The sequence below is a fragment of the Tumidithrix helvetica PCC 7403 genome, from assembly GCF_965232925.1.
Taxonomy (GTDB): domain Bacteria; phylum Cyanobacteriota; class Cyanobacteriia; order Pseudanabaenales; family Pseudanabaenaceae; genus Tumidithrix; species Tumidithrix helvetica.
Window position 1 is genome coordinate 84020 of record NZ_CBDDRA010000004.1, and the last position, 175166, is coordinate 259185.

Here is a 175166-nt window from a genome sequence, read left to right on the forward strand (position 1 = left end):
TGAAAAAGGATACGAAGCAGAGATAAATTCCTACTTTGATTCACTAGAATATCAAGAAAACTTTGGCGAAGCGACTGTTCCCTATTTCCGAGGATTTGAGACTCTACGCGGTCAAAAAACCGTGAGTTTCAACCGCATGTTTCAGCTTTATCGTGGTTATGCTAATAGCGATCGCGCTCAAGGCAAAAACAAATCGACTTGGCTGACCAGCGATCTCGCTCATAATTCAGCGAACGCAATTCGCACTCCAAGCTTTGGTAAGGGTCTAGCTGGTGCAACCGGCGGTGATCGCGGCCAAATTTATCGGGTGCAATTTACTCAAGCCGATCGTGGACGGACTACTCAAATTCGTCGTAGTGTAAGTGAGTGTTTGGTTCCTTACGACCAACTCACACCTACAATGCAAAGGTTAACCCAACGCGGCAGTCGCATTACGCAGGTTTCTCCTGCTTAGCACCTTCTGCACCGAACCATTGAGAATTTCAATCACTTAACTCAGGGCAAAGAAGTTTCTCAAGTAGCGCTTCGAGTTTGTCCTGAGTTAAGTTTAAATAAGAAAGGAGAATAGCCTGTGGTGATTACAAATGCTGCTTCCCGCCTGGGAACTAGTGCTTTTAGCAATAGCAGCCCAACTGAACTCCGTCCAAACTGGACGCCTGAGGATGCCCAAGTCGTGATTAATGCGGTTTATCGGCATGTATTGGGAAATGACTATATCATGGCAGTGGAGCGTTTGGTCGGTCCTGAGTCTTTGCTGAAGAATGGTCAAATCACCGTGCGTGATTTTGTCCGTGCTGTTGCCAAGTCAGACTTGTACAAAACCAAATTTCTCTATCCAAATTTCCAAACTCGTGTCATCGAATTAAACTTCAAGCACCTATTGGGACGTGCGCCCAATGGTGAAGCTGAAGTAATTGAGCATCTAGATCGCTATCAAAATGAGGGCTTTGATGCAGACATCGATTCCTATATCGACTCTGCTGAATACGAAGCAAACTTTGGCGATGCGATTGTGCCTTACTATCGCGCCTTTGAGTACCAAGTCGGTCAAACTGGTACTGCCTTTTCTCGGATATTTCGCCTCTATCGCGGCTATGCCAACAGCGATCGCTCGCAAGTTGAAGGAAGCAGTTCTCGCCTAGCGGCTGAGCTTGCCCAAAATAGTGCCTCTGCGATCGTCGGTGCTTCTGGTGGCAGTGAAGGATGGGCTTACCGTCCCTCTAAACAAGGTGTCATGCCTAACCATGTCTTTGGTCGTACCTCTGCGGGTTCCACCGATCGTCTCTATCGGATTGAAGTGTCAGGAATTTCTCTGCCCAGATATCCTAAAGTACGTCGTAGCAACAAAGAGTTTATTGTTCCTTACGAGCAATTAACACCTACGCTCCAGCAGATTAAGAAACTAGGTGGCAAAGTTGCAAGTGTAACCATTGCCTAATAAAAACCTCTTACGAGTTCTTGGCGATCGGTATTGCTAATTGCTAAGAACTCGTAAGAGATCTCAGCATTTTTAACTTTTTTACTTGATACTTGGAAGATCTGTATTTATGATAAGCTCTACCTCTACCGCAGATAATCGTATCTTTGTCTACGAAGTGACAGGATTGCGTCAAAATCAACAAACAGAAAACAATAACTTTCAAATTCGTAACAGCGGAAGTGTTTTCGTGAACGTGCCTTACAACCGCATGAACGAGCAAATGCAGAGCATTACTCGTGCTGGCGGCACAATTGTAAGCATTCGCCCCTTAAGCGAGCATTTGGCTGCAAACGCATAATAGTCTTAGTCATCTCAATTGGTACATCCATAAAGACCCTTTGCCTATATAGGCAAAGGGTCTTTATGGGTTTAAAGGGAAGAACCATCGATCGCAAATTACTGTAACGCCGCGCGAAGTTTGCTTAAAACTTTTTTATACTTCTCAATGCGTTGAAAATCCACTGCAGTCGGATGGGCAATGCGCCCGATATCGAGGTTATGGGTGACATCGGCAATCTTGACCCGCAAGGCGATCGGGTTCGCAATCACGCGTTCTAAGTAAGTTTCATAGGCTTCGCCTTGTATTTTGGTAATCGCCGCGATCGCTTCTATGAGAATCTCAGGCAATCCTTCACTTCTGAGATTCTCAAATGTAAGCTCAGAATCTTCGATCGCATCATGCAGAACCGCTACGATTTTCTCCTCTAAAGAATTCACCTTATCCATTACAAACAAGGGATGATCGAGATAGGGCTTGCCTGCCTTATCCACTTGTCCCTCATGGGCTTTTGCGGCAATGGTGATCGCGCGTTGAAGCAATGATTTGTACTCTGAACTTGTCTTTGAAACCATAGATTGCTCCGATAGCGGGCTGATCGTAGAACCGACAAAAACAAAAAGGAAGATTAGAGACCTATTGATTTCCCTCTAATCTTCCTCAAATTGTATATCTCTACGGCAGGTTTAAGTAGTCAATTCGATGGAATCAACTACTATCTGAATCCGAGAAATCTATGCATTGGCAACTTCGCGGGTGACTTGATTCAATTCGCCTTTAGCATACTTCGTGGCGTAGATAGCCAATGTTGCAGGCTTGATCTTGCTGCCGTGACCAGCGCTACCAAAAGAGATATAGCGATCGCTACATACCTTTTGAGCGTATTTGATCGATGGCTTGAGGAAGTGGCGAGGATCGAATTCAGCAGGATTTGCTGCTAGAGCTTCACGTACAGCACCTGTGATTGCCAAACGTAGGTCAGTGTCGATATTGATCTTACGAACACCGCTCTTGATACCGCGTTGAATTTCTTCAACAGGTACACCGTAGGTTTCGCGAATTGCACCACCATATTGGTTGATCAGTTGCAGCAGATCTTCAGGAACTGAGGAAGAACCATGCATGACCAAGTGGGTGTTAGGCAAACGACGGTGAATTTCAGCAATGCGATCCATTGCCAAGATTTCGCCTGTGGGCTTGCGGGTAAATTTGTAAGCACCATGGCTAGTACCGATCGCTACGGCTAGCGCATCAACTTGGGTTTTTTCGACAAAGTCAACAGCTTGGGCTGGATCGGTCAAAAGTTGAGAATGGTCGAGTTTGCCTTCGAAACCGTGGCCATCTTCAGCTTCACCCATACCTGTTTCGAGAGAGCCTAGGCAACCGAGTTCACCTTCAACGCTGACGCCGATAGCATGGGCAACCTTAACAACTTCACTGGTTACAGCTACGTTGTATTCATAGCTCGCAGGAGTTTTGGCATCTGCTTCGAGTGAGCCGTCCATCATTACGCTCGTAAACCCATTACTTACTGCCGAGTAGCAAGTTGCTGCGCTATTGCCGTGATCTTGGTGCATGGCAACAGGAATGTCAGGATAGGTTTCGACCGCAGCTAAGATCAGGTGTCTCAAGAAAATATCACCTGCATAGCTACGCGCTCCACGGGAGGCTTGCAAAATTACAGGGCTGTCGGTTTCTGCCGCAGCTTGCATAATTGCCTTAACCTGCTCCATGTTGTTGACATTATATGCAGCGATACCATATCCATTCTCAGCTGCATGATCGAGCATCTGCCGCATGGGTATAAGAGCCATATGAGATATCTCCTAAAGTTTTTTTGTAGTCGTATTGAGTTGCTTAGTCATAATCTTAAAACATTTTGAAGAAGATATGTCTTGATTAATACTTTGTCCTTTGAAGCTCATATAGATGGTTCAATACTTGCATCGCTCTTGATATCTAATTTATAGACGCTTAAAATTCAGCCTTGCAAAACTCGACGAAAGCCCAAATATCTCTGTAATGACGCTAGTAATGACTAAAGTAACGAAAAGATTGCCTTTCCTTGTGACCCGTTTCGTTCGTGCTGTAGTAGCTTGTAGTGCCTCCTTAGGAATCACTGGGTTAGCTAGTAGTGGCTTTCTCTATTTAACGAGTGTTTTAGCCAGTGAGGTTCATGCTGAGACCTTTTGTCGTATTGACCCACAGCAGATTGTCCTCAAGGCAAATTTATTGCAAGCAGCCCAACTCGGCGATCGCCAAGCTGCTGAGGACTACGAGAAAATAGTAACTGCCCATGCCAACCAGTTAAGACAATGTCGTCAGCAAAGTTGGCTCCACACGCAGGCGGTATGGATGCGCGTCTATCCCTGCGATCTGCAAGCTCGGCAACTAGATCAGGTTTTAGATAATGTCGTTAATTTTGGCTACAACCGCATTTATTTGAATGTTTTTTACGACGGACGCGTCTTACTGCCATTTGGCGATAACCCTACGGTTTGGCCCTCAGTGGTAGGTCGTCAAGCAAGTAACGCCGATCTATTCGCAAAGGTGATTGTGGGGGCGCACCGTCGCGGCATTACTGTCTATGCTTGGCTGTTTGCCATGAATTTTGGACCTAGCTATGCTGCCAGATCCGATCGCCAGAGTGCGATCGCGCGCAATGGCTTTGGTGAAAGTAATCTGCAAGATCCGCGCAGCATACCAGAGGAGGCGAGGGTATCTCATGTATTTGTCGATCCTTACAATACTCAAGCCCGCGAAGATCTCCGCACCTTAGTTAGAGCTTTAGCACGGCGGCAACCCGATGGCATGGTGTTTGACTACATTCGCTATCCGCAACGCAGTGGCTCGGTGGTGAATAACGTGCGCGACCTGATGATCTATGGGGATACTTCGCTGCAAAAACTGTTTGAGCTAGCCCTCAGCGGTCAGGGACAAGAGGCGATGATTGCCTACTTAAAAAATGGCAGCGTCGGCAATCTCAAAATTCCTGCTAACGTCCCTCTATGGAAACTGCCACCCCAAATGCAACCCGTTACGAGTGCTGGGGATCTAGATCGGCAACTCTGGCAACTAGTACTCGCTCACGGTCGTAAGGGTGTGGTGGAGTTTCTAAACTACGTGAGTCAACCTGCGCGTGAGGCGGGCATTTCCACTGGTGCCGTATTTTTCCCCAAGGCACACCTTACCTATGGCAATGGTGTCGATCCGCGCTTGCAACCTTGGTTTGCATTCACAAATGTGGTGGAATGGGCACCCATGAGTTATGCCGCCTGCGGCAATGCTTCCTGCATTATTGATGAAATTACGCTAGTCATGGAAAAAGCTACGGGTAGCCAAACAATCTGCCCGATTTTGATGGGCTATTGGGGGCAAAGTAGTCCCGATCGCCTCGCGATCGAACAGCAGATCGCGGCGGTACACCAAGCCTATCCCCAACTGAGTTGCTTGAGCCATTTTGCCTATTCGTGGCTAGATTTAAACGCCGATCGCCAGCGACGAACCTGTCAGTTATAATGGAGGATTCAGCCAATTATAAAAAAATCTAGCTTGCACCTAATTCCCTTATTTCCTTAGAGCAGAATCCTTAGCGTGTTGTGGGTGGGAACTTGGTAAGCAATTATCAAGAAGAATTTGGGTAAAATTAGGGTTAAGGGGGTTAAGATAGATTAACAATTGGCAACTGTAGAGATATTTTATGGTAGCTCACACTCAGCCACAACTAAAGTCCATGTCTACGCAAGGATTGAGACAGATTTTTGCGTCCGTCGATCTATATAGCTGTCCAAATTCGCTTAATTTTCACTTACACACGGTTCATTCTGACGGCAAGATGCAGCCAGAAGATCTGATTGAACAAGCGATCGCGCTGCAACTAACCCATCTAGCCATCACCGATCACCACTCCATTGCTGGCTATCATGTTGCGCAAAGGTTTCTCAAAAACCATACCGAAGTAAATGAACATTCAGGCGTCGCGCTGCCACATCTGTGGACGGGGGTAGAAGTTAATGCCAGCCTTTTGTTTACTGAGGTGCATATTCTAGGCTACAACTTCGATCCCAACCATACTGTGATGCAACCATACCTGCAAAGTCACACCACCGCTGGCATCGATTACCAAGCCATTAATGTAATTCAAGCACTTCATCGTGCTGGGGGCTTAGCGGTTTTGGCGCACCCTGCTCGCTATCGCCGCACACCTGAGGAACTCATTCCAGCCGCCGCTGCCCTGGGGATTGATGCCGTAGAGACTTTCTATGGTTATGACAACAACGATCCTTGGCGACCTAGCCCCAAGCAAACAGAGCAGATTTATGCCCTAGTCGAGCATCACGGCTTGCTGCACACCTGCGGCACAGACTCCCATGGCTATAAAATCAGCAGGCGACTTTAAAAACAACGCCACAAGCTACCTCCACAACTGGTGGATTTTCAAATTGAACTTGAAAAGGTTTTTTTAGGTCTGCCACGTCTTTCAACTATGCTCTAATTTTTGCTAATTACCAAGTTTTTGATAATCGTATAAATTAACAAGGGTCACTTCAATATACCAATCTAAAGTGCCCAAAATACTCAATTAACCAAAACCAACATCCTCGAAGATTGCACCTCTGGTAATTAAATCTTGCTTTAGAACTTTAGAGATACCTAAATTGGAGCGAAAAATTGAATTTTTTACGATCGCACCACTGAGGTTAGCATCACTCAGATCGGCTCCACTGAAGTTAGCGCCACTGAGGTTGGCTTTACTGAGATTGGCTCCACTGAGGTTGGCTCGATAGAGGTTGTCTTCTCTCAGATCGGCTCTCATCAGATTATCACCCATCAGGTTCGCGTCTCTGAGGTCGGCTCTCATCAGATTAGCTCTCATTAGGTTGGCTCCCTTAAGATTCGCTTTACTCAGGTCGGCTAAACTCAGGTCAGCTTCACAAAGATTGGCTTTACTGAGGTTGGCATTATTGAGGCTGGCTTCGCTTAGGTTAGCTTTAAAGAGATCGGCTGCACTGAGATCGGTGTCACTGAGGTCAGCTAAACTCAGGTCGGCTAAACTAAAGTCGGTTGCACTGAGGTTAGCGGCTTTTGCCGTAAAACGTTGACCATTTTTACCCGCTGTGCGTAACCATAGCCTGTGTTGTTCTAGCTTTTGTGCGGAGTCCATCAGCAAATAGCCTCCTTTTCCAATAACTACTACTATTCTCTGAGAAACTTTGCCAAATTTAACAACTGTTGCATAAACTTTACTTGCTAATATTTGTTTGGGAATCGTCTTCAAAATTCTCAAAAATTGTACCTCTGGCAATTAAATCTCGTTTGAGAATTTCAGAAATACCAAAATTAGGTCAAAAAAGACAACTTTGATTGGTTTGGGATGTAAGCAAACCTGATGACAATCAAAAGGGATTCATTGTTGAATCGAAGCGAGGGGTCTTAGAACGCAACGAAGAATCCTGCGATCGCTTGTGGCAATGCATCATCGATAATCCATTCGCGAATAGGGGTATCACGGCGTGATAGAGTGACTGGGCGCGAACGCACATAACACCGCAAACCCCAGAGGGAAATATGAATTGGATTGCCGCTAAGATCAAGTGGATTATGCTTCTATCTGGTGCGATCACTTGCACGATGGTCTATGCTGCGATCGCGCCACAGGCAGCTCTGCAATCCATGTTTGGACAGACGCTAGAGGGTTCACTCGCCGAGATCGTCGTTCGCAATTGGGGTGCGTTGATTACCCTCGTGGGAGCGATGCTGATCTACGGTGCGTACAACTCTTCAAGCCGTACTCTGATTCTGACCGTCGCTGTGGTCAGCAAATTGATCTTCATTGGTCTAGTACTTACCCATGGCAGGCAATATCTCGGACATGTGGGCATTGCGATCGCAATCGATCTGTTGATAGTGGTACTGTTTAGCATCCACCTCATCGGTGTGCGCCCTAGTCAAGTTGACGCCTAAATTTTGCAGTAATGAATTAATCGTGCGGTTATTGAGTCTGGATCTTGAATATGTAATGATTTGACATCCTAAGCCGCAACCTACCGAATTATGCATTCTGTCTCTAGTGCCGAATCTACGATTTTAAATCTCATCCAGCCCTTTGATGCGGAGACCAATCGCGAACAGATCGAACTCATCCAAGCCTTAGGGCGAATTTTGGCAGAAGATATTAAAAGCGAACTTGACTTTCCCCATTGGGATAACTCAGCAATGGATGGCTATGCCTTTCGCCATACCGATTTAGAGGAAGTTGGAAAACTCGCGATCGCTTCCCAAGACATTCCTGCGGGGGCAACCATAGCACAGCCATTGGCAAAGGGAGAATGCATTCGCATCTTTACTGGTGGAATGCTGCCAGAGGGAGCAGACACAGTAGTGATGCAAGAAGATGTGGAGGTTATTGGGGAGTATCTCCAGTTAAAAGCACCAATTGCGAAAGGCGAATATGTGCGACATCAAGGGGAATTCTACCGATCGGGCGCGACGCTTTTAACCAAGGGAACAAAACTCACTGCCACAGATATAGGGGCTTTAGCAGCGGCTCGTTGTCAGACTGTATCGGTTTATCGTCTGCCTAAGGTGGCAATTTTTTCTACAGGCAATGAGTTAGTTAGTCTAGCGAGTAGGGAACCGCTTAAGTTAGGTGAGATTGTCGATTCCAATCAATACGCATTGGCAGCACTAGTAACGCAATCAGGGGGAATTCCTTTGCTAATGGGAGCAGTTCCCGATCGCCAAGAATCCTTAAGGTCAGCCATTGAAACCGCGATCGCTTCCGCAGATCTCATTATTTCTTCGGGTGGGGTATCTGTAGGTGACTACGATTATATCGAGCGCATTTTGGCAGAAATGGAAGCCGAGATACATGTTCAATCTGTGGGGATTAAACCGGGGAAGCCACTGACGGTTGCAACTTTCTCTTCTTGTCTGGATTCTTCTCTAACTGCTTCTGACACAAAGCATCCTCAACTTTATTTTGGCGTTCCAGGAAATCCTGTCTCGGCAATGGTGAGTTTTTGGCGATTTATTCGGGGTGCGATCGCGAAACTAGGCGGCAGCGATGCTTCCAGTTGGTATCCCCAATTTATCCTCGCGCAGACTACTAAAGACCTACATGCCCAAGGCAGGAGAGAAACCTATCTTTGGGGGCACTTAACGCAGGATGCGGGTCGAGCCATCTTTCAACCCGTCGAGAATTACAGTTCGGGCAACTTAATTAGCGTTACAGGCACCAATGCTTTGGCTGTTTTGAAAGTTAACCAGACCTATGTACCTGAAGGAGAAGTCGTTTTGGTCATGCTTGTTTAGACAACTGCCAGTAGACAAAATATCTGATGCCAGCCTAATCGGTCTAAGGGCGATCTCAGGGGAATTAACCATGCAGTAGAAGGTGTAGACTTTCTGGCTATTCTTCAGGATGCGATATATTCGGTTAGTAACCATGTTCGTAGCGATCGCCACTTCAATGAAGGCTTGAAATTACTGCCAGTTTTGTCAGCTATTCCTCACCTAAGGTGCAGATGTTGTATATATCCATACGATTGCGATTTCAAGGGGAAAGTAGGATGACAAAGATTTGAAAACCTTGGCATATTTTTCTGCCAGTCTTTACGAGGAAATAATTAATTATGAGTGGGAATGAGTCGCGGCTCCAAGCTATTTATCAAATCACCAATCGAGAGCCCATCCCCCCTAAAGCTCCCAAACGATTGGAAGAAATGTGGGCTACGGATGTATTTAGTCTGAGTAAGATGCAATCCTGTCTTCCCAAAGAGGTGTTTAAATCTGTAAAGAAAACAATTCAAACGGGTGATAAGTTGGATGCCACTGTAGCGGATGTGGTGGCGATCGCTATGAAAGACTGGGCGATCGCCAAAGGGGCGTTGTACTACTCTCACGTATTTTACCCACTCACCAACGCTACTGCTGAAAAGCATGACGGGTTTATCTCGGTACAGGGAGATGGCTCGGTGATTTCTGAATTTGCTGGGAAAGTCTTGGTACAGGGCGAACCAGATGGATCGTCTTTCCCCAATGGTGGCATTCGTTCTACCTTTGAAGCCAGAGGCTATACAGCTTGGGATGTCACGAGTCCAGCCTATGTAATGGAAACGGATAACGGCATCACCCTATGCATTCCCACCGTCTTTATCTCTTGGACAGGAGAAGCTCTCGATAAGAAAACACCGCTTTTACGCTCGATCGCAGCGATGAATAAAGCTGCCACCAAGGTATTAAAGCTGTTAGGACATACTAATGTCGCTCCTGTGAACTCCAGTTGTGGAGCCGAGCAAGAATACTTTCTGATCGATGCCAATTTTGCCAATAGCCGTCCCGATCTATTGTTGGCAGGCAGAACCCTATTTGGTAAGCCCGCCGCCAAGGGGCAGCAATTTGACGATCACTATTTTGGTGCAATTCCAGAGCGCGTTCAAGTTTTCATGCAAGACGTGGAAGAGCGCATGTACAGACTGGGAATTCCTGCCAAAACCAGACATAACGAAGTTGCTCCCGGACAGTTCGAGCTTGCACCATTTTTTGAAGCTGCCAACGTAGCCTCCGACCACCAACAACTCACGATGACGATCCTGCGTCATACGGCTAAAAAACATGGCTTTATCTGTCTGCTGCACGAAAAGCCCTTTGCTGGCATTAATGGCTCTGGGAAACATGTCAACTGGTCGGTGGGTAATGCTACCCAAGGCAACCTGTTAGATCCCGGTGACGACCCCCACTCCAATGCCCAATTTTTGGTCTTTTGCGGTGCGGTAATTCGTGGCGTGCATAAATATGGGCCCCTCCTGCGTGCTGTCGTTGCCACCGCCAGTAACGACCACAGACTAGGAGCCAATGAAGCGCCACCTGCGATTATCTCTGTCTATCTGGGTTCTCAACTAGAAGATGTGTTCGAGCAAATTAGCAAGGGCGATGTTAAGGGTTCCAAACATAAAGGAATTATGAACCTCGGTGTCGATACTTTACCTATTTTCCCGAAAGACCCCGGCGATCGCAATCGCACATCACCCTTTGCTTTTACTGGGAACCGTTTTGAGTTCCGTGCTGTCGGTTCTGGTCAATCAGTTTCTGGCCCATTGGTTGCCATGAATACCATCTTGGCAGATTCTTTAGATTGGATTGGCAATCGACTAGAGAGCGACCTCGCTAAGGGAACTGAACTCAACGTTGCCATTCTCACTGTACTTAAAGAAGTGATGGACGAGCATGGTGCTGTTGTATTTGGTGGCAATGGCTACTCAGAAGAATGGCACAAAATGGCAGTAGAAGAGCGTGGCTTAGCCAATTTGCGAACCACTGCAGATGCCCTACCTGTCTTGAAAGAAGGATACATTGAAGATCTGTTCCAAAAGACTGGTGTGCTTTCTCCAGTGGAGCTCTCCAGTCGTTTTGAAGTCTATGCCGAACAGTACCTTCTTTCCATTGAGGTAGAAGCGAAACTCGTAATCAGTATGGCAAAAACCCTGATTTACCCTGCGGCAGTGAAATACCTGACTGACTTGGCAAATGCGATCGCTTGTTTAAAAGAAGTTGGCATTGCGTTTGAAGTAGAAAGTGCTGAAAAAGTATCGACACTGCTCAAGTCGATGACGGACTCCGTCACCAAATTAACCGAAGCTCTGGGCAAACACGATTTTGCCACACCAGAAGAACATATGCAGTACGCTGCCCATACGATTCGTCCTTTAATGGATGGCGTGCGGAAGTATGCCGATGCCCTTGAAGGTGAAGTAGCAGACGATCTGTGGCCATTGCCCACCTATCAAGAAATGCTGTTTATCAAATAGCCTTGATGCCTCTTACTTGCTAATAGTAGGAGGCGATCGCGTTATTCCTGCATCCTAAACACAAACAAAAAGACCGTCCCATGAGAACGGTCTTTTTGTTTGCTATTCTTCGTGATAGTCCTCACTAGGATAGGACTATGACTGTACTAAGACATTCCATAGAAAACAAAGTTTTAGAGATTAAAAATTATCTTCTAGTCTTTGGCGATACTCGCCAGACGTGTCACTGGAAGGACCTGAAACCATAAACACCACAAGTCCTTGTGACGTAATACAGCGAATCGCACCCCGATAAGCACCCCTAACTCCGAAAGTTGACTCACCAACAGCAGAAAAGTTTCGCGAAAAGCCACCATTACGCATGGCATCTTCGGCTCTAATCATGCATTGCCGCTGAGATAGGTTTGTAGATTGCCAACTCCAGTTCATACCGGGAGCTTGTTGGGCATAAGCAGTGGTGGGAACCATTGCGATCAATGTAGATACTGCTGCCAGAGAAAATGACTTTAAAGCTTTCATGATCCTCACTCAATGTAACAAATACAAGTTTTTGACACTTAAATAGACGTATCTTGTCCCTTTTGTGTGCCCAATTTATAGGCAATATAGCAATCAGATTCATATGTAAGGGCAATTCATGAATTGCCCTTACATGCAGCATTCTCCGATCTGCAAGTTAGAAATTATCTTCCAGTCCTTGGCGATAGTCACCAGACGTGTCACTAGAGGGACCTGAAACCATAAACACCACAAGTCCTTTCGAGGTAATACAACGAATTGCACCCCGATAAGCACCCCTAACTCCAAAGGTTGACTCACCAACAGCAGAAAAGTTTCGCGAAAAGCCACCATTACGCATGGCATCTTCGGCTCTAATCATGCATTGCCGCTGAGATAGGTTTGTAGATTGCCAGCTCCAGTTCATACCGGGAGCTTGTTGGGCATAGGCAGTGGTGGGAACCATTGCGAGCAATGTAGATACTGCTGCCAGAGAAAATGACTTTAAAGCTTTCATGATCCTCACTCAATGTAACAAATACAAAATTTTGGCACTAAACTAGACGTATGTACAAGCACAAAAATAATCTACACGCTCAATTTATGTTTAGTTGAGATAATTCAACTAGGTAACTGAGTCATTCATTCAGCATAACTACTTTGCTGAGCGCTTATTCAAAAGAATGGCATCGATATTGATATTCGTTATCTCAGTTGCAATTTTTGTAACGATTATCTAGGGCAAGCGATCCATTGATTTTGGTAGCATAACCCCTTCAAAATCATACTAGCCGTCAGAAATATCTTGCAAAAAAAGCAAATTGGAGCAAATTTAATTGGGCGGGTATCCCTACGCTTGACCGTCTATGACAACGCATCTAAATACTTAATAATAGTACTCACTTAACAAAACGATACATAAACCTATGGCAGTTAAACAAGAAGACCCAAAGCGATCGCGCGCTCGGCTGATTGGCAACATCATGTTGCTGGTTGGTGCAGGCCTATTGATGATCAATATCTTTTTGCCTAACCTATTTGGTCCTCAGATTCCGCGAGTTCCCTATAGCTTTTTTATCAATCAGGTCGAAGGACATGAAATTTCTAAAGTTTATATCGGTCAAGATTTGATTACCTATCAACTCAAGGGCAAAACCCCTGAGGTCGCTGGTGATGTGCTTGCCACAACACCGATTTTTGACTTGAAATTGCCTGAGTTGTTAGAGCAAAATGCGGTTGAGTTTGCCGCAGCACCCGTCCAAAAAAGTGGTTGGTTTGGAACGCTACTCAGTTGGGTGATTCCCCCCTTAATCTTTGTGGGGATTTTTCAACTATTTAATCGCGGCGGCGGTGCTCCTGGCGGTTTGCAAATTGGTAAGAGCAAAGCCAAGGTTTATGTAGAAGGAGATTCTCCTAAAGTTTTGTTTGCTGATGTAGCAGGTGTCGATGAAGCAAAGGCAGAACTGGTTGAAATTGTAGAGTTCCTCAAAACCCCTGAAAAATATACGCGCATTGGGGCAAAAATTCCCAAGGGCGTTTTGCTCGTAGGCCCTCCTGGAACTGGTAAAACCCTGATGGCAAAGGCAGTGGCAGGCGAGGCAGGCGTTCCATTCTTTAGCATCTCTGGCTCTGAATTTATCGAACTATTCGTTGGTGTCGGTTCCTCTCGCGTGAGAGACTTGTTTGACCAAGCGAAAAAACAGTCGCCTTGTATTGTGTTTATTGACGAACTCGATGCGATCGGTAAATCTCGCTCTAGCGGTGGCTTTTACGGTGGCAACGACGAACGCGAACAAACCCTTAACCAGCTCCTGACGGAAATGGATGGTTTTGGTGTAGATGGTACGACCGTAATTGTGCTTGCCGCAACCAACCGTCCTGAAGTACTTGACGCGGCTCTATTACGTCCAGGTCGCTTCGATCGCCAAGTGTTGGTCGATCGCCCCGATAAATCTGGTCGTGAAGCCATCCTCAAGATTCATGCGGCGAAGGTGGTTTTAGACCCCAGTACAGATCTGAAAGCGATCGCTACCCGTACTTCTGGGTTTGCTGGGGCTGACCTCGCCAACTTGGTAAATGAAGCCACACTGCTTGCCGCCCGTGCTGGCCGCGATACGGTGAAAACCGAAGACTTTGCCGAAGCGATCGAGCGTGTGGTGGCTGGTCTAGAGAAAAAGAGTCGCGTTCTTAACGACAAAGAGAAGAAGATTGTTGCCTATCATGAAGTCGGTCACGCCCTTGTGGGTGCGCTTGCCTCAGGTAGTGGCAAGGTAGAAAAAATCTCGATCGTGCCCCGTGGTATGGCAGCTTTAGGGTACACCCTTCAGTTACCTACGGAAGATCGCTTTTTACTCAGCAAGGAAGAACTCGAAGCCCAAATTGCTACCCTGTTAGGCGGGCGATCGGCAGAAGAGTTGATCTTTGGAAGTATCACTACGGGTGCATCGAACGATCTGCAACGGGCAACCGATCTTGCTGCACAAATGGTGACGAGCTATGGCATGAGCAAGGTATTAGGCCCTCTTGCCTATCAACAAAGCAAAGGTGACTTTTTAGGTGGTCAGAGCGCAAGCCGTGCTGTCAGCCCTGCGACTGCCGAAGCGATCGACAACGAAATCAAGGATATCGTCGAGTCTGCCCATGAGAGAGCCTTGGCAATTCTCAAACTGAACCTCGGATTATTGGAGACTATCTCTGAGAAGTTACTCGAAGCTGAAGTAATTGAAGGTACAAACCTTGATGAGCTTTTAGCCCAAGTCAAAGCACCCGATCTCGTTGCTGCTCACTAGATTCCGAAGTTTGAACTAATTCGCTGAATTACTTCTGAAGCCTCTAATACTTATCTAATAAGTGTTAGGGGCTTTGATCTTTAATTTACTATCCATTTCTGTTGGGAAGATGCGATCGATCTGTTATACATTCAGCAGGTGATCTGGGCAAAAAAATATTTACAACGCAAGAATCAGGGTTTTAAAAAACCTATTCTCAATAGTGAGATTTTTATTGAAAGTATTATTAATTAGATGGTCTTACCATGAGTCTCAAAAAAACAGAAAATGCCCAAAATGCTTTATTCATAACGTTTTTTCGATAAATGCTGATTTTCAAAAAACACCTGCTGAATGTCGGCTGGTAGTCTAGCCTCTGTAATTATACGCAAAAAAAAACAAGGCTTACTTTAGCAAAGTTCTATTTGCTTATCTCTAATTTTTGCATAGGAGCAGCTTAAAGGTCTTGATTTCGTAGGGTAGAAAGTTTGTAGAGAATTGGCGATCTGAGCATTGCACTTCACAAATCGGGTTTTCCATCAGATCGCATTCTAGAATAGAAATCATGCATAGGTTTGGTGGCAAGGAAATATCTGTGCTTACAGGCTGTCCCAAGGATTCATAAAAACGGAGAATCCACCCCGATCGATCTTCAGATTGCTTCATCGCAGATAGAATGATATTGGGCGCAGAAGTACGCAGAAAACTGAAGTTCTCTTGGCTTAATGCCAAATTCAACAGGCAAGGATGGTTTAACGTATAGCCCTGTTGCACGATTCCCGCCTCGCGCCAACTGCCTTGATGCGGAACCAAGCGATAGGTAAACTCATGCTGTCCGCGATCGCTCTGGGGCGAAGGGAAGTTAGGGCTTCTCAACAGCGTTAGTCTGAGTTGGTCTGGCTTGGCATCATAGCCATATTTGCAATCATTCAGAACGCTCAAACCGATCCCGTCACTGCTAATATCTGCCCAGAACTGTGCGGACACTTCAAATTTTGCTTTGGCTTCAGCAGTTTCGCCCAAGGTGCTGCGCTCGATCGCTCCCATTGGAATTTCGTAGGTAGCAAAGGGCGATCGCCAACTGACGGGAAAAGCCACTTTTACGAGGGTATGCTCTTCTTGCCAATCCACCCAATTTTTCACGGTAAGGTGATCATCATAGGCATTCAGTTGAATATCCTGCTGGAATTGCGAATTCTCAAACCGCCTTACAACCATTAAGGTGACTCGAATCGCACCTCGCTCGTGGATAGAAATTCCTTCGACCCGAAGCCCAGAAAGTTGTTTGCTTTCATATTCAGGATCGATATTCCAAGCATCCCAATATTGTCCGCGATCGCTAAAAAATTGTAGTTCGCAGGGTTGACGTAATAGGGAATGCTGGTAACGCTTATCAAAGATTTGCGAAATCTCACCAGACTGAGCATCGATGGTGACTTTGAGATATTGATTCTCTAAATAGATGGCAGTGCTATCTTCTGAAATACTTAATGGGGGAACAGAGACTGACTGCGGCGTTTGTGTTTGCACTAACTGAAATCCACAAGTTCCCATGCTTGGGATATCCGTAGCCCTAAACAGGATTCCATTTTCTGTTTGCTGTGTGGGGATCAGTTCCGATTGGTTACTTTGCTGGATATCGTAAGAATCCTCAATAAGATTTTGATCGCTATGGAATTCTTTGGGAATCTCAACCAGTTCGGAGCGCGACCAGTTTAGCAAATTCCATACTTGGTTAGCTGGTTCTCGATTAGATAAGGGAGGAGATGCGATCGCTTCTGCAATCAATTCATTACAAACATCTCGAACTTCCGACCAAGTGCGATCGGCATCTTCAAATACTTTAGGGATCGACGTGCCTGGTAAAATGTCATGAAACTGATTGATCAGCAAGCCCTGCCATGCCAGATCGAGTTTAGCTTTGGGATAATTTACCGCTTTGACGATCGCTGCGATCGCGCAGAGTTTCTCGGCATTACCCAGTAAGATTTCAGTTTGTCGGTGCTGTTGCTTTTGATCGGCTTTGGTTGTATAGGTGCCGCGATGGAACTCTAGATATAATTCATCATTCCAAGTAGGAATATTCGCATTGGATTCCTCAATCGATGCCTTAAGCGAGAGAATGAAGTTCTCGGCTGTGCCAGATTCCACCGTAAAGAAGATATCGGATTTTGCCCACTCCCGCCCAAGATCGAGCATATCCGCTGTGGGGCCACCCCCGTGATCGCCAACACCATAGAGCCAGAGTCCGTCTTGGATACCATGCTTTTGTTCTTGCCCTGAGAGGAACTTTGCGATCGCCACAGGTTCGATGCCCAGACCGATCTCGTTACTAAAATAGGTGAAAATCTTACTGCCATCCAACCCCTGCCACCAAAAGATTTGCTCGGGAAATTTGTTTGTGTCATTCCACATCAGTTTTTGGGTAACAAAGGCAGTAAACCCACTTTTTACAAGGATTTGCGGTAATTGCCAGTTAAACCCAAAGGTATCGGGTAGCCAAGCAATTTCGATCTCGGTTTGGAACTTCTCTAAGAAATAATTCTTGCCATAGAGAATCTGACGGATCAGCGATTCGCCATTGGGCAAATTGCAGTCTGGTTCCACCCACATGCCGCCTGTGAGTTCCCATTGTCGCTTCTGCACTGCCGTCTGAATTTGAGCAAATAGTTCGGGTTGTTCTCGTTCCATCCAAGCATAGGATAGGGCTGTACTTTGATTGAAAATTAACTCTGGATATTGTTTTTGTAAATTCAAAACCGAGGCAAAGGTGCGCTTCACGACGTCTTTGGTTTCTGCGATCGCCCATAGCCAAGCCACGTCAATGTGGGCATTTCCCAGTAAATAAACCCTCCTCTGCTTGAGAAATTTACCGATCGGTAAGAGCGAATCTCTAATTTTTGCCAATTCGGTGAGGCTGCGCTCACTAACATCATCAGCCAGTAAAGTTTCCAATTGCGCGATCGCCTCTGACAAATCTCTCTCCAATTCCGACTGCGTATGGAGAATTGGCAAATAGGCTTGAATCACTGCCAACTCGTCGGCCAATTTACCAGGATCGCAAGGCTTATGGGGGTATTCAATCAGGACTTCAGATTTTTGTAACGCGCCGCGATCGTGTTTGGGGCTATTCAATTCGATCTCAAGTAAAAATTCCTGCCCGACTTCCAGATTCTCACCCAGCAACAGCCGACATTCCCGATCGAATAAATCTCCCTCCAGTACTCTGCGTCCATTCACCCATATTGCAGCAAAATCTGCCCACCAGATCGAACTCAGTCTGGCAGTGGCTCCCTGTAGCGAAAGAGGTTCTCTGTGAGGAACAGTCCAAGTTTGCCGAAGATGAATGCCCGTTTCATTTTGTGCGAAACTCAACATATCCTGTCCTCGACTGGACTGCGCGATCGCGACAGGCTGCCATTTTGTGGATGCATCTAGATCGGCTTGTCGATACCAACCTGATAAGAGATTCAGACTTGTTAGCTGCCGCAGCGTACAAATAATCTGTTCCAATCTTTGAAGTTCCTGCACAATTCACCCATCCTATGGCTCAAATCCAGATCGCTTAGAGAACATGTCGATATAGCAATCCTATTTGATTTGCATGTTGTAGGGGCAATTCATGAATTGCCCCTACGATCCTAGGAAAAGAAAAAATTGCGTATGCATCAGGCATGATTGCTATATCTAACGAACTTGGCGATCGCTAGGTAATTCTATATTAATCCTTGGGAAATAGTCGAAAAGTCTGGACTCAAACAAGCATCCGATCCTCTTGTATCCCTTAGATTGGGAGAGGATCGGATGCTGTATGGCAGCGGCTATAGGAATTACTGCAAAATACGCTTAGTACTTCGTCATATCACTTACCTACCAAATTGCGGAGCAGCGATCGCTGGTTATCTGATAAATTATGCAACGCTCTTTTGGCGTCATCTTCTTGTAGCATTTTTAAAAGTTCCTCAATTTCATCTGCCACAGCATCGGGTTTGACTGTATCTTCCTCAATCCGATAGTCCCCATCAACTTCAGGATGACGGCAGACGCCCCCAGTACAATCTAGTCCCAGTTGATGCCAGTAGAGTGTAGGTACAATTCTGCCATGCTGCCCAACATGTTCGTGTTTGATAATCTCTGATTGCAAGAAATTCTGCGTGGAGGGATAAAATTTCAACGTCCGAGCATGGGGTACGGTGAAGCCACCAAAGGCTTTACGATATTCCTCAGAACCAAGAATTTCACTGATGACCACCTCATAGCCTCGCTTTGTTAGGATGTCTGTAAAGACTTTAATCTCCGCATGATCGAGTACAGCTCTACCTAGAAAATGCTTAAAGCAAAGCTCAATAAACTTGAGATTAGAACAGTTGTAATAGAAGCTATCTTGATAGACCTGAGAACACGCTAGTGCATGTAAAAAATGTCTCACGCCCAACTTGCCACTCAGAAACTCTTTCTCATGCTTAGCCAGCAACTTGTGTTCAAATTTGTAGGGTTGTCTTTCTAGCACTTGGGCATAGATCTGCTGTAAAGCCATTTGACGCTCTTCTGGACTGGATGAGCGACTGAGAGTAATGGGCTTAAAGTCATTCATGATTACACTTCTCCTGTTCTAAGTAGCTAAAAGATAGAAATTAATTAACGGAAATGTAGTTAGTCGTGGTTGCCGTTCAAAATCAGTCATTTCTGGATAATGACATTACAGTCATATCGATATAGGGCTTGACCAGAATGGCGCACTCACTGGGTAGTTGGGTATTAATTGACTCTTGCATTTTGCGGTATGCCATCGAACATTCTGTTGAAACCTGATAAGAACAGAGTACGGTTGACAGCCAGTCCCCCATCTGATCGCGAAAAAATTGCTCATCATCGCGCAAAATTGCCAAAGCAATATATCGCAACACGTTGGACATATCGTATTTACAGCGATCGGCAAGCTTTTCGACTAAGCTTGGATAGTTTAGTGCAAGCATCTGGATCGACTGCTTCACAATGGCTTCGTTGCGATCGCGCAAAAGATTATAGGTTTTAGCTCGATTCGCAAAGTCTTTTGCATACCTCTCTAGCAACCCGAGATCGCTATCTGTGAGATACATTCGATCGGCTTCACGAGATTTATCTTCTAAAACACGGTTAATTGCTGGCATAGATTTAGCACTTATCTAAAATAGTTTGCGTTAATTATTTCCTTGCAGGGAATGACTAAATCGCAACAGCTATAGCACGATCCTTAAATTGTTTGCGAACGTAGTACGGGCTTCTAGCCCTTGCAGACAAGATGCCCGCGCTACAAATTAATTACAACTCATTTAGGATTGCTATATATCTTGAATTTAGATCTAAAACGAAGTAAGAACTATATAAGCTGGCTCCCAAAATCTACGTAGAACATCAGACGTGGATATTAAGATTCCGCTTACTTAAAGCTATGAATTTCTTCCGTTTTAAATTTTGTTAGCTGAACAATTAATATTGCGAATAACTTAGTATAAACCTAAGTAAATCGTTTCAATTAGTTGCTAGAACTAAATCGAGATGACCATTGCCAGACATTTATATATTCCCCAACCCCCCTAACCAAAACAAAGCCTAGAGTTTAATTTAGGTCGTTTTACTAAATCTTAGACTGAACTTCATTGTCATTTCGACAAACTCCATATGTTTTAACAACACATAGATAATTAAAAATAACTTATTAATTAAGTTTAGTCAGAAGCTAGATTGGATTGAATTAAAAACTTAAATGTTTTTTATAAACAATTTACCTAATTACTGTTAAATCTTTATTCCAAGTTATTTCATACGCCTAGAATAGATGATTAAGGATTTTTCAGGACGGAATTTAAACAAAGTTAATATTTGTCATTAAGTCAATCTATTGCCGTCAGAACTTAATATTTTGTAATAATAAATTGCTTCGTCAGTCGCTTTATGAACTCTTTACAGGTATTCAATAAATTCACAGTGGCACACGAGTAAGCATACAAACGGCATGCAAACGTAAATGCAGATGTAAGTGCAGATGTGTAAAAATTAGTTCATAGAAAGTAATATTCATCCTACTTACACTTACTCATTTACCTAAACTAGTTACTGATAGAGGCATTCATGCGTCTGGCACTACAAATCGAAAATCTACGAAAGACCTATGGTAGTACCGTTGCTGTAGACGGAATTTCTCTGACCGTTGACCAAGGGCAAATCTACGGACTACTTGGTCCTAACGGGGCTGGCAAAACCACCGTTCTGCGTTGCATCTGTACGCTCACCCAACCTGACGCAGGCGTTATCACCGTTGCAGGCGCAACCGAACCAAGAGCAATTCGACAAAGGCTTGGCTATGTGGCTCAAGAAGTTGCCCTAGATAAAGTCCTTACAGGTCGCGAACTCTTAAATTTACAGGCAGCACTTTATCATTTACCCAAAGCCCAGATTAAGGAACGGATTGAGGCTGTTTTGGATTTGCTGCAAATCGCTGAGTATGCCGATAAGCTCACGGGTACTTATTCAGGTGGACTCAAAAAACGCCTAGATTTGGCATCAGGACTATTACATCAGCCGCAAGTATTGGTTTTAGACGAACCGACTGTAGGACTCGATATTCAAACCCGCATCGCCATTTGGGAATTTTTACGCAAACTGCGTGCCTCTGGCGTCACGGTTTTATTAACCAGCCATTATCTCGAAGAGATTGATGCCCTTGCCGATCGCGTAGGAATCCTCGATCGGGGCAAAGTGATTGCAGAGGGCACGCCTGAGGAGTTGAAGTCTAAAGTTGGCGGCGATCGCTTGACCGTGAGAATTCGGGAGTTTGCCGATCGCCAAGAGGCGGAACAAGCCTTAACATTGATTCGCGATTTACCGTTTGTGCGCAGTAGCCTGATTAACGCTGCCCAGGGCAATGCGATCAATCTGGTGATTACCCCCGATGTGAATGCGGTAAGCAAAATTCAGGATATGCTCAGCCACGCTGGGGTGAATATTTTCAGTCTGTCGCAATCGCGCCCTAGCCTCGATGATGTCTTTTTGGCTGCCACGGGTCAAACCATTCTCGATGCTGAAATTGCTCAAGCCGAAGCGATCGCCCCCAACAAAAAACGTCGCTAGGAAAAACGCCGCCAGGAATGAGAATTTATGCCCGTTAACAATTCCAATCGCACCCAAGATGTCACGATTGTCTGGCATCGTCGCGATCTGCGCATCGACGATAATCCCGCCCTTGAGGCAGCATCACAAATCGCTGGTGCGGTTGTGGGTGCGTTCATCTTCGATCCTGCCATTCTTAAAAGTAATGGGGTGGGTGGCGGCATGGTGGACTTTATGTTGGGATGCCTCCAAGAACTCGAGCAGAGCTATGCAGAGATCGGTAGTAAGCTCCTCTTTCTCTATGGCGAACCCGTAGAAAGGCTCTTGCACCTCACCCAAAGTTTGGGGGCAAATCGAGTTTTTTTCAATCAGGATGTAGAACCCTTGGCGATCTCGCGGGACAATGCTGCCAAAGCAGCCCTGCAAGCAAATGGTATCGAGGTTAGAGGATTCGTCGATATTGGGTTACATGCTCCCGATGCGATCGCGACGCAAGCACACGAACCTTACAAGGTTTACACCCCCTTTTGGCGCAATTGGATCGACAAACCCAAACCTGCCCCCTGCGAGCGACCTCAGAAATTATTGGGCTTACCGAACGATGACAAGGTTGCCGCGATTTCCCTACCAAGCCTGAAAGATTTGGAATTTAGCCACGATCAAGCGATCGCTAAATCGGGTGAGGCAGAAGCGTTACAATTATTGGAAGCCTTTTGCGATTCCAATGGCATTTTGCGCTACAAGGAGGGAAGAGACTTTCCTGCGAATGCTGGAACCTCGATGTTGAGTCCGCACTTGCGATTTGGTACGGTTGGAATTCGTCGTGTCTGGTCTGCTACGGTGATGGCAAGCGATCGCGTGCGGAGCAATGAAGAGCAGATTGGCATTCAAACTTGGCGACAGGAATTGGCTTGGCGCGAATTTTATCAACACGTTCTCTTTTACTTTCCTCAACTCGCAGACACTGCCTATCGCCCCAAGATGCAGCGATTTGAGTGGGATGAAAATCCCACATATTTTGAAGCTTGGTGCGAAGGACGAACGGGTTATCCCATCGTCGATGCGGCGATGCGACAGTTAAACCAAACGGGATGGATGCATAACCGCTGTCGCATGATTGTCGCCAGTTTTCTCACTAAAGATTTGCTGATTAACTGGCAGCAGGGAGAACGCTATTTCATGCAGAAGTTGATTGATGGCGATCTTGCCGCAAATAATGGGGGCTGGCAATGGAGCGCTTCTAGCGGCATGGATCCCAAGCCCATGCGCATCTTTAGCCCGATCGCCCAAGCCCGTAAATACGATCCTGAAGGAGAATACATCCTCCAATGGTTGCCTGAGTTGCGCGGACTCACCCAAGCCGAGTTGCTCAGTGGTAATATTCCTCCCCACCAGTGCAAAAAACGCAACTATTCCACTCCCATTGTCGATCACAATATTCAACAAAAGAAGTTTAAGGAACGCTATCAGGAATGCACCTAGTCAAAGGTTTCATCTTCTCCCTATTCCTTTTGTCTGATTTTATTAACGCTATTCTAATTTTTCGCCACTGAGAATAAAGATCGGATTGACTGCTGCAAAGGTTTGGCGAGTCCCTCTGGCTTCTAAACGATTGACTGAAGACTGGACAACTTCCACATTGCGAACTTGGAGCTGCGCGAAGCCTTCAGAAATACCGTACAGCCCCTCTAGGGTATTGGCTGTGGCAATCACCCTGCCGCCGATCGCCAGACGTTGCCAGCAATATTCCAAAATCTCTTTGACCGAGCGACCGCCCTCAATACAGATGCGATCGGGCGCTTCCCCTAGTATATCAAGACATTCTGGGGCACTACCCACAATAATCTCGACATTCTTAACCCCAAATTTTTGGCAATTGATCTTAATCAGTTCGGCAACATCTTCATCACGCTCGATCGCGACGACTCGCCCATTCGGACACATGAGCCCCGTTTCCACTGGAATAGTGCCCGTACCTGCACCGATATCCCACAGTATAGAGTTGGCACGCAAACGCAGATGACCGATCATCAACAGCCTGACTTCACACTTACTCATGGGAATACCAGGTAAGCGCTCAAATAGATCGTCAGAGATACCGGGGGTGATGTACGGCCAGATTGGTGTTTGCATAAATGAATCCTTGGCTCCCACTTTTACGCGATAAGTCTGCTCAATACTATTGCATACTGAGAAAAAACACGAGTTAAGTGGGTTACTATGGCGAGCGATCTGGCTGGGAAAAAAGTTATTATCACGGGCGCAAGTAGCGGCATCGGCAAACAGGTGACGTTGCAATTGCTCCAAGCAGGGGCAGAGGTTGCTCTAGTCAGTCGCAATCCTGCTAATGTCGCAATCGAGTTGGTAGGGGTGGTGGCAGAAACCAAAGCCAAAGCAAAAACCTACGCGATCGATTTAGCCAATGTCGATCAGGTGGCAAGCCAGATCGGAAATGTCATCGCAAACCTAGGTGGGGTCGATATTTTAATCAACAATGCAGGGATGGCTTATGTGGGCGAAATTATTGATATGCCCTTAGCCACTTGGCAAAGCCTCATGGATTTAAATCTCACCAGCGTGTTTCAGTGCATTCAAGCGGTTTTACCCACGATGCGATCGCAAGGTCATGGCACGATTGTCAATGTTGCCTCGATCGCGGGCAAACAGGCATTTCCCAGTTGGGGAGCCTATAGCGCCAGTAAGTTTGCCATCTTAGGGCTCACCCAAGCACTGGCGGCGGAAGAGCGATCGCACGGTATTAAAGTCATGTCCATTTGCCCTGGCTCTGTGGATACGCCTTTGTGGGATAGTTTGGGTGCGGAAGTAGCGGCAAATTTCGATCGCAAAATGATGTTACAACCCGAAACGGTAGCTGAAGCAATCTTAAGTTTGCTGACCCTACCCCCCAGCGCCGTAATTACCGATTTGGTTCTCATGCCCAATGCAGGGGTGTTGTAACGCGTGAGTTCTCATTTCCATAAGTAGAAATACTCAGAGATGAAATTATCTGTAGGATTCCGAGCTTGAAGAATTTATATATTCAGAACTTTTGGGCGATTTTATGGAAGATTGCGAACAACTAATTGTTCCTTGATTTAGAATTGTAAAAGTGAATATTAAGTCAATATAAAAAATTCAATCTATGGGCAGAAGATAGATTCCGACAGATCGGTAATGATTAAAGTCCTGCTGCTTGTTCGTTGTTAAGTTCTTTCGTGGGATTTAGCGATCGTAGCCTGTGGCAATCAGATCTGGGTCGATCTTGTCAATATTCAAGATCGTTTAGCCCCTTAGATCTTTAAGTTTGGGTTTCTCTGGATTTAGCACACCCTGCCACAACCAAAATTCCTTTGTATCGTCAAGCAAAAGTTTTAAATTAACATGACAATTTCAGTCCCCCGTCCTGCTGCTGTCAATCCTGATAACGATCCGAGAGATTCGCGATCGGCAATTTCATCCTTAGAGCAAATTTTGATCCAACAGCCTATTTCGGAAGTTATTCGCGATCGCATCGAAGCGGCTGGCGATCCTTATTTTGCCAATGACAGCATTGCGCATCATCTCAGCGACGAAGAGAGAGAGGCACTGAAATTAGAAATTCAAGCCAAAATGCAAAGCGTATTTGACTCTTTGATTATCGACACCAAAAACGATCACAACACCAGAGAAACAGCACGGCGCGTTGCCAAAATGTATGTCGATGAAGTGTTTAAAGGGCGCTATCATCCCATGCCCAAGGTCACCGATTTCCCCAATGCTAAAGAATTAGATGAAATCTATACACTAGGCCCGATTACCGTGCGTTCTGCCTGCTCTCATCACTTTGTCCCGATCGTCGGTCAAGCTTGGGTGGGCATTTTGCCAAGCGATCGCGTCATTGGCATTTCAAAGTTTAACCGCATAGTTGATTGGGTTATGAGTCGCCCGCACATTCAAGAAGAAGCGGCTGTTATGGTGGCTGACACGATCGAAAATCTGATTAAGCCTAAGGGTTTAGCGTTTGTGATCAAAGCCCAGCACATGTGCATGAGCTGGCGCGGGGTCAAGGAACCAGAAACCAAAATGATCAACTCGATCGTACGCGGGGCATTTAGAAGCGACCCCCACATGAAGAAAGAATTTTTTGACTTGATTCGCGCCCATGGGTTCCATGAGTGCTAAGTTGTTATCCATAGCTAGCACTTGTGAATAGCTTTTACATAGCTTGGAATATACGATGAATAGTTGGTTATCCGATCGCCTGCATGGGTGTTTAAGTTTGTTATTGGGTCGAGGTTTAGCGAGGTTTTTACAGCGCGGACTTACCTTAGCGATCGCATTTTTGTGCATCGTCGGGTTATCGGGGCTGCTCTCTCCCTCGGCTTCGGCAGTTTTGACGGACGATCGCTATGACGGCAATATCTTTGCGCTCTATGGTGGAAATGGTTCGCTCGTACCTGCGAGAGTCAACCTCAAAGAATCTCTACGACTAGGGCGAGGGGCGTTGCTGTTGTTTTATGTCGATGATAGTTCTGACTGCAAACTCTTCTCCCCATTGCTCAATCAAATGCAGGCTTTTTATACCAAAAACCTGACCTTAATTCCCGTACCCGTCGATAGTTTAGACCCCGACACTTCTAACTATTCCCCTACGGATGAAGGCTTTTACTACAGAGGTTTAGTACCCCAAACCGTGTTGATTAACGCTCTTGGCGAAAAGGTCTTTGACCAAGAGGGCAGAATCGAATTCCCTGTCGTCGATGTGGCTGTGCGTCAGATGTTGGGCTTGCCTGGGATTAATCCCGCTTATCAATTTCGCAATACCAAAAAGCAGATTAATGAAATCAACCCCTGATGTGGCGATCGCAGATGCTGCCTTAGATAAAGAATCTGGTACAGATTTGGAACAGATCCAGTCTGACCCGATTCCATCAGAGATTGAGAAAATCCTGCGCGATCGCGTTCAAAAGCTCTCGATCGACCGAATCGAGCGACATCTCTTTCTCTGTGCCGATCAGACCAAGCCCCTCTGCTGCCAAAAGGAAGTCGGGCTAAAAGTTTGGGACTATCTCAAAAAACGGATTAAGGAACTCGATCTCGAAGCGCATACCTTTCGGACGAAGGCAAATTGTCTGAGGGTATGCGAACTGGGCCCAATTTTAGTGGTTTATCCTGAAGGCGTTTGGTATCACTCGGTGACTGAGTCCGTCCTAGAGCAGATTTTGCAAGAACATATGATCGGCGGCAAGGTGGTTAGCGATTATGCCTTTGTGGTTCCGCCTGAAGGAACGCGATCGCTCTAGGATTTGGGAATTCTTTAGAATTCGTAGGGGCAATTCATGAATTGCCCCTACGATAGAGGTTTAGGTTTCGACTCCACTCAAACCACGGACGCTAAGCGAAGTCAGAAATCTTTGAATTTGAGGCTTTTAATGTATGAATCCTTTGCATCGACCTAAACTCCCTCGGCATTGGAGCGTGCGTCCCCGACTTCTAATTTCTATCTTCGTTGCTGTAATTATTTCCTTTTTACTGCCATCTCGGTTTCAGCTCTCTACGCACCTGCTCTGTATGTGGGATGCAGGCATGGTTTGCTTTTTAGGATTAACTTGGTTGTTGATGCTCAAAGGAACACCCGAGAACATGCGCCGCAATGCCCAGAGCCAAGACGAAGGACGTTTGGTGATTTTGAGCTTAATTGTGGCGGCGGCCTGTGCCAGTATTCTGGCGATCGGCTTTGTGCTCCGAGATACCAAGGGTATTGAAACAGAGCTATTGATTTTGCGGGTAACGCTTTTAGGCGTAACGATTATTGGGTCTTGGTTGCTCGTGCATACAATTTTTGCCATGCATTATGCCCATGAATATTATCAAGATCATAAAACCCTAAAAGATAGTCATGCAGGCGGTTTGGACTTCCCCGATGATATTGAACCGGACTACTGGGATTTTCTATACTTCTCTTTTGTAATTGGTATGACCAGTCAGGTTTCAGACGTGGCTATTCGATCGCGATCGCTGCGGCGATTATCTTTATTTCATGGCATTTTTTCTTTCTTTTTTAATACGATGATTGTGGCAATGAGCATTAATATCATTGCAGGTTTAATTCAAGGTTAAAGCTAGAAAAAGGGATTGAGCATGTCAGATTCCAAGTACATCTTTACCAATACAGCTCGCGACAGCGAACTTAAGAGACTTCAGGCGATCGAGCGCGTATTCGATCCTGCAAGCCGCCAACGCATTTTGGCAACAGGACTGACAGAAGCTTGGCATTGCCTTGAAGTGGGTGCTGGGGCAGGGTCGATCGCTAAATGGATGGCAGAAGTTGTCGGAGCAAATGGCGAAGTGGTCGCTGTCGATCTAGACACGCGCTTTCTTACCGATATCCGCCTTCCGAATGTCCGCATTATCGAGGGGGATATCCGCGATCTTCCACTAGAGGTGAGTTCCTTCGATCTCATTCACGCCCGTTATGTGCTCATACACCTCCCCAATTTTCAAGAGGTACTGTCCAAACTGGTAGATCTACTGAAACCAGGTGGATGGCTGGCGATCGAGGAGCCTGACTTTTCTGCGGCAAGAGCGATCGCTGGTGGCGAAGCCACCTGCCAATCTTTTGCACGCATCAATCAAGCGATTTTGAGAATCTTTGGAAATAAAGGCATTGACTACGATCTAGGCATCAAGTTGCCAGCAATCCTGCAAAAAATGGGCTTGCAGCAACTGTCCGTAGAGCATGATGCGCCTGCCTCTCAAGGTGGCTCAGAGTTAGCCATGATGATGAAAATGTCCACCGCCCAGCTTGCCGAGCAATATCTCGCCACAGGTGAGGTAACGCTCCAAGACATCGAGAACTATGATGCATTTGCCGAAAATCCCAACACTTGGGCGATCTACTATGCAACTGTGAGAATTTCAGCTCAAAAAGCGATCGCTGCTGAGAATTAAGGTCATCCTGTCGTTGCGCTAAATCCCACGGGGCAGGCACTGGGGCACTGCCCCTACTGATTCCCATTTAAGACTAATTCCGAAACTCCCCAACTCCTCAAACCATACCAACATAATGACCAAACTCCCATCCAAAACCCCTAAGAAATCTTCAGAGCATCCATTCATACGGTTGCTGAACTACGGACATCACTACAATCCACTGATCGTACAAGCGACCACCTGTTCGATTCTCAACAAGATTTTTGACCTTGCTCCACCCGCACTGATTGGGGCAGCCGTTGATGTGGTCGTCCAAAAACAAGATTCCCTGATTGCTCGTATGGGGATTGTCGATATCCCCAGCCAGCTTTTGGCGTTATCGCTCGTGAGTGCGGTGATTTGGGGCTTAGAGTCTATCTTTGAGTATGCCTTTGCGCGATTGTGGCGAAATTTAGCCCAGAATATTCAACACGACCTGCGATTAGATGCCTATAGCCATTTACAGGAATTAGAACTGGCTTATTTTGAAGAGCGCAGCACGGGCGGATTGATGTCGATTCTCAGCGATGATATTAATCAATTGGAACGATTTCTCGATGGTGGCGCGAATGAGGTATTGCAGGTTACAACCACCGTACTGATTATTGGTGGAGCCTTCTTTTACCTTGCGCCCAGCGTCGCGGGAATGGCGATCTTACCGATGCCCTTCATTCTCTGGGGCTCGATCGCTTTCCAAAGTCGGCTAGCCCCAAGGTATGCTGCCGTGCGCGAAAAGGTAAGCCTGCTCAACGGTCAACTATCGAATAATCTCAGCGGCATCACCACGATTAAAAGCTTTACGACCGAGGCATACGAGAAAAAACGAATTGAAATCGAAAGCAATCGCTACCGTCAAAGTAATCGCCATGCGATCGCGCTCAGCGCCGCCTTTGTCCCTCTAATTCGGATCGCGGTATTTGCTGGGTTTATTGCGATTCTCTATCTCGGAGGTATTGAAACTGTGGCGGGAAGGCTCTCGGTCGGTGCTTATAGCGTCATGGTATTTCTCACCCAACGACTGCTCTGGCCCTTAACCCGCTTGGGTGAAACCCTCGATCAATATCAAAGGGCAATGGCTTCCACCAATCGCGTTTTAGATTTACTCGATACACCCATCGAGATTCATTCTGGACATCTGACGCTACCCCACAGCGATTTGTCAAGCACCCATGGAACCTCCTCAAAAATCAGAGGGGAAATCGAACTGCATGATGTTACCTTTGCCTATAAGGATAGGCATCCCGTGGTTAAGGAATTATCTCTGCTGATTCCTGCGGGTAAGACGATCGCGATCGTCGGCGCGACGGGCTCAGGCAAAAGTACGCTCGTGAAGCTGCTCATGCGACTATATGAGATTCAATCGGGCAAAATTACGTTAGATGGCATTGACATTCGAGAACTGCAACTCAAAGATTTGCGCTCCTGTATCGGGTGGGTGAGTCAAGATGTGTTTCTGTTTCATGGCTCTGTATTGGAAAACATTGCCTATGGAAGTTTTGATGCCTCTGTCGATCGCATTGTGGAAGCGGCAAAGATTGCGGAAGCCCATGATTTTATCGAGCAGTTGCCTCAAGGCTATGACACGATTGTGGGCGAACGCGGTCAAAAACTGTCAGGCGGGCAAAGACAACGCCTAGCGATCGCCCGCGCAGTTCTACGCAATCCCCCCATTTTAATTTTGGATGAGGCGACTTCGGCGGTGGACAACGAAACCGAAGCGGCTATTCAAAAATCCCTAGAACGCATTACGGTAAATCGCACCACGATCGCGATCGCGCACCGCTTATCCACCATTCGCAATGCCGATCGGATTTATGTAATGGAACGCGGTCATCTAGTGGAGCAGGGACAACACGAAGAACTGGTTGCACAGCAAGGTATCTATGCAGGTCTCTGGAACTTACAAACAGGACAGTTGAGTTAGCTTGTTTGGTTCCATTAAGAATTGATTTTGGAAGCGAGCGATCAGTCAAATTGGTCAGCCTTTGTCCGTATAACTCACCTAAAACGGTAAGTTACCCGGCAATTTTCTGGATATTTCACTGTATTGGGGGTGTTACCCAGAAATTTTCAGTATAATCACCTAATCTAGCGTAAACACACTGAAACTTTCCTTATAATACATAATACATAATACATAGGTAGCTGTCCGCCTTAAGTGATAATACTAGAGTGAAATGATTGTTTGGGAATAATTGTCGTGGATAATGACCTTACTAACTCTCAGCTTGATCGCCAAAATATCCTTAATAACCGTTATGCCCTAGAAAAAATTGAGGAGCATTTGGGGTTAGGGGGCACTCGCTATCAGGATGCTGTGGTTTTCACGAAACAGCAGTTAGCAGCACTTTTTGAGGTTAATGATGTCACCATCGAAAGATACATAGCTAGTCACAGTGAAGAACTGAGAAATAATGGCTATAAGGTTCTCAAGGGGCAGGCGCTTAAGAATTTCCTTAACACTACGGGTGGTACCCTCATCAATGAGGGTACCAAAATAACAGTCTTAGGTATATTTACTTTTCGAGCTGCTCTCAATATTGCTATGCTTCTCACAGAGAGCGATCGTGCCCGCATGATCCGCTCTCGTATCCTTGATATTGTGATTGAAGTAGTAGCAGAGCGATCAGGGGGACACACTAGATATATTAATCAACGGGATTGTAATTATCTGCCTTCTGCCTATCAAGAATTTAGTTATCGTCAAGTTTTTACCAATGCTTTAGATTCATACTTAGATATGGGAAAAGCTAAATATGGCATCTTTACAAATAAAATTTACCAACTGGTATTTCAGGAAAATGCTCAAGAATACAGGCAAATTTTAAATTTGGAGAAAAAAGATAATGTGCGCGATACCTTCTATGCTGAGGTCCTCAGGGCAATCGCCAGTGTAGAAAATGGTCTAGCTGAGGAAATGAAAGTTAAATCAGCACAACTAGGACGTAAACTCCAGTCTTCAGAATTGGATCAGTTGATTGAATACGCAGGGAATAACCCTTATCTCAAGCCTATTATTGAAGATGCCCGTACCAAAATGGCAAGTCGAGATCTTAGTTTTAGAGAAGCTCTACATCAAAAATTAATATCTTATATTCAAACAGTTCCAGAATCTGATTTCGAGAAATTCTTAGGCGAAGCCAGCAGATCATTGCAAGAGCAACTAGCCGATCCCGAAGCATTGGCAGTCTTCCAACGCCTCAAGGATAGATAGGTAATGGATGAAATAATTTTTTACTTTGATATTGATCACGCAATTGAGGTTCATGATTGGATTATTGATAATTCAGGTGGTCTAGTTGGAATCAACAATCTAGGATTATTAGAAAGTCCCCTTGCACACATTCAAAATGATAGCTACTATCCGAAAATAGAAGACAAATTAACTCATTTAGTATTTTCTATAATTAAATTTCATGCTTTTACAGATGGGAATAAACGTTCTAGCATTGCACTAGGTAGCTATTTTTTGGAATTGAATGGTTATGATTATGCAGTAAAAAAATTTGTGGTAGAAATGGAGAATATTGCAGTTTGGGTAGCTGAAGGAAAAATCAGTAAGGAACTATTAGCAGATATTATTGAAGCATTAATCTATGAAGATAATTTCAGTGAATCATTAAAACTCAAGATTTTACATGCTATATCAGGTTGAGGTTTACTCCGCAGATATCAGGAAAAACAGCTAACAAATCACTGCACCCGACTCTATGAAAATCTGTTAGTAATTGTCAAAAACTTCTGTGGCGGGTGAGTTAAACCATTATCCTGTATCAAGAATAAATAGGATACTCGCTCAAGAACGAGGCATGATAGAAATGAGAGATATAGCGATAATGTCTGTTGATACACCCCGTACTCCAGGATGGTTGCGGTTAGTTATCGTTTCGGACACACATAATGTTGATATGCCTATCTCTCTTTTCCCAGAGGGTGATTTGTTGATTCATGCGGGAGACCACACCAAAAATGGACTGTTTTCTGAGCTTACTGATGCGGCAGTATGGCTGCGTTCGCTCGCGGATCGGTTCACTTACGGTGTCGTGGCGATCGCTGGAAATCATGATAAACCACTGGACGTAGAGACATGGCTCCAAGCCGCCCCCCTTTCGCAAACGGGAGAACTATGGATTAGACGAAGAGTAGGGAAAATTGACTGAAGCTGAGGCACAACTAGAGCAATCTTTTCGCTCTGTATTTCAGAGCAAGAAAGAATAGCTGATTTTTTGATAGCGAAAGTCTAAGCCGTTGCTAAGTAAATCAATTTATCTGAACAATTCAAAAAAGGCTTGTTACAAAAAATGTTTGTGTAGTGCCTGTAATTGCTGCTACTTACCATTAACCAAAGCCAAATACTTGCTTAATTGCCCCATCAACCCTAGCCAAATCTTCCCCACTCAACTGCCCCCGTACCCTCACCAACCTTTGCCGATGGTCGATCGGACGAGTCTGTAAACAATCCGCAATCGATCGTTTCGTTAATCCATTCATTGCCGATGGCTCCAAGTCAATATTCGTCGAGATACGCGCCTTTTTCTCATTCCATTCCGTAATCGGCACAACCTGAATCACAGGCACACGCGCATTGTAAACATCATTCGTCACAATGATACAAGGTCGAACTTTCCCCGTTTCAGAACCTCTAGTCGGTTCCAAATCAACATCAATAATCTGCCCGCGCCGCAAACTATTCATTCTGGCCAACCCGCGATCGCGTTATCCGTCAAAGCCTGCAAATCCGCATCCTCAGCATAAACCTCTGCATATAGATCCGCCGACATCTCCAACGAATATAATTCCTGTTGCAATTTCCCCAACGCCACCCGAATCAATTCATCCTGATTCTGAAAACCATACTGCCAAGATTGTTGCACAAATGTCCACAACGACTCATCCAAATTAAACTGTGCTTGCACCATAAAACACCTCTTCCAAGCCTATTATTCTTTAGTCTAGCAAAGGTTTGCTGCAAAAATGTTTGTGTAAACCGTTAAAATAGTAGCAAAATCAGCCAACGAGTGATTTTCCATGATTGCAGCCAAAGAAAACTCCCCGCAAATGACCCCAGAAGAATACTTTGCTTGGGAAGAGAAGCAACTAGAAAAACACGAATTGATCGATGGTCAAGTTTACGCCATGAGCGGCGGCAGCGTTAATGATGGTCGTCTTGCCATCAGACTTACTGCCATGTTTGATCGTCATTTAGAAAATACCAGTTGCATAGCAGGCAATTCTGACATCAAGATTAATATCGTTGCAACCAAAAACTATACCTATCCCGATGCCAGTGTCACCTGCGACGATCGCGATAAAACCACAACCCAATACATTACCTATCCCTGCCTCATCGTTGAAGTTCTATCTCCTAGTACTGAGACATACGATAGAAGCGCCAAATTTAGACTGTACCGCAAAAATCCAGTCTTACAAGACTATTTATTAGTTAGTTCCACCTCGATCGAAATGGATTTGTATCACAAAAACGAAGCAGGTGATTGGTTAATTATTAACTACCAAGAAGGCGACACCATCGAACTCAAAAGCATTAATTTAAGCTTTCCCATTGAGCAAATCTATCGCAACCTCGATCTCGCACCAGAAACTGAATCAACCAAATTATCCTAACCCCCCTTCCCTAAACAATGAGCCAATCAGAACAAGAACTCGAACAAAATCTAATTCAAAGACTTACTGGCTTAGGCTACGAACCCGTCACCATTCACAATGCTGATGGATTTATGTGATGGAACACAGTCACTTGGTGGAGAAAGGAAAATATGAAGAGTTGCTGGCATCGAATCAAATCAAAAAGTCCCTATGGTGGAATGAGCAATTGATTACACAATTCTATAGCCTGCTCCAGCTAATTTTATTGGAGGGATTTGGGTGGCTTGGGGCTTTTTTTTGGTGGTCGATGGTTATGCCGTATGTTTTTGAGGATTTGAAAGCATAGTTTGAGGGCGAAGATGGCGAATTCGGCTTGAGGTGCTATCCAAGTAGCGAGGAAGAGAATGAGCGATTCGATGATCAACATCCAGTTATCTTCGCGATCAAGGCTTGTTTTATTAGTCTTCATGGAGCATTTTCTATAATTTGGTTGCCCTTGTAATATCTCAAAAGCCTTGTAATAGCTGGTGAGTGACTTATGTATGAGGAGTGGGTGATTTTAGGATGAGTAAGCTATAATGAGAAAAATTTTTTGGCAACATTCATGTCCAACCGATCACTAACCGCCACAACAGAAGGAATTAAAGAAGCTAAGATTGCATTGCAGGGAATGCGAATAACTCAGGACAAGCTGGCAAAACGGTTAGATGTGACGCGGCAACCAATCGGCAAGTTTTTTGGAGGTAAATCAGTCAGCAGTGATTTGTTTGTTAGTATTTGTAAGGTTCTAAACCTTAATTGGGAGGTTATTGCGGGCTTGCGCGCTAGAGATGGGGATGAGACGCTTCCAGCAATCGATTTCTTAGTTCAACAAATCCGTGAAGCGATCAGTGAAAGACTTCGGATGCAGTGTGGAACAATGCGAGTACTCGATATGCCTCAACCAATCGCACTGATAGGCGAAAATGGTATTTATACCAACGTAAATATTCTGGAACGTCCGACTAGGCTCAGAACTGAGCAGGAATTACTGAATGATGAGGGGATTCATTTAGTAGATGAACGATTACGTAGTATAGATTGTCAACCGGGATTAGATGTGGTAAGGAACCATCCACGGTTGATGATTCTGGGTAAACCAGGCGCAGGAAAAACGACATTTTTAAAAAATCTGGCGATGCAGTGCATCACTGGGAGTTTTGCAGCAGATAAAGTGCCATTTTTTGTGACGTTGAAGGATTTTGCTGAGGCTCCAGAGTCACTAACCCTAGTGGAGTACTTAGCAAAATCGTTGTCGAGTCTGCAAACGCAACCTTTTCATGAGAGGTTAAGTGGGATCTCCACTGTCAAGAGCGTCCAACAACTTCTCCAGAATGGACGTAGCCTTGTCTTGCTTGATGGGTTAGACGAAGTACGCAAGGAACATACGGAAAAGATGATTTTGAAGATTCAGGATGCGGCATTCCAATTTAGTCAAAGCCTCTTTGTCATTACATGTCGAATCGCGGCAAACGAATATGTCTTTCAGGGATATGCGGTAGTGGAAGTCGCAGACTTTGATGACCAGCAGATTGCCACCTTTGCAGAGAATTGGTTTCGGGCAAAAAATGATTTCCTAAAAGCTACAACTTTTGTGAAGAGCCTTCAGAAGAATGCCCCGATTCGAGGTTTGGCAAGTAATCCATTGTTATTGACATTATTATGTTTTGTCTTTGGTGAGAGCGGAGAATTTCCTAGGAGACGAGCTGATTTATACGAAGAGGGCATAAAAATTTGGCTAAAGAAGTGGGACGCAACACGTAATGTCCAGCGAGATGAACTTTACAAAAAGCTGGATGTAAGGCGGCGAGAAGATTTACTCAGTTATGTTGCATTTCATACATTTTTGCGGAAAGAGATGTTCTTTAAACAGAAGAGAATTGAAGACTTTATCACTGAGTTTCTTCAGAACTTAAGGGATGTCGATTCCGATCCTGAAATGCTACGGACGGATAGCGAAGCAGTGCTGAAAGCCATTGAAGCTCGGCATGGATTATTAGTAGAGCGAGCGCGAGGAGTTTACTCATTTTCACATTTGACTTTGCAAGAGTACTTTGTTGCAAGAGAAATTAGCCTCACTAACCAACCAACAAAACAGATAGACTTGTTACAAATACTAATATGCAATTTCTCTGATCCACGGTGGCGTGAGGTATTTCTTCTAACGATGGAGCTGTTGCGGAATGCTAGTGATTTACTTCTAGAAATTAAAAAGGAAATTGATTCGCGAGTAGCCAACGATCAAAAATTACAGGATTTTCTGCGATGGGTGCAAGAAAAATCATTCTCTGTATCGACACCTTATAAACCTTCTTTGGTGCGATCATTCTACTACAGCCTCGCGCTTAGTTACTACAGCTTCGCACCCAAATTTGATTACGATCTAGCCGAAAAGCTTGATTCTAATTTTGATTGCAAATTCATCTATCCCACTCTTAAGTTAGATGACGCTCTTAATATCACCTTGGATCGAGCTATAGGTGGAGCAGGTGTTTCTCTAAGTCATGATCTCTATTATTCATTGACACTTGCTGAGAATAATGAATTAAAGAATCAACTTCAAGAACTATACAATCGACATCCGCACGAATGGAGTCCGGAAGAGGAGGTTAGACAGTGGAGAACTACTGAGGATGGTCAATTATGGGTGCAAGACCTGCGTGCAAGCATGATTACTCATCGCAACATTGGTCAAGTTCTAGACTTTACCTCTAAGCAAATACAATTGTTGCGACACCACTATGATTCCAATTTATTCCTTTGGGAATGTCTCAACACTGCTTATGATGTTGACCGTGATATTCGAGAGCATATTGAAGAAGCGTTGTTCCTGACAGTTAAATAGGTTGAGAGAAAAGAAGAGAGGACTGATGATCTAAAATCTCCTCTTGTCTCCTGACTTTTTTCGTTATCTTTTTTGGTTCTGGCAAGAACACTGATAGCCCGATCTCGCAAAGCTAATTCTACCATTACTAATGGTGATTAAATTAAGATTACTGACAACCAGCTTTCGGGTATAACCCTTGTTTGAAATGACTTTCAGAGATGCTAAGAAAAGTAATCTCTCCTTTTATACATTCATCCAACCAAAGTGACTCAATCCCTCTAAAATCCCGGCAGCACAGGTTTTACGAGCAAGATAAACATTAGATCTTTTGTTTGCCTCATACCATTCTTTAAGCTCTGGCTTAGGATTTCCTACAATAATTCCAAAAGTATTTTCAGTAAAAAGCGTAATATCATTACCAGAATCACCACAGGCAACTGTACGATCACACGGTACTCCTAAAGCTTCCCGAACATAACTTAAGGCTTTCCCTTTACCACTTCGCTCAGGTAACACGTCAACATCCTTATTACTACTGTAAATAACCTGTGCCTTGATATTTTGTGCCTTAAGTTCCTGCTTCAAATCCTCTAAAATAGCTTTATCTTGAGGTTTTAGATGAAAGCTAACTTTAAAAAGACCTTGTTCTGAATTGGGTTGAGGCTTTAACTGCTCGTACTCACTTGCAATCTGCCTAACTATTTCTACATCCCAGTCTTTCGAAAGATGGTTTGCCCAATTTCTATCCATTTGTTTGTCAGCAGTATAAATTTCTGATCCAACAGAAGTGATAAGCCTATCGGGTGGAAGTAAATCAACTTCGGATTCTAAATCTTGGTATAGTTTGAGAGATCGACCTGTAGCATAAACTAATTTACTCCCATAGGTCTTACGATGTTCCATAAAGAACATATTGAATTCTTGTAGAGATGCACGATTACCTACAAGGGTAGCATCTAAGTCTGTAACTATCAAAAATGGAGTCATTTTCGGAATTCTTTAACTGTTTAATCCTGAACAAAGCTAATTTTAACACACAGAAAAATCAGTTTTTTTGTACTAAGTTCGTCTTTACTGCACCATAATTGTAGCTAAATCAATTGAGTAATTAGCGCAAAGCACCTCTTTTTGGATATAGGCTCGATCTGATTTAACGAATGATCGCTGATCCCTTTACATAGAATTAATATGCTGAAATTCTAGTCTTCGCTCCAAAATTATAAACTGTCATTCTCGCGATCTCGTTTTATTGTAGAAGATCGAAAGTAGACACCAAGATATTGGTGTCTAAGCTTCTTTTATAGATACTGCATCAGCTTTTGCACAAAGGATTCGGGGATATTGGGGAGTTGAAAACAAAGTGCATGATGTCCGAGCTGTCACTCAAGGCGAAGATGCCTCACGCATTTGCACTCCACCACTTGTACAAATTTTTGCCCTAGCTTGCAACTTTGCCCTCAATTTGTATCGAGATAATGATTCTCAAAATATGGCTCAAGCTCAACGAAATGCTGGTTTTAGTCTTAACACGCTCAAGACGTTATTTAGAATGAAATAGCCCTGTTTAAACTTATTTCAAATTTCACCTTTTTAGGCGCTTTTTCCTAATAGACTGAAAATCTATCTTGATTAGTAAACTAGTTGAAATAGCAAAGTTTAACCCAAAGATTTTGAGAAAACTCTATGGTTTAATCACAGCAGGGGTTCCAATATATAGCCATTAAGTCTAGGAAACCACTATGTCACTCAAAGCAGGAAAAGAAGCACTATTACGGAAGCGCTACACCGAGGTGATCGCGATCCTCTCAGAATATTGTCAAGGTCACCCCGATCGCACTGCCAAAGATTACATCCAAGCGCAGATGTGGATGGTCAAAGCCTATCAGAAATCAGGCAGAGCCGATAAAGCGATCGCGATTTGCGAACAATTTGAAGACAATCCCGATCCACAGCTACAACAGTGGTCAAAGAAATCGATTGTCACCCTGCGATTGCTGCTCGAAGCCATGCCCGAAGATCGTCTGGAGCGCAATTATGATGTAGCCTCTGTGGTTAAGTCCAGTGCCAGTCGCTATCGTAAAACCAACGTTACCCTTGCTGGCGATCGCAAGGCGACCTACATCTTTGTACTTGCCATGTTCGTTACGGTGCTGCTGGTATTTGGTCTAATCTTGGGTGCTTGGTTATGGGGCATTAGCCTCATTAGTCTGTCGATTACATCGGGTTGGTGGATGGTTGCTGGTATCGGTACTGGCGTAATGGGCATTTTGCTATTTTTCATGTCCCCTTGGATTATCGAGGTTACCCAAAAGCAGTATCAACGCACCCAATGGATTACCTTGGCTGACCTCGATCTCAAGAGTCCTGAAGCGGTCGAAATCATTGAGAAGTTCTGCGAAACTAAGAATATTCATGTGCCGCGACTCGGATGGATTGAAGACGATAGCCCTGTAGCCTTTACCTATGGCATTCTGCCTAACTCAACTCGGATTGTTGTCAGTCGCGGTCTATTTCTCAATCTCGATGACGATGAGATTGCCACAGTCTATGCCCAGCAGCTCGCACATATCCAGAATTGGAGCTTTTCAGTCATTACCTTTGCCTCTGCACCGATCCAGATTCTCTATTTGATTTATGTGGCACTCAGCCGCAAGAGTTATCAAGCCAAACGTGCCAAGAATGTCTTTAAGGTGCTTGCCGCGATCGCCAGCTTTGTCTATGCTTGCAGCACCTATTTACTTCTGTTTATCACGAAGAGTAGTACTTACCCCTGCGATCGCTTTGCTGCTGAGGTCACTGGAAATCCGAATGCTCTATCCCGTGCCTTAACCAAAATTGCGGGTGGTCTGGTTCAACAAAATCAACTCGGCAAGCCCCCCAATCGCTTGTTAGAATCCACCAGAGCTTTAGGTGTCTGTGACTATCAAACCACGACAGCGATCGGAATTGCGCAAGAGATCCTACATTCAGGACAATCGGATCAAAATGTCTACCGCGTATTTTTATGGGAATTGTTTAATCCTTGGAGTCGATGGATAGAATTCCATTCCACCCATCCTCTGATTGGTCGGCGGATTAAGGTGCTGACTGGTTATACCAAACAGCTAGGACTGATTAGCGAATATGATTTTCCCCAACTGCTCAAAGAAGGCAGTAAATTGGATAAAGGCAAACTCTATCGCAATTTTGCCCGAGATCTATTCATTCAAACGGCTCCCTATACAGGCGTTGTTGTGGGCTTGATCGCTGCCAATCTACTCTATTGGTGGGTGTACAACAACTGGTTGAGTCTCAGTTTCGCTGCGATCGGACTGGGTTTAGGGTGGATGTTTCAAGGCAGTCTCAGATATCCCAACTTTCGGCGGGTGGTCGATACCGATCTGGTGAGTTTGCTGATCGATCCCTATGCCAGTTGTTTGCATGGGTTACCCGTACAGGTTCCTGGCGAACTGATTGGCTATAGCTCCGATGAGAACTATGTCGGTTATGCGCTCAAATTAGAAGATCAAGGGGGGCTGATGTACGTTCACTTTCTTCCCAATTGGGCAGGTATGTTTTCTAGTGCCAACCCGATAATTCAGAAAATGGAAACCTTGATCGATCAGTCCGTGATTGCTTCGGGTTGGTTTCGGCGCGGCAGTATGCCGATTGTCGATCTGTCAATTTTGCAGCCGATTTTGGGAGAACAAAAGCAAGAACGCAATTCGCTCACGAGCTATCATCAATTTTGGAATAACATCTTGAGTTCGGCGATCGTGTTATTGGGGTTACTGATCTTAATTGCTACTTCGCCTTTGTTCTAGTTGCCGTTTTTTGTTTAAGCATGAACTATCTCTATTTACATGGCTTCGCTTCGGGACCGCAATCTCAAAAAGCTAAGTTTTTGCAGAACCAGTTTTCCCAAATCGGTCTGACCCTACCTGTTCCCGATCTGAATCTGGGGGATTTTACCAAAGTCACGCTCTCAGCACAGTTGCAATATTTAAATCGAGAGTTTGGCGATCGCCCTTTGATCGCGATCGGATCGAGTTTAGGCGGATTTTTAGCTTTACAAATGGCGATCGCGAATCCCCAGATTGAGAAGTTGATTTTACTCGCCCCTGCCTTTGAGTTTGGGCAACGGCTGGCGGAGGGTTTGGGTGCAGAAGCGATCGCGCAATGGCAAGCAACTGGCAGTCGAGACTTCTTTCACTATAGTTTAAATCGCCAACTTCCCTTGAAGTATGAATTTTTTGCCGACGCTCAAACCTATGTTGGCAAAGTTCTGACCTGCAACATCCCAATTTTAATTATTCACGGTTTGCAGGATGATGTGATTCCATTTCGCCTCAGTCAGGCTTTTGCAGAGACGCATCCAGATGTGACCTTGCGACTGGTGGAAAGCGATCATAGCCTCGGAGGCGAGATGTTGGACTATATCTGGCAGGAAACTGCTAGGTTTTTAATGCTTCGTCACTCTGTATGCTAAAGCAGAATATGGCTCAAAGCATGGGCTCATGTTTTTGCCCATAAAGACCTTTCTGTAAAATCCTGTCTAAGAATCTCTAAGCTAAAAGAATGATTCCCCTTATTTTAAGGAAGGCTAGAATTGGCTCTGGTATTGATTTTCTTCTAGAGATACCGATTCCGAGTCCTCATAATATTCTGGTAGGAGTTCGCGATTTTCAACTTCTCCTAAAGCTGCCTCGACGCCTGAGGTTGCTGAAACGCAGGCTTGACCAGAACCACCTATTACTTTTTCGGTAATCTTGCCATCTTTACCGATTAGGTACTCAATCTTTTGGTATTCAGACATAACGTTTTTACTTCATTGCATGATTAAACTCATTCTAGAGCAAGGTTTAGTCAGATTGTGGGATGTTACAGATTTAGCTGATGTAGAAAGAAAAATCCTTGTAATCTCAAATAATGCTTTTTTACCTGTGTAAAGGATTGATGCGCAGATTCTTGGTAGGCTCAGATCTAGAAAATTTAGTGTTTGCCATTTAAATCTTGATTGAAAAGATGAGCGCCTTAAAAAAAAGCCTGCTGCCATTTGTTTTTTCTGATGCTGTGATTTTAGCGATGATTTGGCTCGTTGGGGCTGCGATCGATCGCGTTTGGATTGGACTAGATCGTTCAGTTCCATATTGGGATCAAGGAGCGCACTTGACCATAGCCTTACAGTTTCTGCAAGCGATTCAACATGCGAATGTCTTCTCTAGCGACTGGTGGACAGACTTGTGGCGGATCTCTTCGAGTTACCGATCGCCTTTTGTCTATTTAGCTACGGTACCTTGTTTGGCAATATTTGGACGGGGTTTTGAGCAAGCACTTTTGGTGAACCTGGTATTTACAGGCATGTTACTAGGGGCAACCTATCTGTTGGGGAAAAGCTTATTTAATCGGCAAGTAGGGCTATGGGCCGCAGGTTTATGCTTGTTCCCTCCCATATTTGCGATCTTGCGAACTGACTATTTGCTTGACTATGGGTTAACTGCTACTGTGGCAGTTGCTTTTGCCTGTTTGACTTGCTGGCGAGGGGCGATCGCTACAAAACAAAAAGGATTGCGACTATGGGGCTGGGCGATCGCTTGGGGCTGCGGTCTAGGCATTACGCTCTTGGCAAAGCCGACAGGTTTATTGTTTCTGTTTTTGCCGATCGCTTGGATGACCATCGGAAGTTTGGCACGGAAACGATGGGGACAGTTGCTGCAAATTCTGGTGGCTCTGCTCTTGGCATGGTGCATATTTGGTGGATGGTTTAGTACCAATTGGCTGACAGTTCTTACTTCTAGCGATCGCTCAAATTCTTTATGGATGGCGGAAGGACTTAACCCTGACGATCCTCGATCGGTTTGGTCTTATTACCTACGACAGTTTCCGCGTATGGTTTCTATGCCACTGCTGGTGGTGTCGTTGGGATGCTTTTGCTTGGCACTCATCGTTCGAGTTTTGAAGTATTTCGGCGTTGCAAAGAGACTACTTTTGCCCTCTTCTCCTCGTGCTGCGACCGAGGAGGAGAACCAAAATCAGAATCAGCCTGCACTACATACTCAGGGCGTCTGGCGATGGCTATGGATATTTTTACTTGGCACGTACATTCTACTGTCTCTACTGCACAATAAAGATCCGCGTCATATTATGCCGATTTTGCCTGTGGTGTTAGTGGTTTTAGCCCGAGGAATTACGCTCTGGCAGACCCACTGGGCGATCGCATTACGTTGGGGAACATTAGCTGTTGCGAGTTGTGTTCTGATCGTCAGCCTGTTTCCTATTCCTGGTGCCGACCCTCTAGGCAATTGGATCAGTAGACGTTTGCCCTATATGGGAACAATATGGCCGCAGGCACAAATTATCAGCGAAGTTGTGAAGGCTGAGCCCTATTTACAGTCAACCATCGGTGTGATTCCCAATCTTGCCGATCTCAATCCGATGAATGTCGATTTTTATGGGGCTTTGGCAGATTTTCAGGTGTACGGACGGGAGTTGGGCTTCTCTCCAGAGAATGTGCTGCAAGACGCGCGATCGCTCTCTTGGTATCTAAGCAAATCTGACGATCAAGGTTCTGTGAACTATAGCGCTCAAGCTCAAAAATCCTTGGGGCAACTGGTTGTGGAGAGCGAAGATTTGGAAGTTCGTAAAACTTGGAAAGCCCCAGATGGCAGTCAGATCCGTCTGCATCATCGCCGTCTTCCTTTTACGATTGTCGAGCCTTTAAAGGAGATAACCCCAATTGCAAAGCTCCAGCTCAAGTCCGTAAAAACTCCATCGGTGGCAATTGCAGGGAAACCCGTGCAGATCGCCTATGAATGGATTGGTAATTGGGAACAGTTAAAAAACGGACTGGTTTTACTAACTTGGCAAAACGAAAAAACACAAACTGAGAAAGAATCAAACTGGACGCACGACCACGCGATCGGGCAAGGCAATCTATTTGAGCGGATATCCCAGCCCGATGGAACCTTTCGGATTACTGAAAATATGGCAATGCTGCCACCCCAAGAGATTAAGCTGGGAACCTATATCCTGAAGGGGAAGTATCTTAACCGCAAAACCAAAGAATCCATTCCCTTAGAAATTCCACCAATACAGATCCAGATAGAATCAGGAACTCCTCCACAATCAACCCCTCCACAATCAACTCAAACACCAGCAACGCCAATCGAACAGGCAAAAAATTCTCAAGTTAACTCTCCAGCGATTGCCCTGCCAATTTTTCAAACGAATTTCATACCAGAATTAGACCTAATTACACAATTGCGACAGTTAGGCGCAAGTATGAGACTGGGAAAACTCGATTCTGTGTTTAAGGATATTTCTCGCATTAACCAGTATGACCCTATACAAGACTATCTCAATCAAGCCCAACTGACGATCGGCGATCGCGCTAACACAGAAAAGCTCCATCCCGATCTCGCCTATGCACTAGGACTAGCCTATGTTTTGCAACGCAAAGCCCCACAGGCGATCGCCGCATTCACCCAAATCACTCAAGTTACTGACCCCACGAATGTATGGGCTTGGGCTTACTTAGGGTTTGTCCATCTCTATAGTTTTCAGCCGCAAGCAGCCGAAGCAGCTTTCTCTAAAGCGGCACAGTTAAATCCCAATATACCTGAGTTAAAAACTTTGCGAATCGTCTCCGCTGCCATGAATTTCAATATTTCCTTAGCTTGGGAGCGTTATCAAGCAGAACGTAAACCTAGTTGAGCGATTGAGACTGCCTTGCTGATCTTTTCGCCAGAAATTTTCCCCAACGCTGCAAAGCCATTTGCATTTCTTTAACACGCACGGGTTTAGAAATAAAATCATCCATCCCGACTTCCAAACAGCGATCGCGAACCTCGGGAGTAGAATTGGCTGTGAGCGCGATGACAACAGGTCGTTCTTGGGGTGACCACTGTTGGTAAATTTGCTCTGTTGCTTCAAACCCATCCATTTCAGGCATTTGTAAATCCATCAAAATTAGGTTGTAAGCCTGTTGCTGTAGAGCCGCTAAAGCTTGCAACCCATTAAAACTGACATCAGCGGCGTAACCAAGGCTAGACAATATTTTAAGTACTAATTTTTGGTTGATCGTGCTGTCTTCGACCACTAAAATTCGCAATAATGAAGTGAAATCGGCATGGATCGTTTGAAAAGAGATATGGGTGGCGATCGCTTTCAAAATCTGTTCAAAGCGAAACTCATGGACTAGATTTTTTAGTCCTGCTGCCAAATTTGCATGGGAAGGAGGAATCTGTTCGATCAGTCGTAAGACCTGTTTTCCATCAATATGGGTCACCGCATCTTGCAATTGGTTTAGCCATGACGTAGACATACCCGTAAAGTGTTCTGATTCTAAAACTTGATGAAAAGATGTGAGGTTCGAGATCGCAGGATTTTTGGTGGCTTCTGCATAGATGTAGCGTACCCCTAGATGTTCGGCAATTTTAGCGAAGACGATCTCATTGGGAACTGGTTTGCGAATAAAGTCATCACAACCAAAGGATGTAGCTTTCAGTTGTTCTTCTTCAAAGGCATTTGCCGTAATCGCAATGATTTTTGTAGGAAAGAACGATGCAATTTGCTGGGCTTTTTCGTTTTCTTGCATCCGAATCTGTTTGGTGGCTTCGTAGCCATCCAGCACAGGCATGCGTACATCCATTAAGATCAGGTCGGGTGACCAGTTTTGCCAAACAGCGATCGCTTCTTGTCCATTTTCACAATGGCAAACCTGAAATCCCATAGGAACTAGCAATTTAAGTAGTAGCTGCCGATTGAGCGTGTTATCCTCTGCAATTAGAATTCGGTAGTTCCGTTGTCCAGGCTCTAAGCCAATCGCAGATGGATTTGAGAAGCCGATTTCATGTAAAGTATTTTTGGCTAGATGGGCAAGAATATAAAATGAGAAGGTAGAACCTAACCCTACTTGACTGATCGCAGAGATTTTGCCACCCATCATCTCGACAAATTTGCGACTAATGGACAAACCCAATCCAGTTCCCTCTTGAGACTTTCTACCAGTTTCAGTTTGTACAAATGGTTGAAAAAGACAATCTAATTCGTCGTTGGCGATGCCCAACCCTGTATCTTCAACTTCAAATAGAATGGTTACCAGTTTGTTTTCAGTCGCTTGCACTTCATGGTTGAACTCTGTGACGAATTCTTTTGATTCCTGAGCGCTGACAAGATTTTCTTGATAGCTCTCTTGCGTTTGTACCTGACTAACCCTTAGGGTGACACTACCTCGATCTGTGAACTTAATTGCATTTCCAAGCAAGTTAATCAAAATTTGACGTAATTTTTTTTCATCGGTTGAGATGAATTGAGGCAAATCTGTCTTAACTTCAAAGATTAACTGTAAGCCTTTTAAATTTGCTTTTAGTTGGAGCATTTCTTCTAATACCCCAAGCATATAGTACAGATCAAAAGTAGTTTGGGTAATGACAAATTGCCCTGCTTCAATTTTTGCCATTTCTAGCACATCATTGATTAAAGACAAGAGATGTTCGCCACTGCGACAAATAATGTTCAAACTTTCTTGATGGTCTGCATTCAGATGGGGATCGTGAATCAGTAACTGCGTAAACCCCAAAATGGCATTGAGTGGTGTCCGCAGTTCGTGACTCATATTCGTAAGAAACTCGGTTTTAGCTTGGTTTGCGACTTCCGCAATTTCTTTTGCTTGTTTTAGGCTTGCCTCGGTGTGATATCGTTCGATCGCTGTTTTTGCTAAGTACGTTGCTCGATCGATCAAGTCGAGATCTTTGAGATTAGGCGTACAAGGTTTGCGATAGTACATCGCGAAAGTTCCTAACGCATCACCCTTGGATGTGAGGATGGGTGTAGAACAACAGGACCTCAGTCCAAAATCTTCTGAAAAGACCTCTTTAACCCCTGCCCAAAGCGGATCGGTAGTGATATCTTCGCTGAATACAGTTTGTTTTCGAATAACAGCCGGACCACAGGTTCCTGTGTCGTCTCTGACCGCTAAGCCATCAGCTATTTGTCTATATAGTTCGGGAAGATTTGGGGCAGCCCCATTACGAAAAACAGAAGTCGTTTTATCGACTTTCTCTATCAAGAGCAGAGAGCATAATGCCTCGTTACTATGAGCCTCTATCAGCCGAACGATCGCATCTAAAACCCCATCTAAGGGAACTCCCTGAGCGATCAATTCAAGGATATGGTTTTGACCGTCAAGTAAGGTTTCAATTCTTTGGCGTTCTCTAATCTCTTTTTCTAATTCTTGCGTTCTCTCTGTGACTTCTATTTCTAAACTAGAGGCATAGTTTTCGCGAAAGGTCTTCTCAAGTTTATGCCTTAGCTGTTCCTCTTTGAGTTTGCTTTCATAAAGCATCGTATTTTCAATTGCTGCTGCGGCTTGTGATGCAATGGCAATCAGCAATTTTAAGTCTTGGGCGGTGTAAGCGATCGCTTCAGATGAACCAACGATAACGACGCCAATCGTGCGATTTTGACTCAGTATTGGCGCACAAATTAGAGAATGCATCGTGGCTTCGCTGAGGCTATGTCGAGGATCGGCAATCACATCATTTACAATTTCAGGCTTACCCGATTGAAAAACATCCCCAGCAATTCCTTCACCTATCTGCCAAGATATATTTTCCTGAGGCTGACTAGATTGCATTGATGAGATGCTTAGGGTTTGGGTCGAGCGATCGAGCAACATCACCGCCGCACGGGTTGTCTTGACGAGTTTACTGGCTTCTTCAAGTACGAGATCGGCGATGGATTTGACATCTAAGCAAGTAGATATACGACTAGAGATGTCATAAAGCAAATTAATCTCTTCATGTTTTTCTAGGGCATCGATGGCTAGGCTTCTTTTCTCAAACTCAGATGTAGCCATATATCCGAGCAAATCTGCAATGCAACGGGCTTTTTCATTGCCATTAACCCAACCGATCGCTCGATCTAAAACAACGATCGGATACCTATGAAGGAAAGTACTGCTTGTTGCATTGTTAAAGAGGACGATACCCTCTAGATTTTCGATACTAAGGGGTACACCCAAAGCATCAATCATATTTTCGATTGTAGATGATGTCTCTTGATTGGTAATTAGTTTATTGAGGTCGATGCATATCATCTACAATTTCTCGCTTATCTGTCAGTCATGATTTTTTAACAATCGTTCTAGGCTTGAGATACTGCTCTCTAAATATGCCTTCACCTTACCCTAAATTTACAAATAATGCCTAGCCACCTCAGGTATTAGATATACTTCTTTAAATATCTGATACCCTTGCCAGTTACGGCTGAGATGGGAAACCATGGAAAAACAATAAGTTAATCTGCTCTTTTGAGTTTTCTACTTCTTTTGTATCAAAAAAACTCTGAGGTTGCCTCAAAAATAATATCAAAACGGAACTCATTCAATAATTCTATTAACATCGTTGCCAGGAACTGGTGCTGTGGGGGAATCTCGTCAATCAGTTGGTGGATTTGACTGGCATCAACCCTAATTGCTGCTGTGTATAGTTGTGTAATCCAGTCGCTGGGCATTACCAAAAGATCCGATCGCGTCAAAAGCAGTGGCGATCGCTCCAGCCGAGAACCTTGTGAATTCGTGTTTAACTCGGTATTGGGTATTTCTGAATTGGGTAGCTCTATATAGTGGTAACGCGCGCCCAAATGCTCTGCAACTTTTTCCAGTACCGTTTGCCTAGAAATGGGTTTACCCACTAAATCATCACATCCAGCGGCAAACACTTCTTCACGCTCTTCCTCAAAGGCGCTAGCAGTAAGCGCAATAATTTTAGTGGGTGGTTGTCGCATAAAACCATTATTTGCCAACTCTTTTTCTTTTAAGCGAATCTGCCTAGTTGCTTCGTCCCCTGCCACAATCGGCATTTGCATATCCATCCAAATCAATTGAGGAGACCATTCCTGCCAGATTGCGATCACTTCTTTGCCATTGATTGCTTCCCTTACTTCAAATCCAGCCTGTGTTAAGGTTTTACTTAAAAACTGCCGATTTTTTTTGATATCTTCTGCCAAAAGAATGCGAAACTGAGGCTGTCCCTCTTCTAACTCAATTATTCGCTGACAAGAGATATCTTGTTCTATGGAGGACTCGAGAGCAACAATGCCTTCAATGCAAAAGCTGAAAGTGGTTCCCACATTCACCGTGCTTGTGAGCGTGATATCTCCCCCCAGCATCCGTACGAGTTTGCGACTGATCGCTAAGCCCAAGCCCGTTCCTTCTTTCGATCTTCGTCCCGATGCAGCTTGAACGAAAGGCTCAAAAAGTTTTGACATCTCTTCTGGCGCAATGCCTTCCCCTGTGTCCTCAACTTCAAATCGAACCAAAAGTGATGAGATAATGGGGTCATTGGAAGACTCTATCTTTGCGTTGTCCATCTTTGCTAGATAAACTTCCTCCTGCGTCTCTTCGCGGTCTACGAGACTAACTCGGAGTATTACACTTCCGTCCTGTGTAAACTTAATCGCATTACTGAGTAAATTAATTAGAACCTGACGTAACCTTCCTTCGTCTGTACGAATGTACCTTGGCACATCTTTATCGATCTCTAAAAGCATTTGTAGATCTTTGGATGAAGCCTTGAGCATCAACATTTCTCGAATGGCATGGAGTAAGTTGTGCAGATCGAAGTCGCGCCTATGTAAAGGAACTCTTCCTGACTCAAGCTTGGACATCTCTAAAATGTCATTAATCAAGGTCAAAAGATGCTCGCCACTTTGGCGAATAATTGTCAAGCTTTCTTGATGATCTTCACTGATGGACTCGTCGTAACCCATGAGTTGCGCGAATCCTAAAATCGCATTTAAAGGTGTGCGTAGCTCGTGGCTCATGCTCGCGAGAAACTCTCCCCTCTGACGGCTTGCAAGTTCGGCCTCTTCTTTAGCGCGGCGCAGATCTAGTTCGGCTTGCTTGCGATCGCTGATATCTCTTGCTACCCAGATTACCGTGTCTTCTGAAAGGGGGGAAACATTTGCTGAAAACCAGACTTCTTGCCCGTCGATTGCTAAGCAATATTCGAGATTTTGGGTTTGCCGACTTGCCAAAACCTGATGAATACAGGAAATCTGGCGATCGAGGATCTGTACTGACAGGGTCTCGTAAGCCATCACAATTTCCTCGGTTGGAGGGTCGAGCAACAAACGCGGGTTCGTAGGAGCCACCTTGATGCATTGCCCTTGGCGATCGTAAACGACGATTACATCTGTCATTGCCGCAAACAACCCACGGAGTTCGGCACTCGTTTGCTTTAGCTCAGCCGTGCGTTCTTCTACCTGTAGCTCTGATAGTCTTGCCTGCTCTTGTAACTGTTCGACAGAGGCAACGACTTGTTTGTACAATTCGTACTCAACCGTATCTCCATGCTCGGTTGCAGTGGTGAGCATAATTTCTAGGTCAGTTTTGTCTCTCCAGAGCATGTCTAAGATTGACTGAAGTTTTGCTTGGGCAAGTTGACGTTCGTCGATCTCAGCTTGCAACTGCCGATTGAGCTGATCTAGTTCAGCCTCAACAAAATCTCCATGCTCTGTGGTTGTTAGTAGTGCAAGTTCTAGATCGCGATTTTCATGCTGCAACCTACTCACCTCTTGGCGCAGACTTTCCAGCTCTGCGTTGAGTTGCTTGCGATCGCCGTCCCCTGTTTGATTTTCTCTGGACACAGTAGTTAAGTCAGACAGTGCTGATACATAGCATAACGCTTACTCGAACATGCAATGTCCAAATGTTGTAAGGCTACCAGATTTGTGATGGCAAGCTCAATATAAAATTTTCATAATTTGATAACAATTTCCAACGAATCAAAACCTCACCAACCAAAACTCCCCTGTTCGCCTTTAAAAGGCCCTACGATATCTGGGGTAATCCACCCACCATAAAAGCCACCTGGCTGAGGCTGTACGATTTCGCCATCCACATAGCAAACGTCCATAAGACCTGCATAAAAAGCGACGTGATCCTTGATGGATAAAAAGCTTGGGGTCGGATCGGGATAATACCAAGCCACATTTTTAGCAATGCGGCGGGACGCATCCTGCAAGGAATCGCCAACCACTACCGTGTAATATCCTGCTACTCCTTTCCATTCGCAAAAACTAGATTGAGGCTCTGGTTTAAGATATTCCATTTGAATGTCTTGGGGTGGAATATAGTAAACAGGAGGGTGGCTTGTCTCTAACACGCGCTTGGCATTGCAGGTGTCCGCGATCGTAACTTGGTTAAAAATGATTTGGATGCGCTTGCTCGTTGGTTCGAGGCGTGGTGGTCTGGGATAGTCCCACACAGATTCTTGTCCTGGTTGTGGAGCAATGGGTTGAGGGCGATTAAATAGGGACATGATTAGTGACTGGATTTGCTAAGAGACAATTTGGGGCATCTCTAAAACTATTCTGGGGAAATTTTGGGATGAACTGCTAGGTCTGCTATATTACTTCACCACTAACTAGCATAAGACGAATACCAATTGAATAGGTAAGGTAACAGATCTTCGTAGGGGCATCATCATAAACGGTGTTGCCTGTATTGAAATATCTGGCTGTTACTGTAATCGATCGAAATGGTATGAGCAGTAGGACTAGCTTGTGAATTTCGGTTTGAAGGCTTTGAATTAAAAAGTTCTAACAGGGGAGTTTTAACAATGCGAAACCTATTCCCAATCGCTGCTTTCATGGTTTGTGGGTTCATGCCGCTATGTCTGCAACCAATTCAACCTGTATCGGCACAGGCATCGATATCTCAGCCTGTCAATATCCCTGCCAATCTTAAGCCCTATCAGCCCAAAGCAACTGCTGCAAATCGGTTTACTTACCAACAGAATCAGCTTCAGAATCTCGTTCCTGAAAATTTTGATGTAAATCGCTACCCCATCAACGATCGCAATGCCGAACGTTGGCAAAATATTCTCTGGACGGTGACTGTCCTATCCCCTCAGGCTGATTTTGTCGCTCAAGCTTTAGACAATATTCTGGCGCTTACTGCAAATCCCAAACTCTCAGACAACCAAAAAAGCGTGGTGGATGCTGCCATGCAGGTGGGCACGCAACTCTATTTAAGCAATCCTGGGTTTTATGCAAACGTAGGTCGCCATTTTGCCCAAACAATTGAGTATAGTAGCGATTCGCAATGGGTTGCCATGTCTTTGTCTGCCTTGGCAAAATCTCGGATTCCACCCTCTAACCTGCAACAACTGCGCTTGCGGGTGCAGCAAAGATTTCCCAATTGGCGGCAAGATATCTTTTTATACACCACACTCCAGCATTTATCCAGTTCCCAAGCGACGAGAACGATTCCTCCGCTCGCTGACCTGCTGACTTGGCAGATAGCGCCCGGACAGCCTCAAATGTATGTGTTCTGTCAACCCAATCGAGAAATTCTCTGTCTAAGTGTGGTGAAAGATGGGAATGGTCGGTTTGTGGAACAAAATGGTCAATTATGGTCGGTTCCTCTATTATTACAGTCTCTACATCGTCTCGAGTGGAATTTTTATCGAGGGCAAACCCCACAAGGGGTTTATCGGATCGAAGGAATTGTGCCGCAGCCTGATGACGAGGTGTTTAGAGCCTACGGGCAGTTCCCATTGGTTAAGCTATTTGTGCCCTATGAAGATGGCGTTCAAGAGTTTTTACCCAATCGCAAAGGCAAATTTACGGGCAATTTACAGACCTATCAAGCACTGCTCCCTTCGACTTGGCGTAATTATTTCCCGATTCAACAGAGTTATTGGGCTGGCAAAATAGGTCGATCGCTCTTTCGCATTCATGGCACAGGGGAGTCCATTGATTTCTTTAGAATCAAAACCAACCCTGCGATCGATAGCTATTACTGGAATCCCACGCTGGGCTGTTTGTCTGCCTTAGAGCTATACGATCGCAACGGGCAATTGCAACAGGCAGATGTGCCAAAAATTCTGAATATGTTAGGTATTCTAGGCAAGGGGAAGGTTGCGGGGTATTTAATTGTGGTCGAAATACCGAGTCGCTCGGGTGGGCAAATTTCGCCGATGGAAGTGAGAGAAGCGATCGCCCGCAGTAAATAAGAATCCCCCCTACAGGCAAGAGGTATTATGATAGAGACTGCGATCGCATGTTTTAGGGAGTTTTTTTGAATGTTTACAGTAGAGCTAACGTTAAAAGGTAGTCCGATTGCATTGTCAGTGCAACGCAAAGATAAAGAAACTGCCGAAGCTCTCTATAAATCTATTGCTGAGGCGATTAGTGGCAAAGGGGCTTCCCCCATCTTGGAGCTTACCTGCGATAAACAAGAAACTAAGAAATTGGCAGTAATCGTCACTGAGATCTCGGCAATTCAGATTTCTGAAAAAGCTGGAGCGACTGCAAACATGGGTGTAGGCTTCGTGCAGTAGCTAGATGCAATCGTAATGCCAGATCAGCCCCCTATCGATCGAGAAACATCCACCAACGCGATCGCCGTCAAAGATTTGACTTTTGCTTGGCAGTCTGGCGAAGTAGTTTTAGATCGTTGTACCCTGTCTGTTCCCAAGGGTGAGTTTTGGATGCTCTTGGGGACAAATGGCAGCGGCAAGTCTACCTTATTGAAGCTTTTAGCAGGACTGCTCAAACCGCAGTCGGGCGAAATGCAAATTGCCAGTCCTGCGGGGTTTGTGTTTCAAAATCCCGATCACCAATTGGTCATGCCCACGGTGGGGGCAGATGTTGCCTTTGGGTTAGTGTCAGAAAACCTCTCTTACCTTGAGACGCAAATTCGGGTCAAGCAAGCGCTCAGTGCCGTCAGTCTCGAGCATCTACAACGTCGTCCCATTTATGCCCTCAGTGGCGGTCAAAAACAACGGGTTGCCATTGCTGGTGCGATCGCGCGTCATGCTGAAGTTTTACTCTTAGACGAGCCGACGGCTCTTTTAGATGCAGATAGTCAAAACGATCTCGTGGCAGCCGTGCAGAAATTAGTCAAAGAAAAATCTCTGACAGCTTTATGGGTCACCCATCGACTGAATGAGCTTGATTATGCCGATGGTGCGTTCCTACTCCAAAATGGCAAGGTGATCGATCGCGGCGATCCGATCCGCTTGAAACATTCGCTCTCTGAGATTTAATTGGAGATTTAAGTTTAATTACCTTTGCTCTAGAGCGTGGGCAACTATAAAGAGATTTCCTCAAAGAAAATATTTCGCCTATGTTTATCCTCTGACAAAATTTTTGCCCATAACAAGTCGGAATGGGGCAATAGATCGTGAAATTTTGGGAAATTTACTGCCAGTTTTCACCTTTTTTAAAGGCAAAAGCCTTTTAGGTAAAGGATTTGTGAATCTTTTGTGAATTTCGATCTGCAATTTTCGATTTTTCTGTTAAAATCTACGCCATATGGCTTATTTCCCTGAAATTTGAAACTTATAAACTAAATAGAACGATTTACCAGAGATAACAATAATTTACGAATCTCCACAAACTTCCTTTCTGAGGAAGATACTAGCAGTTGCTACCGATTTGTCTTAAAATTCGTGAATTCTTGACTACACTTCTTGCCTAAGTAGCTAGCGCCCTCATTCTTTTCTTTCATATCCTTGCGAGACTATGGTTAAGCGAAATAGAGAAAAAAGAAGCTCTAGCGAAGCTGTCTTCATTTGACCTATTAGGTTTTTCTTGATGGAAATGGCTTTTGCAAGAGGTCTCGTACATTCTTCGTTGGACAACGAATTCTCGAGCAAAAAATAACTTCTTGAGGAATGTTGCCACATATGGTAAGGTGCGCTACGCTGTTAATCCAAAATGCTTAGTAAGCAAAAAGCAAGTTCCATGAATTATCAAATGTCAACTTTTGTGGTAGAAAGCCACCAAGAAAAGCTAGAACGGCATCTCCTTGAGTCTGCCGTCTTGGATCACGAGCAATTATCGGTGGCAAAAAGATTGCAAGCTCGTCAAGAAGGTCCTTTATTAATGATCCTCTTGCAGCTTAGTTTTATTGATATCAAGCAATTTAGTCGGCTGTTAGATTGGACAGTGCGGACGAAACTGGAAAATTTTTAGATGGCACTGTACATCACGATGATGCTGGGGTTGTAAAGTCTGGCTTCTCGGGGGGGCAGTTTACTAGCAGCACGTTCGTGCTAGGCTATCTAAAAATGAATAATTTACGAAGGATTTAACGGGGACAAGGAAAGTAGAAATACCATTTAGCCGCCACTTACAGGTGGAATTAACGCGACTTCGTCACCATTTTGCAAAAGCGTTTCAGGTTCGGCAAATTCAAGATTTACAGCATAACGAGTCAGCGATCGCCAAGGTTCCAATTGGGTAGATAGGTCGGGGTATTGGCTGAGTAAGCGATCGTAGATTTTCGCAACGGCGGTATTGGGTGGTAACGTTAGTTCAATCTCGCTTTCCGCGATCGCCTCTTGAAAAGCAGCAAACAATTTCACCCGAACGGTAATCGTTTCGCTCATGTTTTATTTCTTGGCTGAAGCCTAGACTCGATCGCGGGTTTAATCATTGGCAAACTTTTCCAAAATCTCTAAGAGGTTTGACTGCGCGTGCGAGGGAATCAATTCCACGAGGGGAATCTCGCGCCGACCGCCACCAACCTTGACGAACACATTCGCCAAAACTTTAGTCACAGCGGTTTCATCAATGCGATCGCCACTGCGATCGGTAAGCATCGGGTAAAACTTTTCAGCCAAAACCGTGTGCAGGTGGGCATCCCCTAGATATAAATGCCACTTTGCAATATCAATGTAGACTTCTTCGGCGATCGCAGCGGCTAATTGCTCGATATTTTGAGATGTACTTTTCATGGGTTTATCCAAGCTCAATTATTCGTCGTTGGGTACTTTTGAGAAAACACCCAAATTCCATGTCCTAAAAGCAATACAGCCCAAACACTCGTAACCCAAACCGCCCATTCCCATTCAGCATAGGTAATCGATCGCACAAACCACATGCAGCTATTACTGGCTCCAAACACCCCCACATGCACGGCTAAATTGATACCCCGTTCGAGGCGTTGGTAATCAGGGTCTCTGGGGTCGGGTGGCTTTGATAAACGAGGGGGCATAGGCGTGTTTCGTGAGATTGCTTATTTTTTTTAAGACTAGGTTTATGCTAACCCAAGGAGTGACAGGCTTGCCAGTGGGCTCTAATTTGGTACTTAATCTTTGCGAATATTTTCAGCCATATTAACGATCAGACTGCCGCCGATCGTGTCACCTCTACCTGCCGCCATCTTTGCTTCACCGTAACGTACGATCGCCGCGATCGCTTCGAGTCGGTTCACCCATGTGGTTACTCGATAGGGTTGCTCTAGGTTTTCCAACTTCATCCATTTGGGCAAATTGGTAGACATGCGATCTAGGGATAGCGTAGCGATCTTGAGATTGGCGGGAGTTGGTTGGAGATTTAAGGTCTGAAGGACCCGATCTAGAGACTCAACCTCCTGTTGCCAAATGGCAAGGTTCTCCCCTTTGACCCATAGGAGATTGTATTTGAGCAGGGCTTGCCATTCCTGTTTGAGCGCTGTGTAACGAGCTTGGGCAGCGGCAAATGGACGACGGTGCGGCAAAATCTGAGCATCTTGATTGGTGCGGGCATGTCTGAGAATGTTCTCAAAACTAGGACGCAAATGTTCTGCGGCAAAAAGTGAATAGCCGCTCGCAGGCAAATCTCGGATGGCTTGCAGTTGATCTAAAAGTTCGATGTCAGGTAAATCGCGAATTAACATACCTGGCAGAAATAGGACGGGCGACTGGCCGACTGCTGTCAATGTCGGTTTGACCTCTTGCCGAATAAAGCGGCTGGTCTCTCCCACATAGGTCATGGGCATCAGCATATCGATTTCGCCCTTGCTGACCCAATTCTCCCAGTTTTGCTGCATCCGACTGAGCCGTTCGTTAAATTTCCAAGGAAATACGGCAGCGGAAAGCATTAAATTGGGTTTGATTGCCCGCATCTCTTTCGAGACCCTACCGACAAACTGGTTGACCTGTTGGGCGCGAAATTCTGTCCAAGCCCACCAGAGCGATCGGTTATTGGGGCTAAGGTTAACTGGGTCAACCCCCGTCAACTGCATAAACCTCGATCTGGCTACGGTGCTAAAGCCAAAATCAGCCGATCCGAGATCTTGGCGTGGGTAGCGAATGTAGTCTAGCTGTAAGCCATCGACTTTATACTGGGTAACAATTTCACGGTACAACCGCAGTAGATAGTCTTGCACCTCTGGGTTGGCGGGGTCTAAAAATGTCTTCCCTTCAGGCGCAAAAATACTGCCATTTTGCTCGATATTCGCCCATTGTGGATAGGCTTCCAGTACTGGCCCAACATAGTTTGCAGGTTTGCCAATTAAGGTATTGTGCCTTGTATTTCCTACGCCAAAAACCCAGACCCAAGCATGAAGCTCCATGTTGCGCTGATGCGCCAATCGAACCGCTGAGGCTAGGGGATCCCAGCCCCGCGTTAGAGGATTTGATTGCGGTGCGACCCGACTAGGGTAAATGGGATAGCCCGCATTTACCGTTTCTAAAAAGACGGTATTTACCCCTGATGCTGCCATGCGATCGAATACACGCGCCAGTCTCTCCTCTGAGCCTGCTGCCACAATCGTGCCACGATCTAGCCACATGGCACGCACTTCAGGCAAAGCCACCAACAGATCGGAGGGATAGTCTTTCCAGAGGTTTTGACGACTTAACTGCCAAAGCGTTCTGGCTTGGACAAATTGGCGATCGGCAATGAGTTGAGGCAGATCTTTGAGTAACTGTTTGGCGATATTGATCGTTGTGAGTTGATTAGAAGCTGTCCCCAGCGATCGCCCTTGGGCTGTATTGGCGGTAGTCATGGCATTTTCTACCCGCCCGATCAACTCCTGTAGCTCTTGGTGCATGGTTAGCGCTTCGAGGGTAAAGATGGGCTGATCGGAAATCGGCGGTAATGCTGGCGTTGGAGCGGGAATGTAGGTTGCAGGTGTGCGAGGTGGAAGTAAGAGCGGAATTTTTCTGAGAGAAGTCGTTTGGGTTGCTGTAGTTGTCGTGGTTGTTGTGGAAGCGATCGCAGGCGTTTGCGAGGGATTCGCTTGCGTAGGACTTAGGCTAGCGGGGTATTTCGGTTGCGAATTGGGTGGATAAGTGAATGGAAGAGAAGGCTTGGGTATGCTAGAAATCGGAATGGGCTTGGTTAAGATCGAATCTGGGAAGGAAGACTGCTGTGTAGTTCCTCGCAACGCTTGAGAATCAGAAGTGGCAGGAATCGCGGCAACTTCTGAAGATCGCCTGCTCGTTGTTTGAGAATTGGAAGCTTGAAGATTAGATTCCGCTGCCACAATCAGCCAGTTGCGATCGAAGGCATGATGGGTTTTATCTGTGCCCCATGCCCAACCTAAATGGATGACATTGTTTTTGGCTAAAATTGCCGCTTTGTTTGCCGACCAATAGGCAACCGTGCGACTGTTTCCCTCTGTAATTCGTAACGTACCTCCATTGGTCAAAGGGGTGGTACTGACTTCAGGGACGGCGCGTGCCCAATCGTACTCAATGCTCGATCGCAAAACCAAATTTGCAGGGGTCTCTACCTTGCTATCCCAATAGCCACCAACCAGCGATCGCAACTGCGCCTGTACTTCAGGCTCTGAGTTTTTGCCTGCGGCTCCCGTAATAATTAACCTGCCACCGCGATCGGCCCAAGCCTTAAGAATTTGCATTTGCTGAGCGGTGAGGCTCTCGGCATTGGGCAACAGCACCACACTTGCCTTGTCTAGGGATGTTTCGCTCAGAGCATCTAGGGTTACGGTCACATACTTTACGCCTGTCAGTGTCGTGGCGATCGCTTCCCATTCAGACGAGTTTGTGCGAATCACGGTAATGACGCGGCTTTGGAGTGGCAGGGGTGGCTGAGGGTTTGCTGCCGGCTGGGGCAGATTGAGTAATGGATCGGTGCTAGGTGGTAATTCCTGCGCTAGATTTGTTTTTTGAGCCTCTAGTTTTTGCGATCGGCTTGGCTGCACTTGGGTTGATGTTGTCTGCGTCTCAGCCGATACTGAATGCATAGAAACCCGAAGAGAAGCGCTCAGCGTATAACTCAACGCACTTAAAACAAGTGCTCTCAATACTAAGCACTGGTGAACTTGTAATTGCCGCATCCAAAACTACCCCACTTAAAACTACACCTTAATTTCACAATAGTGAAAACGTTCTTTGAGCGTCTATGTCTATAAAGCCTTAAATAAACTTACCCAAAATCTGACTGTTTCGCCCCTCTCGATCGTACCAAATTCGGATCCAAATCCTGAAATTCGCCAAAAAATCGTCTAAACAACTTAAAGAGATTTCCAAAAAAACAAATTACCCCATGTAGGGGTAGCGCCCCTGTGCCTACCCCATAGTATCTAGGGCAACCACAGGGGGATTGCCCCTACAGTGTTTGGGATAGATTTCTGAGACATCCCTTAAGGCTAAATTACCTCATTTACGGGGAAGCGGTCTATAAGCTGAGTGGCGCGTCTTGCATTTTGGTAAAGCGGCTCGGGCAGACCCGGCACATGGGGAATCTGCGATAGCAGATCGAGGGTACGTCTTGCGATTCTCACCACATCCCCCTCATCCAAACTGGTATGGCGACATAGCTCGATCCACTCGATGCCCAACGCCCATTGCTCGATCAACCCCACAAGCTCGTATTCTAGCCAAATCGGGATCGTAACCTGATGTCGTCTTTGCAGTTGAAACAGTTGCCGCCTGATTCCGCGTAAATTACCCAAGGCTTCTTCGACATCGGGGGACAGTCCAAAATCTGTCCAACTGTCAGGTCGGCTATTTTCAGTCACGAGGGCAGCGCAGACGGTGGCTAGATGGTGGGGGGCTAATTCATCGAGTTCGCCCGATAACAGTGCCAAGCCTAACCAAAGCTCATTTTCGCCGCGTAAGGCTGCTACCACCTTACCTGCGTCCGTTGGATCCACCTCTTTGAGGCAACCAAAGCTCTCTAAAATCTTGACGAGGCTGAGAAATTCTTGCCAATATTGCTGTCGTCTTTCGCCCAAAACATTGCGCTGAAATTCTAGCTGTCTCTGCAATTGCTCTAGTTTTGTAACTTTTTTAGCAATGCTGGCGCGATCGCTCCACTTCGTCGCAGGATGCTCTGACAGCCGCGTTTCTAAACTTAAATATTTCGCCTCTTGTTGCAGGACTTCGGGAGGCGGCTCGGGCATGATGAGGGTGGGGATTTCTAGCGCGATCGCTTGGCTTTGCTCGTCACCCTTAAGCACTTGATTGGGCTTGAGTATCAAATCGGGGGGATAGGTGAGTTCAAGGTCGGTGATGCTTTCGCCTAACAGGATCACATCTTTATAGGTAACGACATACCAACGGTTATCTTGCCCCAAACACACCAGCCAAGGAAACTGCCCCGAGCCTTGAACCTTTGCCGCTAAGACAGCAGAAATGGGGCCACCCTTAGCCAATCGATGCGCCAAGTTAAGTGTGAGCGTCGTGCCCGTCAGAATATAGGGAATATAGGTGGCGAGATCGTGCAACCTTTGTTCTTCGGCCTGTTGGCTTAAAATTCTCAGCAATCGCCTTTCTTCACGCAAGCGATCGCGTAATTTTTCATACCCTTCTAAGAGGCTCAAATCCACGCCCGTCAATTCTTTTTCTAGCCGCTGTGCTTCCGACTCGACCAGATCGAGGTTTTGAATCTGGGGAGCTAGGGCGAGATCGGCGAGGTACTGTCCAAAGCTGCGCTCGATTAATTCCTTGGCTTGATCGAGGCTATGGGTCTGGAGCAGGTTCATCACCATGCCATAGCTGGGCGTAAACTGACTGATTAGAGGATCTGCCTCGGCGACAGCTAAGTAAGCTGCTTCTTTAGCGCCTTCAAACGGTGTCTGGGCAGTGACGACATACCCAACTGTATCCATGCCCCGACGTCCTGCCCGTCCTGCCATTTGTAAAAATTCTGATGCCGTAAGTAGGCGATGGCCGCGATCGGTACGTTTAGACAAACTAGAGATCACAGTCGTCCGCGCTGGCATATTAATTCCCGCTGCGAGCGTCTCTGTGGCAAACACGACCTTGATTAAGCCCTGCTGAAATAATTCCTCAACTAAGCCTTTCCATGCGGGTAAAATTCCTGCGTGGTGGGCGGCAATGCCTCGATAGAGCGCCGCGATCTGTCCCGATCGCCCCATATCAGGATTGGCTTGTAAAAAAGCATCAATTTGAGTTTTGAGTTGGGCTGCTTCATCATCGTTGACGAGCGAGAAATTTCCCAACTCCGTCACGGCTTGATCGCAACCCTTGCGACTAAAAATAAAGTAAATCGCAGGCAGCATATCCCTTTGGCGCAAATGGGTGACCACTGCACCAATACTCGCGGCTTCTTGACGAATCGGCTTACCGTTTTTATCTCTAGCAGGCTTCTCCCTCGATGCGGCAACCTTAGACTTGACATCGGTGGGTCTGAGTCGCGGGTTAATTTTTTTACCTGAGTCATCCAGCAACGGGAAAAAACCTTTGGGATGGCAAAAGAAATGCTGTAAAGGCACAGGTCGAAAATCGGAATAAATCAGTGCTGTCTCACCATGTACTTTGCCAATCCATTCTGTGAGTTGTTGGCTGTTGGCAACCGTGGCAGAAAGTGCAACAAGTTGGACATCCGTTGGGCAATAGATGATCGATTCTTCCCAAACAGTGCCGCGCTGGCGATCGTTCATGTAATGACATTCATCGAGTACCACCACACTCACACCCGTCATCGATGTACCAACTTCTCCGATCGGCGTACCGTAAAGCATATTGCGGAAGATCTCAGTTGTCATAACCAAGATCGGAGCTTCACGATTGATGGAAAGATCGCCCGTGAGCAAACCCACATTCTCTGTACCGAATTGTTCGCGAAAATCTCGTAGCTTTTGGTTAGAGAGTGCCTTGAGTGGGGTGGTGTAGAGTACCCGATTGCCACTGGTCAGGGCATTAAAGATGGCATATTCGCCAATCAAGGTTTTGCCCGAGCCTGTAGGAGCGCAGACCACAACAGATTTGCCCGCGTTAAGTGCAGCGATCGCATCTAGCTGAAACTGATCTAAGGGAAACGGAAAAAGCTGCTCGAGGTTTAGAGAATCCACGAAACCACACGAATTAAGGGCAAGAGTGTCTCAAATTACTATGATATCAAGATTTCAACAACTAGCTGCGATCTGTGGCGATCGCCCTAGGTCGGTTGTGTCTTCTCCCTCCCAACTCACCTAAAAAATTCACCCAGAATCCCCCAGAATTTAAAGTGCGGTAAAATCCGATCGCGTTTTCACTTCATCCACAAGTAGCGTGATTTCACCCAAAACTTTAAAAAGCCTCGCGATCGCCTTTAGTCTAGGTACGGGAGTCGGCATATTAAGCGCACTTCCCCCCGCGATCGCCCAGCCCGTCGCGAAAATTTGTCCCAGCGAACTGAAAACGCTTTCAGAGGCGATCGCCAAAGACTTACCCAGTTATCTCACCCGCACCTACACGCGCTTAGGCTTTAAGCGACAAATTCTCACCGTCAGCTTGCCCGAACTCGAACCCCTTCCCCTAGCCAAAGATCGCATCCCTAGTCCACAGGACGATCCGCAACAGGTATTTTTCTCTGTACTCGAAAAGCTAGCGGGAAAAGCAGAAACCTCTCAACGCGCCTATTGGTTATTTATTTCTACAACTAAACAGGGTTGGCGCTTGTCTATGGCATTTACCCGCATTGGCAATGCCCCACCTGAAGATGTGAGTGACGGTGCGATCGCCAATGCTGTCAGCACATGGCTCAAAGAACATTGCACCATATCCAATCGGAACTAGAGCAAATTCAGTCCCGCAATCTAGTTAGCCTATTTCAGGATCTGGAAGGTAGCATCTGGCAAGTAGCGATCGAAATAGTTGGTAAAAATCTGCTGAAATAGCCTATGGGTTTACCCGCTCTTGTCTGAACAAATGCTTGACTTTACTTGGCGGGGATCTTGAGAAGTATTAAAATATCTTACAATTACAACAACAACAATAAATATTCTCGTTAAGCAATCTTAGGTTCTTAGAAAATTCATGAGTAAAGTTTACGAATGGTTTGACGAACGCCTTGAAATTGGGGCGCTCGCCGAGGACGTAACCAGTAAATACGTACCTCCCCATGTCAACATCTTCTATTGCTTGGGCGGGATTACGCTCACCTGCTTTTTAATTCAGTTTGCTACTGGCTTTGCCATGACCTTTTACTACAGACCAACTGTAGCTGAAGCCTTTGACTCAGTCCGTTACATCATGACCGATGTTAACTTTGGTTGGCTGATTCGTTCCATCCATCGTTGGTCTGCTAGCATGATGGTGCTAATGATGATCCTGCATGTTTTCCGCGTTTATCTCACAGGTGGCTTTAAGAAACCCCGTGAACTGACTTGGGTAACTGGCGTAATCTTGGCGGTATTGACTGTCTCTTTTGGCGTAACTGGATATTCTTTACCTTGGGATCAAGTTGGCTACTGGGCTGTGAAAATTGTTTCTGGCGTACCTGAAGCCATTCCTATTGTGGGTGGGACAATTACCGAACTATTACGTGGTGGTGCAAGTGTCGGTCAAGGTACTTTGACTCGTTACTATAGCCTTCACACCTTTGTACTTCCTTGGTTGATTGCCGTATTCATGTTGGCTCACTTCCTCATGATTCGCAAGCAAGGTATTTCAGGACCTTTGTAACTCGTCCTTATCGTTTGCCATTTTCCTCTAATCACTAAAAGCTGCTTTATGTCAAAAATTGAAAAGCTACCCGATCTAAACGATCCCATTTTAAGAGCCAAGCTAGAAAAGGGCATGGGTCACAACTACTATGGTGAACCCGCTTGGCCGAACGATCTACTTTATATCTTCCCAGTGGTAATTACGGGTTCGATCGCCCTTTGTACGGGTCTAGCAGTTCTAGATCCTGCCATGATTGGCGAACCTGCAAATCCATTTGCAACCCCTTTAGAAATTTTGCCTGAGTGGTATTTGTATCCGGTATTCCAAATCCTGCGTACAGTTCCTAACAAATTGCTAGGGGTCGTCTTGATGTCTGCTGTTCCCCTGGGATTGATCTTAATTCCCTTCATCGAGAATGTGAACAAGTTCCAAAATCCCTTCCGTCGTCCAGTTGCCATGACCGCCTTTTTGTTCGGTACTTTGTTTACGATCTATTTGGGTATCGGTGCAGCTATGCCGATCGCCAAGTCTCTAACTTTGGGCTTGTTTTAGGCTAATTCCCTCAAACTAAATTTCGTTCTATACATAAAAAATCCGTGTTCTCCCTAAATAGTGATGAATGCGGATTTTTTATAAAATGCATTATCTGATACTTAACACCCTTTTAAGGATTCACAGCTTGAACTGACCACACTTGTTGCCGATCGCGAATCTCACGGACATAAATAGAACGGTTATGAGGTTCGCCAAATAGTTCCAAGCGATCGACCTGAATGGGTTCCAATAACAAAAGGCAGAAGGTATCTAAAGGGAGATCGGAACTTGATGGCGGCGGTAAAAATGCGGTGGGATGGGAAGTTCTCGGTTGGCGAGGATATGCCCAGCCAAATTGCATCCGCGCTGCATCCGATAGTTCTTGCCATGCGATCCGTCTCGCAGCTTGTAGATCGGATTCGGAATCATAGGCGATCGCGCGTAACTTGCCCCGCAGACGGAACTGTTCGCGGGTTTTAGGGAAGTACCAACAGGCTTCGGCTAAGGGATTGAAAGCAATCTGTTGGATTTTGGGGCTGCGGCGATCGGTGACAAATTTGAGTTGATTGGTATTGGGCAGAAATCCTCGAAACACCACAGTGCGATTGGCAGGATAGCCATCAAGGTCAATGGTAGCAAGCTGTAAAAAACGCGCTTCGGGTTGACTTTGATGCAGATCGAGGTTGCGATCTAAAAGCGATCGCCAAGGTGCCAAGTCCATAAAATCCTCAAAGTAATGGTGTAGTTTAGTTTAGACAGCTCTCTATACAAAACTGCTGAAATTTTAAGGATACAGTTCCAACTATGTTAGATCGGTTACGGGTGGCAGTTGTGCATGAGTGGTTGGTTGACTACTCAGGCTCAGAGAGGGTGTTAGAGCAGATTTTGCTATTGTTCCCACAGGCAGATTTGTATGCGGTCGTCGATTTTTTGCCCGATGAGTTACGCAGCTTTATTCAGCATAGGCAAGTTCGCACCTCATTGATTCAAACCTTACCGTTTGCGAAAACCAAGTTTCGGCAATATCTCCCCTTGATGCCTCTGGCGATCGAGCAGTTCGATCTGTCAGGTTATGACTTGGTTATTTCCAGCGCTCATGCTGTCGCTAAAGGCGTTCTCACAGGGCCAGATCAACTGCATATCTCTTACGTGCATTCCCCCATTCGTTATGCATGGGACATGCAGCATCAATATCTTAGAGAGTCTGGATTAGAGAGAGGGCTAAAAAGCTGGTTGGCAAGGTGGTTTCTACATCAAATGCGCTTATGGGATACGCGCACTGCCAATGGCGTGGACTTGTTCGTAGCAAATTCAGCTTTTATTGCAAGGAGAATTCAAAAGGTGTATCGCCGTTCCGCTGAGGTGATCTATCCTCCTGTGGATGTCACGAATTTTAATTTATGCGAACAGAAAGAAGACTTTTATCTGACTGCCTCGCGATTTGTGCCTTACAAACGCGTGGACTTGATCGTAGAGGCGTTTAGTCAGCTTGGCGATCGCGAATTAATTGTGATCGGTGATGGTGGCAATGCTAAGGAGTTGCAAGCGATCGCGGGCAAGAATGTGACGTTTTTAGGATATTTACCTCCCACGGAGTTACGGAAATATATGCAACGTGCCAAAGCATTTGTGTTTGCTGCCGAGGAAGACTTTGGGATCACACCCGTTGAGGCGCTAGCCTGCGGTACGCCTGCGATCGCCTATGGCAAAGGTGGTGTGTTAGAAACAGTAAGGGGGCTAGATTGCGCCAAACCTACAGGTGTTTTCTTTGCCGAGCAGACCGTCGAAAGCTTAAAGTCAGCGATTATGCTGTTTGAACAGGAGTGCGATCGAATTCAACCAAGCAATTGTCGCGATCGCGCATTGTGCTTTGCTCCTGAGCGATTTCAACAAGAATTTGGTACCTTTATTGCCCAAGCCTGGGCTACAAAGGTACTCGAAAACTAATCGAGTTGCTATAATGAAAGGTGAGGCTAAGCAACGCTTTGCTGTTATCAGTTTCAGCAATCGATAAACGAAATGTTTGGGACTTGCTGCATTGGCTGGTTGCATTGGTGTTAGTGCCTTGCATGTAATAATTGCTAAGCGATGTGGCAGTATTAGGGGGGAGCTAGGTTAATTTTTAAGGTGTTACTGCACTTTTGTTGTAACAATGCCAACAGGATCTTAAGGGGAGATCTTAATTGGCTTGCTGGATAGACTTTCAGCACAGTTTCTAGTTTGATTTTATGTCGATTCATATAGAACTGGTTTGTTGCTTACAGTCGATCTTGTGGTGATTGTACATACAAGTTTATCTGTACAAATCACTGCTGATGAATGGGATTTAAGGATATGTATCCTGCTTACACGAATATCACATAACTACAAGAAATAGGAATGAGTCTATGCAGTTGGCAGAACTTCTGGAACAGGGGCAATTGCTGCGTCGGCAAGATCGAGCCTCTGCCATGCATTATTTTGAGAAATGGATAAACATTGCAGACGAGCGTACCGATCGCGTGGCTTTAGCAACAGCATCCATGGAATTAGCTCTAGAGTTGATTGAGATTAGCCAACCTGAGGGTTTGCTCCGCGCTCATAGTTTGCTACAAAAAGCCGAAGATTTACTAAAAGATAATCCCAGTCATTGCGATCGGCAAAAAGCCTATTTACATTACTGTCAAGGTATTTGGTCACTGAAGCAAAATAATCTTGTAGATAGTATTTCTCTACTTCAAGCTGCCTATGAAGCCTACGAGCAAATTAACGATCTAGAGGGCATGGCGCTCACCGATGATGCCTTAGGGAAATATTACGTTACGGTTGGTGATTTCCAAACGGCTCTATTTCACCTAGAGCGATCGCTGGCACTGCGGCAAGAACTGAATGACGAACATGCCAAAGCGATTAGCTTTGGGCATTTGGGAAGGCTCCATTTACAAATTGAAGAACTGGAACCCGTTGAAGACCTATTCCAAACTAGCTTAGAGATTGGGTTAGCTTACGAAGATGAAGTACTTCGCATCCAAGCTCTTTCAGGTTTGGCGCAACTGGCGATCGTGAGGGCTCAATGGCAACTGGCGATCGGCATGATTCAAGAAGCACTGCAACTGACCCAAGAACCTTTAGATACCAAACGAGTTGCCTATTTATCTCTCGATTTGGCAGAAGCGCTCTTGGGAGGCGATCGGTTAGAGGATAGCCTCAAATTGATCGATCGCGAGATCGTGCCTCGGTTTACCAATCTGCAACATAAAGCAGGGATTGCGTCGGCTAAACGGATGCGCGGTCGGGTTCTTTATCGCAGATTGCTGGAAGGTCTAGATACCTTAGAGGAGGACACGATTGAGATTGCTGAGGATACGCTCCTTGATGCTTCGATGATGTTTGAGCAAGCCAAGATGCCACAAGAGTATGCTAAGACGCTCTATGAGTTAGCCTTTCTCTATCAATTGTGTCTCAATTCTCGCTTTAAATATCAGTATCAGGGCAAGTCAGTGCGATCGCTTGAACTTGCTTTGAGCGTCCTAGAGCAATATAACCAAGGCAACACGCGACTGGCTTCTCAAATGGAAGCCATGTTAATGCAGTCTATGGGCGGGGCGCTCTAATCGAAAGCCTTACTTCCAAACCTTAATGGTTTTGTCCGTACTTCCACTGATTAAGGTTCTATCTTTAGGACTAAATGCTAAAGATAGAACTGGTAATGTATGTCCAGTTAATGTTTGCAATAACTTGCCTGTCCGCATATCCCAAATCTTAATTGTTTTATCCGATCCACCTGTGGCAAGAATTTGACCATCAGGACTAAAAGCAAGGGCCAAAATTGTCCCAGTATGCCCAGTCAGACTACGAAGTTCATTACCTGTGGTAGCATCCCATAGCTTAACGGTTAGATCTTGTCCTGTACTAGCAATCAGTTTGCCATCGGGGCTAAAAGCGACTGCCCTCACCTGTGATTTATGCCCTTTTAATGTCCGAATCTCTTTGCCAGTCGCTACGTCCCAAATCTTGATCGTTTTATCGGCACTACCACTGGCGATCGCTTTGCCATCAGGACTCACCGCGACGGAAAGTACAAGCCCTGCATGTCCAGAAAAGGTGCGGATCAGTTTCCCTGCACGCCAATCCCATAATTTGATCGTCTTATCGGCGCTGGCACTGACCAATAGTTTACCTGTTGCATCAAAGGCAAGGCTATAAATTGGTCCAGTATGACCAGAGAGTTTATTCAGAGCACGACCATTGCGAAAATTCCACAGTTGAATAGTCTTATCTGTCCCAGCACTGGCAAAGGTATTGCCATCACGAGTTGTGGCGATCGCGTTCACCCCTGGTACATTTGCCGATTGCTCGGTTAAAGTCAAAAATGCTTTGCCACCCTTGGTATCCCACAAGCGCAGGGTTTTGTCATAGCTACCACTCACCACCGTATGCCCATTGGCAGAAAATGCCACGGCTCTAACCCAGCCATCATGCCCTGCGATCGTGGACTTGATTTTGAGCGGGGTAAATTGCAAAGCTGGCGGAGCGGTCTCCGTAGCTACAGTCGTAGGCGCTGGTGCAGGGTCATTCGAAAAACTTTGCGTGAGATAAAAAGCTCCACCAGCGATGAGCGCAGCAGCAGCAGTTCCCCCTACGATCAGTGGTAGCGTTTTCTGCTTTGAATCTCCTTTCATACCGAACAACCTAACATGGGTTGGTGCTAAATTTGGGTCAAGGATATAGAGATCGCTCAAAACCTCTTGGGCTGACTGATAGCGTTCCTCTTGGTTGTGATTTACCATGCGATCTAAAATTCTGCCTAGATCGGAGCTAACACTGGCATGAACTTGCCAATCGAGGGTGTTGGTAATGTTGTTATAGTTGAGTTGGCTGGGATGCAAACTGGTCAATAGCTGAATTGCGGTTAAGCCAAGCGCATAAATATCCCCACTGGGCGTTAATTGTCCTTCAGTTTGTTCGGGTGGGATGTAACTGGGGGTTCCCACAATGGGCTTAGAGCGAGTCTTTGGATCCGTTGAGTTTTGACCATGCAAGTGAGGCGTACAGATCCCCCTGAGCATGACAAAATTTACCAGAATAATTTTGCGATCGGACTGTCGCCGAATCAGGTTTTTAGGATTGAGATCGCCATGCACGATCTGAAATGCATGAATAAATTTAAGCGTGATTAGAATTTCATGTAGAAGCTCAGTGACTTCGCTATCGCTAAAGCATTGATCTGATTGAATTTCATTACTGATAGCCCTTCCAGGAATCACTTCTTCGACAAGAAAGAACTCCTTGTTTTGCTCGAAGAAGGACAAGACATTAGGACAGCGATCGCTTTGCAGTCCGAGTTGTTTTAACTTAGGTGCTTCTGCAAAAAATAAGTCTCTTGCCGTGGCGATCGTGGCACTGTCTGTGTCAGCGGGACGAAAGCACTTGATAATACATTGCGAAAAACTTTGTTTAGAGGAATCCTCAGCCAAATAAGCTTGACTACAACAATCACAGTCCAGCGTTTGAATGATTCGGTAGCGTTGATCTAGTAGTTCTCCCAGCATTGATGTTGCACTTGTTGGCATTGCTAGTCCCCGTAGGTTACGACAGTCTTAGAGTTGTTAAATCTAGCTATCGTCTTGTAGAGCCACCAAAATAACTTATAAAGTCAATATTTCATCTTTACTCACATTATAGTTTGTGTGATTACTGTCAAAAAAAATAAGTAAAACTAATCTAAGGGATCGGTATTTCCAATTTCATCGAGTCCTTACTGTTTTGGTGATTAAAGATTTGGTTCGCGATCTTCAGCAATCCTTGTAAGCAGCATGCTGGAGTCGTGTGAAATTAATTGGGACTATGCAAAAATTAGAGAACACGCTCTGGCAAATTTTTCTGAGCGTGTTTTTTTCAAAAGGTTGATCGAGTGATTGAGAATGTTTGTAAAACCAAAGTCGCCAAACCCGATCTTGTCAATGCAGAGTTAGTTGACGCATATCAAACCACTGCTGAGCAATCTGAGGAAGTGAAATATGACTAAAAGTAAATCTACCCAAATGGCTGAAATTGATTTTAGCTATGGACAAATTTTGGCGATGTTGTCTCGACGCCGCTTTTGGGTATTGGGCACACTATGTATCAGCCTAGCATTAGTAACCGTTGCCAATCTTAGGGCTAAATCTACCTACCAAAGCTCAATGCAATTTTTGGTTGAGCCCAACTACAAACAAGCCAAAGGGGGAGGAACTTCTGAGAGCCAATTGGTTACAGGTGCGGATGTAGAGGTTGACTTTGCTACCCAGTTGGCTCTGATGCGCAGTTCGCAAATGTTTCAAAAAGCAACCGATTTGCTCGCAGCTGAATATCCAAATATCAACATTGATGAGGGAGCATTAAAAATTAGTCAAGGTGCGCCTGCTACCAAAATTTTTACGATTGAATATACAGATAAAGATCCTATAAGAGCACGACAGGTACTTAAGGCCTTTCAGAAAGTTTATTTAGCCTATAACCTAGATCAACAAAAGCAGCGTTTGACCAATGGGCTTGCCTTTATTGACGAGCAAATTCCGGTTGTGAAGAAAAATATCGCCGATGCCACGAATGCTATAGAGCAGTTTCGCCAGACGCATAATATTTTTGATGCTTCTCAACGGGTGACTGAAGTAACGTCGGCTTTGAGTGCGATCGAGCAGCAAAAGCGTGCAAATACAATCGAGTACGAACAACTTTTGGCAAAGGCAAATACCTTGCAACAAGAACTAGGACTCTCACCGCAAGCAGCACTAGCCTCTACGCGGTTAAGTCAGTCGCTTCGCTATACAACAATTTTGGGGGAACTGCAAAAAACTGAGATCATATTAGCCCAAGAGCAGCAACGCTTTTCCAGTTCTGCCCCCTTGATTCAAAATCTCCAAGATCGGTTTCAGAGTCAACTGCAGTTGTTAGAAGATGCAAGGCAAAGAATTCTTGGAGATCGTTCCAATGACCCAAATCAAGGGAGAGATAATCAGTTGAGTGCCATTGATATTAGTCTATCTACCCAATTGGTTGAGGCACAATCTGGTTTATCTGGAATCAATGCAAAACAGCAAGCGCTAGAAGAGCAAGAACAGCAGCTAAAAGCTGAAATTAAACGATTACCCCGCCTACTTACAGAATACGAGGCATTAAAGCCAAAGCTACAAATTGAACAAGATACCCTCCAAGCACTTTTAAAGGCAAGGCAACAACTTAGCTTAGAAATTGCTAGAGGTGGTTATGACTGGCAAGTGGTCGAAGAGCCCCGATTAGGCGCAGAAAAGGCACCTAGCTACAGTCGCAATTTAATTGTTGGTGTGATTTTGGGGCTAGTTCTTGGGGCAGCGATCGCGATTTTAAGAGATCTACAGGATGATACAGTTCACACTTCGGCTGACCTAGAAAAGCAACAGGAACTGCCACTCTTGGGTATGACGCCTAAATTATTACAACCCGAAGTAACTCCCCCTATTTTTAGACCGCAATTTCTTAAGGAAAGGCAAGTGTTGTCACCTTTGGCAATTGATGTCATGCAGTGGCAACCTTTTCGAGAATCGATCGATTTGATTTATCAAAATATTCAATTACTTGGCTTTGAGTCCCCGTTGCGATCGCTTGCAATTACTTCGGCACTGGCTGGTGAGGGTAAATCAACGATTGCGCTAAGCTTAGCAACGAGTGCCGCAAGGTTACACCAGAGGGTACTTTTAGTGGATGCCGATCTGCGTGCGCCTAGTTTACATAAGCTTCTCAAAATCCCCAACGATCGCGGGCTGTCCACGCTACTTACCAGTAACGGCACGGTTCTAAGCACAGATATCATTCAGTCCTCAAATTCCAATATTGATGTGCTTACTTCTGGTCCAATCCCTACGGATTCGGTAAATCTTTTAAGCTCAGAATGGATGCGGAAATTAGCATCTGTATTCGAGCAAACCTACGATCTCGTGATCGTAGACTCCCCGCCAATTTTGGGAGCGGTGGATGCGATTCAGATTGCTTCTTTTTGTAGTGGAGTCTTGATGGTAGGGCAAATCGATCGCGTTACCCGCTCTGAGTTTGCTCAAGCTACAGAAGTGATGAAACGATTTAATCTGATCGGGGTGATTGCCAATGGTGTGAATAATCGACCCAAAGTTTATATGGCAAAAGAGAGGGACATAGACAATGAGGAATAGTTTTTAAATTAGCTCGAATTTAAACTCTGGCTTGCGGTTGGATCGGGGTGAATTTTGCCTAAGACTTTAGGGAGAAACAGCGCAAATATTTCAAAAACTAAGAAATGATGCAACGATCGCTGTCAAAAATTTTGGGGATCGCTAATCAGATACAATAACTTCAACCCTAAAAATACTTTGTTTAACTATGCCAACCGCACTAGTTCCCTTGGCTGAAGGATTTGAAGAAATTGAGGCGATTACAATTATTGATGTGCTGCGCCGTGGTGGTGTCGAGGTACTAACGGTTGGGCTGGAATCAGTAGTCGTAGAGGGTGCTCACAACATAACCTTGATGGCAGATCGGCTGTTGGAATATGCCGATCCTAACGATTTTGACGCGATCGTATTACCAGGTGGGCCTGGAACCTATAAGCTCAAAGCCGATCCCCGAATCATTGATATGCTACAAAAGCAATCTGCCGCCAGAAAATATACGGCTGCTGTCTGCGCTGCCCCAGTTATATTGTCTGAGGCTGGTTTACTCAAAGGCAAGCGTGCTACTTCTTTTCCCTCCGTGCAGGGCGATCTAGAAGTTGGGGAGTATTTAGCCGTCCCTGTGGTGGTTGATGGACTCGTGATTACCAGTCGTGGCCCCGGCACAGTCATGGCATTTGCGCTCAAGTTAGTTGAATTACTACAAGGCGAGGCGATCGCAACCAAACTTGCCAGCGATATGCAGGTTAGCTAGGTGGTTGCTCGGATAACTTTTGGATATAGTCCGAGATCGCAGGTGTAAAGGATTTAATTAACGCTAAGTAAACCTGTTCTTTAAACTCCACAATGGAGTCGGCACATCGCTCGAGCGGGATAAAGCGCACGCTGTTAAATTCGCGCTGATGGGTATCTAAATTGCAGCGATCGGCGGGTCGATCCCAATAAAACAGATACCAGCGCTGCATTTGCCCTGAATATTTTTTAGATTTGCCCCACACTTCTAGGTCTGGTGGAAAATCGTAGTACAGCCATTCGGGATGCTCGTAGACAAGGAGTGCATCATCGATCCCCACTTCTTCATATAATTCTCGCTGAGCGGCTTTAATGGGTTCTTCGCCCTCGTCTATTCCCCCTTGTGGAAATTGCCATGCCCCACTGACATTTAGCCTCTCGCCGACTAAAACCTCACCATTACGATTAAAGATCACCATGCCCACATTTTTTCTGTATGGTTTTTTTTGCATAAATCTCCTCACCTAGAAAATACCACTGCTTCAGTTGTACCCTATTGGCATGAATATTGGCATGGCTCCTGTAAATTACGCCAAGACATTGCGCAATGCTGTAAGTTGCTCCTGCACGATGCGGTAATAGATCCAAGTACCGCGTCGCTCTTTTTCTAATAAGCCTGCTTCGTACATCACCTTGAGATGGTGGCTGACTGTAGGCTGAGATAGCCCCAATGTTTCGACCAACTCACAGGCACAAACTTCTTGATTGGGTTGAGCGGCAATCAGACTTAGCATTTGTAACCGCATCGGTTCGCTCAGCACGCGAAAGAGCGTGGCAAGTTGAGCTGACTCTTCAAGGGTGAGACGACCAGCCAACAAGGGAGGACAACAGGGCACAACGAGCTTCTTCATATTCTCTATATTGACATAGATGAATATAGGTGCCTAAGATATAGATGGCTATCTATATTGATTAGACTCAATATTAAAGCATTCCTTTTTGTTCGTGGCTTTCACCGCAATCCTAAAAGATTCATGGCAGCAAAACTATCGGTTAAACGACTCTCCTTTCTCGATCGCTTCTTGACCCTATGGATTTTTCTTGCCATGGCGATCGGCGTAGGCATCGGCTACTTTTTCCCAACATTTGACGCAGTCATCGATCGCTTTCAGGTGGGGGCGACAAACATTCCGATCGCGATCGGCTTGATTTTAATGATGTATCCACCCCTAGCAAAGGTGCGTTACGAAAAATTGGGCGAAATCTTTCGCGATACGAAAATCCTCGGTTTGTCCCTCGTGCAGAACTGGATTGTGGGGCCGATTTTGATGTTTCTCTTGGCGATCGCTTTCCTCAGAGATTTCCCCGAATATATGGTGGGATTGATTCTGATTGGGTTGGCGCGTTGTATTGCCATGGTGGTCGTCTGGAGCGATCTGGCGCGGGGCAATACAGAATATACGGCGGGACTGGTTGCCTTTAACAGCATCTTTCAAGTGATTTTCTATAGCCCCTTTGCGTGGCTCTTTATCACCGTACTCCCGCCACTGTTTGGCTTAAAGGGTTCGGTAGTCAATGTCAGCATGGCTGAAATCGCCCAGAGTGTGCTTATCTATTTGGGTATTCCCTTTTTGGCAGGATTTCTGACACGCTTCTTTTTGGTAAAGCTAAAAGGAAAAACCTGGTATCACGAAGTCTTTATCCCCAAAATCAGCCCAATTACACTGATTGCTCTACTGTTCACGATCGCGGTGATGTTCAGCCTCAAAGGGAATTCGATCGTACAGATTCCCCTAGATGTGGCAAGAATTGCCGTTCCCCTGATCGTTTACTTTATCGTTATGTTTTTGGTGAGCTTCTACATGGCATGGCGCATCCACACCGATTATGACAAAGCAGCAAGTGTCGCCTTCACCGCATCGGGCAACAATTTTGAGTTGGCGATCGCTGTCGCTGTAGGCGTGTTCGGGCTTAAATCTGGCGTCACCTTAGCCGCTGTCGTTGGACCTTTGGTCGAAGTTCCCGTTCTGATTGGCTTGGTTAATGTCGCTTTTTGGATTAAGAAGCGTTATTTCAAAACGATGGAATCCTCATAGAACTATCAACTATCAACTGTTAGCTATACAACTATCAACTACCCATTACCAAGGAAAGATTTCCATGAAAAGCGTGATGTTTGTCTGTAAGAAAAACTCGCGGCGATCGCAAATGGCTGAGGGCTTTGCGCGGACGTTAGGAGCAGAGAAAATCGAAGTCGCGAGTTCGGGCTTAGAAGCAAGTCATATCGACCCGATTAGCGTACAGGTGATGGCAGAGATTGGCATAGATATTAGCCACCAAACTTCTAAAGCCCTGAGCGAGTTTAATCCAGAAAATTTCGATGCCGTGATTTCGCTCTGTGGTTGTGGCGTAAATTTACCAGAAGCTTGGGTGCTACGAGATATCTTTGAAGATTGGCAACTAGACGACCCAGAAGGTCACTCGATTGAGAAATTTCGCGAAGTTAGAGACCAGGTAAAAGAAAGAGTTGAAAAACTGATCCAAGCTATGACGAATTAAGAGTACGTTTGAGAAGTTATGACATCATTTGACCATCCACCGAGAATTTTATTTCTCTATGGTTCTCTTAGAGAACGCTCTTACAGTCGACTTTTAGCAGAAGAGGCAGCCAGAATCATTCAAGAATTTGGCGCGGAAGTGAAATTTTTTGACCCGCGTGAGTTGCCGATCTATGGTAGCGTTCCCGATACGCATCCCAAAGTACAGGAGTTAAGGGATCTTAGCACTTGGTCTGAAGGGCAGGTATGGAGCAGTCCAGAAATGCACGGCAATATCACGGGAATTCTAAAAAATCAAATTGATTGGATTCCCTTAAGCATCGGTGCCGTGCGACCAACTCAGGGAAGAACTCTGGCTGTGATGCAGGTAAGTGGCGGTTCTCAGTCCTTTAATGCGGTGAATACCCTGCGTATTTTAGGGCGGTGGATGCGCATGTTCACAATTCCCAATCAATCGTCGGTGGCTAAAGCTTATCAAGAGTTTCACGAAGATGGAACGATGAAAGAATCGGCTTACCGCGATCGCGTCGTGGATGTCATGGAAGAACTTTATAAATTCACCCTGCTTTTAAGGAATAAAGTGGATTACCTATGCGATCGCTACAGCGAACGTAAAGAGAAAGAGCAAAAAAAGCAGCAATTTTCTCCCCATTGCAAACCCAGAAAGCATGACAAATTCTTAAATTCGAGCCAATAGGATTGATTTGTTGGGATTCAAAAGTTAAAATGACGGATGAATTTAGCCATAACCCTTAAGTCAGGGGTGAAAGTGTAAATTGGCAATCATCTCGGTTTGTTTCTGTGTGGAGAAATTGTATGGGATTAGCAGAACGGAGAGCAATTAAAGCTTTCTCAGAAGGACGGTATCTCAAACTAAAACAAGAGATCGATGCAGTATCTGGGTTTGAAGTGCCCATTGAAGTAAATTGGGACTCGATCGCAACGGAAGGCTATGCTGACTTGTACGAGGATGCATTCTACAAGGTCTATTTCCGTCCGTTGATTGATGCATTGAAAGCGATCGCGATCGATGACCTCGGCAAGGAAGCCCTCAAAGAGGGACTCAAAAAAATTGTAATTGAAGACAGCGGCAGTAGTTGGCCGACCTTTCAGTTGGGGGTTTTGACATTGCCTTACTATGCTGTGTCCAATCTAGATGACTGGATGGAGCGCAAGAAAAACATTCAAGCAGAACTTGAAAAAGGACTTTAACGCTCTTGCTGTTACAGCAGTGACATACTGACTCGCATTCAAACTATTTTTGATTTTGATAAAGCATTTCGAGAAGTAGGAGGCTATTTTGTACGGAGCCGATCCGAAAGATAAACATCCAATGAAGGGATTTCCACAAATCTGCTTCATTCAGAATACAGTGTTGAATCCTAATATCATCATTGGCGATTATACCTATTACGACGATCCAGAAGACTCAGAAGACTTTGAGCGTAATGTTCTATACCACTTCCCATTTATTGGCGATCGCCTCATTATCGGCAAATTCTGCGCTTTGGCAAGAGGTGTAAAATTTATCATGAATGGTGCAAACCACAAATTGGACGGGATCTCAACCTATCCATTCGAGATCTTTGGTAATGGCTGGGAAAGAGTTTCTCCTCAAGCAGGAGATCTACCATACAAAGGTGATACGGTGATTGGGAATGATGTGTGGATAGGCTATGAAGCGGTCATCATGCCAGGAGTAAAGATAGGAGATGGAGCGATCGTTGCTGCAAAATCAGTCGTGGTCAGTGATATTGCGCCCTATACGATTTTTGGAGGCAACCCAGCTAAGTGTATTCGTCAACGCTTTGATGATAAAACGATCCAAGCATTACTTGAAGTGTCTTGGTGGAATTGGGGTATCCAAAAGATTACACGCAATCTAGAAAGGATTGTAGCCGCTGATATTGCGGCTCTAGTGAATTGTGAGTAGCCGAGGAACATTCGTCGTTCGAGCACCATCTAGCCTAGGCAAAACCCCTACAGATTAATGCTTGGGTGAGCCAGTCAATCTTTCGAGAACCCTACTAAAATAACTGGCTCGGTTTTATATTTGGATGCAGTCACCCGCATCGCTGGGAAAGAGTCTGGACTCTCAATATACGCCCGATAAAATCCCTTTTATCAGTTCTGATGGCAGAGAGTACTCACGAAGAACCGAAGACCGAGACAACAACCCGAAAACCGACATTGTTGTTCCTATTGTCTGCGTCGTTCCCGATACGGTTAGCAGAACGGCAATTGAAAGAATTGTTGTTCCAAGAACCGCCGCGCAGCAGTTTGTAACTCAATCCCACCCAATGTGCCTTACGTACTAAGACGCAAAAACAAGGATTGGGATTTTTAGCATGACACGAAGTCGAACGATTGGCTGGAAGAGTTACAACTCTTCATTTTTGAAAAAAATTTTAGGGGCTTCGCCCCACTCACGAAGATAAAGGGTAAGAGGGAAAGAGTGTAAAGGGAAAAGAGAAGTCCTCACGAAGAACCGAAGACCGAGACAACAACCCGAAAACCGACATTGCCGTACCTATAGTCTGCGTCGATCCCGAGACGGTAAGCAGAACGGCAACTGAAAGAATTGTAGTCCCAAGAACCGCCGCGCAGCGATTTTTCTGTTACGCCGTCTTCATGATTCGTAATATCTTTTGTCCAATTATATGCATCAGTAGGCGCTCCTTCATAATTAGCATGCCAATCATCGGCGCACCATTCCCAGACATTGCCGTGCATGTCGTAGAGATCCCAATCATTGGGCAACTTTAGCCCTACGTCGTGAGTTTCGTTTTTGTTTGCCCTCAGTCGATTTATATATTGGCTGGAATTTTCGCCAACTTCTTTCCAAATTTGAGCCGCATCGATCGCGCGATCGCCGCTATTGTCGCCAAACCAAGCATAATCGCCTAACTGACTGACATCATCGCCAAAACAATACTCGCTATAGTCTTTTGCTCCCGCACGGCAGGCATATTCCCACTCTGCCTCACTGGGCAAGCGGTAGCGCTCTCCTGTCAGGTTCGATAGCCGCGCGCAAAACTCTTGGGCTTCGTACCAAGTTACTTGCTCTACGGGGCGATCGTCGCCGCGATGGTAGGAAGGAGATAGGTTCAAGTCTAGATCTATTTTTGGTGACATCGCCACAGTGCGCCATTGTGCCTGAGTGACGGGATACTTACCCATGCGAAATGCAGGTACGCTGACTTGGTGGTAGGGCTTTTCGGCATCGTAGCCTTTTCCGTCGGGCGATCCCATCCAAAACCTGCCACTGGGAATATCTACCATTTCGGGAAAGTTGCTAGGATCGAGCCAAGGCTTGTATTTGTAACGATTTCGTCGCACAAATTCCTGTTGTTCGGGTGTGAGGTAGTCAGCGATCGCAGCTTCGACCTCTTCGATTTGGGCGACAACACCTTCAGGTAACAAGAACTTGTCCTTGTCCAGAGCTTTATTCCATTCATCAAAGGCATCCTTCACCCGATCGCAAAGTCTTCTCAAATCCCGATCCTCAGATCGCCACTCAACAAACATTTGCCAACCATCCATCAGAGCCTCATGCGCCAAATCCACAAAAGCAACATTATGAGTCTCACTAGCCACCAATAACCGCCCATCAGACCCCGCAAAAATTTCTAATAGATTCGCGATCGTTTCTCGATCGGCTGGCGATTTTCCCATCCCTAACAAAAACTGCTTTGACTGTCGTTGCCGCGTATCCCTGACATCTTGCCCCGTGCGAACCAACTTCAAAAACAACCGTTTCGCCCACTTGCGCTCCTCATCCGATCTCAGCTCCTCATACAACTGCTTAGCATGACGATCCAACGCGCCGCGCAACTTGCCCATCTCTAGATAGGCAACCAAAGTCAAGCGATGATTTTGGCGATCGCGCCGTTCCCATAACTCTGTTAGCGCAAACTCCAATAACGGCAAACTATTTTTCTCGGCTTCCACATCCTCACAAATTGCCTCTAGCAAACCCTCTGCCAATTCGTAGCCATGCATTTGCGCGGGCTTAGCGATCGCCTCTTTCATTTCTGAAAGTTCTAACGGCACTAACCAAAACACGCGATCGCGTTGAATCAACTTCGCCAAGGCAGGATATTGCAACGCTTGCTCCACAAAATCGGCTCTCATGGTTGTCGCGATCGTCAAGCGTCCCTCGCGATCGGCTCCATCCACCAACAATCGTATAAAATCTTGACGTTCCTGCTCGCTCGCACAAACCGTAAACAACTCCTCAAACTGATCCACCACCAGCAAAATCCGTTGCGACCCTTCAGGCAAAATCGCATTCAAACCATCTGCCTCTAGCCGTACACAAGCCTTCTGAATTTCCGCAGGCAACTTATAAAACTGTTGTACCAGCGATTGCTTCAACATCGTCAATGGATTTGCCCAAGGATTAATCGGCGGCAGCACACACCAGCCCTGCTTTGCCAAAGCAGTCATCAAACCTGCTTTCACTAGCGATGATTTACCGCTACCCGATGCCCCTATCACAGGCACAAATCGCGATTTTTCAATCTTTCTCAACAATAAATTAAGCTGCTCTTCTCTACCATAAAAATACTGCGCTGTCTCTCGATCGAATGCTTCCAATCCCACATAAGGACAAGCTTCATTAATCACGGTCGCAATGTTTCCTCTAGCTTTCTCAATCAAAGTAATCGCCCCACCCATCGCCGATCGCACCACCTCCTGACCGCTTTGCTTCAACCTTTGCGATACCTCACTAAACAAACTATCAAGATCCACCGCTTCCCCAGCCGCAACCCTTGCCCGTAAAACCTCTAACACTGCCGCCGTAAAAATGCCATGTTCCGAACCCTCACGCGATCGCTCAAACCCACGACAAGCCGCCATCAAGTAATAATTCTTCTTGTCATTAAAAACCTTCTGCATCGCCTGATATTGACTGCTTTCAATCAAATTCCCTGCATGACAGCAATCCAGCAACACCACCAAATTATTTAACTCCGACTCAGCAACTAGCTCAGTGAATTCACCAAAACTTATAGAATTCTGACCATCTTTAGCCGTATCTGATGCGGCAAAGTAGCCAATGTTCTTTTTGGCAAGATTAGGCAATACAAACCCATGCCCCGCAAAATAAATCAACGCATCTTTACCTTTAGCTTGCTCTAACAAAAAAGTTTGAAGCTTAGTTCTAAGATCGCTCCCCTTCACCTCTTTCTTCGGATCGCGATCCAACTCATAGCGATTTTCATCCCCTGCGGCGAGTTTGCGCGGCAATGGCTCGATCGCATACCCGTGTTGCTCTAGAATCTCCGCGATCGCTCCTGCATCATTAACCGTTTTTTCAAGATTGCGAAAATTGCTATAACGGGCAATGCCAATAACAAGGGCAGATCGAGCCATAATTCTTTGTTTAGAAATCTTTAAAAGTGAAATGCAAGCGATCGGTTATGCTTGCAGAATAGTCCTATCGCTCAGGAAAGGTCAAGATGTCAGAAATGCAAGAGCTAGTTGTCAAAGGCGAAAACGGCGAAGAATTCTCAATTTACATCGCACCCAAAGAAACCTACAACGAGCCCGACTCAGAGGAAGGATATCGCGATAACTTACCCACCGTTGACCTCAAAAAAGTCCATGACACCATTCGCGGTTACACTACCTATGCGATCGGTGCATTTCGGAATCTAGGCGCTGCTGAAGTTGATAAGATCACGCTCAAGTTCAGCCTCAAAATTGGCGGTAAAGCTGGTATTCCCATGCTGACTGAAGGCTCGGCAGAAAGCAACTTTGAGATTCAAGTAGAATGCAAATTCCCATCAAAACCGTAATTCAGTAAAAAGGCTGGAATCTCGAATTGTAGGGCAATCGCAAACTGCTCTCTCTCAGCCAAGTTTTTCAAACAAGTCAGCAATAATCTCATTTGAGAAAAGCCAGCCATCAGGTGGAATCAATTTGAGATATCCATTCTCTAGACTTGCCCATTTTTTACCAAAATAGGGTTCCATTAATTCGCAAACCCGATCGCTTAATTCCTTTCCATATCTTTGAGTTAGAGATTGAAGGCTTAAGCCTTCTGACAATCGCAAGCCTTGCATAAGCGAGTCTAAAAGCTCCTCAATATCTAAAACTTTAGGCGCAAACGGAACCTTACCTAATTGTTGACAAGCTTCCACCATTTCAAAATATTCGCGAATTTTGCGAGGGCGATCGATGCGTTCTCGATCTAGGTAGCTGGTTGCTCCCATACCGACTCCGTAAAAAGGTTGATTGAGCCAATAGGTGCGATTGTGTTGGCATTGATAGCCCGATCGCGCGTAGTTAGAGATTTCATAATGTTCGTAACCTGCCGATCGCAGGGCTTGCCTTGCCAGCAAATACATCTCAACGGTCGTCTCTTCAGTGGGGAGAGGGCGATCGCCTGCTTGATAGCGTTTCCCAAATGCCGTTCCTTCTTCAATTGTGAGGTCATAGATTGACATGTGGGTGGGTGTAAAGGCGATCGCACGATCTAAAGACTCCTGCCATTGCGCGATCGTTTGTTTGGGTAAGCCTGAGATCAGATCTAAACTGAAGTTCGCAATTCCTGCCTTTTGAATGGCATCTACAGCAGAATAGATTTCTTCGACGCTATGTCCCCTTCCGCAAACATCCAAAAGTTCCTGCTGAAATGCCTGTGCCCCTAGACTAATCCGATTTACACCCAAGGCGCGGTAGCCTGCGGCGGTTTCTAAGGCGATCGTGCCTGGGTTGGCTTCGAGCGAGATTTCTGCATTTGCTACGATGCCAAAATGCCTTGCGATCTCTTCGAGAATGCGATCGATTTGCGCGACGCTCAAAAGCGAAGGAGTACCGCCACCAAAAAAGATGGTTTGGAGTTGGGCTTTGGGTGATTTATAGGCAGCAGTCAGGGCAATTTCTTGACAGAGGGTTTCGACATAGCGTTGCTTGAGGTCTTCGCCGCCCGTTGTAATGGCAAAATCGCAATAAAAGCAGCGCCTGCGACAAAATGGGATATGCAAATAAATGGATGTTGGCAATTCTTGATTCATTTTTTACTCAAATCCATTCTCTGTATGCTTCCCCTTCTCTCTATTTACTTTTTTCAGTCAATCGGATTGAAAATCCTCCATGCCGATATAGGGGCAGCAATCGGGTATTGAAATCAGAGCGAATCAGGATCGATACCCATTTCGCGCAATTTAGCTGCATATTTGGACATGGCACCTAGAGCTTGTTCCTTTTCAAAACGCTCAGCTTCAGCTTTTTGAGCTTGTTCGAGATAGGTCAAAAACTTGGTTCCATCAGGATTAAAAATATTTAAACTCTCATCAGTCAGTTCAAAACGAATCCCTAAACGGGGACTTTGCCAATTTTGGATATCTTCAACAGGTTCTAGTCGATTCTGTTCGTGATTTCTCGTCCATATTACCAAGTCATTAGAAAGATGATCGTAAACGAAATATTCCTCCACACCATAGGTTTGATAAAAATCAAACTTACGCAGCATTTCTAAAATGCGATTGCCTCTAGACAAAATCTCAAATACTACTTGGGGTGCTATTCCGCCCTCTAAATGTTGAATGTAAGAACCTCTTGCCCCCTTTGGTCTACCAAATACCACCATCGCATCAGGCGCACGACGAATTTCAGGCTTACCTTCTACGGGATACCATAATAAGTCTCCCGCAACAAATACATTCTCATCATCTTTAAAGAGAGATTCTAATCCCCCCGCGATCGTGACAACCCATTGATAATGCTCAGTGCTTTCTGCCATCGGTTGTCCGTCACTGCTAGGGTAGATCGTCTCTAATTTGTTGATGGTATTCGTCATAGGTTTCGATCGCATAACGATCGCCAAAAAGCTGAGCCTAATTATAGCAATTTAAACAATCGCAAAGCCATTTGTGGCATCTCACAAGCTTACTGTTTGGATATCAGTTGAATATCAACCGACTGTAGCGAAAAATCTAGCAAGATTCGGATTCATCAGATCGCTAAACCAAAGAATTGGTTGGATGCAGAGATCCATAGAAAGCAACCGTTGAGTTTTCCGCTACTACGATCAGCATCCGCTACTACGATGGCATATGTATTATTCTATGCTGATTGATGAGGCGAAAAATTAATATTGTCTAGAGTAAATACAATCTGTATGGAGCCGATGATTCGAGTAAATCTAGGAAATTCTCTTGCTTCTATTTTCGATTTTGGATTTGATTTTGGCAAGCCAAGGTTTTTGCTAGGAACTGAAGTCCATGCAGACAGCTCCATCGTTCTCGCAGGCGTGTTACTGAGCTTGGTTGTTATTTATTTCGCCAGTAAACTAGGCGGAGAACTATCCTATAAGTTTGGATTCCCCACGGTTTTAGGCGAACTAGTGGGGGGCGTTTTAGTCGGGGTCTCGGCATTCCATATCCTCATGTTTCCTAACGGAAACGATCCAAGTTCTAATTCGTTAATCGTGACTTTTTTGCAAGCCGCAAATGGTCTGAGTGCCGAGGCTACGCCAACTACCTTCACCGCGATCGGCGAGACAATCTCAGTTCTGTCAGAGTTAGGAGTGATTATCCTGCTGTTTGAGATTGGGTTGGAGTCAAATTTTAGCGAATTGCTAAAAGTGGGGGCTCAAGCTGCGATCGTGGCAGTGGTGGGCGTGACCGTACCCTTCGCACTTGGAACGGTGGGCTTAATGCTGTTGTTTCACATGTCGGCAATTCCTGCGATCTTTGCGGGAGCTGCGCTCACAGCAACGAGCATTGGCATTACCTCTAAGGTTCTATTGGAGTTGGGGCAGTTAAATTCCAAGGAAGGTCAGATTATTTTGGGAGCCGCAGTCATCGATGATGTTCTGGGAATTATGGTCTTGGCTGTGGTGGCAAGTCTCGCAAAAACAGGAAAGGTAGATGTGCCCCATGTTATTTTGCTGATTGTTGAGGCTACGGTTTTTCTACTTGGAGCAATTTGGCTTGGCAGATTTTTTAACAGGGCATTCATAAAAGTAATCCATCGCCTCAAAACCAGAGGGGGGGTAATTGTTCCAGCCATGATTTTTGCTTTGAGCATGGCATATCTTGGGGCAGCATTACATTTGGAGGCGATCTTAGGGGCTTTTGTCGCAGGGTTAGTGCTCGAAGAGTCCGATCCGCGCAAAGAACTCGAAGTGCTGCTAAAACCGATCGCGGATATTTTTGTACCGATTTTCTTTGTTTCAGTAGGGGCTAAAACCGATCTCGGCGTTTTAAATCCCTTGATTCCAGAGAATCGAGAAGGGCTAATTATTGCCACATTTTTAATTGTGGTGGCAATTCTGGGGAAGGTGGTAACGGGCTTTACCGTGCGTGGGAAAGTACCGATTAATCGCTTAGCGATCGGGGTTGGCATGATTCCTCGGGGTGAGGTGGGGCTAGTGTTTGCGGGAGTTGGTGCAACCAGTGGGGCGCTATCCCCTGCTTTAAATGCTGCGATTCTCGTGATGGTTATTGTTACAACCTTTATCTCGCCACCCCTGCTAGGCATTGTGTTTCCGCGTAAAAAGGCAAAATAGCAATCCTAAAAGTTGTAGTTAATCTGTAATGCAGGTATCTTGCCTGCACAAACTAGAAGTTCACTAGGTTCTCAAACAATTAAGGCTCGCTAATCGTTGTTTTATTTAGATGTTTTGGGGGCAGGTCAACCGATCCCCACCTTAAGATACTTTACAAAACTTATCTTCACGAAATGTTGAAATTACTTTGTAAGGTGGACATTTTCTGGTGAGATAGATTACTAGCCCCTTTATACTGGGTGAATATTAATTTGACGTTTTACATATAATCCTTACATTAAAAAAAGGTAGACAAATGAGTGTGACAGCATCGAGCGGAGCAGTTAACGCCCGTCCCCGGTTATATCAGACTGCCCTAACCTCCACAATTTCACAGGTAGAACAACAGGATCGGTTTCCAGCCCGTAGTGAGCTTGACGACTTAACTGCATATTTCCAATCTGGCGTTAAACGCTTAGAGATCGCTGCCATCCTGACAAAAAACTCCGATAACATCGTTTCTCGTGCTGCTGGTCGTATCTTTACGGGTGGTGCAGCCATGGCGTTTCTAGAGAAACCCAAAGAGGATGAGATCCAAGTTGCCCAAGATGGTCTTCCGATGAACATCAAGCGCAGTATGGATTTAGGGTTGGTTACCTATGCTGAGGCTAGTTCTAACTTTATCGATACGATCAAATCCTTTTTTAGCGCCACTGGGATTACAGGTGTAATCGACCAACCTCCAGCCAACTTCCGCCCCATTAATATTTCTCGCTATGGTCCCGAGCGTATGAAAAAATCGCTGCGGGATTTGAGTTGGTTTTTGCGTTATGCCACCTATGCAATTGTAGCGGGTGACCCAAATATCTTGGCTCAAAACACCAGAGGTTTGCGCGAGATTATCGAGGCTGCTTGCTCGACTGAGGCAACGATTGTGGCCCTGCAAACCATGAAGCAAGCTGCAGCAAGCTACTTTGTTGGCGATGATGAAGCGATCGCGCTCGTCGGTCAGTATATGGATGTAGCGATCGCTGAGTTTAAAGCCCCTACCCCCTCTGAAAAGGTTCGTCAGCGCAACTCCACAGATTTGCAAGGCTTGAGCTTACCCCAAATCTACTTCAACACTGCCGAGCGTCGTCAAAAGTTTGTGATGAAGCCTGGGCTTTCTTCTACTGAGAAGAACGATGTGGTTAAGGCTGCCTACCGCCAAATCTTTGAGCGCGATATTACCCGTGCCTATAGCCAAAGCATCTCTGACCTAGAGTCAAAGGTCAAAAACAACGAAATCTCTACCCGCGAGTTTGTGCGCCGCCTTGGCAAGTCACCTCTATATCGCGACCAGTTCTTTTTACCCTTTATCAATTCACGCGCTCTCGAGCTTGCCTTTAAGCATTTCCTCGGACGCGGACCTGAAAGCCGCGAAGAAGTACAAAAGTATTTCTCCATTGTCTCTACAGGCGGTTTGAGTGCGTTAGTAGATGCACTGGTTGACTCTACCGAATACAGCGACTATTTTGGCGAAGAAACCGTTCCCTATCAGCGCGGTTACGGTCAAGAAGCCCAACCTAGTCGTAACTGGGGCGCACAGTTTGACCTGTTTAAGTACTCTGCCCCCTTCCGTAAGGTGCCTCAGTTCATTACCCTGTTTGCCTCTTACCAACGCCCCTTACCCGACCAGCATGTTTATGGCTCTGGTAACGATTCTCTGGAAATTCAATTTGGCGCAATCTTCCCCAAAGAAACCAGAAATCCTAGTTCTAGTCCTGCTCCATTTGGTAAGGATACGCACCGCATTCTGATTCGCGTCGGATCTCCCACTTCCAACGAACTCGGCAATCCTGGTGCGATGGGTGAAGCTCCTGGATCGCTTGGGCCTAAGGTATTTAAGCTCGATCAACTTCCAGCCTTTAATGGCAGAAAGTTTTCGACGAAGGGTTTAAGCATCAAAAACACCGAAAACTCTTCTCAAGCGGTAATTCGAGCCATTTACTTGCAAGTAATTGGTCGAGATGTTTACGAAGGTCAGCGCTTACAAGTCGCAGAGATCAGACTGGAAAATGGCGAGATTACGGTGCGCGAGTTTGTGCGCCAGCTTGCCAAGTCCAATCTATTCCGAGATCTTTATTGGACAAAACTCTATGTCTGTAAAGCGATCGAGTATATCCACCGTCGTCTGATTGGTCGTCCTACCTATGGTCGCCAAGAGATGAATAAGTACTTTGACATCTGTGCCAAACAAGGTTTCTATGCTTTGATCGATGCCTTGATTGACAGCCCTGACTATTCAACAGCGTTTGGTGAAGATACGGTTCCTTACGAACGTTATCTCACACCCGCAGGTCTTTCCCTTAGAAAGAATCGCGGTACGGCTGTTGAAAAGGTTGATAAAGCTGGAACTGCCCGCTTTATCGAATTGGGTACTGTCACTGAGCAACGTTCAGAGGTTTCGATTCGCGATCGCATCGCCCAAGGTGTTACCAAGAAACGCGTACAAACCAAGGTATTCAAACTCACCAACACCGATCCCGTTGAAGTCAACAGCCTCGTCCGTGCTGCTTACCGCCAAGTCTTCGAGCGTGATATGGATGCCTATGTTGCCGACGAGCAATTTAGCCGCTTTACTAGCCTTCTAAAGAATCGCCAGATTTCTGTCAAGGAATTTATCTTGGCGATCGGTACTTCTGACCTGTACATCAAGGAGTTTTACACCCCCTATCCGAACACCAAGGTAATCGAATTGGGTACAAAGCACTTCTTGGGACGCGCTCCTTTGGATCAAGCCGAAATTCGCAAGTACAACCTCGTACTGGCAAATAAAGGTCTGAAGGCATTTGTGACCGAGCTTGTCAGCAGCATTGAGTATCTAGAAGCTTTTGGTGAAGATGTTGTGCCTTACAACCGCTATACCACCTTCCCTGCTTTCAACTACCCCCACTCGCAAGAGCTTTACAACCGTCTCACTAAGCAAGACAAGTCCATTGTTGTACCTGCCTTTGAGTCTGTAAAACCAAGAATCGATGGGGCTGACCTGCCTCTCCTTTCCCACCACTTATCGGCGACAAAGGCAGAGTCCGATCGCTTTATCGGTAGTGTCACACTCGTGTAAACCTAGCTTTATCCTTGTCCCCCCTTGCAAAAGGGGGGAGAAAAGACAAAAACTCCCCATCAGCTTTGGGGAGTTTTTGTCTTGGAGTGTCGCTTGAAAGAACTACCACCACAGACCCAACAAAGCCATGTTTGTCTCAGCATAACCATCCTGCAAGGCTGGGTTTAATTGTGCCGAGAGAATATCGTGGAGCGTCTCCGCTGTCAGTTCTGCTTGGAGCAGCGATTTGGCGAGCTTATCTTTAATGGGCTTGAGCACCAAACGGATCTGGATCGCTCGAATCGAGTCTGGGGCGCGATCTTCCACCAAAGCATGACTTTTGAGCAGGCGAATCTTACTAAAGCTGCGATTGGTAAGAATGTCGTTGACTTCCTTACTAACTTCGTCAATGTAGTTCTTATTTACATACTTGGTGACAACAGGTTCTAGCATAAACATCACTTCATCCTGCTCGGTCACTTTTTCAATCAGCGATCGCCACCGCAAAGACTCTAAAGCATTAATGAGTTCTGAGCCAGATGTTTGCAGATCCATATCTTCGCGCAAATTCGCCAAAGATACAGGTCTACGTTTTAGCGCCAACCAATAGATTACATCTTTCTCTAGATCGGACAAACGCTCGAACTGCTGATAGAGCAAGGTACGCAGAATATCCCCTAACGCCAAGGCGGTATGCTTGAGAAACTCCGAGATATTGCCATTAAACAGATCTTGGATCGTCGTTGCCACGATTTTGAGCGCCGAGGGGTTGCCTCGATATTGCTCGACCAGAACCTCTAGACCATTCTCAGAGCCAGAGAAACCTCTCGCTTTGAGAAGTTCCAAAGCACCTTGACGTTTTAATCCTCCCAACTTATAAGAGCGCACGGGTAAATCATGACCTTGATGGGTCGAAATTTCCTTGGGTTGTTCGCGGCTCACCACAATCAAGCAGCCTTGATGTCGTTCTGAACCGATTCGCTCTAGTAACTGGGCATAGCCTTCGCAACCTTGACGGTATAAGCCCACCAGTTCTCCATCTTGTAAGATCGTCTCAAAGTCATCCAAGACGATTAGGCAACGCTTGGTTTTTAGGAGTTCGAGCAGGGCCGAAGTATCTGCTGCCCCCTGAAGGTTTCCCCCAACCAGAAATGGCAGAATATCCTCTAGCAGTTGGGATAGAGGCTGTGCGCCCCGCAGCGATCGCCAGATCGTGCATTCAAATTGCGCTTGGACTTTCTCGGTTAATTTGGCGACGAGGGCAGTTTTGCCAATGCCCCCCATTCCCCATACCGCCGCCAGACGACAGCGATCGTTCCCAATCCACTGCTCTAACTTACTAATATCTTCGACCCGCCCAAAAAAGCTAGGGATATCGGGCGCTTCCCCCCAGTCGATCCGATTCCCTTGAATGCCAACCTGATGCTGGAATGAAACCTTATACCCCTTTGCCTCTAACCACTCGCCGATATGCTCCCATTTCAGCGTGTTAGAAGGATTTCCGGTTAATGCCTCCAGCGATCGATATAGACCTTTATTCAGCTCAACCCTGAGGGTTCCTGATGTCCAAGCAAATTTAAAGGCGATTTGTCCAGGGCGATAACGACACAGCAGTCCCCGCAAACAAGCTTTCTCAAAGGGCTTGAGTTCTTTTCCTGTGGAAGTTTCCAAATCTGCATACAGCCTTGCAAGATCCCAGTTCTGTGCAGCTTCTGGAAATAGCCTGTCAAAGTTATCGAGGTTGGATACCATCGGATTACTGCGGTCACAAAGTCAATCACTGAGGATCGTAACAAAAAATCGACAATCCGAACGTTTATCGCAATGAAGTGTGAGCGATTAGCTATGTTCAAAGCATTTATATAAAGACATCAGCATTATGCAACCAAAAGCTGGCGATCTGGGAATTGTTGTAAAACTTCAACCTAACAGGCTGTTAGGTAAAACCAGTGAAGAAACCCTGTAAATTCCTAACGGGCTGCAAGGTGACGGTTTGGCGATCGCTCGACTAAGCTACATACATGCTTGAAATAAATGACTAAAACAAGCATTTGTTAGGGGCGAACGAACGTATAAGGTGGCAGGAATCAAGAGACATGACGCAAACAATTACAGCCGAGCCTAGAAATCTAACTATTGTTGCCGACAACCAACAGAGTTCTGAATCCAAGGTCAGAGAGTTTTCCGCAGAAGACAAGAGCACGACCCTCGAACTGCTCAAAGCCTATCGTCTATCGCCATCTGCAAAAGTCCGCAATCAGTTGGTCAAGCTAAATATTGGTCTGGTCAAAAAAGAAGTGAGCTACTGGATCAACCAAGCGTCAGAAGCCTATGAAGATCTGTTACAAGTTGGGTCGATTGGCTTGATGGGTGCGATCGAGCGATTTGAAGTGAACCGCGGTTATGCCTTTAGTTCCTTTGCTGTGCGTTATATTAGAGGCGAAATTCAACATTACCTACGTGACAAAAGCTCAATCCTGCGCGTCCCTCGCCGCTGCCTAGAATTACACCAACAAGCGATTAAAGTAGCCCAACAGTTACGCAGCGAACATAAGCGGGAACCATCCCCACAGGAACTCGCCAATGCTCTGGGTGTAAGCCTAGCCGAGTGGCAAGAAGTGAAACTAGCCTATCAAAATCGCTGTCCCCTCAGCCTAGATGCCCCCGTTCGGTCTGATGAAGATTGCTCTGCTTGCCTCGCTGAAATGGTTCCCGATCCGCGTTTGCAAGGACTGCAAGACGATCGTATTCGTTTACAACAAGCACTAACTCATCTAGAGTCACGTACCCGTGAGATTGTCGAGTTTGTCTTTCTAGAAGACCTCACCCAACGAGAAGTTGCCAAAATCCTAGGGGTCAGTGCCGTTACGATTTCCCGTCAGGTTAAAAAGGGTCTAACCATCTTAAAGTGCGTGATGGCAGCAGAGGCTTGTTAGCTTTTAGTTGTCAGTTGTCAGTCTAGATCCCGATAACCGATTGCTGAAAACCTTCTTTAAAATTGACGTCTTGAGAAGATTAAGATCGCGATCGCTAGCACCAGCAAGGCGTAGCTTAAAATATATACCCCGTTATTAAACAGCTCGAGAATGCTAGGCAAAATCCCATATACAGCCTCATTTTTTAAATTAGCGCGGGATAGATCGGGCAAAACCAGATAGAGAAACCGAGTGACATTTTGAAAGCTGGCATTTTTAGAGATTTCGCCAAGTACAAGCAAATCGCGGCTAAAGTTTCCCACTAAGTAACTTGCCAAAGTCAGCAACGCCGCTACCAGAGAGCTGCTGAAGGTTCCGAACAGGACTGCGATCGCTGCCACCAGCATGATTTGCCAAAATGTAAAAAAGTTGGCGATCAAAATCGCATCCGTTGGCAAAGGAATTTTACGAATAGCCATTAAGGCGATGAAAATTGCGGTCATAATCGCAATTAGCGTCGCGATCACGGCACTAATGCCTAAGTGTTTGCCCAAAATAAACTCAGCCCGACTCATCGGTTTGGCAATCAACACAAAAATCGTGCGTTTCTCTAGTTCCTTATTCACTAGATTTGTGCCGACAAACATTGCCACGATCAAGCTCACAACTTCGATCGCTGCCATGCCTGAGTCTACGATCATTCTGGGTGCACCCTCAGCCGAGAACTCTGGAATTGCGACGATCGCGGCGATTAGCACGAAGGTAAACAGCAAGGTTAAATACAGAACCTGTTCCCGCACCGTTTCGCGAAATACATTACTGGCGATCGCCAAAATCCGCCCCAAGCTTGTTGTTAAAGTTCGTCCCATAAATTACCTACAGCAAGTCTCTTGTTATACCAATTTTACTTAGAGTTGCAACAGATCGCGATTTGAGTTCCGCGCTCCGCGCGGTCTTTCAAAAGATAATGCGTCGCATTATCTTTTGAAAATGGTATTACTAACTACTTAATTTAAGCAATTATTTAGGACTTATGTAGGTTTTTGGTTGCTCGTGGTAGGGAGAGATTACTATCATTGCTTAACCCGCTTCAAATATCCGTCTGGCGCAACGGTAATCAGCAGCTTATTTTGAATGCTTTTGTCAATTTCAAATTCGGGATGTTTTTTTAAGTATTCCCATACGGCAGTTTTAGGATTGTTGCCTATACCCCAAGGGCGATCGCCAAACATATCACTCGGCAAGTCTTCAATCACAGTATCGAACACAACGCAGTAACTACCTACAGAAGTCAGTGACGCATAGGCTTCTAGCTCGGCAAGTACGTGTTCGTGGGTATGATTGCTGTCTAGGCAAACTAAAACTCTTTGCTTGCCATCTGCTTTAGCCTTGACCTGCTCGATAATCTCAGGAGCAATACTAGAACCCTGAATCATCGAAATGCGTTTGAACATTGGATGTGCCTCAATAGCCTTGCGGTTATGAGCGCGAATATCAATATCTATTCCCAACACTTCAGCATCTTGCGAACCGCCACAGATGGCATTTAATTCCAGCATCGAAGCGGAAAAAATTAACGAGCCGCCATGAGCAATACCAGTTTCAATGATTAAATCTGGTTGAATCGACCAAATCAGTTCCTGCATAGCAATCATGTCTTGAGGGTACTGAATAATTGGTCTACCTAACCAAGAAAAGTTATAAGAATACTTACTCTCAATTGAATCTCTTATGAAGGCACTGGTACTAGTTATCAAGTTTTCACTCTTACTATTCTCGTTAATTCGTTCGTGCATTTCTTGTTCAAAAAGATTCATAATCAATCCACTGTTAAATAATTAAACTTATTATTCGTCAAATCAATGATTTCACTTAAATAATTACTATTCATGACAAAAATATCTGCACTTGGAAGAAGATTTTTTAGAGCTTCCGTTGGGGATTGAACTAAGAGTCCAGTGCCAGCAAGATATTTCCCCTGTTTTGCGGGGTTGATATCAATAACAGTTTCAATTTTTATACCTGCCCTTTGCAGAAACAAAGCAAAGATAACACCTTTTGAAGCTCCTCCCCAAATAGCAAAGCTTTTTTTGTTTCGATTTCTTAAACTATTTGTATATTGATAGAATGTATCAAGAAAATTTTTTGGAAAATCAATAAGAGCTGATTTTTTGAATTTAGGAAGTCTGATTTTAGCTAAATCGGCTACTACATACAAATATTGACCACCAAATATATGACCACAACCATACACGACCTCAAACATTCGGTAGAAATCATCCAGTTGAAAATAATTTACATGCTCATAAAATATGTCAAACCATGCACAATGATCGCAAATCCAGTTAAAGCAAGGAACTTCAATGTAGATTTTGCCCCCCCCTCCATTCGAATCACGAATTGACAAAATAAACTCCACGGGATCTTGAACATGCTCCAAAACATGTCTCAAAATTATCCCATCTGCACATATTCCAATCTCTGGACTAAAACATTTCTTGATTACTGAAGAACTCTCACCCTCATAGGTCGGATCTATTCCTATAATCTTAAATCCTAGATCTTGAAGATGTTCTAAGAAATGTCCTTTGCCACAGCCAACCTCAATTAGCGAATAAGAGTCAAAGTGTTTTTGGATAATTTTGGATACATTTTTAAGATGTTTTTGGAAAATATTACTAACAGCCTGCTCGTTTTGGTAGTTTGTATCGTACTGCATTAAATCCGAATTAAATGCTTGGTTAAAAATCAGTCCAGTCTCAAGATCCTGAACGAGATTAATATCTCCCTTGACACAATTTTCTGCTTCTTGTTTAGAAGAAAACATCCGATTCTGAAAAACTGGAAATTGATGGGCTTGATAAACTGTTCTATAGGATTTCATTACATCTCCAAGCATCGATTTAGTTTCTGTGAATCACCCCAAAATGCCATTGGTTCGTAATCTGGATATGGATAGTACCCAAGCTGAATATCTATAGACCAACCATTTTCTTTAATCCAGTTCTCAACTAATTTGCGAACTGAGATCGGTCTTCCTGAACAAATATTAACGATTCCTGAGTCTTGTTTTGTCATTGCTAAAGCAACAAGATACTTTGCAACATCTCGAACTGGGAGATAGTCACGCAATTGTTCACCACCAGACATATTAAAAGCATTATCTTTTCTCTCTATTGCTCGCTTTAGTTGAGGAAACAATGAGTTCTCAGCTTGACCATCACCATATATATAAAAAAGTCTTGCCCATGTCAAATTAAACGGCTTAACTTGTTGAAGATATTCCAGTTGACACCGTAGAGTATTTTTTGCAAACCCATAGGGAGTTGTTGGCTGTGGTTGTAAATCTTCTCTTAACGAACCAGACTGCATTCCATACTCAAAGCATGTACCTGTAACTACAAGCGTCTTTAGACCAGATTCTATTAGCCTTCTCAAAAGCCTAAACTGATTTGGCAATTCATCTTGAAAGTGATCGAGAGATTTGTAGTTAGGAAGTCCATGCCATGCAAGATGTATTAAAACGTCAGGAGAACCCATCAATTCGTATGAATCCAATGGAAAATTTTGTAAATCAATTTTAACGATATTGCTTTGCAAAGATAAGCTTGATAGAACTGTTGAAGGACGAACAACTAGAGTAGTAGTTATAGCTTGTAAGCTTTCAAGTTCAGCAACAACATACCTGCCGATAAATCCACTTGCACCTGTAATAGCCACTTTCATATTGCTATTTTTAATTATTTGAACCCACGAACGGATAAGAAAACATGCCTATCTTATTATCTCGCTTATTCCACAGCACTTTACAGTTTTACCTCTATAAATCTAATGCATAGATTGTCTCCCTCTCAGCATCTCAAGTACCTATATCCATACTGAGTGAAGTTAGATTATCTAAAATTTTAATATTCGGTAACCCTACTTTTTGGCAATAACACCCTATTTGAGTAATAAAATCTTGATTTTCATGAGTTAAAGGTAATCTGCCATAAATATGAGGTAAAACTTTAAGCCATTGGGATTCGCTAAGTCCTTCCATCAGGGATATTGAAGGTTCTGTCTCCTCGTAAACTTGTAAGTCCCGATCGAAAAGCAATTGCAAAGTTATTTCAGAAACTAGCTCGTCAGTTATTTGCGAATCATATTTGTCACCGAAGCATAGAAGTACAGTAATATGACGACCCAATGGATGAGCAATGACATCTCTAAGTATAAAAGAAAGCTCAGAAGTAATCTGTTCCCAAGACTCCTTTAAATCAGGGAAAACGATTAAGTTAATCTCTTGCAAGTTCAAGTTTTTTGTAAGATTGTCAGACTCATCAATTTGGATTACTTGCTTACAAAGGTCGAGAAAAGCATGATTACTAGGTAACATTGCCTGAACTAGTTTTGATGCTTGTAAAACATTAGTGATACCTGCTTGCTTACAGTTGACGATTAACCCTACGAAGCCTGAAGCTCTTTCAACCAAACCTTGTTGATGGGTAGGGATTTCTGTCTCTATCCGTTTGCTAGGAATATTCAGCTCTGAGAGTGAAATATTATGCTTAGTGGCTAAAGCATCAAGTTCTTCTAAGGTCTTATCATAAGATAGATGGTCTCTATTGATTTGAACTGCCATCGATTGTAAGAGATTAAAAATATTTAGCTTAAAACGGTGGTCTTCAGGGAAGAAAATATCTTTAGTGTATAAGAGTACATTTGCTATCAATACTTCAAGATTATTAGTAGGTATGAGTTGATCGTGCGCTTTTTTAAAGTCATCTTCTTTCACTTCTTCAATAAATTTTGGTACTAATTCTCCTCCTAGACCTCTATGCACAAATGAAGAACCATTACTGTGATGAGATGCTCCAGACAACGAAAAGGCACGCACAGAAAAAAAATACTGATCTGAAAAGTAAGCATTTACGATTCCAGAGTAGACATCTGGACAGAAAGAAAGAAAGTAACGCCCAAAATATGACTTTACTAAAGAAATTATACTTTTATGTACGAAGGAGTTATATAGTGTCGGCAAATTTGTATAGTGAGAAACTCCTTCATAGACCTTCTCCAAAATCATCTTAGAATCCCAAACTGAAGGAGCTTGATCCAGTTCTAAATATAAGCGATCGCGCCGCCAAGGGGAAATGAAAGCGGGCCAAGCGTAAAAATTACAGTTCCATGAAATAATTTTGAAGTCATATATTTTTAATAGTTCCTCACATAATTCAAAAGAGTCTGGGATAAAGGCATCATCATCTCCTAAAATAGAGATGTATTCTCCAGTAGCGCAGGAAAGACCTAATTCCCAATTCTCGGTCATTGAAAGTCTTTTTGGGGCACGGTAATATTGCACGCGAGAATCATTAAATGATGCTACTACCTCTGCAGTTTCAGGACTACTGAAGTTATCCATCACAATTAGCTCTAAATTATTGAAATCCTGTTCTAATACGCTTTTCATTGCATAAACAAGCGTGTCATGCCTTTGGCGAGTCGGAATAATCACTGAAAATAATGGATGAGTCATTGCATTAAACCTATTCACTCGCGGACACAAAAAATTAATTCGTACAATGCACGCAGAAAGACGATCTTAAAAGTCAATTTAAGCCCAACTCTACAAATAAAGCAACTAAGCTTCTATTTATTATTCATAATTCCTCAAACGAAGAATATTGTCGATCTTTAAGAGAAATAATTAAATCCTCTGTTACAGACCAGTCAATTGTGAATGCCAAATCATCCCATCTAAAACCTCTTGCCGACTCCGAATGATAAAAGTCTGACATTTGATAAGAAACCTCGGTGTTATCTTCTAAGGTCTGAAACCCATGGGCAAATCCTTCAGGAATGTATAACATTTTATGATTTTCAGCACTTAGTTCAACAGCAATCCATTCTTTAAAAGTAGCTGACTCAGGACGAATGTCAACAATGACATCATAAATGACCCCGCGCGTACATCTTACCAACTTTGCTTCTTCATGGGGTTTAACCTGATAATGCATACCACGCAAAGTTCCTTTTTTTAGGTTAAACGAGATATTGCATTGAACTAGGTTAGGGTTTAGCCCTCGTTCTGTAAATTCATGCTGACACCAAGAACGGGCAAAAAAACCGCGTTCATCTTCGATAGGTTCGATGTCAATCACATACGCTCCCTTGAGCTTTGTTTCCATAAATTTCATTCCAAAATCTCCACCTTTGGAATGGGAACGATAAACTTCCCTCCCCATTCGCGAATACAGGATAGTTGTTCGCAAATTTCTTCCTTAAGATTCCAAGGTAAGATCAGTACGTAATCGGGTTTAGTCTCTGCAATCTTGTCGGGGCAGAAGATCGGAATATGCGTCCCAGGTAGAAATAATCCCTGTTTGTGAGGGCTGCGATCGCAAGTATAGTCAAGAAAATCTGTGCGAATTCCACAATAATTAAGGAGTGTATTTCCTTTTGCGGGCGCGCCATACCCAACAATCGTTTTTCCTGTATTTTTCGCTTCGATCAAAAAACTCAGCAATTCACGTTTCGTTTGCATGACTCTACTCCCAAACTGGGAATAGACTTCTATTTTGTCTAGTCCTGCTTGTGTTTCTTTGTCTATTACATTTTGGACGCGGCGAGACGCATCCCCAGGGGGAGAATCGCAAATGGTCATTTTTTGATTCTCTTGATGTTTACCGTAAATCCGTAACGAACCTCCGTGCGTAGGTAGTTCTTCAACATCAAACAACGCGATCCCATGAGCCGCAAATATTGCTGCTACTGTCTGAAAGGAAAAGTACGAAAAGTGCTCGTGGTAAATTGTATCAAACTGATTTTGATGCATTAATTGCAACAAATGGGGAAACTCCATGGTCAAAATCCCTTTAGGTTTCAAGATGAGTTTTATCCCCGCGACAAAATCGTTAATATCTGGAACATGCGCTAAGACATTGTTCCCTAACAATAAATCAGCTTGTTTTCCTTCCTGTACGAGTTCCCGTGCAGTTTGCACACCAAAAAATTTCACTAAGGTCGGAATGCCCTTTGCTTCAGCCACCTGGGCTACGTTCGCGGCTGGCTCAATCCCAAGGACTGGAATCCCTTTGGCTTGAAAAAACTGCAAAAGATAGCCGTCATTACTGGCAATTTCAACGATCTGACTTGCTTGGTTAAAGCCAAATCTCTCTAGCATTAACTCAGTATATTGTTGTGCGTGACGCAACCAACTGTCTGAATAGGAAGAGAAGTAGGCATAATCGCTAAAAATGCGATCGGGTGATTCAAATTCCTCTAACTGCACTAAGAGACATTGTTCGCAAACATAAGCATGAAGGGGATAAAACTTTTCGGCACTGTTTAATTTCTCTCCCTTCAGATAGGCATTAGACAAAGGCGACATCCCCAAATCGACAAAGGTATGCTTTAGGCAAGTCTTACAGAAGCGACAAAGTCCTTGCGTCATAATGATTTAAAGCTTGAAAACTCCCTAATTTGATTGACCGTTACATCTCTCATGTTAGCGCCAGACTGTAACGCCTTAGTCCATTCTATAACCCAAACTAATGCGGTTTGAACGTCTAACTTTGGTTGCCACTTTAATTGACTTCGTGCCTTTGAGCAATCTAGTTTCAAGTAATTGGCTTCGTGCGGATGGGGTAAAGTTGACTGTGTCCAACCGACCCCACATCCCCATAGCTCCTGCATGCGATCGACCAACCAACCAACGGGTTTGGAATCAGATTCGTTGGGACCAAAGTTCCACGCACCGCTGTAGGTTATGCCATCGTGGTACAGATGCTCCGCTAAAGTCAAATATCCAGATAAAGGTTCGAGTACGTGTTGCCAAGGGCGAATAGCTTGAGGATAGCGAATCACTACCGTTTCTCCTGACTGCCAAGCTTTGAGAATATCAGGAATTAGGCGATCGCTTGCCCAATCCCCGCCACCAATTACATTTCCAGCACGCGCTGTGGCAATCCCCACACCATGTTTTGCATAATCAGCCAGATTAAAATACGAGTTGCGATAGGCTGCTGTCACTAGTTCCGCGCAGGCTTTGCTACTACTATAAGGATCGTAGCCTCCCAGGGGTTCATTTTCCCGATATCCCCATACCCATTCCTGATTTTCGTAACACTTATCTGAAGTCACATTTACAAAGGCGCGAACTCCCCCTACTTGCCTCACCGCCTCTAATAGATTCACGGTCCCCATCACATTCACCGCATAGGTTTCTACAGGAGTCATATAGGACTGACGCACCAGCGTTTGTGCTGCCATATGAATCACGATTTCTGGCTGAAACTCAGCGACAACTTGACATAAGCGCTCTAGATTTCCTATGTCGCTAAATACCAAACGCATGCGATCGCCAACTTTTGCCAAATCAAATAAGCTCGGTTGCGTCGGTGCAGGCAAACTAAATCCGATTAACTCCGCTCCTAATGTTTGAAGCCAAATAGATAGCCAACTCCCCTTAAACCCAGTATGCCCAGTCAGTAATACTCTCTTACCTTGCCAAAATCCAGTAATCATCATTTACCATACCTTCCAAGGAGCACTTTCTGCATTCCATAGGCTTTCTAGATAGTTCTTATCTCGCAGCGTATCCATCGCTTGCCAAAACCCATAATGATTGAAAGCGGATAATTTATGGTTACTGGCAATGAGTGGTAAACTATCCTCCCAACTAGTTTTGTCTCCTTCCAACAAATCAAAAACCTCTGGCTCTAGAACGAAATACCCCCCATTAATCCATCCTCCATCCCCCTGTGGCTTTTCTTGGAAATTTAGAACTAGTCCTTGTTCGATATTTAAATTCCCATATCGTCCTGGTGGTTGAACGGCTGTAACCGTAGCAAGACACTTTTTCTCTTTGTGAAAAGAAATCAGTTCTCTAATATTGACATTGCTAACACCATCTCCATAGGTAAAGCAGAAAGCTTCTTGTCCAACATAGCTTTGAACCCTTTTAAGCCTTCCTCCTGTAAGCGTCTGCTCACCAGTATCTACTAACGTTACTCTCCATGGCTCAGCATGTCTTTGATGCACTTCCATTTGATTGGACTGCATATCAAAAGTTACGTCAGACATATGCAGAAAATAGTTAGCAAAGTACTCTTTAATTACATATCCTTTGTAACCACAACAAACAATGAATTCAGTAATACCATAAGCAGAATAAATCTTCATGATGTGCCATAAAATCGGTCTTCCACCAATCTCGATCATAGGTTTTGGCTTGAGATAAGTTTCTTCGCTCAACCTAGTACCTAGTCCACCAGCTAAAATTACTGCTTTCATTTTGCACGCCCTAAGTTGTATGTTAAATGCAGTTTCACTATACTAGTCAAGGCTAGCAGAAGATAGCTAGTAATAAGCAGAGGGTAAAAAACATCCCTGCCTTCGGTAAACTCAGAGAATAGAAAAAATGCTTGCGCCCTTTCTCCTTCTAAAGGATAAATTGTCAAGGAAAAGAATATTTAGGAGAAATCACAGGAATGTACGACTTTGCAATCGTTGGAGGCGGTATTGTAGGACTTGCAACAGGGATGACGCTTAGCCAACGCTATCCTCAAGCACGGTTACTTGTGATAGAAAAAGAAAGCCAGTGGGCGTTTCATCAAACGGGGAATAATAGTGGGGTAATTCACTCAGGCATTTACTATCGTCCAGGCAGCTTTAAAGCAAAGTTTTGTTACGATGGTTGCGCGTCCATGGTGGCATTTTGTCGCGAACATGGTATTGCCCATGAGGTCTGTGGAAAAGTCATTGTTGCCACCAAAGAAAATGAGCTGTCACAACTTGAGAACCTTTACCAGAGAGGCTTAGCCAATGGTCTCCAAGTTGCTAAAATTAGTCGTGAGGAAGTCCAAGAAATTGAGCCTCATGTTCAATGTTTAGCAGGAATTCGCGTCTTTTCAACGGGAATTGTCAGCTATCGTCAAGTATGTCAGAAATATGCCGATCTGATTCGCGATCGCGGGGGTGAGCTTTTGCTCAATACTAAAGTTGAGAAAATCACCCCAACGCCAGAAGGGCAAGTCCTCGAAACCAATCGCGGTACTTTCACAACTCGATTTCTGATCAACTGTGGGGGCTTGCAAAGCGATCGCCTCGCAAAATTGGCGAAAGTCGATCCACAAGCGCAGATCGTTCCTTTTCGCGGAGAATATTACGAGCTCAAACCTGAAAAGCGGTATCTAGTAAAAACCCTGATCTATCCCGTTCCAAATCCCAATTTTCCTTTTTTAGGAGTTCACTTCACAAAAATGATCGACGGCAGCGTACATGCGGGACCCAATGCCGTGTTAAGCCTCAAGCGCGAAGGGTACAAAAAAACAGATTTCGATCTCAAGGATATGGCAGAAATCTTCTCCTATCCTGGATTCTGGAAACTTGCTGCCAAACACGCCAATGATGGCATCCAAGAAATTATCCGTTCGTTTAGCAAAGCAGCCTTTGTACGTAGCCTCCAACAATTGATCCCTGAAGTGCAAGCGGATGACTTAGTGCCTACTCATGCGGGCGTGCGCGCGCAAGCGCTTAAGCCCAACGGTCAACTCGTCGATGATTTCTTGATCGTCAAAGATCGGAACTCTATCCATGTTTGTAATGCACCCTCCCCAGCAGCCACTTCTTCACTAGAAATTGGCAAAGCGATCGCTTCTGAACTAGGAGATCTAGTCAGTAAGTCATAGCCTAGAAGTCATAGCCTAGAAGCGAGTTCATGCCTACCCCCTACATCTCATATTGCTGTTTGGTCAAGCTAGCAACACACTTAGGGTGATGCCACTTACGTGCATAGTCTATAGATGCTTCAGCATGGCGCTCAAGCATCTGCCGATCTTCTAAACAATGCCGCAATACTTCATAGATAGAGTTTGGATCGGCATGAATAACAGTCTCTTGGACATCCTTTGCCATTTGAGGTGGGAGAAAATGTAAGTCTGCTTGAGCAATTCTAGCAATCACAGGTTTGCCCATCGCCATCACCTCTACAGCAAAGCCACCATACCAACCAATCAAAATTTGATCGATCACTAAATCTGCCTCACGATACAGTTGTAAAGCTTGGGTATGGGGAATTTTTTCTACGATCGCAAAGTCAAAGTACTCGGAATGAGTTTTCTGTAGTTGAGCGATCGCTGCCAAAATATAATCGCTACCTTTTGCCGCCCGATTGGTGGGTGCATGCACAATTTTGAGTTTTTTACGATGTACTTTAGGTACAACAGGTTCAATTCCATCCAAGCTAATTGCATAGGGAAGAAACGAAGATTTTTCGTGCGGTAAAAAGTACATTAAGTCAGGATTTAATGCCCAAATATGCTGTACATACTGTTGCATCTTCTGAATTCCTTGCTGTCGAAACCGATCGAGAGAACCTGAATTACACTGACCGTTATAGCAGTCAGCGTTGTGACAAGCAGCAATCTTTGTACGCAGCATCGTGGGATATTTTTGGCGAATATCACAGCCATTATAGGTTGCAAATAACTTTGCTTCTTTTGGATAAAAAGGCAATTCTAAATGATTGAGGTGATTGTGGGGAGAATGAAATAACGAGGAACCAAAGTTGAAGTGAAATACATCGTACTGACTTCTAATCTCTAAAAAAGTTTTAGCTAGCTTGGCAAATTTGAGAATAGGAGAAGAAATTTTGTCTAAACCTAAATCAATATCACAGGGGTATAAGAGCCAATCATTGCTTTTAAATAATACAAAGCTATCTAAACCAAAAGTTTTTTCACCTTGAGCAAGTCCCCAAGAATGACCGCCAGTATAAGTAGGTAAATGTAGAACCTTCATCATTTATATTCGGATTGCAGCTCAAGAAGTTTATTTTTTACTGCTATCTCAAGATATTGCGCTATAACCATTTTTACTCCTTCTTCAAAAGGAGTGAAAATAGGATTAAAAGTTTTTTGTAATCGCTGAATATCTGCAATTAAGTTAAAGGTTCGATATTGCTCGCGAACTTCAATTTCTACAGATTTCTTTAGTATGTTACTGACATGTTCTACAATACTGCGAATGCTTACAATTTCATTGCTACTTACATTGATCGTACCCATGCCTGTTTTTTCTGTGTAGATACATTGAGCGATGATTCTTATAAGATCTTCAATATAAATTAGGGATATCTTTAAACCATCTAGATCGCTTAAATCCTGTGGATTTCTATCAACAAAAATTTTATTGCCTTGAGAGATGCTATTGAATAAATTTGGCACGAGTTTATCTGTTTGGCCACCACCATAAACGCCAAACAGACGAACAATTGTTATATCCATATCGTTCTTAAACATAGAAAGTGCTTCTTCAGCATGGATCTTACTCAGTGCATACCAATTACTTCGATTGAGAGGACTAGCTTCTCCGAGCGAGGAGAAACTAGGAGCATACACATTACCAGTAGAAGTATAGATAAAGCGTTTTACCTTTGCTTGACGCGCCATCTCCGCAACTTGCACTGCACTGACTACATTAACATTAAGAAGATGTCCAGCCTTTTCAGGGACTTGGCGATAGAAAGGTGACTGCGAGAGATAAATGACTGTATGCGTTTCTGGCGGAATTGAAAACCGATCGCTGAGGGTACCAGTAAGAGGAGAGATTCCATTACTATCTGAGGAACTGACTCCCAAAACATCTATTCCTTGCGTTTGAAGATACTTAAGTAAGTGCTGCCCAATATACCCTCCTGAACCTACAATCAAAACCTTCATATAGAAATTCCTAAATCTTCATAGTTTTTTTTAAGGCGATTGGCAAATGCTTCTAATGTGAAATATTTTTCGATATACTGACGGCTCTTAATACCAATCTCGTATAAGCGATCGCGATCGCTGACAAGTTGATAAATATCTTGTTCTAGAGTGTTGATATGCGTATTTACAATTGGACACTCTTCAGGATGCATTAAATATTCTTGCGGTTTTCTGATGTAGCACATCACAGGTTTACCCATCGCCATACCCTCAAGTGCGAAATATCCATGAAATCCAATCAAGCATTGATCGAATATGATATCAGCAGAGCGATAGATTTCGAGAGCTTGTTCGTTAGCGATTTTTTCAACGAGGACTAGTTCCACAGGAACTCCTTGAGCTGTCAATCGCTCCACAGCTTCGACAAGGAAATGAGTTCCTTTAAACGCACGATGATTCGGCGCATGCACGATCCTTATTGGTTTTTCAGAATCCTTTCGAGGATAAACGGGTTGATATTTTTCAGCTTTTGCTCCAAATAAATCCAACGGCCAAAAGAAAAGATCGTTACGACTGCCCGCAGTGTACTCAATCATGTCTCCCATCGAGAAAATAGCCGTTGCATATCTTTTCAGTTTCTCAAGATGTTGGATGCGCGTTTGTTCGTCACAAATACAGGCTTTGCCAATCGAAGGACATTCCGTACAGCAATTCGGTTCTCCTAGATTTTGTGTTGTTTGGCGGCTACGCACATCTGCACCATAAGTCCAGAAAAAGATAGAAATCCCCAGCAGCTTATAAACAAACAGTTCCCTGAAATCTGACTGTAATGGTTTTCGAGAGAGTAATACGCCTCGATCCATATACATATGAATGCGATCTGCCCAAAGACAAACCCAAAGAAAGGTAAAAAGAGATGTGAGCTTGCCAAGGATGGGGATTGATGTCCAAGGTTTGAGGTTGTAGTCAAAGTTGCTAGTAACAAAATAAGTATCGTAAACTAGCGACTTTGCATTCACACCTAGAAGTACTTCCGATTTTGCCTTAAGCGCTAAGGTAATAATTGGCGCACCAGTCCATAGACTATTTGCAGCTGAGCCTTTTAGCATTAGTCTTTTGGCAGCAAATCTTACAGGAGCTAACAAAATTGCTATGCCTAGAAAGCAAATGGATAGAACTTCATAAGCAACCCAAAGTAAGATTTTCACAGGATCGGCTTTGCGAACAGTACAGAAATTCCGTTTGGATTCGAAGGGTTAAATTGGTAATCTGTTACCCCTAATTCATGTAGCCATTCTGCAACTTCGTCTTCAGTGTGTTGCCACGCATTATGAGGATGATACCAATCAAAATTCACCATATTGTTGGTCTCAAAATCAAAGGCATCGTTCCAGAAACACTTGACAAAGTTGTAATAGAAAAGCCGCTGTACATCATGAGTTCCCGCTGGAATCCCTAGGACGGAAATGTCTTTTTCTAGAGTAATCTTGGCATTAAGATGACTAAGTTCTCTACCCAACTCAGTCAGTCCTTCACAGGCTTTGTAACAAGCATCAGGGTCAAGCTTGGTGAAATGTTCGCGAATGTAGCGATCGCAAAACTGTCTTGCTGCACCCATCTGCTTATACACATAGAAAAACATCTGACCACCAGGTTTAAGTTTGTTGTATATCGCAAATAACGCTTGTTTCGTGTCAGGGGTATGGTGCAAAACCCCGTCAGCAATAATAAAGTCAAACATGCGATCGGCAAATGGCATTGCCATTAAGTCTGCCTGAATTACGTGGCAGTTAGGTAAATGTTTCGTATTCTCAAAAGTCGTAAATGCTGCATCAGAAACATCCACAGCAAAAACCTTTGCCTCTGGATTTTCGGCGATCGTTTCAGCAATAAACTTTGTATTGAAACCCGACCCAGGTCCAATTTCTAATACTGTTTGAAACTGTCGATAAAACTTCTTGAGATCGTCAATTGTCGAAACACCCAGTTTTTTGCAATACCAACTGTAAAGGAATTCCTGGTGCGGTTGCTCTAAACCGTAGGTGCGAAATCGACTCCATTTATCTGAGAAGGTTGTATTGGTTAATAGCTGCTCGCTTTCGGCTCCCGACAAAGATGACTCAACCAGCTTCACCAGACTATATTTCTCTTGAAACCATGTAAAGTTAGGTCTAAGCAATCCTTGTAAAAAGCAAGGAACCCCCTTGACGATTGGATACCAGTAGTCATCTGTGAGAAAAGCACCTTCGATTACTTGCTCCCGATCCTTTTGAAAGCAGCGAAAATCAACTTTCTCTGAACTCACAGGAATTTTTAAATTTTGGAAAACCTCTTGTCTCATGGATACTTAATATTTGGTGGTTGCAATAATTAAAAAAAAGCAGAATAGCAATCTAGTCAGTCATAAGTAACAGTTTATATTGCTGTAGTTGCGTTTGTACCGTTGACTTTGAGCTATGGTATTTGTCAATCCACTGCTTAGCAGATTGTGATAAGTGATGGAGCCTTTCAGGACAAGCGATCGCCTCCTCAATGGCTTGCACAATTTGTACATCAGTTTGACAGTTAAGCACTGGTGGCGATCGATCGTATTGCCGTAGAATTTCAGCTTCATTGAGATACGTGCAGATCGGTGCACCGACTGCCATTGCTTTAAACATCACTCCACCAAACGATCCAAGCTTAAACTGATCGACAACCACATGACAGGCTTTCACAGTGCGCTCAAACTGCACGGTTCCCATAGGCTCTTGCCAAAGCACATAGTCAGCACATTGATTTTCTTGCAAGAAGTGAATGCTGTCCTGCACGTTCTTACCCCATCGACAGCACACCATGCCCACTTTATGCCCCAGCAGTCGCAAGCGACAGAAGGCTTTCAAAAAAACGTCGTTACTTTTGTCTGCATAGCCAGTTCCAATCACCCAATCCTGCCGTGTTGGGAAAAAGAAAAGGAAATCGGCATTGAGTTGCTGACATAGCTGTTGACGTAATTCTTGCCAACCGCTTACAGCGACACCATGATTTTCATCATAGGGATGATTGAGGTAGGAAACTCTCTCTCCAGCCAAGTAATGGGCATTTTCTAAGCAATCAGAATTTGTAACAAAGACATGCTGTGCTTCACTATAGGAAATAGCGGTGATTCTACCCTGTGTTGTATTGTGGAAAGGAATCTCTCTCAAGGTTCCATGCTCAAAGGCAAAATACTTTTTACCTGCTAGCAATGGCCAAATCGGATCGGTAGAATAGCCTTGGATAATGTCGTATTGTTCAAAAAGTTCAGTCCACCAAACAATTAAACGGCGATAGTCAGTTAAATCGCTTACCAACAAACGATCGGTACGTTCGGGGAACTTAAGGTGAAATAGTTGAATAACTTCTTCTATCCTTGCATCAAACAACTTGCTACTTTTGTGAAGAGGAGAATATTTTTGAGGGGGTTGAATAATTTCTTCTATCCTTGCATCAAACGACTTGCTACTTTCGTGAAGAGGAGAATATTTTTGAGGAGAAAGAAGAGTGTATATCTTGGTGATTAGAAGTGTGATTTTTGCCTTGAAATATTTTACATAAGTTTTTAGCTTTCTATATAAGAAGTACAAAAAGCTGCCAATTAAACAGGTTATTGCATACCTATATAATTCTAGTTTAAGCCATAAAAAATTTGCAGACTTAAAATCATTTTGCCGCTTTGCTAGCAAGTAGCGAATGCAAAGCTTTATAGGACCTTGAACAAACCACCTCGGGCGTTGGAAACCATTTAAGTTTACAGAATGCCAGTTTGGGAAAAACTGATCGCGTACAGTTTCAACAAAGTCTGCATCTTCCCATTCTGGGCAGCCCATGATGTGGTAGTAGTCATAACAAATAACATCACAATCCAAACCAACATCATTCAGCAACTTAGCATTGTTATAGGCGTTATTTGCAATATTACCTATGTGTAAAACTCGTGGCGATCGCCCATGCTGCTGGCGAAACTTTTCCAGCCAATCATATTCGCTCGGAGAGCATTGATTTTCGAATTGAGGTTCTATCATTTTGAGCGATGGTTACTAACGAAAAAACCTTCCCTAATATTAGATTTCAAGGATTTTCAAGTAAATAGGCAATCAGTTTATATCTTTATTAGCGCATCTAGACACGTTACGCTTAAAACCCCAAGGCTCTCCATCGACATGCATAATTCTTGAAAGAATGTACGTGTTCCTCTTCCTTGGAAATAGTCTTGGTAATCAAAAGGAGATTTTTTTCCAGATATAAGTTCACTTTTAACTGATTCATAATCATCAAACGATCTTGTGTTTAATATGATATGCAATGGATGAAAGTCAAATACATATAAACTTTGTCCAGAAAGAGCTTGATGAATAATATTCCGATCGAATGGTAAATAGTTTAGATTTGTCCAGTTTCGGGGCATACAAAAATCCATATTATCCATATAGTAAATTGGCAATTCCCAAACACCCCACGGATGTCGATAAGGAAACAAGTTCTGTTGAAGTAAAGGGGTAGCCATGCTCATATACTCATACCCTTGATGCTTCAAGTGTACTCCGAATGTCTGAGAATAAGCGCATGAATGAGTACGAATACCCTTGGGCTCGATTTTTAGGCTCTGAACCAAATCGCTGAGTTCTAGAGACCATGCTTTTGTTTGGGAGAGATATGGGTGTGGCTCAATTTCATGATCTCTCCAATCAACCCCATCTAAAGCTTTCCACAAAAAGAAAGTTCCCTTGCCTGGGAACAAATAATCTTTTAAAAATTTTCCCATATCAACAGCAGACATATAGTCTGTATCAAAAGTCAAACAAATCACCTTTTACTACCCCTTTTTTTCTTAGCGACGCTTAGTAAAAATGAAAGCGACGAGGTGACCCATATCCTCAAAATTTGGAAAGAACTTTGCAACTTGGCGGGCAATCTCATTAATTTTGTTGCTATACTTTGGCTGTTCTGGAGCTACCAATAACGGATGAACCACCCTAGTTAAAAAGTAATACATTCCAAATCGTTGAATATGTTCTAAATGATATAAGGGTTTACAAAAATCCAAAAGCTCTTGCTCGTGAAATTTTGCAGTAAAAAGACGATCTTTACCATCTGCGGCAATTGTATCCAACTGGAATTTTTCTCTAGCAGAGTTGAGCTTTTCCAAGCCTTCAAAAGTTCCTTCCATTAGTACCAAAACTCCTCCTGATTTGAGTACTCGATGAATCTCTTGTAAAGCCTTTTTCTGAAGTTCCCAATCGAGCAATGCCATCAAGCAACGCGAGCTAGTAACTACATCGAAGGTATTATTTTCATAGGGGAGTTCTAATACAGAAGCTTCTTGAAAATTGACTGTTCCAGATAATGATGGGTTATTATTTTGGAGTAATTCTTTTGCTCCGGCAATCATATTTGCAGCATAGTCAATGCCATGAACATCTGCTTGAAAGCGCGAAGCATACTGAATAACAGCATAGCCTAGACCGCAGCCAACATCTAAGACCTTGCAGTTGTCGTAGATATAGTTACAAGCTGTATCAATTTCAAGTTCTCGTAGACTGTAGTCACAAGCGGTAGTTTTATAGTCTAGTGTTGTTGCAATAGATTCATATCTTTTTTTCAGCTCTTGTGCATCATTAGTATTCATTGTTGTTCCTTAACTGTGAGTATTCGCCATCACTATGAACCAAAATAAAATCTTTAAGCTTCTTGATTTATCGGCTTGGTAGAATTTGAGATTGATTTTTTATTTTCCCTCTTTTAAGTATTGAAAGCCAAATCCATCCGTTTCTATTAGATGAGGTCAGAATTTTGGCTTGCAATCTACGATTTGTAACCATTGCTAGGAGAAAATTTTAGTGGTCGGAGAGAGTAGTTACGACGATTCTAGCACCTGATGATCGGCATCTAAGTGTTACTGAACCAGAATCTCTGTAATATAGGCTTATCTGAATCCAGCGTAGCTTAAATCTGATAGCCCTTTCACCAAGAAAGCTCTAGAGCTAGTTGTATTACCCCATATATTTATCAAAATTCCATACTGATACTGCTAAGATTTGATATATGATTTTTTGAGAAGCTCTCTGCCAAAACAACCTCTAAAAACATCATTTTTCAGAACGTGTTAACTAGAATAAGTATATAAGGTTATTCACTGTGAGTAATGTAATTTTAACATTTGATATCGATTGGGTACCTGACTTTATTATCGATTTCATTGCCGAAAAATTGATAAAACAAAACGTACCTGCTACATGGTTTGTTACTCATCCCTGTGATGCAGTCGAACGGCTAAAAAATTACCCAGAACTATTTGAGTTAGGAATTCACCCTAACTTTAGACCTAATTCTTCACATGGCAAAGATCCTCATGAAGTAATTCAGTATTGTCTCAATCTCGTTCCTGACGCGATAACAATGCGAACCCATGGCTTGATTCAAGCGATATCTTTGTTTGATACAATCATGAGAGAGACTCAAATTATTGCTGATGTAACGACGTATATGCCACATATTCCTAATCTTATGCCAGCTGAATATTGGCGTGAGGGTCGCATGATGCTGCGCATACCAACCTACTGGCAGGACGAATTGGAAATGACTCGACCTCAACCGATTTGGGATCCCAATCCTTTACTGAGCAATGGAACGGGAGTTAAAGTATTCAATTTTCATCCTATTCACGTTTACCTAAATTCAGTAGATTCTAAGCCTTTCTCTAAGATAATCGAAAGAAATCCCCAGCTATCCAAAGCGAATCAACCAGATTTGGAAGAGTTTATCCAAGACGGAACGGGAACGCTAACATTGCTGCAAAATTTATTGGAAGTAAAAGCTAACTTCATAACACTAGGCGAGTTTGCTCGACAATTCATTGCTCAGAAGCAAGTTTTGTTATCTTCATAGTTCCTAGCAGCTAAAGGATCTCATTTCTAGAGTTCCTAAGAAGAAACACATAGTTCTGAAGATCTGCTTCTTTTTGATTTCCCACTTACCTGCCTTCATTGGAGACTAGGATTCAACTATTTGTCGCTTAGGATTTTTTGGTAGATTTCTACATGCCGTTGAATCACAATGTTAACATTATGATATTTATCAATCCATTCTTGTGCATTATGTCGATATTCTTTCAGCCAATCTGGCTCTAATGCCCTTTTGACACCTTCTATAATTTGTTCGACATTCCAAGCGGACAAGATTGGTGCAGGTTCGGGGATAAGCCAAAAGGTTGATTGCGGGTCATAAGACATGATGACTGGAACATGGGCTGCAATTCCCTCTGGTGCGGTAGCTCCAAAATGAGGTAGCATAATCTGGTCGAAGAGAATATCTACCGATCTAATAGTTCTGTAAAGTTGACAACGATTTAGAGGTTCTACCCATTCAATTAATTCGTCAACCTCTAAATCTTTTGCTAGTGAGATGCTGTCTTGGAGTTGACTACCCCAACGAGTCATAATAACTCGAAAGTCCTTTCCAATTACTTCTACAAGTTTTGGTAAAGCGCGAATATACTGATCGGTTCCTTTAACTTGCCAATCATGCCTCAAAGGGCACAAAAATACATATTTAACACCAAGTCTTGCGCGTAATTCCTGAGAATCTCCTTGTACCCCTTGAATCCTTTGCTCATCTATTGGATGGAGCATTGGGGTAAAGCGAGATACCCCAATGGCTTTCGCATATTCTAAACAGTCACCATTTGTAATAAAGACATGATCTGCCAACCTATATCCTAATGCTGTGTTCCGACATATAGCACTGTCGCCGAGTGTAAAGCCCCGGAGAGTTCCATGCTCAAAACCAATATAAGGTTTTCCCCCAGCAAGCATTGGCAAGACTGGATCTGTTGAATAGGCTTGAACGAGATCGTAACATTCAAATAATGCTTGCCAGTCTCCCATTACGACACGATAAGACTCAAGGTCAGACTTACTAAGTTTATCTTGTCTAGTTGGATAAGCATTTGCAAAAATTTCAACGAGTTCAGCCACACGGTTATCAAATGAGTCCAGAGATACTTGGGAAGAATCATCTAGATATGATGGAGAAGGCTCATTTAACAATAATCGTCGCAGTTTACGTATAGCTCTCACAGGTAAAAGAAGAACTCGCATGACTAAAAGAAAAACTCGCGCGATTAAATGAAAAATATTTTGAATAACATTTCGAATGGCATTTTGAATGACAATTAACGGACTATAAAAAGAAGAAGAACGAAGCAGACGATATAAATCTATAAGATTCCACAATAGCCATGCATGGAATTTACGGTTGTCACGTTTAGCAATTAAGTAACGGATACAAAGTTTCAGAGGTCCTTGAGCAAACCACTTAGGTCGTTTGAAACCTCGCAAATTGACAAAATTCCAGTTTGGGAAAACTTGATCTTTGATCTGTCCATCAAAATCTGCGTCTTCCCATTCTGGACAAGCCATAATGTGATAGTAGTCATAGCAAATGACATCGCAATCTAACCCTGCCTTGTTTAACAACTTAACGTTGTTATAAGCATTATTGGCAATATTTCCAACATGTAAGATACGTGGCGATCGCCCGTGCTTTTGGCGAAAGCGCTCCAACCATTCTTGATGATCTTGGGAATCTTTAATTTCAACTTGAGGTTCTATCATCTTAACTGATGGTTATTTACTTAGTAACAGTGCAGTTTTAAGAACATCCACAACTTTAAGCTGATCCGCATCTGTCATACCAGGGAATATTGGCAACGTAATTGACAAGTCTTCTGCTTGCGATGCCTCTGGATAAGCCTGTGGTAGCGTAGCATATTTCTGCTGATAGTAACCTAGACGATGGACGGCATGAGTGCCTGGGCGTGTTTGAATGCCTTCCGTAGACAGTGCATCCATGAGAGCGTTACGGCGTTGCGTCCCTCCTATGCTCAACCGAACAACATAGGACTGATAGGAATGTCCGCAAGGACTGGGTATCTGTGGTATTGCCAGTTCGTTTATGGGACTGAGGAAGGCATCATATCGCTTAGCACAAGCAAACCGCTCATCAAGTAATTTATCTAGTTTCCCCATTTGCGCTACGCCGATCGCTGCCTGAATATCACTAAAGCGCAAGTTAAACCCTAGATGATCGAAACGCCCCATGTAGTAAGGTTTAGAGCTATCAATATCTGGGTTAACCGATGCACCGTGGTTGCGAAGAATCTTAATGCGTTCTGCCAATTTTGGGTTGTTGGTAGTGACCATACCACCTTCCCCTGTGGTTATGACTTTGCGGGGATGAAATGAAAAACATCCGATATCGCCAATAGCGCCAACGGGTTTGCCATCGTAGGTCGTACCTGTGGCACAGGCGGCATCTTCCACAACAGCAAGGTTATACTTGCGTGCGATCGCCATAATCTCCTGCATCTTTGCCGCCAACCCAAACAGATGAACGACCACAATCGCTTTGGTTTTGGATGTAATTGCTGCTTCTAAAGCCACAGGATCGATATTAAAAGTCTCTGGTTCGATATCGACAAAAACGACTTTTGCCCCAACATATTCTACACAGTGAGCTGAAGTCACCCATGTAAAAGCTGGGACAATCACCTCATCATCAGGCTGAATCTCTAGTGCAACCATCGCCATATGCAGTGCCGCAGTGCAGGATGTAGTGGCAAATGCATACTCTACGTTGTGTCGTTGGCGAAAGAGGCTTTCAAATTGTTGAGTAAGCGCTCCCTGCGTAACCCATTTAGAATCTAGACACTGTTTTAAAAGTAGTAGCTCTTGTTCGTCGAAAAAAGGATGAGTAATATTCATGAGAAATCAAGTCAAAAATTCTGATTTACCAAACTGCACACCCACTCTGCACTCTTAGATTCGAATGAATAATTGGTTGAGTCAGTTTAGTAAAACCATTACTTTCACTAGCGCCAGAAAATAGATTACGGTAGCGATCATACACCCATAACTCTACTAGATTTGAAACATCAGTTGCTACACCATTACCAAGAACTACTTTTAAGCCCAAACTTACTGCGTGCTCTGCCATTTGAATGAGTTCGCTGATACCTCCTTGCTTACAGAGTTTTAACTTAATCCACTGACATCCCAATTGTGCAGCATGGGTAACATCCTCAAAACTATGAATACTCTCATCAAGCATCAATGGGACGGGTGAAGCGGATACAAGAGCAGACATGGCATCCCACATTTCAGCAGGCAAAGGTTGTTCGACCAACTCAGTACGATCGCACAGAAACTCTTGAACAGAATTGAGAAAAGATTTGGCATTCTCAAAGGAATAAGCCTGATTAGCATCAAAACGCACCCGTATTCTAGCAGGCACAAGATTTCGCAATTTTGGTAAAACTGCCAAATCCTGTGTCAAAGACTCTCCGATTTTTACCTTAAGCGTGCAATAGCCTTGCGCGATCGCTTTTTGAATGGTCTCTTCGATATTTTGGTCAGATGATGAGGTTGGATAGACTAATGGCACTGGAGAACGTGCTCTTTGTTTTTCTGGTTGGTCAAAGATTTCAGGATCGAGTGCTGACAGGATGAGCGAACTTGCACAGGGAGCTTTAACAATTTGAGATGCGATCGTCTCCCTAGCTGTTTCGATTGACTGACCGATGCAATGAGGCAACCAGAGTTCACAACTGCGTATTACATCTTCGACTGTTTCAGACGAGTATCCTAGTAATGGAACAACTTCGCCAATTCGAGTTATGCCATTATCAAAAGTAAAATGCACGAATAGAGCATTAAACGTCTCTAAAGTAACAAAAGAAAGTACATATGGGCGCTTTAAGGGAATTTGCCTATATTCCCAATGGCAAGAAACGATATTAGGCATTATTGAGGCAGCTCTTGTTTTCTAAGTCTCATTTGCGCATCATTGGACAGATGCGTATAGCGTTCGAAGATCATTTGACTACGCGAGCGTAGTTTCTCGTCTTCCTTATCCTTCTCTGTACTGAGAATATAGCCAACCGGGTTATATTTTAAAACCCCCTCATTTTGACCGTTAACAAATGCATGAAGTCTCCCTGAGGTAAGAGCTTTAGCTCTTTCAACAAAGTGTCTAAATCGATCTATTACCTGACTACCATTCAGAATCTCCTGATTTTGGATGTATGCGATCATCGGGTCTGCTAGTACTGTATGGTGACGTAGCACTGAAGTGGCCATTCTGATATGCATATTCTCATGAGAGCCTAGATCTTCAAGCACCAATGGGGCTGTAAGCGCATCGTTAAACACATAATCACCTCTTCGCAAGTAGCGAGTACGTTCAATAAAACGTTGGTAATTCGTGACTACATCTTGGTGATCGATTGCGCTATATACAACTGGAATAATGGCATCATGATGCAGTAGATCGGAGTGGAGTTCACCCATTTTGTCTCGCTGTCCATTGCGAATAATGCACCGATATTCCTCATCAACATAAACGTGCGTCGGGCAAATATCACAAGCTAGGCATCGACTGATATATTTTTCCGTAACATCAAGCACGGTGGCATCCATGTCTTGCTCAAACTGGCTCACTAGATCTTTAACATAGTGGAGAGCAAAGTTATGTTTGTCCTGTAATACCCAGAATAAGACACGAACTTTTGCCTTGAGTGGTTGTGGCTTACCTAATTTCATCAGAGCTGCAACGTGAGCAATTCTGCGTCCAGTTCCCATAGATGTCCAAAGCCCATAGGTATCTTTTGACATCGTTCCAACATCACCTGCATGTCCCGTTCCACCATACTGGGCAGTGGTATCTGAATCATTCCCCACACCCAGTAGTCCAACATTCACCATATCGAGAAGTTGATAGATCAAAGTTGTTTCTTGACCACCATTCCGTTTTGCCCCAACAGCAATACCAGCATAAACTTTATCTTGTAGGGTAGCCTTTAATTCAGAGTCATTTCGAATTAAATCAACTAAATCTTGAGCAAGAGAGCCGCGATCGCCAAAGTAGACAGGTGTAGAGATTAAAATGCCATCAGCACTGCATAGATGGGCTTTAAGTTCGTCTATTTTTCTTGACATTCCCGCAGCAGGAAAGTACTCACTTAAGGAAATATGCTCGATCTCACAGCCACTTTGAGCAACTGACCATAGTGCCGCAGACAGGGCAACTTCTGAATTACTTAGTCCGCGATCGCCTTTAAGTTTTTGAAGATTTGCATAAATATCATTAAAGCTCAAACCTTCAGATCGCCCCGAGTCAATAAAATTCTGTAAATGAAGTTCTGACTGTTCAGACAGGTACTGGTTTAGCTCGTTCTCTGTTTTACAAGCCAAGAGTTCTTGAATGAGAGTGTGATTACCTTTTCCCCAACGAGCATTTCTTAAACTACCAGCAATACCGAGAATTTTTGGTTTCATCTAAAATTGCTCCTTAACTCAACTCTATCATTATGGATTATGCCAAAGCTATATAGCTGTCACACAAAGCACGACTTATCTACCAATATAGGCTGATAGCAGCTAGTGACAGCTATCATACGGTAATTATCAAATTCGGGAGAAATTGTTTCGTTCTGCAACATTTTTAAGGTCAAGTCAAAAAAATCAACCCCAGCAGGACGGACAACTAAAGCGGATGAGTTAGAAAAACGAGGGTTAATCTCTGTAACAAGTAAACTCCCATCCTCAAAAGCAAATAGTTGAATATTCGTCGCACCATAAAATTCCAGTTCCGAAACTAGTTTCTCAACATACTCACGAATCCTGCGATCGCAAGGAATTGTTTTCCCTCTAATAATTCCACCTCCATCTCCTGCCTTCAATCGATAGAGAGGGACGAGACGTTTTAGTTCTCCGTCCTGAACAAAAAAGTCAACATTAATCTCACGCCCCTGCATCAAAGGATCTTGGAGTAAATAATCTTCCTCTTGTCCCTTCAATTTGCGACAGTAGTATTCCAAATCCTCTACATCGTCTAACAGCTTAAAAAAATAGCGCGGAGAATTTTTCATTCCTGCATAGCGAGGCTTCAGATAAACTGGATACTTAACTAGATTGAGTCCTTGCTGAGCCTCAGCTAATGTCATTGTATGAGGTGTAGGAATTCCTAATTGACGAAACAGATAAAACGTTTGCAATTTATCCATTGATAAGTTGAGAGTACGCTCTGGCACAGCCAAGACTTTAACGCCTAGTTTTGCAAAACGCTCGCGTTCCTGAGTAAATCGCACTAAATCTAAGTCTGCTAGAGGCACCAACAGCTTAATATTTTCATCCTGACAAATGTTTTCTAAAACCTCTAGAAATCTTGGATCGGTGGATCGAGGAACATGATAGCTTCTATGTGCTGAGTAATTGCCAGGGGCTAACTCATCAATCTCAGTCGTTATAACTTCCTCGACTTGCTTTTGCTCTCGAAAAGCACTAATTAACAGGGAGCGATTTCCAGCAGTGGGTATCAAGATTTTCATGTTTTGAATGCTAACAGACGATCAAACGGTTTGTCTAGAGGCAGCATAGTAAGACTCTTCTTGCAGGCTAAGATCTTGAAATAGAGGGTTAACCAAATCTTTTGGAAGGGAAACATTATCAGCAGCAAGACGTAACAATCCTAAAAGCAACGGCATCGTTTTTGTTTCTCCATGATTTCTAACTAACCATGCTCTTATATCTTTGCCAAGTTGAAGCCGCAGTTCAGAACTATCCACTAGTCTAAGTAAAGCCTCAAAAATCTCATGTGGCTCGCTAACATTAATCATTGGGGCAACATCTCCAGCATATAGCGGCGTGTATTGCTCTTTTCTTAACTTAATTAAAATTGGTTTCCCAACAGATGCCGCTTCTAGACCTGTTGCTCCGTAATAGCCATAGACAAACTGATCTAACACAATGTCACAAGAACGGTAGTAATCGATTAAACGTTTTTTCCCGACAGGTGGCAACAAGATAAATCGATCGCCCATGTCCAAACTTGCAATTTTTGCTTGAAACTCTGGAAGACTATTTCCCCATGCCAAAAAAATAAAACGAAGTTCTGGGCGTGTTTTCGCTGCATCTACTAAAGCTTGAAAGAGTTCATCACTCTGACCTTTAACTTTTTTATCGAGTCTTGAAGTTGCGAGGACAAAGACCCCCTCTCCATAGGTTGCCTCCCAGATTTTACGGGCTTGCCCTTCGCCAGGAGAATAAATGGAATCATCCATCGGGTAAGGCAAATAAATTCCATTAGTCAAACCTAATCGGCGACAGTGACCAATGGCATGAGGATTACTAATCATGAGAAATCTAGCAGCATTAAAGGAAAGGCTCATGAGTTTCCCTAAATCATCAGTTCGCCCGCAATCGTACTGAAGATCTCCCCCAACCGAGAAAGTACAGTAGGGCTTTCCACTAGCATAGGCAGCCAGTGGATTACTTGCAGCATAGATCACCTCGTAATTAGACAAAGCTTTTGCGTTAGAGAAGTAAGGATAAAACCCATCATAGGCAAACAAGATCTCATGTCGAAGAGATCTGGACGTAGACATGAGATGGAGTAAAGGAATTCGAGATCCCAAACAAAAATCTCTAAATGCACTATACAACTCAGAACCTTCCATAGGTACAGAAAAACTAGGCACTTGTACTTGAATATTTGGATATGTTTTGAGGAAGCTCTCTCCATCCATCAAGTCAGAGAACTCCCCATCAAACTCTTCCCACTCAGGTAAATTGAGGGCACTAGTATCCATTGGACTAGGAAATAAACCCACCAATGCGCCATACTTCTGTGCTAGCCTTGCCCATTTATAGGTATTTTGGGCCATATTCACTGCAAAAGCACATTTCAGGGGTTCAGGATGAGCCTCTAAATAATCAAGAGAAAATCTCCAGACATCGGTTGAATATTCTCGAAATCTACTTATATTCTCGACTGAGAGATAAGGGTTATCCCAAGGATGGCGATCGATATTAGGCGTACAATCTTGGAGGTTTTGAAAAGGCTCAATCAAAGCTTTGAATTTAAGCTGGTTAGTCTCTAGCTCAATTCTTTTAGCTTCTAGCTCAATTCTTTTAGCTTCTAGCTCAATTCTTTTAGCTTCTAGCTCGACCTCGTATTCTATTTGTCGTTGTTCTAACTCAATCCAGTATTTTAGTTTATTCCCAATAAATGGAAGTTTTGGAGCTAGTTTTTTGATTGAACTTTTCATTCTCAAGGTTTTCCTTTAGGGATATTTAAGACAATTTGATTAGTCCACGGAGCTAATATTTCTTTCTGCCATCCGTCTTTAGTAAAATAGCGAACTGATAGATCGCGAATAGATTGCTTTGACTGCAATACAAATCCCTTATCTGTAGATTCAATCTTAATGCTATCTAACATGCATAGCCAGTCAAGATAGCTATCTAGACCAATGGCAATCCAACCAAGTCGCTGAGAAAGTAATATAACTTCTTTATGGAGATGACGAGTACTATCTATATTTTGAGGATGCAAATTGAATACTAAGATACCTGGCACAGAAGACTCAATTTGGTTAACCAGTTGCTTAATTTTCTTTGCCGCCTGCTTTTCTGTCTGATTAAGCGCAAAAATTATGCCATCGCCAAAAGCAGTGAGAAGACTGTAGTGATTTGACCAGTTACGATCGGGTGTTCTCATTTTCATGGGTAAAAGAGAACCATTCATTACAGTTCCATCTGCTTTGGAGTAGTTAACACTCAAACCAATTTTGTTCTCTTCCCAAGTTTTTAGAAATCCAAGATAGCCTCGGTCAAGGTAGCCATGATTGCGGAGTGTACGCACCGACCTACCAGACAACTGACGAATGAAATTGGCTTGCTCAGTACATAAGCGATCGTATTGCTCGGGCTGTTCTAGAGCATCAGGATGCAAGCCAATTTCTACATTGCTTGGCATTTTCGCTAAAGTTTCTGGGGTATGCCTAGTTTGAGGAACGAGTAAATAAGTAATTGGGCAATCACCAATTACTCTTAACTGTTCGTCGTATTTTTCTAGAAAGGCTTGATCGTCATCTCCAGTTAGAATCACAGCACCTTTTGCTCCATTGGGTAGGATATCAACGAGTGGATAACCACTCAGTTGAGAGAAGGTCTCAGCTAAGAAAAAACCCAAACGATCTGCCCAAGGGTAAGTGGGGTATTGGGGATGTATCTGATCCTCAAACAAATAGTTAGCACGTTCGTGAGCAAATCCAAACCCTCCTTTTGTCCCTGACTCAAGTACCTTGCTCGGATCTCCTTGACGATGTCGAATTATCTCTTCTTCTACGTTTAAGCCAATTAGAAGAATTTTTTCATTTTTATGCTTTAACCAAGCGATCGCTGCTTGTCCCTTGTCATTTGCCCAAACAGGTTCTAGATTCTGTCCTGAAAAAGTAACATGAGGTAATAGAGCATGATAAACGGGACGAATTGATGTAAAAGGATTTTTAAACCTTGAAGTTCTAGCAGGATAATAGAGTTGCTTACCTATTTCTAACTGACTCTGTAAATCTAGATCTGCCAAATCAGCACTTGTTGAGACAAATTTAATAGTTGCTTGGAATAGTGGAAATGGAACTATCTCATTTTCAATTAGATTAATTGATGACAAATAACCATACTGTCTGAGTATGATACCTAGGCTCTCAGTATTTGAATATGCTGACTTTCGCTCATAAGACATTGTTTATTTAAAACTCCATCTCAGAAAAGTCTATAAAAGCAAAGTTATTATAATTTAACTGCACAAATAGCATTGTTTATTCTATATTCAGGCTGTAATGAATTTGATAACAACTCTTGCATAAATGTAGGAATCCAAACACATGACAAGTACCACCAGAGTGACGGCAAAATTGGTGGATGGTAACCAAAAGCAAAGCTATCTATAATTTGAAAACCTTTTGTACTCACAAAACCCATTAGTTCTTGCATTGTATAAAGGTTATTAGAAGCGGGATCCAGTTTTTCTCCTGTTCTTAATGTATAAAGATTATTTTTGTTAACAGTTCTTAAAATAAGTCTGCCATTCGGTTTTAATACACGAGAAATCTCAGAAAAAGCTTTGTCAGGATTTTGAAAATATAACAAAGCTCCTAGGCATACAACATAATCAAAAGAAGCATCAGCAAATGGAAGTTGTTCAGCAAAAATATTATCTAGAAGCTTTACGGAGGTTTCTTTTTCAAGAATATCCCAAGTAGGAAATCGATGAGGATCCACTCCAGTAATATCTTTAAAATCAAGCTTGCTCAACAGTGCAACATATTTCCCGGGTCCGCAACCTAGTTCTAAGATTTTTGCATTTGAGTCATGAGGTAACCACTTTCCTAAACAAGCATGAAGAGGATGGTTTGCCATTTTATTTGCAAAATCCCGATCGTGCAGAAAACTTTTCAAGAGTTTATCTTGTGATGCGACAATTTGCTGGGTTCTGAGATTGCTAAAAAAGTTAGTCATGATTCGTTATTATGAATGTAAGTAACAGGGACACGCGTGTTGACAATACCAAAATCTAAAATAGGAAACTCAGGAACAATATTAAATTTTAGGCTACTAACCTGACGAGAAAAAACTTGACTATAGGGATAATTTCTGATTAGATCCCAACCATTAGAACAAACAGTAGACACCAAATATACTCCCGAGCCAATACAGTTTTCTTTAAATTTAAAGCACGCCGTTACACTTCCCGAAAAATTGATTAAATTATTATCGTCAAATCCACTGGACTGCCAGAAGACATAGACACCATCAGATCTAGTTATCTTTATCCCGATATCAGCTTGTGGTACTTCACGATGTGCCAAAATTTCAACTCTAATTTCAAAGGGTTGATTTTCTTTAATTAAACTAACCTCTTCATTATTAGCATAGAGAGAAGTTTTTATGATTTCAATATCTGGTTTACTGTTTTTCTCAATAAGATTGAGAGCGTTTTTATATTGATCCTCATTGACTTGAGCTATCTGTGTTTTAAATGTAAGATTATTCCAACCATCTTTCGTTTTTTGGTTGCTTACAAGAGCTAAACTTTCCCAATCTCCTTGTAAATAATTTGTGAATTCAAGTCCAATTTTTTCTACACATAAAACTGAGGTTGACTCAACATTGAGTTCGACTTCCCAGTATTTATCAGTGGGTATTTTTGATGGATTGAATAAAATTTGCCCACCCTTATTTTTGCCTGATTGACTATTAAGAATACGACACTCATTACCATCTTTCTCATATAGTCTTCCCCATTCAGAATTAAGCAGATCGAGGGAAGCTATCTCCTCTGTATGAGTATCATTCAAAGTCAATGGAATCTCTTGTGTTGGACTTTGATTAACAGATATACCGATCTTGCGGATAAAGTGAGTATCTTTAAAAGTTGGATTTTCTTGCGAAATCATTCGCAATTTGTAGATTGACTGCTGAATGTCCGACAAATGGATATGAGATGATTGATTCTGACGGCTAAGATGGTCTGCTCTGGTGGTTTCATCCTCTCGCCTTCTGTAATCTTCCTCATATTGCCTAATAATATACTCTGCCTCTCCCATGTTGCGAATCGTACCATTTTCCATCCAAATAACTGTGTCGCAGAGCATCTGGATAGAACTAGTAGAATGACTGACGAACAACAGAGCTTTACCTTGATCGCAGAGATCGATCATCCGCTTCATTGCCTTACCGACAAAATAGGCATCCCCAACGCTCAAAACCTCATCAACCACTAATATCTCTGGCTTAATTGCTGTCGTAATTGCAAAAGCTAGTCTTGCATTCATTCCTGTACTATAAGTTTTAACAGGAGCATAGATGAACTGTCCTAGTTCTGTAAATTCAACAATTTCTTCAGTTAACTTATCAACATCTGAAGGATTGCAACCGTTGAGTAATAAATTAAAGCGAATATTACTTAGTCCAGTTTCTTCAGGATTTAACGAAGAAGTTAAGCTCAACATCGCAGAGATTTTACCATTGATTTTGATGCTTCCCGATGTGGGTGGTAAGTTCCCTGTCAGAATTTTGAGAAGTGTAGATTTACCAGAACCGTTGGGACCAATAATGCCAACGCGATGCTTGAGCTTAATTTCAAAGGAAATATCATTCAAAGCCCAAAATAAATCGTGATAGCATTTACCCGTCATAGCCTCCTTTAAAATATCCATTGGCTTTTGGTAGATAGGGTAAGCCTTAGAAAGATTTTTTACAGCAATAACAATATTATTTTCTTCATTCATAGATATATATTTGAGAGTGTGTGATTGAGTGCGCTTCTCGATAGATTCACTAACTCATCAAGTTCAGATCGTTTACAATACGTCACCAAACATAACTTTTAATCGCTCAAAAAGTCCGTAGCCAAGCGCAAAAATGAGATGGCTCAGTAAAATATATACGACCCACGCCCAAGGATGGGCAAACCTGCCAAAATAGAGCGCATCTTGATAGCACCAGATCATGTAGCTAAAAGGATTGAAGTAAAGGATTGGTCTAAATAGTTCGGGGACTTGTTCGGGTAGATAAAAAATCGGCAAGACGTAAATCCCAATCACTGTAAACACTTGCACAATATCTTTCATGTCTCGGAAGTAAGCCCCGATCGCTGCCAAAATATAGGACACGCCAGCCATACCAATCATTTGCACAAATACCAACAGGGGTAACAGTGCATAGGTAACAGGTAATGCGAAGTGTGTAACTAGAACATACACAATCAGAATGGCAAAGAAAATCCCCTGTGTGATCAAGGAGGCAAGCACGCTTTTAATTGGCAAGATCTCGATCGGGAAAACAACTTGCTTGACCAAACTGGCATTACTGGTAATCACTGTGCTTGCCTTAGACATGCTTTCTTGCACGGCTAGCCAAGGAATTAGCCCAGAGAGTAAATAGGTTGTGTAATCTAGAGGCATTTCCCTCGTGCCCCCAATTTTGACTTTGAACACAATCACAAAAACAAAAATGTAAACACCAATTAAAACGAGTGGATGCATTACTGCCCAAAACAGTCCAAAAAACTGACCGCGATAGCGATCGGTAATTTCTCGTTTTGCCATCTCCCATGTCAGCGTCTTATAGGTCGTGAGGAGCCGAAAAACATCGCGAAATGCCTGCAAGTGGCTCGTAAATAATGAAGGAGATCCCATACTCATCCTAAAAACTGCTCGCACCAACTTTCCAAGTTTAACAACGACCAAATCAGGAGACGGCGATTTTGTTTACCCTCAAGATGTTGATCGATCAATTGTTGAACCGATTTATAGTCCAAGAGATCGTAAATCCTGCCTTTAGGGTTGCATATCCTACGTCTGACATAATCGATGCTCTCTCCTTTAAACCAACTGGCATCAGGCGCAGAAAAGCCCTGTTTTTCCCGTTCTGTAACGCTGCTTGGGATATAACGAGAAATTGCTTTTCTCAGTAAGAGTTTGCCATCTTTATTTTTTTGAAAATACTTGGCAGTTTTGTTGCCAAGGTCATTTTCATTCAGGCGCACGACTTCCGTAAGGTTGCCAAGTTTTAAATTCACTGGCATTTTCATGGCAAAATCAACTAGATCGTTATCTAAAAATGGCACTCTAGTTTCAAGAGAATGCGCCATGCTGAGTTTGTCTTCAATTGTCAAAAGACCATGGAGAAAAGTTTTGGCTTCAAAGTAGAGCGAGCAGTTCACATAGTCTTGAGGTCGGGTAAATTCTTGGAGAGGTTGCTGAAAAACACGCTTAAAGATGTCTTTGGTCGAAACATGCTTTACTTGATCCCAGATTGGTGCGCAGACTGCCTGTGTCTCTCCATTGACCAAAAGCCTCTGCCAAAACCCGTAGTATTTATCGATGTAATGGTCAAAATCATCATTGACAACTGCGCGGTAATAGCGCCAGGGGTAACCAGCAAACAGTTCGTCACCACCTGTACCTGCTAAAACAACCTTGACAAACTTACTGGCTAGCTGCGCGACATAGAAGTTTGGGTAACTTTGCCCAACACGAGGCTCTTCTAAGTGCCATGCTAAACGAGGCATAATTCGCTCCATATCCCCTGCTTTTAAGACCATTTCGTAATGCTCAGTCTTAAATAGGTAAGACATATACTCAGCAGGTTCGCGCTCGTCATAGCTGACCTCAATCCCCGAAGCAGAGTTGAGATCGAACCCGCAAGTAAAAGATTTGAGATAGGGAAGTTGTTGAGCAGCGATCGCAGTAATCGAACCACTGTCCATGCCACCACTCAGATATGCCCCCAGTTCAACATCACTGATTAACTGGCGATTGACCGCCTGCCGAAATAGGCGATCTAGTTCCTCAAGATATTCGAGTTCGTCTTTGGGGTTTTCTGGCTCGACAAAGTGATAGTCCCAATATTGTTTTACGTGAGGTGGCTGAGGCGATCGCACCGACAATAACATCGACGAACCTGCTGGTAGGAGTTTTATGTCGCTAAATAGGGTTTTATCGGTAAAGAAGTTTTGGAATGTAAGATACTCTAGCAGTGCTTCTAAATCGATGTTAGTGCGATAGGCAGGATTAGCTAAGATAGCTTTGACTTCAGAGCCAAAGAGAAATTTTTGCCCCTGCAACGTGTAATACAAAGGCTTGATGCCATAGCGATCTCGGGCAAGAAATACTTCCTGTTTGTGGCGATCGAAAATCGCAAAGGCAAACATACCATTGAGGCGATGGAGGCACTGCTCTCCCCATGCGGCATAAGCATAGAGCAAGACTTCTGTATCTGTGCGGGAATGGAACGGATAACCAAGCGTCTCTAGTTCAATTCGCAGTTCGTTAAAATTATAGATCTCGCCATTAAAGCTAATCAAAAACCTCCCATCCGCTGTGGACATCGGTTGATGCCCTGCAGGAGATAGATCGATAATCGCCAACCGCCGATGCCCTAGTCCAACAGAACCTTCAATAAATTGACCCTCACCGTCAGGACCTCGATGGGCGATCGCATCAGTCATTTTTTTTAAAATGACAGGTGATACAGGCTCGCCGTCAAAATGTATAACTCCTGCAATTCCACACATTAATTCTTTGGGTGCACTAACACGACTTTAAGTTTCATCTAATTTCTAACTATCTAAATTACACCCGAATCTTAATTTCTTCAGATGGCTTATAGATAGCTTTGCCGACTGACTCTCCATGAGCATCATAGGGCATAATTGTGATGTAATAAGTTCCAGACTGCTTAAAAGGAACATCGATCTCCTCTTGCCTAGTTTTAATTAGAGCTACCTCGTGAGGAGGCTCTTGGTAAAGTAAATCAAGCATTTCTGGATGCCAAGTTAGCTGTTGTTTGTTGTAAAAATTTTCCAATTGTTTGGGATTAGTCGCTCGAATGTAATTCCAACCCCTTGTATGTTTTGATATATAAACTCTATAACCAAGAATATCTCGATCTATATCTTCAGAGGGAAGCCATTTAAGACTCAATATGCGTTTACCCGAACTGTCTGCCAAGATTTGAATGCCTTTAAAAGTCACTGCGCTTGGCATATAAAAATCTTTGATATGACCTATTTTACGATCTTTATCAACAATTGTTTGATAGGAGTCCCAGCCATAGATCTGATTTCGCTCCTCTTGTACTGTGGCAGTTTTTTCATAGTACAACGACAAAGAAGAATCATAGTTAAAGTAGAAAGAAGAGGGATAGGGATAAGAGAAAGAAACTTGACTCAGTTCCATAACTATGGGTTTGTTGTTATAGGGGATCTTATCAATTTCATATGGATGATTACTGAGATCGACAAAAGATGGTATGTTTCCCTGTGCGTCAAAGACTGTTTGAGATCCTCCCAAAAGATCTGCATCGAAATAATGCCAAGATCCGTCATAAAACAATTCAGCCAAAACGTGATTTTTTACTTGGATCAAACGACCTTTGATTCCTGCAGCAGCAAATAGGTCAACAGCAACTCTAGCTACTTGACCGCATCGCATTTCCGACAATTCTAGTAAGACTAAGGGATCGAAAACTGCTTTTTTGTTAGGATACATCGGTTGGATAAAATTATTAAAGCTACTCCTCTGCAAAAAATTTAATACCCGCAAATGTCTTTCTGTATTGCTTTTAGCACCATTGGTGACAATATCAAAAATATGCTTTAGAGTTTTATGGCGATCGATTCCCTGTAAAGACTTTTCTGTTGCCTCTAAAAGCTCGAAGTCATAGTCATAGGTTATATCTATCTCCTCTAAAGGTTTGCCAAGCCGTAAAGGAGAGTATCTAGGATTTCTGACATCAGAGCCGTTCCTTTCATAGTTAGAAATGTCTAGGTTTTGTATAAAGTTCTCAGTTTTTATCTCTTCCTGCTCAGCCAAAACGAGACCCCAGCTCGCATTAACAGTAATAATAACTAATGCGATGCCAAGTATAAAGAGAATAAAAAATTTAATCTTTCTAACCATTTTCCAGCATGATCGTGCACTAATTTGTTAGACAAAGTCACGGCACACTTCGTTCAATAATTTTACATTTTGCTCAGTTAGAGAATTAAATACAAAAAATTATTCTGAAGTTGTAACCTGCGAACAAAATAGTACATGTGTTAGGTCTGAGACAGTGAATTCCAATAATTGCTAGCCCCTGTTGTTCAAATGTTAAAAAGTCGTTCGATAAAATGACTTTCTCTGCAATAGCTAATTTAGGCTTAATGTAAACCAGAGCGGCTTTAAGCTCTCTAAAAAATTAGAAGCATCTTCAATTTTATTCTGTTCACCCAATTTATTAGGGCTATTATGCGAGAGCGCCTACCATTAAAAAATGACAGGCGCTCTCTTAATAATTGAAAGGGATCGACCTTGCCTAAAGTTACCCTTTGAGCCCTGCAGCCAGACGACGCGTTTCTACTTCTTCTTTATGGTTGTTTCGCCACTCAATCAGGTTTTTAATCCCCTCGCGCAATCCAGCTTTAGCAGTAAAGCCTATCTCTGCTGAAGCTTTTTTGGGACAGCCAACACGATTTTTAACAAAGGTGGGACCTGCTGGTTCATACTGAATTTTCAAATCAGAACCTGTAACATCGAGAATCATCTCTGCCAGTTCTTTAATCGTAGTTTTTACGCCTGTTCCCACATTGTAGAAAGCATCTGTTGTATCTGCTTTCATCGCACAAATATTTGCGGCAGCACAGTCGCCCACATAAATGAAGTCATAGGCCTGAGAACCATCCCCATAGACAACTGGCGGCAGTCCACGATCGAGGCGATCGAGAATTTTCATAATTACGGCAATATAGGTTCCTTTATAATCTTGGCGAGCACCATACACATTCATATAGCGCAACCCAACATAGTCAAAGTGTTTTTCAGTGCCTTTATAACGGTGATATAAAGCGCGTGCCATCTGTTCGCCCGCAATTTTTGTAGCGCCGTAGAAATTATTGTTGTTGTAAGGATGATCTTCGGTCATTGGCTCTGCTAGAGCATCTCCGTACACAGAAGCAGAAGAAGAATATACTAGCCTTTTCACACCATTGTTGATACAGGCTTCGAGAACGTTGAAAGTACCACCTATGTTAACTTCAAAAGCCGAACGTGGAAAGTCGTAACAGTGCAATAGCCATAGAGCCGCAAAGTGAAAGACACCATCAATATCTTTCATGGCGACATCTAAAATATCTCGATGTAAAAGTTCTCCACCAAGGGAAAAGACATTAACTCGTGGGTCTTTGAGCGCTTCTGCGAGGTTTTCTCTGCTGCCACGAGTGAGGTTATCGTAGATGCGAATTTCTGCCACATCTTCTTTGAGGAGTTGATCGACAGCATGGGAACCAATAAATCCTGCCCCACCGATGACTAGAAAGCGCTTACCTTTTAAATCCATGCGTTGTTCCTTACTAAAATGACAAATATCTCTAGCCTGACCCAGAGGATTTATAGACTAACTAGTGATTAATACTTAGTCTTAAAAATCGTACCACTTCTTCGGCGATCGCTCGGTCTAGCTCTGGCCAAATTGGCAAACTCAACACCTGTGTGCCCAGCTCATCGCTGATCGGATTGGCAGGATACTTACCTGCATAGACAGGCAGGCGATCTTGTGGGATGGGGTAGTAGATCATCGTACTGATGCCCTGCTCGGCAAGGTATTTACTCATGCGATCGCGCTGTCCGTTGGTAATGCGAATCGTATATTGGTGAAAGACATGCCCCGTAGCAACCTCTGGTGTAATAATTTCAGAGATGTCGGCCAGCAGTTGATTGTAGGTTTGCGCCACTCGCCGTCTGCCTGCATTCCATGTATCAATGTGGGGTAGCTTAACCCGTAGAATTGCTGCCTGGATGCTATCAAGACGAGAATTATAACCAAGGATTTCGTTGTGATACTTTTTCTTAGAGCCATGTACCCGTAGCTTTTGACAGAGATCGGCAATGGCATCATCATTCGTGGCAATTAAGCCACCATCGCCATAGGCTCCCAGATTTTTTGACGGAAAAAATGAAAACGCACCGACATCCCCGATCGCACCCGTCATTTTGCCTGCGATCGCCGATCTCGTAGTATCCTGACAAGCTCCTTGACAAGTCGTACAAGTGCCTGCATAGCTTGCACCAAAAGACTGAGCGCAGTCTTCGATCACCTTGAGCCCATGCGCCTGGGCAATATCAAGAAGCTGTGCCATCGCAGCGGGATTGCCATAGAGATGCACTGGCATAATCGCCTTCGTGCGCGACGTAATTTTGTCTTTAATTTTGCTAGGGTCGATATTAAAAGTACGCGGATCGACATCCACAAACACTGGTGTCGCACCCACGTTACTAATCGACTCAGCTGTAGCAAAAAAAGAAAAGGGCGTGGTAATCACCTCGTCCCCCACCCCAATTCCTAAAGCTCTTAGCCCGATTACGAGAGCATCTGTACCCGAGTTAACCGCGATCGCATGTTTGACCCCTAAGTAAGTGGCAGCCTCTTGCTCGAACAGTTTTACATCGGGCCCCATAATAAACTGCGCCGAATCTAAAACACGCGTAATTGCAGTATGAATATCTGCTTTGATGGCTTGATATTGGGGACTGAGATCGAGAATAGGAATTTTGAGATCGCTCATGCTACTTTTTTGATTTCTGTTTCTGATACCTGTTGATATTTTCCGCCAACGGAATCGACTGCAAAGCCTGACGCATCAAACTCTAACACGTCCCCATAGGCACTCATCCAGCCCACTAACCGCGCTGGTACACCTGCAACCATGCCATAGGAAGGCACATCTTTGGTGACCACTGCGCCTGCTGCTACAAAGGCTCCTTCATAGAGGGTTACCCCACAGACAATGGTGGCATTGGCTCCGATACTCGCCCCACGCTTAAGAATCGTGGTTTTGTAATCAGCGCTGGTATTGCGGGGATATTCACATCGGGGGGTTTTGACATTCGTAAACACCATGCTGGGACCACAAAAGACATAGTCTTCCAAAACAACACCTTCATAAAGTGAGACGTTATTTTGGATTTTGCAGTAGTTGCCGATTGTGACCCCATTGGCAACAAAAACATTCTGCCCGAGAATGCAATTTTTGCCAATTTTGGCTTTACCTGTCACATGGGAGAAATGCCAAACCTTGCTACCCGAGCCAATTTCTGCACCTTCATCCACATAAGCTGACTCATGTACGAAATAGTCAGTCACCGATCGCCTCCTGTGCTTTTTCTAAAACTTCCACAACCGCCACACCATTCCAAGCATCAGAGCGCGGACGCTGACGACTCGTCAAGCATTCGAGAAAATGTTCGCACTCCAATTTTAGGGGCTCGGCAGCCGCTACAGCGATAATTTCGCTGCCCCCATCTTGATTGTTAAGTTGGCTATCTACGCTTTTATGATGGACTGTAACCGTCTGAGCCACCTCGTCATAAACCAGCATTTGCTTTTCAGCAATTACGACTGTGCTGCGCTGGTTGAGCGGATAGTACCAAGAGGTGTGAATATGGGCAGTTTGCCCGCCTTGAAATCGCAGATCGACATGGACATGATCTGCAATGCCATCTTGCAGCATAGCGTGTCCGCTGGCTTTGACCTGCTGTAATTTAGGGTTACCCAGTAAATCTAAGACGACGGAGACATCATGGGGCGCAAACGACCACCAAACATTTTCTTCGCGACGCACCTTACCTAATTTTGCGCGTTGGGTAGACACATGCAAGACTCTTCCTGCTTTACCACTGGCGAGATAGTCCCGCATCCATGCGATCGCGGGTTGATACAGGAGCAGATGCCCCACCATCAGAATGCGATCGTGCCTGTCGGCATATTCAGCAAGATGTTTTGCCTCCTCAGTTTTGAGGGTCATTGGTTTTTCCACAAAAACATCTTTGCCAGCTTCTAGGGCCTGCAAAGCCAGTTTGTAGTGGGAGGGTGCGGGGGTTGCCAGCACAACAGCAGACACCTCAGCATCGAGAGCTGATTGAAAATTGTCATAAAGGGGTGTATCAGGAAAACTAGTCGCGATTGCTGCACGCAAGTCAGGGCTCATCTCGGCGACACCTGCCAAAGCCCCCAAACTATAAAAATTACGGACGAGGTTCTTACCCCAGTTTCCTGCACCTACAACGATTACTTGTTTCACAGTTCCTCTCGTCACAGAAGTGTCACTTTTTCCTTGTCACAGTTCAGATGGCGGGTGATCCCGCGTGTATCCAATACCGCTTTAGCTTTTTCAACAAGATGTTCGTAGTCGATTTGGCTATGATCGGTGGCAATGACAACCAGATCGGAGCTAGAGATCGCCGCATCGGTCAGATCGACAGATTGGAATGTGCAACTGCCAACCTGAATCTCAGGCACAAAAGGATCGTGATAGGAAATCTGGATCAGATCGCCCAAAAGATTTTGAATCAAAGAAATTGAAGGGGATTCGCGCCAGTCTCCCAAATTTTTTTTGTAGGCTACGCCCATAATCAAAACTTTTGATTTAGAAGGAGCTACACCAATTTTATTCAGCGATCGCCAGACTTTTTCACGGACAAACTCTGGCATGCGCCGATTAATTTCTCCAGCTAGGGATATAAATCGGGTCTCAAAATTAAATTCCTTTGCCTTCCACTCTAAATAGTGCGGATCGATTGGGATGCAGTGACCTCCAACACCAGGACCAGGATAGAAAGGCATAATCCCAAATGGTTTGGTATTGGCAGCATCTAGTACCTCCCAAACATTCAAGTCCATGCGATCGCAAAGTAATGCTAATTCATTCACTAAAGCAATATTGACAGCACGGAACGTATTTTCAAATACTTTTACCAGTTCGGCAGCTTTAGCACTGCTCACAGGCACGATATGTTCAATGGTCTGCTCGTAAAACATTTGCGTGATCGCCAATGAGTGCGGATCGGAAGCACCCACAACTTTGCTCGTGTTTTTGGTTGTGTAGCGTAGATTTCCAGGATCGACTCGTTCTGGCGAATGTGCCAAAAAAAAGTCTTGTCCTTGCTTTAACCCACTGACTTGTTCGAGCAAAGGACGCATCACTTCATCCGTTGTACCTGGATAGGTAGTTGACTCCAAAGTAACCAGTTGACCTTTGCGAAGATACTTGGCAATTCCCCGCGTTGCACCCTCCACATAGCTGAGATTAGGCGTGAGATTTTTGGTCAAGGGCGTCGGCACACAAATCACGATGACATCCATTTCTGGAATGCGATCGAAGCCCATAACAGCCTTGAGCTTACCGCTCTCAACTACAGCCTTGAGATCTTCATCCTTGACATCGGGGATGTAATTATCAGCGGCATTTACCTGCTTTGCCCGATCGGGGTTTAGCTCAATGCCTAAAACTTGGTAACCTACTTTGGCTTTTTCAACGGCAAAGGGCAAGCCTACATAGCCAAGTCCAACCACGCCAACGGTGGCAGTATGGTTTTTAATTTTGCTTTGCAATTGGCTAAAAGTGGCTGGCGCATCCACAATATTTGGCTTCATTAACACTTAAATGAAAAAACCTAACTACCTAAAATTTATGAAGACACAATATATCACGAATCGATTAGGCAATAATTCGTATATGAGCCTTACGTCTATTATGGGGTTTAGTGGCGATTATCCCCAAATTTATCAGGGGAGTTTGTGCTGTACCTAGTCGCTAAATTCAAAATTTAGCCCGAACTCAAGTTACTCTAGACTCAAGTTTACGAACCGAGTAGCATGTGTGGGATTAGTGGCATCTGGCGTTATGATTTAAAACCGATTGACCGCAGCCTTTTGGCAACCTTTACAGAGATGGTGTCACATCGAGGCCCCGACCATAGTGGGTTTTACTTTGCGGATGCGGTTGGGTTGGGATTAGGGCATCGTCGCCTCTCGATTCTTGATTTGTCGGCAGCAGGACATCAACCGATGGCAAGTGTAGATGGACATTGCTGGCTAGTTTACAACGGTGAGATCTACAACTATCTAGAACTGGCGGCAGAGTTAACAGAATTAGGCTACATCTTTCGCAGTCACTCAGATACAGAAGTGTTGCTCGCCGCATACCAAGCTTGGGGCTATGACTGTTTACACCGTTTTAACGGTATGTTTGCTTTTTTATTGTGGGATGAAAAAAAGCAAGTTTTATGGGCAGCACGCGATCGCTTTGGCATCAAGCCCCTATACATATACGAGCAACCCCAACTCATCGCCTTTGCTTCTGAGATTAAGCAATTTACGACGTTACCCAACTGGTCAGCCAAGCTCAATCCCCAACGTACCTATGATTTTTTAGCATATGGTCTGTTGGATCACACCAAAGAAACGATGTTTCAAGGCGTATACCAACTGCGTGGTGGGGAATATCTTACGCTCCACTGCGATCGCGCTCGCCCCAATTTTGGCAAACTCCAGGTGCAGCAATGGTACGAACTGCCGTCAGTCACGCAGGAAATGACCATGGTAGATGCCCAGTCAAAGCTGCAATTTTTACTCCAAGACTCAGTAAACCTGCGTTTGCGAGCTGATGTCACGGTGGGATCTTGTCTCTCAGGGGGGTTAGACTCTTCAGCGATCGTCTGCCTGAGCGATCGCTTGCGGCAAGCAACTTCACCCTATCCCTTCCAAACCTTTTCTTCTTGCTTTGAAGATGAGCGCTATGACGAACGGCAGTACATCCAATCAGTGGTTGAGCGCACACAGATCGAGCCCCATTTTCTTTTCCCCTCAGGGCAAGAACTATTTGAACAACTCGATCGGCTCACATGGGTGCAAGACGAACCCTTTGCTTCGACAAGCATCTTTGCCCAGTGGTGCGTGTTCCGTCAAGCCAGTCAATCAGGTGTAAAAGTGATCTTAGACGGACAAGGCGCAGATGAGATATTGGCAGGCTATACAAGGTTTTATGCGGCTTTGTTTGCAGGATTTCTGCATGATGGTCAATGGGGGCAGTTATTCCATGAAGTCATAACCTGTAAACGCTATCAAAGCCCTTTGGAATTACAGGGCATTATCGAACCTTTACTACCCGAATGGATACGACAGCCTTTGCGACAGATGCTTGGTTATGCCTCCGACAAAAGTGTTCCCAATTGGCTCAATGCAGGTTATTTGGATCAATTAGGCATCGATCCACAGGCGAGTGCTCAAATTGCGATCGCGCCATTACGTTCCATTCGCGATTTGTCTAGACAACAGCTTACGAGTATCAGCTTGCCAGCACTACTACATTGGGAAGACCGCAACTCCATGGCTCATTCCATTGAGTCACGCGTACCCTTCTTAGATTACAGACTGGTAGAATTTATCTACACCCTAGATGATTCGCTTAAAATTCAGCAGGGGCAAAGTAAAGCCATCTTAAGAGAAGCAATGCGCGGCATTGTACCAGAATCGATTAGAACCCGCCAAGACAAAATGGGCTTTGTAACACCTGCGATACAGTGGATGAGGCATGACCAACGGGAACAGTTTGCACTAGAGTTGCAGAAGGCTATAGCAAACTTAGGAGAGTGGCTGCATCCAAATATCTTGCAACAGTTATTTACGAATGCGATCGATGGTAAAGAAGGGCTTCATACAATGATATGGCGCACAATTAGTTTTAGCCGTTGGCTGCAGGTATTTCAAGTAGAAAGATAGCCAGACAAAACCTCTACTGTGGCTCTTCCTGTTCTTTCCCAACTAAATTGATCTGCCCTTACAATACCTTGACTTGAGAGAGATAGCCTCAAAGCAGAGTCAGAGATGATTGCCTGCATTGCCTCTGTGAGTTCTCCAACCTTGTACGGATCGATAAGAATTGCTGCATCACCTGCAACTTCTGGCAGAGAGGAGAGATTAGACGTGATAACCGGTGTACCACAAGCCATTGCCTCAAGTACGGGAAACCCAAATCCTTCCCATAGACTCGGAAAAACGAGCGCGATCGCTTGATTAATCATTTTAGGCAATTCGCGGTAAGGCACATAATCAAGGAACTTCACCCGATCGCGAATGCCCAACGCTTCAACCTGTGCTACTAAAGCTGGGGTGTAGCGGGGATCGGTTGGGCCCGCTAACCACAGTTCGCAGTCCTTGCCATGGGGTAGCATTGCAAATGCAGCAATCAAGCGATGGACATTCTTGTAAGGATCTTGGCGTCCGATGTAAAGAAAGTAGGAAGCCCCTGCCCTGTTTTCATGGGAGATGATTGGACGAAAATGGCTGCGATCGTGAGCAAGGGGAATAGGCGCGATCTTACGAGCAGGAATATTGTAAAAGTTGATGATGTCATTCGCAGTAGCGACAGAGTTACAGAGAATATGTTGTGCTTGCTCAAGCACCAGAGGAACATAGTAGCGGTTGTAAGGAGTCAGAGGTGAGAAACGCTTAGGAAAACGCAGTGGAATAAAGTCATGAACCATCACAACAAACCGACATTTGGTATAGATGGGAGCCTCTGGAAGCGGAGAAAATAACAGAGAGGATTTAAACTGTTGATAGATTTGTTTTAGTTGAAATTGTGTCCAAACAAGCCTTCGCAAATGACCATTTAACCCCTGCTCGGCAGTTTGATTTGGCGGAACTTCATAGCAGTTATAGCCAAACAGTTTTTGGGCTACTAAAAGTGTAGGATTGAGTGCTTGTAGGTGGGGCAGCAGGTTCAAGGCATAGGTTGTAGTTCCCGTAGGATTATTAAGTAAGAACGAGAGATTAATTAGCATAGCCAATCCTTCAACTCATTCACCTGCACTTTTACGAACAGTTTGCAGCAATTGCAAAGCCAATTCATCCCAAGAAATGATTTCATCTGTTTGGATCTTAGAGCGATCGTAGGTATGTGCAGAAATTAGCGCCTCTCGTATACTCGCGACATTATCAGGTTGATAGTAAAACATGTGAGCCCGAGATGAAGATAGGTAAGCTGGGGCAATAATGGGCAACTGACAATATGTATATTGAATAACTTTGAGACTATCCGTAAAAGACTCACTACCTCGACTATATACAAGTGTCTGTAGGGCAATATCAGCATATTTTAAATAAGGGACTGTTGCCTCAAAAGGCAACTCTCCATAGGCAATGATATTTTGTCTTTTTGGTAAATTGTTAATAGGTCCAATCACATGAAATTGCCAGTAAGGGAATAATTGGCTGGCTTGGTCAAGGAAGTCACAGTCAAAATAAGAATTCCCCACAAAAATTAGGTTTGGAAACTCAGAAGGAGGATAAGGATTTGAATACTCCAAGGAAAAAAGGTCTTTACGAATTCCATGTAGCTGTAATTCTAGGTTTGGCAGTTTGTCAAAGAGCTCGTATATATACCGACTAGGAACGCTAACTAAATCAAACTGAGATACGATCTGTTTCTCTCGTTCTAGAACAATGGGGTGACTGCGTAATCGTCGCAGATCGTCTGAGACACGGTAGATATATTGGGCACGGGGATTAAGACACTTACATTTTTCAAAAAGAAGCAGTGCTGGAGTACTCTCAAAGATGAAGAGGTCAGCATCCCTGATCATAGGTTCTACTTCACCTAAAGGGAGCTGGCTATAAGAATGAAACCACTTGCGGCTAAGGAAATTGAGTAAATTCCAGCGTAAATTAGCTGGATGCCAGAGCGTGAACCAAACGTAGCTCCACATTCCTAGCTTTACTTGCTGAAGCTTATTTGCCTCTTGCAATACTGGATACTCTAGGCGGTAATCTCTTCGAATCACAGATAGCCAACTGAGGGCAGCCGTCAAGAAAACAACTTCCCAGCCTTGCCGCCATAGAGCATCTGCCAGCCAGTGAAAACCAGCCTTACGCTTAGAATTCCAGTAGTGACCAGTAATTAATACGACACGCTTCATAGCTAAGGCAAACGCTTTGTAAACAAAAAATAATCTGAGGTAATGTACAACTCTTATCAGAGTGTAACTTCTACCCTACGCTTCTAGCGTACAAATCCTAAACTACACTTCAAAATAGATTGTTTTTTTGAACATGAGCCGCCCGAACAACTACTGATTAATTTACACCACTGTTAGATTTAGCGTTTATATGACAGAAAACACTGTAGATGACACCCTACACCAAATTAAGTTACACATTGCTTTTTGTTAAAAATAGCGGTAGCGCGCTAATGAAATGAGGAAACTGTAACAATTGCTGGAACTTTTAAGAGTAGCTACTTTTAGCAAACCAAAAGCAAACTCTGAAAGCTTTAGCAAGCTTAGATCTCACCCTTGGATAATGGACTACCCTGAAATGCTATATTTTAGGAAATATGCAACTTTTTTTCGATCTCTTTGGAGTCGTCATTCTGGCTATCTGAGACTGTAGTGCGTAATTTCCTAAAATTCCAGAAGTCTTAATTTATGAGCCTTATAAAACTTATGTTGAATATCACCTAATGTTTAAACTTTATTATGCGTGAATGATTTCTTCAGATAATTTAATTCTTAAAAAATCTCTTTTTGAAGGTAATCAAAGAAATAAAAGTGAACAAAACCTATAGAAACATAAGATTATATTCATTCTCAAAATCTTTGCCTTTAGATAAAAATTTAATTGAAATTATCAAAGAATATAAAAATCATTTTTTTTTGATAAATCCTTCTGGTCAAAATGTTTATCTATATCTCACATACTTCGTTAAAAATCTAATTGAATATCACTTCTCAGGAAATAGTTACTTAAAAATACTAGATTGGGGTTGTGGGAAAGGACATGTTACATATTTCTTGCACAAATTAGGGTTTCTTGTGACTTCGTGTGATGTGCTTTCTGGCTCAGAGGACTGGCAATCTAATCCAATCATAGCTAGTTCATGTTTTTCTGTTGATGAACTTTCCCATCCTTTTAAGTTGCCGTACGATGATAATTCTATGGATGTTGTTTTGAGTGTAGGCGTTTTAGAACATGTTCCTAATGATATTGAGTCCCTAAAAGAGATTAATCGAATACTTAAAAATGATGGTCTTTTTATTTGTTTCAACTTACCATATGTTTTTTCTTGGACACAACGCCTCGCCCACCTAAGAGGTGATTTCTACCATGACAGGCTATATTCAAAGAGATTAGTATATGATTTGGCAAGGAATTCTAACTTTGAAATTTTAGATTTTTGGCATAGGCAGCTTCTTCCCAAAAATTATATCAGCTATCCATTTTATCGTTTCTTTGAAAGTCTGGACCAATTATTAGTTAATTGGACACCTCTTAAATATTTGGCGACAAATATTGAATTTGTAGCTAAAAAAATCAACTAATTTTTCTAGCGCTTAAATCCATTTGGCATTATTCACAGCGATTCCAAATTCAAGCAGTAGCATAGAATGCCGAGATAAAGATGGTATTATGCATTCTAGAAACACTAAACTTATCTCTAATGTTTATCTTGTTCGAGCGATTCCAGTCCTCTCAAAGAGTCAACATCCTGTAGATAAACTCCTATAATCACTCGATCGCGCTTACAATGACTCGGAGTATTATGTGTAAAGCTTATTACTAGAAAGCATTGGCATCTTTTTATATCATTGACTCCATTCCGAATTTGGAATTATTGCAAAGCAGATGAAATACCCTATAGCTATTAGCTTTTTGAAAGTTTTGCAATACCTGAAGTTCAGAATTTTAATGTAATAGACTAATTTTTTGAAAACCTTTCCAACTTCGCGCCGAGCATTCTATAGAGCAATTATGCCCATAGAAAAGGGTTATCCTGCTATTCCAAAATGTAAAAGAGTTATAGATCGAGTCGTGATCGACAATATACCAGAGATAAAATTTAATTCGGGACTGCTCATTAAAAATGTGCGCGTGCGCGAACATGTTAACCCACTGGGCAAGAAGTATCAAACACCTACCCCACCACCCAACTGGGAAGAAGTTTACGCAGATTGGTCAAAGCCGCTCAGTCTAGACATTGGCTGCGGTCGCGGTCGATATCTACTGCAAATGGCAGAACGATCGCCTGATTGGAACTTTTTAGGTTTAGAAATTAGAGAGCCACTGGTTAAGGAAGCGATCGCTGCTAAGCAAGAACTCAACTTAACCAACCTCCATTATCTCTTCTGCAATGTGAATGTATCGCTTTCTAACTTACTACCTCAAGAAAAAATCCATCAAGTAACCATTCAATTTCCCGACCCATGGTTTAAACGACGCCAACATAAACGCCGAGCAGTACAGCCAGATCTGGTTGAGACCTTGGCTAAGCTGCTAATTCCAAATGGGCAGGTACTTTTGCAGTCAGACATCTATGCAGTAGCAAGGGAAATGTTAAAGGTGTTTGAGGCAAATGGAAATTTCGTGAATCTTGCAGGAGAAGGTCAATTTGCGGAAGAAGGTATCTATCCTAGCCATCTGATTACCGAGAGAGAAGAATGGGTAATTAAGCAGGAAGGTAATATCTACAGGGCTCATTTGCAAAGAAAAAGCGAAGCATTCATATAAGAAAATTTGGATTAAACTATAAGATTTTGGCGCAATCGTCCCTTCAGGTCAATTGACCTTCATTGCACGGGCAATATCGCGGCTATCCTCGCGTTTTTTAATTGTTTCCCGCTTATCATGCAGCTTTTTATTGCGGACTAAAGCCAGATCGACCTTTATCCATCCATTCTTTAAATAGAGCTTAAGTGGAACTAAGGTAAGCCCTCTTTGTTCCACTTTACCAATCAACTTACGAATCTCCCGCTTATGCAGCAGCAGCCGACGGGTACGGGTTGGCTCGTGATTAAATACGGTACTTGTGGTGTGATGGGGAGCTACATACATGTTGACAAGCATGACCTGCCCCTTACGAATCAGAGCATAGGCATCACGGAGGTTTGCTTGCCCTGCTTTGATAGACATCACTTCAGTGCCTAACAGTTCAATACCTGTCTCGCAGGTTTCGAGAACTTCGTAATTAAATCTTGCCTGACGATTATCTGCAAATACACGATTATAATTACTCATCTAGCCCGGAATCGCTTCTAAAAATTTCCAACTTTGGGCGCGAGCAAAAGCTTGAGAAACCGACTCGGCCATTCTGTGGCAGTGATTATCTACCTGTAAAGGTAGCTCTTCATTTTTTGTAACGCAGGTTAGCTTTACCTGTTCGCCCTTAATTTCAGACTGATGAATCAACACCTCAACAGTGACTAACTTGGAATAGGCTACCTGTCCAGAATTTTCTTGAGCCATCACATAGTCTCCTGTACTGTAAGTGATCGAAAGATTACACTCTTCAAGAGCAGCCAGAACTGCTGCTTGTAGGTTTGTTGGTAAAATTTCAATCAAAAAATGTTGGGTGTATCTAGCCATAGCTATGTCAGATTTCAATATTATTCAGCAAATTTGTTAGGCTCTCTGTCCATTAGCCCTCACGATTTGCTTGCTTCAAGCCTATCCGTTGTCATCAAGAGACAGACTCGATGCCTAACTAACTTAGGTTAGCACTTCCCAGAGTAGTTACCACGAAAGTTGAACGATCTTATGAGTTATTCCACAGCAGTAGATACGGACGCTCACAATAGATGAGTAAGCACTCCGTTAAATATAAACAGAATCATGACTTAGAGAATCCGTTTAATGATTTCTTAATAGTAGTTTTTGTCCTTTCTAAGCTTGAGATTTACAGGATTTAATTTCTAAATCTATGGCGGTGAGCACCGTCTCTTACTGGGATAGGAATCAACTGAGGCTCTGGCTGTCTTTGACCTACCAAGGCTTCGAGGATGCGATCGAAGATCTCACCGAGCTTTTTTAACGCTTTTTTAATTGATTTCACTACAACTAGCTCCCTTACAATGGCTAAGCCGTTACTTCACCAATCATAACAAATCTTCGTCTTAAATGATCTAATGCTGAGCAAGCACTCACGTTTCTGAGCCAATTTCTTCCTCTAGAGGGAGAAAACCGATGCTCGATCGCGACAACGGAGCGATCGGGGGCAGCAATACCGATATAGACCAAACCTACAGGTTTTTCATCCGACCCACCATTGGGACCAGCAATCCCCGTGATACTAATGCCCCAGTCCGACTGGACTTGGCTTTGGACGCCCAAAGCCATTTGCTCGGCAACGATCGCACTCACAGCTCCATATTTGACTAAATCGGCACGAGAGACATTCAACAAATTCGCTTTAACATCATTGCTGTAGCTGATCACACCACCGAGAAAGTAAGTCGAACTGCCTGAAACATCAGTGAGCATTTGCCCTAAGCCGCCACCCGTACAAGATTCTGCCACCGCTAGGGTCTGGTTGTGTTTCTGTAAGTACTTCCCGACAACGCTAGCAAGGGTATCCTCATCAACGCCATAGCAATCAGCACCAGTGAGCTGACGGATCTCAGCTTCTACAGGGGCAATTAACGCTTCGGCTTCGGCTTGCGTAGTCGCCCTTGCCGTGATTCTCAGTCTAGCTTGCCCGTAATTGGCATAGGGCGCAACTGTGGGATTTTTGCTTTCAAACAAGTGGTGCACGCGCTCGGCCAAGGCAGATTCAGGGATGCCCCAATAAAGCAAAACTTTAGAATGAAAGGTTTCTTTGACCCAGCCCTTTGACTGCAAAAAGGGAATGGCGGTTTGTTGCCACATTGGATATAGCTCGGAAGGCACACCAGGAAATGTCAGAATCGTTAAATCTCGATGGGGTTGCCAAATCATGCCTGGGGCTGAACCCACGGGATTGGGTAAAATTTCCGCCCCTTGAGGGAGTAGGGCTTGTTTGCGATTGTTGGCGGTAATTTGCCTGCCCACCTGAGCGTACATTTGGCAAATCCTTTCCCAGATTTCCGATCGCTCCACCAGAGGCGTATCAAAAAAATCAGCGATCGTTTCGGTGGTCAGATCGTCTGGGGTTGGGCCTAACCCACCTGTGGTAATAATCAGATTGGCACGTCCTGTAGCGATCGCCAGTGCCTTTTGGATGCGTTCGGGGTTATCGCCGACAACGGTTTGATAAAAGTGAGGAATCCCTAGGTTAGCTAGCTGTTGCGCTAGATATTGAGCATTACTGTTGAGGATCTCACCTAGCAGTAACTCAGTACCAATACATATAACTTCTGCATTCAATCTTTGCACTGTTTGAATTCCAGTTCCCCTCTCATTTTGAGGCTAGAGGGCAAGATTATAGATCTACATTAAGATTAAGTCTAGCGAATTCTTCGAGCGAGAGCTAGGAAGACGATTCACTACTAGGAGTATCCGTTACTTGGGTGCGCTTAACTGGACCAGGGATACGAGGGCGATCTCGTTTCACCTCCTCGCCTTTCTGATTTTCGCCATTTCGATCTTCACGGTTTCGACTTGAGCTTTCTCGATTTGAGGAGCTTTCTCGATCGCTGGACTTATCAAAAGATTTGTCGCTAGATTTATCGCTGGGGCTAGGATCGTAGACATCAAAGCGTAACTCTTGTCCTGTCGTCTGCGCTGCTGCCAAAACTAGGGCGCGGATGGCTTGAATCGTGCGTCCCCCTCGCCCAAATGCTCTTCCCTTATCTTCTGGAGCAAAGGCAAGACGAACCCAGATGCGATCGCCTTTAGCATTTGTCTCGCAATCAATCCGCAATGCGTCTGGGTTATCTAACAGAGGCTGAACCAGAAACTTAGTTAGGGCAATGTAATCAGGCACAATTCTTAAGCATTTACCAATTCAAAAACTTTGGCTTTGTCTAGAATGCGACGAACAGTATCCGTAGGCTGTGCACCTTGTTTAAGGCGTTCGACAATCGCGGGAACTTCAAGTCTGGTCTCGTGGGTGCGAGGGTTGTATAGTCCCAACTCTTCCAGAGGACGACCATCGCGGCGAGAGGTGCTGTGGACAGCAACAATACGGTAACTAGGTTCGCGCTTTTTGCCAAAACGCTTTAGTCTCAACTTAACCATGTCTTTGTGGGTGAATGATTCTGAATATTTTGTGTAAACTTGCGGCAAGAATCTCATGATTTGCCTAAGCTACATTTTTAGCTTATCTAGTCTAACAGATTAACGCTTTCACAGTTACTCTTTTTCTGGATTCTAGTTTTTAATCCCTGCGGCGGCAACACCACGAATCAGTTGACGTTGACCGATCAGAAATAAAACTACGATCGGAATTGTGGCGATCGCTACAGCCGCCATCAACAGCGACCAGTCCGCCGTGAATAATTCTTGAAAGCTCGATAGAGAGAGCTGTACCGTAATTAATTCGGGACGGGTTGTAAAGATGAGCGGTTTAAATAGGTCGTTCCATTCACCAATAAATGTGAATAAAAATAGCGTGACCAGGGCAGGACGGGTTAGGGGTAAAACCACGCGCCACAAAACCTGCAAGCGATTTGCCCCATCGATCGCAGCGGCTTCCTCTAACTCGATCGGAATGGTTTGAATGTACTGGCGCAACAGAAAAATACCAAATCCATTGGCTGCTGTAGGAAGAATTAGGGCTCCGTAAGTATTGATCGAATGCCCCCACTTTAAAACCAAAAAGATGGGAATGACCAATAGTTGAAACGGAATAATCAGGGTGGCAATTACAAACAGTAAAATGCCATTACGCCCGCGAAAATTAAGCCTTGCGAGGGCATAGCCTGCTAAAGCTGAAGTAAAAATTTGCAGCGCTGTCACCGCGATCGCCACAAACGTTGAATTTGCAAATGCTAAAAGGAACTGCCCCTGCTGCCACGCCCGTCTGTAATTGTCGAATGTCCAACTCTTAGGCAGTAGTCCCTCCGAAGGTTTAAAGTCAGGCGGTGCAAACGAGGTGATTAATACGAATAGCAGCGGCGCAAGTAAAGCGATCGCAGCGATCGACAACAAAATCGTTAACAGCAGGGATACAAGCTTTTGTTGGGGCATTTATCTTTCGATGAGCTTTGAATTCAGCTTAATTTAAGTTCAGCTTAATTCACCACTCAAAAAAAAAGAAGCCCAAGGGCTAGTTTGGGCTGCGTAAATCCGGTTTTTGGATGTTCTAACGCTAATCATTTACTCATGGTCGCTCCCAAATCAAAACCAGAATTAATCGGCAGTTTGTCCATAATTTTGTCTGAAAATAACGTTTGCTTCTAGGGGGATGAGCATTTGGCTGTTAGCACTTAGCTGTTAGCTTGCTTTCTACTAACCAACAACCGAATTCCTGACAACCAACAACCGATAACCAACTCACTTAACAGAAGCGCGTTAAAATAATTGCTATGGCGCGATCGCAATTCAAACAACTTCAAGCCTACATGAGTCCCTTCTATGGGGATTTGGCATTAGGCACAATAGCTTTATTCCTCGTCAATGCCCTTGGCACCTATATTCCTTGGCTGATTAGAGATGCTGTAGATAATCTGTCTAAAGTCTTTACCATGGATCAGGTAATGCACTTTGTCTGGTTGATCTTAGGTCTGGCATCAGTAATGTGGGTAATCCGTATGGGTTCGCGGATGTGGCTTTTTGGGGTAGGGCGGCAGGTAGAGTATCTCCTCAAACAACAGGTATTCGAGCATTTGCTCAAACTCCCACCCAGTTATTTTTCCAAGCATCCTGCGGGTGAAATTATTAGCATTGTCACCAGCGACATCGAGAATATTCGCCGCATGTTGGGTTTTGCCGTACTGAGTCTGATTAACACGGTGTTTGCCTATGCCATGACCTTGCCTGCAATGATGGCGATCGATGTCAAATTGAGCCTATTATCGCTCTCTGTTTATCCCCTCATGTTTGCGATCGTGAAATCTTTTAGCGGTCAATTGCGAGATCAGCAACTCAAAGTGCAGGAAGAGCTATCTGAGATTAGTTCCTTATTGCAAGAAGACCTCAATGGCATGGCACTGATCAAAACCTATGCTCAAGAGGAAAACGAACGTTCAGCCTTTAATCTACTCAATCAGCGACTCCTAGATGCGAATCTCATACTTGCAAAAACGCGCAACTTCCTGTTTCCTCTGCTTGGAGGCATTGCCAGTATTAGCTTTTTGACACTCCTCTGGTTTGGTGGCGAAATGTTGGCTGACCCCACCAGTAAATTTAAAGTTGGCGATCTGTTGTCTCTGATTATTTATGTAGAAAGATTGATCTTTCCCACAGCTTTACTTGGTTTTACGATTACCACCTATCAGCGCGGACAGGTAAGCATCGATCGCGTCCAGGGCATTTTGGATATCCCTCCCGCCATTGTGGATCCGCCGAATGCGATCGAGATGACCATAGAACAAGTTAAGGGACGAATTGAGGCAAGAAATCTCTCCTTTACCTATGCAGGGGCTACAGAACCTACATTAGATGGGGTGAACTTTGCGATCGCATCCGGTGAAACCGTCGCGATCATCGGTGCTGTAGGTTCAGGCAAGTCCACCCTAGCCAATGCCCTGTTGCGCCTCATCGATCTTGCTCCGAATCAGTTATTTATCGATGGCGTTGATATCACAACACTCAAGGTACATGACCTTAGAAGCATCATTACCTACGTGCCCCAAGACAGCTTTTTGTTTAGCACCACGATGCGAAACAATATTCGCTATGGGAAACCCCAAGCAGCCGACTCAGAGGTTGAGTATTTTGCCGAGCAAGCCCGCATTCAAAGCGAAATTCTTAACTTTCCCCGCCAATATGACACCCTAGTTGGCGAGAGGGGGATAACACTCTCAGGCGGACAGCGCCAACGTACTGCCCTTGCCAGAGCTTTGCTAGTAGATTCGCCCGTTTTACTGCTCGATGACGCCCTATCGAGTGTGGATAATCAGACAGCTACAGGCATTTTGGCAAATTTACCCAAACACAAAACCGTTATTTTTATCTCACACCAACTCTCTGCGGCTGCCAACGCCGATCGCATCATCTTGATGGATCGGGGCAAGGTCGTCCAGATTGGGACGCATCAAGAGCTACTGAAAGAATCCAGTTTGTACGGTAAACTGTGGAATCAACACAAGTTAGAAGAAGTCTTGCGTTAGTTTTTTCACCCACATTCTGTGATTGCCCCAAACGATATTCTGATCTTGCAAGTCCCTACCACAGGGGTTTCAGTTACAGATGCAGTACTTTTATGTATTCTTTTGACCCTATCTGGTATTTTCTCCGCTTCAGAAACTGCGATCACTGCCCTTGACAATCTCAAGTTGCGATCGCTTATTCAAGATAAAGGCGATCGGGGTGGCATTTTTCGCCTTGTGCTGGAAAAGCGCACCCGTTTTATCACTACCCTGTTGATCCTCAATACAATCGTCAACATTGGTGCAACGGTACTAACAACCAATATCTCCCTCAGTCTATTTGGTGAAGCTGGTTTAGGCATTGCCACAGTTGTTACAACCATTTTGGTCTTAACATTTGGTGAAATCACGCCAAAGTCGATCGCTGTGAACCACGTGCTTCCACTTTTTCAGGTAATAGTGAAGCCAATTTACTGGATGTCCATACTCATGTTGCCTGTATTGTTTCTATTTGAAAGCATCGCCCAGTGGACTATGCGACTATTTCGGGTTGGCAATACTCCAAGGGGCGAGTCCATGCAAGACCTTCAGCTATTGATCGATGTCCTCAGCCACAGAGGTCAGTTAGATCTGGTCAAAGGGCAAATTCTCAATAAAGCCCTGTCACTGGATAATCTCAAAGTCAGAAAGGTAGTGAAATCGCGTGTTGATATGCAAACCATCGACTATGATGCTTCTCTTGAAGAAGCGATCGCGCTCTGTCTAGAAACGGGTTACTCGCGCTTGCCCGTCCAAGAAGAGTCTAAAGATAAAATTGTGGGGATCATTACCCTAAAACAAGCACTACAACATCACAAAACCAATGGGAATGTCTCAGTGAGCGATGTGATGGCAATGCCTGTATTCGTACCCGAAACCAAACGGGTCGCTGACTTACTCAAAGAAATGTTGGGTAAACAGCTCCATCTGGTGATTGTGGCAGATGAATATGGTGGCACGGTCGGTCTAGTTACTCTAGAGGACGTACTAGAAGAGTTAGTCGGAGAAATTTATGATGAAACAGACGATCGCGATACAGATTAAACGGGGTGTTGCATGAATTTTGACTTACCAGCACTGATCAAATCCCTAGGATTTTTGGGTGGACATTTAATCGTTTGGGGAATCATCTTTGCAGAGTCAGGGCTATTTGTTGGTTTTTTCTTGCCTGGTGACAGTCTCTTATTTACAGCGGGCTTTTTAGCATCGCAGGGCTTTCTCCATATTTGGCTATTAGCCATAGGATGTTTTATCTGTGCCGTTTTGGGAGACAACGTTGGCTATGCTACGGGCAGCCGCTTTGGACGCAAGCTCTTTCAAAAGGAAGAATCCAGATTTTTTCACAAAGAGAATCTGATTAAAGCCCAAAACTTCTATGTAAAACACGGGAAGAAAACGATTATCTTGGCAAGGTTTTTACCCGTTGTCCGTACCTTTGCGCCCATTGTGGCAGGCATCGGCAAAATGCATTATGCCACCTTCTTTCGTTACAACCTCATGGGTGGATTTATTTGGACGATCGGCTTGACCCTTGCTGGATTTTGGCTTGGGAAGCTGATCCCCGATGTCGATAAGTACCTATTGCCAATTGTTTTAGGGATTATCATCATTTCGATCGCACCCACACTAATCCATTTAGCCCAAGAGCGTCAGCCAAAACGTAAAGCTTCAGAAACAGAGGCAGCAAAAGTCGAGGTAGAGGACTTAAATACTGAAGAATAGTGTCTCCAATGCTGGCTTATTCGAGCGATTAGATGATTGACAGGGGCGATCGTCTAAGCATTTAAGCGTAACTTTGAGTAAAACGCTTTAATTTATCTAGGCATTTCTATAAAATCAATATAAAATCCGAAAGCTTAGTGATATTGGTTAAATCCTTGCGTCTCCCAATTATCACTTTATTCTCACAATGTTTGCTCTAATATCTCATTTGGAAACATTTTAGATACCTGCAAAGCCTTTATAACCATGACAAATGAAAGAACGATATGGAAAGCTATAAAGGATAGTATTCGAGATCTCCCCGATCGCCGAAACGTTATTTTTTGTGGCATGGTTCACCATGATGTCCTGCACCTATTAGTTGCACAGATGGATCCGATCTTAATTGGGGATGTTTGGGTAGATGGCGTTAGTGGGTTGAATGTTTCTTACTTCCATCAAGGTGAATGGAAGGAGCAATACGACGGTGGGCATCTTGACGAATTACGGATGGCAATCCATGAAGCGATTGTCCTTCCTTCCCCTATAGCCTTGCTTAGGTTAATGGAGTGGTCAAGGTGGATGCTCGTTCGAAAGATTAACCCTATTTCTGTCATCTATCGCCACTATAAAGCCTATAAAAAATGGCTCAACGCTCCAGTCATAGAATTCACCCGTGATTTAGTCTCACAACAAACTTTTAAATAAGCAAAAAACTAAATTCTGAAACACAAATGTTAATATTCATCACTTTCGGATGAGTCGTAAAGATTGGCAGTGTTACCATGCCTTACATAATCACTGTCGCGATATAGCTTTAGGAGCAAATCTTTGACGTTACGAGTTGCTGTTGTAGGAGGAGGTCCTGCAGGTTCTTGTGCTGCTGAAACTTTAGCCAAAGCAGGAATTGAAACCTATTTATTTGAACGCAAACTAGACAATGCCAAGCCCTGTGGGGGGGCTATTCCTCTGTGCATGGTGTCTGAGTTTGAATTACCACCCCATATCATCGATCGACGCGTGCGGAAGATGAAAATGATATCGCCTAGCAACGTAGAGGTAGATATCGCCATCGAGAACCCAGATGAATATATTGGCATGTGTCGCCGCGAAATTTTAGATGGTTTTTTGCGCGATCGCGCGGCAAGTTTGGGCGCACAGTTGATCAATGGTCGCGTACTTGAGATCAAAATCACCGAAAACGGCAAGCAACCCTACAAGATTGAGTATTCAGACATGTCTTCGGGTGGTCCTGAAGGTGTAATGAAATCACTAGAAGTAGACTTGATCGTGGGCGCTGATGGGTTTAACTCTGTCGTCGCCAAAGCCATTGATGCAGGTGATTACAACTATGCGATCGCTTTTCAAGAGCGCATCAGGATTTCTGATGAAAAGATGAAATACTACGAAGATCTTGCCGAAATGTATGTAGGTAATGATGTTTCTACGGATTTCTATGCTTGGGTATTTCCTAAATACGATCACGTTGCCGTAGGTACTGGCACAATGAAGGTCAATCAACGGGATATCAAAAAGCTACAGGCAGGAATTCGTACCCGCGCCCATAACCGCATTGAAGGTGGCGAGATCATTAAGATTGAGGCTCATCCCATTCCCGAACATCCCAGACCTCGGCGTGTCGTCGGTCGCGTTGCTCTTGTTGGTGATGCTGCTGGCTATGTGACCAAATCGAGCGGTGAAGGCATTTACTTTGCAGCTAAGTCTGGTCGGATGTGTGCCGAAGCGATCGTCGAGTTTGCCAAAGACAATACACGCATTCCAACGGAAGCAGACCTCAAAGTTTACCTCAAGCGTTGGGATAAAAAGTATGGCATCACCTACACGGTATTAGATATTTTGCAACGTGTATTTTACGCCAGCGATGCCACGCGGGAGGCATTTGTAGAAATGTGTGCCGATAAGGATGTGCAAAAACTCACCTTTGACAGCTACCTTTACAAAACCGTTGTGCCTGCGAACCCATTCGTTCAGCTCAAAATTACTGCCAAAACCATTGGTAGTCTGCTTAGAGGTAGTGCTTTAGCGCCTTAACTTTAAGGAGCTTACAACTACAAAAGGGGCACAGCATCTGTGCCCCTTTTGTAGTTGATTTTTAAAATCGTAAGACTTTATTTACTCGTGCTTTCATCACGACTAGCCGTTTGAAGGTATAGAGCTAACAGGAATACCGTAGGCACAATGAGTGCTAGTGCTGTTGCCATCAAACCCAAAAAGTTGAATTCCATAAGTTCTTTATATCTCCCTATATTGACAAGCTCAGTAGATTAAATAGATTAATACGCGTTTCAGAATTATTATTAAGTTTAACTTGAAGTATGGCAATTCACGTAGGAATTACACATATTCGATTCTCTTTAGAATTACGGATTTATTAACTTGCAATATCTTTAGGGTGTGGCATCATGCCTACCTAGCTCGTTCAGCCAAGATCTTTAAAGGCAGTGAAAGTTTCGAGGTAGTTATATAAGGACAACGAATGAAATATTTCTTCCTATCTCAAGGGTGGCAAGTAAGTCGAGTATGGGAGGCGTCAGGCTTATGGAATGAGCGGGTTTGGCGGCGCAAACCTTTAGTCGCCAAGATGGGTATATATATAGTAGATAAGACAGAAAAAATGGCGCTTTATAAGGTTGAAGATGCCGTTCACATGCTTGAAGTCATCCCTGATGAATTGCTCGATCGCTCCGCTAATACTGAGCAGTTATCTAACAATGCGATCGGGAAAGTTCGGATTACGCGCTTGGTGTCAGCCGAGCAGGCACTAGAGAGAATTTCTCCCATTAGCTAGAATGCTCTGCGATCGCAGTTGAACCCCAAACAGTCCTGTATTTAGCAAATTTTTAGATTTTTGGTTTAGATCTAAGAAAAACCTAATAGATTCTTCTAAATACGCTCAAATGCAAGCAATTTGTCTTCCTAGTGACATCAAGTTACTAGGAAAATATGTCAACCTGAAGGTAGGATCTTAAAGAAAGGGGAGCGCATGGGTTTCGGTAGTTCTGACAGCAAAGACTGGATCTTTCTAGATTATGACCTTGATAGGTAACCTAGCTGGTAAAGGTAAAGGTGCCGAAAAAGCTACAAAGACTTCAAGTGGCACTTCAGTTTCAAATTATTTGATCGTATCGTTTTTTATTCAGTTTTTTATCATTTTTGGTGCGATCAGTTGGTTATCTTTCACAATCTGGCAAATAGTTCTATTTTGCTCGTTAGCTCTACTGCTTTTGGTGTTTGTAAATATCCCCACAATCCGATGGATAAAGCAATTACGCACAGAATATAAGCAAACCCAAGAAGCACTGCACATCGCCAACGATCGCCTTCAGATTGCGCTCGAAGCTGTACCAGGAATTGCGTCTTGGATTAGCTCAGATCTCCACTATCTAGGCGTAAATCGACACCTTGCCAACCTACTCAACATGCCTCAATCCTCCTTTATTGGTAAAGAGCTTGGGTTCCTGCATAATGATTCTGAATTTAGCGAGTTTATTCATCACTTCTTTGGCAGCGAAGCCCTAGAAGCAACGAAAGAAGTCATGACTGAGATCGATGGTTCGATCATGAACTTCTTGATTGTGGCGCAAAAATATAACCTAAACCAGTCAGCTTTGGTACTTGGTATAGATATCACAGCACGCAAGCAAGCAGAACTGGCATTGGTTCAAGCTGAAGCCAAGTACCGTTATGAAGCTTCCTTTGACTCATTGACAGGGCTTTCTAACCGCAAGCAATTTAACCAAAAATTGCTGCAATCCCTGCTCAATGCACGGGAGCAAAATACCATTCTCGCAGTATTGTTTTTAGATTTAGATCGGTTTCAGATCGTCAATGATTCTCTGGGGCACATGGTAGGCGATCGCCTACTGCAAGCAGTATCTCAAAGATTACGGGACTCTGTGGGCGAAGGCAATCTGGTAGCACGTTGGGGTGGAGATGAGTTTACGATTTTGCTATTAGATATCCATACGGTTGAAGATGCAATCGACCGAGCCCAGATCGTTTTAGATACACTTAAACCCAGCTTTACGATTGATGGTTATGCCATGCGCACCAGTGGCAGTATTGGGATCTCCTTCTATCCCTTTGATGGCAGGGATGCGGACACTCTGATCAAGAATGCCGATGCTGCTCTCTATTATGCCAAAGCCCAAGGAAGGAATAATTTCCAAACCTATTCACATAAGATGAATAGCGATTCATTTACGCTATTGGCACTGAGGAGCAGCATGCACAGTGCCATAGAAAATGATGAGTTTGTGATTCATTTTCAGCCCAAAGTTAATGCTGAGACATCAGAAATTACGGGCGTAGAGGCACTGATCCGCTGGCAACATCCTGAGTTAGGACTGATTGCACCTAGCCAATTTATCCCGCTAGCGGAAGATAATGGATTGATTGTCTCCATTGGGGAATGGTTATTACGTAATGTCTGCAAGCAAAACCATGCTTGGCAAGTTGCAGGTCTGAAGCCAGTCACTGTTGGGGTAAATCTATCGGCTCGACAATTTTTACAACCCAATCTGGTCATGACGATCGCAAATATTTTAGCTGAGACAGGTTTGGAGCCCCAATGGCTAGAGCTAGAAATTACTGAAAGCTTAGCCATGAATGATTGGGAATATACCAGTGCGGTATTAGAAAAGCTGTATAGCATGGGGGTTCAGATCGCCATTGATGACTTTGGCACAGGACATTCTTCTTTGAGTGCGCTCAAAAAATTTCCCATTCATACGCTCAAAATCGATCGATCCTTTATTCAAGAGATTGCGTTCAATCCCCACGACAAAGCGATCGTGGGTGCGATCGTATCCCTTGCCAAGGGACTCAATCTCAATGTGGTAGTTGAAGGTGTAGAGACAAGCGAGCAATTACGTTGCCTGCGATCGCTGGAATGCGATCAAGTTCAAGGTTTCTTTTTTAGTCCGCCGATGCCCGTGGAATTGATTACAGACATGCTTGCCCTTGACACCATTCCAACGGAATTTAACCCTATAGACAAACTATCCACCCAGCCAAGCATTTAGGTTTTCGATCTGACTAGAGGAAGGATGAGAGAGGGGCGTGAGCACGCAGCGATCGCCAACCGTAGGCTGTAGGGTGAGTTGGGTATGTACCAATCGATCTTGTTGAAATAGTGATAATTCAATCCGATCGCCTGCGGCAAAGTCCATTAAGCGATCGGACAGGTTCTCAGCCGTTACCCGTATTCCATTCATGGCTAACAACTCATCCCCTGGGGAAATTCCCGCAAAGTAAGCAGGGGAGTTTGCCTCTACGGTTTTAATCGACTGGACTCCATTCGCACCCTTGAGGGTCAAGCCCAAGTAGGGCAGTTGCTCAGTCGTAGCAAAAGCCTGAACTTCCAATCCAAAGGGCTCAAAATAGAAGTTATAGTCTAGTTCTTTTGTGCCATACAAATAGGACTGCCAAAATTCATCTAGATTCGCACCTGCAACAGTTTCGATCGCTTCATGCAGTTCTGATTCCAAAAAACCAATTTCTGATTTACCAAATCGCTGCCACATAATTTGCATGACCGTATCTAGCGATCTCTGATTGTTGGTTTTATCGCGAATCAGGAGATCTAGCAACATCGAAACCAGTTCGCCTTTGAGATAGTAGGAAATCTGTGTATTGGGACTATTGGCATCAGGGCGATAGAGTTTAATCCAAGTATCCAAACTCGATTCATGTAAGGATTGGACGTGGCGACCATAGGTGGTTTGTAAACGGGTGATGCTGTCTCCCAACAATTTCAAGAAATGCTTACTATCGTAAATCTTTGCCCGTAAAGGAACGAGCTGATCGTAATAACTCGTAGTTCCTTCGCTAAACCAGAGAGAAGGGGTGTAGTTTTCTCGATCGTAGTCAAAGGTTTCCAATGCCTTTGGACGCAAGCGTTTGACATTCCATGTGTGAAAAAACTCGTGGGCAACGAGGTTGACAAATCGCAAGTAATTATCTGGTTTGCGAAAGCCAAAACGATTGAAATTTAGGGTGCAGCAGTTTTTGTGCTCCAATCCACCAAAGCCCCCAGAAGAGAGATGTACAAGGAACAGAAAGCGATCGTAGGGCAATCCGCCAAAAATTTCAGCTTCGGTTTCTATGAGTATTTTCGTATCCTGCACAATCCGTTTGGGATCGTGATTCCCTTCTCCCCAAATTACAAAGGTATGGGGCTTGCCTAGTACGGTAAATTCATGGCGGGTGTGGATGCCGATCTCAAAGGGACTATCCACAAGCGTGTCAAAATCCGCCGCATAGAAGGTATTTGGTTTTCCTTCTACGGCAGGTAGGGCTGTGGCGATCGCCCATTCTGGCTTGGGTAACTCAATCTCTACGGTTAGAGGATGCTGCTCGTGCTGCGGCACAAACATAAAGGTCGCCCCCCCATTGAAGTAGCTGTGTGTACTATCGACATGGTTGGTGCGCACGGTTAGATCGTTGGCAAAGATTTTGTAACTAATTTGAATCGATTCAGATTCAGGGTGGCGTTGAATTTGCCAGTGGTTTTTACTAATTTTTTGCCATGCTAGCGGTTTGCCGCGATCGTCTTGCGCTGTAAATTCTTGTAAATGTTTGGCATATTCTCGAACCAGATAAGACCCTGGCGACCAGACTGGCAAATGCACATCTAAAAATTCTGCCTGCCAAGACTCTACGGTAAAGCGAATATGTAGTAGGTGCGTGGCTGGCTGCGGCATCGAGACTTGAAAATGCCAAGGCTTTAGATCTGAGTTTGTTAAGGATGGGGTTTGCACTGCTGGTTCTGTTTCGGTTTTTAAGAGGGAGACTTCAGAGTAGGCTTAGAGTAACATATTCGCAAATCTGGATTAGGGTTGGGCGGCTCGACGCTAATCCAGTTCAAGAGAGACCCTAGAGAAGGCAAGACTTTACCTACCATAAATTCAGCCAGCCGATCGCATCCCTACGCCAAATCTATAAACCAAATCACGAACGATTCCTGAAAGCCATTGTTGTGAATTATTAAAACTCTAAATTGCGATTGCAAGTTGATAATTTGTTTACCATTCTGAATAGTCGATCTGTGCTTTGATACAATGCAAAGACTGCAAGGCGACTAGCAAAACTGCTTAAAATCATGCAATTGGCAAACCGAATTCGTAAAGTGACCCCTTCGATTACCCTAGCGATCGACGCAAAAGCGAAGGCGATGAAGGCAAGTGGGGTAGATGTGTGTAGCTTTAGTGCGGGCGAACCCGACTTTGATACACCCGAACATGTTAGAACTGCTGCAAAAAATGCCCTCGATCGGGGTAAGACCAGATATGGGCCTGCGGCAGGTGTCCCCGAACTGAGAAGCGCGATCGCCGACCGACTTTACAAAGACAACCAGCTAGAGTACAAGCCAGAGCAGATCATCGTCACCAATGGGGGCAAGCATTCTCTCTATAACCTGATGATGGTGCTGCTCAATGAAGGCGATGAAGTTATTATTCCCGTACCCTTTTGGGTGAGCTATCCCGAAATCGCAAAGGTAGCTGATGCGACTCCCGTGATGGTGATGACCGAGGAAGCCAATGGCTATAAAATCACACCCGAGCAGCTAGAAGCCGCAATTACACCTAAGACAAAGCTGTTTGTCCTCAATTCCCCTTCTAACCCCACGGGAATGGTCTATACGCCTGAGGAAATTAAGGCACTGGCGGAAGTGTTACTACGCCACGAGCAGGTGTATGTTGTTTCCGATGAGATTTATCACAAAATTCTCTACGATGACGCTACCCATCTCAGTATTGGTGCGACCAGCCGCGCCATGTTAGAGCGCACGATTATCAGTAGTGGTTTTGCCAAAGCTTATTCCATGACGGGTTGGCGCGTGGGCTATTTGGCTGGTGCGCCTGAAATTATTAAGGCCGCCACGACATTACAAGGTCATAGCACCTCGAATGTTTGTACGTTTGCTCAATACGGCGCGATCGCTGCCTTGACCGAATCGCAAGATTGCGTAGAAACCATGCGACTTGCCTTTGCCGAACGGCGCGAGGTCATGTATCAACTCCTCAATGCCATCCCTGGCGTGACTTGTCCTAAGCCCGATGGTGCTTTCTATCTCTTCCCCAATATCAGCCAAACAGGACTGACCTCCATGCAGTTCTGCGATGCGCTCTTGGAAGAATTTCAAGTAGCTTTAATTCCGGGGATTGCCTTTGGTCTCGATACCAACGTGCGGCTCTCCTATGCCACGGATTTGACTACAATCGAACGCGGCTGCGATCGCCTGCACAAGTTTGTAGAGAAAGTACTGGCAACTCAAGCCTAATCCTTCTATAAGTTCGAGCAGGGTAAAGTATTCGGGCATCAATCTCCATAATTCCGAATGCTTTGCCCTTACTTCTATTTATCAGAATTCTACCCAGACCAAGATTATCTATCAGTGTCCAGACAACATCGCTAGCACTAACCGCTCCAATGTTCATTACTGAGTTTCATCAACACTTGCATCAGGTAGTATCGGGGAGGGCTTTTGGGGTCTTACCGCTATTGGAGTGGTTCCAGAATTACCATCAAATCTAGATACATTGACAGGTACAGAATGATCGGGGGAAAATAGCTTTCGGGGGAATGGAAGCCTGACAATAAAACGATCTATTAAGCCGACAGTTAATCGTACTAGTTTTTTCTCTACTCCCTTTCTCACGATTAGATATTCCATCCCAATAACAGCTATATCGTCAAAGCAGATTTGATATACGCTACGATATCTTTCAGGGATCGGGAAAAGACACGAGGATACAAATGCTAAGGATCCTATCCCTCGGTTTTCGTCTGAAACTATATTTTTAATTCGACCAATCACAATACCATCACTTGTGATGACTTCTATACCTATAAGTTCATGAAAGTACATATCCATATTTTATCCAAAACCTCCAAATGACCTCGCATCATACTTGCTAACAAGATTTAAAAATTATTGCCCCCATTAGGATTACATCAAATTGCCTAAGCCTTTTTGGAGGAGTTTAGCCTTTATACTACTAGTAATTACTTGGTTAAAGCCATAAACTTAGATCGAAAAGCATCTAGCAACCTAAATTCACCGCCCCAAAGCATTCCCAATCAACATGGCGAAATTTTATCCCAGCTTAACGAAGGAGCTACGCGAATTTATCGAGCAGCAGCATATATATTTTGTGGCTTCTGCACCCAATCAAGGGCGTGTAAACCTTTCACCCAAGGGAATGGATAGCCTGCGTTGCTTAAGCGATTCCGCATTAGCTTATCTCGACCTGACTGGCAGTGGGAATGAAACCGCCGCCCATGTTCTAGAAAATGGACGAATCACGATCATGGTTTGCAGTTTCACCGAAAAGCCATTGATTTTGCGAGTCTACGGACAGGGTAAACCCATCAGACCCAGAGATGCTGAATGGCAAGAACTTTATCCACTTTTCCCCGCGATCGCTGGTACGCGGCAAATCATGCATATCACCGTGGAATCTGTGCAAACCTCTTGCGGGTTTGCAGTGCCATTTTTTGAATTTGAAGGGGAACGAAAAGTTCTCAAAGAGTGGGCAGAAAAGAAAGGCGAGGAGGGCGTAAGGGAATATTGGGAAAAGAACAACCAAGAGAGTATCGATGGCATTCCCACCCATTTGTTAGGATAGGTTTCAGTTCATTTCGACTGCGATCGCGGATCGTTGGGTCGAATCAACATGATGCCTGCTTGCTCTTTTACGCCCAGCACATAGGTTTGCAGGTCTGGAGAGATTTTGACCTTTCCACTCGGAGAAGCGTGGATCAAACCAATTTTGCCATCGGGCGAACGATAGATTAAACCTGTATGGGTGACATCTAACCCTTTAATTTTGGTGGCGATCGCTACGATATCGCCTGGTTGCATTTTGTCATAAGCATCCTTAACTTGTTTGGATGGAATGTAGTACATGCGTAAGTTTGCCAAACGAGCTTCCTGCATTTTGATGCATTCAAAAGTTCGCTCATCCTTTGCCAACTGAGGATAGCGATCGCGATGCTGACTCATAAAATTCAAGGTTTGCGGTAAGGTCACATCGCTCAATATCGGCGTTAAATCCTTCACCAAACTGCGCGTTTGGTTGTCAGAAATCCATTCCGAAAAATAATGCAATCGACTGCAATATCCATCCAATTGACCATTCCGATAGCGTAGGTTCTCGATTTGATGCACAAACATAGTATGGGAATAATCCTGTTGCGCTATGCCTCGTGCCATTGCCAAAACCGTCTCGATCAATAGAACGCAGTCAAATCCATCCAGACGCACCACCAATTCTTCCTGTGGTAAGCGATCGAGGATTCCTGCTTGGTAGGGAGTATCTAAAAATTGCGTCGCGATCGCCTGCATAATTTCGCTCATCGGTCGCTGATGCAATTTCTGAGCGATCGCGTACTGCATCACTCGATCGAACTTCGCTTCGTTCGTAATTTCATGGGTCTTAACCTCATTGTCGAAGTTGGATAAAGCGATCGACGCAGAACTGAATGGTTGTATCAATGATAAGGATAGAGGCTGTGTGGAGACTTCAGGGAATACTAATATGCCCAGACCTAAAACTCCAACAGCAGCTAGCCCCATCAAATTCCCCATGCAAATCCCCATCTCAAGAAATCAATACCAACCTCAATCGAATTCGCACCAAACCCTAGATTGAATTCCACGCCTTGCACAGACCTTCAAAGCCTAGGTTTTGCGAAAATAATATGGGATTAGTATAGTCGCTCTAAAACGTAAGCAGCGAGGTCAATCAAGGATTGCTTGGGTGCTGAGGCTGGCAACCAATCGATCGCATTTACAGCTAACTTGATCTCTGATTTGGCAAGTTCTCTGGAGCGATGAATACCTTTACTACTTTGAATCAACGCGATCGCTTGCGCTAAGTCCCCTGGTTCCGAAAACTCCCGCTCGATTAACCCACTTAACTGCGGCACTTCTTCTAGGGCAAACAATGCTGGGGCAGTCAGATTGCCTTGGCGTAAATCAGAACCAGCAGGTTTTCCTAGGGTTTCTGTGGAGCTGGTAAAGTCCAGAATGTCATCCACGATCTGAAAGGCAATGCCAAAATGCTTGCCAAAGTTAAATAACTGCTCGGCTTGGGCAAGTGTCACCCCACTTAGCACACCCGCAGCTTTTGAGCTGCCTGCCATTAACGAGGCAGTTTTATAAAAACTCTTGTCCAAATAGTCTTCCAGTGTGAGGCTGGTATCAAAGGCAGTTAAACTCTGACGAATTTCCCCCTCGGCAAAGTCTGTAATCACCTTAGACAAAAGCTTGACCACTTCTAAATTATCCAAGTTTGCCAAGTACCAAGAAGCCTGTGCGAATAAAAAATCTCCCGCCAACACCGCAATGCGGTTGCCAAAATCACTGTTGACCGTGGGAATGCCCCGCCTCAGCTCTGCCATGTCGATCACATCATCATGGACGAGACTCGCCGTGTGAATCATCTCGGTGATCTCAGCCAAGCGACGGTGGCGAGACGTAATGTCTTGATCGGTCATCGTGGCACGAGAAACCAGTAACACCAAAGCTGGGCGTAAGCTTTTACCCTTGCCCTCAAATAAATGCTCAGCAGCGGCATATAAAATCGGATGTCTCGCTCCTACTAACTCCTTTAAATTTGCCGTAAGGGTACGTAGGTCATCTTTGACAGGTGCAAAAAGTTCGGTAACAGAGGTAGCGGGGAGACTCATGCGCGATAAACCAAGTTTTTATAGATTTTTACATATCTTCATACATTGTAAGAGCATGTCGTGAGAGTTGACGGCAAACTCTGACTACCTCTAGGCTGATTTATTACCAAATCGATTCATTTTTCGATCTTAAATCGACCCAAGACATTTAGCTTATACAATGTTTGCTGGCTCACTACTAATCTAGGCAAAGATAAGCAGAGCAGTTGTTTCGATATATGAGTTTTTGAAGTTATGTGATATACATTTACATCAAGACTTAAAAAAATTAATTAAGATTTAATAGGAAACCCTTGATTTCTGATTTTTGCTTCAAATCACGCCCCAATAATCTAGATGGAACCCTGAGTGATGATGCCTAGGCTTCTGCTGATCGACGATGACCCCATAATATCCGAGATGGTTACGCTTAACCTTGAGACGGCTGGATATCAAGTTAGCCAAGCTAATGATGGTATTAAGGGTCAAGCTTTGGCAATTCAACTACAGCCAGACTTGGTTATTCTCGATTTGATGCTACCTCGCGTCGATGGCTTTACCGTATGCCAACGCCTACGTCGAGATGAGCGGACTAAAGAGATTCCCGTACTCATGCTTACTGCGATGGGGCAGACTCAAGATAAAGTTGAGGGCTTTAATGCAGGCGCGGATGACTATTTGACCAAACCCTTTGAGCTAGAAGAAATGCTGGCAAGGGTACGCGCTCTTTTACGCCGCACCAATCGCATTATCGATGCTGCCAAACATGGCGAAATTTTAAACTATGGGGCTTTAACCCTCGTGCCCGAACGATTTGAGGCGATCTGGTTCAACAACACGGTCAAGCTCACACATTTAGAATTTGAACTGTTGCATTGTTTGCTGCAACGACATGGGCAAACGGTGTCACCTAGTGAAATTCTTAAAGAGGTCTGGGGCTATGAACCCGATGATGACATCGAAACCATTCGCGTGCATATTCGTCACCTGCGTACCAAGCTAGAGCCAGATCCCCGTCATCCTAAATATATTAAGACCGTGTATGGTGCGGGTTACTGTTTAGAGCTACCCAGCACATCTTACGAAGAGTCAGAACCAGCTTAAAAAATCGACTTGGAATATTTCTCTAGAGAACCTTCTAGCCCGAAACATCCCATAGGTAGAATCAAATACGCCTGTATGTGACATTATGTATCACAATAGCTAAGGAGTACTTGCAATCTATAGGCTAGGGCATGAAAATTTTATTTGCGGCAGCAGAGGCAGCACCGATCGCTAAAGTGGGCGGCATGGCAGATGTCGTCGGTGCATTACCGCCAATTCTCCGCAAAATGGGTCATGATGTGCGCATCATTCTGCCCTATTACGGCGTCATTCCAGAGAAACTACCCGAGCCCCCCACTTGGATCTGGAAGGGCTACGCCATGTTTCAAGATTTTGATATTTTCGAGACGGTGCTACCAGGCACAGATGTCCCACTTTATCTGGTTGGGCATGGTTCGTTTATCCCACCTCGGATTTATTCTGGTGAAGATGAGGACTGGCGGTTTACGATGTTTTCCAATGCGATCGCTGAATTTGCTTGGAACTACTGGAAACCCAATCTGATTCACTGCCATGACTGGCACACGGGTCTAGTCCCCGTATGGATGCATCAAACTTCTGATATCGGTACGGTCTTCACGATTCATAATCTTGCCTATCAAGGGCCTTGGCGCTGGAAATTAGAACAGATCACCTGGTTGCCTTGGTACATGAGCGCCCATAATTGCATGGCGGCAGGCATTAAATATGCCGATCGCGTCAATACCGTCTCACCCACCTACGCCCAACAAATTTGCACGCCTACCTACGGTGAGGGACTAGAAGACTTGCTCACGTTTCTCAGACCTTGGGGCATTCTCAACGGCATTGAGGTCGAGAAACTCGATCCGCAGATCGATAAAGCCCTGCCCAAAAACTATTCGGCTGAAACCCTTGAAAACCGCCTGATTAATAAGGCTGCTTTGCAACAAGAAACTGGGTTGGCTGTGAAAGAGTCAGCCTTTTTAGTGGGGCTGGTCGGTCGTTTGGTCGAGCAAAAAGGCATCGATCTGCTGCTACAAGTACTAGAGCGATTTTTATCCTACACCGATGCTCAGTTCCTTGTTTTAGGCACTGGAGAGCGTTACTACGAAACCCAGTTGTTACAGCTTGCCTCGCGCTTTCCTGGCAGGATGTCAGCCCAAATTCTATTTGATGTTGCCCTATCCCAACGAGTCTATGCTGGTGCTGACGCCTTCTTGATGCCTAGCCGCTTTGAGCCCTGTGGCATCACCCAAATGATTGCCCTCCGCTATGGCTGCGTGCCGATCGTCCGCCGCACAGGTGGCTTGGTCGATACGGTCAGTTTTTACGAACCCGCCAAGGCACAAGGCAATGGTTTTTGCTTTGACCGTTACGAACCCCTCGATCTCTATACCTGTATGGTCAGAGCATGGGAAAGCTATCGCTATGGCGATCACTGGTTGAACCTGCAAAAACGCGGCATGGCTGGCGACTATAGCTGGCAAACCTCAGCCGAAAAATACGTTCAGCTTTATCGCTCCATCCCTGGGATGGAGAATGCTTAGAGCCTGTTTGAGAAGTCAGACTTCTGCCCCCCTAGCCCCCCAATTCTGGGGCGGATTCAGATTAAATCCCCCAGAATTGGGGGATTTAGGGGGCGCAAAGCTTAACTTTTGCAAAAATTCATTTGTATGTACTTCTCAAACACGCTCCTAGGCAATATCCCCCCAAAACCATAGCGCTTACTGTAAAGATAGCTCCCCTACAATTCGGGATTTTGTTTGTTGCAAATATCCTTGGTATTGAGAGCAACAATCTCAGCTAGATCGACTGTAACCTATGGTATATGGAAAGAATAGAAGGATATAATGCAACTCCCTCTACCGTTTTCCAGTTTATGTAGCGATGGAGGTTTAGATGGAAGATACCCGTCCACAGGTACGCAGAGTTTTAGTAATTACACTGCTCTTAAACCTCATCGTCTTAGCAACCAAGGCTCTAGTCGGTTGGGCTACAGGCTCATTGAGCCTGATCGCGGATGCCTTACATAGCATTACCGATAGTGCCAGCAATGTGATCGGTCTGGTGGCAATCCAATTTGCTTCTCCGCATCCCGATCGCGATCATCCCTACGGACACCAAAAATTTGAGTCGGTGGCGGCTTTAGGCATCTCAGCTTTTTTGGGCATTGCCTGCTTTGAAATTTTCAAAGGGGTAATCGATCGGATTATGAGCGGAGGACGTCCTGTCACCATCTCTGCGCCTGCCCTATGGTTGATGCTGTTTGTTCTAGGGCTAAATATTTTTACCACCCTCTACGAGCGCCATGTTGGCGAAAAAATTGGCAGTCCTATTTTGATTGCCGACGCGCAACACACCATGAGTGACGTTTGGGTCACGATCACCGTAATCGCAGGCTTAGTAGGTGTCTGGACTGGCAATGTCACAGGGATTGTTTGGCTGCAATGGTTAGATGTGATTATGGCCTGTCCTGTGGCAATTTTGGTGTTTTGGAGTGGGTGGAAGGTATTGCGCAATAATTTGCCCATGCTGGTGGACGAGATGGCGATCGCCCCCGAAGAAATCGATGCGATCGCGCGCCAAGTATCGGGAGTAATTAACTGCCATGACATTGCCTCTAGAGGCATTGTGGGACAACAGGTATTTATCGAAATGCACATGATCGTTGCCCCCGCCGATGTCGAGTCTGCCCACCAAATTACCGAAGCGGTAGAAGAAAGACTGCACGATCGCTTCGATCCTGCCAGAATCACCATTCATGTCGAACCGCCCGATTATCACTCCGATCGAGTTACCTATTCGTGAGAAGTTGACAGTTAGCAGTTGACAGTTGACGGTGGTATCCAAAAAGCTAATTGCTAACCGCTAAACTAGAACCATACGCAATCCCACAAAGTACGAGAATAAGATTTTGACTGCTACAGGTTCCTTTCCATCTTTGCATTTCCCCTTATCACAGAGAGCATTAAACACCAAAGAATCACAGATTCGCGAAGCCTCTCGCTATTGTGTCAAATTTGGCGCAATCAATCTCGCCCAGGGTCTACCAGACTTTGCCGCTCCCCAAGATTTAAAAGCTGCCGCCCAAGCTGCGATCGCAGCCGATCGCAACCAATATGCCGACACATGGGGCTTAGAACCCTTACGGGTTGCCATTGCTGCCAAAATGCAACAGGACAATGGCGTTCCAGTAGATCCCGAGACCGAAGTCACGATTTGCTGCGGTGCTACGGAAGGGTTAAATATTGCCCTAATGACCTTGATCGACCCAGGCGATCGCGTCTTGATCTTCGAACCCTTTTACGAAAACTACATTCCCAACCTTGCCACGGTCGGAGGCATTCCCGAATTTCTCACCCTGCAACCGCCCCAATGGGAAATCACCGCTGAGATGCTGGAGCCAATCTTCCAAAAAGGGCTGAAAGCAGTCATTATCAATACCCCTGCTAATCCAACGGGTAAAGTCTGGACAAAGGCAGAGTTGCAGTTAATCGCCGAGTTTTGTCAGCGTTACAACGTCTATGCCATCACTGACGAAATCTACGAATACATTCTCTACGAAGGCGAACATATTAGTATGTTGAGTCTTGAAGGCATGCGCGATCGCACGATTGTCGTGAATGGCTTTTCTAAAACCTTTTGCATCACTGGCTGGCGCTTGGGCTACACCGTGGCAAACCCCACGCTTACGGCAGCAATGCGGCGCATTCATGACTTTATTACGATTTGCGCTCCGACACCGTTTCAATATGCTGCCCTGACTGCCATGCAGTTTGGCAAAGATTACTTCGCACAACTTGCCGCTGACTACAAACGCAAACGCGATCTGCTCTATCCCGCTTTGCAGCAAATTGGCTTAAATCCCGTGCTCCCCAAAGGCGCATATTACATTTGGACAGATAGCTCGGCTCTGGCTGAAACTGCCAACCAAGCTGCCTATCGTCTAGCCAAAGAAGCTGGTGTTGCCGCCGTACCAGGAAATTGCTTTAGCAATCCCCAACGGGAACAGGTGAATGGGTTGCGTTTCTGTTTTGCCAAGAAGGACAGCACGCTAGAAGCCGCGATCGCCAACCTACAGAAGTTTAAGCTTTAGAAATTTTGGCTTTTTAGGTTTTAAATACTGGCTTTCAGTCTAAGGTGGCAAGTTTTTGCAACAAATGCTACCTTAGATCAGCTAACTGCTATTTGTAGATGTCTCTCATGGGGAATTAGCTCAGTTGGTAGAGTGCTGCGATCGCACCGCAGAGGTCAGGGGTTCGAGTCTCCTATTCTCCATTATCTAATACCATTTTCAAAAAGATGCGTTGCATCACTTTTTGAAAAGACCGCGCTCCGCGCGGAACACAAAACCCGATCTGTCGCAATTTCAAGAGAACTTGGTATAAAAATCCTTTTCCAGAAAGAGTTTCAAGAATTAGAACCAAATTCTCCTGTCATCCTGGATGGCATAAAAGAAGAAGTGTGCGATTAAATTGTCTGCATCAGACCCCGTTGCATTTCATCTTTGAATTGGCGCTTTACGGACATGACTTGCGGATTCAAGCAGTGAAAGGCGGAAACGTTACAATGGAAACCATCAAGTAGTCGTTAACTATTTTGGGATAAGGAATCGCGATAGGCAGCGTAAACGCCTAAAACGTTGTACCAGTTGAGAAAAATTCGAGCGACTTCTAAAGCTAACTGTGGTTTGCCGCGATCGATCAGCCATTGTAAGAGTGGTTTAAGCGATCGCTCGTTCACCAAGCCGCCCAATGACAACAGACCCCACAACAGGCGATGAATCCAAGTCATTTGAATCATCATGCGTACTTCCCAAGTGGGATGCTTTTGATAAAACACCACGCCCATCCGCCCGCGTTGTTGCTCCACATCAATCAAGTGAGGAAGCTGCGCCAGACTAAAGGGAGGATGCCAGTGATAGCCCACGGCATCAGGACATTGAATAATTTTGAGACCCAACTTCTTGAGTCTCACACCCAGTTCTAAATCCTCCCAGCCATATTGACGGAAGCTAGTATCAAACTTGCCTGCCTCGATCAGCCAATGCCGCGCGATCGCCACATTTCCCGTGGCAAAATAGGCTGCTGACAAATCCGTCACTTTTAAGGGCTCAGAGGTCGGTTCGTCAAAATTACAGGTGTTAATGACACGCCCATAGGTAAAAGCCCGCTCTTGCCCCGCCAAAGCCTTGGCGTGAGCAGACAAAAACTGAGATGTGACCACCAGATCGCTATCAATAAAGACGATCGTATCTCCCTCAGCTGCATCAATACCAGCATTGCGTGCTGCCGCTGCCCCACCATGATCCTGCTTCAACAGCCTGACATGGGGAAACTGCGTCGGATGGGTTTGCAAAAAATTTACGGTGTCGTCCGTAGAGCCGTCATCCACCACCAAAATCTCATAGGGGCGATCGAATTGTTGTTGCTCCATTGCCGTCAGGCATTTTTGTAAGATCGGTAAGCGATTGTAGGTTGGGATGACAATTGACCACATGAATTTAGCGTTTGATTTGGTGATTTTGTTGCCATGTTTGCCAGAGGGTTAAGCCGCCCACATAGCCATAGCTCAGGGTGTACAGCACCATAAACGGCAGGGTGATATAGAAACCATGACTCGCCGAAATGACTACTGCTAAAAAGCTATAGGCACAGAGACTGAGTTCGATCGCCACTGAAGTATCGAGGGGAACCTTGTAGGCTTTGTTATCCCAGCGATCGCTGCGGTACTTGATGTCAAATTTAGGAGTACGACGAAAATTTGCACCCGTATTAAACAACCCTGCAAACACAGCTCTCGTATTACTCCATGATATGCCAGTACCCAAGATGGCTAAGAGCAAAATTCGACCAAACCGTCGTCGCCAAGTTGCAGGATAGAGTTGTCGCTGTGCCACAAAGTATAGGTAGGGAGGACCAAAGGTGGCTGGCAACATAAAGGTCGCCCAAAACACATCGATCAAACTGCGGAGGTTTTGTAGCTCATGGGGAGTAATGAGCATGAGAGGTACGGAGATCAAAATCAACAACAACATCAATGGATGGACTGAATAGCCCGTGAGATGAAGGGTTGACTGAAATTTAATCGCAAGGCTATGCTCGCTGCTCCAAATCGGAACTAGGAGCTTTTTGGCACATTGAATACTACCCTTAGCCCAACGAAACTGCTGCAATTTAAATGCTGCCATTGCCACGGGTAGTTCCGCAGGCGCAACAATATCATTGTCATAGACAACTCGCCAACCTTTGAGTTGAGCGCGATAGCTTAAATCCATATCTTCGGCGAGGGTATCGGCGTGCCACCCGCCACTGTCGAGAATCGCCTGTTTGCTCCAGATACCTGCGGTACCATTAAAGTTGAGAAAGTAGCCATTTTGGCAGCGCGCCTGCTGCTCGATCGCAAAGTGACCATCAATCCCAGCCGATTGTAGCTTGGTCAGTAAAGAATATTCGGAGTTCAAATGACCCCAACGCGTCTGCACCACGGCAATCCGTTCGTTGGGATGTTCGCAGTAATGCACAATTGTGCGCCTGAGCCAATCAGGGGATGGCACAAAATCAGCATCAAAAATAGCAATATAGTCTCCCTGAACTAGGGGCATAGCAGCTTGTAAAGCACCTGCTTTAAACCCTGACCGATTGGTACGATGAATGTATTCGACCCAAATCCCCTGATTTTGATATTCCTTTACGGTCTCTTGCAAGAGGGTTTGCGTGTCATCGGTAGAGTCATCTAGTACTTGGATGTACAAGCGATCGCGCGGATAATCTAGCAAACAAATCGCATCGATCAGACGACGGGCGACATAGCGCTCGTTAAAAATTGGCAACTGCACAGTCACAATCGGCAGATCGCGTTGTTCGTGGGCTTCTGGAATATGAAGATCGCCTTGAAAAGCTGGCAAAATTTGGGGCTTATTCCACCTCAACCGTCCCAGAGCCGTTGCAACTAACTCTTTATCTCTCTCTGGCGCATAGGCGGCAGAGTTTTTCATCGAAGCTTCCAATAGCCTCTGCGCGACATTTCGCTGATTGCGAACCGCAGTAAGCCAATAAGCATTAACTCCGTACAGCAGCAACCAACCGGCTGCCACACCGTTTAGGACGGTGAGTATTGTTAATAGTATTAGAATGACCCTAGACTCCTTACCACACAAGGCACTGATTTAAAACCAATCAGCAAAACTGACAAAGTAGCTTGTAGTACTTTACGACAGCTATTTTATCTTTACTAAAGAATTATGATTCCCATCTCAGATTTAAGCAAATATAACTACTGTCGATTTTATTTTCGCCTCGCCTAAGAATGAAATTTCCCACAAAATCAAAACTGAAACTATAGATTTTGCTCGAGATGCTCTGTAATCGCTTGTAAGGCAACCGCCGCTGCCGCTTGTTGCGACGCTTTAATGCTTGAGCCTTGCCCTTTACCCCAACATTTTCCTTGCAACCACACCTCAGTCGAAAAAATTTCTGCCTTAGCAGTTCCTCTCCCTAAAGCTTTAGTGGGATTGGGATTAGATATATTTTGAGATAGAGAATCTGGAGGATTGAGAGCCGCTACATCTGTTGTGCCAATGACATCTGAAGAGCCACCGACATCCGCAGACATAGAGACCGTGCGATACTCAGGCAAAACTTTCCACTTCCCTTGGGTTAGCTCTTGTAAGGCAACTTTGTAATTACCCATAGCAGGAATTGCAGATAAAGCCTGAATTGTATGTTGGAGGTGGGCATCGAGCCAAGGACGCACGAGGCTCAAATCGTTTGTACTGAGGTAAAGCGCAGCTAGTAAAGCTTCTAACCCATCAGCCAAACGCGATCGCACCGCCTTGAGATCGGCGCGCGCCGAACCGGTCATCACCATAAATTGGTCGAGGTCGTAGCTTTGCGCGATCGCGGCGAGGGTACTATCGCTGACAAGATGCGATCGAAAAGCAGCCAACTGTCCTACAGAGCTATCCCCATAGTTTTCGTGTAAAAACATGGTAACGGCAAGGCGCAAAATCGTATCCCCCATAAATTCCAACCGATCGTTGTTATAAGTGGTGGAAAAACTGGGATGCACCAAGGCTTGATCTAGCAAACGCCAATTTACCCGTTCTAGGGTATGAATCCCCAAACGGTTGAGTAACTTAGATAATTCTCTCTGCCTGCTGGGAGCGATCGAAACCATGGCTATAACAAAACGGATCTAAGACAATGGGCAAGCTACACCCAAAACCTGTATAGCACAAACCAAGATGAGGATGGAGAAAACCCATTCGCACAGGCTCTGCGATTGAGTCAAAACCAAGTAGAATTACTGCAATAAACTATCCTTTGCATGTAGCGAGGATGCTGTTCCTTGTAAAGCTTAACAAACTTGAAACTATGCCCAAACGTCTGATCTCGTTGCTACTTTTTGGCATTATGGCTGTAGCCACCAGTATTTGGATCGTAGCCTGTCAGCCTACCACAACACCTCCTCAATCGCCTACTGCAAGCACTCCTACAACCAGTACTGACACGAATACAACCGCAACCACAGGTGGTGGAGGCGTCAAAGATGAGTTAAGAATGGGTGTGCTGTTGCCCGCCACAGGCGATCTGTCTTCGATTGGTGCGCCCATGGTGAGATCGATTGATTTTCTGATCGAAACTGTAAATGCCTGTGGTGGCGTTTTGGGCAAGCCGATTAAAGCTTTTAAAGAAGACGATCGCACCCAACCCTCCGCTGGCGTGGAAGCGATGAATAAATTGGTTAAGGTAGACAAAGTTGGTGCTGTGGTCGGGGCTTTTGCCAGTAGCGTGTCTACGGCAGCTCTCGCGATCGCCGTACCGAATAAAGTCGTGATGATTTCACCAGGCAGCACTAGCCCCGTATTTACCGAACGCGCTAAAAAAGGTGAATTTAAAGGCTACTGGAATCGCACTGCCCCACCAGATACCTATCAAGCCTCAGCCCTAGCAAATCTGGCTTACAAACGCGGCGCAAAACGCGTGGCAACTCTTGTAATCAACAACGACTACGGTGTTGGTTTTGAGAAAGCTTTTGTCACAGCCTTTGAAAAACTCGGTGGTGAAGTGATCAATAAAGCCAAACCTACCCGCTACGACCCTCAAGCCACAACTTTTGAAGCAGAAGCTAAGGGAGCCTTTGGTGGTAAACCCGATGCCGTGGCAGCCGTGCTTTATCCTGAGACAGGTGGCTCTGTGCTCAAAGCGGCTTACGAGCTAGGCTTGACGAATAACGTTAAGATTCTGCTGACCGATGGCGTCAAAACCGAAGACTTCCCCAAACTGGTGGGCAACTCCCCTGATGGCAAGTTGATTTTGGCGGGCGCACTGGGTACAGTTCCGGGTGCTGATGGCAAATCTTTAGACGAGTTTACTAAGCGCTATAAAGAAAAAACTAGTCAAGAAATCGGCGCTTACGTTCCCCATTCCTATGATGCGGCGGCTCTGGTAGCGATCGCTGCCGAGGCAGCAAAAGACGGCACAGGCGATGGCATTAAGAGCAAATTGCGTGAAATTGCCAACCCACCCGGCAAAGAAGTAACCGACGTCTGCGAAGCCCTAAAACTAGCTAAGGCTGGCACAGATATTGACTATCAAGGTGCAAGTGGCAATGTCGATCTAGACGAATTGGGTGATGTCAAAGGCAGCTATGATGTCTGGGAAGTTAAACCTGACGGCAAAATTGCTGTGATCGACAAGGTTTCACCATAGTTATTCCCGAGTTATTTCCGATGGCAAGCATGATTTGGTGGACGAAAAGCACCTTAACTTTTGCTGATAAAATCCACCAAATCTTTAAAATAACCTTGATTGTAAAAACTAGGTAAAAGCTAGAAAAATATGGCGATCGAACTAAAACAGGCTCCACCGCAAGAAGTTTCAATCTATATGCCCTACTATAGGGAGCCCAATAAAAGACAGGCTTTACCCTATGCCATTTCTCTATATAAGCAGGGAGAACTACCAGGAGAACGGCAAATTGAAGGCAGTCCCCCCATCTCATTCTTAGCAACTTGGCGGGTTTCTAATCTGCCGTCAGACTTAACCCTGTGTCGTGTCATGTTTGAGGGTGATGCTGAAATGAGCTATGAAATCACCATGGACAACTCTGAATTTGTGAGCTATCTCATCGAGGTAGTTGCAAGCATTCGCGATCGCGGCACGGCTGATTTTCCCCAGATTTTTTATAGTAAATTGTTCAGAATAAAACTTGCTAGTTTTGATGGCAATTAGTGTATAATCCTGACCTTAATAATCGCGCTTAAATCTGCTTGGTTTAAGCCTTTTGTTTAAGCAAAACTGCTGGCTAGATGAACCGCAAGTGTGAGGAAATATTACTGTGTCATATGCTGCCAAACGCGTCGAATACCCCGACCGTCAACAGGATACTATTGCAAAAAACGTCGATCCTGTGATCTTACGGGCTGCAAAGCAGGTTTACAGATTTTATGTTGATTCCTATGCTACCCAGCTACCTCGCCCTTTGGGTGTAGCTGTCAATCGAACCGACATGAGCGGTAAACTTGTGTACTCGCAACTGATTCTTTTGCCTCAAGAAAGCTTCGTGCCCATTGAGTTAGTTGAGTCCAGTGAATTTCATTAATTTTGATTGTGAGAATTTTTACCTTCATTCTCGCAGTTAAAAAAACAAGTCGCCAGATTTTTAAGTAGAATTTGGCAAGTTTTTGTCTCGACAATGTGCTTCGACAATGTACGTAGAACCGAAAGCTAGTTTAGCTACTTTTGTTCGTACCGTAAAAGACATCTAACGAAAAGGTAAAGTTCCCGTAAGCCTTGGGGAAATTTATGTTAGGCAACTTAATCCTAGTTAGAGTAAACGATCGCCATTCTTTGGCTATGTGAATGCAATAACGGGGCGTATAGCACAGCGAATCTTTTCGATGAGAACACCTTGTCCGTGCGATCGCAGCTTGAATACAATGAATATGGAAATCTTTACTGACTGAGGTTAGGTTTGGCAACAAATCAGGAAGGTTATTCAAATGGGGCAAGTTGAGATATGGCGAGAACAAGCAGCGAAAAGTTTAGCCTCTCTGATCCCTAAAATTCAGGGTAACGCACCTACTGCGCAAGATGGCTTGGTTGATGACCTGCTCAGAGTTTTAAATAAGCTTCCTGCAAGACCCGAAGGTCGCCAGCCCTATGCAGGGCTGTTCCCTAGCGCTGATATTTTCTCTTGGAGAAATCGTGCTGCTTCCATCGTTCAGACCCTAGTTCCCAAAATTCAAAATCTAGATACAAGTTCTTTTGATGGTGCGATCGATAATTTAGTGCGAGCAACCAAAAATCTACCGACAAGACCTACAGGTCGCCCACCCTATGCAGGGTTGTTCCCACCTGCAAGTGTTGATGCATGGAGAAAGCAAGCCGCCGCGAGTTTAGGCGCATCGATTTCTAGTATCACCAGTAAAAGCTATATTCCAAATGACACGGCGATCGACGATTTAATCAGGGCTATGAGTAACTTGCCCCTGCGTCCGATCCTGCGTAAACCCTATGAGGGCTTGTTTCAAGGTACAGACCTGCTAAGTCTGCGGCGGCAAGCAGGGGAGCGCCTCAAAAACTTGGTCAACAATCTGCAAAACGATCCAAATCCCACAGATGTGTTGGTGGATAACCTGATTAGAACTCTCAATAAACTTCCATCGCGACCTGTCAATCAAGCTCCCTATGCTGGGCTTTTCGCAACGTCCCCAACAGTAGGTTCCCCAGCAGTAGTTACACCTCCACCGAAAGCTCTCATCACTCAGACGCAACTGACCGCGATCGCACCCTATTCCGATCCTGCACGCCTCGCCAAACTTCTACCCCATCTCAATTCCACCATGGTGGAATATGCGATTAATACCCCTCTTCGCATTGCCCACTTTATTGCTCAAACCGCCCACGAGAGCGATGCGTACAATACCAATGAGGAATATGCCTCTGGGGCTGACTATGAAGGAAGAGGCGATCTGGGCAATGTCAATCCTGGCGATGGCGTTCGCTTTAAGGGTAGAGGATTAATTCAAGTTACAGGCAGAGCCAATTATGCAGAATGTGGCAAAGCCCTAGGTATCGATCTAGTCAGCAATCCTCAAAGGCTAGGAGATTTCGATCTGGCTTGTCGCAGTGCAGGTTGGTTTTGGCGCAAAATGGAACTCAATGGCGATGCAGATAACGACGACATCATGACGATTACAAGACTGGTAAATGGCGGCTATAACGGCCTAGAAGATCGCCAAGATTACCTCGATCTCGCCAAACAGGTTTTTGGAATTTAACCTGTCCGAAATGGCTTTGATAAATAGTTTATTTATGTTAAGCTGCTAAGGTAAAACCTTACAAAGCTAAGATTTATGTATCTAGAGGGAAGTATTGACGGACTAGTGCCCCAAGCGTTCGCAACTTCAGACCCCTTCGATTTCAATACTCTCTCACCTTTAAGCAATAGCCAAACCCACAGCCAAGGCACAGCCTCACTCTACCCCCCCCATTAACTTTTGAATTCCAAGATTCCATTTCAACCCCTCAATCCGCTCGCAACCCCTTGCCAGTCTTAGCTTTTCAAAAATCTATTTTGGGTCAAGACTCCTACACAGCCTCTCCATCAATTCCATTAGGGGCTGACTCAAATCCCGAACTTCTCCACCCAGACACATCCTTCAATCTCAACACTCCTGTTCGCTTCGACCCCTTAACTGGAATACTTTCGATCCAAGGAGACAGCAGAGATAATATTCTCCACGAAGCGATCGACACTCAAGGCTATTACGAACTCAATCTGGACGGGCTTCTATTTTCTAGCAATTTCCATTCAGAACATTTTACCCAAGCCCTAGCAGGAGCGACAAGAGATCTCGTCACGGGTATCAACTTTGAGGGCGGACTCGGACATGACAAGCTCATTCTAGATCGCCAAAGCCTCAACCAAACACTCAGCATCACTGCCGATGATGAAGTTGACATTGCTGGAAATATCAGCAGCAAAGGTGATGTCAATATCACTGCTGCCGAAATCAACCTCAACGCTAAAATTCAAGCAAACTCAATTCTCTTTAACGCCGCAAGTGTTTTCAATCAAGGAGAAATCAAGACCATAGGTAGTACCACGATAAACTTTGCGGATAAATATACTGACAGTGTGCGATCGTCAATTTTTGGGAAAAAAATTGGGATCTCTGGCGGCATGACGGGTAGTTTGGAAGCAAGCGGTAAGTTTGTCGCAAAAGAGATCGCACTACTAGGCAAACAAGTCAGTCTCTTGGGTGCAAACATTGATGCATCGGGCACAAATGGCGGCGGTACTGTCCTAATTGGTGGTGACTATCAAGGCAAAGGACTAGTGAAAGGCATCGTCAATGCTCAAAATACTGTAGTGGATAAGAATACAGTCATTCTTGCCGATGCACTGACCCAGGGCACTGGTGGGAAGGTAGTGCTTTGGTCAGACCAGAAGACGATTTTTGAAGGCAACATTAGCACCAAAGGGGGCAGTCAATCGGGAGATGGTGGATTTGTTGAGGTCTCTAGTAAACATCAACTAGCGTTTGCAGGTCAAGTTGACACTGGGGCAGCAAATGGAAAACTTGGCACATTACTGCTCGACCCAGACGATTATTACATTGGGCTAGATGACGGAAATGATAACACCTTCGACATCTCTGATTTAGAGAAAATAAATGGCAACCTTGTCTTTTCTGCATCAAATAATGTCACGATCAATACCAGCGCTAACTTTGTTGACTCAACGGGCACAATCACGATTCAAGCAGACTCTGATGGAGATGGCTTTGGTACAGTCTTTTTGAATGGTTATATTTATACGGGTGGACGCAATATCGATATTTCTGGTACAAATGTCAACATTAACCAGATATACAGTGGAAGTAATAACCGCGCTGGCTTCATTAATGTCACAGCCAAAAACGAAATAGTCACTGGTAGTATTTATTCTAGTTCAACGCTTGGCAAAGCGGGTGATATCACGCTGATCGCTTACAACAGAACGACATGTTTATGCGGGTGCAAATGGAGGGACTGCGGGTGCGGTAACGCTAACTGCATTTGGTGACATTGTGACGCGAAGTATTTTTGCGGGCTCGAATACGGGTATTGGGAATACAGTGAAGCTGACGAGTATAACGGGCGGAATTGATACGGGGGACGGCTATATCACGATCGCTACAAATGGAGGGAATACTGGCAGTGTTATTCTGACGGCTGTGAATGATATTAATACCAATTTAAATTATATTGGCAACAGATAGGGCTTCCAAAATGAAAGGATATCCAGTAATCGATGCTATAACTTGGGGAGTTAATTCTGCTAGAAGTTGGTCTACCTTTTCCCTAAGTT

General features: G+C 44.4%; 149 protein-coding genes, 1 tRNA gene and 1 pseudogene (1 of these 151 cut by a window edge). 71 read left to right on the forward strand and 80 right to left on the reverse strand.

Annotated features, from left to right (window positions below; genetic code table 11):
- The 3 genes from ACP2WE_RS05285 to cpcD form a co-directional block, all read left to right on the forward strand.
- Window positions 1–454: the 3' portion of a phycobilisome rod-core linker polypeptide gene (locus ACP2WE_RS05285; protein WP_425214545.1), read on the forward strand. It extends 365 nt beyond the left edge of the window; the window shows 454 of its 819 coding nt (coding positions 366–819); its start codon lies beyond the left edge, outside the window; the stop codon is at window positions 452–454.
- Between the two features lie 117 nt (window positions 455–571).
- On the forward strand, window positions 572–1438 hold the full coding sequence (locus ACP2WE_RS05290; protein WP_425214546.1) for a phycobilisome rod-core linker polypeptide: 867 nt from the start codon (window positions 572–574) through the stop codon (window positions 1436–1438).
- A gap of 88 nt (window positions 1439–1526) precedes the next feature.
- Window positions 1527–1778, forward strand: a complete 252-nt coding sequence (cpcD, locus tag ACP2WE_RS05295) for a rod-capping linker protein CpcD (RefSeq protein ID WP_503473941.1) — start codon at window positions 1527–1529, stop codon at window positions 1776–1778.
- 98 nt (window positions 1779–1876) lie between these two features.
- Here cpcD and ACP2WE_RS05300 read toward each other — a convergent pair whose 3' ends face one another.
- Window positions 1877–2332, reverse strand: coding sequence for a GTP pyrophosphokinase (locus ACP2WE_RS05300; protein ID WP_425214547.1), 456 nt, complete (start codon window positions 2330–2332; stop codon window positions 1877–1879).
- A 159-nt stretch (window positions 2333–2491) separates the two neighbouring features.
- Complete coding sequence (gene fba, locus ACP2WE_RS05305; protein ID WP_425214548.1) at window positions 2492–3571, reverse strand: class II fructose-bisphosphate aldolase; 1080 nt, start codon at window positions 3569–3571, stop codon at window positions 2492–2494.
- Window positions 3572–3791: 220 nt separating this feature from the next.
- Between fba and ACP2WE_RS05310 the strand changes: the two genes are divergently transcribed.
- Both ACP2WE_RS05310 and ACP2WE_RS05315 read left to right on the forward strand, forming a co-directional pair.
- Window positions 3792–5276 carry a glycoside hydrolase family protein gene (locus tag ACP2WE_RS05310; protein ID WP_425214549.1) on the forward strand — a complete coding sequence of 495 codons (1485 nt, stop codon included), beginning with the start codon at window positions 3792–3794 and terminating at the stop codon, window positions 5274–5276.
- Window positions 5277–5457: 181 nt separating this feature from the next.
- Complete coding sequence (locus tag ACP2WE_RS05315; protein WP_425214550.1) at window positions 5458–6156, forward strand: PHP domain-containing protein; 699 nt, start codon at window positions 5458–5460, stop codon at window positions 6154–6156.
- A 183-nt stretch (window positions 6157–6339) separates the two neighbouring features.
- On the opposite strand, the gene ACP2WE_RS05320 is transcribed toward ACP2WE_RS05315, so the two are convergent.
- Entirely contained in the window at window positions 6340–6921 is a 582-nt protein-coding gene (locus ACP2WE_RS05320; protein ID WP_425214551.1) for a pentapeptide repeat-containing protein, read from the reverse strand.
- A 404-nt stretch (window positions 6922–7325) separates the two neighbouring features.
- Here ACP2WE_RS05320 and ACP2WE_RS05325 point away from each other — a divergent pair, with 404 nt between their 5' ends.
- The 3 genes from ACP2WE_RS05325 to ACP2WE_RS05335 all read left to right on the forward strand — a co-directional run bounded on the left by ACP2WE_RS05325 (window position 7326) and on the right by ACP2WE_RS05335 (window position 11566).
- Window positions 7326–7721: a hypothetical protein gene (locus tag ACP2WE_RS05325; RefSeq protein ID WP_425214552.1), complete on the forward strand. Its 396-nt coding sequence runs from the start codon at window positions 7326–7328 to the stop codon at window positions 7719–7721.
- A 90-nt stretch (window positions 7722–7811) separates the two neighbouring features.
- Window positions 7812–9071: a molybdopterin molybdotransferase MoeA gene (locus ACP2WE_RS05330; protein WP_425214553.1), complete on the forward strand. Its 1260-nt coding sequence runs from the start codon at window positions 7812–7814 to the stop codon at window positions 9069–9071.
- A gap of 320 nt (window positions 9072–9391) precedes the next feature.
- Window positions 9392–11566, forward strand: a complete 2175-nt coding sequence (locus ACP2WE_RS05335) for a glutamine synthetase III family protein (protein WP_425214554.1) — start codon at window positions 9392–9394, stop codon at window positions 11564–11566.
- 180 nt (window positions 11567–11746) lie between these two features.
- Here the strand turns inward: ACP2WE_RS05335 and ACP2WE_RS05340 are convergent, their stop codons facing one another.
- Window positions 11747–12085, reverse strand: coding sequence for a hypothetical protein (locus ACP2WE_RS05340; protein WP_425214555.1), 339 nt, complete (start codon window positions 12083–12085; stop codon window positions 11747–11749).
- Between the two features lie 157 nt (window positions 12086–12242).
- Window positions 12243–12581 (reverse strand): hypothetical protein, encoded by a 339-nt coding sequence (locus ACP2WE_RS05345; protein ID WP_425214556.1) that lies wholly within the window; start codon window positions 12579–12581, stop codon window positions 12243–12245.
- A 409-nt stretch (window positions 12582–12990) separates the two neighbouring features.
- On the opposite strand from ACP2WE_RS05345, the gene ftsH reads away from it, so the two are divergent.
- Entirely contained in the window at window positions 12991–14853 is a 1863-nt protein-coding gene (ftsH, locus tag ACP2WE_RS05350; protein ID WP_425214557.1) for an ATP-dependent zinc metalloprotease FtsH, read from the forward strand.
- Window positions 14854–15267: 414 nt separating this feature from the next.
- On the opposite strand, the gene ACP2WE_RS05355 is transcribed toward ftsH, so the two are convergent.
- The 3 genes from ACP2WE_RS05355 to ACP2WE_RS05365 form a co-directional block, all read right to left on the reverse strand.
- On the reverse strand, window positions 15268–18363 hold the full coding sequence (locus ACP2WE_RS05355; RefSeq protein ID WP_425214558.1) for an alpha-mannosidase: 3096 nt from the start codon (window positions 18361–18363) through the stop codon (window positions 15268–15270).
- A gap of 331 nt (window positions 18364–18694) precedes the next feature.
- Window positions 18695–19426 carry a phycobilisome rod-core linker polypeptide gene (locus ACP2WE_RS05360; RefSeq protein ID WP_425214559.1) on the reverse strand — a complete coding sequence of 244 codons (732 nt, stop codon included), beginning with the start codon at window positions 19424–19426 and terminating at the stop codon, window positions 18695–18697.
- Between the two features lie 82 nt (window positions 19427–19508).
- Window positions 19509–19982, reverse strand: a complete 474-nt coding sequence (locus ACP2WE_RS05365) for a bilin-binding protein (protein WP_425214560.1) — start codon at window positions 19980–19982, stop codon at window positions 19509–19511.
- A 961-nt stretch (window positions 19983–20943) separates the two neighbouring features.
- Here ACP2WE_RS05365 and ACP2WE_RS05370 point away from each other — a divergent pair.
- Window positions 20944–21942, forward strand: coding sequence for an ABC transporter ATP-binding protein (locus ACP2WE_RS05370; protein ID WP_425214561.1), 999 nt, complete (start codon window positions 20944–20946; stop codon window positions 21940–21942).
- 27 nt (window positions 21943–21969) lie between these two features.
- Window positions 21970–23403 carry a cryptochrome/photolyase family protein gene (locus tag ACP2WE_RS05375; RefSeq protein ID WP_425214562.1) on the forward strand — a complete coding sequence of 478 codons (1434 nt, stop codon included), beginning with the start codon at window positions 21970–21972 and terminating at the stop codon, window positions 23401–23403.
- Between the two features lie 48 nt (window positions 23404–23451).
- Here ACP2WE_RS05375 and cbiT read toward each other — a convergent pair whose 3' ends face one another.
- Complete coding sequence (gene cbiT, locus ACP2WE_RS05380; RefSeq protein WP_425214563.1) at window positions 23452–24054, reverse strand: precorrin-6Y C5,15-methyltransferase subunit CbiT; 603 nt, start codon at window positions 24052–24054, stop codon at window positions 23452–23454.
- A gap of 87 nt (window positions 24055–24141) precedes the next feature.
- Here cbiT and ACP2WE_RS05385 point away from each other — a divergent pair, with 87 nt between their 5' ends.
- The 10 genes from ACP2WE_RS05385 to ACP2WE_RS05430 all read left to right on the forward strand — a co-directional run bounded on the left by ACP2WE_RS05385 (window position 24142) and on the right by ACP2WE_RS05430 (window position 33032).
- Window positions 24142–24879, forward strand: coding sequence for an SDR family oxidoreductase (locus ACP2WE_RS05385; RefSeq protein WP_425214564.1), 738 nt, complete (start codon window positions 24142–24144; stop codon window positions 24877–24879).
- A gap of 423 nt (window positions 24880–25302) precedes the next feature.
- Window positions 25303–26082 carry a GTP cyclohydrolase I gene (gene folE / locus ACP2WE_RS05390; protein WP_425214565.1) on the forward strand — a complete coding sequence of 260 codons (780 nt, stop codon included), beginning with the start codon at window positions 25303–25305 and terminating at the stop codon, window positions 26080–26082.
- Between the two features lie 55 nt (window positions 26083–26137).
- Window positions 26138–26755 (forward strand): thylakoid membrane photosystem I accumulation factor, encoded by a 618-nt coding sequence (locus tag ACP2WE_RS05395; protein ID WP_425214566.1) that lies wholly within the window; start codon window positions 26138–26140, stop codon window positions 26753–26755.
- Window positions 26739–27203 (forward strand): (2Fe-2S) ferredoxin domain-containing protein, encoded by a 465-nt coding sequence (locus ACP2WE_RS05400; protein ID WP_425214567.1) that lies wholly within the window; start codon window positions 26739–26741, stop codon window positions 27201–27203. Before ACP2WE_RS05395 ends, ACP2WE_RS05400 begins: the two co-directional genes overlap by 17 nt.
- A 133-nt stretch (window positions 27204–27336) precedes the next feature.
- A complete protein-coding gene (locus tag ACP2WE_RS05405) occupies window positions 27337–28020 on the forward strand; it encodes a DUF1345 domain-containing protein (RefSeq protein ID WP_425214568.1) in 684 nt (227 codons plus the stop codon).
- A gap of 21 nt (window positions 28021–28041) precedes the next feature.
- The gene (locus ACP2WE_RS05410) at window positions 28042–28851 is read left to right on the forward strand and encodes a class I SAM-dependent methyltransferase (RefSeq protein ID WP_425214569.1); all 810 of its coding nucleotides are present in this window, start codon (window positions 28042–28044) and stop codon (window positions 28849–28851) included.
- Window positions 28852–28966: 115 nt separating this feature from the next.
- On the forward strand, window positions 28967–30796 hold the full coding sequence (locus ACP2WE_RS05415) for an ABC transporter ATP-binding protein (RefSeq protein WP_425214570.1): 1830 nt from the start codon (window positions 28967–28969) through the stop codon (window positions 30794–30796).
- A 276-nt stretch (window positions 30797–31072) separates the two neighbouring features.
- Window positions 31073–32086, forward strand: a complete 1014-nt coding sequence (locus tag ACP2WE_RS05420) for a DNA-binding protein (RefSeq protein WP_425214571.1) — start codon at window positions 31073–31075, stop codon at window positions 32084–32086.
- 3 nt (window positions 32087–32089) lie between these two features.
- Window positions 32090–32527 (forward strand): type II toxin-antitoxin system death-on-curing family toxin, encoded by a 438-nt coding sequence (locus ACP2WE_RS05425; protein WP_425214572.1) that lies wholly within the window; start codon window positions 32090–32092, stop codon window positions 32525–32527.
- 181 nt (window positions 32528–32708) lie between these two features.
- Window positions 32709–33032 carry a metallophosphoesterase gene (locus tag ACP2WE_RS05430; protein ID WP_425214573.1) on the forward strand — a complete coding sequence of 108 codons (324 nt, stop codon included), beginning with the start codon at window positions 32709–32711 and terminating at the stop codon, window positions 33030–33032.
- A gap of 178 nt (window positions 33033–33210) precedes the next feature.
- Here the strand turns inward: ACP2WE_RS05430 and ACP2WE_RS05435 are convergent, their stop codons facing one another.
- Window positions 33211–33567, reverse strand: coding sequence for a type II toxin-antitoxin system PemK/MazF family toxin (locus ACP2WE_RS05435; protein WP_425214574.1), 357 nt, complete (start codon window positions 33565–33567; stop codon window positions 33211–33213).
- The gene (locus ACP2WE_RS05440) at window positions 33564–33791 is read right to left on the reverse strand and encodes a hypothetical protein (RefSeq protein ID WP_425214575.1); all 228 of its coding nucleotides are present in this window, start codon (window positions 33789–33791) and stop codon (window positions 33564–33566) included. Before ACP2WE_RS05440 ends, ACP2WE_RS05435 begins: the two co-directional genes overlap by 4 nt.
- Window positions 33792–33900: 109 nt before the next feature.
- On the opposite strand from ACP2WE_RS05440, the gene ACP2WE_RS05445 reads away from it, so the two are divergent.
- Window positions 33901–34497 carry a Uma2 family endonuclease gene (locus ACP2WE_RS05445; RefSeq protein WP_425214576.1) on the forward strand — a complete coding sequence of 199 codons (597 nt, stop codon included), beginning with the start codon at window positions 33901–33903 and terminating at the stop codon, window positions 34495–34497.
- Between the two features lie 586 nt (window positions 34498–35083).
- On the forward strand, window positions 35084–37363 hold the full coding sequence (locus ACP2WE_RS05450; RefSeq protein WP_425214577.1) for an NACHT C-terminal helical domain 2-containing protein: 2280 nt from the start codon (window positions 35084–35086) through the stop codon (window positions 37361–37363).
- A 225-nt stretch (window positions 37364–37588) separates the two neighbouring features.
- Here the strand turns inward: ACP2WE_RS05450 and ACP2WE_RS05455 are convergent, their stop codons facing one another.
- Window positions 37589–38332 (reverse strand): sucrose-phosphate phosphatase, encoded by a 744-nt coding sequence (locus tag ACP2WE_RS05455; protein WP_425214578.1) that lies wholly within the window; start codon window positions 38330–38332, stop codon window positions 37589–37591.
- A 752-nt stretch (window positions 38333–39084) separates the two neighbouring features.
- Here ACP2WE_RS05455 and ACP2WE_RS05460 point away from each other — a divergent pair.
- Together ACP2WE_RS05460 and ACP2WE_RS05465 are read left to right on the forward strand one after the other, a co-directional pair.
- Window positions 39085–41148 (forward strand): M48 family metalloprotease, encoded by a 2064-nt coding sequence (locus ACP2WE_RS05460; RefSeq protein ID WP_425214579.1) that lies wholly within the window; start codon window positions 39085–39087, stop codon window positions 41146–41148.
- Between the two features lie 20 nt (window positions 41149–41168).
- Complete coding sequence (locus ACP2WE_RS05465; RefSeq protein ID WP_425214580.1) at window positions 41169–41813, forward strand: YqiA/YcfP family alpha/beta fold hydrolase; 645 nt, start codon at window positions 41169–41171, stop codon at window positions 41811–41813.
- Window positions 41814–41927: 114 nt separating this feature from the next.
- On the opposite strand, the gene ACP2WE_RS05470 is transcribed toward ACP2WE_RS05465, so the two are convergent.
- Window positions 41928–42140: a DUF2997 domain-containing protein gene (locus tag ACP2WE_RS05470; RefSeq protein ID WP_425214581.1), complete on the reverse strand. Its 213-nt coding sequence runs from the start codon at window positions 42138–42140 to the stop codon at window positions 41928–41930.
- Between the two features lie 209 nt (window positions 42141–42349).
- Here ACP2WE_RS05470 and ACP2WE_RS05475 point away from each other — a divergent pair, with 209 nt between their 5' ends.
- Window positions 42350–45037, forward strand: a complete 2688-nt coding sequence (locus tag ACP2WE_RS05475; RefSeq protein ID WP_425214582.1) for a glycosyltransferase family 39 protein — start codon at window positions 42350–42352, stop codon at window positions 45035–45037.
- On the opposite strand, the gene ACP2WE_RS05480 is transcribed toward ACP2WE_RS05475, so the two are convergent.
- From ACP2WE_RS05480 to ACP2WE_RS05490, 3 genes are all read right to left on the reverse strand, one after another.
- Entirely contained in the window at window positions 45030–48422 is a 3393-nt protein-coding gene (locus tag ACP2WE_RS05480; RefSeq protein ID WP_425214583.1) for a response regulator, read from the reverse strand. The two genes, ACP2WE_RS05475 and ACP2WE_RS05480, sit on opposite strands and share 8 nt — an antisense overlap.
- A gap of 236 nt (window positions 48423–48658) precedes the next feature.
- Window positions 48659–50974 carry an ATP-binding protein gene (locus tag ACP2WE_RS05485; RefSeq protein WP_425214584.1) on the reverse strand — a complete coding sequence of 772 codons (2316 nt, stop codon included), beginning with the start codon at window positions 50972–50974 and terminating at the stop codon, window positions 48659–48661.
- A 146-nt stretch (window positions 50975–51120) separates the two neighbouring features.
- Entirely contained in the window at window positions 51121–51648 is a 528-nt protein-coding gene (locus ACP2WE_RS05490; protein WP_425214585.1) for a DUF427 domain-containing protein, read from the reverse strand.
- 300 nt (window positions 51649–51948) lie between these two features.
- On the opposite strand from ACP2WE_RS05490, the gene ACP2WE_RS05495 reads away from it, so the two are divergent.
- From ACP2WE_RS05495 to ACP2WE_RS05510, 4 genes are all read left to right on the forward strand, one after another.
- Entirely contained in the window at window positions 51949–53346 is a 1398-nt protein-coding gene (locus tag ACP2WE_RS05495) for a hypothetical protein (protein ID WP_425214586.1), read from the forward strand.
- 69 nt (window positions 53347–53415) lie between these two features.
- Window positions 53416–53673 (forward strand): UPF0367 protein family, encoded by a 258-nt coding sequence (locus ACP2WE_RS05500; RefSeq protein WP_425214587.1) that lies wholly within the window; start codon window positions 53416–53418, stop codon window positions 53671–53673.
- Window positions 53674–53688: 15 nt separating this feature from the next.
- Complete coding sequence (locus tag ACP2WE_RS05505; protein WP_425214588.1) at window positions 53689–54381, forward strand: energy-coupling factor ABC transporter ATP-binding protein; 693 nt, start codon at window positions 53689–53691, stop codon at window positions 54379–54381.
- A 673-nt stretch (window positions 54382–55054) separates the two neighbouring features.
- Window positions 55055–55312 carry a DUF2949 domain-containing protein gene (locus ACP2WE_RS05510; protein WP_425214589.1) on the forward strand — a complete coding sequence of 86 codons (258 nt, stop codon included), beginning with the start codon at window positions 55055–55057 and terminating at the stop codon, window positions 55310–55312.
- A 146-nt stretch (window positions 55313–55458) separates the two neighbouring features.
- On the opposite strand, the gene ACP2WE_RS05515 is transcribed toward ACP2WE_RS05510, so the two are convergent.
- The 5 genes from ACP2WE_RS05515 to ACP2WE_RS05535 form a co-directional block, all read right to left on the reverse strand.
- On the reverse strand, window positions 55459–55728 hold the full coding sequence (locus ACP2WE_RS05515) for a MoaD/ThiS family protein (RefSeq protein ID WP_425214590.1): 270 nt from the start codon (window positions 55726–55728) through the stop codon (window positions 55459–55461).
- A 39-nt stretch (window positions 55729–55767) separates the two neighbouring features.
- Window positions 55768–56076, reverse strand: coding sequence for a DUF3181 family protein (locus ACP2WE_RS05520; protein ID WP_425214591.1), 309 nt, complete (start codon window positions 56074–56076; stop codon window positions 55768–55770).
- A gap of 14 nt (window positions 56077–56090) precedes the next feature.
- Window positions 56091–56336: a 2TM domain-containing protein gene (locus tag ACP2WE_RS05525; protein WP_425214592.1), complete on the reverse strand. Its 246-nt coding sequence runs from the start codon at window positions 56334–56336 to the stop codon at window positions 56091–56093.
- A 93-nt stretch (window positions 56337–56429) separates the two neighbouring features.
- Window positions 56430–59315, reverse strand: coding sequence for a glycoside hydrolase family 10-like protein (locus tag ACP2WE_RS05530; RefSeq protein WP_425214593.1), 2886 nt, complete (start codon window positions 59313–59315; stop codon window positions 56430–56432).
- Between the two features lie 405 nt (window positions 59316–59720).
- Entirely contained in the window at window positions 59721–62390 is a 2670-nt protein-coding gene (locus ACP2WE_RS05535; protein WP_425214594.1) for a DEAD/DEAH box helicase, read from the reverse strand.
- Window positions 62391–62589: 199 nt separating this feature from the next.
- Here ACP2WE_RS05535 and ACP2WE_RS05540 point away from each other — a divergent pair, with 199 nt between their 5' ends.
- The 3 genes from ACP2WE_RS05540 (at window position 62590) to petD (ending at window position 64518) form a co-directional block, all read left to right on the forward strand.
- Window positions 62590–63096 (forward strand): hypothetical protein, encoded by a 507-nt coding sequence (locus ACP2WE_RS05540; RefSeq protein WP_425214595.1) that lies wholly within the window; start codon window positions 62590–62592, stop codon window positions 63094–63096.
- Between the two features lie 240 nt (window positions 63097–63336).
- Window positions 63337–63984: a cytochrome b6 gene (gene petB / locus ACP2WE_RS05545; protein WP_330482626.1), complete on the forward strand. Its 648-nt coding sequence runs from the start codon at window positions 63337–63339 to the stop codon at window positions 63982–63984.
- A 48-nt stretch (window positions 63985–64032) separates the two neighbouring features.
- Window positions 64033–64518, forward strand: a complete 486-nt coding sequence (gene petD / locus ACP2WE_RS05550) for a cytochrome b6-f complex subunit IV (protein ID WP_330482627.1) — start codon at window positions 64033–64035, stop codon at window positions 64516–64518.
- Window positions 64519–64630: 112 nt separating this feature from the next.
- Here the strand turns inward: petD and ACP2WE_RS05555 are convergent, their stop codons facing one another.
- A complete protein-coding gene (locus tag ACP2WE_RS05555; RefSeq protein ID WP_425214596.1) occupies window positions 64631–65221 on the reverse strand; it encodes an Npun_F5749 family FMN-dependent PPOX-type flavoprotein in 591 nt (196 codons plus the stop codon).
- 83 nt (window positions 65222–65304) lie between these two features.
- On the opposite strand from ACP2WE_RS05555, the gene ACP2WE_RS05560 reads away from it, so the two are divergent.
- Both ACP2WE_RS05560 and ACP2WE_RS05565 read left to right on the forward strand, forming a co-directional pair.
- On the forward strand, window positions 65305–66447 hold the full coding sequence (locus ACP2WE_RS05560) for a glycosyltransferase family 4 protein (RefSeq protein ID WP_425214597.1): 1143 nt from the start codon (window positions 65305–65307) through the stop codon (window positions 66445–66447).
- A gap of 440 nt (window positions 66448–66887) precedes the next feature.
- Window positions 66888–68093, forward strand: coding sequence for a tetratricopeptide repeat protein (locus ACP2WE_RS05565; protein WP_425214598.1), 1206 nt, complete (start codon window positions 66888–66890; stop codon window positions 68091–68093).
- A 9-nt stretch (window positions 68094–68102) separates the two neighbouring features.
- Here ACP2WE_RS05565 and ACP2WE_RS05570 read toward each other — a convergent pair whose 3' ends face one another.
- Window positions 68103–70052, reverse strand: coding sequence for a WD40 domain-containing protein (locus ACP2WE_RS05570; protein ID WP_425214599.1), 1950 nt, complete (start codon window positions 70050–70052; stop codon window positions 68103–68105).
- 447 nt (window positions 70053–70499) lie between these two features.
- On the opposite strand from ACP2WE_RS05570, the gene ACP2WE_RS05575 reads away from it, so the two are divergent.
- Both ACP2WE_RS05575 and ACP2WE_RS05580 read left to right on the forward strand, forming a co-directional pair.
- Window positions 70500–72665, forward strand: coding sequence for a GumC family protein (locus ACP2WE_RS05575; protein WP_425214600.1), 2166 nt, complete (start codon window positions 70500–70502; stop codon window positions 72663–72665).
- A 187-nt stretch (window positions 72666–72852) separates the two neighbouring features.
- Window positions 72853–73395, forward strand: a complete 543-nt coding sequence (locus tag ACP2WE_RS05580; protein WP_425214601.1) for a DJ-1 family glyoxalase III — start codon at window positions 72853–72855, stop codon at window positions 73393–73395.
- Here the strand turns inward: ACP2WE_RS05580 and ACP2WE_RS05585 are convergent.
- Together ACP2WE_RS05585 and ACP2WE_RS05590 are read right to left on the reverse strand one after the other, a co-directional pair.
- Window positions 73388–73885, reverse strand: coding sequence for an RNA pyrophosphohydrolase (locus ACP2WE_RS05585; protein ID WP_425214602.1), 498 nt, complete (start codon window positions 73883–73885; stop codon window positions 73388–73390). The genes ACP2WE_RS05580 and ACP2WE_RS05585 overlap by 8 nt on opposite strands.
- Before the next feature lie 75 nt (window positions 73886–73960).
- Complete coding sequence (locus tag ACP2WE_RS05590) at window positions 73961–74284, reverse strand: ArsR/SmtB family transcription factor (RefSeq protein WP_425214603.1); 324 nt, start codon at window positions 74282–74284, stop codon at window positions 73961–73963.
- A 123-nt stretch (window positions 74285–74407) separates the two neighbouring features.
- Between ACP2WE_RS05590 and arsB the strand changes: the two genes are divergently transcribed.
- The 5 genes from arsB to ACP2WE_RS05615 all read left to right on the forward strand — a co-directional run bounded on the left by arsB (window position 74408) and on the right by ACP2WE_RS05615 (window position 77864).
- A complete protein-coding gene (arsB, locus tag ACP2WE_RS05595; RefSeq protein ID WP_425214604.1) occupies window positions 74408–75469 on the forward strand; it encodes an ACR3 family arsenite efflux transporter in 1062 nt (353 codons plus the stop codon).
- Window positions 75470–75533: 64 nt separating this feature from the next.
- Window positions 75534–75932 (forward strand): arsenate reductase, glutathione/glutaredoxin type, encoded by a 399-nt coding sequence (arsC, locus tag ACP2WE_RS05600; protein ID WP_425214605.1) that lies wholly within the window; start codon window positions 75534–75536, stop codon window positions 75930–75932.
- 18 nt (window positions 75933–75950) lie between these two features.
- Window positions 75951–76628 (forward strand): arsenical resistance protein ArsH, encoded by a 678-nt coding sequence (arsH, locus tag ACP2WE_RS05605; protein WP_425214606.1) that lies wholly within the window; start codon window positions 75951–75953, stop codon window positions 76626–76628.
- 119 nt (window positions 76629–76747) lie between these two features.
- Entirely contained in the window at window positions 76748–77143 is a 396-nt protein-coding gene (locus ACP2WE_RS05610; RefSeq protein ID WP_425214607.1) for a hypothetical protein, read from the forward strand.
- An 85-nt stretch (window positions 77144–77228) separates the two neighbouring features.
- Entirely contained in the window at window positions 77229–77864 is a 636-nt protein-coding gene (locus tag ACP2WE_RS05615; protein ID WP_425214687.1) for a Vat family streptogramin A O-acetyltransferase, read from the forward strand.
- A 214-nt stretch (window positions 77865–78078) separates the two neighbouring features.
- Here ACP2WE_RS05615 and ACP2WE_RS05620 read toward each other — a convergent pair.
- A pseudogene (locus tag ACP2WE_RS05620) lies at window positions 78079–78255 on the reverse strand (SUMF1/EgtB/PvdO family nonheme iron enzyme); the annotation flags it as partial.
- A gap of 154 nt (window positions 78256–78409) precedes the next feature.
- Window positions 78410–81310, reverse strand: a complete 2901-nt coding sequence (locus ACP2WE_RS05625) for an nSTAND1 domain-containing NTPase (RefSeq protein ID WP_425214609.1) — start codon at window positions 81308–81310, stop codon at window positions 78410–78412.
- Between the two features lie 86 nt (window positions 81311–81396).
- On the opposite strand from ACP2WE_RS05625, the gene ACP2WE_RS05630 reads away from it, so the two are divergent.
- A complete protein-coding gene (locus tag ACP2WE_RS05630) occupies window positions 81397–81735 on the forward strand; it encodes a CU044_2847 family protein (RefSeq protein WP_425214610.1) in 339 nt (112 codons plus the stop codon).
- A 54-nt stretch (window positions 81736–81789) separates the two neighbouring features.
- Here the strand turns inward: ACP2WE_RS05630 and hemW are convergent, their stop codons facing one another.
- On the reverse strand, window positions 81790–82956 hold the full coding sequence (hemW, locus tag ACP2WE_RS05635; protein ID WP_425214611.1) for a radical SAM family heme chaperone HemW: 1167 nt from the start codon (window positions 82954–82956) through the stop codon (window positions 81790–81792).
- 113 nt (window positions 82957–83069) lie between these two features.
- On the reverse strand, window positions 83070–83741 hold the full coding sequence (locus tag ACP2WE_RS05640) for a Uma2 family endonuclease (protein ID WP_425214612.1): 672 nt from the start codon (window positions 83739–83741) through the stop codon (window positions 83070–83072).
- 330 nt (window positions 83742–84071) lie between these two features.
- Here ACP2WE_RS05640 and ACP2WE_RS05645 point away from each other — a divergent pair, with 330 nt between their 5' ends.
- Together ACP2WE_RS05645 and ACP2WE_RS05650 are read left to right on the forward strand one after the other, a co-directional pair.
- The gene (locus ACP2WE_RS05645) at window positions 84072–85454 is read left to right on the forward strand and encodes a cation:proton antiporter (RefSeq protein WP_425214688.1); all 1383 of its coding nucleotides are present in this window, start codon (window positions 84072–84074) and stop codon (window positions 85452–85454) included.
- Between the two features lie 295 nt (window positions 85455–85749).
- On the forward strand, window positions 85750–88539 hold the full coding sequence (locus ACP2WE_RS05650) for a phycobilisome rod-core linker polypeptide (protein WP_425214613.1): 2790 nt from the start codon (window positions 85750–85752) through the stop codon (window positions 88537–88539).
- A 102-nt stretch (window positions 88540–88641) separates the two neighbouring features.
- Here ACP2WE_RS05650 and ACP2WE_RS05655 read toward each other — a convergent pair whose 3' ends face one another.
- Window positions 88642–90270: an NB-ARC domain-containing protein gene (locus ACP2WE_RS05655; protein WP_425214614.1), complete on the reverse strand. Its 1629-nt coding sequence runs from the start codon at window positions 90268–90270 to the stop codon at window positions 88642–88644.
- 344 nt (window positions 90271–90614) lie between these two features.
- Here ACP2WE_RS05655 and ACP2WE_RS05660 point away from each other — a divergent pair, with 344 nt between their 5' ends.
- Window positions 90615–91454 (forward strand): RNA polymerase sigma factor SigF, encoded by an 840-nt coding sequence (locus ACP2WE_RS05660; RefSeq protein WP_425214615.1) that lies wholly within the window; start codon window positions 90615–90617, stop codon window positions 91452–91454.
- A 56-nt stretch (window positions 91455–91510) separates the two neighbouring features.
- On the opposite strand, the gene ACP2WE_RS05665 is transcribed toward ACP2WE_RS05660, so the two are convergent.
- From ACP2WE_RS05665 to rfbF, 9 genes are all read right to left on the reverse strand, one after another.
- The gene (locus ACP2WE_RS05665) at window positions 91511–92302 is read right to left on the reverse strand and encodes an ABC transporter permease (protein ID WP_425214616.1); all 792 of its coding nucleotides are present in this window, start codon (window positions 92300–92302) and stop codon (window positions 91511–91513) included.
- Between the two features lie 204 nt (window positions 92303–92506).
- Window positions 92507–93250, reverse strand: coding sequence for a cephalosporin hydroxylase family protein (locus ACP2WE_RS05670; RefSeq protein ID WP_425214617.1), 744 nt, complete (start codon window positions 93248–93250; stop codon window positions 92507–92509).
- 2 nt (window positions 93251–93252) lie between these two features.
- The gene (locus tag ACP2WE_RS05675) at window positions 93253–94332 is read right to left on the reverse strand and encodes a class I SAM-dependent methyltransferase (protein WP_425214618.1); all 1080 of its coding nucleotides are present in this window, start codon (window positions 94330–94332) and stop codon (window positions 93253–93255) included.
- Window positions 94317–95159 carry an NAD-dependent epimerase/dehydratase family protein gene (locus tag ACP2WE_RS05680; RefSeq protein ID WP_425214619.1) on the reverse strand — a complete coding sequence of 281 codons (843 nt, stop codon included), beginning with the start codon at window positions 95157–95159 and terminating at the stop codon, window positions 94317–94319. The genes ACP2WE_RS05675 and ACP2WE_RS05680 overlap by 16 nt, the downstream gene beginning before the upstream one ends.
- Before the next feature lie 133 nt (window positions 95160–95292).
- Window positions 95293–96951, reverse strand: coding sequence for a glycosyltransferase family 2 protein (locus tag ACP2WE_RS05685; protein ID WP_425214620.1), 1659 nt, complete (start codon window positions 96949–96951; stop codon window positions 95293–95295).
- A 124-nt stretch (window positions 96952–97075) separates the two neighbouring features.
- A complete protein-coding gene (gene rfbC, locus ACP2WE_RS05690; RefSeq protein ID WP_425214621.1) occupies window positions 97076–97612 on the reverse strand; it encodes a dTDP-4-dehydrorhamnose 3,5-epimerase in 537 nt (178 codons plus the stop codon).
- Window positions 97609–98868 (reverse strand): methyltransferase domain-containing protein, encoded by a 1260-nt coding sequence (locus ACP2WE_RS05695; RefSeq protein WP_425214622.1) that lies wholly within the window; start codon window positions 98866–98868, stop codon window positions 97609–97611. The genes rfbC and ACP2WE_RS05695 overlap by 4 nt, the downstream gene beginning before the upstream one ends.
- Window positions 98865–99941: a CDP-glucose 4,6-dehydratase gene (gene rfbG / locus ACP2WE_RS05700; RefSeq protein ID WP_425214689.1), complete on the reverse strand. Its 1077-nt coding sequence runs from the start codon at window positions 99939–99941 to the stop codon at window positions 98865–98867. The genes ACP2WE_RS05695 and rfbG overlap by 4 nt, the downstream gene beginning before the upstream one ends.
- Before the next feature lie 3 nt (window positions 99942–99944).
- The gene (gene rfbF, locus ACP2WE_RS05705; protein ID WP_425214623.1) at window positions 99945–100709 is read right to left on the reverse strand and encodes a glucose-1-phosphate cytidylyltransferase; all 765 of its coding nucleotides are present in this window, start codon (window positions 100707–100709) and stop codon (window positions 99945–99947) included.
- Window positions 100710–100906: 197 nt separating this feature from the next.
- Between rfbF and lhgD the strand changes: the two genes are divergently transcribed.
- Window positions 100907–102106, forward strand: coding sequence for an L-2-hydroxyglutarate dehydrogenase (lhgD, locus tag ACP2WE_RS05710; protein ID WP_425214624.1), 1200 nt, complete (start codon window positions 100907–100909; stop codon window positions 102104–102106).
- Between the two features lie 40 nt (window positions 102107–102146).
- On the opposite strand, the gene ACP2WE_RS05715 is transcribed toward lhgD, so the two are convergent.
- The 7 genes from ACP2WE_RS05715 to ACP2WE_RS05745 all read right to left on the reverse strand — a co-directional run bounded on the left by ACP2WE_RS05715 (window position 102147) and on the right by ACP2WE_RS05745 (window position 109766).
- Window positions 102147–103220 carry a glycosyltransferase gene (locus tag ACP2WE_RS05715; protein WP_425214625.1) on the reverse strand — a complete coding sequence of 358 codons (1074 nt, stop codon included), beginning with the start codon at window positions 103218–103220 and terminating at the stop codon, window positions 102147–102149.
- Window positions 103217–104137 carry an NAD-dependent epimerase/dehydratase family protein gene (locus ACP2WE_RS05720; protein WP_425214626.1) on the reverse strand — a complete coding sequence of 307 codons (921 nt, stop codon included), beginning with the start codon at window positions 104135–104137 and terminating at the stop codon, window positions 103217–103219. Before ACP2WE_RS05720 ends, ACP2WE_RS05715 begins: the two co-directional genes overlap by 4 nt.
- Window positions 104134–105327 carry a glycosyltransferase family protein gene (locus ACP2WE_RS05725; protein ID WP_425214627.1) on the reverse strand — a complete coding sequence of 398 codons (1194 nt, stop codon included), beginning with the start codon at window positions 105325–105327 and terminating at the stop codon, window positions 104134–104136. The genes ACP2WE_RS05720 and ACP2WE_RS05725 overlap by 4 nt, the downstream gene beginning before the upstream one ends.
- The gene (locus tag ACP2WE_RS05730; protein ID WP_425214628.1) at window positions 105324–106460 is read right to left on the reverse strand and encodes a class I SAM-dependent methyltransferase; all 1137 of its coding nucleotides are present in this window, start codon (window positions 106458–106460) and stop codon (window positions 105324–105326) included. The genes ACP2WE_RS05725 and ACP2WE_RS05730 overlap by 4 nt, the downstream gene beginning before the upstream one ends.
- A 52-nt stretch (window positions 106461–106512) precedes the next feature.
- On the reverse strand, window positions 106513–108162 hold the full coding sequence (locus ACP2WE_RS05735; RefSeq protein WP_425214629.1) for a glycosyltransferase: 1650 nt from the start codon (window positions 108160–108162) through the stop codon (window positions 106513–106515).
- 77 nt (window positions 108163–108239) lie between these two features.
- Complete coding sequence (locus tag ACP2WE_RS05740) at window positions 108240–108938, reverse strand: polysaccharide deacetylase WbmS family protein (protein WP_425214630.1); 699 nt, start codon at window positions 108936–108938, stop codon at window positions 108240–108242.
- Between the two features lie 30 nt (window positions 108939–108968).
- A complete protein-coding gene (locus ACP2WE_RS05745; protein WP_425214631.1) occupies window positions 108969–109766 on the reverse strand; it encodes a class I SAM-dependent methyltransferase in 798 nt (265 codons plus the stop codon).
- Window positions 109767–110275: 509 nt separating this feature from the next.
- On the opposite strand from ACP2WE_RS05745, the gene ACP2WE_RS05750 reads away from it, so the two are divergent.
- Window positions 110276–111025, forward strand: a complete 750-nt coding sequence (locus tag ACP2WE_RS05750) for a polysaccharide deacetylase WbmS family protein (protein WP_425214632.1) — start codon at window positions 110276–110278, stop codon at window positions 111023–111025.
- Between the two features lie 116 nt (window positions 111026–111141).
- On the opposite strand, the gene ACP2WE_RS05755 is transcribed toward ACP2WE_RS05750, so the two are convergent.
- The 17 genes from ACP2WE_RS05755 to ACP2WE_RS05835 all read right to left on the reverse strand — a co-directional run bounded on the left by ACP2WE_RS05755 (window position 111142) and on the right by ACP2WE_RS05835 (window position 132954).
- A complete protein-coding gene (locus ACP2WE_RS05755; RefSeq protein ID WP_425214633.1) occupies window positions 111142–112752 on the reverse strand; it encodes a glycosyltransferase family protein in 1611 nt (536 codons plus the stop codon).
- 12 nt (window positions 112753–112764) lie between these two features.
- Complete coding sequence (locus tag ACP2WE_RS05760; protein WP_425214634.1) at window positions 112765–113901, reverse strand: DegT/DnrJ/EryC1/StrS family aminotransferase; 1137 nt, start codon at window positions 113899–113901, stop codon at window positions 112765–112767.
- A 25-nt stretch (window positions 113902–113926) separates the two neighbouring features.
- Complete coding sequence (locus ACP2WE_RS05765) at window positions 113927–114940, reverse strand: mandelate racemase/muconate lactonizing enzyme family protein (protein ID WP_425214635.1); 1014 nt, start codon at window positions 114938–114940, stop codon at window positions 113927–113929.
- Window positions 114940–116472 carry an NAD(P)H-dependent oxidoreductase gene (locus tag ACP2WE_RS05770; RefSeq protein ID WP_425214636.1) on the reverse strand — a complete coding sequence of 511 codons (1533 nt, stop codon included), beginning with the start codon at window positions 116470–116472 and terminating at the stop codon, window positions 114940–114942. The genes ACP2WE_RS05765 and ACP2WE_RS05770 overlap by 1 nt, the downstream gene beginning before the upstream one ends.
- A gap of 59 nt (window positions 116473–116531) precedes the next feature.
- The gene (locus ACP2WE_RS05775; protein ID WP_425214637.1) at window positions 116532–117524 is read right to left on the reverse strand and encodes an ATP-grasp domain-containing protein; all 993 of its coding nucleotides are present in this window, start codon (window positions 117522–117524) and stop codon (window positions 116532–116534) included.
- 21 nt (window positions 117525–117545) lie between these two features.
- Complete coding sequence (locus ACP2WE_RS05780; protein ID WP_425214638.1) at window positions 117546–119243, reverse strand: hypothetical protein; 1698 nt, start codon at window positions 119241–119243, stop codon at window positions 117546–117548.
- 2 nt (window positions 119244–119245) lie between these two features.
- Window positions 119246–120649: a hypothetical protein gene (locus tag ACP2WE_RS05785; RefSeq protein WP_425214639.1), complete on the reverse strand. Its 1404-nt coding sequence runs from the start codon at window positions 120647–120649 to the stop codon at window positions 119246–119248.
- Window positions 120650–120768: 119 nt separating this feature from the next.
- Window positions 120769–121497 carry a class I SAM-dependent methyltransferase gene (locus ACP2WE_RS05790; RefSeq protein ID WP_425214640.1) on the reverse strand — a complete coding sequence of 243 codons (729 nt, stop codon included), beginning with the start codon at window positions 121495–121497 and terminating at the stop codon, window positions 120769–120771.
- Entirely contained in the window at window positions 121494–123269 is a 1776-nt protein-coding gene (locus ACP2WE_RS05795; RefSeq protein WP_425214641.1) for an ABC transporter ATP-binding protein, read from the reverse strand. The genes ACP2WE_RS05790 and ACP2WE_RS05795 overlap by 4 nt, the downstream gene beginning before the upstream one ends.
- 72 nt (window positions 123270–123341) lie before the next feature.
- A complete protein-coding gene (locus tag ACP2WE_RS05800; RefSeq protein WP_425214642.1) occupies window positions 123342–124178 on the reverse strand; it encodes an ABC transporter permease in 837 nt (278 codons plus the stop codon).
- A 2-nt stretch (window positions 124179–124180) separates the two neighbouring features.
- Window positions 124181–126058 carry an asparagine synthase (glutamine-hydrolyzing) gene (gene asnB / locus ACP2WE_RS05805; RefSeq protein WP_425214643.1) on the reverse strand — a complete coding sequence of 626 codons (1878 nt, stop codon included), beginning with the start codon at window positions 126056–126058 and terminating at the stop codon, window positions 124181–124183.
- Between the two features lie 58 nt (window positions 126059–126116).
- Window positions 126117–127358, reverse strand: coding sequence for a hypothetical protein (locus ACP2WE_RS05810; RefSeq protein ID WP_425214644.1), 1242 nt, complete (start codon window positions 127356–127358; stop codon window positions 126117–126119).
- A 490-nt stretch (window positions 127359–127848) separates the two neighbouring features.
- Window positions 127849–128862 (reverse strand): NAD-dependent epimerase/dehydratase family protein, encoded by a 1014-nt coding sequence (locus tag ACP2WE_RS05815; RefSeq protein ID WP_425214645.1) that lies wholly within the window; start codon window positions 128860–128862, stop codon window positions 127849–127851.
- Between the two features lie 61 nt (window positions 128863–128923).
- Entirely contained in the window at window positions 128924–130087 is a 1164-nt protein-coding gene (locus ACP2WE_RS05820; protein WP_425214646.1) for a DegT/DnrJ/EryC1/StrS family aminotransferase, read from the reverse strand.
- Window positions 130084–130665, reverse strand: coding sequence for an acyltransferase (locus tag ACP2WE_RS05825; RefSeq protein WP_425214647.1), 582 nt, complete (start codon window positions 130663–130665; stop codon window positions 130084–130086). Before ACP2WE_RS05825 ends, ACP2WE_RS05820 begins: the two co-directional genes overlap by 4 nt.
- Window positions 130658–131602: a Gfo/Idh/MocA family protein gene (locus ACP2WE_RS05830; protein ID WP_425214648.1), complete on the reverse strand. Its 945-nt coding sequence runs from the start codon at window positions 131600–131602 to the stop codon at window positions 130658–130660. The genes ACP2WE_RS05825 and ACP2WE_RS05830 overlap by 8 nt, the downstream gene beginning before the upstream one ends.
- An 11-nt stretch (window positions 131603–131613) precedes the next feature.
- Complete coding sequence (locus ACP2WE_RS05835; protein WP_425214649.1) at window positions 131614–132954, reverse strand: nucleotide sugar dehydrogenase; 1341 nt, start codon at window positions 132952–132954, stop codon at window positions 131614–131616.
- A gap of 222 nt (window positions 132955–133176) precedes the next feature.
- On the opposite strand from ACP2WE_RS05835, the gene asnB (ACP2WE_RS05840) reads away from it, so the two are divergent.
- A complete protein-coding gene (gene asnB, locus ACP2WE_RS05840; protein WP_425214650.1) occupies window positions 133177–135081 on the forward strand; it encodes an asparagine synthase (glutamine-hydrolyzing) in 1905 nt (634 codons plus the stop codon).
- On the opposite strand, the gene ACP2WE_RS05845 is transcribed toward asnB (ACP2WE_RS05840), so the two are convergent.
- Both ACP2WE_RS05845 and ACP2WE_RS05850 read right to left on the reverse strand, forming a co-directional pair.
- A complete protein-coding gene (locus tag ACP2WE_RS05845) occupies window positions 135066–136145 on the reverse strand; it encodes a glycosyltransferase family 4 protein (protein WP_425214651.1) in 1080 nt (359 codons plus the stop codon). The two genes, asnB (ACP2WE_RS05840) and ACP2WE_RS05845, sit on opposite strands and share 16 nt — an antisense overlap.
- Window positions 136146–136160: 15 nt before the next feature.
- Complete coding sequence (locus tag ACP2WE_RS05850; RefSeq protein WP_425214652.1) at window positions 136161–137279, reverse strand: GumK N-terminal domain-containing glycosyltransferase; 1119 nt, start codon at window positions 137277–137279, stop codon at window positions 136161–136163.
- 678 nt (window positions 137280–137957) lie between these two features.
- Between ACP2WE_RS05850 and ACP2WE_RS05855 the strand changes: the two genes are divergently transcribed.
- Window positions 137958–138680 carry a class I SAM-dependent methyltransferase gene (locus ACP2WE_RS05855; protein ID WP_425214653.1) on the forward strand — a complete coding sequence of 241 codons (723 nt, stop codon included), beginning with the start codon at window positions 137958–137960 and terminating at the stop codon, window positions 138678–138680.
- A gap of 430 nt (window positions 138681–139110) precedes the next feature.
- The gene (trmB, locus tag ACP2WE_RS05860; protein WP_425214654.1) at window positions 139111–139866 is read left to right on the forward strand and encodes a tRNA (guanosine(46)-N7)-methyltransferase TrmB; all 756 of its coding nucleotides are present in this window, start codon (window positions 139111–139113) and stop codon (window positions 139864–139866) included.
- A gap of 48 nt (window positions 139867–139914) precedes the next feature.
- On the opposite strand, the gene smpB is transcribed toward trmB, so the two are convergent.
- The 7 genes from smpB to ACP2WE_RS05895 all read right to left on the reverse strand — a co-directional run bounded on the left by smpB (window position 139915) and on the right by ACP2WE_RS05895 (window position 144240).
- Entirely contained in the window at window positions 139915–140373 is a 459-nt protein-coding gene (gene smpB / locus ACP2WE_RS05865; RefSeq protein WP_425214655.1) for an SsrA-binding protein SmpB, read from the reverse strand.
- Complete coding sequence (locus ACP2WE_RS05870) at window positions 140374–140721, reverse strand: hypothetical protein (RefSeq protein WP_425214656.1); 348 nt, start codon at window positions 140719–140721, stop codon at window positions 140374–140376.
- Between the two features lie 319 nt (window positions 140722–141040).
- Window positions 141041–141187 (reverse strand): hypothetical protein, encoded by a 147-nt coding sequence (locus tag ACP2WE_RS05875; RefSeq protein WP_425214657.1) that lies wholly within the window; start codon window positions 141185–141187, stop codon window positions 141041–141043.
- 23 nt (window positions 141188–141210) lie between these two features.
- A complete protein-coding gene (locus ACP2WE_RS05880) occupies window positions 141211–142476 on the reverse strand; it encodes a competence/damage-inducible protein A (RefSeq protein WP_425214690.1) in 1266 nt (421 codons plus the stop codon).
- A gap of 103 nt (window positions 142477–142579) precedes the next feature.
- Entirely contained in the window at window positions 142580–143035 is a 456-nt protein-coding gene (locus tag ACP2WE_RS05885) for a KH domain-containing protein (protein ID WP_425214658.1), read from the reverse strand.
- 5 nt (window positions 143036–143040) lie between these two features.
- Complete coding sequence (gene rpsP / locus ACP2WE_RS05890) at window positions 143041–143289, reverse strand: 30S ribosomal protein S16 (protein ID WP_330481854.1); 249 nt, start codon at window positions 143287–143289, stop codon at window positions 143041–143043.
- Between the two features lie 132 nt (window positions 143290–143421).
- Entirely contained in the window at window positions 143422–144240 is an 819-nt protein-coding gene (locus ACP2WE_RS05895) for a carbohydrate ABC transporter permease (RefSeq protein WP_425214659.1), read from the reverse strand.
- Between the two features lie 338 nt (window positions 144241–144578).
- Between ACP2WE_RS05895 and ACP2WE_RS05900 the strand changes: the two genes are divergently transcribed.
- The 5 genes from ACP2WE_RS05900 (at window position 144579) to chlP (ending at window position 150095) form a co-directional block, all read left to right on the forward strand.
- Window positions 144579–146324 carry an ABC transporter ATP-binding protein gene (locus ACP2WE_RS05900; protein WP_425214660.1) on the forward strand — a complete coding sequence of 582 codons (1746 nt, stop codon included), beginning with the start codon at window positions 144579–144581 and terminating at the stop codon, window positions 146322–146324.
- A gap of 18 nt (window positions 146325–146342) precedes the next feature.
- Window positions 146343–147386, forward strand: a complete 1044-nt coding sequence (locus ACP2WE_RS05905) for a hemolysin family protein (RefSeq protein WP_425214661.1) — start codon at window positions 146343–146345, stop codon at window positions 147384–147386.
- Window positions 147387–147398: 12 nt separating this feature from the next.
- On the forward strand, window positions 147399–148064 hold the full coding sequence (locus ACP2WE_RS05910; RefSeq protein ID WP_425214662.1) for a DedA family protein: 666 nt from the start codon (window positions 147399–147401) through the stop codon (window positions 148062–148064).
- A gap of 246 nt (window positions 148065–148310) precedes the next feature.
- Window positions 148311–148751, forward strand: coding sequence for a hypothetical protein (locus tag ACP2WE_RS05915; protein ID WP_425214663.1), 441 nt, complete (start codon window positions 148311–148313; stop codon window positions 148749–148751).
- Window positions 148752–148874: 123 nt separating this feature from the next.
- On the forward strand, window positions 148875–150095 hold the full coding sequence (chlP, locus tag ACP2WE_RS05920; RefSeq protein ID WP_425214664.1) for a geranylgeranyl reductase: 1221 nt from the start codon (window positions 148875–148877) through the stop codon (window positions 150093–150095).
- A gap of 77 nt (window positions 150096–150172) precedes the next feature.
- Here the strand turns inward: chlP and psbM are convergent, their stop codons facing one another.
- The gene (psbM, locus tag ACP2WE_RS05925) at window positions 150173–150289 is read right to left on the reverse strand and encodes a photosystem II reaction center protein PsbM (protein WP_425214665.1); all 117 of its coding nucleotides are present in this window, start codon (window positions 150287–150289) and stop codon (window positions 150173–150175) included.
- Between the two features lie 251 nt (window positions 150290–150540).
- Here psbM and ACP2WE_RS05930 point away from each other — a divergent pair, with 251 nt between their 5' ends.
- Window positions 150541–150852, forward strand: a complete 312-nt coding sequence (locus tag ACP2WE_RS05930) for a hypothetical protein (RefSeq protein WP_425214666.1) — start codon at window positions 150541–150543, stop codon at window positions 150850–150852.
- 241 nt (window positions 150853–151093) lie between these two features.
- Window positions 151094–153088, forward strand: coding sequence for a putative bifunctional diguanylate cyclase/phosphodiesterase (locus tag ACP2WE_RS05935; RefSeq protein WP_425214667.1), 1995 nt, complete (start codon window positions 151094–151096; stop codon window positions 153086–153088).
- Here ACP2WE_RS05935 and ACP2WE_RS05940 read toward each other — a convergent pair.
- Window positions 153065–154768, reverse strand: a complete 1704-nt coding sequence (locus tag ACP2WE_RS05940) for a M61 family metallopeptidase (RefSeq protein ID WP_425214691.1) — start codon at window positions 154766–154768, stop codon at window positions 153065–153067. The genes ACP2WE_RS05935 and ACP2WE_RS05940 overlap by 24 nt on opposite strands.
- Before the next feature lie 398 nt (window positions 154769–155166).
- On the opposite strand from ACP2WE_RS05940, the gene ACP2WE_RS05945 reads away from it, so the two are divergent.
- The gene (locus ACP2WE_RS05945) at window positions 155167–156348 is read left to right on the forward strand and encodes a pyridoxal phosphate-dependent aminotransferase (protein WP_425214668.1); all 1182 of its coding nucleotides are present in this window, start codon (window positions 155167–155169) and stop codon (window positions 156346–156348) included.
- Window positions 156349–156504: 156 nt separating this feature from the next.
- Here ACP2WE_RS05945 and ACP2WE_RS05950 read toward each other — a convergent pair whose 3' ends face one another.
- Window positions 156505–156942 carry a PRC-barrel domain-containing protein gene (locus ACP2WE_RS05950; RefSeq protein ID WP_425214669.1) on the reverse strand — a complete coding sequence of 146 codons (438 nt, stop codon included), beginning with the start codon at window positions 156940–156942 and terminating at the stop codon, window positions 156505–156507.
- A 211-nt stretch (window positions 156943–157153) separates the two neighbouring features.
- Here ACP2WE_RS05950 and ACP2WE_RS05955 point away from each other — a divergent pair, with 211 nt between their 5' ends.
- Entirely contained in the window at window positions 157154–157696 is a 543-nt protein-coding gene (locus ACP2WE_RS05955) for a pyridoxamine 5'-phosphate oxidase family protein (protein ID WP_425214670.1), read from the forward strand.
- 8 nt (window positions 157697–157704) lie between these two features.
- Here ACP2WE_RS05955 and ACP2WE_RS05960 read toward each other — a convergent pair whose 3' ends face one another.
- A complete protein-coding gene (locus tag ACP2WE_RS05960) occupies window positions 157705–158658 on the reverse strand; it encodes an N-acetylmuramoyl-L-alanine amidase-like domain-containing protein (RefSeq protein ID WP_425214671.1) in 954 nt (317 codons plus the stop codon).
- Between the two features lie 119 nt (window positions 158659–158777).
- Window positions 158778–159761, reverse strand: coding sequence for a solanesyl diphosphate synthase (sds, locus tag ACP2WE_RS05965; protein WP_425214672.1), 984 nt, complete (start codon window positions 159759–159761; stop codon window positions 158778–158780).
- A gap of 354 nt (window positions 159762–160115) precedes the next feature.
- Between sds and rpaA the strand changes: the two genes are divergently transcribed.
- From rpaA to ACP2WE_RS05990, 5 genes are all read left to right on the forward strand, one after another.
- On the forward strand, window positions 160116–160844 hold the full coding sequence (gene rpaA, locus ACP2WE_RS05970) for a two component system response regulator RpaA (protein WP_425214692.1): 729 nt from the start codon (window positions 160116–160118) through the stop codon (window positions 160842–160844).
- A 131-nt stretch (window positions 160845–160975) separates the two neighbouring features.
- The gene (glgA, locus tag ACP2WE_RS05975; RefSeq protein ID WP_425214673.1) at window positions 160976–162352 is read left to right on the forward strand and encodes a glycogen synthase GlgA; all 1377 of its coding nucleotides are present in this window, start codon (window positions 160976–160978) and stop codon (window positions 162350–162352) included.
- A 352-nt stretch (window positions 162353–162704) separates the two neighbouring features.
- Complete coding sequence (gene cdf31, locus ACP2WE_RS05980) at window positions 162705–163613, forward strand: CDF family zinc efflux transporter Cdf31 (RefSeq protein ID WP_425214674.1); 909 nt, start codon at window positions 162705–162707, stop codon at window positions 163611–163613.
- A gap of 106 nt (window positions 163614–163719) precedes the next feature.
- The gene (locus ACP2WE_RS05985) at window positions 163720–164901 is read left to right on the forward strand and encodes a pyridoxal phosphate-dependent aminotransferase (RefSeq protein ID WP_425214675.1); all 1182 of its coding nucleotides are present in this window, start codon (window positions 163720–163722) and stop codon (window positions 164899–164901) included.
- 109 nt (window positions 164902–165010) lie between these two features.
- Window positions 165011–165083, forward strand: a tRNA-Ala gene (locus ACP2WE_RS05990).
- Window positions 165084–165395: 312 nt separating this feature from the next.
- Here ACP2WE_RS05990 and ACP2WE_RS05995 read toward each other — a convergent pair.
- The 3 genes from ACP2WE_RS05995 to ACP2WE_RS06005 all read right to left on the reverse strand — a co-directional run bounded on the left by ACP2WE_RS05995 (window position 165396) and on the right by ACP2WE_RS06005 (window position 168983).
- Window positions 165396–166304, reverse strand: a complete 909-nt coding sequence (locus ACP2WE_RS05995; protein WP_425214676.1) for a glycosyltransferase family 2 protein — start codon at window positions 166302–166304, stop codon at window positions 165396–165398.
- 4 nt (window positions 166305–166308) lie between these two features.
- Window positions 166309–167901: a cellulose synthase family protein gene (locus ACP2WE_RS06000; RefSeq protein WP_425214677.1), complete on the reverse strand. Its 1593-nt coding sequence runs from the start codon at window positions 167899–167901 to the stop codon at window positions 166309–166311.
- Window positions 167902–168143: 242 nt separating this feature from the next.
- Window positions 168144–168983: a ribonuclease III family protein gene (locus tag ACP2WE_RS06005; protein WP_425214678.1), complete on the reverse strand. Its 840-nt coding sequence runs from the start codon at window positions 168981–168983 to the stop codon at window positions 168144–168146.
- A 197-nt stretch (window positions 168984–169180) separates the two neighbouring features.
- On the opposite strand from ACP2WE_RS06005, the gene ACP2WE_RS06010 reads away from it, so the two are divergent.
- From ACP2WE_RS06010 to ACP2WE_RS06035, 6 genes are all read left to right on the forward strand, one after another.
- On the forward strand, window positions 169181–170518 hold the full coding sequence (locus ACP2WE_RS06010) for an ABC transporter substrate-binding protein (protein ID WP_425214679.1): 1338 nt from the start codon (window positions 169181–169183) through the stop codon (window positions 170516–170518).
- Window positions 170519–170647: 129 nt separating this feature from the next.
- Window positions 170648–171040, forward strand: coding sequence for a type IV pilus biogenesis protein EbsA (gene ebsA, locus ACP2WE_RS06015; protein WP_425214680.1), 393 nt, complete (start codon window positions 170648–170650; stop codon window positions 171038–171040).
- Window positions 171041–171146: 106 nt separating this feature from the next.
- Window positions 171147–171410, forward strand: a complete 264-nt coding sequence (locus ACP2WE_RS06020; RefSeq protein WP_425214681.1) for a hypothetical protein — start codon at window positions 171147–171149, stop codon at window positions 171408–171410.
- Window positions 171411–171810: 400 nt separating this feature from the next.
- The gene (locus ACP2WE_RS06025; protein WP_425214682.1) at window positions 171811–173091 is read left to right on the forward strand and encodes a glycoside hydrolase family 19 protein; all 1281 of its coding nucleotides are present in this window, start codon (window positions 171811–171813) and stop codon (window positions 173089–173091) included.
- Window positions 173092–173357: 266 nt separating this feature from the next.
- Window positions 173358–174881: an autotransporter outer membrane beta-barrel domain-containing protein gene (locus ACP2WE_RS06030; RefSeq protein WP_425214683.1), complete on the forward strand. Its 1524-nt coding sequence runs from the start codon at window positions 173358–173360 to the stop codon at window positions 174879–174881.
- A gap of 4 nt (window positions 174882–174885) precedes the next feature.
- On the forward strand, window positions 174886–175077 hold the full coding sequence (locus ACP2WE_RS06035; RefSeq protein ID WP_425214684.1) for a hypothetical protein: 192 nt from the start codon (window positions 174886–174888) through the stop codon (window positions 175075–175077).
- Window positions 175078–175166 lie beyond the last annotated feature (89 nt).

Coding starts and splice junctions, on each gene's coding strand:
- ACP2WE_RS05895 (WP_425214659.1), bottom strand. CDS start 144,240: ATGCCCCAACAAAAGCTTGTATCCCTGCTGTTAACGATTTTGTTGTCG.
- ACP2WE_RS05940 (WP_425214691.1), bottom strand. CDS start 154,768: ATGCCGCAGCCAGCCACGCACCTACTACATATTCGCTTTACCGTAGAG.
- ACP2WE_RS05410 (WP_425214569.1), top strand. CDS start 28,042: ATGTCAGATTCCAAGTACATCTTTACCAATACAGCTCGCGACAGCGAA.
- ACP2WE_RS05760 (WP_425214634.1), bottom strand. CDS start 113,901: ATGAATATTACTCATCCTTTTTTCGACGAACAAGAGCTACTACTTTTA.
- ACP2WE_RS05630 (WP_425214610.1), top strand. CDS start 81,397: ATGTCAGAAATGCAAGAGCTAGTTGTCAAAGGCGAAAACGGCGAAGAA.
- ACP2WE_RS05870 (WP_425214656.1), bottom strand. CDS start 140,721: ATGGCTAGATACACCCAACATTTTTTGATTGAAATTTTACCAACAAAC.
- cbiT (WP_425214563.1), bottom strand. CDS start 24,054: ATGCAAACACCAATCTGGCCGTACATCACCCCCGGTATCTCTGACGAT.
- ACP2WE_RS05780 (WP_425214638.1), bottom strand. CDS start 119,243: ATGAAAAGTTCAATCAAAAAACTAGCTCCAAAACTTCCATTTATTGGG.
- ACP2WE_RS05770 (WP_425214636.1), bottom strand. CDS start 116,472: ATGAAACCAAAAATTCTCGGTATTGCTGGTAGTTTAAGAAATGCTCGT.
- ACP2WE_RS05735 (WP_425214629.1), bottom strand. CDS start 108,162: ATGATAGAACCTCAATTCGAAAATCAATGCTCTCCGAGCGAATATGAT.
- arsB (WP_425214604.1), top strand. CDS start 74,408: ATGGCAGCAAAACTATCGGTTAAACGACTCTCCTTTCTCGATCGCTTC.
- ACP2WE_RS05590 (WP_425214603.1), bottom strand. CDS start 74,284: ATGAAGAAGCTCGTTGTGCCCTGTTGTCCTCCCTTGTTGGCTGGTCGT.
- rpsP (WP_330481854.1), bottom strand. CDS start 143,289: ATGGTTAAGTTGAGACTAAAGCGTTTTGGCAAAAAGCGCGAACCTAGT.
- lhgD (WP_425214624.1), top strand. CDS start 100,907: ATGTACGACTTTGCAATCGTTGGAGGCGGTATTGTAGGACTTGCAACA.
- ACP2WE_RS05340 (WP_425214555.1), bottom strand. CDS start 12,085: ATGAAAGCTTTAAAGTCATTTTCTCTGGCAGCAGTATCTACATTGATC.
- ACP2WE_RS05330 (WP_425214553.1), top strand. CDS start 7,812: ATGCATTCTGTCTCTAGTGCCGAATCTACGATTTTAAATCTCATCCAG.
- ACP2WE_RS05505 (WP_425214588.1), top strand. CDS start 53,689: ATGCCAGATCAGCCCCCTATCGATCGAGAAACATCCACCAACGCGATC.
- hemW (WP_425214611.1), bottom strand. CDS start 82,956: ATGAATCAAGAATTGCCAACATCCATTTATTTGCATATCCCATTTTGT.
- ACP2WE_RS05675 (WP_425214618.1), bottom strand. CDS start 94,332: ATGCTTGGAGATGTAATGAAATCCTATAGAACAGTTTATCAAGCCCAT.
- ACP2WE_RS06005 (WP_425214678.1), bottom strand. CDS start 168,983: ATGGTTTCGATCGCTCCCAGCAGGCAGAGAGAATTATCTAAGTTACTC.
- folE (WP_425214565.1), top strand. CDS start 25,303: ATGACAATTTCAGTCCCCCGTCCTGCTGCTGTCAATCCTGATAACGAT.
- ACP2WE_RS05555 (WP_425214596.1), bottom strand. CDS start 65,221: ATGGACTTGGCACCTTGGCGATCGCTTTTAGATCGCAACCTCGATCTG.
- ACP2WE_RS05495 (WP_425214586.1), top strand. CDS start 51,949: ATGCGAAACCTATTCCCAATCGCTGCTTTCATGGTTTGTGGGTTCATG.
- ACP2WE_RS05585 (WP_425214602.1), bottom strand. CDS start 73,885: ATGCAAAAAAAACCATACAGAAAAAATGTGGGCATGGTGATCTTTAAT.
- sds (WP_425214672.1), bottom strand. CDS start 159,761: ATGAGTCTCCCCGCTACCTCTGTTACCGAACTTTTTGCACCTGTCAAA.
- arsH (WP_425214606.1), top strand. CDS start 75,951: ATGACATCATTTGACCATCCACCGAGAATTTTATTTCTCTATGGTTCT.
- rfbG (WP_425214689.1), bottom strand. CDS start 99,941: ATGATTACTGGATTTTGGCAAGGTAAGAGAGTATTACTGACTGGGCAT.
- ACP2WE_RS05575 (WP_425214600.1), top strand. CDS start 70,500: ATGACTAAAAGTAAATCTACCCAAATGGCTGAAATTGATTTTAGCTAT.
- smpB (WP_425214655.1), bottom strand. CDS start 140,373: ATGAGTAATTATAATCGTGTATTTGCAGATAATCGTCAGGCAAGATTT.
- ACP2WE_RS05320 (WP_425214551.1), bottom strand. CDS start 6,921: ATGGACTCCGCACAAAAGCTAGAACAACACAGGCTATGGTTACGCACA.
- psbM (WP_425214665.1), bottom strand. CDS start 150,289: ATGGAATTCAACTTTTTGGGTTTGATGGCAACAGCACTAGCACTCATT.
- ACP2WE_RS05915 (WP_425214663.1), top strand. CDS start 148,311: ATGACAAATGAAAGAACGATATGGAAAGCTATAAAGGATAGTATTCGA.
- cdf31 (WP_425214674.1), top strand. CDS start 162,705: ATGGAAGATACCCGTCCACAGGTACGCAGAGTTTTAGTAATTACACTG.
- ACP2WE_RS05480 (WP_425214583.1), bottom strand. CDS start 48,422: ATGATATGCATCGACCTCAATAAACTAATTACCAATCAAGAGACATCA.
- ACP2WE_RS05755 (WP_425214633.1), bottom strand. CDS start 112,752: ATGATAGAACCTCAAGTTGAAATTAAAGATTCCCAAGATCATCAAGAA.
- ACP2WE_RS05510 (WP_425214589.1), top strand. CDS start 55,055: ATGCTTAGTAAGCAAAAAGCAAGTTCCATGAATTATCAAATGTCAACT.
- ACP2WE_RS05660 (WP_425214615.1), top strand. CDS start 90,615: ATGACGCAAACAATTACAGCCGAGCCTAGAAATCTAACTATTGTTGCC.
- ACP2WE_RS05815 (WP_425214645.1), bottom strand. CDS start 128,862: ATGGATTTAAAAGGTAAGCGCTTTCTAGTCATCGGTGGGGCAGGATTT.
- rfbC (WP_425214621.1), bottom strand. CDS start 97,612: ATGAAATTTATGGAAACAAAGCTCAAGGGAGCGTATGTGATTGACATC.
- ACP2WE_RS05360 (WP_425214559.1), bottom strand. CDS start 19,426: ATGAATGACTTTAAGCCCATTACTCTCAGTCGCTCATCCAGTCCAGAA.
- fba (WP_425214548.1), bottom strand. CDS start 3,571: ATGGCTCTTATACCCATGCGGCAGATGCTCGATCATGCAGCTGAGAAT.
- ACP2WE_RS05465 (WP_425214580.1), top strand. CDS start 41,169: ATGAACTATCTCTATTTACATGGCTTCGCTTCGGGACCGCAATCTCAA.
- petB (WP_330482626.1), top strand. CDS start 63,337: ATGAGTAAAGTTTACGAATGGTTTGACGAACGCCTTGAAATTGGGGCG.
- ebsA (WP_425214680.1), top strand. CDS start 170,648: ATGGCGATCGAACTAAAACAGGCTCCACCGCAAGAAGTTTCAATCTAT.
- ACP2WE_RS05665 (WP_425214616.1), bottom strand. CDS start 92,302: ATGGGACGAACTTTAACAACAAGCTTGGGGCGGATTTTGGCGATCGCC.
- ACP2WE_RS05730 (WP_425214628.1), bottom strand. CDS start 106,460: ATGAGACAAGAGGTTTTCCAAAATTTAAAAATTCCTGTGAGTTCAGAG.
- ACP2WE_RS05315 (WP_425214550.1), top strand. CDS start 5,458: ATGGTAGCTCACACTCAGCCACAACTAAAGTCCATGTCTACGCAAGGA.
- ACP2WE_RS05580 (WP_425214601.1), top strand. CDS start 72,853: ATGCCAACCGCACTAGTTCCCTTGGCTGAAGGATTTGAAGAAATTGAG.
- ACP2WE_RS05820 (WP_425214646.1), bottom strand. CDS start 130,087: ATGAGCGATCTCAAAATTCCTATTCTCGATCTCAGTCCCCAATATCAA.
- ACP2WE_RS05470 (WP_425214581.1), bottom strand. CDS start 42,140: ATGTCTGAATACCAAAAGATTGAGTACCTAATCGGTAAAGATGGCAAG.
- ACP2WE_RS05570 (WP_425214599.1), bottom strand. CDS start 70,052: ATGCCAACAAGTGCAACATCAATGCTGGGAGAACTACTAGATCAACGC.
- ACP2WE_RS05680 (WP_425214619.1), bottom strand. CDS start 95,159: ATGAAAGTGGCTATTACAGGTGCAAGTGGATTTATCGGCAGGTATGTT.
- ACP2WE_RS05685 (WP_425214620.1), bottom strand. CDS start 96,951: ATGACTCATCCATTATTTTCAGTGATTATTCCGACTCGCCAAAGGCAT.
- ACP2WE_RS05790 (WP_425214640.1), bottom strand. CDS start 121,497: ATGACTAACTTTTTTAGCAATCTCAGAACCCAGCAAATTGTCGCATCA.
- ACP2WE_RS05525 (WP_425214592.1), bottom strand. CDS start 56,336: ATGCCCCCTCGTTTATCAAAGCCACCCGACCCCAGAGACCCTGATTAC.
- ACP2WE_RS05455 (WP_425214578.1), bottom strand. CDS start 38,332: ATGACTCCATTTTTGATAGTTACAGACTTAGATGCTACCCTTGTAGGT.
- ACP2WE_RS05325 (WP_425214552.1), top strand. CDS start 7,326: ATGAATTGGATTGCCGCTAAGATCAAGTGGATTATGCTTCTATCTGGT.
- ACP2WE_RS05850 (WP_425214652.1), bottom strand. CDS start 137,279: ATGAAGCGTGTCGTATTAATTACTGGTCACTACTGGAATTCTAAGCGT.
- ACP2WE_RS05640 (WP_425214612.1), bottom strand. CDS start 83,741: ATGACGAATACCATCAACAAATTAGAGACGATCTACCCTAGCAGTGAC.
- rpaA (WP_425214692.1), top strand. CDS start 160,116: ATGCCTAGGCTTCTGCTGATCGACGATGACCCCATAATATCCGAGATG.
- ACP2WE_RS05430 (WP_425214573.1), top strand. CDS start 32,709: ATGTCTGTTGATACACCCCGTACTCCAGGATGGTTGCGGTTAGTTATC.
- ACP2WE_RS05520 (WP_425214591.1), bottom strand. CDS start 56,076: ATGAAAAGTACATCTCAAAATATCGAGCAATTAGCCGCTGCGATCGCC.
- ACP2WE_RS05365 (WP_425214560.1), bottom strand. CDS start 19,982: ATGCCAGCAATTAACCGTGTTTTAGAAGATAAATCTCGTGAAGCCGAT.
- ACP2WE_RS05775 (WP_425214637.1), bottom strand. CDS start 117,524: ATGAAAATCTTGATACCCACTGCTGGAAATCGCTCCCTGTTAATTAGT.
- ACP2WE_RS05715 (WP_425214625.1), bottom strand. CDS start 103,220: ATGATGAAGGTTCTACATTTACCTACTTATACTGGCGGTCATTCTTGG.
- ACP2WE_RS05460 (WP_425214579.1), top strand. CDS start 39,085: ATGTCACTCAAAGCAGGAAAAGAAGCACTATTACGGAAGCGCTACACC.
- ACP2WE_RS05610 (WP_425214607.1), top strand. CDS start 76,748: ATGGGATTAGCAGAACGGAGAGCAATTAAAGCTTTCTCAGAAGGACGG.
- ACP2WE_RS05745 (WP_425214631.1), bottom strand. CDS start 109,766: ATGAATACTAATGATGCACAAGAGCTGAAAAAAAGATATGAATCTATT.
- ACP2WE_RS05335 (WP_425214554.1), top strand. CDS start 9,392: ATGAGTGGGAATGAGTCGCGGCTCCAAGCTATTTATCAAATCACCAAT.
- ACP2WE_RS05490 (WP_425214585.1), bottom strand. CDS start 51,648: ATGTCCCTATTTAATCGCCCTCAACCCATTGCTCCACAACCAGGACAA.
- ACP2WE_RS05935 (WP_425214667.1), top strand. CDS start 151,094: ATGACCTTGATAGGTAACCTAGCTGGTAAAGGTAAAGGTGCCGAAAAA.
- ACP2WE_RS05450 (WP_425214577.1), top strand. CDS start 35,084: ATGTCCAACCGATCACTAACCGCCACAACAGAAGGAATTAAAGAAGCT.
- ACP2WE_RS05310 (WP_425214549.1), top strand. CDS start 3,792: ATGACTAAAGTAACGAAAAGATTGCCTTTCCTTGTGACCCGTTTCGTT.
- ACP2WE_RS05645 (WP_425214688.1), top strand. CDS start 84,072: ATGATTCGAGTAAATCTAGGAAATTCTCTTGCTTCTATTTTCGATTTT.
- ACP2WE_RS05445 (WP_425214576.1), top strand. CDS start 33,901: ATGATTGCAGCCAAAGAAAACTCCCCGCAAATGACCCCAGAAGAATAC.
- ACP2WE_RS05670 (WP_425214617.1), bottom strand. CDS start 93,250: ATGAATCTTTTTGAACAAGAAATGCACGAACGAATTAACGAGAATAGT.
- ACP2WE_RS05625 (WP_425214609.1), bottom strand. CDS start 81,310: ATGGCTCGATCTGCCCTTGTTATTGGCATTGCCCGTTATAGCAATTTT.
- ACP2WE_RS05345 (WP_425214556.1), bottom strand. CDS start 12,581: ATGAAAGCTTTAAAGTCATTTTCTCTGGCAGCAGTATCTACATTGCTC.
- ACP2WE_RS05795 (WP_425214641.1), bottom strand. CDS start 123,269: ATGAATGAAGAAAATAATATTGTTATTGCTGTAAAAAATCTTTCTAAG.
- ACP2WE_RS05800 (WP_425214642.1), bottom strand. CDS start 124,178: ATGGGATCTCCTTCATTATTTACGAGCCACTTGCAGGCATTTCGCGAT.
- ACP2WE_RS05425 (WP_425214572.1), top strand. CDS start 32,090: ATGGATGAAATAATTTTTTACTTTGATATTGATCACGCAATTGAGGTT.
- ACP2WE_RS05945 (WP_425214668.1), top strand. CDS start 155,167: ATGCAATTGGCAAACCGAATTCGTAAAGTGACCCCTTCGATTACCCTA.
- ACP2WE_RS05435 (WP_425214574.1), bottom strand. CDS start 33,567: ATGAATAGTTTGCGGCGCGGGCAGATTATTGATGTTGATTTGGAACCG.
- ACP2WE_RS05695 (WP_425214622.1), bottom strand. CDS start 98,868: ATGACGCAAGGACTTTGTCGCTTCTGTAAGACTTGCCTAAAGCATACC.
- ACP2WE_RS05565 (WP_425214598.1), top strand. CDS start 66,888: ATGCAGTTGGCAGAACTTCTGGAACAGGGGCAATTGCTGCGTCGGCAA.
- ACP2WE_RS05950 (WP_425214669.1), bottom strand. CDS start 156,942: ATGGATATGTACTTTCATGAACTTATAGGTATAGAAGTCATCACAAGT.
- ACP2WE_RS05400 (WP_425214567.1), top strand. CDS start 26,739: ATGAAATCAACCCCTGATGTGGCGATCGCAGATGCTGCCTTAGATAAA.
- ACP2WE_RS05650 (WP_425214613.1), top strand. CDS start 85,750: ATGAGTGTGACAGCATCGAGCGGAGCAGTTAACGCCCGTCCCCGGTTA.
- asnB (WP_425214643.1), bottom strand. CDS start 126,058: ATGTGTGGAATTGCAGGAGTTATACATTTTGACGGCGAGCCTGTATCA.
- ACP2WE_RS05385 (WP_425214564.1), top strand. CDS start 24,142: ATGGCGAGCGATCTGGCTGGGAAAAAAGTTATTATCACGGGCGCAAGT.
- ACP2WE_RS05300 (WP_425214547.1), bottom strand. CDS start 2,332: ATGGTTTCAAAGACAAGTTCAGAGTACAAATCATTGCTTCAACGCGCG.
- ACP2WE_RS05395 (WP_425214566.1), top strand. CDS start 26,138: ATGAATAGTTGGTTATCCGATCGCCTGCATGGGTGTTTAAGTTTGTTA.
- ACP2WE_RS06025 (WP_425214682.1), top strand. CDS start 171,811: ATGGGGCAAGTTGAGATATGGCGAGAACAAGCAGCGAAAAGTTTAGCC.
- ACP2WE_RS05845 (WP_425214651.1), bottom strand. CDS start 136,145: ATGCTAATTAATCTCTCGTTCTTACTTAATAATCCTACGGGAACTACA.
- arsC (WP_425214605.1), top strand. CDS start 75,534: ATGAAAAGCGTGATGTTTGTCTGTAAGAAAAACTCGCGGCGATCGCAA.
- trmB (WP_425214654.1), top strand. CDS start 139,111: ATGCCCATAGAAAAGGGTTATCCTGCTATTCCAAAATGTAAAAGAGTT.
- rfbF (WP_425214623.1), bottom strand. CDS start 100,709: ATGAAAGCAGTAATTTTAGCTGGTGGACTAGGTACTAGGTTGAGCGAA.
- ACP2WE_RS05500 (WP_425214587.1), top strand. CDS start 53,416: ATGTTTACAGTAGAGCTAACGTTAAAAGGTAGTCCGATTGCATTGTCA.
- ACP2WE_RS05995 (WP_425214676.1), bottom strand. CDS start 166,304: ATGTGGTCAATTGTCATCCCAACCTACAATCGCTTACCGATCTTACAA.
- glgA (WP_425214673.1), top strand. CDS start 160,976: ATGAAAATTTTATTTGCGGCAGCAGAGGCAGCACCGATCGCTAAAGTG.
- ACP2WE_RS05955 (WP_425214670.1), top strand. CDS start 157,154: ATGGCGAAATTTTATCCCAGCTTAACGAAGGAGCTACGCGAATTTATC.
- ACP2WE_RS05720 (WP_425214626.1), bottom strand. CDS start 104,137: ATGAAGGTTTTGATTGTAGGTTCAGGAGGGTATATTGGGCAGCACTTA.
- ACP2WE_RS05440 (WP_425214575.1), bottom strand. CDS start 33,791: ATGGTGCAAGCACAGTTTAATTTGGATGAGTCGTTGTGGACATTTGTG.
- ACP2WE_RS05900 (WP_425214660.1), top strand. CDS start 144,579: ATGGCGCGATCGCAATTCAAACAACTTCAAGCCTACATGAGTCCCTTC.
- ACP2WE_RS05560 (WP_425214597.1), top strand. CDS start 65,305: ATGTTAGATCGGTTACGGGTGGCAGTTGTGCATGAGTGGTTGGTTGAC.
- ACP2WE_RS05475 (WP_425214582.1), top strand. CDS start 42,350: ATGAGCGCCTTAAAAAAAAGCCTGCTGCCATTTGTTTTTTCTGATGCT.
- ftsH (WP_425214557.1), top strand. CDS start 12,991: ATGGCAGTTAAACAAGAAGACCCAAAGCGATCGCGCGCTCGGCTGATT.
- asnB (WP_425214650.1), top strand. CDS start 133,177: ATGTGTGGGATTAGTGGCATCTGGCGTTATGATTTAAAACCGATTGAC.
- ACP2WE_RS05515 (WP_425214590.1), bottom strand. CDS start 55,728: ATGAGCGAAACGATTACCGTTCGGGTGAAATTGTTTGCTGCTTTTCAA.
- ACP2WE_RS06010 (WP_425214679.1), top strand. CDS start 169,181: ATGCCCAAACGTCTGATCTCGTTGCTACTTTTTGGCATTATGGCTGTA.
- ACP2WE_RS05530 (WP_425214593.1), bottom strand. CDS start 59,315: ATGCATTCAGTATCGGCTGAGACGCAGACAACATCAACCCAAGTGCAG.
- ACP2WE_RS05765 (WP_425214635.1), bottom strand. CDS start 114,940: ATGCCTAATATCGTTTCTTGCCATTGGGAATATAGGCAAATTCCCTTA.
- ACP2WE_RS05370 (WP_425214561.1), top strand. CDS start 20,944: ATGCGTCTGGCACTACAAATCGAAAATCTACGAAAGACCTATGGTAGT.
- ACP2WE_RS05375 (WP_425214562.1), top strand. CDS start 21,970: ATGCCCGTTAACAATTCCAATCGCACCCAAGATGTCACGATTGTCTGG.
- ACP2WE_RS05415 (WP_425214570.1), top strand. CDS start 28,967: ATGACCAAACTCCCATCCAAAACCCCTAAGAAATCTTCAGAGCATCCA.
- ACP2WE_RS05405 (WP_425214568.1), top strand. CDS start 27,337: ATGAATCCTTTGCATCGACCTAAACTCCCTCGGCATTGGAGCGTGCGT.
- ACP2WE_RS05930 (WP_425214666.1), top strand. CDS start 150,541: ATGAAATATTTCTTCCTATCTCAAGGGTGGCAAGTAAGTCGAGTATGG.
- ACP2WE_RS05960 (WP_425214671.1), bottom strand. CDS start 158,658: ATGGGGAATTTGATGGGGCTAGCTGCTGTTGGAGTTTTAGGTCTGGGC.
- ACP2WE_RS05655 (WP_425214614.1), bottom strand. CDS start 90,270: ATGGTATCCAACCTCGATAACTTTGACAGGCTATTTCCAGAAGCTGCA.
- ACP2WE_RS05835 (WP_425214649.1), bottom strand. CDS start 132,954: ATGAAGCCAAATATTGTGGATGCGCCAGCCACTTTTAGCCAATTGCAA.
- petD (WP_330482627.1), top strand. CDS start 64,033: ATGTCAAAAATTGAAAAGCTACCCGATCTAAACGATCCCATTTTAAGA.
- ACP2WE_RS05910 (WP_425214662.1), top strand. CDS start 147,399: ATGAATTTTGACTTACCAGCACTGATCAAATCCCTAGGATTTTTGGGT.